The 223,607-nt window shown below is 70.1% G+C and carries 232 protein-coding genes, 4 tRNA genes, 1 rRNA gene and 2 pseudogenes (1 of these 239 running past the window's edge); 67 read left to right on the top strand and 172 right to left on the bottom strand.

Annotation, left to right across the window (positions count from 1 at the left end; all coding sequences use genetic code 11):
* On the top strand, positions 1–540 hold the 3' portion of the coding sequence (locus tag ACIHFE_RS12400; protein WP_400105801.1) for an SDR family NAD(P)-dependent oxidoreductase. Its footprint begins 234 nt before the window's first position; 540 of the gene's 774 nt are visible here — the last part of the coding sequence; its start codon lies off the left edge, out of view; it ends in the stop codon at positions 538–540.
* Between the two features lie 71 nt (positions 541–611).
* Here ACIHFE_RS12400 and groL read toward each other — a convergent pair whose 3' ends face one another.
* The 3 genes from groL to ACIHFE_RS12385 form a co-directional block, all read right to left on the bottom strand.
* Complete coding sequence (gene groL / locus ACIHFE_RS12395; protein WP_400105800.1) at positions 612–2,234, bottom strand: chaperonin GroEL; 1,623 nt, start codon at positions 2,232–2,234, stop codon at positions 612–614.
* A gap of 114 nt (positions 2,235–2,348) precedes the next feature.
* A complete protein-coding gene (groES, locus tag ACIHFE_RS12390; RefSeq protein ID WP_400105799.1) occupies positions 2,349–2,657 on the bottom strand; it encodes a co-chaperone GroES in 309 nt (102 codons plus the stop codon).
* A gap of 230 nt (positions 2,658–2,887) precedes the next feature.
* Positions 2,888–3,754: a polysaccharide deacetylase family protein gene (locus ACIHFE_RS12385; RefSeq protein ID WP_400105798.1), complete on the bottom strand. Its 867-nt coding sequence runs from the start codon at positions 3,752–3,754 to the stop codon at positions 2,888–2,890.
* 108 nt (positions 3,755–3,862) lie between these two features.
* Between ACIHFE_RS12385 and ACIHFE_RS12380 the strand changes: the two genes are divergently transcribed.
* Together ACIHFE_RS12380 and ACIHFE_RS12375 are read left to right on the top strand one after the other, a co-directional pair.
* Entirely contained in the window at positions 3,863–4,573 is a 711-nt protein-coding gene (locus ACIHFE_RS12380) for an NIPSNAP family protein (RefSeq protein ID WP_400105797.1), read from the top strand.
* 59 nt (positions 4,574–4,632) lie between these two features.
* Positions 4,633–5,832: a methyltransferase domain-containing protein gene (locus ACIHFE_RS12375; RefSeq protein ID WP_400105796.1), complete on the top strand. Its 1,200-nt coding sequence runs from the start codon at positions 4,633–4,635 to the stop codon at positions 5,830–5,832.
* 11 nt (positions 5,833–5,843) lie between these two features.
* Here the strand turns inward: ACIHFE_RS12375 and ACIHFE_RS12370 are convergent, their stop codons facing one another.
* From ACIHFE_RS12370 to ACIHFE_RS12360, 3 genes are all read right to left on the bottom strand, one after another.
* Positions 5,844–6,212, bottom strand: coding sequence for a hypothetical protein (locus ACIHFE_RS12370; RefSeq protein ID WP_400105795.1), 369 nt, complete (start codon positions 6,210–6,212; stop codon positions 5,844–5,846).
* A 112-nt stretch (positions 6,213–6,324) separates the two neighbouring features.
* Positions 6,325–6,837 carry a hypothetical protein gene (locus ACIHFE_RS12365; RefSeq protein ID WP_400105794.1) on the bottom strand — a complete coding sequence of 171 codons (513 nt, stop codon included), beginning with the start codon at positions 6,835–6,837 and terminating at the stop codon, positions 6,325–6,327.
* Positions 6,838–6,990: 153 nt separating this feature from the next.
* Positions 6,991–7,833: an NAD(P)H-binding protein gene (locus ACIHFE_RS12360; protein ID WP_400105793.1), complete on the bottom strand. Its 843-nt coding sequence runs from the start codon at positions 7,831–7,833 to the stop codon at positions 6,991–6,993.
* Between the two features lie 102 nt (positions 7,834–7,935).
* Here ACIHFE_RS12360 and ACIHFE_RS12355 point away from each other — a divergent pair, with 102 nt between their 5' ends.
* Positions 7,936–8,703, top strand: coding sequence for a helix-turn-helix domain-containing protein (locus ACIHFE_RS12355; protein WP_400105792.1), 768 nt, complete (start codon positions 7,936–7,938; stop codon positions 8,701–8,703).
* Positions 8,704–8,817: 114 nt separating this feature from the next.
* Here the strand turns inward: ACIHFE_RS12355 and ACIHFE_RS12350 are convergent, their stop codons facing one another.
* The 3 genes from ACIHFE_RS12350 to ACIHFE_RS12340 form a co-directional block, all read right to left on the bottom strand.
* Entirely contained in the window at positions 8,818–9,684 is an 867-nt protein-coding gene (locus tag ACIHFE_RS12350) for a sigma-70 family RNA polymerase sigma factor (protein ID WP_400105791.1), read from the bottom strand.
* Positions 9,685–9,754: 70 nt separating this feature from the next.
* A complete protein-coding gene (gene nadE, locus ACIHFE_RS12345) occupies positions 9,755–10,585 on the bottom strand; it encodes an ammonia-dependent NAD(+) synthetase (protein WP_400105790.1) in 831 nt (276 codons plus the stop codon).
* 66 nt (positions 10,586–10,651) lie between these two features.
* On the bottom strand, positions 10,652–11,404 hold the full coding sequence (locus ACIHFE_RS12340; protein WP_400105789.1) for an alpha/beta fold hydrolase: 753 nt from the start codon (positions 11,402–11,404) through the stop codon (positions 10,652–10,654).
* 122 nt (positions 11,405–11,526) lie between these two features.
* Between ACIHFE_RS12340 and ACIHFE_RS12335 the strand changes: the two genes are divergently transcribed.
* Entirely contained in the window at positions 11,527–12,162 is a 636-nt protein-coding gene (locus ACIHFE_RS12335) for a hypothetical protein (protein ID WP_400105788.1), read from the top strand.
* A gap of 156 nt (positions 12,163–12,318) precedes the next feature.
* A pseudogene (locus tag ACIHFE_RS12330) lies at positions 12,319–12,462 on the top strand (ArsR family transcriptional regulator); the annotation flags it as partial.
* A gap of 36 nt (positions 12,463–12,498) precedes the next feature.
* Here ACIHFE_RS12330 and ACIHFE_RS12325 read toward each other — a convergent pair.
* Together ACIHFE_RS12325 and ACIHFE_RS12320 are read right to left on the bottom strand one after the other, a co-directional pair.
* The gene (locus tag ACIHFE_RS12325) at positions 12,499–13,344 is read right to left on the bottom strand and encodes a hypothetical protein (RefSeq protein WP_400105787.1); all 846 of its coding nucleotides are present in this window, start codon (positions 13,342–13,344) and stop codon (positions 12,499–12,501) included.
* A 222-nt stretch (positions 13,345–13,566) separates the two neighbouring features.
* Complete coding sequence (locus ACIHFE_RS12320) at positions 13,567–14,889, bottom strand: multiprotein-bridging factor 1 family protein (RefSeq protein ID WP_400105786.1); 1,323 nt, start codon at positions 14,887–14,889, stop codon at positions 13,567–13,569.
* A gap of 149 nt (positions 14,890–15,038) precedes the next feature.
* On the opposite strand from ACIHFE_RS12320, the gene ACIHFE_RS12315 reads away from it, so the two are divergent.
* Complete coding sequence (locus ACIHFE_RS12315; protein ID WP_400105785.1) at positions 15,039–16,433, top strand: hypothetical protein; 1,395 nt, start codon at positions 15,039–15,041, stop codon at positions 16,431–16,433.
* Positions 16,423–17,010 carry a class IV adenylate cyclase gene (cyaB, locus tag ACIHFE_RS12310; RefSeq protein WP_400105784.1) on the top strand — a complete coding sequence of 196 codons (588 nt, stop codon included), beginning with the start codon at positions 16,423–16,425 and terminating at the stop codon, positions 17,008–17,010. The genes ACIHFE_RS12315 and cyaB overlap by 11 nt, the downstream gene beginning before the upstream one ends.
* A gap of 58 nt (positions 17,011–17,068) precedes the next feature.
* Here the strand turns inward: cyaB and ACIHFE_RS12305 are convergent, their stop codons facing one another.
* The 4 genes from ACIHFE_RS12305 to ACIHFE_RS12290 are packed head-to-tail and all read right to left on the bottom strand — an operon-like array spanning position 17,069 to position 19,381.
* The gene (locus tag ACIHFE_RS12305; RefSeq protein ID WP_400105783.1) at positions 17,069–17,566 is read right to left on the bottom strand and encodes a cupin domain-containing protein; all 498 of its coding nucleotides are present in this window, start codon (positions 17,564–17,566) and stop codon (positions 17,069–17,071) included.
* 41 nt (positions 17,567–17,607) lie between these two features.
* On the bottom strand, positions 17,608–17,856 hold the full coding sequence (locus tag ACIHFE_RS12300) for a hypothetical protein (protein WP_400105782.1): 249 nt from the start codon (positions 17,854–17,856) through the stop codon (positions 17,608–17,610).
* A 48-nt stretch (positions 17,857–17,904) separates the two neighbouring features.
* Positions 17,905–18,321, bottom strand: a complete 417-nt coding sequence (locus tag ACIHFE_RS12295; protein WP_400105781.1) for a hypothetical protein — start codon at positions 18,319–18,321, stop codon at positions 17,905–17,907.
* A 19-nt stretch (positions 18,322–18,340) separates the two neighbouring features.
* Complete coding sequence (locus ACIHFE_RS12290) at positions 18,341–19,381, bottom strand: helix-turn-helix domain-containing protein (protein WP_400105780.1); 1,041 nt, start codon at positions 19,379–19,381, stop codon at positions 18,341–18,343.
* A gap of 327 nt (positions 19,382–19,708) precedes the next feature.
* On the opposite strand from ACIHFE_RS12290, the gene ACIHFE_RS12285 reads away from it, so the two are divergent.
* Positions 19,709–20,209, top strand: coding sequence for an NUDIX hydrolase (locus ACIHFE_RS12285; protein ID WP_400105779.1), 501 nt, complete (start codon positions 19,709–19,711; stop codon positions 20,207–20,209).
* A 416-nt stretch (positions 20,210–20,625) separates the two neighbouring features.
* Here ACIHFE_RS12285 and ACIHFE_RS12280 read toward each other — a convergent pair whose 3' ends face one another.
* The gene (locus tag ACIHFE_RS12280; RefSeq protein WP_400105778.1) at positions 20,626–21,432 is read right to left on the bottom strand and encodes a helix-turn-helix domain-containing protein; all 807 of its coding nucleotides are present in this window, start codon (positions 21,430–21,432) and stop codon (positions 20,626–20,628) included.
* Positions 21,433–21,525: 93 nt separating this feature from the next.
* Between ACIHFE_RS12280 and ACIHFE_RS12275 the strand changes: the two genes are divergently transcribed.
* Complete coding sequence (locus ACIHFE_RS12275) at positions 21,526–21,765, top strand: hypothetical protein (RefSeq protein ID WP_400105777.1); 240 nt, start codon at positions 21,526–21,528, stop codon at positions 21,763–21,765.
* Here ACIHFE_RS12275 and ACIHFE_RS12270 read toward each other — a convergent pair.
* A complete protein-coding gene (locus tag ACIHFE_RS12270; RefSeq protein ID WP_400105776.1) occupies positions 21,741–21,944 on the bottom strand; it encodes a hypothetical protein in 204 nt (67 codons plus the stop codon). The genes ACIHFE_RS12275 and ACIHFE_RS12270 overlap by 25 nt on opposite strands.
* A 129-nt stretch (positions 21,945–22,073) precedes the next feature.
* On the opposite strand from ACIHFE_RS12270, the gene ACIHFE_RS12265 reads away from it, so the two are divergent.
* The 6 genes from ACIHFE_RS12265 to ACIHFE_RS12240 are packed head-to-tail and all read left to right on the top strand — an operon-like array spanning position 22,074 to position 26,083.
* Positions 22,074–22,472 (top strand): WXG100 family type VII secretion target, encoded by a 399-nt coding sequence (locus ACIHFE_RS12265; protein ID WP_400105775.1) that lies wholly within the window; start codon positions 22,074–22,076, stop codon positions 22,470–22,472.
* 22 nt (positions 22,473–22,494) lie between these two features.
* The gene (locus ACIHFE_RS12260; RefSeq protein WP_400105774.1) at positions 22,495–22,800 is read left to right on the top strand and encodes a WXG100 family type VII secretion target; all 306 of its coding nucleotides are present in this window, start codon (positions 22,495–22,497) and stop codon (positions 22,798–22,800) included.
* Positions 22,797–24,521 carry an RNase A-like domain-containing protein gene (locus ACIHFE_RS12255; protein ID WP_400105773.1) on the top strand — a complete coding sequence of 575 codons (1,725 nt, stop codon included), beginning with the start codon at positions 22,797–22,799 and terminating at the stop codon, positions 24,519–24,521. The genes ACIHFE_RS12260 and ACIHFE_RS12255 overlap by 4 nt, the downstream gene beginning before the upstream one ends.
* A 1-nt stretch (position 24,522) precedes the next feature.
* Entirely contained in the window at positions 24,523–25,104 is a 582-nt protein-coding gene (locus ACIHFE_RS12250) for a hypothetical protein (RefSeq protein WP_400105772.1), read from the top strand.
* Positions 25,105–25,118: 14 nt separating this feature from the next.
* Positions 25,119–25,418 carry an RNase A-like domain-containing protein gene (locus tag ACIHFE_RS12245; RefSeq protein ID WP_400105771.1) on the top strand — a complete coding sequence of 100 codons (300 nt, stop codon included), beginning with the start codon at positions 25,119–25,121 and terminating at the stop codon, positions 25,416–25,418.
* Between the two features lie 11 nt (positions 25,419–25,429).
* A complete protein-coding gene (locus tag ACIHFE_RS12240) occupies positions 25,430–26,083 on the top strand; it encodes a contact-dependent growth inhibition system immunity protein (RefSeq protein WP_400105770.1) in 654 nt (217 codons plus the stop codon).
* 59 nt (positions 26,084–26,142) lie between these two features.
* Here ACIHFE_RS12240 and ACIHFE_RS12235 read toward each other — a convergent pair whose 3' ends face one another.
* On the bottom strand, positions 26,143–26,619 hold the full coding sequence (locus ACIHFE_RS12235; RefSeq protein WP_400105769.1) for a hypothetical protein: 477 nt from the start codon (positions 26,617–26,619) through the stop codon (positions 26,143–26,145).
* A 165-nt stretch (positions 26,620–26,784) separates the two neighbouring features.
* On the opposite strand from ACIHFE_RS12235, the gene ACIHFE_RS12230 reads away from it, so the two are divergent.
* Complete coding sequence (locus ACIHFE_RS12230) at positions 26,785–27,282, top strand: hypothetical protein (RefSeq protein ID WP_400105768.1); 498 nt, start codon at positions 26,785–26,787, stop codon at positions 27,280–27,282.
* Between the two features lie 561 nt (positions 27,283–27,843).
* Positions 27,844–28,776, top strand: a complete 933-nt coding sequence (locus ACIHFE_RS12225; protein WP_400105767.1) for a DUF2332 domain-containing protein — start codon at positions 27,844–27,846, stop codon at positions 28,774–28,776.
* Between the two features lie 43 nt (positions 28,777–28,819).
* On the opposite strand, the gene ACIHFE_RS12220 is transcribed toward ACIHFE_RS12225, so the two are convergent.
* From ACIHFE_RS12220 to tsaB, 6 genes are read right to left on the bottom strand one after another with little or no spacing between them, the layout of a single operon-like run.
* A complete protein-coding gene (locus tag ACIHFE_RS12220; RefSeq protein ID WP_400105766.1) occupies positions 28,820–29,845 on the bottom strand; it encodes an aldo/keto reductase in 1,026 nt (341 codons plus the stop codon).
* An 8-nt stretch (positions 29,846–29,853) separates the two neighbouring features.
* Entirely contained in the window at positions 29,854–30,318 is a 465-nt protein-coding gene (locus tag ACIHFE_RS12215) for a MerR family transcriptional regulator (RefSeq protein ID WP_400105765.1), read from the bottom strand.
* Positions 30,319–30,360: 42 nt separating this feature from the next.
* Complete coding sequence (locus ACIHFE_RS12210) at positions 30,361–30,927, bottom strand: hypothetical protein (protein WP_400105764.1); 567 nt, start codon at positions 30,925–30,927, stop codon at positions 30,361–30,363.
* Complete coding sequence (tsaD, locus tag ACIHFE_RS12205; protein ID WP_400105763.1) at positions 30,924–32,042, bottom strand: tRNA (adenosine(37)-N6)-threonylcarbamoyltransferase complex transferase subunit TsaD; 1,119 nt, start codon at positions 32,040–32,042, stop codon at positions 30,924–30,926. The genes ACIHFE_RS12210 and tsaD overlap by 4 nt, the downstream gene beginning before the upstream one ends.
* Entirely contained in the window at positions 32,026–32,511 is a 486-nt protein-coding gene (gene rimI, locus ACIHFE_RS12200) for a ribosomal protein S18-alanine N-acetyltransferase (RefSeq protein ID WP_400106065.1), read from the bottom strand. The genes tsaD and rimI overlap by 17 nt, the downstream gene beginning before the upstream one ends.
* Positions 32,512–32,552: 41 nt before the next feature.
* Entirely contained in the window at positions 32,553–33,221 is a 669-nt protein-coding gene (gene tsaB / locus ACIHFE_RS12195) for a tRNA (adenosine(37)-N6)-threonylcarbamoyltransferase complex dimerization subunit type 1 TsaB (RefSeq protein ID WP_400106064.1), read from the bottom strand.
* Between the two features lie 174 nt (positions 33,222–33,395).
* On the opposite strand from tsaB, the gene ACIHFE_RS12190 reads away from it, so the two are divergent.
* On the top strand, positions 33,396–33,977 hold the full coding sequence (locus ACIHFE_RS12190; RefSeq protein WP_400105762.1) for a hypothetical protein: 582 nt from the start codon (positions 33,396–33,398) through the stop codon (positions 33,975–33,977).
* Between the two features lie 43 nt (positions 33,978–34,020).
* On the opposite strand, the gene ACIHFE_RS12185 is transcribed toward ACIHFE_RS12190, so the two are convergent.
* The 4 genes from ACIHFE_RS12185 to alr all read right to left on the bottom strand — a co-directional run bounded on the left by ACIHFE_RS12185 (position 34,021) and on the right by alr (position 37,389).
* Positions 34,021–34,212, bottom strand: coding sequence for a hypothetical protein (locus tag ACIHFE_RS12185; protein WP_400105761.1), 192 nt, complete (start codon positions 34,210–34,212; stop codon positions 34,021–34,023).
* A 176-nt stretch (positions 34,213–34,388) separates the two neighbouring features.
* Entirely contained in the window at positions 34,389–34,913 is a 525-nt protein-coding gene (gene tsaE, locus ACIHFE_RS12180) for a tRNA (adenosine(37)-N6)-threonylcarbamoyltransferase complex ATPase subunit type 1 TsaE (protein ID WP_400105760.1), read from the bottom strand.
* Between the two features lie 105 nt (positions 34,914–35,018).
* On the bottom strand, positions 35,019–36,206 hold the full coding sequence (locus ACIHFE_RS12175; RefSeq protein ID WP_400105759.1) for an alpha/beta fold hydrolase: 1,188 nt from the start codon (positions 36,204–36,206) through the stop codon (positions 35,019–35,021).
* On the bottom strand, positions 36,193–37,389 hold the full coding sequence (gene alr / locus ACIHFE_RS12170) for an alanine racemase (RefSeq protein ID WP_400105758.1): 1,197 nt from the start codon (positions 37,387–37,389) through the stop codon (positions 36,193–36,195). Before alr ends, ACIHFE_RS12175 begins: the two co-directional genes overlap by 14 nt.
* A 67-nt stretch (positions 37,390–37,456) precedes the next feature.
* Between alr and ACIHFE_RS12165 the strand changes: the two genes are divergently transcribed.
* On the top strand, positions 37,457–38,890 hold the full coding sequence (locus tag ACIHFE_RS12165) for an NAD(P)H-hydrate dehydratase (RefSeq protein ID WP_400105757.1): 1,434 nt from the start codon (positions 37,457–37,459) through the stop codon (positions 38,888–38,890).
* A gap of 65 nt (positions 38,891–38,955) precedes the next feature.
* Here ACIHFE_RS12165 and ACIHFE_RS12160 read toward each other — a convergent pair whose 3' ends face one another.
* From ACIHFE_RS12160 to ACIHFE_RS12130, 7 genes are all read right to left on the bottom strand, one after another.
* A complete protein-coding gene (locus tag ACIHFE_RS12160) occupies positions 38,956–42,240 on the bottom strand; it encodes an NACHT domain-containing protein (RefSeq protein WP_400105756.1) in 3,285 nt (1,094 codons plus the stop codon).
* A gap of 24 nt (positions 42,241–42,264) precedes the next feature.
* Positions 42,265–42,660 carry a RidA family protein gene (locus ACIHFE_RS12155; protein WP_400105755.1) on the bottom strand — a complete coding sequence of 132 codons (396 nt, stop codon included), beginning with the start codon at positions 42,658–42,660 and terminating at the stop codon, positions 42,265–42,267.
* Between the two features lie 236 nt (positions 42,661–42,896).
* On the bottom strand, positions 42,897–44,483 hold the full coding sequence (locus ACIHFE_RS12150) for an LCP family protein (protein ID WP_400105754.1): 1,587 nt from the start codon (positions 44,481–44,483) through the stop codon (positions 42,897–42,899).
* Complete coding sequence (locus ACIHFE_RS12145) at positions 44,476–45,042, bottom strand: DUF6542 domain-containing protein (RefSeq protein ID WP_400105753.1); 567 nt, start codon at positions 45,040–45,042, stop codon at positions 44,476–44,478. The genes ACIHFE_RS12150 and ACIHFE_RS12145 overlap by 8 nt, the downstream gene beginning before the upstream one ends.
* A gap of 64 nt (positions 45,043–45,106) precedes the next feature.
* Positions 45,107–45,475: a holo-ACP synthase gene (locus ACIHFE_RS12140; protein ID WP_400105752.1), complete on the bottom strand. Its 369-nt coding sequence runs from the start codon at positions 45,473–45,475 to the stop codon at positions 45,107–45,109.
* Entirely contained in the window at positions 45,472–47,319 is a 1,848-nt protein-coding gene (gene glmS / locus ACIHFE_RS12135) for a glutamine--fructose-6-phosphate transaminase (isomerizing) (protein WP_400105751.1), read from the bottom strand. Before glmS ends, ACIHFE_RS12140 begins: the two co-directional genes overlap by 4 nt.
* Before the next feature lie 24 nt (positions 47,320–47,343).
* The gene (locus ACIHFE_RS12130) at positions 47,344–47,568 is read right to left on the bottom strand and encodes a hypothetical protein (protein WP_400106063.1); all 225 of its coding nucleotides are present in this window, start codon (positions 47,566–47,568) and stop codon (positions 47,344–47,346) included.
* Between the two features lie 280 nt (positions 47,569–47,848).
* Between ACIHFE_RS12130 and coaA the strand changes: the two genes are divergently transcribed.
* Positions 47,849–48,832, top strand: a complete 984-nt coding sequence (coaA, locus tag ACIHFE_RS12125) for a type I pantothenate kinase (RefSeq protein ID WP_400105750.1) — start codon at positions 47,849–47,851, stop codon at positions 48,830–48,832.
* Positions 48,833–48,983: 151 nt separating this feature from the next.
* On the opposite strand, the gene glmM is transcribed toward coaA, so the two are convergent.
* The 4 genes from glmM to ACIHFE_RS12105 form a co-directional block, all read right to left on the bottom strand.
* Positions 48,984–50,342, bottom strand: a complete 1,359-nt coding sequence (gene glmM, locus ACIHFE_RS12120) for a phosphoglucosamine mutase (RefSeq protein WP_400105749.1) — start codon at positions 50,340–50,342, stop codon at positions 48,984–48,986.
* A gap of 178 nt (positions 50,343–50,520) precedes the next feature.
* Positions 50,521–51,024, bottom strand: coding sequence for a 30S ribosomal protein S9 (gene rpsI / locus ACIHFE_RS12115; protein ID WP_400105748.1), 504 nt, complete (start codon positions 51,022–51,024; stop codon positions 50,521–50,523).
* Between the two features lie 41 nt (positions 51,025–51,065).
* The gene (gene rplM, locus ACIHFE_RS12110) at positions 51,066–51,512 is read right to left on the bottom strand and encodes a 50S ribosomal protein L13 (protein ID WP_400105747.1); all 447 of its coding nucleotides are present in this window, start codon (positions 51,510–51,512) and stop codon (positions 51,066–51,068) included.
* A gap of 319 nt (positions 51,513–51,831) precedes the next feature.
* Entirely contained in the window at positions 51,832–53,460 is a 1,629-nt protein-coding gene (locus tag ACIHFE_RS12105) for an ATP-binding cassette domain-containing protein (protein WP_400105746.1), read from the bottom strand.
* A gap of 54 nt (positions 53,461–53,514) precedes the next feature.
* On the opposite strand from ACIHFE_RS12105, the gene ACIHFE_RS12100 reads away from it, so the two are divergent.
* Positions 53,515–54,399: a hypothetical protein gene (locus ACIHFE_RS12100; RefSeq protein WP_400105745.1), complete on the top strand. Its 885-nt coding sequence runs from the start codon at positions 53,515–53,517 to the stop codon at positions 54,397–54,399.
* 84 nt (positions 54,400–54,483) lie between these two features.
* On the opposite strand, the gene ACIHFE_RS12095 is transcribed toward ACIHFE_RS12100, so the two are convergent.
* Positions 54,484–55,353, bottom strand: a complete 870-nt coding sequence (locus tag ACIHFE_RS12095; protein ID WP_400105744.1) for a hypothetical protein — start codon at positions 55,351–55,353, stop codon at positions 54,484–54,486.
* Positions 55,354–55,769: 416 nt separating this feature from the next.
* Between ACIHFE_RS12095 and ACIHFE_RS12090 the strand changes: the two genes are divergently transcribed.
* A complete protein-coding gene (locus ACIHFE_RS12090) occupies positions 55,770–57,857 on the top strand; it encodes a glycosyltransferase family 4 protein (protein WP_400105743.1) in 2,088 nt (695 codons plus the stop codon).
* Positions 57,858–58,045: 188 nt separating this feature from the next.
* Here the strand turns inward: ACIHFE_RS12090 and truA are convergent, their stop codons facing one another.
* From truA to rpsJ, 31 genes are all read right to left on the bottom strand, one after another.
* On the bottom strand, positions 58,046–58,900 hold the full coding sequence (gene truA / locus ACIHFE_RS12085; RefSeq protein ID WP_400105742.1) for a tRNA pseudouridine(38-40) synthase TruA: 855 nt from the start codon (positions 58,898–58,900) through the stop codon (positions 58,046–58,048).
* A gap of 75 nt (positions 58,901–58,975) precedes the next feature.
* Positions 58,976–59,440, bottom strand: coding sequence for a 50S ribosomal protein L17 (rplQ, locus tag ACIHFE_RS12080; protein WP_400105741.1), 465 nt, complete (start codon positions 59,438–59,440; stop codon positions 58,976–58,978).
* Positions 59,441–59,624: 184 nt separating this feature from the next.
* Positions 59,625–60,647, bottom strand: a complete 1,023-nt coding sequence (locus ACIHFE_RS12075) for a DNA-directed RNA polymerase subunit alpha (protein ID WP_004946635.1) — start codon at positions 60,645–60,647, stop codon at positions 59,625–59,627.
* A gap of 114 nt (positions 60,648–60,761) precedes the next feature.
* Complete coding sequence (gene rpsK, locus ACIHFE_RS12070) at positions 60,762–61,166, bottom strand: 30S ribosomal protein S11 (RefSeq protein WP_003948617.1); 405 nt, start codon at positions 61,164–61,166, stop codon at positions 60,762–60,764.
* A 65-nt stretch (positions 61,167–61,231) separates the two neighbouring features.
* On the bottom strand, positions 61,232–61,612 hold the full coding sequence (gene rpsM / locus ACIHFE_RS12065; RefSeq protein WP_400105740.1) for a 30S ribosomal protein S13: 381 nt from the start codon (positions 61,610–61,612) through the stop codon (positions 61,232–61,234).
* 178 nt (positions 61,613–61,790) lie between these two features.
* A complete protein-coding gene (rpmJ, locus tag ACIHFE_RS12060; RefSeq protein WP_003956441.1) occupies positions 61,791–61,904 on the bottom strand; it encodes a 50S ribosomal protein L36 in 114 nt (37 codons plus the stop codon).
* Positions 61,905–61,964: 60 nt separating this feature from the next.
* A complete protein-coding gene (gene infA, locus ACIHFE_RS12055; protein WP_003956442.1) occupies positions 61,965–62,186 on the bottom strand; it encodes a translation initiation factor IF-1 in 222 nt (73 codons plus the stop codon).
* Between the two features lie 165 nt (positions 62,187–62,351).
* The gene (map, locus tag ACIHFE_RS12050) at positions 62,352–63,188 is read right to left on the bottom strand and encodes a type I methionyl aminopeptidase (RefSeq protein WP_400105739.1); all 837 of its coding nucleotides are present in this window, start codon (positions 63,186–63,188) and stop codon (positions 62,352–62,354) included.
* 110 nt (positions 63,189–63,298) lie between these two features.
* Complete coding sequence (locus ACIHFE_RS12045) at positions 63,299–63,949, bottom strand: adenylate kinase (RefSeq protein ID WP_400105738.1); 651 nt, start codon at positions 63,947–63,949, stop codon at positions 63,299–63,301.
* Positions 63,949–65,262 (bottom strand): preprotein translocase subunit SecY, encoded by a 1,314-nt coding sequence (gene secY, locus ACIHFE_RS12040; RefSeq protein WP_400105737.1) that lies wholly within the window; start codon positions 65,260–65,262, stop codon positions 63,949–63,951. Before secY ends, ACIHFE_RS12045 begins: the two co-directional genes overlap by 1 nt.
* A 225-nt stretch (positions 65,263–65,487) precedes the next feature.
* Positions 65,488–65,943 (bottom strand): 50S ribosomal protein L15, encoded by a 456-nt coding sequence (gene rplO / locus ACIHFE_RS12035; protein WP_400105736.1) that lies wholly within the window; start codon positions 65,941–65,943, stop codon positions 65,488–65,490.
* Position 65,944: 1 nt separating this feature from the next.
* On the bottom strand, positions 65,945–66,127 hold the full coding sequence (gene rpmD / locus ACIHFE_RS12030) for a 50S ribosomal protein L30 (protein WP_086567281.1): 183 nt from the start codon (positions 66,125–66,127) through the stop codon (positions 65,945–65,947).
* Positions 66,127–66,729: a 30S ribosomal protein S5 gene (rpsE, locus tag ACIHFE_RS12025; RefSeq protein ID WP_400105735.1), complete on the bottom strand. Its 603-nt coding sequence runs from the start codon at positions 66,727–66,729 to the stop codon at positions 66,127–66,129. Before rpsE ends, rpmD begins: the two co-directional genes overlap by 1 nt.
* A gap of 46 nt (positions 66,730–66,775) precedes the next feature.
* Positions 66,776–67,159 carry a 50S ribosomal protein L18 gene (rplR, locus tag ACIHFE_RS12020; RefSeq protein ID WP_400105734.1) on the bottom strand — a complete coding sequence of 128 codons (384 nt, stop codon included), beginning with the start codon at positions 67,157–67,159 and terminating at the stop codon, positions 66,776–66,778.
* Between the two features lie 3 nt (positions 67,160–67,162).
* On the bottom strand, positions 67,163–67,702 hold the full coding sequence (gene rplF / locus ACIHFE_RS12015) for a 50S ribosomal protein L6 (RefSeq protein ID WP_400105733.1): 540 nt from the start codon (positions 67,700–67,702) through the stop codon (positions 67,163–67,165).
* 21 nt (positions 67,703–67,723) lie between these two features.
* Positions 67,724–68,122 carry a 30S ribosomal protein S8 gene (gene rpsH, locus ACIHFE_RS12010; protein WP_109281733.1) on the bottom strand — a complete coding sequence of 133 codons (399 nt, stop codon included), beginning with the start codon at positions 68,120–68,122 and terminating at the stop codon, positions 67,724–67,726.
* Between the two features lie 207 nt (positions 68,123–68,329).
* The gene (locus ACIHFE_RS12005) at positions 68,330–68,515 is read right to left on the bottom strand and encodes a type Z 30S ribosomal protein S14 (RefSeq protein ID WP_004946670.1); all 186 of its coding nucleotides are present in this window, start codon (positions 68,513–68,515) and stop codon (positions 68,330–68,332) included.
* 2 nt (positions 68,516–68,517) lie between these two features.
* Complete coding sequence (rplE, locus tag ACIHFE_RS12000) at positions 68,518–69,072, bottom strand: 50S ribosomal protein L5 (RefSeq protein ID WP_400106062.1); 555 nt, start codon at positions 69,070–69,072, stop codon at positions 68,518–68,520.
* The gene (rplX, locus tag ACIHFE_RS11995; protein ID WP_400105732.1) at positions 69,069–69,392 is read right to left on the bottom strand and encodes a 50S ribosomal protein L24; all 324 of its coding nucleotides are present in this window, start codon (positions 69,390–69,392) and stop codon (positions 69,069–69,071) included. Before rplX ends, rplE begins: the two co-directional genes overlap by 4 nt.
* Before the next feature lie 2 nt (positions 69,393–69,394).
* The gene (gene rplN, locus ACIHFE_RS11990) at positions 69,395–69,763 is read right to left on the bottom strand and encodes a 50S ribosomal protein L14 (protein WP_087927567.1); all 369 of its coding nucleotides are present in this window, start codon (positions 69,761–69,763) and stop codon (positions 69,395–69,397) included.
* A 106-nt stretch (positions 69,764–69,869) separates the two neighbouring features.
* Positions 69,870–70,151: a 30S ribosomal protein S17 gene (gene rpsQ / locus ACIHFE_RS11985; RefSeq protein WP_400105731.1), complete on the bottom strand. Its 282-nt coding sequence runs from the start codon at positions 70,149–70,151 to the stop codon at positions 69,870–69,872.
* The gene (rpmC, locus tag ACIHFE_RS11980; protein ID WP_004950453.1) at positions 70,151–70,375 is read right to left on the bottom strand and encodes a 50S ribosomal protein L29; all 225 of its coding nucleotides are present in this window, start codon (positions 70,373–70,375) and stop codon (positions 70,151–70,153) included. Before rpmC ends, rpsQ begins: the two co-directional genes overlap by 1 nt.
* Positions 70,375–70,794 carry a 50S ribosomal protein L16 gene (rplP, locus tag ACIHFE_RS11975; RefSeq protein ID WP_004950450.1) on the bottom strand — a complete coding sequence of 140 codons (420 nt, stop codon included), beginning with the start codon at positions 70,792–70,794 and terminating at the stop codon, positions 70,375–70,377. Before rplP ends, rpmC begins: the two co-directional genes overlap by 1 nt.
* A 5-nt stretch (positions 70,795–70,799) precedes the next feature.
* Positions 70,800–71,618, bottom strand: a complete 819-nt coding sequence (gene rpsC, locus ACIHFE_RS11970) for a 30S ribosomal protein S3 (RefSeq protein ID WP_400105730.1) — start codon at positions 71,616–71,618, stop codon at positions 70,800–70,802.
* Positions 71,618–71,965, bottom strand: a complete 348-nt coding sequence (gene rplV / locus ACIHFE_RS11965) for a 50S ribosomal protein L22 (protein ID WP_030685471.1) — start codon at positions 71,963–71,965, stop codon at positions 71,618–71,620. Before rplV ends, rpsC begins: the two co-directional genes overlap by 1 nt.
* Positions 71,966–72,006: 41 nt before the next feature.
* On the bottom strand, positions 72,007–72,288 hold the full coding sequence (rpsS, locus tag ACIHFE_RS11960; RefSeq protein ID WP_400105729.1) for a 30S ribosomal protein S19: 282 nt from the start codon (positions 72,286–72,288) through the stop codon (positions 72,007–72,009).
* 12 nt (positions 72,289–72,300) lie between these two features.
* Complete coding sequence (gene rplB / locus ACIHFE_RS11955) at positions 72,301–73,137, bottom strand: 50S ribosomal protein L2 (protein ID WP_400105728.1); 837 nt, start codon at positions 73,135–73,137, stop codon at positions 72,301–72,303.
* Between the two features lie 41 nt (positions 73,138–73,178).
* On the bottom strand, positions 73,179–73,502 hold the full coding sequence (gene rplW, locus ACIHFE_RS11950; protein WP_400105727.1) for a 50S ribosomal protein L23: 324 nt from the start codon (positions 73,500–73,502) through the stop codon (positions 73,179–73,181).
* Positions 73,502–74,152, bottom strand: a complete 651-nt coding sequence (gene rplD / locus ACIHFE_RS11945) for a 50S ribosomal protein L4 (protein ID WP_400105726.1) — start codon at positions 74,150–74,152, stop codon at positions 73,502–73,504. The genes rplW and rplD overlap by 1 nt, the downstream gene beginning before the upstream one ends.
* An 8-nt stretch (positions 74,153–74,160) precedes the next feature.
* Positions 74,161–74,805, bottom strand: coding sequence for a 50S ribosomal protein L3 (gene rplC, locus ACIHFE_RS11940; RefSeq protein WP_400105725.1), 645 nt, complete (start codon positions 74,803–74,805; stop codon positions 74,161–74,163).
* Positions 74,806–74,818: 13 nt separating this feature from the next.
* Positions 74,819–75,127 (bottom strand): 30S ribosomal protein S10, encoded by a 309-nt coding sequence (gene rpsJ / locus ACIHFE_RS11935; RefSeq protein ID WP_003948644.1) that lies wholly within the window; start codon positions 75,125–75,127, stop codon positions 74,819–74,821.
* A 564-nt stretch (positions 75,128–75,691) separates the two neighbouring features.
* Between rpsJ and ACIHFE_RS11930 the strand changes: the two genes are divergently transcribed.
* Positions 75,692–77,824 carry a PIG-L family deacetylase gene (locus tag ACIHFE_RS11930; RefSeq protein ID WP_400105724.1) on the top strand — a complete coding sequence of 711 codons (2,133 nt, stop codon included), beginning with the start codon at positions 75,692–75,694 and terminating at the stop codon, positions 77,822–77,824.
* 152 nt (positions 77,825–77,976) lie between these two features.
* On the opposite strand, the gene tuf is transcribed toward ACIHFE_RS11930, so the two are convergent.
* The 4 genes from tuf to rpsL all read right to left on the bottom strand — a co-directional run bounded on the left by tuf (position 77,977) and on the right by rpsL (position 82,344).
* Positions 77,977–79,170, bottom strand: coding sequence for an elongation factor Tu (tuf, locus tag ACIHFE_RS11925; protein ID WP_400105723.1), 1,194 nt, complete (start codon positions 79,168–79,170; stop codon positions 77,977–77,979).
* Between the two features lie 166 nt (positions 79,171–79,336).
* A complete protein-coding gene (gene fusA / locus ACIHFE_RS11920; RefSeq protein WP_400105722.1) occupies positions 79,337–81,460 on the bottom strand; it encodes an elongation factor G in 2,124 nt (707 codons plus the stop codon).
* 39 nt (positions 81,461–81,499) lie between these two features.
* Positions 81,500–81,970, bottom strand: coding sequence for a 30S ribosomal protein S7 (gene rpsG / locus ACIHFE_RS11915; RefSeq protein WP_004950419.1), 471 nt, complete (start codon positions 81,968–81,970; stop codon positions 81,500–81,502).
* A gap of 2 nt (positions 81,971–81,972) precedes the next feature.
* The gene (gene rpsL / locus ACIHFE_RS11910; protein WP_003948652.1) at positions 81,973–82,344 is read right to left on the bottom strand and encodes a 30S ribosomal protein S12; all 372 of its coding nucleotides are present in this window, start codon (positions 82,342–82,344) and stop codon (positions 81,973–81,975) included.
* A 559-nt stretch (positions 82,345–82,903) separates the two neighbouring features.
* On the opposite strand from rpsL, the gene ACIHFE_RS11905 reads away from it, so the two are divergent.
* Positions 82,904–83,614 (top strand): hypothetical protein, encoded by a 711-nt coding sequence (locus ACIHFE_RS11905; protein ID WP_400105721.1) that lies wholly within the window; start codon positions 82,904–82,906, stop codon positions 83,612–83,614.
* A 141-nt stretch (positions 83,615–83,755) separates the two neighbouring features.
* On the opposite strand, the gene ACIHFE_RS11900 is transcribed toward ACIHFE_RS11905, so the two are convergent.
* Both ACIHFE_RS11900 and ACIHFE_RS11895 read right to left on the bottom strand, forming a co-directional pair.
* Positions 83,756–83,980, bottom strand: coding sequence for a DUF397 domain-containing protein (locus ACIHFE_RS11900; RefSeq protein ID WP_400105720.1), 225 nt, complete (start codon positions 83,978–83,980; stop codon positions 83,756–83,758).
* A complete protein-coding gene (locus ACIHFE_RS11895; protein ID WP_400105719.1) occupies positions 83,964–84,803 on the bottom strand; it encodes a Scr1 family TA system antitoxin-like transcriptional regulator in 840 nt (279 codons plus the stop codon). Before ACIHFE_RS11895 ends, ACIHFE_RS11900 begins: the two co-directional genes overlap by 17 nt.
* 109 nt (positions 84,804–84,912) lie before the next feature.
* On the opposite strand from ACIHFE_RS11895, the gene ACIHFE_RS11890 reads away from it, so the two are divergent.
* Genes ACIHFE_RS11890 through ACIHFE_RS11880 form a run of 3 tightly spaced genes read left to right on the top strand, consistent with a single transcriptional unit; the run spans position 84,913 to position 86,778 of the window.
* Positions 84,913–85,092: a hypothetical protein gene (locus tag ACIHFE_RS11890; RefSeq protein ID WP_400105718.1), complete on the top strand. Its 180-nt coding sequence runs from the start codon at positions 84,913–84,915 to the stop codon at positions 85,090–85,092.
* The gene (locus ACIHFE_RS11885; RefSeq protein ID WP_400105717.1) at positions 85,089–85,580 is read left to right on the top strand and encodes a hypothetical protein; all 492 of its coding nucleotides are present in this window, start codon (positions 85,089–85,091) and stop codon (positions 85,578–85,580) included. Before ACIHFE_RS11890 ends, ACIHFE_RS11885 begins: the two co-directional genes overlap by 4 nt.
* Before the next feature lie 34 nt (positions 85,581–85,614).
* Entirely contained in the window at positions 85,615–86,778 is a 1,164-nt protein-coding gene (locus tag ACIHFE_RS11880) for an FAD-dependent monooxygenase (RefSeq protein ID WP_400105716.1), read from the top strand.
* Positions 86,779–86,836: 58 nt separating this feature from the next.
* Here the strand turns inward: ACIHFE_RS11880 and ACIHFE_RS11875 are convergent, their stop codons facing one another.
* The 10 genes from ACIHFE_RS11875 to ACIHFE_RS11830 all read right to left on the bottom strand — a co-directional run bounded on the left by ACIHFE_RS11875 (position 86,837) and on the right by ACIHFE_RS11830 (position 100,214).
* On the bottom strand, positions 86,837–90,736 hold the full coding sequence (locus tag ACIHFE_RS11875; RefSeq protein WP_400105715.1) for a DNA-directed RNA polymerase subunit beta': 3,900 nt from the start codon (positions 90,734–90,736) through the stop codon (positions 86,837–86,839).
* Between the two features lie 127 nt (positions 90,737–90,863).
* On the bottom strand, positions 90,864–94,346 hold the full coding sequence (gene rpoB / locus ACIHFE_RS11870; protein ID WP_400105714.1) for a DNA-directed RNA polymerase subunit beta: 3,483 nt from the start codon (positions 94,344–94,346) through the stop codon (positions 90,864–90,866).
* A gap of 676 nt (positions 94,347–95,022) precedes the next feature.
* Positions 95,023–95,409, bottom strand: a complete 387-nt coding sequence (gene rplL, locus ACIHFE_RS11865) for a 50S ribosomal protein L7/L12 (protein ID WP_400105713.1) — start codon at positions 95,407–95,409, stop codon at positions 95,023–95,025.
* 112 nt (positions 95,410–95,521) lie between these two features.
* On the bottom strand, positions 95,522–96,052 hold the full coding sequence (gene rplJ / locus ACIHFE_RS11860) for a 50S ribosomal protein L10 (protein ID WP_400105712.1): 531 nt from the start codon (positions 96,050–96,052) through the stop codon (positions 95,522–95,524).
* A gap of 265 nt (positions 96,053–96,317) precedes the next feature.
* On the bottom strand, positions 96,318–97,235 hold the full coding sequence (locus ACIHFE_RS11855) for a hypothetical protein (RefSeq protein WP_400105711.1): 918 nt from the start codon (positions 97,233–97,235) through the stop codon (positions 96,318–96,320).
* 146 nt (positions 97,236–97,381) lie between these two features.
* Positions 97,382–98,098: a 50S ribosomal protein L1 gene (gene rplA, locus ACIHFE_RS11850; protein WP_400105710.1), complete on the bottom strand. Its 717-nt coding sequence runs from the start codon at positions 98,096–98,098 to the stop codon at positions 97,382–97,384.
* 79 nt (positions 98,099–98,177) lie between these two features.
* Positions 98,178–98,612, bottom strand: coding sequence for a 50S ribosomal protein L11 (gene rplK, locus ACIHFE_RS11845; RefSeq protein WP_400105709.1), 435 nt, complete (start codon positions 98,610–98,612; stop codon positions 98,178–98,180).
* A gap of 140 nt (positions 98,613–98,752) precedes the next feature.
* The gene (gene nusG / locus ACIHFE_RS11840; RefSeq protein WP_400105708.1) at positions 98,753–99,643 is read right to left on the bottom strand and encodes a transcription termination/antitermination protein NusG; all 891 of its coding nucleotides are present in this window, start codon (positions 99,641–99,643) and stop codon (positions 98,753–98,755) included.
* 101 nt (positions 99,644–99,744) lie between these two features.
* Positions 99,745–100,035, bottom strand: coding sequence for a preprotein translocase subunit SecE (gene secE, locus ACIHFE_RS11835; protein ID WP_400105707.1), 291 nt, complete (start codon positions 100,033–100,035; stop codon positions 99,745–99,747).
* A gap of 106 nt (positions 100,036–100,141) precedes the next feature.
* A tRNA-Trp gene (locus tag ACIHFE_RS11830) sits at positions 100,142–100,214 on the bottom strand.
* Between the two features lie 81 nt (positions 100,215–100,295).
* On the opposite strand from ACIHFE_RS11830, the gene ACIHFE_RS11825 reads away from it, so the two are divergent.
* Both ACIHFE_RS11825 and ACIHFE_RS11820 read left to right on the top strand, forming a co-directional pair.
* Entirely contained in the window at positions 100,296–101,648 is a 1,353-nt protein-coding gene (locus ACIHFE_RS11825; protein ID WP_400105706.1) for a pyridoxal phosphate-dependent aminotransferase, read from the top strand.
* A gap of 102 nt (positions 101,649–101,750) precedes the next feature.
* Positions 101,751–102,773 carry an adenosine deaminase gene (locus ACIHFE_RS11820; RefSeq protein WP_400105705.1) on the top strand — a complete coding sequence of 341 codons (1,023 nt, stop codon included), beginning with the start codon at positions 101,751–101,753 and terminating at the stop codon, positions 102,771–102,773.
* On the opposite strand, the gene ACIHFE_RS11815 is transcribed toward ACIHFE_RS11820, so the two are convergent.
* From ACIHFE_RS11815 to ACIHFE_RS11780, 8 genes are all read right to left on the bottom strand, one after another.
* Positions 102,763–103,818: a UDP-N-acetylmuramate dehydrogenase gene (locus tag ACIHFE_RS11815; protein ID WP_400105704.1), complete on the bottom strand. Its 1,056-nt coding sequence runs from the start codon at positions 103,816–103,818 to the stop codon at positions 102,763–102,765. The two genes, ACIHFE_RS11820 and ACIHFE_RS11815, sit on opposite strands and share 11 nt — an antisense overlap.
* Positions 103,819–103,947: 129 nt before the next feature.
* Entirely contained in the window at positions 103,948–105,360 is a 1,413-nt protein-coding gene (locus ACIHFE_RS11810) for a DHA2 family efflux MFS transporter permease subunit (protein ID WP_400105703.1), read from the bottom strand.
* 79 nt (positions 105,361–105,439) lie between these two features.
* The gene (locus tag ACIHFE_RS11805; RefSeq protein WP_400105702.1) at positions 105,440–105,985 is read right to left on the bottom strand and encodes a TetR/AcrR family transcriptional regulator; all 546 of its coding nucleotides are present in this window, start codon (positions 105,983–105,985) and stop codon (positions 105,440–105,442) included.
* A gap of 74 nt (positions 105,986–106,059) precedes the next feature.
* Positions 106,060–106,494, bottom strand: coding sequence for a MaoC family dehydratase (locus ACIHFE_RS11800; protein ID WP_400105701.1), 435 nt, complete (start codon positions 106,492–106,494; stop codon positions 106,060–106,062).
* Positions 106,494–106,946 (bottom strand): MaoC family dehydratase N-terminal domain-containing protein, encoded by a 453-nt coding sequence (locus ACIHFE_RS11795; RefSeq protein ID WP_400105700.1) that lies wholly within the window; start codon positions 106,944–106,946, stop codon positions 106,494–106,496. The genes ACIHFE_RS11800 and ACIHFE_RS11795 overlap by 1 nt, the downstream gene beginning before the upstream one ends.
* A gap of 80 nt (positions 106,947–107,026) precedes the next feature.
* The gene (rpmG, locus tag ACIHFE_RS11790) at positions 107,027–107,191 is read right to left on the bottom strand and encodes a 50S ribosomal protein L33 (RefSeq protein ID WP_004571794.1); all 165 of its coding nucleotides are present in this window, start codon (positions 107,189–107,191) and stop codon (positions 107,027–107,029) included.
* 86 nt (positions 107,192–107,277) lie between these two features.
* Positions 107,278–107,350 (bottom strand) — tRNA-Met (locus ACIHFE_RS11785).
* Between the two features lie 51 nt (positions 107,351–107,401).
* Positions 107,402–107,474: transfer RNA gene (locus tag ACIHFE_RS11780), tRNA-Thr, on the bottom strand.
* 236 nt (positions 107,475–107,710) lie between these two features.
* Here ACIHFE_RS11780 and ACIHFE_RS11775 point away from each other — a divergent pair.
* Both ACIHFE_RS11775 and ACIHFE_RS11770 read left to right on the top strand, forming a co-directional pair.
* Complete coding sequence (locus tag ACIHFE_RS11775; RefSeq protein WP_400105699.1) at positions 107,711–108,985, top strand: amidohydrolase family protein; 1,275 nt, start codon at positions 107,711–107,713, stop codon at positions 108,983–108,985.
* 27 nt (positions 108,986–109,012) lie between these two features.
* The gene (locus ACIHFE_RS11770; protein ID WP_400105698.1) at positions 109,013–109,672 is read left to right on the top strand and encodes an NAD(P)H-binding protein; all 660 of its coding nucleotides are present in this window, start codon (positions 109,013–109,015) and stop codon (positions 109,670–109,672) included.
* Between the two features lie 63 nt (positions 109,673–109,735).
* Here the strand turns inward: ACIHFE_RS11770 and ACIHFE_RS11765 are convergent.
* Positions 109,736–109,817 (bottom strand) — tRNA-Tyr (locus tag ACIHFE_RS11765).
* A gap of 217 nt (positions 109,818–110,034) precedes the next feature.
* Here ACIHFE_RS11765 and ACIHFE_RS11760 point away from each other — a divergent pair.
* Positions 110,035–110,523, top strand: a complete 489-nt coding sequence (locus ACIHFE_RS11760) for a YajQ family cyclic di-GMP-binding protein (RefSeq protein ID WP_400105697.1) — start codon at positions 110,035–110,037, stop codon at positions 110,521–110,523.
* 195 nt (positions 110,524–110,718) lie between these two features.
* Here ACIHFE_RS11760 and ACIHFE_RS11755 read toward each other — a convergent pair whose 3' ends face one another.
* Positions 110,719–111,192, bottom strand: coding sequence for a DUF3574 domain-containing protein (locus ACIHFE_RS11755; RefSeq protein ID WP_400106061.1), 474 nt, complete (start codon positions 111,190–111,192; stop codon positions 110,719–110,721).
* A gap of 180 nt (positions 111,193–111,372) precedes the next feature.
* Here ACIHFE_RS11755 and ACIHFE_RS11750 point away from each other — a divergent pair, with 180 nt between their 5' ends.
* The 4 genes from ACIHFE_RS11750 (at position 111,373) to ACIHFE_RS11735 (ending at position 114,047) form a co-directional block, all read left to right on the top strand.
* Positions 111,373–112,131, top strand: coding sequence for an SDR family oxidoreductase (locus ACIHFE_RS11750; protein WP_400105696.1), 759 nt, complete (start codon positions 111,373–111,375; stop codon positions 112,129–112,131).
* A 95-nt stretch (positions 112,132–112,226) separates the two neighbouring features.
* Entirely contained in the window at positions 112,227–113,435 is a 1,209-nt protein-coding gene (locus tag ACIHFE_RS11745) for an MFS transporter (protein WP_400105695.1), read from the top strand.
* A 152-nt stretch (positions 113,436–113,587) separates the two neighbouring features.
* Entirely contained in the window at positions 113,588–113,797 is a 210-nt protein-coding gene (locus tag ACIHFE_RS11740) for a cold-shock protein (protein ID WP_400105694.1), read from the top strand.
* A gap of 31 nt (positions 113,798–113,828) precedes the next feature.
* Positions 113,829–114,047 carry a hypothetical protein gene (locus tag ACIHFE_RS11735; RefSeq protein ID WP_400105693.1) on the top strand — a complete coding sequence of 73 codons (219 nt, stop codon included), beginning with the start codon at positions 113,829–113,831 and terminating at the stop codon, positions 114,045–114,047.
* A 67-nt stretch (positions 114,048–114,114) separates the two neighbouring features.
* Here ACIHFE_RS11735 and ACIHFE_RS11730 read toward each other — a convergent pair whose 3' ends face one another.
* Positions 114,115–114,489, bottom strand: coding sequence for a YccF domain-containing protein (locus ACIHFE_RS11730; protein ID WP_400105692.1), 375 nt, complete (start codon positions 114,487–114,489; stop codon positions 114,115–114,117).
* Between ACIHFE_RS11730 and ACIHFE_RS11725 the strand changes: the two genes are divergently transcribed.
* Positions 114,488–115,063: a GNAT family N-acetyltransferase gene (locus ACIHFE_RS11725; protein ID WP_400105691.1), complete on the top strand. Its 576-nt coding sequence runs from the start codon at positions 114,488–114,490 to the stop codon at positions 115,061–115,063. The two genes, ACIHFE_RS11730 and ACIHFE_RS11725, sit on opposite strands and share 2 nt — an antisense overlap.
* Before the next feature lie 96 nt (positions 115,064–115,159).
* Positions 115,160–115,408, top strand: a complete 249-nt coding sequence (locus ACIHFE_RS11720; protein ID WP_400105690.1) for a hypothetical protein — start codon at positions 115,160–115,162, stop codon at positions 115,406–115,408.
* A gap of 28 nt (positions 115,409–115,436) precedes the next feature.
* Here ACIHFE_RS11720 and htpX read toward each other — a convergent pair whose 3' ends face one another.
* The 11 genes from htpX to ACIHFE_RS11665 all read right to left on the bottom strand — a co-directional run bounded on the left by htpX (position 115,437) and on the right by ACIHFE_RS11665 (position 126,154).
* Positions 115,437–116,297, bottom strand: coding sequence for a zinc metalloprotease HtpX (gene htpX, locus ACIHFE_RS11715; RefSeq protein WP_400105689.1), 861 nt, complete (start codon positions 116,295–116,297; stop codon positions 115,437–115,439).
* A gap of 140 nt (positions 116,298–116,437) precedes the next feature.
* Positions 116,438–117,979 (bottom strand): NADH-quinone oxidoreductase subunit N, encoded by a 1,542-nt coding sequence (locus ACIHFE_RS11710; protein WP_400105688.1) that lies wholly within the window; start codon positions 117,977–117,979, stop codon positions 116,438–116,440.
* Entirely contained in the window at positions 117,979–119,607 is a 1,629-nt protein-coding gene (locus tag ACIHFE_RS11705) for a NuoM family protein (RefSeq protein ID WP_400105687.1), read from the bottom strand. Before ACIHFE_RS11705 ends, ACIHFE_RS11710 begins: the two co-directional genes overlap by 1 nt.
* Before the next feature lie 2 nt (positions 119,608–119,609).
* Positions 119,610–121,601 carry an NADH-quinone oxidoreductase subunit L gene (locus tag ACIHFE_RS11700; RefSeq protein WP_400105686.1) on the bottom strand — a complete coding sequence of 664 codons (1,992 nt, stop codon included), beginning with the start codon at positions 121,599–121,601 and terminating at the stop codon, positions 119,610–119,612.
* Entirely contained in the window at positions 121,598–121,945 is a 348-nt protein-coding gene (gene nuoK / locus ACIHFE_RS11695) for an NADH-quinone oxidoreductase subunit NuoK (RefSeq protein WP_400105685.1), read from the bottom strand. The genes ACIHFE_RS11700 and nuoK (ACIHFE_RS11695) overlap by 4 nt, the downstream gene beginning before the upstream one ends.
* Positions 121,945–122,499 (bottom strand): NADH-quinone oxidoreductase subunit J, encoded by a 555-nt coding sequence (locus ACIHFE_RS11690; protein WP_400106060.1) that lies wholly within the window; start codon positions 122,497–122,499, stop codon positions 121,945–121,947. The genes nuoK (ACIHFE_RS11695) and ACIHFE_RS11690 overlap by 1 nt, the downstream gene beginning before the upstream one ends.
* 8 nt (positions 122,500–122,507) lie before the next feature.
* Positions 122,508–123,068, bottom strand: a complete 561-nt coding sequence (locus ACIHFE_RS11685) for a NuoI/complex I 23 kDa subunit family protein (protein ID WP_400105684.1) — start codon at positions 123,066–123,068, stop codon at positions 122,508–122,510.
* Positions 123,068–124,030, bottom strand: coding sequence for an NADH-quinone oxidoreductase subunit H (locus ACIHFE_RS11680; RefSeq protein WP_400105683.1), 963 nt, complete (start codon positions 124,028–124,030; stop codon positions 123,068–123,070). The genes ACIHFE_RS11685 and ACIHFE_RS11680 overlap by 1 nt, the downstream gene beginning before the upstream one ends.
* On the bottom strand, positions 124,027–125,166 hold the full coding sequence (locus ACIHFE_RS11675; protein ID WP_400105682.1) for an NADH-quinone oxidoreductase subunit C: 1,140 nt from the start codon (positions 125,164–125,166) through the stop codon (positions 124,027–124,029). Before ACIHFE_RS11675 ends, ACIHFE_RS11680 begins: the two co-directional genes overlap by 4 nt.
* Complete coding sequence (locus tag ACIHFE_RS11670) at positions 125,163–125,744, bottom strand: NADH-quinone oxidoreductase subunit B (RefSeq protein WP_400105681.1); 582 nt, start codon at positions 125,742–125,744, stop codon at positions 125,163–125,165. The genes ACIHFE_RS11675 and ACIHFE_RS11670 overlap by 4 nt, the downstream gene beginning before the upstream one ends.
* Positions 125,714–126,154 carry an NADH-quinone oxidoreductase subunit A gene (locus ACIHFE_RS11665; protein WP_400105680.1) on the bottom strand — a complete coding sequence of 147 codons (441 nt, stop codon included), beginning with the start codon at positions 126,152–126,154 and terminating at the stop codon, positions 125,714–125,716. Before ACIHFE_RS11665 ends, ACIHFE_RS11670 begins: the two co-directional genes overlap by 31 nt.
* Before the next feature lie 154 nt (positions 126,155–126,308).
* On the opposite strand from ACIHFE_RS11665, the gene ACIHFE_RS11660 reads away from it, so the two are divergent.
* The 7 genes from ACIHFE_RS11660 (at position 126,309) to rarD (ending at position 136,226) form a co-directional block, all read left to right on the top strand.
* Positions 126,309–127,505: a sensor histidine kinase gene (locus ACIHFE_RS11660; protein ID WP_400105679.1), complete on the top strand. Its 1,197-nt coding sequence runs from the start codon at positions 126,309–126,311 to the stop codon at positions 127,503–127,505.
* A 106-nt stretch (positions 127,506–127,611) separates the two neighbouring features.
* Positions 127,612–128,943 carry a sensor histidine kinase gene (locus ACIHFE_RS11655; RefSeq protein WP_400105678.1) on the top strand — a complete coding sequence of 444 codons (1,332 nt, stop codon included), beginning with the start codon at positions 127,612–127,614 and terminating at the stop codon, positions 128,941–128,943.
* Between the two features lie 70 nt (positions 128,944–129,013).
* A complete protein-coding gene (locus tag ACIHFE_RS11650; RefSeq protein ID WP_400106059.1) occupies positions 129,014–129,685 on the top strand; it encodes a response regulator in 672 nt (223 codons plus the stop codon).
* A gap of 275 nt (positions 129,686–129,960) precedes the next feature.
* On the top strand, positions 129,961–131,979 hold the full coding sequence (locus ACIHFE_RS11645) for a 2-oxoacid:acceptor oxidoreductase subunit alpha (RefSeq protein ID WP_400105677.1): 2,019 nt from the start codon (positions 129,961–129,963) through the stop codon (positions 131,977–131,979).
* Entirely contained in the window at positions 131,972–133,039 is a 1,068-nt protein-coding gene (locus ACIHFE_RS11640; protein WP_400105676.1) for a 2-oxoacid:ferredoxin oxidoreductase subunit beta, read from the top strand. Before ACIHFE_RS11645 ends, ACIHFE_RS11640 begins: the two co-directional genes overlap by 8 nt.
* Positions 133,040–133,133: 94 nt before the next feature.
* On the top strand, positions 133,134–135,140 hold the full coding sequence (locus ACIHFE_RS11635) for an APC family permease (protein WP_400105675.1): 2,007 nt from the start codon (positions 133,134–133,136) through the stop codon (positions 135,138–135,140).
* A 90-nt stretch (positions 135,141–135,230) separates the two neighbouring features.
* Positions 135,231–136,226 (top strand): EamA family transporter RarD, encoded by a 996-nt coding sequence (rarD, locus tag ACIHFE_RS11630; RefSeq protein ID WP_400106058.1) that lies wholly within the window; start codon positions 135,231–135,233, stop codon positions 136,224–136,226.
* A gap of 75 nt (positions 136,227–136,301) precedes the next feature.
* On the opposite strand, the gene ACIHFE_RS11625 is transcribed toward rarD, so the two are convergent.
* The 6 genes from ACIHFE_RS11625 to ACIHFE_RS11600 all read right to left on the bottom strand — a co-directional run bounded on the left by ACIHFE_RS11625 (position 136,302) and on the right by ACIHFE_RS11600 (position 143,176).
* Positions 136,302–137,195 (bottom strand): ABC transporter permease, encoded by an 894-nt coding sequence (locus tag ACIHFE_RS11625; protein WP_400105674.1) that lies wholly within the window; start codon positions 137,193–137,195, stop codon positions 136,302–136,304.
* Entirely contained in the window at positions 137,182–138,129 is a 948-nt protein-coding gene (locus ACIHFE_RS11620) for an ATP-binding cassette domain-containing protein (protein WP_400105673.1), read from the bottom strand. Before ACIHFE_RS11620 ends, ACIHFE_RS11625 begins: the two co-directional genes overlap by 14 nt.
* Positions 138,116–139,285 carry an outer membrane lipoprotein carrier protein LolA gene (locus ACIHFE_RS11615; protein ID WP_400105672.1) on the bottom strand — a complete coding sequence of 390 codons (1,170 nt, stop codon included), beginning with the start codon at positions 139,283–139,285 and terminating at the stop codon, positions 138,116–138,118. Before ACIHFE_RS11615 ends, ACIHFE_RS11620 begins: the two co-directional genes overlap by 14 nt.
* 241 nt (positions 139,286–139,526) lie before the next feature.
* Positions 139,527–140,537, bottom strand: a complete 1,011-nt coding sequence (locus tag ACIHFE_RS11610) for a polyprenyl synthetase family protein (RefSeq protein ID WP_400105671.1) — start codon at positions 140,535–140,537, stop codon at positions 139,527–139,529.
* 220 nt (positions 140,538–140,757) lie between these two features.
* Positions 140,758–141,960, bottom strand: a complete 1,203-nt coding sequence (locus ACIHFE_RS11605) for an NAD(P)-binding domain-containing protein (protein ID WP_400105670.1) — start codon at positions 141,958–141,960, stop codon at positions 140,758–140,760.
* An 82-nt stretch (positions 141,961–142,042) separates the two neighbouring features.
* Positions 142,043–143,176 carry an ATP-grasp domain-containing protein gene (locus ACIHFE_RS11600; protein WP_400105669.1) on the bottom strand — a complete coding sequence of 378 codons (1,134 nt, stop codon included), beginning with the start codon at positions 143,174–143,176 and terminating at the stop codon, positions 142,043–142,045.
* A gap of 367 nt (positions 143,177–143,543) precedes the next feature.
* On the opposite strand from ACIHFE_RS11600, the gene fahA reads away from it, so the two are divergent.
* Positions 143,544–144,710: a fumarylacetoacetase gene (gene fahA, locus ACIHFE_RS11595; protein ID WP_400105668.1), complete on the top strand. Its 1,167-nt coding sequence runs from the start codon at positions 143,544–143,546 to the stop codon at positions 144,708–144,710.
* A 57-nt stretch (positions 144,711–144,767) separates the two neighbouring features.
* Here fahA and nuoN read toward each other — a convergent pair whose 3' ends face one another.
* The 14 genes from nuoN to ACIHFE_RS11525 are packed head-to-tail and all read right to left on the bottom strand — an operon-like array spanning position 144,768 to position 160,809.
* A complete protein-coding gene (gene nuoN, locus ACIHFE_RS11590; RefSeq protein ID WP_400105667.1) occupies positions 144,768–146,420 on the bottom strand; it encodes an NADH-quinone oxidoreductase subunit NuoN in 1,653 nt (550 codons plus the stop codon).
* A complete protein-coding gene (locus ACIHFE_RS11585) occupies positions 146,417–148,030 on the bottom strand; it encodes an NADH-quinone oxidoreductase subunit M (protein WP_400105666.1) in 1,614 nt (537 codons plus the stop codon). Before ACIHFE_RS11585 ends, nuoN begins: the two co-directional genes overlap by 4 nt.
* Before the next feature lie 3 nt (positions 148,031–148,033).
* On the bottom strand, positions 148,034–149,929 hold the full coding sequence (nuoL, locus tag ACIHFE_RS11580) for an NADH-quinone oxidoreductase subunit L (protein ID WP_400105665.1): 1,896 nt from the start codon (positions 149,927–149,929) through the stop codon (positions 148,034–148,036).
* Positions 149,930–149,941: 12 nt separating this feature from the next.
* Positions 149,942–150,241 carry an NADH-quinone oxidoreductase subunit NuoK gene (nuoK, locus tag ACIHFE_RS11575; RefSeq protein ID WP_400105664.1) on the bottom strand — a complete coding sequence of 100 codons (300 nt, stop codon included), beginning with the start codon at positions 150,239–150,241 and terminating at the stop codon, positions 149,942–149,944.
* Entirely contained in the window at positions 150,238–151,062 is an 825-nt protein-coding gene (locus ACIHFE_RS11570) for an NADH-quinone oxidoreductase subunit J (RefSeq protein ID WP_400105663.1), read from the bottom strand. Before ACIHFE_RS11570 ends, nuoK (ACIHFE_RS11575) begins: the two co-directional genes overlap by 4 nt.
* Complete coding sequence (nuoI, locus tag ACIHFE_RS11565) at positions 151,059–151,670, bottom strand: NADH-quinone oxidoreductase subunit NuoI (RefSeq protein ID WP_400105662.1); 612 nt, start codon at positions 151,668–151,670, stop codon at positions 151,059–151,061. Before nuoI ends, ACIHFE_RS11570 begins: the two co-directional genes overlap by 4 nt.
* Positions 151,660–153,009 (bottom strand): NADH-quinone oxidoreductase subunit NuoH, encoded by a 1,350-nt coding sequence (gene nuoH, locus ACIHFE_RS11560; protein ID WP_400105661.1) that lies wholly within the window; start codon positions 153,007–153,009, stop codon positions 151,660–151,662. Before nuoH ends, nuoI begins: the two co-directional genes overlap by 11 nt.
* A complete protein-coding gene (locus ACIHFE_RS11555; RefSeq protein WP_400105660.1) occupies positions 153,006–155,486 on the bottom strand; it encodes an NADH-quinone oxidoreductase subunit G in 2,481 nt (826 codons plus the stop codon). Before ACIHFE_RS11555 ends, nuoH begins: the two co-directional genes overlap by 4 nt.
* Complete coding sequence (gene nuoF, locus ACIHFE_RS11550; RefSeq protein WP_400105659.1) at positions 155,483–156,871, bottom strand: NADH-quinone oxidoreductase subunit NuoF; 1,389 nt, start codon at positions 156,869–156,871, stop codon at positions 155,483–155,485. Before nuoF ends, ACIHFE_RS11555 begins: the two co-directional genes overlap by 4 nt.
* The gene (gene nuoE / locus ACIHFE_RS11545; RefSeq protein ID WP_400106057.1) at positions 156,868–157,677 is read right to left on the bottom strand and encodes an NADH-quinone oxidoreductase subunit NuoE; all 810 of its coding nucleotides are present in this window, start codon (positions 157,675–157,677) and stop codon (positions 156,868–156,870) included. Before nuoE ends, nuoF begins: the two co-directional genes overlap by 4 nt.
* Before the next feature lie 17 nt (positions 157,678–157,694).
* Positions 157,695–159,068: an NADH-quinone oxidoreductase subunit D gene (locus ACIHFE_RS11540; protein WP_400105658.1), complete on the bottom strand. Its 1,374-nt coding sequence runs from the start codon at positions 159,066–159,068 to the stop codon at positions 157,695–157,697.
* The gene (locus tag ACIHFE_RS11535; RefSeq protein ID WP_400105657.1) at positions 159,068–159,883 is read right to left on the bottom strand and encodes an NADH-quinone oxidoreductase subunit C; all 816 of its coding nucleotides are present in this window, start codon (positions 159,881–159,883) and stop codon (positions 159,068–159,070) included. The genes ACIHFE_RS11540 and ACIHFE_RS11535 overlap by 1 nt, the downstream gene beginning before the upstream one ends.
* Positions 159,880–160,434, bottom strand: a complete 555-nt coding sequence (locus ACIHFE_RS11530) for a NuoB/complex I 20 kDa subunit family protein (protein ID WP_400105656.1) — start codon at positions 160,432–160,434, stop codon at positions 159,880–159,882. Before ACIHFE_RS11530 ends, ACIHFE_RS11535 begins: the two co-directional genes overlap by 4 nt.
* A 15-nt stretch (positions 160,435–160,449) precedes the next feature.
* Positions 160,450–160,809 (bottom strand): NADH-quinone oxidoreductase subunit A, encoded by a 360-nt coding sequence (locus tag ACIHFE_RS11525; RefSeq protein ID WP_400105655.1) that lies wholly within the window; start codon positions 160,807–160,809, stop codon positions 160,450–160,452.
* Between the two features lie 731 nt (positions 160,810–161,540).
* On the opposite strand from ACIHFE_RS11525, the gene ACIHFE_RS11520 reads away from it, so the two are divergent.
* A complete protein-coding gene (locus ACIHFE_RS11520) occupies positions 161,541–162,359 on the top strand; it encodes a C40 family peptidase (RefSeq protein ID WP_400105654.1) in 819 nt (272 codons plus the stop codon).
* Between the two features lie 72 nt (positions 162,360–162,431).
* Here ACIHFE_RS11520 and ACIHFE_RS11515 read toward each other — a convergent pair whose 3' ends face one another.
* Complete coding sequence (locus ACIHFE_RS11515; RefSeq protein ID WP_400105653.1) at positions 162,432–163,232, bottom strand: GNAT family N-acetyltransferase; 801 nt, start codon at positions 163,230–163,232, stop codon at positions 162,432–162,434.
* 72 nt (positions 163,233–163,304) lie between these two features.
* On the opposite strand from ACIHFE_RS11515, the gene ACIHFE_RS11510 reads away from it, so the two are divergent.
* A complete protein-coding gene (locus tag ACIHFE_RS11510) occupies positions 163,305–164,243 on the top strand; it encodes a class I SAM-dependent methyltransferase (protein ID WP_400105652.1) in 939 nt (312 codons plus the stop codon).
* Here the strand turns inward: ACIHFE_RS11510 and ACIHFE_RS11505 are convergent.
* The 7 genes and pseudogenes from ACIHFE_RS11505 to mqnC all read right to left on the bottom strand — a co-directional run.
* Positions 164,222–164,677: pseudogene (locus ACIHFE_RS11505) on the bottom strand (NUDIX hydrolase); the annotation flags it as partial. The gene ACIHFE_RS11510 and the pseudogene ACIHFE_RS11505 overlap by 22 nt on opposite strands.
* Before the next feature lie 58 nt (positions 164,678–164,735).
* The gene (locus ACIHFE_RS11500) at positions 164,736–166,019 is read right to left on the bottom strand and encodes a geranylgeranyl reductase family protein (RefSeq protein WP_400105651.1); all 1,284 of its coding nucleotides are present in this window, start codon (positions 166,017–166,019) and stop codon (positions 164,736–164,738) included.
* Between the two features lie 76 nt (positions 166,020–166,095).
* On the bottom strand, positions 166,096–168,516 hold the full coding sequence (locus ACIHFE_RS11495) for a hypothetical protein (RefSeq protein WP_400105650.1): 2,421 nt from the start codon (positions 168,514–168,516) through the stop codon (positions 166,096–166,098).
* A 99-nt stretch (positions 168,517–168,615) separates the two neighbouring features.
* Positions 168,616–169,311 (bottom strand): demethylmenaquinone methyltransferase, encoded by a 696-nt coding sequence (locus ACIHFE_RS11490; RefSeq protein WP_400105649.1) that lies wholly within the window; start codon positions 169,309–169,311, stop codon positions 168,616–168,618.
* Between the two features lie 321 nt (positions 169,312–169,632).
* Complete coding sequence (locus tag ACIHFE_RS11485) at positions 169,633–170,259, bottom strand: Uma2 family endonuclease (protein ID WP_400105648.1); 627 nt, start codon at positions 170,257–170,259, stop codon at positions 169,633–169,635.
* Positions 170,260–170,360: 101 nt separating this feature from the next.
* A complete protein-coding gene (locus tag ACIHFE_RS11480; protein ID WP_400105647.1) occupies positions 170,361–171,002 on the bottom strand; it encodes an imidazolonepropionase-like domain-containing protein in 642 nt (213 codons plus the stop codon).
* Positions 170,996–172,213: a cyclic dehypoxanthinyl futalosine synthase gene (gene mqnC / locus ACIHFE_RS11475; RefSeq protein WP_400105646.1), complete on the bottom strand. Its 1,218-nt coding sequence runs from the start codon at positions 172,211–172,213 to the stop codon at positions 170,996–170,998. The genes ACIHFE_RS11480 and mqnC overlap by 7 nt, the downstream gene beginning before the upstream one ends.
* Positions 172,214–172,481: 268 nt before the next feature.
* Here mqnC and ACIHFE_RS11470 point away from each other — a divergent pair, with 268 nt between their 5' ends.
* A complete protein-coding gene (locus ACIHFE_RS11470) occupies positions 172,482–173,597 on the top strand; it encodes an alpha/beta hydrolase (protein WP_400105645.1) in 1,116 nt (371 codons plus the stop codon).
* A gap of 152 nt (positions 173,598–173,749) precedes the next feature.
* The gene (locus ACIHFE_RS11465; RefSeq protein ID WP_400105644.1) at positions 173,750–174,859 is read left to right on the top strand and encodes an alpha/beta hydrolase; all 1,110 of its coding nucleotides are present in this window, start codon (positions 173,750–173,752) and stop codon (positions 174,857–174,859) included.
* A 72-nt stretch (positions 174,860–174,931) separates the two neighbouring features.
* Here the strand turns inward: ACIHFE_RS11465 and ACIHFE_RS11460 are convergent, their stop codons facing one another.
* The gene (locus ACIHFE_RS11460; protein ID WP_400105643.1) at positions 174,932–175,789 is read right to left on the bottom strand and encodes a menaquinone biosynthetic enzyme MqnA/MqnD family protein; all 858 of its coding nucleotides are present in this window, start codon (positions 175,787–175,789) and stop codon (positions 174,932–174,934) included.
* 282 nt (positions 175,790–176,071) lie between these two features.
* Here ACIHFE_RS11460 and ACIHFE_RS11455 point away from each other — a divergent pair, with 282 nt between their 5' ends.
* Complete coding sequence (locus tag ACIHFE_RS11455; RefSeq protein WP_030067036.1) at positions 176,072–176,275, top strand: cold-shock protein; 204 nt, start codon at positions 176,072–176,074, stop codon at positions 176,273–176,275.
* A gap of 276 nt (positions 176,276–176,551) precedes the next feature.
* Here the strand turns inward: ACIHFE_RS11455 and ACIHFE_RS11450 are convergent, their stop codons facing one another.
* Positions 176,552–178,330 (bottom strand): AMP-dependent synthetase/ligase, encoded by a 1,779-nt coding sequence (locus ACIHFE_RS11450; protein WP_400105642.1) that lies wholly within the window; start codon positions 178,328–178,330, stop codon positions 176,552–176,554.
* A gap of 87 nt (positions 178,331–178,417) precedes the next feature.
* On the opposite strand from ACIHFE_RS11450, the gene ACIHFE_RS11445 reads away from it, so the two are divergent.
* Entirely contained in the window at positions 178,418–179,437 is a 1,020-nt protein-coding gene (locus ACIHFE_RS11445; protein ID WP_400105641.1) for an AraC family transcriptional regulator, read from the top strand.
* Positions 179,438–179,497: 60 nt separating this feature from the next.
* Here ACIHFE_RS11445 and ACIHFE_RS11440 read toward each other — a convergent pair whose 3' ends face one another.
* The 7 genes from ACIHFE_RS11440 to ACIHFE_RS11410 all read right to left on the bottom strand — a co-directional run bounded on the left by ACIHFE_RS11440 (position 179,498) and on the right by ACIHFE_RS11410 (position 184,545).
* Entirely contained in the window at positions 179,498–180,127 is a 630-nt protein-coding gene (locus ACIHFE_RS11440; RefSeq protein ID WP_400105640.1) for a TetR/AcrR family transcriptional regulator, read from the bottom strand.
* 131 nt (positions 180,128–180,258) lie between these two features.
* Positions 180,259–181,581 carry a dicarboxylate/amino acid:cation symporter gene (locus tag ACIHFE_RS11435; protein WP_400105639.1) on the bottom strand — a complete coding sequence of 441 codons (1,323 nt, stop codon included), beginning with the start codon at positions 181,579–181,581 and terminating at the stop codon, positions 180,259–180,261.
* Positions 181,582–181,668: 87 nt separating this feature from the next.
* Positions 181,669–181,752 (bottom strand): putative leader peptide, encoded by an 84-nt coding sequence (locus tag ACIHFE_RS11430; protein WP_400106056.1) that lies wholly within the window; start codon positions 181,750–181,752, stop codon positions 181,669–181,671.
* A gap of 157 nt (positions 181,753–181,909) precedes the next feature.
* Positions 181,910–182,200, bottom strand: coding sequence for a DUF4229 domain-containing protein (locus ACIHFE_RS11425; protein WP_400105638.1), 291 nt, complete (start codon positions 182,198–182,200; stop codon positions 181,910–181,912).
* A gap of 66 nt (positions 182,201–182,266) precedes the next feature.
* Positions 182,267–182,788 carry a GNAT family N-acetyltransferase gene (locus ACIHFE_RS11420; RefSeq protein ID WP_400105637.1) on the bottom strand — a complete coding sequence of 174 codons (522 nt, stop codon included), beginning with the start codon at positions 182,786–182,788 and terminating at the stop codon, positions 182,267–182,269.
* Positions 182,789–182,872: 84 nt separating this feature from the next.
* Positions 182,873–184,036: an aminofutalosine synthase MqnE gene (gene mqnE / locus ACIHFE_RS11415; protein ID WP_400105636.1), complete on the bottom strand. Its 1,164-nt coding sequence runs from the start codon at positions 184,034–184,036 to the stop codon at positions 182,873–182,875.
* Positions 184,037–184,089: 53 nt separating this feature from the next.
* A complete protein-coding gene (locus ACIHFE_RS11410) occupies positions 184,090–184,545 on the bottom strand; it encodes an Lrp/AsnC family transcriptional regulator (RefSeq protein ID WP_126914801.1) in 456 nt (151 codons plus the stop codon).
* A gap of 131 nt (positions 184,546–184,676) precedes the next feature.
* On the opposite strand from ACIHFE_RS11410, the gene ACIHFE_RS11405 reads away from it, so the two are divergent.
* Positions 184,677–184,811, top strand: a complete 135-nt coding sequence (locus ACIHFE_RS11405) for a hypothetical protein (protein ID WP_400106083.1) — start codon at positions 184,677–184,679, stop codon at positions 184,809–184,811.
* Here the strand turns inward: ACIHFE_RS11405 and ACIHFE_RS11400 are convergent.
* From ACIHFE_RS11400 to ACIHFE_RS11390, 3 genes are all read right to left on the bottom strand, one after another.
* The gene (locus ACIHFE_RS11400) at positions 184,808–185,494 is read right to left on the bottom strand and encodes a UbiX family flavin prenyltransferase (protein WP_400105635.1); all 687 of its coding nucleotides are present in this window, start codon (positions 185,492–185,494) and stop codon (positions 184,808–184,810) included. The genes ACIHFE_RS11405 and ACIHFE_RS11400 overlap by 4 nt on opposite strands.
* Positions 185,495–185,588: 94 nt before the next feature.
* Positions 185,589–186,506 (bottom strand): menaquinone biosynthesis prenyltransferase MqnP, encoded by a 918-nt coding sequence (gene mqnP / locus ACIHFE_RS11395; RefSeq protein ID WP_400105634.1) that lies wholly within the window; start codon positions 186,504–186,506, stop codon positions 185,589–185,591.
* A complete protein-coding gene (locus tag ACIHFE_RS11390; protein ID WP_400105633.1) occupies positions 186,503–187,954 on the bottom strand; it encodes a menaquinone biosynthesis decarboxylase in 1,452 nt (483 codons plus the stop codon). The genes mqnP and ACIHFE_RS11390 overlap by 4 nt, the downstream gene beginning before the upstream one ends.
* An 87-nt stretch (positions 187,955–188,041) precedes the next feature.
* Here ACIHFE_RS11390 and ACIHFE_RS11385 point away from each other — a divergent pair, with 87 nt between their 5' ends.
* Both ACIHFE_RS11385 and ACIHFE_RS11380 read left to right on the top strand, forming a co-directional pair.
* A complete protein-coding gene (locus tag ACIHFE_RS11385; protein WP_400105632.1) occupies positions 188,042–188,329 on the top strand; it encodes a PLD nuclease N-terminal domain-containing protein in 288 nt (95 codons plus the stop codon).
* A 207-nt stretch (positions 188,330–188,536) separates the two neighbouring features.
* Positions 188,537–189,961, top strand: a complete 1,425-nt coding sequence (locus ACIHFE_RS11380) for an alkaline phosphatase family protein (protein WP_400105631.1) — start codon at positions 188,537–188,539, stop codon at positions 189,959–189,961.
* A 26-nt stretch (positions 189,962–189,987) separates the two neighbouring features.
* On the opposite strand, the gene ACIHFE_RS11375 is transcribed toward ACIHFE_RS11380, so the two are convergent.
* The 8 genes from ACIHFE_RS11375 to hemL all read right to left on the bottom strand — a co-directional run bounded on the left by ACIHFE_RS11375 (position 189,988) and on the right by hemL (position 198,295).
* Positions 189,988–190,512, bottom strand: coding sequence for an SRPBCC domain-containing protein (locus ACIHFE_RS11375; protein WP_400105630.1), 525 nt, complete (start codon positions 190,510–190,512; stop codon positions 189,988–189,990).
* A 120-nt stretch (positions 190,513–190,632) separates the two neighbouring features.
* On the bottom strand, positions 190,633–191,787 hold the full coding sequence (gene ccsB, locus ACIHFE_RS11370; RefSeq protein WP_400105629.1) for a c-type cytochrome biogenesis protein CcsB: 1,155 nt from the start codon (positions 191,785–191,787) through the stop codon (positions 190,633–190,635).
* Complete coding sequence (locus tag ACIHFE_RS11365; RefSeq protein WP_400105628.1) at positions 191,784–193,529, bottom strand: cytochrome c biogenesis protein ResB; 1,746 nt, start codon at positions 193,527–193,529, stop codon at positions 191,784–191,786. The genes ccsB and ACIHFE_RS11365 overlap by 4 nt, the downstream gene beginning before the upstream one ends.
* Positions 193,530–193,532: 3 nt before the next feature.
* The gene (locus ACIHFE_RS11360; protein WP_400105627.1) at positions 193,533–194,303 is read right to left on the bottom strand and encodes a cytochrome c biogenesis CcdA family protein; all 771 of its coding nucleotides are present in this window, start codon (positions 194,301–194,303) and stop codon (positions 193,533–193,535) included.
* On the bottom strand, positions 194,300–194,911 hold the full coding sequence (locus ACIHFE_RS11355; protein WP_400105626.1) for a TlpA family protein disulfide reductase: 612 nt from the start codon (positions 194,909–194,911) through the stop codon (positions 194,300–194,302). The genes ACIHFE_RS11360 and ACIHFE_RS11355 overlap by 4 nt, the downstream gene beginning before the upstream one ends.
* A 56-nt stretch (positions 194,912–194,967) precedes the next feature.
* The gene (locus ACIHFE_RS11350) at positions 194,968–196,173 is read right to left on the bottom strand and encodes a hypothetical protein (protein WP_400105625.1); all 1,206 of its coding nucleotides are present in this window, start codon (positions 196,171–196,173) and stop codon (positions 194,968–194,970) included.
* A gap of 128 nt (positions 196,174–196,301) precedes the next feature.
* Complete coding sequence (locus ACIHFE_RS11345) at positions 196,302–196,949, bottom strand: histidine phosphatase family protein (protein ID WP_400106055.1); 648 nt, start codon at positions 196,947–196,949, stop codon at positions 196,302–196,304.
* Between the two features lie 29 nt (positions 196,950–196,978).
* Positions 196,979–198,295 carry a glutamate-1-semialdehyde 2,1-aminomutase gene (gene hemL / locus ACIHFE_RS11340; RefSeq protein WP_400105624.1) on the bottom strand — a complete coding sequence of 439 codons (1,317 nt, stop codon included), beginning with the start codon at positions 198,293–198,295 and terminating at the stop codon, positions 196,979–196,981.
* 246 nt (positions 198,296–198,541) lie between these two features.
* Between hemL and ACIHFE_RS11335 the strand changes: the two genes are divergently transcribed.
* The 4 genes from ACIHFE_RS11335 to ACIHFE_RS11320 all read left to right on the top strand — a co-directional run bounded on the left by ACIHFE_RS11335 (position 198,542) and on the right by ACIHFE_RS11320 (position 200,756).
* Positions 198,542–199,120 carry a hypothetical protein gene (locus ACIHFE_RS11335; protein ID WP_400105623.1) on the top strand — a complete coding sequence of 193 codons (579 nt, stop codon included), beginning with the start codon at positions 198,542–198,544 and terminating at the stop codon, positions 199,118–199,120.
* A gap of 19 nt (positions 199,121–199,139) precedes the next feature.
* Entirely contained in the window at positions 199,140–199,475 is a 336-nt protein-coding gene (locus tag ACIHFE_RS11330; protein ID WP_400105622.1) for a YnfA family protein, read from the top strand.
* Between the two features lie 74 nt (positions 199,476–199,549).
* Positions 199,550–200,293, top strand: coding sequence for an SDR family NAD(P)-dependent oxidoreductase (locus tag ACIHFE_RS11325; protein WP_400105621.1), 744 nt, complete (start codon positions 199,550–199,552; stop codon positions 200,291–200,293).
* Between the two features lie 76 nt (positions 200,294–200,369).
* Positions 200,370–200,756, top strand: a complete 387-nt coding sequence (locus tag ACIHFE_RS11320) for a VOC family protein (protein ID WP_400105620.1) — start codon at positions 200,370–200,372, stop codon at positions 200,754–200,756.
* 7 nt (positions 200,757–200,763) lie between these two features.
* On the opposite strand, the gene ACIHFE_RS11315 is transcribed toward ACIHFE_RS11320, so the two are convergent.
* The gene (locus ACIHFE_RS11315) at positions 200,764–201,957 is read right to left on the bottom strand and encodes an RtcB family protein (RefSeq protein ID WP_400105619.1); all 1,194 of its coding nucleotides are present in this window, start codon (positions 201,955–201,957) and stop codon (positions 200,764–200,766) included.
* 206 nt (positions 201,958–202,163) lie between these two features.
* Here ACIHFE_RS11315 and ACIHFE_RS11310 point away from each other — a divergent pair, with 206 nt between their 5' ends.
* Positions 202,164–203,006, top strand: a complete 843-nt coding sequence (locus tag ACIHFE_RS11310) for a hypothetical protein (RefSeq protein ID WP_400105618.1) — start codon at positions 202,164–202,166, stop codon at positions 203,004–203,006.
* A gap of 87 nt (positions 203,007–203,093) precedes the next feature.
* The gene (locus ACIHFE_RS11305; RefSeq protein WP_400105617.1) at positions 203,094–203,795 is read left to right on the top strand and encodes a hypothetical protein; all 702 of its coding nucleotides are present in this window, start codon (positions 203,094–203,096) and stop codon (positions 203,793–203,795) included.
* A 71-nt stretch (positions 203,796–203,866) separates the two neighbouring features.
* On the opposite strand, the gene lysS is transcribed toward ACIHFE_RS11305, so the two are convergent.
* The gene (gene lysS, locus ACIHFE_RS11300; protein ID WP_400105616.1) at positions 203,867–205,630 is read right to left on the bottom strand and encodes a lysine--tRNA ligase; all 1,764 of its coding nucleotides are present in this window, start codon (positions 205,628–205,630) and stop codon (positions 203,867–203,869) included.
* Between the two features lie 137 nt (positions 205,631–205,767).
* Here lysS and argS point away from each other — a divergent pair, with 137 nt between their 5' ends.
* Positions 205,768–207,534 carry an arginine--tRNA ligase gene (gene argS / locus ACIHFE_RS11295; protein ID WP_400105615.1) on the top strand — a complete coding sequence of 589 codons (1,767 nt, stop codon included), beginning with the start codon at positions 205,768–205,770 and terminating at the stop codon, positions 207,532–207,534.
* A 5-nt stretch (positions 207,535–207,539) separates the two neighbouring features.
* Here argS and ACIHFE_RS11290 read toward each other — a convergent pair whose 3' ends face one another.
* The 6 genes from ACIHFE_RS11290 to ACIHFE_RS11265 form a co-directional block, all read right to left on the bottom strand.
* Entirely contained in the window at positions 207,540–207,983 is a 444-nt protein-coding gene (locus tag ACIHFE_RS11290; protein ID WP_400105614.1) for an ATP-binding protein, read from the bottom strand.
* Positions 207,984–208,194: 211 nt separating this feature from the next.
* Complete coding sequence (gene hemB / locus ACIHFE_RS11285) at positions 208,195–209,181, bottom strand: porphobilinogen synthase (protein ID WP_400105613.1); 987 nt, start codon at positions 209,179–209,181, stop codon at positions 208,195–208,197.
* A complete protein-coding gene (locus ACIHFE_RS11280) occupies positions 209,178–210,827 on the bottom strand; it encodes a uroporphyrinogen-III synthase (protein WP_400105612.1) in 1,650 nt (549 codons plus the stop codon). The genes hemB and ACIHFE_RS11280 overlap by 4 nt, the downstream gene beginning before the upstream one ends.
* A complete protein-coding gene (gene hemC, locus ACIHFE_RS11275; RefSeq protein ID WP_400105611.1) occupies positions 210,824–211,789 on the bottom strand; it encodes a hydroxymethylbilane synthase in 966 nt (321 codons plus the stop codon). Before hemC ends, ACIHFE_RS11280 begins: the two co-directional genes overlap by 4 nt.
* Positions 211,786–213,174, bottom strand: coding sequence for a glutamyl-tRNA reductase (locus ACIHFE_RS11270; protein WP_400105610.1), 1,389 nt, complete (start codon positions 213,172–213,174; stop codon positions 211,786–211,788). Before ACIHFE_RS11270 ends, hemC begins: the two co-directional genes overlap by 4 nt.
* Positions 213,175–213,274: 100 nt before the next feature.
* Positions 213,275–214,036, bottom strand: coding sequence for a redox-sensing transcriptional repressor Rex (locus ACIHFE_RS11265; protein WP_400105609.1), 762 nt, complete (start codon positions 214,034–214,036; stop codon positions 213,275–213,277).
* A gap of 371 nt (positions 214,037–214,407) precedes the next feature.
* Between ACIHFE_RS11265 and ACIHFE_RS11260 the strand changes: the two genes are divergently transcribed.
* The 4 genes from ACIHFE_RS11260 to ACIHFE_RS11245 all read left to right on the top strand — a co-directional run bounded on the left by ACIHFE_RS11260 (position 214,408) and on the right by ACIHFE_RS11245 (position 218,353).
* Positions 214,408–214,683 carry a glutaredoxin family protein gene (locus ACIHFE_RS11260; protein WP_400105608.1) on the top strand — a complete coding sequence of 92 codons (276 nt, stop codon included), beginning with the start codon at positions 214,408–214,410 and terminating at the stop codon, positions 214,681–214,683.
* A 99-nt stretch (positions 214,684–214,782) separates the two neighbouring features.
* Positions 214,783–215,706 (top strand): HAD family hydrolase, encoded by a 924-nt coding sequence (locus tag ACIHFE_RS11255; RefSeq protein ID WP_400105607.1) that lies wholly within the window; start codon positions 214,783–214,785, stop codon positions 215,704–215,706.
* A gap of 409 nt (positions 215,707–216,115) precedes the next feature.
* Positions 216,116–216,928: an ECF subfamily RNA polymerase sigma factor, BldN family gene (locus ACIHFE_RS11250; RefSeq protein ID WP_400105606.1), complete on the top strand. Its 813-nt coding sequence runs from the start codon at positions 216,116–216,118 to the stop codon at positions 216,926–216,928.
* A 216-nt stretch (positions 216,929–217,144) separates the two neighbouring features.
* The gene (locus tag ACIHFE_RS11245; RefSeq protein ID WP_400105605.1) at positions 217,145–218,353 is read left to right on the top strand and encodes a DUF5667 domain-containing protein; all 1,209 of its coding nucleotides are present in this window, start codon (positions 217,145–217,147) and stop codon (positions 218,351–218,353) included.
* A gap of 48 nt (positions 218,354–218,401) precedes the next feature.
* Here the strand turns inward: ACIHFE_RS11245 and ACIHFE_RS11240 are convergent, their stop codons facing one another.
* The 7 genes from ACIHFE_RS11240 to rrf form a co-directional block, all read right to left on the bottom strand.
* Positions 218,402–219,433 carry a lysophospholipid acyltransferase family protein gene (locus ACIHFE_RS11240; protein WP_400105604.1) on the bottom strand — a complete coding sequence of 344 codons (1,032 nt, stop codon included), beginning with the start codon at positions 219,431–219,433 and terminating at the stop codon, positions 218,402–218,404.
* Between the two features lie 14 nt (positions 219,434–219,447).
* Positions 219,448–220,506, bottom strand: a complete 1,059-nt coding sequence (locus ACIHFE_RS11235) for an NAD-dependent epimerase/dehydratase family protein (protein WP_400105603.1) — start codon at positions 220,504–220,506, stop codon at positions 219,448–219,450.
* 212 nt (positions 220,507–220,718) lie between these two features.
* On the bottom strand, positions 220,719–220,817 hold the full coding sequence (locus ACIHFE_RS11230; RefSeq protein WP_003948845.1) for a 30S ribosomal protein bS22: 99 nt from the start codon (positions 220,815–220,817) through the stop codon (positions 220,719–220,721).
* 110 nt (positions 220,818–220,927) lie between these two features.
* Positions 220,928–221,137, bottom strand: coding sequence for a helix-turn-helix domain-containing protein (locus tag ACIHFE_RS11225; RefSeq protein ID WP_154080489.1), 210 nt, complete (start codon positions 221,135–221,137; stop codon positions 220,928–220,930).
* 129 nt (positions 221,138–221,266) lie between these two features.
* Complete coding sequence (locus ACIHFE_RS11220; RefSeq protein WP_400105602.1) at positions 221,267–222,073, bottom strand: phosphatase; 807 nt, start codon at positions 222,071–222,073, stop codon at positions 221,267–221,269.
* A 185-nt stretch (positions 222,074–222,258) separates the two neighbouring features.
* Positions 222,259–223,431, bottom strand: a complete 1,173-nt coding sequence (locus ACIHFE_RS11215) for an acetoin utilization protein AcuC (protein WP_400105601.1) — start codon at positions 223,429–223,431, stop codon at positions 222,259–222,261.
* 88 nt (positions 223,432–223,519) lie between these two features.
* Positions 223,520–223,607 (bottom strand): 5S ribosomal RNA (gene rrf, locus ACIHFE_RS11210); the annotation flags it as partial.

The raw sequence follows: 223,607 nt of genomic DNA, 5'->3' as shown, positions 1-223,607 counted from the left end.
CCGGTGGACCTGCTGGTCAACAATGCCGGCTTCGGCAACAAGGGCCGCTTTCTGGAGGTCCCGGTGGCCGATGAGCTGACCATGCTCCGGGTGCACTGCGAGGCGGTGCTGCGGCTGACCATGGCGGCGGCCCGCGGGATGCGGGAGCGGCGGCGCGGCGGAGTGGTCAATGTGGCCTCGGTCGCGGCCTTTGTGCCGCGCGGGACGTACGGGGCCAGCAAGGCGTGGGTGGTGCAGTTCACCCAGGGTGCCGCGCGGGATCTGGCGGGCAGCGGGGTGCGGCTGATGGCGCTGTGCCCGGGCTTTGTCCGCACCGAGTTCCACCAGCGGGCCGGGATGGGGACGGACAACATCCCCGGCTGGATGTGGCTGGACGCGGACCGGCTGGTGGACGCGGCGCTGCGGGACCTGGCCCGCGGCAAGTCGCTGTCCGTCCCGGACCCGCGCTACAAGGCGCTGACCGGGCTGTCCAAGCTGGTGCCGCGCGGGGCGCTGGGCCGGGTGTCCTCGACCACCGGCCGCAAGTACGGCCCCAACTGAGGCCGTTGGCGCGTACGGCCGAGGCCCGGCCCCCAACGGGGGCCGGGCCTCGGTGCGTTGACGAACGCGCGTCAGTGGGAGTGACCGTGGCCGTGGCCGGCCTCGGCGGGCTCCTCTTCCTTCTTCTCGACGACCAGGGTCTCGGTCGTGAGCAGCAGGGAGGCGATGGAGGCGGCGTTCTCCAGGGCGGAGCGGGTGACCTTGACCGGGTCGATGACGCCGGCCTTCACCAGGTCGCCGTACTCGCCGGTGGCGGCGTTGAAGCCCTGGCCCTTCTCCAGCTCGGCGACCTTGGAGGTGATGACATAGCCCTCCAGGCCGGCGTTCTCGGCGATCCAGCGCAGCGGCTCGACCACGGCGCGGCGGACCACGGCGACACCGGTGGCCTCGTCGCCGTCCTTGCCCAGGTTGTCGGCCAGCACCTTGGCGGCGTGCACCAGGGCGGAGCCACCACCGGAGACGATGCCCTCCTCGACCGCGGCGCGGGTCGCGGAGATGGCGTCCTCCAGACGGTGCTTGCGCTCCTTGAGCTCGACCTCGGTGGCCGCGCCGACGCGGATGACGCAGACGCCGCCGGCCAGCTTGGCCAGGCGCTCCTGCAGCTTCTCGCGGTCCCAGTCGGAGTCGGTGGTCTCGATCTCGGCCTTGATCTGGGCGACCCGGCCGGTGACGTCCGCGGAGTTGCCGCCGCCGTCGACGATGGTGGTGTCGTCCTTGGTGACGGTCACGCGACGGGCGGTGCCCAGCACGTCCAGGCCGGCCTGGTCGAGCTTGAGGCCGACCTCCTCGGCGATCACGGTGGCACCGGTGAGGGTGGCCATGTCGCCCAGCATCGCCTTGCGGCGGTCACCGAAGCCCGGGGCCTTGACGGCCACCGCGTTGAAGGTGCCGCGGATCTTGTTGACCACCAGGGTGGAGAGCGCCTCGCCCTCGACATCCTCGGCGATGATCAGCAGCGGCTTGGAGCCACCGGCCTGGATGATCTTCTCCAGCAGCGGCAGCAGCTCGGTGATGGAGGAGATCTTGCCCTGGTGGATCAGGATGTACGGGTCGTCGAGGACGGCCTCCATACGCTCCTGGTCGGTGACCATGTACGGCGAGAGGTAGCCCTTGTCGAAGGCCATGCCCTCGGTGAAGTCCAGCTCCAGACCGAAGGTGTTGGACTCCTCGACGGTGATGACACCGTCCTTGCCGACCTTGTCCATCGCCTCGGCGATCAGCTCGCCGACCTGCTGGTCCTGCGCGGAGAGCGCGGCCACGGCGGCGATGTCGGACTTGTCCTCGATGGGACGGGCGGTGGCCAGCAGGTCCTCGGAGACAGCCTTGACCGCGGCGTCGATGCCCTTCTTCAGGGAGGCCGGGGAAGCGCCGGCGGCGACGTTGCGCAGACCCTCACGGACCAGCGCCTGGGCCAGCACCGTGGCGGTGGTGGTGCCGTCACCCGCGATGTCGTTGGTCTTGGTCGCCACCTCCTTGACGAGCTGGGCGCCCAGGTTCTCGTACGAGTCCTCCAGCTCGACCTCGCGCGCGATGGTGACGCCGTCGTTGGTGATGGTGGGGGCGCCGAACTTCTTGTCGATGACGACATTGCGGCCCTTGGGGCCGATCGTCACCTTCACGGTGTCGGCAAGCTTGTTGACGCCGCGCTCAAGGGCGCGACGGGCGTCCTCGTCGAACTTCAGGATCTTGGCCATGGGGTGGGTGTCCTTCGCCGTGTCTAATGAAACTGCGCCCCGGGCGCCCGGCGGTTTGTTACGCGGGTACCCGGGGCGCAGCGCAGCTTCGAAGTATCGAAAGCCTGGGGTGAATTACTTCTCGATGATCGCGAGCACGTCGCGAGCCGAGAGGACGAGGTACTCCTCGCCGCTGTACTTCACCTCGGTGCCGCCGTACTTGCTGTAGAGCACGACGTCGCCGACCTTGACGTCGAGCGGGAGGCGCTCGCCGTTCTCGAAGCGGCCCGGGCCGACAGCCAGGACAACGCCCTCCTGGGGCTTCTCCTTGGCGGTGTCCGGAATGACCAGGCCGGAGGCCGTGGTCTGCTCGGCGTCCAGCGGCTGGACCACAATGCGGTCCTCGAGCGGCTTGATGGCAACCTTGGAGCTGGTGGTCGTCACGATCCGACCTCCCCCTTCGGAGATCTCACGGGGTTAACTGTCTGAGGGTGGCGACCAGGTGGATCCGTCGTCGCGGGTGCCGGACCTGCCCGTCGCTGTGTTTGGCACTCACCGGTGGAGAGTGCCAACGGGAGCGAGACTATGACGCGCTTAGCACTCGGTCAAGCGGAGTGCCAATTCCTAGCGCGCCGCCGACACACTCCCCCGCATCGCCCGGGCCCAGTCATCGCTCAGACGTAGTCCTCCAGCCGCGCGACCGTGTACCCCTGCCGCTGGATGCTGCGCAGCATGTTGCTCACCATGGTGGTCATCGAGGCGCCCTTGAGCTGCTGGGGGCCGCGGAAGTGGGCCAGCACGATGTCCCCCGGGTGCAGACCACTGCCCTCCGCGTAGCGCATGTCGTTGATCTGCATGGTCACTTCCCACAGCACCATGGCCTTGATCCCGCAGCCGCCTGCCGCCGTCAGGGTGGCCTGGTTGTAGTTGCCGTACGGCGGGCGGAACAGCACCGGCCGCTTGCCCAGCCGCTTGGCCAGCCGGTCCTGCTGCCCGCATATCTCGTGCTGCTGCGCCTCGGGGCTCAGCGTGCGCAGGTTGGGGTGGCTGATGGTGTGGTTGTCGATGCCATTGCCGAGCGCGCGCAGTTGTTCGAAATAGCCATAGCCGCGCCCGACCCTGGCTATCTCATCGGTGAGGAACATGGTGTAGGGCAGCTTGAGGTCCTTGGTCATCTGGATGAACCGCGGATCCTTCTCCGCCCCGTCGTCGAAGGTCAGGAAGACGATCTTGTCCTTGGTCGGCACCCGCCGGATGATCTGCGGCGTGGCCCCCGTCACATGGTCGGTCACCCGGGTGGCGGGCGGCTTGGGCGGCGCGGCCAGCGGCTTGTCCAGCCCCCAGCGCCGGTAGGAGTCGTCGGGCGGCGCGGACGTGGCGGGGGCGGCGGCACGGGCGGGGGCGGAGCTCTTCGCCGCCTTGGGTGAGCCGGACGAGTCCGAGGAGCCCGAGCAGCCCGCCAGCAGCCCCGCGAACAGCAGCGCGGCGGCACCGGCCGCGCCCGCCCGGGCCCGGCGGCGGGATATGTGAGAAGCAGACACGATCACAGCACTGATTCTTGTCCAATCGTTCGAAAAGCGCTCGGTACGGGGCGCTGTCAGTGGTGCCGCCTAGTCTGATCCCACCTGCTTCGGCTCCTGGAGGCCACCATGTCCCAACCGTCCTGGAACGTCGTCGAGTTGCGCCGCTACACCCTGCGCCCCGGCCGCCGGGACGAGCTGATCGACCTCTTCGAACGGCACCTGGTGACTCCCCAGGAGGAGGCCGGAATGCGCCTGCTCGGCCGGTTCCGTGACCTGGACGACCCGGACCGCTTCATCTGGCTGCGCGCCTTCACCGGCATGGCGGACCGGGCCGAGTCGCTGGCCGCCTTCTACGAGCGCCATCCCGCCTGGCAGACGCACCGGGAGGCGGCCAACGCCACCATGGCGGACTCCGACGACGTCCTGCTGCTGCGCCCGGTCACTCCGGTGGCGGACCGGCCGCCGGCCGCCCCGCCCGGCTCGCTGGTCACGGCGCTGATCCACCCGCTGGGCTCGCCCGAGGCGCTGGAGGAGTTCACCGGGTTCTACGCCCGGGAGGTCCACCCGGTGCTGGCCGAGGCGGACGCGGCCCCGCTGCTCTGTCTGCGCACCGAGTACGCCGAGAACACCTACCCCCGGCTGCCGGTGCGCACCGGTGAGCATGTCTTTGTCACCCTCACCGCCTTCGCCGGCGCCGACGCCCACCGCGCCCATCTGGACCGGCTGGGCGCCCTGCCGCACTGGCGGGAGCGGGTCATACCCGGGCTGACCGGGCGGCTGGCCGGCCGGCTGGAGGGGCTGCGGCTGGCGCCCACCGCCGGGCCGGGGCCGCGCTGAGTCCGGGCCCCGGGCGGCTCCGGGTCACCCCGCGCCGCCCGCTCGGCGAGAATGAGCCCGTGTCCGCACCCAACGACGCCCCCGACGACGCCCGCACCGCCTTCACCGCCCTGCTCACCGAGGAGGGCCGCGCCCTCCTGGACGAACTGCGCGACCATGACCCCGCCCAGGAGCTGGCCACCGCCACCCGGCTGCGCCGCACCCACGCCCCGGAGCTGGTGTCCGCCGCGCTGGGGCAGGCCCGGCTGCGGCAGCGCGCGGTGGCCAAGTTCGGCGCCGAAGACGCCTACCGGATGTTCTTCACGCCCAATGGCGTGGAGCAGGCCACCCGCGCCTCGGTCGCCGCCCACCGCGCCCGGCGCTTCGCCGGGCTGGGCGTGCGCCGCCTGGCCGACCTGTGCTGCGGTATCGGCGGCGACGCCATCGCGCTGGCCCGGGCCGGGGTCTCGGTGCTGGCGGTCGACCGCTCTCCGCTGACCTGCGAGGTGGTCAGGGCCAACGCGGACGCGCTGGGCCTGGCCGACCGGATCGAGGTGCGCTGCGCCGATGTCACCGAGGTCGACACCACCGGCTATGACGCGGTCTTCGTGGACCCCGCCCGGCGCGGCGGCCGCGGCCGGATCTTCGACCCGGAGGCTTACTCACCGCCGCTGTCCTGGGCCGTCACCGCGGCCCGTACCGCCCCGCACGCCGCGCTGAAGATCGCCCCCGGGGTGCCCCATGAGGCCATCCCCGAGGATGCGGAGGCGGAGTGGATCTCCGATGGGGGCGACGTCAAGGAGGCCGTCCTGTGGTTCGGCACCGAGCCGGGCGCCCGCCGGGCCACCCTGCTCCCCGGCGGCGCCTCGCTGACCGGCCGGGGCCTGCCGGATCCGGCGGTCCGCCCGGTGGGGCGCTACCTCTATGAGCCGGATGGCGCGGTGATCCGCGCCCATCTGGTCGCCGAGGCGGCCGACGAGCTGGACGGCGGCCTGATCGACGAGACCATCGCCTACATCACCGCCGATGAGCCGCGCGCGACCCCGTACACCGCCGCCTATGAGATCACCGACGTCCTCCCCTTCAACCTCAAGCGCCTCAAGGCGATCCTGCGTCAGCGCGAGGTCGGGGTGGCCGTCATCAAGAAGCGCGGCTCGGCGGTGGAGCCGGAGGAACTGCGCAAGAAGCTGCGGCTCGCCGGGCCCAACTCCTGTGTGATCGTGCTCACTCGGGTGGCGGGAGCGCCGGCCATGCTGCTGGGGCACCCCGTCAAGGACTGAGGGCCCGGGGCTCAGCCCAGCTCCGTGAGCTCCTCCGCATAGAGGGTGGCCAGCGGCTGCGGGCCCACATACTGCTGGCAGTTGCACTGTCCGGGCTCGAAGCGGACCGGCTTGCGGTCGGCGTCCCAGGCGACCGGCTTCTCAACCGCCTCATGACACTTGCCCTGTTTGTCATGGATCGCCAGGTGGTGTCCGCAACCGCACACCGGGGCCGGCGGCTTGCCCGCCGCCTCCAGTTCCGCACGCTCCTTGCGCTGGGCCTCCATCAGCTCCAGCTTGCGCTTGTGCCGCACCTTCAGCGCGGACCTGGCGTTGTCCCGGAGCGACGCCGCGACGGCCCCGATCGGACCGATGACGAACCACAGCCACCACCACTGCACGCCGGCTCCCCCTCTCCTGTGCATCCCGTCGTGGGCAACAGGATAAGGGCCGCCGACCGGCCGCCGAAGGCCCCGGCGACCGGTGAAAAGGCGGGCGGTGCGACGGCCCGCGTCAGGCCGTGCGGCGCGCGTGGTAGTGCACCGTGACCGCCCCGAGCAGCGGCCCCCACAGCAGCATCGGCGAGTAGAGCACGACGATCAGCCCGTACCCCCAGTCGCTGACGTCCATGTCTCCGTGCAGGGAGGTCCAGACGAAGAGCACCCCGTAGACCGTCACCGCCAGCGCCCCCAGCGCGGCGGGCACCACCGCGGCCGCCACCGGCACCCGCCGGCCGCGCAGCAACGGCAGCCAGCGCGGCCAGACTTCGCCCCACGGCTGCACCAGGCCCAGGCTGAGGAGGGCCAGCACCTCGGCGAACAGGCTCAGCCCCACCAGCTGAACCGACCCCCACCCCGGCGCGTCCATCTGCACCAGTTCCGAGTGGCCCAGCCCCACCGGGATCCCCACCGCGATGGCCACTCGCCAGAGTCCGGACGGCAGTGTGGTCAGCGCCGCCAGGTGCGCCGCCCGGCTCGCCCAGCGGGGCACGCCGGGCACGGTACGGAAGGACGATCTGACGGACATGGGAACCCCCTGGCAGCACCCGCCCGATTCCCCTTGAACCAGGCGGTACTTCAGCCTCTCCCGGCCACCCCCGCACCCGCCATCGGCCGATCGGCAGAGCCGGCGCCGCACCGCCCGCCGATCGGCAGAGCCGGGCCGCCGGAAGAAGGCCGGCTACCCCGTGAACGCGTCCCGGTGGTCCCGCACCCACTGCGCGAATCCGGTCGCCGGCCGTCCCAGCACCCGCGCCACATCCTCGGTGAGCACCGCGTTCCGGCCCTCCCGCACCTCCCTGATCCCTTCCATGATCTGCTCCGCGAATCCGGCGTCCGAGTGGAAGCCCAGCATCTGCTCCCGGATCGTCTCCAGCGGCATCTCGGCCGTGGTCACCGTGCGGCCCAACTCCTCGCTCAGCACGGCCGCCTGGTCGGCCGCGCTCAGCAGCTCGGGACCGGTGAGGGTGTACGCCCGCCCCTGGTGCTCGTCCGAGGTGAGCGCCCGGACGGCCACCGCGGCGATGTCCCGCGGGTCGACAACGCCCATCCGGCCGGCCCCATAACGGTCGGGCACCGGCTCACCGGCCCGGATCGCCGCCGCCCACGCCAGCGCGTTGGAGGCGAACGCGGACGGCCGCAGGAAGGTCCAGCCCAACCCGCTTTCCCGCGCGGCCTGTTCACCCGCCTCATGCCAGAACGGCGGCTCCGCCCCCTTCATCCCGATCGAGGAGAGCTTGACCACCCGGCGCACCCCGGCCGCCGTGGCCGCGCCGATCAGCGCCCGGTCATGGCCCGGGATCGCCGGGCCCGCGCCGGACAGCGCGAACACCGCCGTGGCCCCGCGCACCGCCCGTTCCAGCGAGGCGCCGTCCTCGAAGTCGCCCGCCACCACCTCCACCCCATCCGGGAAGGAGGCGCCGGACGGATTGCGGGTCATGGCCCGCACCGGCTCGCCGGCCGCGGCCAGTTGACGTACCACTTCACTGCCGATGGTGCCCGTGGCACCGGTAATCAGGATCATGCGCCCACCGTGCCCGGCGGCCCCCGGCGGCCACTAGGAAGTTCCGGCACACTTGCGCCCCGGCCCGGGACGGCGGGCGCGGTGCCGGGTTAGCGTGCCGGGGTGAGTACGAGCGTCGAAGTACCGGTCCCGGCCCCGCTGCTGCCCTGGATCGCCGGGGCCGAGATCCTCTCCCACCGGGCCGCGGACCGGAACCCGATCGTCCATCTGCCGGACGGCTCGGCCGCCTTGACCTACTGCGCCGGCCGCCTGGTGGTCACCGGCCCGCGCACCAGGGCTGGTTATGTCCCCACCAAGGAGGTGCCGCACGCGGTACGCCTCCGCCTCCGCCCCGGCCGGGCCCTGCCCGTCCTGGGCATACCGCTGAGCGCGCTCACCGACCAGGCCGTCCCGCTGGACGAGTTGTGGGGTGCGCGAGCCGCCGGCCTGGCCGAGGAGCTGCCCCGCCTGGGCCCCGGACCGGCGCTGCGCCGGCTGCACCAGACCCTGCTGGCCCATGTCGCCGAGCAGCGGCCCGGCGAACTGGACCGCGCCGACCTGGTGTACGCGGCCACCCGCCGCCTGGGCGCGCCCCAGCCCCGCGCCCTGCCCGAGATCGCCCGCGAACTGGGCGTCAGCGAACGGCACTTGCGCACCCTGTTCACCCGGGGCACCGGCCTCACCCCCCGGCTCTACGGTCGGATCGCCCGGGTCCGGCGCGCGCTGTCCGGAGTCACCGGTGCGCGCGGGGCCCGGGTGGCCAGCGAGGCCGGCTACTACGACCAGTCCCATATGGGCGCGGAATTCCGGGCGTTGATGGGCGTCTCCCCCAGCGCCTACCGCGCCGGGCGGCTGCCCGAGGCGCGGCCCTGCGCGGCGTTGGCGGCCTGAGCGCTCCGCCGGCAGTGCGGTACTGCGGCTGCGGGTAGTCCGTAGCTGATCACGCCCACGCGGCGGAGCCGCATGAGCGCAGCCGCCCCGCGCCCCTTACGGGGCGCCCCGGGACTAGAGGAACTCCACCTGGTACCCCTCCAGCGTCCCCGGATCGGCGACCAGCTCGATGCCGGTGATCCGCTCGCCCTCGATGGTGAACCGCAGCGCGCCGCGCCGCTGCCCGTCCGGTGCCCAGACCGCCTGCACCAGGCCGTCCACCAGCGCGGGACGCGCCCCCAGGGGGCGTCCCAGGACGGCGTGCAGCACCGAGGACCGGCCCCGCAGCTCCACCTCGCCGTTCAGCAGGGGGACGGCCCGGTCGGCGCGCAGCACCACATCCGGGTCGAGCACCTCCAGCAGCGCGTCGAAGTCACCGCCCCGGGCGGCGGTGAGGAAGGCGTCGACGACCGTACGGCGCCGGACCGGGTCGGTCTCGGGGGCACTGGCTCCCCGTACCCGGCGCCGGGCCCGGCTGGCCAGCTGCCGGGACGCGGCCGGGGTGCGGTCCAGGACGACGGCGATCTCCTCGAAGGGCACTCCGAACAAATCGTGCAGCACAAAGGCCAGCCGCTCGGCCGGGGCCAGGGTGTCCAGCACCACCATCAGGGCCAGTCCGACCGAGTCGGCCAGCAGCGCCTCCTGCTCCGGGCCGGCCGCGGCCTCCGCCTCTCCTTCCGCCCCCGGCCCGTACTCCTCCAGCGGCTCCTCCCGCCGGGAGCCGCGCGAGCGCAGGATGTCCAGGCACACCCGGCTCACCACGGTGGTCAGCCAGCCGCCCAGGTTGGCCACCTCGCCGGTGTCCGAGCGCTGCAGGCGCAGCCACGCCTCCTGCACGGCGTCGTCCGCCTCGGCCGCCGAGCCCAGCATCCGGTAGGCCACCGCCCGAAGGTGGCTCCGGTGGGACTCAAAGCGGTCCGCCAGGAATTCCTCGTCGTTCACCGGTAAACCCTCCCCATCGCATTCCGTCAGTGCTCTGACGGAATGATCCACTGCGATGTGACAGGGAGCCTCAGGGGGCGATGGGCAGCCGGCGCTTGTGCTCGGTGCGGTGGTAGCGGCTGACGATCGTCTCAAAGGCCCGCTCGCCGACCGGCTTGCCCTCCAGGAAGTCGTCGATGTCGTCATAGGTGACCCCGAGCGCGTCCTCGTCGGCCTTGCCCGGGTCCAGGGTCTCCAGGTCGGCCGTCGGGGTCTTCCACACCAGCTCGGCGGGCGCGCCCAGGGCCTCCGCGACGGCGCGCACCCGGCGCTTGGTCAGGCCGGTCAGCGGGACCAGGTCGGCGGCGCCGTCGCCGAACTTGGTGAAGAAGCCGGAGACCGCCTCGGCGGCGTGGTCGGTGCCGACGACCAGGCCGTTGTACGCGCCGGCCACCGCATACTGGGCGATCATGCGCTGCCGGGCCTTGATGTTGCCATGGACGAAGTCCTGGTGGTGGGCGTCGCGGAAGCGCACACCGGCGGCCAGCGAAGCCTGGAGCGCGGCGTCGCTCGCGGGCTTGATGTCCACGGTCAGCAGGTCGTCGGCCCGGATGAAGGAGAGGGCCAGCTGGGCGTCGTGCTCGTCGGCCTGGACCCCGTAGGGCAGCCGCATCGCATAGAACCGCGCCTCATGCCCGGCGGCCCGGGCCCGCTCCACCGCCAGCTGGCACAGCCGGCCGGTAGTGGTGGAGTCGACGCCGCCGCTGATGCCCAGCACCAGGGAGGACAGACCGGTGGCGGTCAGCCGCTCGGCGAGGAAGGCCACCCGGCGCTCGATCTCCTGCTCGGCGTCGAAGATCTCGGCGACCTCCAGTGCCCGGGCGATCTCCTGCTGCAGGGCCATGGACGCCGGCTCGCTCACGTCTGCTCTCCTTGGTGCGCTGGGGTGTGTGCTGGGGTGTGCTCTGGGGTGTGTATCGCGCCCACCTTACCCAGGAGGCATCCGGTGGCTCAGGGCCGCCAGCAGCGCCGCCAGCTCCCGGGGCCGGGAGATCATCGGCCAGTGGCCGGTGGGCAGATGCCACACCTCCATCCCGGCCAGCGGCGCGAACAGCGGATGCCCGCTGTCCGCCCACTCCCGCACCTGCTCCGGGGTGGAGGTGCAGCAGATCAGCGAACGCGGCACCGGCGGCAGCCCGTCCGGCAGCTCCAGGCTGCCGGTGGCCGCCGCGTACGGCTCCGGGGTGGCCAACTCCCGCAGCCGCGCCAGGTGTTCGTCCGTCAGACCGGCCAGCTCGGCAGCACCGTCCGTCCGCTCGAAGGACGGCGGCGGCAGCAGCCGGCCCTCGCCCCGCTCGGCCACCTGCCGGGCCCATTCCTCCCGCACCCGGGGCGAATTGGCGCCGAGCACCGACACCCCGGACGGCAGTGGCGCGCTGTCCAGGTAGACCAGCCGCCCGATCCGCCCGGGCAGCCGCTCGGCGACCCCGGTGACCGGCACGGTCGCCCCGCTGTGCGCGACCAGCAGCACCTCCCGCAGGTCGTTGTCCTCGATGACCCGCGCCAGGTCGGCGATATGCGTCCGCACGCCCACCTCGGGCGTGGCCTCCCCGGCCCGCTCGCCCACCCCGGTCAGCGTCACCGGGTACACCTCGTGCCCCGACGCCCGGAGCTCGCGCGCCACGTCCGCCCAGACCCAGGCCCCCAGCCAGAACCCCGGAACCAGTACCACCGCCGCCATTCCCGCACCTTTCTCGCGCTCGACTCCCGCACGGTAGGCGCCATCGCGGACACCAGGTGTCCGCCTTCCTCTACCCTGCACCCCTGCACCGAGCGTCCCCGCCCGTCACCGAGGAAGTGCCAGTGGTCCACCACGCCGCCGTCCCCAGTCCGTTCTGCGAGATATGCGGCGGCTATCCCGCCACGCGCGCCACCGTGCGGGGTCACCAGGGCCTGCTCATCCTGATGCGCTTCCGGCGCCGGACCGGCGTCTTCTGCCGGACCTGTGGCACCGCGATCCACCGGCAGCTGACCACCCAGACGCTCTGGCAGGGCTGGTGGGGCCCGGCCTCCGCCTTCATCACCCCGGTCACCGTGCTGTGCAACGTCCTCGGCCCCCGCGCCCGTTTCCGCCGCCTGGCGCCGCCCACCGGCAACTGGCGGCCGCCGCTGGACCCCGGCAAGCGGGTCCTGCTACGCCCGGCGGCCCTGGCGTTCGTCGTGCCCGGTGCGCTGATGGCGCTGGTGCTGCCCACCCTGCTGATCTTCGGCCTGCTGACCGGCGACGGCCTGGACACCAAGCCGACCAGACTCACGGTCGGTGACTGCGCGCGCAACAACGCCAGGTGGCCCAACCAGAATCTGGAGGCGGTCGACTGCGACTCCCCCTTCGCCCACTACCGGGTCACCAAGAACGACGGCATCTGCAAGGGCTATCTCGCGCGCCTGGACTACAGCGCGGACGGCACCACCAGCCTCTGCCTCAACAAGCTTCGCTGACCTCAACGAGCTTCGCCGAGCGCGGCAGCCCGCACCGGCGCCGGCGACGCGGCCACCGGCAGCTCCCGCCGCCCACGGACCGGCGACAGGAAGACCGGCAGAAAGGCCAGCGCCAGCAGACAGCCCCCCCGTCCACAGCGCCACCCGCACCCCCGCCAACTCGCCGATCGACCCGGCCCCGGCGGCGTCTCCCAGCACCTCACCGCACTCCGCGCGGCGGGCCTGGTGAGCGCGCACCGCGCCGGGCGGCTGGTGCTCTATGCGCGCACCAGCCTGGGCGAGGCCCTGGTGGCCGCCTGACGATCAGCCGCGCTCCGGCACCCGCCCCGGCACGCGCTACCGCGCCCGTTCCCGCTCCCGGTTGATCGCCCGCAGCCGTTCCACCTGCTCATGCACCCCGGACCGGAGCGACTCGGGCACCGTCTCACCCCGGCAGTCCCGGCACACCCCGCCCGGCAGCGCCTCGGCCCGCCCCGGCGCCCGGCAGACCGTGCACTCCAGCAGCCGCAACGGCCGCCGCCCGGCGACGGGGGCGGCGGCCGGGGCGGGCACCGGCGGCATCTTATTGACCAGCCGGTGCCGCACCAGAGCCCCCGCACTGTGCACGGGCTGCGGCAGCCCATCCGTCAACACCCGTACCGCCACGCCGACTTGCACACCACGCTCCAGCCAGGCGGCCGCCAAGGGCTCCAGCTCCGCGCACTCCACGGCGGAGAGCGTCAGCCGGGGTTCGGCCCGGCTCAGCGAGGCCAGCAGCTCATACGCCGCGCTACGGTCCGGCGCCGCCGGTGGTGGCGGCTGCTCCTCGCCCCGGATCACCGCCTCCCACCAGGCGTCGTCCCGGGCGGTACGGGAGAAGTGGGTACGAGTCACCCAGTGCCAGGTGCCATCCTCGCTGCGCACCCGCTCGGTGGTCCGGCGCAGATGCCCCGCCTCGGACAGCCGCCGCAGCGCGGTACGGCAGGCGGCCTGCCCATAGCCCGGCAGCTGGGCGGCCAGCGACTTGGCGTCCATCGCGGCCCCGTCCGGCAGCCGGTCGACAAACGTGGCGACCGACGCCTCGCGCACCCCCAGATGCCTGAAGTCACTCCCGTTGCGAGGAGCTTGCCCCGGCGCGCTGCGCTTCCCATAGCCGGGCTTGGCCATGGGGTACGGGGCGGCGGTAGAGTGCGCGTCAGCCATGGAGATCGGCCTCATTTCGATCTTGGTGGTCAGACCCCGGGCCTGGTGTTCCAGCACCACCCGGGGTCGTTTGCTTGCTCCGCACGCTAAGCGGGCCTTTCTGGCCACCGCAACCGAATCCGCCGAAGTTAACTCGCGCGAGTCGCGGGTCAGTTGGGCAGGGTGGGCGGGTGGGTTGAACCCACCACCCATTCCTTGAAAAGAGGGCTCGGCGCCCGGAGCTCAGCGCCCTCCACCCGGTCGCGTCAGCTGAAGCAGTTCCGGGACACCCTCCGCAGAAGGGTGGGCGGAGAACGCCGGAACAAGGTCATGGACCAATGCCACACAGCGAGGTGCGCCAATGCGATGGGCCACGGTCAAGGCTTGGGACGCCGCTGCGGCCGCCTGCTCGACATCCCCGGAGCGCAGAAAGGCATCGGCCTCATAGGCGAGGAAGACGGACCGCGTCTTCATACGGGCATGCGGCAGCAACCGCGTTCCCTCCTGCACAAGTTGATGCCCCTTGCGCGGGTAGCCGAGATCGATCTGGCAGCGCCCGCTGTCGACTGCCAGGTCGGAATCCGACATCCAAGTGCACCATGATGGTGAGGGTTCGTGCGAGGCGCTCGCCAACTCCTTCTCGGCGGCAGCGAGAGCGCGATTGCACACACGTTCCTCGCCCAGCGCGGCATGCGCCCTGGCCTTGCGGAGCTGGAGTACCGATCGCGCGGCGGGGTGGGTGGCACCGGTGATCGCATGCTCCAGAATCTGCACGGCCGTAGCCGGGTCATGGAGCCAAGTTGCCTGGTAGGCCAGGTCGGAGAGAATCCCGGCGCCCAGGTCACGATCAGCGGACCGGTGGGCGCTGTGCAGCGCGCCATGCCAGAAGCGCGCGGCAGAGGCATGCTGCCCATGGTCGAAGTGGTACCAGCCGACCGTCTGCGAGAGGCCGGCAGCCAGCGTGTGCAAGCGCCGTCCCATTGCGGGGGTGTAGCGCCCGGTGGAGATCAGGTCGGTCACCGCGGTGAGGTGGGCGTCGAGCAACGGGGCGACGTGCTGCCGCTGTTCCGTGGCCAGCTTGGTCAGGGTGGCGCTGTGCTCCTCAAGCATCCGAACGAGCTCCGCGTCCACCCGGTGGCCATGTGGTGTGCCGATCACGGACGATGGCGCAACCGTCGCCCATTCAAGGGCGATGCCGGTGAGGGAAGCCCCGGTGTACGCGAGAAAGGATCGGCGGTCCACGGACAATTTCAGGGCCTCTCGCAGTGCGGCGACAGAGCTGGTGGGGCTGAAGGAGATCGGGTCGTCACGGCCGGGAAGCCAGTGCGGCCAGTCGAGCACGCTCAGTAGGCCGGGGTCGACACCGAAGGCTTCGGCGAGGAGCAGCTGAGATTCCTGATTCGGCACCTTGCGCCAACGTTCCCACTTACTGATGAGGGACTTGTCCGCACCGGAGCGAAGTCCGTGCCCACGGGCCGACCGACCCATCCGAACGGCAAGATCGGTCTGCGACCAGCCGCGTAGCGAGCGGGCGTACACCAGGGGATGCCGGATCGACTCGTCCACCCCTCCATTCCACCACCGGCGACATCACACCGCTGCGCCATACGCGGACAGGACCACCCCCGTACCACCGCCAACGCATGGGCGCTGCGGGCTATTTGGGCTCTACTCCTTGATGCATAGCCCAGCACGGTTCGGCGAAGGAGACATCGATGGGCGAAACCGCGTTCGCCAGTGAGCACAAGTCTGATGCCGCCTACCTTGATGTGGCGGCCAACGCACACGGTGAAGAAAAGGCGCTTCTGGTCCACCGCGCTTTGCGGCGCGTGCAGACGCCCCATCCGCAGGTGGTGGAGATCGGCCCCGGCGGGGGCGCGGCGGTCCTCTCCCTGGCCGACCGGCTGGCGGCGGATCCCAGGCGGCGAGGCCAGGTCAACCTCACGGTGATCGAAGCGCCGGGAGTGGCGTCGGCGTCGCTGGTCAAGGCGATGAACCAGTTCAATCAGGTCGGAACCTGTGACTTGGTCAGCGGGTTCGCCCAAGATCTCGACACCATCCTTGAGGAACCCGTGGACGTGATCAGCGCGTCCGCGCTCCTGCACGAGGTGTACTCCTACGGCGGCGGTTACGGCGGTGTTCATTCGATGGCCAGGACATTGCCCGGCGTTCTGCGTCCGGGTGGCTTCTTCGCCTACCGGGACGTCTATGCCGTCAACGCACCGTCTCTGCACCAGCGTTCGGTCCACCTCTACGATGCGAAACCGTGGCTGCAGTTCCTTCGCATGTTCGTCCCGCAATACCTGCGCGAGGGAACACACCCCTACCACGGCGCGCACGACGAAATGCTGTTCCGGCAGCATTCCCGGATCGTGCCGGTTGAACGCCTCGATGACGGAGCACCCGCGTTTGTCTCCGCACCTGTGGGACTGTTCCGCGAGGTGCAGCGGCACTACATCACATTCCGGGACCATGTCTGGCGATCCGGGGCCCTTGGGTTCAGGCCGATTCTCGACGACCGGCTGCCCCCGGACTGGCTTGATGCCCGGGCTGGTCACAAGCGGGTGCACTACATCCTCACCGGACGGGACGGGCTGCCGGCCGCGCAAGGGGCGCTGCTTCCCATGCTGAGCGAGAGCTGTACGGACCACTACACCGTGGACGGCGACCTCTTCGATGAAGTCACCGACACCGCGCTGTCGGTCTTCCTCGACCAAGCCGAGCAGGGTGAAGCGGAGTGCGGCGGCATCTGGGACCGGTGGGTCGTTCGCGAAGGGCGCGAGACTTACGCCTACCTGACGGTCGGCGAGTTGCTCACCACATTCGCCGTGAGTTCGGTCGCAGCTCGCAGGGCCGACCAAACGATACTGGTGCCGGTCCGGGTATCCGATGTCACCGAACGCGACCGCAGCTACTACAACCGGTACCTCAGGAGGACTCTGTCGAACCCATTGCGGGACGCGAAACAACTGGTGCTCTTCTCGAACGCACCGCTCGCGGATCACCAAGCAGTTGGGTCCGCTCTGGCCACCCTTCAACGGTGGTGCAGCAGGACTGATCTCGCTCACATCCACTCGGCGCTGAACACAGGAGGACGCCATGCACAGTGAACTCATCGAAATCGAGCGGAAGCGCCGGCTTCCCGATGACGGCGCTGTCGTGAGGTCCCGGCTGCAACGGCTCGGATATCTGGACAAGGGTACGGTGACCGAGGTCGACATCTACTACAGCAGGCCCGACGTCGACTACCTGGAAACCGTGGAGTGCTTGCGGATCCGCCGACGCGACGGGTTCGCGGAAATCACCTACAAGCCGGCGTCCGACACGGCCACGCACAGCGCGGATGATGTGATCGCCAAGGTGGAGACCAATGTCCGCCTGGCCGGTCCGAAGGAAGCGGTTTCCGCGGTACGCCTGTTGGAGGCGGTGGGAATGCGCCGCCTCGCCACGGTGACGAAGCTCCGGACCCGCTACCTCCATCCCGGCTTCGCCGGCTCCGTCATCAGTCTCGATGTCGTCGACGGAGTGGGCACCTTCGTCGAAACCGAGGTCAACTCGCCCTCTGCGGAGGAGGCAACCGCGCTGCTCGAAGGGATCGAGCGACAACTCGCCATCACCGAGTACCCGACGGTCGCCCTCCCCTACCGCGACCTCGTGCGTCATATCGGCGAACCTCAGCCGATCTGATCGGTCAAGCACTCACCGGCAGCGCCGCCGCCGAGGCGGCCTTCCGTCCTGTTCCGCGCTATTCCGCGGGGCCATCCGACGGACCCTGGTGCGAGCTGGTCCGGTAACGGCTGCGGAATTCGGCCAGCAGCTCATCGGTCACCTCGGCTCCGGCGCTCACCGCGGCGTGGACATCGCGGAAGTAGTTCTCATAGCCGGCCGGGGTGTAGAGGCACAGGGCACGCGTGGTGACCTGCCCCGCGTTACGGAACCCATGCGGGGTGCCACGGGTCGCGGCCAGCAGGTCCCCGGGGTTGGCCGTCACCTCGCCGTCTCCAGTATGGAGGGTCAACTCGCCCTCCAGAACGTAGAAGTATTCATCATGTCCCTCATGAACATGCGGCCTGGCACCGATGGTCCCGGGAGCGAGGCTGAACTCCTCGAAGGCGAACCGCCCATCCGTGTCCTCGCCGGTGAGCCGGAAGAAGTGGGCGACACCGGCGACATCGATGAGTTCACCATCCTGACGGCGACGCAGCAGCGGACGGGCGGGCTCGCGGGTCTGGTCTTCGGTCATGGCGGCATTGTCACTCATCCGCCATCATTACTCGGCCGACATCACCGGCGGTTGTCCTGGATGCGGTAACCACCCTTGACCACCTTGCTGTCCGGCGCCACGCCCATGCACTTGGTCAGCGGAGGCTCGTCCTTCGCGGTCGCCCCGGAAAGGCCGATCCGGCTCGGGCCCGCGTGCTTCCCCGCGACATAGAAGCTCACACCCATGCGGATCGGCTTTCCGTCCTTCCAGTGCAGGAAGTCCTTCCAGTACGGCCCGGCATCGGTGATCGTCCCGGTGACGGTGGCCACCGGGCCGCCGACCCGTACGCAATCCACCTTGAAATCACCCCAGTTGAACTATGCGGGCCCGGCCGGCCCGTTGTAGCGGTGCGTGATGCGGAAGGTTCCCCAGGAGCGGGCGGGGGTGGAGGGGTGCTCCCGGTCGAAGGAGCCATGGGCGTCCACGCTGACCTGGATGTCGTTTCCGGGCTGGGGCCAGTCCATCCGGCCCCAGCCCTTGATCCCGGCGGTCGTCGCCTTGGCCACGGCCGTCGTCGGCTTGTCTGCGGGTGCCGCCGACGCGGCGGGGACGCCGACGGTGGCCAGCAGCGCGGCGGCGAGCGCCAGGAGAGAGGCGGCGCGCAGGGTTGCCTTGGACACGGTGATCTCCCGTTCGGTGGTGGTGAGTTCACCGCTGATCCTGCCGACCGGGCGGAGCCGGTCCCTCCGCCCGGGGAGGGAACTCCCTCCGCCGGGCGGCGGATCAGGTGCCATCAGGCGTCATCAGCCTTCATCAGACCGGTGCGCTGAGGGCCTGGCGCAGGGCAGCGGGAGTGTCCCCGTACCAGCGCTGCACCGCCCGTCGCAGCGCACGGGCATTGCCATAACCGGTGCGGGCGGCAATGGACTCCATGCTGAGGTCGGTGGTGCGCAGCAGCTGGGTGATCTGCTCGCGGCGTACGGTCTCGACCTGTTCGCTCCAGGTGGTGCCGTGTTCATCCAGGCGGCGTTGCAGGGTGCGGGTGCTGATGGCCAGCCGCTGGGCCACCGAGGAGAGCGTGACATTGTCCTCGCCGTGCGCGGCCCGCAGGGCCACCTGGAAGGCGTCCAGCCAATTGTGCAGGGGGATGGCGGTGGCCAGGGTCTGCTCCGCGTGCCGGCGCAGCACCGCGGACAGGCCCGGCGGTGCGTAGGGCGTGGCAGCGCGCAGGTCGGAGGCGAGGAAGGTGATGGAGCTGACCGGCACCTCGAAGTCGATGGCCCGGGTGCCATACATCTCGGCCAGACTGCCATGCCGCCGCGGCGCCTTGGCGGCCAGCGCCACCCGCACCGGAACAAGCGGACGCCGGGCGGCCTCGCTGAGCCGTCGATGGTAGAGGCCGAGCGCGAAGGAGCGGATGGCGGAGGCGGCGTCATAGGTGAGGTCCGCCAGGTTCACATGGCTGATGGTGATGTGCTCACCGTCCTCCACGATCTCGATCGCCTCGGTGCCGTTGTCCGCGATGGCGGCCAGGTAGGTCGAGGAGTCCCGGACCCCGTCCAGCAGGGTGGGACCGGAGGTGAGCAGATAGTCCCAGAGGCCCAGGCTGCCGAGCTGCGACCGCCCCACCAGCAGCGGTGACACCTCCGTCCAGGGGGCTTTGACGACCATCAACTCCCAGATGTGGATGGCCGTGGCGGATGGCGTGCGGTAGAGGTCGTCATGCAGATGCTCGGGCGCGATGCCTAAGAGATGCGCGTATTTGGCGCGCGAAATCCCGAGTTCGGTCGCACCGTCGACGATCAGGCGAGCGACGGATGAGGATGTTGTCCCGTTATTGGTACTCCCGGCCACGATCGCCCAGCATAGCCAGCTCCGGTATGCCAGATCATTTGCGGATCCTGACGCCCGTTGTCCTCTCCCCGGCACCGAAGGTCCCCTCTGGCGTGCGCGGTCCCCTTGATGGCACCCCCGGGCACTCGGTTGGTGACCGCCGGCGCCATAGCGTGTGGTTACCGCGCGGCGCCGGTGGTGTTTCACCAGGTTTCAGGCCGCTCAGCCGGCGCCGCGCCAGTGGGTGCTGGGGGTGGGGTGGGGTGCGCGCAGGAGTACGGGGGTCTCCTGCGTGTGGGTTCACCGGGGAGTCGGCCGGTCGCCGAGTGTGCTGTCTAGGGTGGACGGGTGCGGCCGGTCCTTCTGCGTCATGCGGTCCGCGCGGTCATCCTCGACGAGGACGACCGCGTCCTTCTGTGCAGATTCGCGATTCCGGATCCCGTGGGGAAGATCGTGTGGGCGGCCCCTGGCGGCGGAATCGAGCCGGGTGAGACCCCGCTTGGCGCGCTGCGGCGCGAACTGCTGGAAGAAGTGGGGCTCGTTCTGGGCCTGGACGCGGATCCGCCGCATGTCTGGCATCAGGTGGTCGTCGCGCGCGGCCATGCCGTCGGCTACGACGGCGTGGTCAACGACTACTTCCTTGTGCGGACCGTTTGGTTCGAACCTCGTGGTGCCCTGTCCGACGACGCGCTCGCGGCCGAGAACATCAGCGGGCTGAGGTGGTGGCACCTCGGCCATATCGCCGGCTATCGCGGCAGCGATCTGTTCTCCCCGCGCGACCTGGCCACTCCCCTGGGCGCGTTGATCGCCCTGGGGGTGCCGGCCAGGCCGGTCCTGCTTGGCCTGTGACGTTGAGTTGGAGCCGTTGCTGCACAGTCGTGGACGTTTTCGGGTGCGGGCCGTCGGTTGCTGGTCGCGCAGTTCCCCGCGCCCCTGAGGGGCGCGGCACCGCGATTCGGGCTGCTTTCCGTCACTGGAGCAGCAGTGGCCGACCAGGACCTGTCCGATTGCCGGGCGCCCCGCCAGGGGCGCGGGGAACTGCGCGATCAGCCACAGGCGGCCCGCGCCGAAATCTGAGGCAAGGGCCTGACACCCGGCGATGGCGTTGCCCAACTACCTATGATCACAACCTAGTTAGGCCACCCGGCATTCGCGTGCGGCCCGCGTGTACGACTTGGGTACGGCTGGATACCGCCACGCAGCCGCTCTCGGTGTTCCCGTGGCTGGACTTCATGCCGACAGCCGTTCTGGCAGACACCTGCTGGTCAAAGCTCATCCACCAAGTTCCTGATGAACGCCTCAGACTCCTCAGGGCAGAGAGACAAGCGCCCAATCATTGCCTGCCGATGGGCAAAGCCGCTGACGATCTCTGGATCGACTGTCAGCACACTCGTGGAGTTGCCCTCCTCGTACGCAACGCACTCATGGTTGGGCAACTCGATGACAGCGAACGAGCCGTTGTAGCCCGCTGGGTAGGTTTTCGCCGGCCTGACCTGGACAGTCACGTTGCGCTGTGCGCCTACCTCAAGCACACGAAGCAGCTGTCTCTTTCGGGCCTCGGCCTCATCGCTGACCTGGTAGCGCAACGGCACCTCGCCAATCACGAACGCGAACGCGGTCGACTGCTTCTGCAGGAGAGCTTGCCGCCCCATGCGGATGGCAAGCCTCTCCTCAATTGTCGCGTCGTCCAGTGGCGGCCAGCACCTGCTGTACATGAGCCGGGCCGTCTCCTCGGTTTGCAACAGCCCCGGGATAAGCAGCGATTCGCATGCGCTGAAGGCGATGGCTTCTGCCTCGCAGTTCAAAAACGCCTGCCCAAAGTCCTGAGTGCGCTCCGGCTTCAGGAACCCCTGCGCGGCCAACAACAAGCCACCCGCATCGCACATGTGGTCCGCCACCTGAAGCAGATGCGTCGTAGGCCGCCGCCGCCCCAACTCCATCGACTTCACGTACTCATAGTCGTACCCGGCCTCCTTCGCGAGCTGTTCGCGCGTAACCCCCGCCCGCTCCCGCCACAGCTTGATCTGATGCCCGCAGTACCGCCAGGCGGTCGGCGGCTCCGCCTCTCCCATGGGACCCCCTCGGCGCGAGCTATCGATGTACCTCGCACCTCGTACCTCGATCGGTGCTACGGAGCGTAGCCGCACCGCAACCACACTCGCCCCGTGAACAGCAAAAAGCCACCTCTGGGCTCCTTCGTCGTAGACACCCGCACCGGCCGCATCGGCCAAGTCATGGATCACATCGACTCATTGGTCCAACTCCGGCCGCCCGGCGGCGGACTGGAGTGGGACTGTCCGCCGGATGCGGCCAGCCTCACCACCTACCGGGCCGTGCTCAAGGAGCAGGAGGCCGAGGCGCGGCTGAGGCGCCAGCTGGATCAGCCCTCGTCCTCATCGGGCTGAGCCCACTTCGGAACCGTACGGCGCCGCGCCCGCGCAACCACCCGCGCGGGCGTCGGCGGCGGGTGGCCCGACTCCTTGGGCTCGCGTGGCTGGGGATCCGGCAGCCGGCCGCCGAGCAATGGTGGATTGGGGCTCTCCTCGTACATGGGGGCGTGCACTTCCTGTGTGTTCTCCCTCATGTAGCGATACTGCCCCGGACCGGGCACAGTCACGTCGCAACAACTGTCACTCCAGCCCCATGGCACGATAAGAACGCGTATGGGCTCGGCCCATCCACTGGTCAATCAACGGGGGAGAGTGAATGGGGCATGGGCGATGACCGGCTCAGGGCCAGCCATAAGGAACTGACCGATCTGGCGAACGACCTCGGCTCGATGGGGCGTTACCTCAGACAGAAGGCCACCCATCTCAACGAGCTGGTGGACTCCGTGGACAGCGGCTGGCAGAGTGCGGCGGCCAGCTCGTACAAACAGCTCCAGACCGATGTCAACAAGGACATCGACCGCATCCGGGAAATGCTCTACATCATCGAGCAGGGTGTGGAAATGAGCCGCGACGGCTTCACGGGCCAGGACCTCGAGGTCATGCGGAGCTTCCGCAGGCTCCAGTCGTCCAGGGACGGCGAACGCGAACTCCTCGCCCGGGCGAACGCGGAGGCGGACTCGGCTCAAACAGCCGCTCCCGCCAGCAAGTTGGACACGTACTAATCGGGGGAATCGGGGGAACACCATGGCGGACGACGGCGCCATATCCGTGAAGTTCAGCAAACTCCACGAGATATCCACAGAGCTGGAGGAACTGCTCAAGGACCTCAACCAGAAGCTGGAAGACCTCTACGGCCGCACCGAGAAGGTCGTCCTCGGCTGGGAGGGCGAGGCCCGCGACACCTTTGTCGAGGTGCTCGACACCTGGGACAAGTCCATGCAGGACATGGAGGGCGCCCAGCGCTGGCTGCACAGCATGGTCGTCAACGGCCACGGCAATTACGCCGCCGCGCACCGCGCGGTGATGAACGGCTGGAGTGGTGGCCGATGACCACCCCGGCCCCGCCGGCGAACGGCAATATCGACGTCAAACCCGAGGCCCTGTACGGCATCTCCACCCAGATAGCCATGGAACAGGGCATGCTCGACAAGGCGGCCACCCAGTTCCTCAAGGATCTGAACGGCCATGCCAATGTGGGCGGCGCGGGCAGTGCTGTCGAGGCGGTGAACAAGGCCTACCGCGATGTCGGCGAAAAGGTCATGCAGGTCTGGGGCAAGGCGGTTGAGGGCGTGGGCGGCGCGGCCGTCGGCTTCACCATCACGGCCAATCAGTACGCCACCGCGGACGCGGCCTCCAACCCCAACCACCAGGGGCCCGCCCCCCACCGGCCGTTGCCGATTGTCATCTGGAGCGCGCCGACCTACGGGAATGTCCCCAACCTCAAATGGAACGGTGTCGTCGACGACGGTGCCAACGGCCTTGTCGACGACATCCTCAATGGTGTCGACAAGGTCCTGGAAGCGATCCTGCGGCCGATCGTGCATCATGCGCTGCGCTGGGGCAAAGCAGCCGACATACTGCCGCTTCCCGACTACCAGGCGATACAGAAGATCTCGGATGCCTGGCAGGGCCCCATGGGGGCGCTCGGCCAGACCGATGGCACGCTCACCGGTCAGCTGTCCACCATCACCAACCAGGGCAATGCCGAATGGTACGGCGCCATGCGCCAGTTCTGCAGCGCGGTCTGGGGCACCGCCTACTGGGGGAAGTCACGCCAGGGCTATGAGTGGGGCCATGACACCACCGGGGCCACCAGCAACCATCCGGCGCTTGGCGTGATGATCGACACCTGCGACACGATGATCACCGTGCTGCACGACTTCGCCGAGGCCGCATATGAGATGCGCAAGGAAGTCCACAGGATCTACGTCAAGGCCGTCCGTGAGGCCATTGGGAAGATCAAGCTGGATGACAACATCTTCAACGACCTGAAGACCCTGGCCAAGGGCGCGCTCAAGACAGCCAAGCAGCTCGGGATGGGAATCACGCTCAAGCTGGACGAGGGCGCCATCAACGCGGCGGTCTCCGCCTATGAGGGCAAGCTCCACGCACTGGTGCCCAAACTGGAGGCGCGCAAGGCCCCCTTGGACGAGGCGATCCGGAGCATGCCGAAATTCGAGGCCGAGGAGGCTCGCGCCGAGGCGTTCGGCGCTCGTGCGCTCGTCCAGTTCAAGCATGAGCGCAAGTTCACGAACCCGGGGGACACGGCCAAGGGGATCTACAAGATCGACTTGGCGAGCGAGGAAGACCTCGACGGTTCGCACTCGATCGACAGGCACGTGGGCAAGTCCGATGAGCAGCTGGCGCAGCGGCTACGCGACCAGGGCGATCCCCCGACCCAGGCCTGGCCCTACGGAAAGCCGAAGATCGGCGCCGCCTCCTCCTTCGACGACATGGATTCGGCGCAGCGGCTCACCCAGTACAACATCGACAAGAACTCGAGCGCGATCAAAGCCTGGCTGGACGGTCCTCCGCCGCCGCAGGCCGGGGACAAGGAGCCCTTCGCCTGCGATGCGCCCAACAATGAATACAGTGGCCGCACCGTCACCAAGCAGCCGAACGCGGTGAACAACTCCGGCTACAAGACGGACGGGGTAAACGCACAGGCGATTCCCACCAAGGGAGTCAAGACGGTCCTCAAGTACGACCCCAATCTGGATCCGCCGTTTGTCGTCCTCACTTCCATGCCCGAGCTGAACGGAAAGGAGTAGCGTGCCCGCCTCTCCCGCCCCCGGTCACGACCAGTGGCACGCTGCCGTGTCCCGCCTCTTCGATGAGATCTCCCCGTTCGTCCGCACCGGACCGAGGAATCACCAGGACTGGCGCATGGACGCCCTGGCCGTCTTCGCCCGTGATGTCGACGACCCGCGCGGCTGGCTCAGCCTCGATATGCAGCACGCCCGCGACGAGTACCCCGACGCCGGCGGCCCGTTCCCCTTCCGGCCGCTCACCGTCGACTACCTCTCGGAGCGCCTGTATGAAGTGGAGCCGGAACCGGCCGTACAGCTTCTGGTGATCATGCTGGACGACTGGTTCTCGGTGCGCGGAGTGTGGAACTTCGAAGAGCGCAAGGAACAACTGCTGGCCGATGCCCGTACGCTCATCTCCCGCTACGGTGCCGGCGCCAGGTTCTACACCTCTTCCCCGGCCGCCCGCACCACCAGCCGCCCCGACCTCTTCGACCCGCAGACCAAGAGTTTCGGCGGTTCCTTCACCGGGCTCATGGGGGACTTGGGCCTCATTGCCGTGTCCGACGACGAAGTCGGCGTGTTCTGGGCCTTCAATTTCAACTGAGAGAAGACCGTCCCGTGCTGACCCGATCCGCCACCTACCCCGACCGGGAAACCGCCCAGTGGTGCACCCAGCAAGTGGTCACCCGCAATGAGCAGGTCATCCACCGCTGGCTCGCCCAGGGCACCCGGCAGCGGCTGGCCATCGAGGCCGCCTGGCCCTCCCGGGAGGAGCCGGTGGGCCGCGTCCTGCTGCAGAGCATGATGCTGGCCGGCCGCGAACCCCTGGACGTCCGTGCCGCCCGGGTGATCCTCAAGCGGGACCCTGCCCGCCCGCACGGCTTCGCCGTCGCCGCCACCTTCCCCATCTACCTCTGAAGGCCGCCCGCATGTCCCTGAAGCCGCTGGAACACGACCGGAAGTACGGCGAGTTGGACCAGGTCATCCGGGCCTACCTCGGGCAGGCCGCCGATGACACGGACGACACCCGCAGCGCCGCCCTGGACGCCTACCTGCGCCACACCTGGCACACCCGCCCCTGGGCCCTGGCCACCGCCGAGGCGCAGCTGCGCGAGTACGCCGAGAACCCGCCGGGCCGGCTCCGCCTCCGGCTGGGCGAGTTCTACCCCGTACCCGATGTGGGGCTTGCGGACGAGGAGATCCAGGACTGGCTGCGGCGCCTCGCCGGCCACCTCCGGCAGAGCCTGGAGAACGGCGAGGTACCGCCCCCCGCCATCCCGGGGACCCACTGGGAATGGCACGCCCGCTTCCCCGAACTCGGCCAGTTCCTGGGCGGCTGGTTCTCCCAGGACATGCCCGATGAATTCGAGGACCACGACGCGGCGGTGGCCGATTACGCCGAGACCACCGATCCGGGACTGCTCGCCCGGCTCATCGGAGAACTACACGAACTGCTGGCCCTGCCCCTCGAAGAGAGCGACTACGCCCTCGCCCTCGCCGAGTTGGGCATGGAGGTGGACCCGCCGGCACCGTTTACGCCCGGCGCCTGGCTGAGCCTGGTGGCGGAGCGGCTGGGCGGCTGAGCCCTGGGTTCCGTCCCCGCACGGGGCCGGAACCCGGGGCCGGTCAGGACCGCACGGTCCTAGCGGCACTGGGTGTTGGTGGACCAGATCGCCTGGCCCGCCTGATAGATCACCAGGTTGCCGTCGCCCTGGACCTGCAGATAGGCGCCCGGATGTCCCGAAGTGCCGGACGACCAGAGGGCCGAGCCTCCGCCGTCGTACACCACGAAGTTGCCATCGCCCTGCATCACGGCTCTATTGCCGTTGGGCCAGCTGTTCGAGGCCATCCACACGGGGTTGCTCCGGCAGTAGAGCACCAGGTTCCCGTCGTTCTGCATGGTCAGCGTGGAGTTGTTGGCGTACATGCTGTTGCCCCGGTCGAGCTCCGATCCGCCGGGCAGGACTATGTCCAGGGCTCGTTGGGGCTTGGCGGCGGTGTGGCTGGTCGTCTGGTGCGACGGCGCGGCGGAGGCGGCGGTGGTGCCGGCCGCCCCGATGGTGCCTGCCAGCGCGAGGGCGGCGAGGCCGAGGGCCGCCTGCCTTTTTGTCGATCGCATAACGATGTCTCCGTCTCGAAGGTGCGAAGTGCCAGTCACTGCGGCTGGCCGGACCACCATCCGGGGGTCCGATCGCCAAGCGATAAACGGGTGCTGAATGGGCGGTCCCCTGTATGGCTGAGGTAGGTTGACGTGCCTTGTTCCCATACGGAGGAGAAAACAGACGTGCGTAAGGCAGCACAGATCACGGGGGCGGCGGTCATCGCCGCTGTGCTGATGACGGGTTGCAGCAAGAGCAGCGACGGCGGCGACAAGAAGGCCGATGGCTCGGCCTCGGCCAGCGCTCAGCCCAGCCAGCAGCAGGACCAGCAGCCGAGCAGCCAGGCCCCGGCCCAGGACAAGACCACCGACTTCAACATCGCGGATCTCAAGGGCGCTTGGGCCAAGGGGAAGCTGCTGGACAACAGCCTGGTGATCGTGTCCATTTCGGGCAACTTCGCCATGGTGTCGGCCGGTACCGACGCCTGCTCCGGCAAGCTGGCGGAGACCCGGCCCATCACCATGGACCTCAAGTGCCAGTCCGGCAAGACCGACTACGCCAAGGGCACCATCAAGCGCTACGACGGCAAGTCGATCACCGTGGCCTGGGCCTCCGGCAAGGAGGACGTCCTGGAGAAGAAGGTGTCGGACGGGAAGCCGGTCAACGGTCTGCCGGTGCACTGAGCGGATCGGGGCTGACCCACCGGGCCGTGTCATCCGTGTGAGTGGCGGGTGGCATGGCCCGCCTCCGGGCCGGGCAGCCGTTGAACGTCCTTGCCCAAGCGGTATGACGACGGGGGATGTTCATGCGACGCCTTGTCCAGGGGGCCATGGCCGCGCTTGCCGTGGCCACGGTGCTTTCTCTGACGAATCCCGGCCCGGCCTTGGCCGCGTCCGGCCAACTTGTGTTGAACGGGCGGGTTTTCACCGATCCAGCGGGTTGCTACCGGAATCTCAACGCGCCGCTGACCGTCCAGAACCGCACTCGCACCGTGGCTTATGTCTTCGCCACTCCGGACTGTACGGGGCCGGCCCGGACCGTTGCGGCCGGTCGGTCCGTCAGCGCCGGTAGCGGGCGCAGCGTCCGCATCTAGGCCCGCCATTCCTGTTGGGCCCGTTCCCCGCGCAACAGCCGCCGGTGGCCCAGGATCTGTGCCGGCCATGGGCGCCGACGGCCAGAGCCCCGGGGCCAGGGCCAGTGTGGCCAGGGAGTAGAGCAGCGTCACAACGGGGAACGATAGCCGTGTGACGTATGTGAAGAGTGATACGGGTGAGCGGTATCGAAGGTTTGCCGCGATGGAGGTTCGGGGTCATTCGCCCTCTTATGAGGAGCTGGCGAGTGGAGTCGCCGAGGACCCGGAACTGCTCGCCCTGATCGAGGAGTTGCCCTGGGGCAAGCGGCAGCCCAATCTGCTGCTGGCGGCGGTGCGGTTCAGTGGCGGGCCGGTGCTGAGGGGGTACCCCGCGTTCCGGGAGTGGACGCTGGGGCACTGGGAGCGGGTCCGGCGGGTGATGCTGGAGCGGCTCACCCAGACCAATGAGCCCGCCCGCTGTGCCACCCGGCTGCCGCAGCCATTGGCGCTGATCGAGGTGGGGGCCTCGGCCGGGCTCTGCCTGTACCCGGACCGGTACCGGTACCGCTATGACGACCGTGCGCCGCTGGGCCCGGACGGAGCCGTGGAGTTGAGCTGCCGGACGACGGGTCCGGTGCCGTTCCCCGAGCGGCTGCCCAGGGTCGTGCACCGGGCCGGGGTCGACCTCAACCCGCTGGACGTACGGTCGGCCGACGATATGCGGTGGCTGGAGACGCTGGTCTGGCCGGAGCAGCGGGCGCGTCTGGAGCGGCTGCGCGCCGCGGTGCCGGTGGCGCGGGCCGAGCCGCCGCGGCTGGTGACCGGCGATCTCAACGCACGGGTAAGGGAGTTGGTGGCCGCGGCACCGGCCGGGGCCACCACGGTGGTGTTCCACAGCGCGGTGCTGGCCTGCCTGCCCCCGGAGGGGCGGGAGGAGTTCGCGGCGACCATGCGGGAGCTGCCCGTGCACTGGGTGTCCAACGAGGCCACGGGGGCGCCCGGCGCGCCCGGCGAGGAGCTGCGCTTCACCCTCTGCCTGGACGAACGGCCGGTGGCGCGCACGGGCCCGCATGGGCAGACGCTGGACTGGCTGGACGGGGCCTGACCCGGCCGCCCCACCGCCCCTATGGGGCGCCCCGCCGGCTCCGCTACCCTTCCCGGCTCGCCGAAGTGAGGGACATATTCGAGTGGCGGTCGCCCGCCACCTGGGAGGCGATCGACTCCAGGAGGGCCAACTCCTCGGCGGACAGCGTGATCCAGGTGGCCGCGGTGTTCTCCAGAAGGCGGCCGCGCTTGCGGGTCCCGGGGATCGGCACCACCGTCAGGCCGTGCGCCTGGGCCCGCTGCTGCACCCAGGCCAGGGCGATCTGCGCGGTGCTGGCGCCATGGGCGTCGGCGATCCGGCGCAGCGGCTCCAGGAGGGCCGCGTTCGCCATGGCGTTGTCGCCGGTGAAGCGCGGCAGCGACTGCCGGAAGTCGTCGCTGGAGAGTTCCTTGCCCGCGTCGGTGAAGGAACCGGTCAGAAAGCCCCGGCCGAGCGGCGAGTACGGCACAAAGGCGATCCCCAGCTCGGCGGCCGCGCCCACCACGCTGCGCTCGACGTCCCGGCTGAAGACCGACCACTCCGACTGCACGGCGGTGACCGGGTGCACGGCGTGCGCCTCGCGCAGTTCGGCGCCGGTGACCTCGCTCAGGCCGAGGTGCTTGACCTTGCCTTCCCGTACCAGCTCGGCCATGGCGCCGACGGACTCGGCGAGCGGGACGGCGGTGTCCCGGCGGTGCATGTAGTAGAGGTCGATGACCTCGACGTTCAGGCGGCGCAGGCTTGCCTCGACGGCCGCCTTGAGATAGCCGGGATCGTTGCTGATGCCCAGGTAACGCTGCTCGTCGGCACTGAACCGGAAGCCGAACTTGGTGGCCAGGGTGATCTCGTCGCGGTGTGCGGCGACAAACGGCGCCAGGAACTCCTCGTTGGCCCCGAAGCCGTACATATCGGCGGTGTCGATCAGGGTGACGCCCGCCTCGACGGTGGCCTCCAGGGTGTCCCGGGCCGCCGCGGTGTCCGTCTGACCGTAGGCGGCGCTGATGCCCATGGCGCCGAAGCCCTGGACGCCCACCAGGGGCCCGCCGGTGCCGAGTTCGACCTTGCGTATCCGCTCGATGCTGTTGCTCATGATGGCGCTCAGACCCCTTCCGACGCCCGGCGGGCGGTCGCGAGAAACTCGATTTTGGCGTTGATGACGGTGAGGGCGTCCCGCAGCTCCGCGATGCGGGTGAGGACCTCGCTGCGGGTCTGCTCCAGGATCTCCCGCCGTTCGTCATAGCTGACCTCGCCCTGGCGGACCAGCTCCGCGAAGCGGACCATGTCGGCGACGGGCATCCCGGTCAGCCGGAGCTTGCCCACGAAGCCGAGCCAGTCCAGGTCCCGGTTGCTGAACAGGCGCTGGCCGTTGTGCGTCCGCTCCACCTGCGGCATCAGGCCGATCTGCTCGTACCAGCGCAGGGTGTGCGCCCTGATCCCGGTGAACTCCGCGACCTCGCCGATGGTGTAGCGGTCCTGGCCGTCGGGGCGCGGATGCACCGGCCACACGGACACACAGGCGTCCAGGGGCGGGGACTTCACGGGCGTGCTGTCGATCACCGTCATGCCGGACACGCTAGGGGCTTCAAGTGCACTTGAAGCAAGGCCCTAGAGTTCGCGACGCACCCGGCGCCGGTGGTCCAGTGCCTTGGCGGCGCTGTGGACGGCGGCGAGCAGGAAGGCCGCGGCACCGGCCAGGTCGGTGGCCGGGCCGGTGGCGAACGCCAGCGCCAGCGCGCCGAAGCCGATGGCACCGGCCGCCCAGGCCAGCGCGCGGCCGGGCTGGGACCACTGCCGCACCGAGGCCGGGTCACGGTCCAACTCCTGCCAGAGGGCGAGCAGTTGGCGCAACTGGCGGTCGCGGCGGTGAGTGAGGGCGACGCTGCCGGTGGCACCGGTCAGGAAGAGGGCGCCGAGGAGGAGCCAGGGGACGTACTGCCGCCAGTCCTGGTGGTCCAGGCAGAGCAGCGCCCCCTTGGCGCACAGATAGCAGGCCAGGCTGAGCCACAGGGCCAGGAAGCCGACCGTCAGCAACTCGCGGAGGGACAGCGCCACATGAGTGCCCTCACGGAGGGCACGGGTGCGGTCGGCCAGCAGGCTCTGACGGTCGGGCCAGGCGCGGATCTCCTCGGGCGGCGGGGGCGGCGGCAGGGGCAGCCGCCTCAGGAGCGTCACGAGTACAGGTTGTCCTTGCTCAGCTCATGGAAGTGGTCGTGGCTGTGGGAGTGGTCATGGTCGTGGCCGGGGACGTGGGTGTCGGTGACCGGGAGGGAGGAGTCCGCGGACAGGTCCCAGGAGGAGGCGGCGCGGCCACGGGCCACCATCTCGGCGCCCAGAGCCGCGACCATGGCGCCGTTGTCGGTGCACAGCTTGGGACGCGGCACACGCAGCGTTATGCCCGCGTCCTCGCAGCGGCGCTCGGCCATGGCGCGCAGCCGGGTGTTGGCGGCAACGCCGCCGCCGATCATCAGGTGGTCCACGCCGTGGTCCTTGCAGGCGCGGACGGCCTTGCGGGTGAGGACGTCCACCACGGCCTCCTGGAAGGAGGCGGCCACATCGGCGACCGGAATGTTCTCGCCGGCCGCGCGCCTGGCCTCGATCCAGCGGGCGACCGCCGTCTTCAGGCCGGAGAAGGAGAAGTCGTAGACGGGGTCACGGGGGCCGGTCAGGCCGCGCGGGAAGCGGATGGCGTCCGGGTCGCCCTCGCGGGCATAGCGGTCGATCACCGGGCCGCCGGGGAAGCCCAGATTGAGCACCCGGGCGATCTTGTCGAATGCCTCGCCGGCCGCATCGTCGATGGTGGAGCCCAACGGCCGTACATCCGCGGTGATATCGGGCGCCAGCAGCAGGGAGGAGTGGCCGCCGGAGACCAGCAGGGCCATGGTCGGCTCCGGCAGGGCGCCATGCTCCAGCTGGTCCACGCAGATGTGCGAGGCCAGGTGGTTGACGCCATAGAGCGGCTTGCCCAGGGCGTAGGCGTACGCCTTGGCGGCGGAGACGCCGACCAGCAGGGCGCCGGCCAGGCCGGGGCCGGCGGTGACCGCGATGCCGTCCAGGTCGGAGGCGGCGACGCCGGCCTCCTTCAGGGCCCGCTGGATGGTGGGGACCATGGCCTCCAGGTGGGCGCGGGAGGCGACCTCTGGGACCACTCCGCCGAAGCGGGCGTGCTCGTCGACGCTGGAGGCCACCGCGTCGGCGAGCAGGGTGTGGCCGCGGACGATGCCGACGCCGGTCTCGTCGCAGGAGGTCTCGATGCCGAGGACGAGCGGTTCGTCAGCCTTGCGAGTCATGGGGCATTCCTTGCTGGTTGTCCGGGTGGACGAGGGTCAGGCGCATCACCAGCGCATCGACATTGCCGGGCTGGTAGTAGCCGCGGCGGATGCCGACGGGCTCGAAACCGAAGCGCTCGTAGAGGCGTTGGGCTCGGGTGTTGTCGACCCGCACCTCCAGGAGCACCTCGCGGCACTCGAAGTCGGTGGCGGCGGTGAGGAGTTCGCTCAGCAGCCGGGAGCCCAGGCCGGTGCTCCAGTGCTCAAAGGCCACGGCGATGGTCTGGACATCGCCGGTGCCGTCCACGGCGGCCAGGCCGGCATAGCCCACCACCCGGTCGGTGTCATCCACGGCCACCAGATAGCGGCGGGTGGCGCCGGCACCCCGGGCATGGGCGAGTTCGGACCAGAACAGACCCTTGGACCAGGCGTCCTCCGGGAACAGGGCGCGTTCCAGCTCCAGTACCGGCGCGATGTCCCACCAGCGCATCTCGCGGATGCGCACCTTCTCGGCGGTCGCGTCCACGGTGCTCACTTGGGGGTGACCACCTTGTAGTTGGCGGGCACCTGGGCGTCCGGGCGGCGCAGATACAGCGGCTGACCGGGCAGGAACTCACCGCCGGCGCGCAGCTTTTCCACGGCCAGCGCGGCCAGCGCGGAGGCCGACTGGTGCTGGGGCAGGTCGGCGCGGACGTCCGAGAAGGCGTCGGCGTAGAGCACCGCGCCCGCGCCCACCACGGTCAGCCCGGCCAGCGGCTCGGTGAGGTCGCCGGGGCGGTCCACGGCGGGCTCGGTGACGCGGGTACGGGCGTCGGCGTACCTGGCCCAGTACACCTCCTTGCGGCGGGCGTCGGTGGCCACCACGAACTCCCCGGTGAGGCCCGCCTGGCCGGCGGCGTAGGCGATGCCGTCCAGACTGCACAGGCTGTGCACGGGGACGGACAGGGCGGCGCCGAAGGTGGCGGCGGTCACGATGCCGACCCGCAGGCCGGTGTAGGGGCCCGGGCCAACGCCGACCACCACACCGGTCAGCTCCGTCAGCTCACGGCCGGCCTCGGCGAGCACCCGGTCCACGGCCGGCAGCAGCAGCTCGCCGTGCCGGCGTGCGTCCACCTGGTGTGACTCGGCGAGCACGGACTCCCCGTCGTGCAGGGCGACGGTGACGGCAGGGGTTGCGGTATCAAGAGCGAGCAGCAGCACAGTGACAAGCCTACGGCGCGGCATGGGGCGGACGGTGCGCGCGCCCACTGCTCCCGGGGGCCCTCCGGGGGCGCGGTGGGAGCACGTTCCGGGTGCTACGGTCAGCCGGGTGGCCGTACGCCGCACAGCCGTACTGGCCGTACTGGCCCTACACAGGACGAAAGGGTGCGCAGGGTGGCACGCAACAGCTCGGGTGTGGTTGTGGCCGGGCTCACCGCCGGTGCGCTGGCGGCGGTCGGATTCCTCGCCTACCAGGCGTCGGCGGCCAACGACAAGCGGCCGGTGCGCCCGGTACACGCCGCGGCCTCGCCCACCGCCCAGCCCTCGGGCAAGGCCAAGGACGACAAGGGCAAGCCCATGGATCCGGACAAGGCGGCACCGCCGGCCGGGTCGGGCACCGGGAAGCGGGTCGTCTACGCCCTGGGCCAGAAGCGGGTGTGGCTGGTGGGGGCGGACGAGAAGGCGACGCGGTCCTTCACCGTGGCACCCAGCTCGGTCAGCCCGGCGCCCGGCGCCTACACGGTGACCTCGCGCGATGCCACCGGCACCGGGTCGGACGGGGTGCCCATCGAGCATGTGGTGCGGTTCGGGCGGGACGCCACCGGGGTGGTCTTCGGCTTCAGCGCCGCGGTGGACGGCTCCTCGCCGGACCCCAAGTCGCCCAAGAAGACCGGCGCCATCCGGGAGACGCCGGCGGACGGGCGCGCGATGTGGGAGTTCGCCACCCGCAACACCAAGATCATGGTGGTGGGCTAGCGGCGGGCGTCCGCCGGTCGCGCCGGTCGCCCTTGCGGGTGGTTCAGGCGGCCCGGTGCGCCCGGTTTTCCTCCGGCTCCCCCTCGGCCCCTTCGGCCGGCTTCGGCGGCACCTGCGCCGGCGGCTTGGAGACCGCGTCGGCCGCGGCGCAGGACGCGAGGAGGTCGCGCATCGAGGGGGTCCGCTCCTCGGAGCGGTCCGGCACGGCGGCGGCAGCAGGCTCGGGTGCCGACATGAGTGCCTCCTGGGGCAGCTGGGCAAGGTTAGGTAGACCTAACCGTGTCTCTGCCTTCCATGTGACCACGGCCGGGCGGGCCCGCGCAACATCGTGCCGACAGCTTGTCGGCACGATGTCGGCACCTTGGCGGTTCGCCGGCGGCTCGTTGGCGGTTACCGCGTTTCAGAGTGGTTTCAGAGTGTGAGACCGGCCAGATCCGCGGCCGCCCAGCGGTCGCCGTAGCCGGCGACGGAGACGGTGCGGACGTCCTCCGCGTCGTCCTCAGGCGCGGCATCGCCCACGGCCCGGGAGATGAACACCCGCAACCGGTCCTCGGAGAGCTCCTCGACCTTGCCGTCGCCCCACTCCACCACGATCACCGAATCGGGCAGCGAGACATCCAGGTCCAGGTCCTCCATCTCGTCCAGCCCGCCGGACAGCCGGTAGGCGTCCACATGGACCAGGGCCGGGCCGCCGGACAGCGAGGGGTGCACCCGGGCGATCACAAAGGTCGGCGAGGTCACCGCACCCCGCACCCCCAGCCCCTCACCCAGGCCGCGGGTGAGCGTGGTCTTGCCCGCGCCCAGCTCCCCGGAGAGGAGCACCAGGTCACCGGGGCGCAGCAGAGCGGCCAGGCGGCGGCCCAGCTCCCGCATCTCCTCGGCGGTCTTGACGGTCAGCTCGGTGGAGGTACCGGAGGTTTCAAGCGGGGCGTTCATACCGCCCGATGGTACGGGCCGGGCGGCCTTTTGAGGGGCGCGGGGAACCGCGCGAACAACCACCGACGGCCCGCGCCCGACAAACCCACCCCGACCGCGAAGCGGTCAGCGAGCCCCCTGCGCACCCGCGGTGCGGTCGCGGGACGTACCCCACGCGCCGGCCGAGGCCAACAGCGCCACCAGCCGGTCCTCGATCAGACCGGGGGCCTCCAACTGCAGCAGATGCCCCGCCCCCGGAACCCGCACCAGCTCCGCATCCGGCAGCGCGGCCGCGATCACCTCGCTGTGCCCACTGGGGATGACCAGATCCTTGTCCCCCGCCGCGATCAGCACCGGCATCCCGGCGAAGGCCCCCAGCGCCTCGGTCTTGTCATGGCCGGACAGCGCCGGGTAGAACTCGGCGACCACATCGACCGGGGTGGCCTCCAGCAGCCGCTCGCCGAAGCGGGCCACCGCGGGGTCGACATCCCGGGAGCCGAAGGAGTAGCGGCGGTAGATCCCGGCCAGCAGATCGGCGCCGGCCCGCCGGCCCTTCTCCACCAGCTCGGTCTGGGCCGACATCAGCTTGAACGCGCCGGGCAGCACCCGCCGCACCACGCTCATCCCCACCGCCGGCAGACCGAAGGTCAGCTCGCCCAGCCGGCCGGAGGACGTGGCCAGAAAGGCCGCCCCGACCACCCGCCGGGCGACCAGCTCCGGGTACTGGGCGGCCAGCGCCATCTGCGTCATGCCACCCATGGAGTGCCCCACCAGCACCAGTGGCCCCTCCGGTGCGGCGGCGTCGATGACCGCCTTGAGGTCACGGCCCAGCAGGTCGATGGAGATCTCGGCACCCGCGCCGCGCGCGGAGCGGCCATGGCTGCGCTGGTCCCAGAAGACGGTGCGCACCGCACCCCGCAGGGCGGCCCGCTGGAAGTGCCAGGCGTCCTGGTTGAGGCAGTAACCATGGCTGAAGACCACGGTGACCGGCGGCGCCGTGCGGCGCCCGAAGATCCGCAGCCTGCGCTCCGGACCGGCCTGGTCCAGCTCGTCGACCTCGTAGTGCAGCTCGGTGCCGTCCTCGGCCCGGGCCTTGCCCGGGGTACCGCGCAGCGTCCCGTAGGGGCCGGCCGCGTCCAGCGCCAGCCGCGCCTTGCGGCGCATCCCACGGCCGACGGTCAGCCGTTCCACCGCGACGCCCGCCGCCGCGCCCACGGCGACCACGCCCACCGCGGCACCGGCCAGCCCGGCCCCCCGCAGCCGGCCGCCCGCCCCGCCGCTCGTCACCCTGCCCGCACTGTCACCCTCGCTCATGGATGGCCCCCGTATCGGCGTCCTGGTGCTCGTCGTCCTGGTGCTCGTCCTCACCAACGTAGACGCGGGGCACCCGCGCGGAGATGCGTGTGACCACTTCGTAAGCGATGGTTCCGGTCGCCCTCGCCCAGTCCTCGGCGGTGGGCTCGCCCCGGTCGCCCGGGCCGAAGAGCACCGCCTCCTCGCCCGCCTCGGCGCTGTCGCCGCCCAGGTCCACCACAAACTGGTCCATGGCCACCCGGCCGGCCACCGTGCGCCACTTGCCGCCGACCAGCACCGGGCCGGTGCCGGAGCCGGCGCGCGGGATTCCGTCGGCGTAGCCGACCGGGACCAGGGCGAGGGTGGTCTCCCCCGGGGTGACATAGCGGTGCCCGTAGGAGACGCCATGCCCGCCCGGCACCCGCTTGACCGAGGCCAGGGTGGCGGTCAGCGTCATCACCGGCCGCAGGCCCAGGTCGGCGGGGCTGCCCAGCACCGGGTCCGGCGAGATTCCGTACATGGCGATACCGGTACGTACCAGGTCGAAATGGGCCTCGGGGAGCGTGAGGGTGGCCGGGGAGTTGGCGATATGCCGGACCTCCGGCCGGATGCCCTGCCGCTCCGCGTACGCCACCGCGTCCCGGAAAACGGCCAGCTGGGCCTGGATGGAGGGGTGCCCCGGCTCGTCCGCGCAGGCGAAGTGCGACCAGATGCCGGTGACCCGGACCGTGCCCGCGTCCTCGGCGGCCCGTGCGGCGGCTATCAGCTGCTCCCAGTCGTCCGGGGTGCAGCCGTTGCGGCCCAGGCCGGTGTCTATCTTCAGCTGTATCCGCGCGGTGCGGCCGGCCGCCCGGGCCGCCGCGCAGACCTCCTCCAGCGCCCACAGCCCGCTGACCGAGCAGTCGATGTCCGCCTCGACGGCCTCCCGCCAGGGCCCGCCCGGCGTCCAGAGCCAGCACATCAGCGGCCCGGTGTCCCCCGCGGCACGCAGCGCCAGCGCCTCCTGCGGGGTGGCCGTACCCACCCAGGCGGCACCGGCCTGCCGGGCCGCCCGGGCACAGCGGATCGCGCCATGGCCATACCCGTCGGCCTTGACCACGGCCATCAGCTGCGACTGTGGGGCACGCGCCCGCAGCGCACGTACGTTGGCGCGCAGAGCGGCCAGGTCGATCAGGGCACGGACTCGCATCGCTGTCTCACTCATCGCAGCCAGTGTCTCAGGCCACGGGTGTGAGAGGTGCGGGCCGGGGGACGGTGGGGAGACTGATCGTATGAGAACCGGCTACAGCGTGGAGACCGTACGGGCCGCCGAGCGCCAGCTCATGGCCGAGCTTCCCGAGGGCGCGCTGATGCAGCGCGCGGCGGCGGGCCTGGCCGCGGCCTCGGCCGATCTGCTCGGACGGGTGTACGGGGCGCGGGTGGCGCTGCTGGTGGGCAGCGGGGACAACGGCGGGGACGCGCTCTATGCCGGCGCCCGGCTGGCCCGGCGCGGCGCCGGAGTGACCGCCGTACTGCTCTCCCCCGACCGCGCCCACCAGGGCGGGCTACGCGCGCTGCGCGCCGCCGGCGGCCGCGTGACCGACGCCTCGGGGGGCGTACCGGCCGTCGCCCGCGCCGACCTGGTCCTGGACGGCATCGTCGGCATCGGCGGCAAGGGCGGTCTGCGGCCGGCGGCCCTGCCGCTGGTGGAGGCGGCCGCCGGCGCCCTGGTCCTGGCCGTCGACCTGCCCAGCGGGGTGGACGCCGACACCGGCGAGGTCCCCGGCCCGGCGGTGCGCGCCGACGCCACGGTCACCTTTGGCACCTATAAGCCGGGCCTGCTCATCGACCCGGCCCGTGAGCACGCCGGTGCGCTCCGTCTGATCGGCATTGGCCTCCGCCTGCCCGGCGAGCCCGACATCGAAGCGCTCCAGCACGCCGATGTGTCCCGCCTGCTCCCGCGCCCCTCGCCTGAAAGCGACAAATACCGCCGCGGGGTGGTCGGTGTGGTCGCCGGTTCCGCGCGCTATCCCGGAGCGGCGGTGCTGGCCGTGGCCGGCGCCCTGCGCGGCGGCGCGGGCGCCGTGCGTTACGTCGGCCCGGCCGCCGATGCCGTGATCGCCCGCTTCCCGGAAACCCTGGTCACCACCGGTCCCCCCGGCAAGGCGGGCCGGGTCCAGTCCTGGGTGGTCGGCCCCGGCCTGGGCGACGGCGCCGATGCCCGCCAGGCCCTGGACGACGTCCTGGCCTCGGATGTTCCGGTCCTGGTGGACGCGGACGGCCTGCGCCTGGTCTCCCGCGAGGCGGTCCGCGCCCGCGCCGCGGAAACCGTCCTCACCCCGCACGCCGGCGAGGCCGCCGCGCTGCTCGGCCTGGCGCGGGAGGAGGTGGAGGCGTCCCGCCTGTCCGCGGTCCGGACCCTCGCCGAACGCTACGGCGCCACGGCCCTGCTGAAGGGCTCGACCACCTTGATCGCTTCGGGCCATCGCCACCCGGTGCGGGTCAATCCGACGGGCACCCCCTGGCTGGCCACGGCCGGCAGCGGCGATGTGCTGTCGGGACTGACGGGGTCACTGCTGGCGGCCGGCCTGCCGGGCTGGGACGCGGCCGCGGTGGGCGCGTATCTGCATGGGCTGGCGGCCCGGGAGCTGGGGGCGGGGCCGATCACTTCGGTGGGGGTGGCGGAGGCGCTGGAGCGGGTTTGGCGGGATGTCTCCACGGGGTGAATCGGGGAAAGGCCGACGACTGGGCAGGCCCGCCCCCAAGGCCCAGCCGGTCGGTCCGTGCCGGATCAGGGACCCATGGTGATCGTCGCCGGTTTGACGGTCACCTCGCATTCGGGCCGTAGTGCTTTCGCGTTGAGCACCGGCCCGGAGTGGTGGATCCATACGGTGGTGAGCGCCTCAAGGGTGCTCAATGCGGCCAAGTCCAGTGGTTCCGCATGGGATTTGAGGGTGCTGATGAACAGGTACTGCACGGCAGGGAAGACCTTGGGCAGATGGACCAGCCCATCAAGGCCGACCGGTCGGGTCAACCACAGCTTGGTCACCCCCGGCACGGGCCGCGCCCGGGCCCAAGACGTCGGCGTCTCGTCCCGGATCGCCAGGTTCCGGAGGCGGGGCAGGGTGTGCAGGGCGAGTTCCCGGGTCTGGAAGTCCGTTCTGTCGTAGGTCAGCGTCTCCAGGTCCGGCAGGTCGCGCGTGCGGGCGCGCAGCAGATCTGCCGCCCGGCCGTCGAGGCCCAGCCACTGGAGGCCGGCCGGCAGTACCAGCCGCCCGGGTGCCGACCAGTGGCCGGCCGACCAGACCAGACGGAGGCTCCTGAGCTCCGCCATGTCGGACACCGCCGCCAGGTCGCGCGGACAGTGCTCCAGAGAGAGGTGGAGCAGGCGCAGACGGTCCATGGGCACCTTCCCCAACCCGCGGACCTGGTCCGCCAGCCGCACACGGACGCCGCGCAGCGGCGGGAATCCCCGGAGGATGCCGAGATCCACGCTCCCGACGCAGGCGAAGCACAAGTCCTGAAGAGCGGGGGTAAACAGTTCGTCCAGGGCATCGGCGCTCGGCGGCGCGAAGCACTCCACCAGAGGCCGCCCGCCGAGCCGGGCGAGCGCGGCCATGTGCTCCCGTGACTTTACGGCGAACCGCAGCCCGGAGTCCGCTGCCTCGTAGGCAAGCTTGGCTATCACCTCGTCCGCATAGCGCTGTGTGTCGAACTTGTCCCAGGACCAGGAGAGTTGGCTGCGGACAGCAAGATAGTCATGCGTGGCGTACCGCGCCAGCGAGGGAATCGCCTGGTCGCCGCCCACCGTCGTGGCCGCCACCACCACCGCGTGCGCCACCTCGTCCGGCAGCCCTTCCGGACCCGGCAGCAGATCCAGCACCACCCGGCCCGCGGCGGCGAGTTCCTTCGCCGCGTCCACGTCGCGGGGCGGGACCAACTCACCGGCCGCCCGCTCGACTTGCGCCCGTATCTCCGGGTCCACCTCCGTCGCATGCTCCAGGCAGGCGGCGGCCACCAGGTGCAACCGGTGGCGCCGCCTCGGCTCCCGCTCCGCGTGGGCCAGCAGCAGCCGGAACAGCTCCCCCCGCGCCCGCGGCACCGCATGCCCCACCGCCATCCGCAGCACGTCCTCCCACTGGTCGTCGTGGGCGTGCTCGACCAGGACATCGAAGTCCCAGTCGTCCACGGCGGCCTTGGCGCCCAGGTAGTCCTGGAAGGTGCGATGGATGAAGTCAAGCGTCTCACTGGTGGGGCGACGCAGCAGGCCACTGCGCAGGACCAGGTGGCGCAGCAGACGCTCGGCATCGATGCCGGCCACGGACGGCATCGCGGGAAGGGCACGGTCCACGATCTCAACCGCCTTGTGCCACTCGATCTCCGAACGGCCGTTGCGGATCAGCCAGTAGGCGATCTTCTGAAGAAGGGCCAGCTGGTGGGCGTGGTCGAGCTCCGGGAACAGGGGGATGTCGCGTTCGCGGTCGCGGCGGACCAGGAGGAGCTCCAGGGCGGCACGGTAGAGCTCCATCCGGCCACGGGGCAGATAGCCCCGGCGGGCCCGGTTCAGGGCGCAGATCATGGCGCACATCAGGGGGTTGGTGGCCAGCCGCCCCAGGTCGGGTTTGGTGACGACGGCCGCTTGCAGCGCCTCGCGAAAGGCGCGCAGCCGGTCGAGTTCGTCCGGGAGGGCGCGGCGCTCCGCCGTGGCATGCCAGCGGTCGATGAACGCGGCCACATCGGCCCGGCTCATCGGCAGCAGCTCCAGCTCGGTGAAGCCGTGGTCCGCGAGCCAGCCTTCGCGGACGGCGGAGGGGCGGGTGGTCACCACATAGCGGGCGGCCGGGTAGGCGGCCAGCAGGTCCTTGAGCCAGGCGAGGGTGCGGCGGCGGTCGGCCTCGGGGACCTCGTCCACGCCGTCGATCAGGAGGAGCAGGCTGCCCTCGGCGAGGCAGCGGGTCACCCAGCCCCGGGCGGCGGGGTGACCCGCCAACGGACGGGCGGCGGCGGCCAGGAAGTCCTCGGGCCGGGGCAGGTCGCTGCCCTCGCGGACCAGGGCGCGTAAGGAGAGGGTCAGCGGGATACAGCCCGCCAACTGATAGAGGCCGGACGGCAGTTCGCCCCGGGCGGTAAGGGTGGCCAGCCACTGCAGGAGCGTCGTCTTGCCGGAGCCGGCCGCGCCGCGCAGCAGCACCCGCCGGTGTCCGGCCAGCGCCGCCTCGGCGCGCTGCGGAGCGGCGACGGCCGGGGCGCCGAAGTCGTCAGCACGCTGCCCGCCGGTCAGTTCCAGGCTCAGATAGGCCGTGTCCAGTGGCCAGGACTCGCCCTCGCCATCGGAGAGGGTCAGGCCGACGATGGTGAGCTCGGCGGCCTTGCGGACCAGGTAATCACGGAGTTCGCGTTCGAACTTCGCCGTCTCGGCGTCGGATTGGGCCGTCAGCAGGCGCGTGTCGGCCGCATGGCCCCCCGCCGCACAGGCGCGCCGAAACGAGATGTGGGACAACGGCGCCGCGATCGGCGTCACCGACAGCCTGCCGTGCCGCCAGCCGCCGGGATCGGCGCAGACCACGCCGACCAGGCAGCCCTTGACGAACACGGCGGCGCCGGACATGCCCGCCCAGGGCGAACCGGCCGCCGCCTCGGGTGCGCCATGGCCGCTGTCCAGGACATAGCGCCCACGTAACAGCTCGCTGCCGGTCTTCAGCACCCCCGCGAACTGTTCGGTGTCCAATTCCCCGTCGGCAGAGCGCTGTACGCCCGGGTAACCGACGGCTTGGGCATCCGGCCAGAGGCTGATGCCGGTGATACGGCCCCAGGGCACCGACTCCAGGGCGGTTGCGACATCGGGCGGCACCAGGTCGCGGTTCGCCATCAGCAGGGCCACATCGCACTGCTCGTCATCGCGCGTCCACGCCACCCGGCAGGCAACCGGCCCCACCCCGCCGGGAACCACCGCCCGTACCGTCTCCGCCCCCGCCACCACATGCCCGGCCGTCAACACCAGCCGTGGCGCCAGCAGATACCCGCTGCCCTGTTGACGCCCCAGCACCGCCGCGATGCGTTCCCGTACCGGATGCACATTCCCCCCTCGCTCCGTAGCCGCCTACGGTACGAGCGCCAACGCCTCCACTTCCAGCAGCAGTTCGGGGCGGAACAGCGCCGCGACCTGCACCGCGCTGCTGGCGGGCGGGTATGCGGTGTCGATGTACGCGTCGCGGGCGGCGCGGATGGCGGGCAGGTGGGCCACGTCCGTGACGAAGTAGGTCAGTTTCACCACATTGCCGAAGTCCGCCCCCGCGGCCGCCAGGCAGCGGCGCAGGTTCTCGAAGACCTGGCGGGCCTGGGCGGCCGGGTCGCCCTCGCCGACCAGCGCACCCTGCTCGTCCAGCGCCACCTGCCCGGAAACGGCCACCAGCCGGCCGGTGCCATGGACGACCTGGCTGTAGCCGTTGCCGGGGGCGACACCCTCGGGGGTGTGGATGTGTGTCAGTCGCTTCATGCCCACATCCTTGCGCGAACGATCAGTCCGGCGCCGTCATGGATTTCACAGGCCGCCGCCCCACGGCTTAGCCACCGAGATCACCACCAGCGCCGGGTAGAGCGCCGGCGCCACCGAGGGGATGGCGACCAGGTTGTTGGGCTGCTCATGGCAGCGTTGGGCTGCTCATGGCAGCACGTCAGGCGGTGGCCCGGCGGGCGGTCACCGGCCCGGGGCGGTGACCGCCACCAGGCGGCTCAGTCCACGCAGGGAATGCCGCCTTCCTTCACCGTGTCCCCCGCGAACTGGCTGTCGTCCACCTTCGCGGACGGGCTGCCGGACGGCGACGTCGACGGCGAACTCGACGGGGACGGGCTGGAGTTCTTGGGGCCGGCGTAGTTCTCGCCGAGGGTGACCTGGACGTGTCCGGCCGGGATGTCGGCGTTGGGGGCCGGGGCCACGGTGACACCCAGGCGGGCGGCGATCTGCTTGGCGGCGTCCTGTGCGCCCTTGCCGTAGACGACCGTGGTCTGCGGCTGGGGCGTGGCATTGGACGTGGTGCCCCCGGTATAGCCCAGCGCGGTAAGGGACTTGAGCTCCTCGGAGGCGACCGGCACGGCCTTGCCGGTGCCATTGAGGACGTCCACGGTGCCCGGGGCCGCCTTGGCCGGGGCCTTCGGCTTGCCCCCCGGCTTGCTGTCGCTCGCGGTCGGGCCGGCGGAGGTGTCACCGCCGAACACCTGCTTGACCAGGGCGCGCACCTTGTCCACATTGACCAGCTGGACGTCCTCGTTGTTGCGGGTGGCGGATCCCTCGGTCGGCAGGGTGCGGAACTCCACCTTTCCGCCGGTGAGGTTGGTGGCCTGCTGGGAGAAGTCGATCACGTTCAGGCTGCTGTCGATGACCAGGTCCTTCTTCACCACCCCGAACAGCTTCTGCAGCTTGCCCACGCTGTCGAAGACGCCGTTGTTCTTCAGCTTGTGGGTGACCGAGGCGATGAACGCCTGCTGGCGGTGGGTGCGGGAGAGGTCCTCCTGGGGCAGGCCGTGCCGCTGCCGGACGAAGGCCAGGGCCTGGCGGGCATTGAGGGTCTGCCGTCCGGCGGGCAGGTCGATGCCGGAGTTCTTCTCCTTCACCGCGTGCTTCAGGCAGACGTCGACCCCGTCGAGCGCGTCGGCGATGTCGTAGAAGCCCTTGAGGTTGACCTCGGCGAAGTGGTCGATGGGCACATCGAGGAAGTTCTGGACGGTTGCCAGGGTGGCCTCCCGGCCCGCCTCCCGGCTGTCCGCCTCCAGCTTGGCGCCCTTCTCGCCCTTGGCGGCAAGCCTCTCCCGGCGCCCGGCGTAGGCGTTGCCGTACGCCTCCTTGATCTTGTAGGGGTGGGCCTGGGGCGAGCCATCGCCGTTGTAGGTCTGGACGTAGTCGTCGCGCGGAATGGAGAACGCCTGCACCTGGCCGCCGTCGGCGGGTATGTGCAGCAGGATCAGGGTGTTGGTGTTGTAGAACCCGTTGTCGCTCGACCCGGCGTGCAGCTCGCTCTTGATAAAGCTGTCGGGCAGGTCGTTGCCGTTCATGTCCTTGCGCGAGTCAAGGCCGATCAGCAGCAGGTTGACCGAGTCGTCCAGGTGCTTGGGCGCGTGCTTGCGGACCGCGTCCAGGGCGTCGGAGGTGTTCAGGCCGCCGTTGATCCAGTGATACGTGGCCCAGGCGGCGGTGCTGGTGGCCAGCACCGCGAAGGACACCACGCCCGCCGCCGCCCGGCCCGCCACCACCGCGCGCGGGGTACGGCGGGAGGCCGCCCGGCTGTGCTTCTTCGCTCGTTCCTTGCCCACCGCGCTACGCACCCTTCCTCGCACTCTTCCCCGGACCGCCCCGCTTCCCCGGCGCGCCTCGCCGGGCCCGGAACCACCGCACGGCCAGCACCGCGAGGATGGCGGCCTCGGCCGAGGCCATCGCCGGGAAGGCGTCGATCGCCCAGTGCACCGCGCCGGTGGTCAGGCCCCTGCCATGGGAGCCCGTCCGGCCCGCCGCCTGATCGGCGACCACGGTGACCAATGCCACCAGGGGCGGCGGGGCGTACGCCACCCACCAGGCGCCCGCCCGGGAGCAGCCGGCGGCGGCCAGCGCGCCGCCCAGCGCGGCGGTGAGGGCGAACAGCGTGCCCAGGGCGGAGCCGGTCAGCTCGTCCAGGACGGCACCGGCCACCGGGAGCAGCAAGGCGACCAGCACCGCCCGGCGCCGTCCGCGGGACTTGGTACGCTCCGGCCGGCGGGCCCGGCGCCCGCCCGGCGCCGGGGCCGAGGACCGGCCGCGCGAGCCGGGTATTCGGCGCGCGGCCCGCGTCTGGGGTGGAGATATCGCCGGGTCCGGCGAGGGGCCTGCCGTGGGCGTTCCGGGTTGCATGGTTGCGCAATCTAGCAAGTGTGCGTCAAGGCCGTGAGCCCCCTACCCCCCAGTCGCCCCTTGACTACCCCTCGGCCACCACCACCGCGGAGGCCACACCCGCGTCATGGCTGAGCGACACATGCCAGGAACGCACCCCCAGCGCCTCGGCCCGGGCCGCCACCGTGCCGGAGACCGCCAGGCCCGGCTGGCCATTGGCGCCGGTCAGCACCTCGGCGTCGGTCCACAGCAGACCCGGCGGCGCGCCCAGCGCCTTGGCCAGGGCCTCCTTGGCGGCGAACCGGGCGGCCAGCGAGGCGACGCCCCGCCGCTCACCGCTGGGCAGATACAACTCCCGTTCCAGGAAGAGCCGTTGGGCCATGCCCGGAGTGCGCTGCAGGGCCGCGTCAAAGCGCTCGATCTCGGCCACGTCGATACCGACCCCGATGATCATTCGACGGTCACCGACTTCGCCAGGTTGCGCGGCTGGTCCACCTCATTGCCCCGGGCGGTGGCCAGCTCGCAGGCGAAGACCTGGAGCGGGACGGTGGCCACCAGCGGCTGGAGCAGCACCGGGGTGGCCGGGATCTCGATCAGGTGGTCGGCATAGGGACGTACCGCCTGGTCGCCCCGCTCGGCGATCACAATGGTGCGGGCGCCCCGGGCCCGGATCTCCTGGATATTGGAGACGATCTTGTCGTGCAGCACCGAGCGGCCGCGCGGCGAGGGGACCACCACGACCACCGGCAGGTCCTTCTCGATCAGCGCGATGGGCCCGTGCTTGAGCTCGCCCGCCGCGAAGCCCTCGGCGTGCATATAGGCGAGCTCCTTGAGCTTGAGCGCGCCCTCCAGGGCCACCGGGTAGCCGACGTGCCGGCCCAGGAAGAGGACGGTGTTCTTGCCGGCCAGCGAGCGGGCCAGTTCGCGCACCGGCTCCATGGTCTCCAGCACCTCGTCCACCTGGGTGGCGATCTCGGACAGCTCGCGGATCACGCTGCCCACCTCGTCGCCCCACTTGGTGCCGCGCACCTGGCCCAGATAGAGGGCCACCAGATAGCAGGCCACCAGCTGGGTCAGGAACGCCTTGGTGGAGGCCACCGCCACCTCGGGACCGGCATGGGTGTAGAGCACCGCGTCGGACTCGCGGGGGATGGTGGAGCCATTGGTGTTGCAGATGGCCAGCACCTTGGCGCCCTGTTCGCGGGCGTGCCGCAGCGCCATCAGGGTGTCCATGGTCTCGCCGGACTGGGAGATGGCGATCACCAGGGTGCGCTGGTCCAGGATCGGGTCCCGGTAGCGGAACTCGCTGGCCAGCTCGGTCTCACAGGGGATCCGGGTCCAGTGCTCGATGGCGTACTTGGCGATCAGCCCGGCGTGGAAGGCGGTGCCACAGGCCACGATCACCACCTTGTCCACCTCGCGCAGCACCGAGGCCGGGATGCGCACCTCGTCCAGGGTGAGCGAGCCGGCCGCGTCGATCCGGCCCAGCAGGGTGTCCGCCACCGCCTTGGGCTGCTCGGCGATCTCCTTGAGCATGAAGTAGTCATAGCCGCCCTTCTCGGCGGCCGAGGCGTCCCAGTCCACGTGGTAGGCCCGCACCTCGGCGGGCGCGCCCTCGAAGTCGGTGACCGTCACGCCCTCCCGGCGCAGCTCCACCACCTGGTCCTGGCCCAGCTCGACGGCCTCGCGGGTGTGGGCGATAAAGGCGGCCACATCCGAGGCGAGGAAGGACTCCCCCGCGCCGATGCCGACCACCAGCGGGGAGTTGCGGCGGGCGCCCACCACCACGTCCGGCTCGTCGGCATGCACCGCGACCAGGGTGAAGGCGCCCTCCAGCCGGCGGCATACCTGCCGCATGGCCTCGGCCAGGTCGCCGCACGAGGAGAAGGCCTCGGCCAGCAGGTGGGCGACCACCTCGGTGTCCGTCTCGGAGGCCAGGCCATGGCCGCGCTCGGCCAGCTCGGCGCGGAGCGCGGCGAAGTTCTCGATGATGCCGTTGTGCACCACGGCGACCCGGCCCGCGTTGTCCAGGTGCGGGTGGGCGTTGGCGTCGGTGGGGCCGCCATGGGTGGCCCAGCGGGTGTGGCCGATCCCGGTGGAACCGGACGGCAGCGGCCGGCCGGCCAGCTCTTTCTCCAGATTGGCCAGCTTCCCGGCCTTCTTGGCGGCGGCCAGCCCGCCGTCGGCGAGCACCGCCACCCCGGCCGAGTCATAGCCGCGGTACTCCAGGCGTCGCAGCCCCGCCAACACGACGTCGAGGGCGGACTGCCCTCCCACATAACCCACGATTCCGCACATGGAGTGCAGCGTAAAGCCCAGGGATCAGCGGCCGCGCTCGATTCGGTCGATGGCCTCCTGGACCAGCTCCAGGTACTCCACCTCCTCACAGCGCGGCTTGCTGCCCAGGTGGTACTGGTCCAGGCAGTCGCCCAGGTCCTGGCCCAGGTCCTCGTCCGGCAGCTCGTCGGACAGCTCGCTGCGGACCCGGTCGGCGAACAGCTCGCCGTCCGGGGCGCCGGCCGCTACCGGGCCACGGGGGCGGCACAGCGGACGGGCGGCGCTGCGGGCACGCCTGAGCAGGAGGCGGAGTACGAACACGGGGTCCCTCGCAGAGTGCGGGCCGGGCCGGGGGTCGGACCGTATTCCTGACTCGCGGGTAGGTACAGGGCGAGCGGGGAACTTCACCCCTGCGCGCGTCCCCGGTCACGCTCCGGGCAAACCACCTGGAACGCCATGGATCACTGTGAATCGCTGTGGATCACCGTGGAACACCCGAACCCCACACCCCGCAGTGACCACGCCGAGTCACCCGCGCACAATGGGGCCCGTGCCCACCACCCCAGATCCCACGCAGCAGCGCCGCCGCGCGGGCGACTCCTCCCCCTTCGTGGACCTCACGCGCACCGAATGGAGCGCCCTGCGCGAGAACACCCCGCTGCCGCTGACCGCCGAGGAGGTGGAGCGGCTGCGCGGGCTCGGCGACGTCATCGACCTGGACGAGGTACGGGATGTCTACCTGCCGCTGTCCCGGCTGCTGAACCTCTATGTAGGGGCCACCGGGCAGCTGCGCGGCGCGCTCAACACCTTCCTCGGCGAGAAGGGGGCGCAGCGGGGCACGCCCTTTGTCATAGGCGTGGCCGGCAGCGTGGCGGTCGGCAAGTCCACCACGGCCCGTCTGCTGCAGGCGCTGCTGGCCCGCTGGCCGGAGCACCCCCGGGTGGAGCTGGTGACCACCGACGGCTTCCTGCTGTCCAACGCGGAGCTCCACCGGCGCGGCCTGATGTCCCGGAAGGGCTTCCCGGAGTCCTATGACCGGCGGGCACTGACCCGGTTTGTGGCGGATGTGAAGGCGGGCAAGGCGGAGGTGTCCGCGCCGGTCTACTCCCACCTGATCTATGACATCGTGCCGGGCGAGCGGCTGACCGTGCACCGCCCGGACATCCTGATCATCGAGGGGCTGAACGTACTCCAGCCGGCGCTGCCGGGGGAGGACGGGCGGACCCGGGTGGGGCTGGCCGACTTCTTCGACTTCAGCATCTATGTGGACGCCCGCACCGATGACATCGAGCGGTGGTACTACGACCGCTTCAAGAAGCTGCGGGAGACGGCCTTCCAGGACCCCGACTCCTACTTCCGGCGCTACACCCAGGTGTCGGAGGAGGAGGCGCTGGATTTCGCGCGCCGCAACTGGCGCACCATCAACCAGCCCAACCTGCTGGAGAACGTTGCCCCTACGCGGGGCCGGTCCAACCTCATCCTGCGGAAGGGGCCGGACCACACGGTGCAACGGCTTTCGCTGCGCAAGCTGTAGTCGGGCGTTTCGGCGCCGGGTGCGCCTGTCAGGGGCGCGGGACAACTGCGTCATGCGGCTCCGCCGCGCGGGCGCGACCAGCCGCAGACGGCCCGCACCCGGCAACGAAACCCCGGCCGCGCCGCACCGACGCGACCGGGGCTCAACCCACTTAGCCCAGAGCCGACTTGACCGTGTCGGCCAGCCGCTGCGCGACCGAACGCGCCTGCTCGATGTCGGCCGCCTCCACCATCACCCGGACCAGCGGCTCGGTGCCCGAGGAACGGAGCAACACCCGCCCGGTGGAGCCGAGTTCACGCTCCGCGTCGTTGACGGCCTCGGCCAGCTCGGTGGACGTGCCGACGCGGGACTTGTCCACGTCCCGGACATTGATCAGCACCTGCGGCAACCGCTCCATGACACCGGCCAGTTCACGCAGGGACCGCCCCGTCGCGGCGACGCGGGCCGCCAGCAGCAGGCCCGTCAGCGTGCCGTCACCCGTGGTCGCGTGGTCCAGGACGATCACATGGCCGGACTGCTCGCCGCCCAGGGCGAAGCCGTTGGCCTTCATCTCCTCCAGGACATAGCGGTCGCCGACCGCCGTCTGGACCAGCTCCACACCCTCGCGCTCCATGGCCAGCTTGAAGCCCAGGTTGGACATCACGGTGGCGACCACGGTGTTCTTGCGCAGGGTGTCCGCCTCGCGCATGGCCAGGGCCAGGACGGCCAGGATCTGGTCGCCGTCCACCTCGGCGCCGGTGGCGTCCACCGCCAGGCAGCGGTCGGCGTCCCCGTCGTGCGCCACACCCAGGTCGGCGCCGTGCTCCACCACGGCCCGGCGCAGCTTCTCCAGGTGCGTGGAGCCGCACTCATGGTTGATGTTGAGGCCGTCCGGCTCGGTGCCGATGGTGATCACCTCGGCTCCGGCCCGGGAGAACGCCTCCGGCGAGACCCGGGAGGCGGCGCCATGGGCGCCGTCGATGACCACCTTGACGCCGTCCAGGCGGTTGGGCAGGACACCGATCAGGTGGGCGACATAGTTGTCGAAGCCCTGGTCGTAGTCGCGGACCCGGCCGACCCCGGCGCCGGTGGGCCGGTCCCAGGGCGCGCCGGTGGCGTGCGCCCGGTAGGTCTGCTCGATACGGTCCTCCAGCTCGTCGGCGAGCTTGTGACCGCCCCGGGCGAAGAACTTGATGCCGTTGTCGGGCATCGGGTTGTGGCTGGCGGAGAGCATCACGCCCAGGTCCGCGCCGAGCGCACCGGTGAGGTAGGCGACGGCCGGGGTGGGCAGCACGCCGACCCGCAGCACATCCACGCCCGCGCTGGCCAGCCCGGCCACCACGGCGGCTTCCAGGAACTCTCCGGACGCACGCGGATCACGGCCGACCACGGCCACCGGCCGATGGCCCTCGAACGTCCCCGCCTCGGCGAGCACATGTGCGGCCGCGACCGACAGGCCGAGCGCCAGCTCGGCCGTCAGATCGGCGTTGGCGACGCCGCGCACACCGTCCGTACCGAAGAGTCGTCCCACTGATGTCCTCCGAAAAACGCTGGAGTTCGGGGCCCGGCAGAGCCCCCGTACTAAAGGTGTCGGGTCCTGGTCCGGGGCGTTGCCTGAAGGTATACGCCCCGGGCCGCCGATAGCCGAACGCCCCGGCGGCACGGATCGTGCCGCCGGGGCGTTCGAGCAGGAGCAGCGAACCGCTGATTTAGCGCTTGCTGTACTGCGGAGCCTTGCGGGCCTTCTTCAGACCGGCCTTCTTGCGCTCGACCGCACGGGCGTCACGCGTCAGGAAGCCGGCCTTCTTCAGCGGGCCACGGTTGTTCTCGACGTCGGCCTCGTTGAGGGCACGGGCCACGCCCAGGCGCAGGGCGCCGGCCTGGCCGGAGACGCCACCACCCGAGATGCGGGCGACAACGTCGTAGCGGTTGTCGAGCTCGAGCACCTTGAAGGGCTCGTTGACTTCCTGCTGGTGCACCTTGTTCGGGAAGTAGTCCTCGAGGGTGCGACCGTTGATCTTCCACTGGCCGGTGCCCGGAACGATCCGGACGCGGGCAATGGCGTTCTTGCGACGGCCCAGGCCGGCGGCCGGCTGCGGGTCGCCGAAGCGGGAGGCGAGGGACTCGGAGGTGTACTCCGACTCAACAACCTCGGTCTCGGTGGTGTACTCCTCGACGTCCTCGATGGGCGTCTCGGCGGTGGTCTCAGCCACGATTCTCCTCAAGCTTTCTGGTTATGCGGGGTGGCTGGGACTCAGCCCTGCTTGACCTGGGTGATCTCGAACGGCACGGGCTGCTGGGCGGCGTGCGGGTGCTGGTCGCCCGAGTAGACCTTCAGCTTCGAGAGCATCTGACGGCCGAGGGAGTTCTTCGGCAGCATGCCCTTGACGGCCTTCTCGACGGCCTTCTCGGGGTTGTTGGCGAGCAGGTCGTCGTAGCGGACGGACCGCAGACCACCCGGGAAGCCGGAGTGGCGGTAGGCCATCTTCTGCTCGCGCTTGTTGCCGGACAGGTGCACCTTGTCGGCGTTGATGATGACGACGAAGTCACCCATGTCCATGTGCGGCGCGTAAACCGGCTTGTGCTTGCCGCGCAGCAGGGAGGCGGCCGTAGAGGCCAGACGGCCCAGGACGACGTCCTGCGCGTCGATGATGTGCCACTGGCGCGTGACATCGCCGGGCTTGGGGCTGTACGTACGCACGGTCGTAGCCTTCGCTTCTTCAGTGAGTGTGGGTCCTGACACGGTCCGACGCGATCCTTCACACAGGACTGGCCGCACGGCGGGGACGCAACCCGCGTGCCGACCGCCGGTGATGAACCTGACGGACAAGCGTAAGGGCCCCTCGCGTGAGAACGACCAAGCCAATACGCATAACGAACTCGAAGAGTACCGGCCGGGCACCGGCGGGGTCAAAACCTGGCCGGGCACCCTACCGCTCGCGTACCACTTCCGGCTCGTCCCACACGGGCTCGGGAACCTCTCGTACGGGTCCATTTTCCCAGGCCCCGGCCGGGCGCGCTCAGCGCTTCCGGACGACCCTCGCCTCGTCCCAGACCGGCTCCGGCACCTCGCGGACCCTGCCGTCCGCGCCGAACACCAGGAACCGGTCGAAGGAACGGGCGAACCAGCGGTCATGGGTGACCGCCAGCACCGTGCCCTGATACGCCTCCAGCCCCTCCTGGAGCGCCTCCGCGCTCTCCAGGTCGAGGTTGTCGGTGGGCTCGTCCAGCAGCAGGGCGGTGCTGCCGGCCAGCTCCAGCAGCAGGATCTGGAACCGGGCCTGCTGACCGCCGGAGAGCCGGTCGAAGGGCTGGTCGCCCTGTTTCTCCAGCTCATAGCGGCGCAGCGCGGACATGGCCCCGCCGCGGTCCTTGGCGTGCTCGGTCCACAGGATGTCGGTCAGAGTGCGGCCGAGCAGCTCCGGGTGGGCATGGGTCTGGGCGAAGTGGCCCGGGACCACCCGGGCGCCCAGCTTCCACTGGCCGGTGTGCGCCACGGGATTCCGGGGGTCCCCGGCCAGCAGGCGCAGGAAGTGCGACTTGCCGGAGCCACTGGAGCCCAGCACGGCCACCCGCTCGCCGTAGAAGACCTCCAGGTCGAAGGGTTTCATCAGGCCGGTCAGCTCCAGGCCGGCGCAGGTGACGGCCCGTACCCCGGTGCGGCCGCCGCGCAGCCGCATGGTGATCTCCTGCTCGCGCGGCGGCTCGGGCGGCGGGCCCGCCTCCTCGAACTTGCGCAGCCGGGTCTGGGCGGCGGCGTACCGGGAGGCCAGCTCATGGCTGACGGAGGCCGCCTGGCGCAGGCTGACGACCAGCTTCTTCAGCTGGGCGTGCTGCTCGTCCCAGCGGCGGCGCAGCTCCTCGAAGCGGGCGAAGCGCTCCTTGCGGGCCTGGTGATAGGTGGCGAAGCCGCCGCCGTGCACCCAGACGTCACTGCCCGCGGGGCCCGGCTCCACGCTGATGATCTTCTGCGCGGCGCGGGCCAGCAGCTCCCGGTCATGGCTGACGAACAGCACCGTCTTACGGGTCTCGCGCAGCCGCTCCTCCAGCCAGCGCTTGCCCGGGACGTCCAGGTAGTTGTCCGGCTCGTCCAGCAGCAGCACCTCGTCCGGGCCGCGCAGCAGCGCCTCCAGCACCAGGCGCTTCTGCTCGCCGCCGGACAGGGTGCGTACCTGCCGCCACTGCGCCTTGTCATAGGGGACGCCCAGCGCGGCCATGGCGCACATGTCCCAGATGGTCTCGGCCTCATAGCCGCCTGCCTCGCCCCAGTCGGCCAGCGCCTGGGCATAGGCCATCTGCGCGGCCTCGTCATCCACCGTCATGATCGCTTCCTCGGCGGTGTCCACTGCGGCCGCCGCCTGGCGGATACGCGGACGGGCCACCGAGACCAGCAGGTCGCGGACGGTGCGGTCATCCCGTACCGAGCCCACGAACTGGGGCATCACCCCCAGGCCGCCGGTGGTGGTGACGGTGCCGCCATGCGGCTGGAGCTCCCCGGCGATCAGACGCAGCAGGGTGGTCTTGCCGGCGCCGTTGGCGCCCACCAGGGCCACGGAGGCGCCCTCGCCGACCCGGAAGGAGACATCTCCCAGCAGCGGCCGCCCGTCGGGCAGGTAGTACTCCAGGTGTGCCGCTTCCAGATGTCCCATACGGGCATTCTCTCGGCTGCCGCGACCGGGACCAAGCCGATTACGATGCGGCCCATGAGCTTTGGGCAGGGGGGGCCGCAGGAGGCCCATGGGCAGTTCGGGCCGCCGCCGCAGCCGCCGCACACTCCACAGACTCCGCCCGCGCAGTTCCCGCAGCCGTCACAGCCGCCGCAGACGCCGGACTGGGCGGCGCTCGCGGAGGACTCCGCGGCGCGCGACCGGCGGCGCAAGTGGCTGCTGCTGGGCGGTGGGGCGCTGGCCGCCGCGGCGGTGGCGGCGATCGTGGCGGTCGCGGTGGTGAAGTCCGGCAAGGGCGGCGGCAGCGCCTCGGCGAGCAGCCACCCCTCGGCCACCGCCTCCGTCTCCCCCGAGCCCACCTTCGCGCCGGTGGCGCCGCCCTCCCCGCCGGACCCCCGGTCCCTGATATCCAGCGCGGACAAGGACACGGCCCCGCTGTCCGCCGCCACCTTCTTCCCGGACGCCAAAACCAGCGTGGAGGGCCGGACCTACCAGCGGGTGGCCACCGACGAGACCGCCGACTGCGCCTCGGTCACCCAGGGCGGACTGGGCTCGGTGCTCGCCGGCAACGGCTGCCGCAAGATGCTGCGGGCCACCTATGTGAAGGACGGGGTGGCGGTCACCGTGGGCGTGGCCGTCTTCGACTCCAAGGCGGCGGCGGACAAGGCGAAGGACCAGGCCGGCGGGAATGTCCTCTCCCTCCCCGGCCCGTCCTTCTGCCGCGGCCCCGCCTGCCGGCTGACCAGCAACGCCGAGGGCCGCTATGCCTACTTCACGGTGGCCGGGTACACCGACGGCAAGCCGGTCCCCGCGGACGACACCACCGCACTGACCTCGGGGCGCGACATCAGCACCTACGCCTTCGCCCGCATCATGGCGCGGGCGCGCACGGCCGCGGCGGTAGCCCCAAGGGGCGCATAGCGCCCTTCAGGGGCGCGGGGCGACTGCGTCATGCGGCTCCGCCGCGTGGGCGCGACCAGCCCCGACGGCCCGCAGCCGCACCGCTCACCGACTCCGGTAGTCGTCATCCTCATCGTCATCCGCCGACGGATCCGGCGACGACGGATCCAAGGACTCACCCGGCACCGGCGCAGCCGTACTCACCGGCACCGCGTCGGCGCGCCGGACCCTGGCCACCTGAGCCGCGACCAAGGAATCCGGCATCCGCACCGCATCCGGATCACTCAGCTCCCCCAGAGTCGTGGCGAAGAACATCGCCAGGCTCGACCCATGCCGCACCACCGTGACCAGGCTGGGCGCCTGCTCCACCGCGTTGTCCAGCCGGTAGGCCACCGCCTCGTCGCCCAGGCGCGGCGCCGGCACTGCCTCCACCCGGTGGAACTCCTGCGTCTCACCCTCGCCGGTGCGCATCCGGAAACCCCCGGCGCAGGCGGCCGCCGAGTCCCGCAGCTGCTTGAAGGTGTCGGCGGCCTGGGCCGCGTCCCGGTATGCCGAGACCCGGATGGTGCCCAGCAGCCCCTCGAAGTCCTCGTCCTCGTCGGACTTGGCGAAGGTGTCGGTCAGCGAGGCCACCGGGCGTGGCTCGGGCGTGGAGCCCAGCGCGGTCACCAGCGGGCGGCAGGCCGCGGTGTCCGTACTGGGCCTGCCCCGCCCCGCCGCACCCGGCTCCGCCTTCTCCACCACAAAGCCGGGCACCTCGTTCTCGCCCAGCTCCACCTGGGCCAGCCAGCGCGCCGCGGCGGGCTCCCCGGCCGGGCCGGCCGTACCCCGCTTCTCCTCGGACTGCCCCTTGACCGCACCCGCGGCCGGGCTCCCGGCCCGGTGCTCGCCGCCCTGCGGCCGGGCACAGCCGGCCGTCAGCACCGTCACCACCAGCGCGGAGGCCACCAGGGCCATGTTCAGCTTCGGCTTCACGCTCCCGAGCCTCGCAGGGCTCGCCGAACCAGCTCTTGACGCCACACCGTCCGCTCCCACTACCGCCACCACAGACCCCCCGAACCGCCGGAACCGCCCAGCGCCCTTCGCCCTGGCGTCCGCCCCGCCCAGCGAGCATGCCGCAAAGTCATGGGCGAGTAAAAAATCCCAGCTCAAGCTCATGCGCCAGCGCGCGCCCCAGCCCGTGCGCCCCGTGTGTTTGCCCCGTGTCGCAGGCCACAATGTAGGCTTTCGGAGCAACCAAAACCCCTGTCGGCGGCCTCAACCGTCACGACAGGTCGGCCGGACCGGAACCACCGCCCGGGCGCCCCGATCCACCGGGGACGGACCCCGACACCCACCCAGGCCAGGGGGAGGACGGACGCGACGCCTCGGCTGCGCCGCGCACACACGCGATGAAGATCTCTTTCCTGCTGCAGAACGCTTACGGCATCGGCGGAACCATCCGCTCCACCTTCAATGTCGCCGGCGCCCTCGCCGCCCGGCACCAGGTGGAGATCGTCTCCATCCTCCGTACCGGCAAGGTCCCCCGGCTGCCCCTGCACCCGGCCGTCAAACTGGTCAATCTGATCGACAACCGTCCCGAGGACGGCGCGGACCGCGACAACCCGCTGCTGGAGCAGGAGAGCGCCTACATCCCGCCCAAGGAGGCCAAGGGCGCCCACTTCAGCGCCCTGACCGACCAGCGGGTCGCCGAGCACCTGGCACAGACCGACGCCGACGTGGTGGTCGCCACCCGCCCCGGCCTGGTGATGTACCTGGCCGGCTTCGGCCAGGACCGCTATCTGCGCATCGGCCAGGAACACCGGATCTACGGCACCCACGAACCGCACATCCGCGCCGCCCAGGACCGCGCCATCCCGAACCTGGACGCCCACACCACCGTCTCCGAGGCCGACGCCCGCACCCACCGCGAGCAGTTCCCGGACGCCAAGACGAAGATCGTCTGCATCCCCAACGGCTGCCCGCCCTCCGAGGTCGAACCCGCCGACCCGACCACCAAGCTGGTAGTCGCGGCCGGCCGCCTCATCCCCGTCAAGCGCTATGACCTGCTGGTCTCCGCCTGGGCCCAGGTGCACGCCGCCCACCCCGACTGGAAGCTGCGCATCTACGGCCGCGGCCCCGAGGGCCCCAAGCTGCGCGAGCGGATCGACCGGCTGGGCCTCACCGAGACCATCACCATGATGGGCGCTCACTCCCCCATCGAGACCGAGTGGGCCAAGGGCTCCATCGCCGCCGTGACCTCCCGCGAGGAGTCCTTCGGCATGACCATCGTGGAGGCCATGAACTGCGGCGTCCCGGTGGTCGCCACCGACTGCCCGCACGGCCCCGGCGAGATCATCTCCGACGGCCAGGACGGCCTGCTGGTCCCGGTCGGCGATGTGGACGGCATCGCCAAGGGCCTGCTGCGCCTGATCGAGGACGACGAACAGCGCCGCACCATGGGCGCCGCCGCCCTGGTCTCCGCCCAGCGCTACTCCCCCGAGCGGATCGCCGACGCCTACGAGGAGCTCATCGGCAGCCTCGGCGTGGACACCACCCATGGCCCCGAGGCCGCCGCCGCCCAGCAGGTGCCGATCAGCAAGATGCTGCGTCGCACCGTCGGCAATCTGGTCCGCCCGCTGCGCCGCACGGTGGCCAAGCCCGCCAAGCAGCCGGTCACCACGGCGCTGAAGGAGATCGTCCGCAAGCCGCTGCGCGCCACGGCCTCCTGCCGGATCGACGACCGGGGCAACATCGTCGTCTCCGTCCAGCCCAAGGGGCTCAGCGGGGACGACCTGAGCCTCACCGTCACCCGCCGCAAGGAGGGCACCTCGCACGCCGTCCCGCTGCGCGCGCCCGCCGCGCCCGGCGAGCCCTACACCGCGGTACTGGACCGCTCCGAGCTGCGGCTGGGCGAGGGCCGCTGGGACTTCCATGTGGTGCGCGGCGACGACAAGGCGCGCCGCCGGGTGATCTCCCATCTCGCCGAGGGCAAAGGCCTGTTGGACCTCCAGCCGCTGGCGGGCGCGCCCTTCACCTGGTGGGTGCCCTACCCGACGGTCGACGGCTACCTGGCCCTGCGCGCCTGGCACCGCCCCGCGCACGCCGAGGCTTTGACGATCCGTCAGGACAAGACCGGCTTCACGGTCGAAGGGGTGCTGCACGGCGCCGAGTTCGGCGAGGAGACCAAGCCCTTCGTCCTCGGCACCCCGCGCGCCGAGGGAGCCGCCGATATCTCGGCGGAGGTCGAACCGCTGGACGCCACTCGGTTCCGCTTCACCCTGCCCTACAAGCAGCTGAGGACCGCGCGGAGTTCATCCGACGAGGAGACGGTCTGGGACCTGGCGGTACGGACCGCGGGCGATGCGGAGCCGGTGCGGCTGGGGCGGATCGTCGGTGACATCGTCGACCGCAACAAGACGGACCTGTACCCGACGGTGGAGGGCGTCCGCCCGTACCTGACCGTCAACAGCGACCTGGCAGTCAGCCTCCGCGACTGACCCCAATGCGCCCGAAGGGCGCCCTCAGGGGGCGCGGGGCGACTGCGTCATGCGGCTCCGCCGCGTGGGCGCGACCAGCCCAGGACGGCCCGCACCCGGAATCGCAACGCGGCCCCAAGCGCCGCCAAACGTACGCTGGTTGGTCGGGTGCGGGCCGCCGACGGCTGATCGCGCCCCCAGGGGTGCCCCTAGCAGCAACCCCTGCCCGGCAACGTCCGCTTGTTGCGGGCCGCCAGATTCCGCGCGGCCAGCTCGGAATCGGCCGGGTACCCGACCTCCTCCAGGGTCAGCCCATGCGGCCGCACCACATGCACCGCCGAGTCCCGGACCCCCGCCGCCAGCACCTGCCCGGGCCACTCCACCGGCCGGTGCCCGTCGCCCACGAACAGCAGCGCGCCCACCAGCGACCGCACCATGTTGTGGCAGAAGGCGTCCGCCCGCACGGTGGCCGTGATGACGCCGTCCGTGTCCCGCTGCCAGCTCAGCGTCTGCAGCGTACGGATGGTGGTGGCGCCCTCGCGCCGCTTGCAGTACGCCGCGAAGTCATGCTCGCCCAGCAGCGCCTGCGAGGCCGCGTTCATCTTCGCCACGTCCAACGGCCAGTCGTGCCACAGCACATGACCGCGCAGCAGCGGATCCACCCCGCCCGGGTGGTCCACCACCCGGTACGCGTACCGCCGCCAGATCGCCGAGAAGCGGGCGTTGAACCCGGCCGGGGCCTCCGCCGCCCGCCACACCCGCACATCGTGCGGCAGCCGTCCGGCCAGCCGGCGGAGCAGCTTGTCCTGATGCTCGGCCCACACCTCGGCCGGCAGGTCCACATGCGCCACCTGACCACGGGCATGCACCCCCGCGTCGGTACGGCCGGCCACCGTCAGCTCATACGTCTGACGCGAACGCGTCACAGTACGGATCGCGTCCTCCAGCTCGCCCTGGACCGTGCGCTGCCCCTCGCGCTGCTTGGCCCAGCCGGAGAAGTCCTTGCCGTCGTACGACAGATCCAGGCGCACCCGCACAAAACCGGGCTCGACCTCGTCACTCACCAGAGTTCCTTCCAGAAATGCGGGACGGGCCCGCCCCCGGAATGGGGGCGGGCCCGTCCTGACACACGGGGTGCGTCAGGCGTCCTTCGACTCCTCGGCCGGAGCCTCGGCAGCGGCCTCGGACTCCTTGACCGCACGCTTGGTGGCGGCCTCGGCCTCGGCAACGGTCGCCTTCTTGGCGATCTCGCCCTCGACCAGCTCGATCACGGCCATGGGAGCGTTGTCGCCACGGCGGTTACCGATCTTGGTGATACGGGTGTAGCCACCCGGACGCTCGGCGAAGCGCGGAGCGATCTCGGTGAAGAGGGTGTGCACGATGCCCTTGTCGGTGATCGTCTGCAGCACCTGGCGACGGTTGTGGATGTCGCCCTTCTTCGCCTTGGTGATCAGGCGCTCCGCGACCGGGCGCAGCCGACGCGCCTTGGCCTCGGTGGTGGTGATGCGGCCGTGCTCGAAGAGCGACTTGGCGAGGTTCGCCAGCAGCAGCTTCTCGTGCGCGGCGCTGCCGCCGAGGCGGGCTCCCTTTGCGGGACGCGGCATGGTGTTTCTCCTCTATCTCTGCCCCGGCCGTATCAGGTACCGGAGTCAGTTTCCGTCAGGCGGTTGCCTGGCGGATTTTTTGAGCAAGCCCCGAAGGAGCGAGCCCCAGGGGCGCGGGGCGGTATTCGATGTGCGGCTCCGCCGCGTGGGCGCGATCAGCCACAGTCCACCCGCACCCGGAAAATCAGTACTGCTCGGTCTCGACGAACCCGGCGTCCGCGTCGTCGTCGGCGCCAAAGGCGTCGGCGGCGGCGGTCGGGTCGAATCCGGGCGGGCTGTCCTTGAGCGCCAGGCCCATGCCGGCCAGCTTCGCCTTGACCTCGTCGATCGACTTCGCACCGAAGTTGCGGATGTCGAGCAGATCGGCCTCGGAGCGGGCGACGAGCTCACCCACGGAGTGGATGCCCTCACGCTTGAGGCAGTTGTAGGACCGAACGGTGAGCTCCAGCTCCTCGATCGGCAGCGCCAGGTCGGCGGCCAGGGCGGCGTCCGTCGGGGACGGGCCCATGTCGATGCCCTCGGCGTCGATGTTGAGCTCGCGGGCCAGACCGAACAGCTCGACCAGGGTCTTACCGGCGGACGCCATGGCGTCGCGCGGGCGCATGGCCTGCTTGGTCTCGACGTCGACGATCAGCTTGTCGAAGTCGGTGCGCTGCTCGACACGGGTGGCCTCGACCTTGTAGGTCACCTTGAGGACCGGCGAGTAGATGGAGTCGACCGGAATACGGCCGATCTCCTGGCCCACCTGCTTGTTCTGGACGGCGGAGACATAGCCGCGACCGCGCTCGACGGTCAGCTCCATCTCCAGCTTGCCCTTGGCGTTCAGGGTCGCCAGCACCAGGTCGGGGTTGTGCACCTCGACACCGGCCGGCGGGGCGATGTCAGCGGCGGTGACCAGACCCGGGCCCTGCTTGCGCAGGTACATCACGACCGGCTCGTCGTGCTCCGAGGAGACGACCAGCTGCTTGATGTTCAGGATGAGGTCGGTGACGTCCTCCTTGACGCCCGGCACGGTGGTGAACTCGTGCAGGACACCGTCGATGCGGATGGACGTGACCGCCGCACCCGGGATCGAGGAGAGGAGCGTACGGCGCAGGGAGTTGCCGAGGGTGTAACCGAAGCCCGGCTCCAGCGGCTCGATCACAAACCGGGACCGGAACTCGTCCACGACCTCTTCGGTCAGGGACGGACGCTGAGCAATCAGCATGGTGTGGATCCTTCAGTCATGGGCGCCCGCTATTTGACGCCCTCTTGAGCAAGGGTACGGGCGGCACGTCCCCTGAGGGGGGTCGTACCGCCCGCAAACCTCAAAACCTGAGCGTCAGACGCGACGACGCTTGGGCGGACGGCAGCCGTTGTGCGGGGTGGGGGTGACGTCCTGGATCGAGCCGACCTCGAGGCCGGTGGCCTGGAGGGAGCGGATCGCGGTCTCACGGCCGGAGCCGGGACCCTTGACGAAGACGTCAACCTTGCGCATGCCGTGCTCCTGCGCGCGGCGGGCGGCCGACTCGGCGGCCATCTGCGCGGCGAAGGGGGTGGACTTGCGCGAGCCCTTGAAGCCGACGTGGCCGGCGGAGGCCCAGGAGATCACGTTGCCGGTCGGGTCCGTGATGGACACGATCGTGTTGTTGAACGTGCTCTTGATGTGCGCGTGGCCGTGAGCGACGTTCTTCTTTTCCTTGCGGCGCACCTTCTTGGCAGCGCCCTGACGACCCTTGGGGGGCATCTCTTAACTCCTACGGGAGGTGGTCGGTCCTACAGCGAAGACCGCTGACGAGCGTCCGCTGTGGACTACTTCTTGCCCGGCTTCTTCTTACCGGCGATGGCGCGACGCGGGCCCTTGCGGGTGCGGGCGTTGGTGCTGGTGCGCTGACCGTGGACGGGCAGGCCGCGGCGGTGGCGGAGGCCCTGGTAGCAGCCGATCTCAACCTTGCGGCGGATGTCGGCCTGGATCTCGCGACGGAGGTCACCCTCGGTCTTGATGTTGCCGTCCACGTACTCGCGGATCTTGACCAGGTCCTCTTCGGTCAGGTCGCGAACGCGGGTGTTCGGGTCGACACCGGTCTCGGCCAGCGTCTGCTGGGACAGCGTCCGGCCAATGCCGAAGACGTAGGTGAGGGCGACCTCAACGCGCTTTTCGCGCGGGAGGTCAACGCCTGCGAGGCGTGCCATTGAGTGGCTCCTGTGGGTTCGGAGGTCTTCCGCAGCACCGTTCCCGTAGTGGATTACGAGCCGGGTCCCCGGCCTCCGCCGGGGGTGTCGTCCACCGCGTTACCGCGGCGGTCGGGTGTCTGCGTATGTACGTATTGCTATGCGTCGCGCGAAGAAACTGCGGAGTGCAGGTTCTGCGTCAGCCCTGGCGCTGCTTGTGGCGCAGGTTGTCGCAGATGACCATGACCCGGCCGTGGCGGCGGATCACCTTGCACTTGTCGCAGATCTTCTTGACGCTCGGCTTGACCTTCATGGGATGTGAGGTTCTCCGGGTCAGTGCCTTCACCCCGCCGGAACGGGGGTCGAGCAAGATCTACTTGTAGCGGTAGACGATCCGTCCGCGCGTCAGGTCGTAAGGAGAGAGCTCCACCACGACCCGGTCGTCAGGAAGGATACGGATGTAGTGCATCCGCATCTTGCCGCTGATGTGCGCGAGGACCTTGTGACCGTTCTGGAGCTCCACCTTGAACATCGCGTTCGGCAGAGACTCGATCACGGTGCCCTCGATCTCGATGGCACCTTGCTTCTTGGCCACGCTTCGCCTTTCGAATCGGCTACCTTGATCGACTCTGGTGTTCGCACCCCGCGCGCGAACGCGGACATGCGGATACACGAGAGCCGACGCATCAGTCTACGTCAGGGCAACCGGAAAGACTAATCCAGGGTCCATCCAGGATCCTCTGCCCATCGGCGGAGATCGTTAAGCGAGGGGGTCCGGAGCCGCCGTGACACCGAGTTCGGCGAGCTTCGCCTTGCCGCCGTCCACCGCGGTCAGCACCAGCGGCCCGTCCTCGGTCAGCGCCACCGAGTGCTCCCAGTGCGAGGACCAGGTCAGATCGTCGGTGAGGACCGTCCAGTCGTCCTCCAGGACGTGCGTCCTCGCCGTCCCCAGCGAGACCATCGGCTCGATGGCGATACAGAAGCCCGGCACCAGCTTGGGACCCTTGCCCCGCTTGCGGGAGACATAGTTCAGCAGGTGCGGGTCCATGTGCATCTCGGAGCCGATGCCATGCCCGCCGTAGTCCTCGATGATCCCGTACTTGCCGGTGGCCGGACGCGGCTGGCGCCGGATGTAGCCCTCGATGGCCTTGGAGATGTCGACCAGCCGGTTGCCGTTACGCACCGCGGCGATCCCGGCCCACATGGACTCCTCGGTCACCCGGGAGAGCTCTATCAGCTCCGGGGCGTGCCCCTCGCCCACAAAGGCCGTGAAGGCGGCGTCACCATGCCAGCCGTCCACGATGGCACCCGCGTCGATGGAGATGATGTCGCCGTCCTTGAGGACCGTCTCCGCGCTGGGGATGCCATGCACCACCACCTCGTTCACCGAGGTGCAGATGGTGGCGGGGAAACCGCCGTAACCCAGGAAGTTCGACTTGGCACCGTGCTCGGCCAGCACCTTGCGGGCCACCTGGTCCAGGTCCTTGGTGGTCGCCCCCGGAACGGCCGCCTCCAGGGTGGCCGCGTGGATGGCCGCCACCACCAGCCCCGCCTCGCGCATCTTCGCGATCTGCTCGCGGGTCTTGATCTCCACCATGGCGGGTGACGCCTTTCTGAACCGACGGGGGTGAGTCCTTCTCCCAGCACCATAAGGCCGCGATGCCCAGTGGGGCATCGCGGCCTTGTCGGAGCCTGCTCCCTCAGTCCCTAGCGGGACTGCAGGGCCTCCATCGCGCGCTGGGTGACCTCGGCGACCTTCCCGAGCGCCGAGATCGTCACCACCAGGCCCTGGGCCTTGTAGTAGTCGATGATCGGCTCGGTCTCGGTGTGGTAGACCTCCAGCCGCTTGCGCACCGTGTCCTCACGGTCGTCGTCACGCTGGTACAGCTCGCCGCCACAGGCGTCACAGACACCCTCGGTCTGCGGCTGGTTGTAGGCCACATGGAAGACATGGCTGCTGTCGTTGCGGCAGATCCGGCGGCCGGCGATCCGCTTGACCACCTCGTCCTCGGGGACCTCCAGGTCCAGCACCGCGTCCAGCCGCAGGCCGTCCTGCTTGAGGCTGGCGTCCAGCGCCTCGGCCTGGGCCAGGTTGCGCGGGAAGCCGTCCAGCAGGAAGCCCTGCTCGGCGTCGGGCTGGTGCATCCGGTCCTTGGCCATCCCGATGGTGACCTCGTCCGGCACCAGACGGCCGGCCCGCATGTACTCCTGCGCCTGGACGCCCAGCGGCGTGCCCTGGCTGATGTTGGCCCGGAACAGGTCACCCGTGGAGATATGCGGGATCGAGAGGTTCTTGGCGAGGTACGCGGCCTGCGTACCCTTGCCGGCGCCGGGCGGGCCGACGAGGACGATTCGCATCAGCGGAGGAACCCTTCGTAGTTGCGCTGCTGAAGCTGGCTCTCGATCTGCTTCACAGTCTCCAGACCGACACCCACGATGATCAGGATGCTGGTTCCCCCGAACGGGAAGTTCTGGTTTGCGTTCAGTGTGACCAGGGCCACCGTGGGCACCAGGGCGATCAGGCCCAGGTAAAGAGAGCCGGGCCACGTGATGCGGTTCAGCACGTAGGTCAGGTACTCCGCAGTGGGTCGGCCGGCCCGGATGCCCGGGATGAACCCACCATACTTCTTCATGTTGTCGGCAACTTCTTCGGGGTTGAAGGAGATGGCGACATAGAAGAACGCGAAGAACACGATCAGCAGGAAGTACGTGACCATGTAGATCGGGTGGTCACCCTTGACCAGGTTGGACTTGACCCAGGTCGCCCATCCCGCGCGCGAATTGGTGAACTGCACCAGCAGCGCCGGAATGTAGAGCAGCGAAGAGGCGAAGATGACCGGGATCACACCGGCCTGGTTCACCTTGAGCGGGATATAGGTGGAAGTACCGCCGTAGGAACGGCGGCCGATCATGCGCTTGGCGTACTGCACCGGAATCCGGCGCTGGGCCTGCTCGACAAAGACCACCAGCGCGACCATGGCCAGGCCGCACAGGATCACCAGCGAGAACTCCAGCCAGCCGCCCATCAGCTTGCCCTGCAGCTTGATGGCCCACAGGGCGGAGGGGAAACCGGCCGCGATCGAGGTGAACATCAGGATCGACATGCCATTGCCGATGCCGCGGTCGGTGATCAGCTCACCGAGCCACATGATCAGACAGGTGCCCGCGGTCATGGTGATCACCATGGTCACCGTGGTGAAGATCGACTGGTTGGGCACGATCTGGTTGGCCACCGAGCAGTTGCCGAACAGCGCACCGCTGCGGGCCACGGCCACCAGGCCGGTGCCCTGGAGAATGGCGAGGGCGACGGTCAGATAGCGCGTGTACTGCGTGACCTTGGCCTGGCCGGACTGGCCCTCCTTCTTGAGGGCTTCCAGGCGCGGGATGACCACGGTGAGCAGCTGCAGGATGATGCTCGCCGTGATGTACGGCATGACCCCCAGCGCGAAGATCGTGATCTGCAGCAGTGCGCCACCACTGAACATGTTCACGAGCCCGAACAGACCAGAGCCCCCCTTGGCCTGGTCATAGCAGGTCTGTACGTTCCGGTAGTTGATTCCCGGGACGGGCAGATGCGCACCGAGCCGGTAGAGCACCAGAATGCCCAGCGTGAACAGCAGCTTCTTGCGCAGGTCGGGCGTCTTGAACGCCCGGGCGAACGCGGTGAGCACGGTGCCTCCTGCGCCTCCCACGCACCCGCGTGAGAGGTAACGGTCTTGAGGATCGACGAATACGTATCAGTCAAAAGCCACGGGCGATAGGGCACGCGGCCCGGAGGGCAGGACCCCCCTGGGACAGCAACAGTCCACGCCACCTTACCGGCGACCAGGCCCGGCTTGGAACGACCAACCGGGGATGCCCCTGATGGGACATCCCCGGTTGTCAGATCAACGAGTTCAGATGAGCTCGGTGACGGAGCCGCCGGCGGCGGCAATCTTCTCCTTGGCGGAGCCGGAGACGGAGTCAACCGTCACCTGCAGCGCCACGGAGATCTCGCCCTGGCCCAGGACCTTGACGAGCTCGTTCTTGCGAACAGCACCCTTGGCGACCAGGTCGGCCACCGTGACCTCGCCACCCTGCGGGTAGAGCGCGGCCAGCTTGTCCAGGTTCACGACCTGGAACTGCTTGTGGGCGGGGTTCTTGAAGCCCTTGAGCTTCGGGAGACGCATGTGGAGGGGCATCTGCCCACCCTCGAAGCGCTCCGGAACCTGGTAGCGGGCCTTGGTGCCCTTGGTGCCACGACCGGCCGTCTTACCCTTCGACGCCTCACCACGACCGACGCGGGTCTTGGCGGTCTTGGCGCCCGGGGCGGGACGGAGGTTGTGGACCTTCAGCGGGTTGGTCTCCGCCATGTCAGTCGACCTCCTCAACCGTGACGAGGTGGCGGACGGTGTGCACCATGCCGCGGATCTCGGGACGGTCCTCCTTGACAACCACATCGTTCATGCGCTTGAGACCAAGCGAACGAAGGGTGTCGCGGTGGTTCTGCTTGCTGCCGATGTAGGACTTAACCTGCGTGACCTTGAGGCGAGCCATTACACACCCGCCCCTGCACGCGCCCGCAGCAGTGCGGCGGGGGCGACGTCCTCCAGCGGCAGACCACGACGGGCGGCGATCTCCTCGGGACGCTGCAGTCCCTTGAGGGCCTCCACCGTGGCGTGCACGATGTTGATCGGGTTCGACGAACCGAGCGACTTCGACAGGATGTCGTGGATGCCGGCGCACTCGAGCACCGCTCGCACCGGGCCACCGGCGATAACACCGGTACCGGGGGAAGCGGGCTTGAGCATGACGACGCCGGCCGCCTTCTCGCCCTGAATCGGGTGCGGGACAGTGCCCTGGATACGGGGGACCTTGAAGAAGTTCTTCTTGGCCTCTTCCACGCCCTTGGCGATGGCAGCCGGAACTTCCTTGGCCTTGCCGTAACCGACACCGACCGTGCCGTCACCGTCGCCCACCACGACCAGCGCGGTGAAGCTGAAGCGGCGACCACCCTTGACAACCTTGGCGACGCGGTTGATCGCGACTACGCGCTCAACATACGCGGTCTTCTCGGCGGCAGCGCCACCGTCGCGACCCTTCCGGTCCCGCCGCTCGCCGCCACCGGCACCGCTTCCGCGGCGCTGGGGTCCAGCCATTGGAATTACCTCTCTCTGTTACGTCCGCTAGCTCCGGAACCGGGGCTTAGAACTTCAGCCCGGCTTCGCGGGCGGCGTCCGCCAGAGCGGCAATGCGCCCGGCGTACTGGTTGCCACCGCGGTCGAACACGACGGCCTCGACACCGGCGGCCTTGGCACGCTCGGCGACCAGGGCGCCAACCTTCTTGGCCTGGGCGCTCTTGTCGCCCTCGCCACCACGGATCGACGCGTCCAGGTGCGACGCCGACGCCAGGGTGTGACCCTTGAGGTCGTCGATCACCTGGGCGGTGATGCCGCGGTTGGACCGCGTCACGACGAGACGGGGGCGCTCGGCCGTACCCGACACGTTCTTGCGGATGCGGATGTGGCGGCGCTGCTTGGCGGCGCGCTTGTACGCGTCGCCCTTGGCGATCTTCACACCGTATGCCATGGCTTACTTACCCGCCTTTCCGACCTTGCGGCGGATGACTTCGCCCTCGTACTTGACGCCCTTGGCCTTGTACGGGTCGGGCTTCCGCAGCTTGCGGATGTTCGCGGCGACCTCGCCGACCTTCTGCTTGTCGATGCCCTCGACAGTCAGCTTGGTCGGGGACTCCACCTTGAAGGTGATGCCCTCGGGGGCCTCGACCAGGATCGGGTGGCTGTAGCCCAGGGCGAACTCCAGGTTGGAGCCCTTCGCCTGGACACGGTAACCAACACCGCTGATCTCGAGCTTCTTGCTGTAGCCCTGGGTCACGCCGGTGATCATGTTCGCCACCAGCGTGCGGGACAGGCCGTGCAGGGCCTTGTTCTGACGCTCGTCGTTCGGGCGGATGACGTTCAGAACGCCGTCCTCACCCTTCGCGATCTCGATGGGCGCCGAGAGGTTCAGGGAGAGGGCGCCCTTGGGGCCCTTCACCTGCACCGAGCGGCCATCGATGGTGACGTCCACACCAGCGGGAACCTGGATGGGCAGCTTGCCAATGCGCGACATTAGCTCTTCCTCCGTTCCCGATTACCAGACGTAGGCGAGGACTTCCCCACCCACGCCCTTCTTGCTGGCCTGCTTGTCGGTGAGGAGACCGTGGGAGGTGGAGATGATCGCCACGCCCAGGCCGCCGAGCACCTTCGGCAGGTTGGTGGACTTCGCGTAGACCCGCAGGCCCGGCTTCGAGATGCGCTTGATGCCGGCGATCGAGCGCTCACGGTTCGGGCCGAACTTCAGCTCGAGAACGAGGTTCTTGCCAACCTCGGCGTCCTCGACCTTCCAGCCGGTGATGTAACCCTCCTGCTGGAGGATCTCCGCGATGTGCGACTTGATCTTGCTGTGCGGCATCGACACGGAGTCGTGGTATGCCGAGTTCGCGTTTCGCAGACGGGTCAGCATGTCTGCGATCGGGTCGGTCATGGTCATGTTTGGCCTTCGGCCTCTCTCGCCGTGGTTTCCTATCTGCGCCATCCCTCTCCCCGAACTGGGTCGGAGCGGGTGCGGCGCGGGGACCTACGGCGTAGTAAGACGGTATGGCGGCGGGAGCCAACCCCCCAACTCTAAGGGAGCCTGGGGGAAAGCCCCCGCCATCCAAGTTGCTTACCGAGAGCCCTGGTCAACCCAACTGGGCTGTTACCAGGAGCTCTTGGTCACGCCCGGCAGCTCGCCACGGTGAGCCATCTCACGAAGGCACACGCGGCAGAGGCCGAACTTGCGGTAAACCGAGTGCGGACGGCCGCAGCGGTTGCAGCGGGTGTACGCGCGAACCGAGAACTTCGGCTTGCGAGCGGCCTTAGCGATCAGCGACTTCTTCGCCACGGTCAGTTCTCCTTGAAGGGGAAGCCGAGGTGACGAAGCAGGGCGCGGCCCTCGTCGTCGTTCTTCGCCGTGGTCACCACGGTGATGTCCATGCCCCGGACCCGGTCGATCTTGTCCTGGTCGATCTCGTGGAACATGACCTGCTCCGTGAGACCGAAGGTGTAGTTGCCCCGACCGTCGAACTGCTTGGGGGACAGACCGCGGAAGTCACGGATGCGCGGCAGCGCCAGCGACAGGGTGCGGTCCAGGAACTCCCACATGCGGTCGCCACGGAGGGTGACGTGGGCACCGATCGGCTGGCCCTCACGCAGCTTGAACTGCGCGATGGACTTACGGGCCTTGGTGACGGCGGGCTTCTGACCGGTGATCGTGGTGAGGTCGCGGATGGCGCCCTCGATCAGCTTGGAGTCGCGGGCGGCGTCGCCCACACCCATGTTGACCACAATCTTGGTCAGGCCGGGCACCTGCATGACGTTCTCGTAGGAGAACTCCTCACGCAGCTTGCCGGCGATCTCCTCGCGGTACTTCGTCTTGAGACGCGGAGTGGTAGCCATCAGATGTCCTCACCCGTCCGCTTGGCAACGCGGATCTTGTTGCCGTTCTCGTCGAAGCGGTAACCGACGCGAGTGACGACCTTCTTGCCGTCCTTCTCCACGATCAGCTGAACGTTGCTGACGTGGATGGGGGCCTCGGTGGTCACGATGCCGCCGGTCTTGGAACCGCGGGCGGTCTGGCCGGCCTTGGTGTGCTTCTTAACCCGGTTGACACCCTCGACCAGAACACGGTCCTCAGCGGGGATGGCCTGAATGACCTTGCCCTGCTTGCCCTTGTCCTTGCCGGTGATGACCTGAACCAGGTCGCCCTTCTTGATCTTCATGCTTACAGCACCTCCGGCGCGAGCGAGACGATCTTCATGAACTTCTTCTCGCGCAGCTCTCGGCCCACGGGGCCGAAGATGCGGGTGCCGCGGGGGTCGCCGTCGTTCTTCAGAATGACGGCAGCGTTCTCGTCGAAGCGGATGTACGAGCCGTCCGGACGGCGGCGCTCCTTGACGGTGCGAACGATGACCGCCTTGACGACGTCACCCTTCTTCACGTTGCCACCGGGGATCGCGTCCTTGACGGTGGCGACGATGACGTCACCGATGCCCGCGTAGCGGCGACCCGAGCCACCGAGAACACGGATGCAAAGGATCTCCTTGGCACCAGTGTTGTCGGCGACGCGAAGTCGCGACTCCTGCTGGATCACGTCTATCTCCTGATCGTCTGCCGGTTCCCGGCGGGTGGGGCCTCATTGCTGAGGCCCCACCCGCCGAGCCTGGCGGAACTGACCCAAGGGCTATTGCCCTAGGGAATTACTTGGCCTTCTCGAGGATCTCGACGACGCGCCAGCGCTTGGACGCGGACAGCGGCCGGGTCTCCATCAGGAGGACACGGTCGCCGACACCCGCGGCGTTCTGCTCGTCGTGCGCCTTGAGCTTGTTGGTACGGCGGATGACCTTGCCGTACAGCGCGTGCTTGACGCGGTCCTCGACGGCGACGACGACGGTCTTGTCCATCTTGTCGCTGACGACCAGACCCTCACGGGTCTTGCGGAAACCGCGCTCGGTCTTCTCAGTCACATTCTTCTCGCTCATCAGGCGCTCTCCACCGTCTCGATGCCGAGCTCGCGCTCACGCATCAGGGTGTAGATCCGGGCGATGTCCTTGCGGACGGCCTTCAGCCGGCCGTGGTTCTCAAGCTGTCCGGTCGCCGCCTGGAAGCGGAGGTTGAACAGCTCTTCCTTGGCCTCGCGCAGCTTGGCAACGAGGTCCTCGTTGTTCAGCTCACGCAGCTCGGTCGCCTTGGTACCGGCAGCCATCACGACTCACCTGCCTCGCGCCGAACAATGCGGCACTTCATCGGAAGCTTGTGGGCGGCTCGGGTGAGCGCCTCACGCGCAACCTTCTCGTTCGGGAAGGACAGCTCGAACATCACCCGACCGGGCTTGACGTTCGCGACCCACCACTCCGGGGAACCCTTACCGGAACCCATGCGGGTCTCGGCGGGCTTCTTCGTGAGCGGACGGTCCGGGTAGATGTTGATCCACACCTTGCCGCCACGCTTGATGTGACGGGTCATGGCGATACGAGCGGACTCGATCTGCCGGTTCGTCACATAGGCCGGGGTCAGGGCCTGGATACCGTACTCGCCGAAGGCGAGCTCGGTGCCACCCTTGGCCATGCCGTTCCGCTTGGGGTGGTGCTGCTTGCGGTGCTTGACCCTGCGAGGGATCAGCATGTCGGTCAGGCCTCCGTTCCGGTGGTCTCAGCCGGAGCAGTGGTGGCCTCGGCCTTGGGGGCCTCGGCAGCCTGCTGCGGCTTGCGGCCGCGGCCACCGCGCTCGCCACCACGGCCACCACGGGCCGGGCGCTCACCGGCGCCACGCGACGGGCGGTTGCCCGCACGGGCGGCGGCGTTCTCGGCGCGGACCTCGGCGATGTTCTTGACGTCGCCCTTGTAGATCCAGACCTTCACACCGATACGGCCGAAGGTGGTCTTGGCCTCGAAGAAGCCGTAGTCGACGTTCGCGCGGAGCGTGTGCAGGGGCACACGGCCCTCGCGGTAGAACTCCGAGCGGGACATCTCGGCGCCGCCGAGACGGCCACCGCACTGGATCTTGATGCCCTTGGCGCCGGCCTTCATGGTCGACTGCATGCTCTTACGCATGGCGCGACGGAAGGAGACGCGGGAGGACAGCTGCTCGGCGACGGCCTGGGCCACCAGCTGAGCGTCCACCTCGGGGTTCTTGACCTCGAGGATGTTCAGCTGAACCTGCTTGCCGGTCAGCTTCTCCAGCTCGCCACGGATGCGGTCGGCCTCGGCGCCACGGCGGCCGATGACGATGCCCGGGCGGGCGGTGTGGATGTCAACGCGGACGCGGTCGCGGGTGCGCTCGATCTCCACCTTGGAGATGCCGGCCCGCTCCATGCCCTTCGTCATCATGCGACGAATGGCAACGTCTTCCTTGACGTAGTCCTTGTACAGCTTGTCGGCGTACCAGCGGGACTTGAAGTCCGTGGTGATGCCGAGCCGGAACCCGTGCGGGTTAACCTTCTGGCCCATTACCGGGTTCCTTCCTTGCTGCTGACGACCACGGTGATGTGGCTGGTCCGCTTGCGGATCCGGTAGGCACGGCCCTGGGCGCGCGGACGGAACCGCTTCAGGGTCGGGCCCTCGTCGACGTACGCCTCGCTGATGTACAGCGAGGAGGCGTCCGTGTGGTCGTAGTTGTGCGCGGCGTTGGCGATGGCGCTGTCCAGCACCTTGCCGACCGGCACGCTCGCGGCCTGCGGGGCGAAACGCAGGACCGCCTGAGCCTCCGTGGCATCCATGCCACGGATGAGGTCCACCACGCGGCGGGCCTTCATGGGCGTGACGCGGATGTACCGCGCCTGGGCCCTGGCTTCCATGGTTGTCCCTTCGGTGTCAGTCATAGTCGTTCGCACCCCGCTTAGCGGCGCTTCGACTTGCGGTCGTCCTTGACGTGGCCGCGGAAGGTGCGGGTCGGCGAGAACTCGCCGAGCTTGTGGCCGACCATCGACTCGGAGACAAACACCGGGACGTGGGTCTTGCCGTTGTGCACCGCGAGCGTGTGGCCGAGCATGGCCGGCACGATCATGGAGCGACGGGACCAGGTCTTGATGACGTTCTTGGTACCGGCTTCGTTCTGAGCATCCACCTTCTTGATGAGGTGGCTGTCGACGAAGGGTCCCTTCTTGAGACTACGCGGCATCTAAACCCGCTCCTAGCGCTTCTTGTTCGTCTTGCGGCGGCGGACGATGTACTTGTTGCTCGCCTTCTTGGGAGAACGAGTACGACCCTCCTTCTGGCCCCAGGGCGAGACCGGGTGGCGACCACCGGAGGTCTTGCCCTCACCACCACCGTGCGGGTGGTCAACCGGGTTCATGGCGACACCGCGGACGGTCGGGCGAACGCCCTTCCAGCGCATACGGCCGGCCTTGCCCCAGTTGATGTTCGACTGCTCGGCGTTGCCGACCTCACCGACGGTGGCGCGGCAGCGGACGTCGACCAGGCGGATCTCACCGGACGGCATACGCAGGTGGGCCATCTGGCCCTCCTTCGCCAGCAGCTGCACGGAGGCACCCGCGGAACGGGCGAACTTCGCACCGCCGCCGGGCCGCAGCTCGATGGCGTGGATGGTCGTACCCACCGGGATGTTGCGCAGCGCCAGGTTGTTGCCCGGCTTGATGTCGGCCGTGGGGCCGTTCTCGATCCGGTCGCCCTGCTTCAGGCCACGCGGAGCGATGATGTAGCGCTTCTCGCCGTCCACGTAGTGGAGCAGCGCGATGCGCGCGGTGCGGTTGGGGTCGTACTCGATGTGAGCGACCTTGGCCGGCACGCCGTCCTTGTCGTGACGACGGAAGTCGATCACGCGGTAGGCGCGCTTGTGGCCACCACCCTGGTGGCGAACGGTCACACGACCGGCGTTGTTACGGCCGCCCTTGCTGTGCAGCGGGCGGACCAGCGACTTCTCCGGCGTGGACCGCGTGATCTCGACAAAGTCGGCGACGCTGGAGCCACGACGGCCCGGGGTCGTCGGCTTGTACTTGCGGATACCCATTTCTCAGTCCTCGTCCGATTCCGGACGACTCGGACTCCTTGTTAGGAGACCGGGCCGCCGAAGATGTCGATACGGTCGCCCTCGGCGAGGGTCACGATGGCGCGCTTGGTGTTGGCGCGCTTGCCGAAACCGGTCTTGGTGCGCTTGCGCTTACCCTGACGGTTGATCGTGTTGACCCCGGTGACCTTGACCGAGAAGACCGCCTCGACGGCCTGCTTGATCTGGGTCTTGTTGGCGCGCGGGTCGACGATGAACGTGTACTTGTTCTCGTCCAGCAGCGCGTAGCTCTTCTCCGAGACGACCGGCTTGACCAGCAGGTCACGCGGGTCCGAGAAGGTCTTGCTGGTGACGATGGCCTCAGTCATCAGGCCTCGCTCCCTTCGGTCTCAATGGCCTTGGGGCCGGACACGAAGGACTCGAAGGCGGCCTTGGTGAAGACCACGTCGTCGGAGACGAGCACGTCGTACGTGTTCAGCTGGCCCGGCTCCAGGATGTGCACCTGGGGCAGGTTGCGGGCGGACAGCCACGCGGCCTCGTCGGAACGCTCGGCGACCAGGAGCAGGTTCTTGCGCTCCGAGACCTTGCCGAACAGGACCTTGGCGGCCTTGGTGGAGACCTCGCCCTCGACCACGCCGGTCACGACGTGGATGCGGGAGTGACGCGCCCGGTCGGAGAGGGCACCACGCAGGGCGGCGGCCTTCATCTTCTTGGGGGTGCGCTGCGAGTAGTCACGCGGCACGGGACCGTGCACGACGCCACCACCGGCGAACTGCGGCGCGCGGGTCGAACCCTGACGGGCGCGACCGGTGCCCTTCTGGCGGTACGGCTTCTTGCCACCGCCACGGACCTCGCCGCGGGTCTTGGTCTTGTGCGTGCCCTGACGGGCAGCGGCCAGCTGCGCGACGACGACCTGGTGGATCAGCGGAACGCTGACCTTGGCGTCGAAGATCTCCGCGGGGAGCTCGACGGTCCCGGCCGTGTCGCCTGCCGGCGAAAGGATGTCAATGGTGCTCATCGGTTACCTCAGGCCCCCTTGGCCGCGGTACGGACCAGGACGAGGCCGCCGTTCGGACCAGGAACCGCGCCCTTGATCAGGAGCAGGCCCTTCTCCGCGTCAACGGCGTGGACGGTCAGGTTCTGGGTGGTGACCCGCTCATTGCCCATGCGGCCCGCCATGCGGAGGCCCTTGAACACACGGCCCGGGGTGGCACAGCCACCGATGGAACCGGGGGAGCGGTGCTTGCGCTGGGTGCCGTGTCCGGCGCCGAGGCCACGGAAGTTGTGGCGCTTCATGACACCGGCGAAGCCCTTGCCCTTGCTCTTGCCGGTGACGTCAACCTTGACGCCGGCCTCGAACACGTCCGCGGTGATCTCCTGGCCGAGGGTGTACTCGGACGCGTCGGAGGTGCGGAGCTCCACCAGGTGGCGGCGGGGGGTCACGTCGGCCTTGGCGAAGTGGCCCTTGAGGGGCTTGTTCACCTTGCGCGGGTCGATCTCGCCGAAGGCGATCTGGACCGACTCATAGCCGTCGGCGTCGTTGGTGCGGACCTGCGTGACAACGCAGGGGCCGGCCTTGACAACGGTGACCGGGACGACACGGTTGTTCTCGTCCCAGACCTGCGTCATGCCGAGCTTCTCGCCCAGGACGCCCTTGATCTGCTTAGCCATCTCGCGCGTCACCTCAGAGCTTGATCTCGATGTCGACGCCGGCCGGCAGGTCGAGACGCATCAGCGAGTCAACCGTCTTCGGCGTGGGGTCGAGGATGTCGATGAGGCGCTTGTGCGTGCGCATCTCGAAGTGCTCGCGCGAGTCCTTGTACTTGTGCGGCGACTTGATGACGCAGTACACGTTCTTCTCAGTGGGCAGCGGCACCGGGCCCGCGACCGACGCACCAGTGCGGGTCACCGTCTCGACGATCTTCTTCGCCGAGGAGTCGATGACCTCGTGGTCGTAGGCCTTGAGCCGGATGCGGATCTTCTGTCCCGCCATGGCTACTTCGTAGTCCTGTCTCTCGTAACGCTCTGGAACTCGGTGCGCTGCGCGTCGAGCGCGCCGTCCATCCCCGCTCACTCCGACCCACGCGGTCGGGCGTGTCGCGCCCCTTCCAGCAGATCTCCCCAAAGGAAGATCCCTGCTCAAGGGGTTCGTGGGGGAAGGACACCCACCGAGCGCCTGGCCGGTACCCCGCTGACACTTCCCGGAAGATTCCCGTACTTCCGCCCCTGATCAGAGGCGACGAGTACTGCGGGACTCGCTTCCAGTCCTCCCGGCGGGAGGCGCACAGCATCGGCACTCAACCGAGCAACCTGAACAGTGTGCCATACGCGGCCGAAGGGGCGCCAATCGGAGCCGAAGAACCTACACCGACTCGATCCGATGTCAAACCGACGGCCCGGCATAACGGACACTGGTGTCGTTTCCGGTTGCCCTTTCCGCCACCAGTCCCCCGGAGGCTTTGTCGCATCTTGGGCAACCAGTGCGCTTCCAGGCCCGTCCCTTCACACGCTGGGGGGACGCATGGTTGCGCGCTGCACAACGGACGGAGTCAGGCAGTTGGACATCACACGGCACCGGGCTGCTCTCGCGGCAAACCCGCGCCCGGTCTCCCGACGCACGGTCCTCGCGGGCATCGCCGCCACCTCCCTGGTGGCCACGGTGGCCGGCTGCAGCGGCGACAAGAAGCAGGCCGTGGCCTCCCCGGTACGCGCCCTGGATCCCCGCAGCACCGCCTCCTACGCCAAGGCCGGCAGCCCACTGCTGCTCCAGGTGATGGCGCACCCCGACGACGACCTGTTCTTTATGAACCCCGACGCCTCGCACATCGTGCGGGCCGGGGTGCCGGTGGTCTCGGTCTATGTGACGGCCGGCGAGGCGGTCGGGCAGAACTGGATCAAGGGCATGCCCAAGCACAAGCCCGACAAGGCCGCCTACTCCTCGGCCCGCCACCAGGGCCTGCGCCAGGCGTACGCCGAGATGATCGGCAAGGACAAGTTCACCCCCTGGAGCAAGTCCGTGCTGGACCTGCCCGGCGGGATGAAGGCCGAGACCAATGAGCTGGTCAACGGCGCCCAGCGAGTCCGGCTGATCTTCCTCAACCTGGCCATGCTCTCCGCGCACAAGACCCGGATGCCCGACCTCTGGGACAAGCCCGGCGCCGAGATGCAGAGCCTGGTCGCCACCGGCTCCCCCTGCACCACGGTCAGCCACTACAAGCACAGCACCCTGGTGGACGTCCTCGCCGGGATCATGGACCGCTACAAGCCGACCGTGGTGCACACCATGGACCCGGACCCCGACTTCCAGGTGCATGACGCCACCCACCCCAAGGACAACGACTACGGGGCCTGCTCCGACCACCGCGACCACACCCCCACGGCGCTGTTCACCTGGAAGGCGCTCTCCCAGTGGGTGCATGACGCCACCGAGCACGACGGGCACCCGCCGCGCTTTGTCACCACCGCCTTCCGCGGCTACTACAACCAGCGCTGGCCGCACAATCTGCCGCTGGACATCGTGGAGGACAAGCACAAGCTGGTCGAGGCCTACGGCGGCGACCCGCACTGGAGCTGCGGCAACGAGGCCGGCTGCGGCGACTACGGGCAGGGCGGCAACCGCCCGATGAAGAACCGCAAGGGCTGGATCCGCTCCACCCACTACCGCTACCCGGGCGCCACCCCGGCCGCCGACACCGACAAGGCCGGCCGGCTGGAAGCCTTCGGCGTGCTCGGCCTGCACGCCGTGCGCTGGCAGGAGACCGCGCCCGGCAGCGGCCGCTTCGGCGAGCCGCAGAACCTGGGCGGTGGCCCCTTCGCCCCCGCCCTGGCCGCGGTCCGCGACTCGGCCGGCCGCCGGCTGGTCTTCGCGCTGCGCTTCTCCGCCCTCAAGGGCGAGGGACGGGCCGACACCCGGGAGATCGTCTACCTGGAGGAGCGCTCGGCCGGCAGCGGCACCTTCGGCGCCTGGAAGAGCCTGGGCAACCCCGAGCACAAGCATGACCGGGGCCGCCGGGTGGGCATCCCGGCCGTGGTGGCCACCCCGGACGGCAAGGTCCACCTCTTCGTCCGCAACGCCGGCAAGGGCGTCTCCAGCCGGGTCCGCTCGGCCGACGGCAAGTGGGGCAAGTGGCAGAGCCTGCACGGCCAGGAGCTCCAGGAGGGCCTGACCGCCGTCCTGGACAAGGACAACCTGGTCCATGTCTTCGGCATCGGCCGGGACACCGTGCACCACTGGACCCAGGAGGCCGCCGACAAGCCGGTGAAGCTCGCCAAGCTCAAGGACCTCCCCCAGCCCGGTGGCGACCCCATCGGCGCCGGCCTGGGCCCCGACGGCGCACTCTGTGTGGTCTACCGCCGCCCGGCCGCCAAGGAGCCCGTCGGCTACCGCCTCAAGGGCGGGGACGCCACCGAGCAGCTGGACGACGCCGCGCTGCACCAGCTCACCGGCTATGGCACGGTGCTGGCCCGCCAGCTGCCCGCCCGGGGCGGCAAGGACCAGCTGCTGCTGCTCAGCCGCACCATGGACGGCCATGCCCAGGTGCTGGACGCCGCCGACTCCGGCGCCAAGCCCACCCAGGCCACCGGACAGCCCATCCCGGTGGGCACCGCGGCCCTCACCGCCGACGCGGACCACCGCGCCTGTGTGGTGGCCTTCGGCCCGGACGCGGCCCCTTGGGTCTGGCGCCCGTAGCCGCACCCACGAAAGCGGGCCCGCGCATCCCTGGATGCGCGGGCCCGCTTCGTATGTCCCCTGCTCGGGCCACCCGGCAACGACGAAAGGGCGGGCCCGGGGTGTGAACCCCAGGCCCGCCCTTAACGCAGGCGCGGTGCCTAGATCAGCAATTACTTGTTGATCTTGGTGACCTGGCCGGCGCCGACGGTGCGGCCGCCCTCACGGATGGTGAAGCGCAGGCCCTCCTCCATGGCGACGGGCTGGATCAGGGAGACGGACATCTCGGCGTTGTCGCCGGGCATGACCATCTCCGTGCCCTCCTTGAGGGTCACAACACCGGTCACGTCAGTCGTACGGAAGTAGAACTGCGGACGGTAGTTGTTGAAGAACGGGGTGTGACGGCCACCCTCGTCCTTGGAGAGGATGTAGGCCGTGGCCTCGAACTCGGTGTGCGGGGTAACCGAACCCGGCTTGATGATGCACTGGCCGCGCTCGACGTCCTCGCGCTTGATGCCACGGAGGAGCAGACCGACGTTCTCACCGGCCTGGCCCTCGTCGAGCAGCTTGCGGAACATCTCGATACCGGTGACGGTGGTCGAGGTCTTCTCGGTCTTGATGCCGATGATGTCGACAGTCTCGTTGACCTTGAGGACACCGCGCTCGATACGACCGGTGACGACGGTGCCACGACCGGTGATCGTGAAGACGTCCTCGATCGGCATCAGGAACGGCTTGTCGACGTCACGCTCGGGCTGCGGGATGTTCTCGTCGACGGCCTTCATCAGGTCCATGACGGACTGGCCCCACTCGGCGTCGCCCTCGAGCGCCTTCAGCGCCGAGACCTTGACGACCGGAGCGTCGTCGCCCGGGAACTCGTACTCGTTGAGCAGCTCACGGACCTCGAGCTCGACGAGCTCCAGGATCTCCTCGTCGTCCACCATGTCGGCCTTGTTCAGGGCGACAACGATGTACGGAACGCCGGACTGGCGGGCCAGGAGCACGTGCTCCTTGGTCTGCGGCATCGGACCGTCGGTCGCGGCGACCACGAGGATCGCGCCGTCCATCTGGGCGGCACCGGTGATCATGTTCTTGATGTAGTCCGCGTGACCCGGGCAGTCAACGTGGGCGTAGTGACGCGAGTCGGTCTGGTACTCGACGTGCGCGATGGAGATGGTGATACCGCGCTGCCGCTCCTCAGGCGCCTTGTCGATCTGGTCGAACGGCGTGAAGGGGTTCAGGTCCGGGTACGCGTCGTGCAGCACCTTGGTGATCGCCGCGGTAAGGGTCGTCTTACCGTGGTCGACGTGACCGATGGTGCCGATGTTGACGTGCGGCTTAGTCCGCTCGAACTTCGCCTTCGCCACTGGGGTCCTCCTGGGAGTGGTTCTGTACGCCTTACTTCATCGGCGCCAGGTGATCTTCTGGGGTGCCGTCCGCCGGGGCACCCGCCGCAAGTGAATTGTGGCGGTATGCCCCGACAGCCGGTGTCAAGCCTAAAGCGTCGTTCCCGTCAATCAAGACGGGAGTCGATTACTCGCCCTTGGCCTTCGCGATGATCTCCTCGGCGACGTTCCGCGGAACCTCGGCGTAGGAGTCGAACTGCATCGAGTAGCTTGCGCGACCCGAGGTCTTGCTGCGGAGGTCGCCGACGTAGCCGAACATCTCCGACAGCGGTACCAGGCCCTTGACGAGCTTGGCGCCGTGGCGGTCTTCCATGGCCTGGATCTGACCGCGGCGGGAGTTGATGTCGCCGATCACGTCGCCCATGTAGTCCTCGGGGGTGGTGACCTCAACGGACATCATCGGCTCGAGCAGAGCCGGCGACGCCTTGCGGGCACCCTCCTTGAACGCCATGGAACCGGCGATCTTGAACGCGAGCTCGGAGGAGTCGACATCGTGGTAGGCACCGTCGAGCAGTACCACCTTGACGCCGGTCAGCGGGTAGCCCGCCAGCACACCGAACTCCATGGCCTCCTGGCAACCCGCGTCCACGGACGGGATGTACTCCCGCGGGATACGGCCACCGGTGACCTTGTTCTCGAACTCGTAGCCGTCGCCCTCGAGGGGCTCGATCGCGATCTGCACCTTGGCGAACTGACCGGAACCACCGGTCTGCTTCTTGTGGGTGTAGTCCACGCGCTCGACGGCCTTACGGATCGTCTCGCGGTACGCGACCTGCGGCTTGCCGACGTTGGCCTCGACCTTGAACTCACGCTTCATACGGTCGACCAGCACGTCGAGGTGCAGCTCGCCCATACCCGCGATGATGGTCTGGCCCGTCTCCTCGTCCGTGTGGACCTGGAAGGAGGGGTCCTCCTCCGCGAGACGCTGGATGGCGATACCCAGCTTCTCCTGGTCACCCTTGGACTTGGGCTCGATGGCGACCTGGATGACCGGCGCCGGGAAGTCCATCGACTCGAGGATCACCGGCTTCGCGGCGTCGCAGAGGGTCTCACCGGTGGTGGTCTGCTTCAGACCCATGACGGCGACGATGTCACCGGCACCCACCGAGTCGATCTCCTCACGCTTGTTCGCGTGCATCCGGTAGATCTTGCCGATGCGCTCCTTCTTGCCCTTCACGGAGTTCTGCACCTGAGTGCCGGCCTCCATGCGGCCCGAGTAGACCCGGACGAAGGTGAGCTTGCCGAGGTGCGGGTCGCTCATGATCTTGAACGCAAGGCCGGCGAACGGCTCGTCGTCGGACGGCTTGCGCTTGACGACCTCGTCGGGGTTGTTGACGGCGTGACCCTCAACAGCCTCGATGTCCAGCGGCGACGGCAGGTATCGGACGACTGCGTCGAGCAGGGGCTGAACGCCCTTGTTCTTGAACGCGGTGCCACAGAACACCGGGGTGACGGTGACGGAGTCGCCGCCGCCCTTCGACGCCAGAGTGATACGGCGGATGGCCGCGATCAGCTGCTCCTCGGTGGGCTCCTGGCCCTCGAGGAAGAGCTCCATCATCTCTTCGTCGTTCTCGGCAACGCCCTCGAGGAGCTTGCCGCGCCATTCCTCGGCAGCCTCGATGTGGGTGTCCGGGATGTCGACGACGTCGTACATCTCGCCCTTGGCGGCCTCGGCGGACCAGACCAGAGCCTTCATCTGGACGAGGTCGACCACGCCCTTGAAGTCGGCCTCGGCACCGATCGGCAGCTGCATGACCAGCGGAACCGCGCCCAGGCGGTCGACGATCATGTCGACACAGCGGTGGAACTCGGCGCCGGTGCGGTCCAGCTTGTTGACGAAGCAGATACGCGGCACGCCGTAGCGGTCCGCCTGACGCCAAACGGTCTCGGACTGCGGCTCAACACCGGCAACGCCGTCGAACACCGTCACGGCACCGTCGAGCACGCGCAGCGAGCGCTCCACCTCGACGGTGAAGTCGACGTGGCCCGGGGTGTCGATGATGTTGATGGTGTGGTCGACGTCGTTCAGCGGCCAGTGGCAGGTCGTCGCGGCAGACGTGATGGTGATGCCGCGCTCCTGCTCCTGCTCCATCCAGTCCATCGTGGCAGCGCCGTCGTGGACCTCACCGATCTTGTACGAAACACCGGTGTAGAACAGGATCCGCTCGGTGGTGGTCGTCTTGCCCGCGTCGATGTGGGCCATGATCCCGATGTTGCGGACCTTGGCCAGGTCAAGCGAAGTGGTGGCCATATGGCTCAGTCTTCTCTCGGTTCTCGATGGGGGTAGCGACTACCAGCGGTAGTGCGCGAAGGCCTTGTTGGACTCGGCCATCTTGTGCGTGTCCTCACGCTTCTTGACCGAGGCGCCGAGACCGTTCGAGGCGTCCAGCAGCTCGTTCATGAGGCGCTCGGTCATGGTCTTCTCACGACGGGCGCGGGAGTAACCGACCAGCCAGCGCAGCGCCAGGGTGGAGGCGCGGCCCGGACGGACCTCGACCGGCACCTGGTAGGTGGCGCCACCGACACGGCGGGACTTGACCTCAAGGGCGGGCTTGACGTTCTCAAGCGCGCGCTTCAGCGTGATGACCGGGTCGTTACCGGTCTTCTCGCGCAGGCCCTCCATGGCGCCGTACACGATGCGCTCGGCGGTGGAGCGCTTGCCGTGCAGCAGGATCTTGTTGATCAGCGAGGTGACAAGAGGAGAACCGTAGACCGGGTCGATGATGACCGGGCGCTTCGGGGCGGGGCCCTTACGAGGCATTCTTACTTCTCCTTCTTGGCGCCGTAGCGGCTGCGAGCCTGCTTGCGGTTCTTGACGCCCTGGGTGTCGAGCGAGCCACGGATGATCTTGTAGCGAACGCCCGGCAGGTCCTTCACACGACCGCCACGCACGAGCACGATGGAGTGCTCCTGCAGGTTGTGGCCCTCACCCGGAATGTAAGCGGTGACCTCGATGCCGGAGGTCAGACGCACACGCGCGACCTTACGGAGCGCCGAGTTCGGCTTCTTCGGGGTGGTCGTGAACACGCGGGTGCAGACGCCGCGGCGCTGGGGCGAACCCTCGAGTGCGGGCGTCTTGTTCTTCTCGACCTTGTCCTGCCGGCCCTTCCGGACCAGCTGCTGGATCGTAGGCACCGTTTCTCCGGTTTCTGTGTGCCGATCACGATAAAACTAACCTGGGGAGCGACACCGACCCACGCGGTCGGGTGTGTCGAAGGCTGCAGACCTCCGCCGAACGGCGATTGGGTGCAGATTTCGGCGTCTCCGAGTGGTCGTAGAACCCCTCGGATCCGGGTCTCCCGCACGGTCTGAAGGCACGCACAAGAGCCCGGGGACACCCCAGGCACAAGGTCAGAGCGTACCTACCGCATGGGCTGCGGTCAAAACAAATGCACACGCGGAGGACGCCCTGATGTGGGGTGTATGTCCTAGATCAGGGTCGCATGACGGGGGCGTTGTGGCACCCGGGGCGGGGACCGGCGCCCCATTGAACGGAGTCACCCGCACGGGGCGGCCATCCGGCCGACCGGCGCAGGCCCGCGCCGGGCTCGTCCCCGCGCACCACCGCACTCATGCCGCGTACGCCGGGGCACGCGGCGAACGCGCCTGACCCGGTCCCGCCGCGCCCGGCAAACTCGGCCATAGCGCATGCTGATGGCCTGCGGGGTGAACGCCGAGAGAGCGGAGTGACGCCATGTGGGGGTGGCGGCGTACCAAGGGCCAGTGGTCTGCCGAGGCCGGAGAAATCCTGCGCGACACGATCGAACGGGCCATGGAGAACCACCGGCTGCTGGACCGCGCGTATCAGCGGCTGGCGGACGCTCTGGAGCAGGTACGGAGCCTGCTGGGCCATGGGGACGGCCTGCCGGCCGACACGGTGCGGGCGCGGCTGGCGACGGTCCAGCCGACCCTGGACAACTGGCCCGGGGCCCGGGCCTCGTTCGACAGGACGGTGGCCGCCTGGCGCGACCCGGAAGGGGTCGCCCCGGAAGCGGTCCGGGAGGCGATAGAGACCTTCGCCATTCGCGGCGAGGGCGCGGCCGCGCTGAGGGAATCGGTCGACGGCGCGGCGGAGAACCTCCTAGGCCTCCGCGACAAGCTCCTGGAGATACGGGCCAGGCTGGCCCCCCTGCGCGAACGGGCCCACGCGGCCCTGACCGCCGCCCGGGCCGAGCTCAGCGGCTCGCCCGAACTCGACGCCGCCGAGGAGCAGTTGCACGCCCTGGACACCGGCCAGGTCGCGGTCGAGCCCAACCGCAGACTGACCGATGCCTACCGGGACGTGGAGCTCCGCCTCACGGCGCTGCGGGGCGCCCCCATAGGGGCGCGGGGAACTGCGCGACCAGCCACGGACGGCCCGCACCCGACACACAACGGCGATGACACGGGGCCAACCACAGGTTGACCAACCACCACATTGCAGGACGCCCCATAGGGGCGCGACCGCAATGCGCACCGCCGGCTCGCAGAGTTGCGGCGCGCCCCATAGGGGCGCGGGGAACTGCGCGACCAGCCACGGACGGCCCGCACCCGACACTCAACCGTTCTACAGCTCCAGCGAGGATGCACTCACCGCGCGCACGAACACCGCCCACGGTTCCGGGGGAAACGCGAGGGCGGGGCGAAGCGGGCTTTTCGAGTCCCGGACGGGGACAACACCGGATATGTTGTCGGCCACTTCGAGGCACGAGTTGCCGCCGCCACCAGCTCCGGACCCGCTGTACGTGCTCTTGCGCCACACCGCCGCGCCCAGGTCAACCGCCGCTCGCATCCGCGTACTCCTTTGCTACTGACTCGATCAGGGACAGGGATGCTTCCGGTGACAGCGCAGCAGACCTCACGAGGTCGTAAGAGAACTCGCACCGCTCGACCGTCGCCGGATCATCCAGCAATTCACCGGTATGAGAACCCTCCGTGTAGGCAACGGTGGGCTCTTCGTCGAAGGTCGTCAGACTGAGCACCCCGTCCAGGGCCGGAGATCCGGCAGCAAACGCCAGCACCTGCACGCCAACCCTGCGCGAGCGCACCAAAGAGGCGATGTGCAGCAACTGGCCGCGCATCACGGCGGCTCCTCCGACCTGCCGTCGGATGACGGCTTCATCAAGGACCGCCCAAAACACGGGCTTTGTTGGGTGGTCGAGAATCTGCGCACGCTCCAGGCGGGCGTCCACCCAGGTCTGGATTTCGTCTCCCGGGGCGAACGGGAACCCACCAAGGAACACGGCCCTCGCATAGTCGGCCGTTTGCAACAACCCCGGCACGAGCGTCGGAGCGAACTCGCGGATCGTCGCAGCACGCCCTTCGAGTTCGGCCGCCGCAGCGAAGAAGTGGTCGTACACGGAGCGGCAGATCAATTCCTCGTAGACCCGCTCAAAGTACTCACCCGTCTCCAGCTCCACATCAATCCGCTTAGCGAGTTCCAACTGCGGGCGTCGGATACCTGCCTCGATCTGCCCGATATACGAACCGGAACAGAACACCCGCTCCCCCAGCGCCTGCTGGGTAAACCCCGCCCTCTCGCGGCGCCGCTTCAGCTCTGAGCCGAAGAACCCCCACCTGATCCGAGCGCCATCGGACCGCCCAACGTTGGCCACGGCTTAACTCCCCTTCCATCAAGGGCCGTTGCAGCCCCGCACCCCCTCCCGAGCGTAGCCCGGAACCCCCACCCTGGGTGCCCACGCGAACCCGAAAGGTCACGCACCCATGCCCTACCCCACCGGCACCTACGTCGTAGACACCCGCACCGCCACCCTCGCCCAAGTGATGGAGTGGGAACCCCACACCGTCCACATCCGCCCGCCCCGCGGCGGCCTCGAATGGGAGGCGCCCCCGCACGCCCTGCGCCCGGCAACCCCCGAGGAGCGCGAGGAGGCACGGCCATGACCTGGACCTCGCCCTACAGCGGCCGGACCTTCACCACCCGCCCCGAGGGCGGGTTCGCTGAACCACCCGCCACAGAGCACGCCACCACCGCGTTCCACACTCACCACCACCCCCTCGCCCAGGGCGATGCGTCCTCAACTCCCCTCACCGAGCGGGAGTTCTGCCGTCCCGCCGTCGAACTGGCCCTCAGCCTGCGACTGCGCGACTGCCGCCAACAACTCGCCGCCAAACGCTACGGCGTACGCCCGCTCTGGCTGACCGACCCCGCCGGCGACTCCTGGGCCTGCGTCCTCTTCCGTGACGACGGCCTGCCCACCCTCACCTGGCAGGGCGGCCCCCGCCGCCTCTGGGACGAGGCCGAGGCCGCCTACCGCTGGTGGACCCGGCAGGGCGAACCCCCCTGCCACCGCTTCGGACTGACCGTCACTCCCCACGGCCGCCACATCTGGTTCCACAAGCCCGGCAACGTCCTCCTCACCACCCCCTGACGCCGCTGCCGTCCGGCCGCTAACCTCCTCCCCCATGTCGCGATTCCTGATCGCCGGTGGCGGCATCGGCGGACTCGCCGTTGCCCTGGGCCTCGCCCGGCAAGGCCACCGGGCCCATGTGCTGGAGGCCACCGACCAGTTCGCCGAGCTGGGGGCCGGCATCCAGCTGGCGGCCAACGCCTTTCACGCGCTCGACCGGCTGGGTGTGGGAGACGCGGTACGGGCCGAGGCCGTCCATGTCGACGGGCTACGGCTGATGGACGGGCTGTCCGGCGCCACCCTGGCCGCGCTGCCGCTGGGCGAGCGGTACCGGCAGCGGCTCGGCAACACCTATGCGGTGGTGCACCGGGGCGACCTCTACGCCCCGCTGCTGCGGGCCTGCCGGGCGGAGCCATCGGTCACCCTGCGGGCCGGCGCCACCGTGACCAGGTACCGGGCCACCGCCGAGGGCGTGCGCGTCCGCCTGGCCTCCGGCGAGGAGGTGGCGGGGGACGCGCTGATCGGGGCGGACGGCATCCGGTCGGTGGTCCGGCAGGGGCTGCTGGGGGACGGCCCGGCCCGGGTGGTGGGCCACACCACCCACCGGGCGATAGTGCCGGCCGAGGCCGTACCGGCGGCGCTGCGGTGGCCGGAGGTCCGGCTGTGGGCCGGGCCGGGCTGGCACTTCATCCACTACCCGGTCAGCGGCGGACGGGAGCTCAACCTGGTGGCCACCCAGGACGACGGCGCCACCGCCGCACTGTCCGGGGAGCCCACCCCGCGCGAGGAGGTGCTGGCCCGCTTCCGGGAGCTGCATCCCACGCCCCGCGCCCTGCTGGAGCTGGGGCGGGAGTGGCGCACCTGGACGCTGGGCGACCGCGAGCCGGTGGACCGCTGGGCGGACGGCCGGGTGGTGCTCATCGGGGACGCCGCCCACCCGATACAGCCCTACGCGGCCCAGGGCGCCTGCCAGGCGCTGGAGGACGCGGTGGAGCTGGCCGCGCTGCTGGGGCCGGGCACCGACCCCGCCATGGCCTTCGCCCGGTTCACCGAAGTACGCCGCGAGCGGGTGCGGCGGGTGCAGCAGGCGGCCCGCTGGATGGTGGAGGAGCTGTACCACCCGGCGGGCGAGGCGGCCGCGGCCCGGCAGGCGCTGCTGTCCCGGCTGGGCACCGAGGAGCTGTACGACGCGCTGGCCTGGCTGCACGCGTACCCGTAAAACGCCGCAGGGCGGCCACCCCGTGAAGGGTGACCGCCCTGCTGAGCGCTGAGGCGACTTACTGGTTGTACGGACCGTAGTCGTAGTCCTCCAGCGGAACCGCCTGACCCGAACCCGTCCCGAAGGGCGAGTAGTCGATGTCGTCGTAGCCGACGGCCGAGTACATCGCGGCCTTGGCCTCCTCGGTGGGCTCCACCCGGATGTTGCGGTAGCGGGACAGACCCGTACCGGCCGGGATGAGCTTACCGATGATGACGTTCTCCTTGAGGCCGATGAGGCTGTCGGACTTGGCGTTGATCGCCGCATCCGTCAGGACTCGGGTCGTCTCCTGGAAGGAGGCGGCCGACAGCCAGGACTCCGTCGCCAGCGAGGCCTTGGTGATACCCATCAGCTGCGGACGGCCGGAGGCCGGGTGGCCACCCTCCGTCACAACCCGACGGTTCTCGGACTCGAAGCGCGAACGCTCCACCAGCTCGCCCGGCAGCAGCTCCGCGTCGCCGGACTCGATGATCGTCACCCGGCGCAGCATCTGCCGGATGATGATCTCGATGTGCTTGTCGTGGATCGACACACCCTGCGAGTTGTAGACCTTCTGGACCTCGCCGACCAGGTGGACCTGGACGGCACGCTGGCCCAGAATGCGCAGCACGTCGTGCGGGTTGGTGGCACCCACGGTGAGCTTCTGGCCCACCTCGACGTGGTCGCCCTCGCCGACCAGCAGACGGGCACGCTTGGAGATCGCGAAGGCGGTCTCGTCGGAGCCGTCGTCCGGGGTGACGACGATCTTCTTGGTCTTCTCGGTCTCCTCGATCCGCACGCGGCCGGCGGCCTCGGAGATCGGGGCGACACCCTTCGGGGTACGGGCCTCGAAGAGCTCGACGACACGGGGCAGACCCTGGGTGATGTCGTCACCGGCCACACCACCGGTGTGGAAGGTACGCATCGTCAGCTGGGTACCGGGCTCACCGATGGACTGGGCGGCGATGATGCCGACCGCCTCACCGATGTCCACCAGCTTGCCGGTCGCCAGCGAGCGGCCGTAGCAGAAGGCACAGGTGCCGACCGCGGACTCACAGGTGAGGACCGAGCGGGTCTTGACCGTCTCCACGCCGTGCGCGACCAGCTGGTCGATGAGCACGTCGCCGAGGTCGACATTGGCCGGCGCGATGACCTTGCCGTCGACGACCACGTCCTCCGCCAGCATGCGGGCGTAGACGCTGGTCTCGACATCCTCGGCCTTGCGCAGGACGCCGTTCTCGTCCTTGGCCGCGATCGCCAGCTTGAGGCCGCGGTCGGTGCCACAGTCCTCTTCGCGGATGATCACGTCCTGGGAGACGTCCACCAGACGACGGGTCAGGTAACCCGAGTCGGCGGTACGGAGGGCGGTGTCCGCGAGACCCTTACGGGCACCGTGGGTGGAGATGAAGTACTCCAGCACGGACAGACCCTCACGGAACGACGCCTTAATGGGTCGCGGGATGGTCTCGTTCTTCGCGTTCGACACCAGACCACGCATACCGGCGATCTGCCGCATCTGCATCATGTTTCCTCGGGCACCCGAGTCAACCATCATGAAGATGGGGTTCGTCTTGGGGAAGTTCGCGTTCATCGCCTCGGCAACCTCGTTGGTCGCCTTGGTCCAGATCGCGATCAGTTCCTGCGTGCGCTCGTCCTTGGTGATCAGACCGCGCTCGTACTGCTTCTGGACCTTCTCGTCCTGGGCCTCGTAGCCCTTGACGATCTCCCGCTTCGCCTCGGGAACGACGATGTCGGAGACGGCCACGGTGACACCGGAACGGGTCGCCCAGTAGAAGCCGGACGCCTTCAGGTTGTCGAGCGTCGCCGCCACGATGACCTTGGGGTAGCGCTCGGCCAGGTCGTTGACGATCTCGGAGAGCTGCTTCTTGCCCACCGAGTAGTCGACGAACGGGTAGTCCTCGGGCAGCAGCTCATTGAAGAGCGCACGACCCAGGGTGGTGCGCAGGCGGAAGCTGTCGCCCTGCTGCCACTCCGGCTCGCCCTCCTCGGCGACCGGGGGAACCCAGCCGCGCGGGGGAACGGTGCCGATCGGGAAGCGGATGTCGATCTTCGCCTGGAGCGAGAGCTCCCGGGCGTCGAACGCCATGATCGCCTCGGCGACCGAACCGAAGGCCCGGCCCTCACCGCGGACCTCGCGCTCCTCCTCATCGGTGGTGAGGAAGAACAGGCCCAGCACCATGTCCTGGGTCGGCATGGTGACCGGACGGCCGTCGGCCGGCTTGAGGATGTTGTTCGAGGACAGCATCAGGATGCGGGCCTCGGCCTGCGCCTCCGCGGAGAGCGGCAGGTGGACGGCCATCTGGTCACCGTCGAAGTCCGCGTTGAACGCGGTGCAGACGAGCGGGTGGATCTGGATGGCCTTGCCCTCGACCAGCTGCGGCTCGAAGGCCTGGATGCCGAGGCGGTGCAGCGTGGGCGCACGGTTCAGCAGCACCGGGTGCTCGGCGATGACCTCTTCGAGGACGTCGTACACCACGGTGCGGCCGCGCTCGACCATGCGCTTGGCCGACTTGATGTTCTGCGCGTGGTTCAGGTCCACCAGGCGCTTCATCACGAAGGGCTTGAACAGCTCCAGCGCCATGGCCTTGGGCAGACCACACTGGTGCAGCTTGAGCTGCGGGCCGACGACGATGACGGAACGCGCCGAGTAGTCGACTCGCTTGCCGAGCAGGTTCTGACGGAAGCGACCCTGCTTGCCCTTGAGCATGTCGGACAGCGACTTCAGCGGACGGTTGCCGGGGCCCGTCACCGGGCGGCCACGACGGCCGTTGTCGAAGAGCGCGTCCACGGCCTCCTGAAGCATGCGCTTCTCGTTGTTCACGATGATCTCGGGGGCACCGAGGTCAAGGAGACGCTTGAGGCGGTTGTTGCGGTTGATGACGCGGCGGTACAGGTCGTTCAGGTCGGAGGTCGCGAAGCGGCCACCGTCCAGCTGCACCATCGGACGCAGGTCCGGCGGGATCACCGGGATGCAGTCCAGCACCATGCCGCTGGGGCTGTTGCGGGTCTGCAGGAAGGCGGAGACGACCTTGAGGCGCTTGAGCGCACGGGTCTTCTTCTGGCCCTTGCCGGTCCGGATGATCTCGCGGAGGCGCTCGGCCTCCTCGTCCAGGTCGAAGGACTCCAGGCGCTTCTGCAGCGCCGCGGCGCCCATCGCACCCGAGAAGTAGGTGCCGAAGCGGTCGCGCAGCTCGCGGTAGAGCAGCTCGTCGCCCTCGAGGTCCTGGACCTTGAGGTTCTTGAAGCGGCTCCAGACCTCGTCCAGGCGGTCGATCTCGCGCTGCGCACGGTCGCGCAGCTGCTTCATCTCACGCTCGGCACCCTCGCGCACCTTGCGGCGCACATCGGCCTTGGCGCCCTCGGCCTCCAGCTCGGCCAGGTCGGTCTCGAGCTTCTTGGCGCGGGCCTCCAGGTCGGCGTCCCGGCGCTGCTCGATCTGCTGGCGCTCGACGGAGACATGGGCCTCCAGCGAGGGCAGGTCACGCGTGCGGCGCTCCTCGTCGACGTACGTGATCATGTACGCCGCGAAGTAGATGACCTTCTCCAGGTCCTTCGGGGCCAGGTCCAGCAGGTAGCCCAGGCGGGACGGAACGCCCTTGAAGTACCAGATGTGGGTGACGGGGGCGGCGAGCTCGATGTGGCCCATCCGCTCACGGCGCACCTTGGCGCGGGTGACCTCGACGCCACAGCGCTCACAGATGATGCCCTTGAAGCGGACACGCTTGTACTTGCCGCAGTAGCACTCCCAGTCCCGGGTGGGGCCGAAGATCTTCTCGCAGAAGAGCCCGTCCTTTTCCGGCTTCAGGGTGCGGTAGTTGATGGTCTCCGGCTTCTTGACCTCGCCGTGGGACCAGGTTCGGATGTCGTCCGCGGTCGCCAGGCCGATCCGCAGCTCGTCGAAGAAGTTGACGTCGAGCACTTTGTCGTCAATCCCTCTTTCAGGGTTCGTGCCCTCCCGCCCGTGAGCGGGATATGGGCTCTACATCAGTGGTCTGGGGGTCCGAGGACGGTGGGGGGCTTCCGGGGGAAGCCCCCCACCAGACCCGTCAGACCTCTTCGACGCTGCTCGGCTCGCGCCGGGACAGGTCGATACCGAGCTCCTCCGCAGCGCGGAAGACGTCCTCGTCGGTGTCGCGCATCTCGATGGACATGCCGTCCGAGGACAGCACCTCCACGTTGAGGCACAGAGACTGCATCTCCTTGATGAGCACCTTGAAGGACTCGGGGATGCCGGGCTCGGGGATGTTCTCGCCCTTGACGATCGCCTCGTAGACCTTCACTCGGCCGGTGACGTCGTCGGACTTGATGGTCAGCAGCTCCTGGAGGGCGTACGCGGCGCCATAAGCCTCCAGCGCCCACACCTCCATCTCACCGAAGCGCTGGCCACCGAACTGAGCCTTACCACCCAGCGGCTGCTGGGTGATCATGGAGTACGGGCCGGTCGACCGGGCGTGCAGCTTGTCGTCGACCAGGTGGTGCAGCTTGAGGATGTACATGTACCCGACCGAGATCGGGTCCGGGAACGGCTCGCCGGAGCGGCCGTCGAACATCCGGGCCTTACCGGACGGAAGCACCATGCGCTCGCCGTCACGGTTGGGGATGGTGGACTCGAACAGACCGGCGATCTCGTCCTCACGGGCACCGTCGAAGACCGGGGTCGCGACGTTGGTGCCCGGTGCGACGTCGTCGGCGCCGATGCGCTGCAGACGCTTCATCCACTCTTCGTCGCCCTCGACCTTCCAGCCACGGCTGGCCAGCCAGCCGAGGTGGATCTCAAGGACCTGTCCCGGGTTCATTCGGGACGGGACACCGAGCGGGTTGAGGATGATGTCGACCGGGGTGCCGTCCTCCAGGAAGGGCATGTCCTCGACCGGAAGGATCTTGGAGATAACACCCTTGTTGCCGTGGCGGCCGGCGAGCTTGTCACCATCGGTGATCTTGCGCTTCTGGGCCACGTAGACGCGGACCAGCTGGTTGACGCCCGGCGGGAGCTCGTCGCCCTCTTCGCGGTCGAAGACGCGGACGCCGATGACCTTGCCGATCTCACCGTGCGGGACCTTCAGCGAGGTGTCACGGACCTCACGGGCCTTCTCACCGAAGATCGCGCGGAGCAGGCGCTCCTCCGGGGTCAGCTCGGTCTCACCCTTCGGGGTGACCTTGCCGACCAGGATGTCGCCGGCCACGACCTCGGCACCGATGCGGATGATGCCGCGCTCGTCGAGGTCGGCCAGGACCTCCTCGGAGACGTTCGGGATGTCCCGGGTGATCTCCTCGGGGCCCAGCTTGGTGTCCCGGGCGTCGACCTCGTGCTCCTCGATGTGGATCGAGGAGAGGACGTCGTCCTGCACGAGGCGCTGCGACAGGATGATCGCGTCCTCGTAGTTGTGGCCCTCCCACGGCATGAACGCCACGAGCAGGTTCTTGCCGAGGGCCATCTCGCCCTCGTCCGTGGACGGACCGTCGGCCAGCACCTGGCCGGACACCACGCGGGCGCCCTCGTCCACGACCACCTTCTGGTTGAAGGAGGTGCCCTGGTTGGAGCGGGAGAACTTGGCGACCCGGTAGGTGTTGTAGGTGCCGTCGTCGTTGGCCACCGTCACGTAGTCGGCGGAGACCTCCTGGACGACACCGTCCTTCTCGGCCTTGATGACGTCGCCGGCGTCGACCGCGCAGCGGTACTCCATGCCGGTGCCGACCAGCGGCGCCTCCGCCTTGATCAGCGGAACGGCCTGGCGCATCATGTTCGATCCCATGAGCGCGCGGTTGGCGTCGTCGTGCTCGAGGAACGGAATCATGGCGGTCGCGACCGACACCATCTGGCGCGGCGAGACGTCCATGTAGTCGACCTCGTCCGGGGCGACGTAGTCGATCTCGCCGCCACGGCGGCGGACCAGGACGCGGCTCTCGGCGTACCGCAGGTCGTCGGTCAGCGGCGCGTTGGCCTGCGCGATGACGAAGCGGTCTTCCTCATCGGCGGTCAGGTAGTTGACCTCGTCGGTGACCTGGCCGTCGATGACCTTGCGGTACGGGGTCTCGACAAAGCCGAAGGCGTTGACCCGGCCGTAGGAGGCGAGCGAGCCGATCAGACCGATGTTCGGGCCTTCCGGCGTCTCAATCGGGCACATACGGCCGTAGTGCGACGGGTGGACGTCTCGGACCTCGAAGCCGGCCCGCTCACGGGAGAGACCACCCGGACCCAGCGCCGACAGACGGCGCTTGTGGGTCAGACCCGAGAGGGGGTTGGTCTGGTCCATGAACTGGGACAGCTGGCTGGTGCCGAAGAACTCCTTGATGGAGGCGACGACCGGCCGGATGTTGATCAGGGTCTGCGGCGTGATCGCCTCGACGTCCTGGGTGGTCATCCGCTCGCGGACAACGCGCTCCATACGAGCCAGACCGGTGCGGACCTGGTTCTGGATGAGCTCGCCGACGTTGCGCAGACGACGGTTGCCGAAGTGGTCGATGTCGTCGGTCTCGACGACGATCTGCGAGCCGTTCTCACCGACGGTCTCGACCTCACCGGCGTGCAGCTTCACCAGGTACTTGATGGTCGCGATCACGTCGTCGACGGTCAGCACACCGGCGTCGAGCGGAGCGTCCGCACCCAGCTTCTTGTTGACCTTGTAGCGGCCGACCTTGGCCAGGTCGTAGCGCTTGGGGTTGAAGTAGAGGTTCTCCAGCAGCGTCTGCGCGGCCTCACGGGTCGGCGGCTCGCCCGGGCGCAGCTTGCGGTAGATGTCCAGCAGCGCGTCGTCCTGGCCCTGGGTGTGGTCCTTCTCCAGGGTGGCGCGCATGGACTCGTACTCGCCGAACTCCTCGAGGATCTGCTCGGTGGTCCAGCCGAGCGCCTTGAGCAGGACGGTGACGGACTGCTTGCGCTTGCGGTCGATGCGGACACCGACCATGTCGCGCTTGTCGACCTCCATCTCCAGCCAGGCACCCCGGGACGGGATGATCTTGGCGGTGAAGATGTCCTTGTCGGACGTCTTGTCGATGGAGGAGTCGAAGTAGACACCGGGGGAACGGACCAGCTGCGAGACCACGACACGCTCGGTGCCGTTGATGCAGAAGGTGCCCTTGGGCGTCATGAGCGGGAAGTCGCCCATGAAGACCGTCTGGGACTTGATCTCACCGGTCTCGTTGTTGGTGAACTCGGCCGTGACGAAGAGCGGGGCCGCGTACGTGAAGTCGCGCTCCTTGCACTCGTCGATGGAGTTCTTCGGGGGCTCGAAACGGTGATCGCGGAAAGTCAGCGACATCGACCCGGAGAAGTCCTCGATCGGAGAGATCTCCTCGAAGATCTCTTCCAGACCGGACTTCGTGGGGACGTCCTCACCACGGTCCAGCGCAGCCTCGACGCGAGCCTTCCAGGCCGCGTTGCCGAGCAGCCAGTCGAAGCTCTCGGTCTGCAGCGCAAGGAGGTTCGGAACCTCGAGGGGCTCCTTGATCTTCGCAAAAGAGATGCGCAGCGGGGCAGTGCTGGCGCCGTTGTTCGTATTGGCGGTCGAGGCGTTGCGCGAGGCGGCCAAGAGGGGGTCCTTCCGAGGGCTCGGACTCACTACGCGCGTACCGGCCCCACCTCGTGCATACGGCTGGAAATTCCCAGGTCAGCGGGTTTCCATCAGCATTGCTCGGCGGTGGGCATGCCCCTGGTGACGGGCAGGGAGCAGCTAACAGGCAGCGCAAAGGGTCAGTGTAGCCACTTGGCCCACTGATGTCCAGAGCGGATGTCCCGAGACCGGTGCGATACCAATCTCTCCCTCCGGGATCCTGTTGTCCTCGCCGTCCAACGCGCCCGTGCCGTGTGGTGTCCGCCGGGCCTCCGCCCGGCGCAAGCCTCACGCCGACAAGCGCAAGACGATACTTCCCTCCTCGCCGTCGATCCATGCCTCGGACAGTGGATCGAGCGACTCTGCGGGAGTCACCGCGTCCTGAGAATTGCGCGGCGCGTGCCGTTCGTCAAGGCCCTCAGGTCCCCGGACGACCTTGGGCCGCCTCGCCGGGGTGCCGTCCGACCTGCCGCTGGAGCGGCTGTGACGCCCGCTGCGGGCCCCCGCGACAGGACAACGATGATCACCATACTCGCCCCCGCCGACAGTCCCGCGCAGCCGTCCCGGGAACGCCCAAGGGCGACCACCCGCATGGGTGATCGCCCTTGGCTTGGTTTCCCCTTGCGGGGAAGGAGTCTGACGACTCGCAGAGGTGTTACTTGACCTCGACGGAGGCGCCGGCGCCCTTGAGGGCCTCGGCGGCCTTCTCGGCGGCGTCCTTGGCGACCTTCTCGAGGACCGGCTTCGGGGTGCCGTCGACGAGGTCCTTGGCCTCCTTCAGGCCCAGGGAGGTCAGCTCGCGCACGACCTTGATGACCTGGATCTTCTTGTCGCCGGCGCCGGTGAGGATGACGTCGAACTCGTCCTTCTCCTCGACCTCGGCGGCAGCGGCGCCACCGGCGGCACCGGCAACGACGACCGGCGCGGCAGCGGCGGCGGTGACGTCGAACTTCTCCTCGAAGGCGGAGACGAACGCCGCCAGCTCGATGAGGGTCATCTCCTCGAACTGCGCGAGCAGCTCGTCCTGGGTGAGCTTCGCCATGATGGCGGTCCTTCCACTAAGTCGGCTGGTGCCGGGATGTACATGTCGGCGGGCTGTACTGGCCCGCTGCGATCACCGCCGCATATGGGCAGCGATCAATGTGCGAGCCGAATTACTCGGCACCGCCCTGCTCGGCGAGCTTGGCGCGCAGCGCGTCCGCGGTGCGGACGAGCTTCGTCGGCAGCGCCTGGAAGAGCGAGGCAGCCTGGGACTGCTTGCCCTTCATGGCACCGGCCAGCTTGCTGAGCAGAACCTCGCGGGACTCGAGGTCCGCAAGCTTCTTGATCTCGTCGGCGGACAGCGCCTTGCCGTCAAGGACACCGCCCTTGATGACGAGAGCGGGGTTCTCCTTGGCGAAGTCACGAAGACCCTTCGCCGCCTCGACCGGGTCACCGGTCACGAAGGCGACAGCCGTCGAGCCACTCAGGTGCTCGTCCAGCGCGACGATCCCAGCCTCATTGGCCGCGATCTTGGTCAGCGTGTTCTTCACCACACGGTACTGAGCGTTGTCACCGAGCGAACGGCGCAGCTGCTTGAGCTGCGCAACGGTAAGACCGGTGTACGCGGTCACGACTGCGGCGTTGGAGCTGCGGAACTCGTCCGCGATCTCCGCCACAGCCGAGACCTTCTCGGTCTTCGCCATGAGCCTCGGCCTCCTTCCGGGTGATGAGGACCGCGCAGAAGGGGCTGGGCAAAGCAAACGCCCCGGCGCAGGCGCACGGGGCGTAACTCGACCAGGCAACAGCCCGGGAGTCCATCCTCGATTCACCTGCGCGGGCCGTCCGCAGCTAGCGGATCCTTCGGCTTCCGAGTGCACTGACGCACACGGAAACAACCAGCGGTCTTTGGCTTCCCGCATACGGTACGCGAGCGGCCCGCGGTCAGGCAAATCGGGTCGGTGGTGGCGGTCAGCCCATACCGGGCAGGGTGGCGGCGTCCACCGTGTCATCGGCCGCCGGGGCCTCGGCGGAGACCTTGGTGCCGTAGTCCGAGTAGTAGACCGTGGACTCGGTGGTGCCGGAGCCGCCGTTGGCCTTCTCCACCTTCTTCACCAGCAGGTTGTCATCGGACACCCAGAGGTCGACCTGCTCGGTGGTGGCGCCGGCCTGCTCCATCTGGCGCTTGAGCTGGTCCAGCTGGTCCTTGCTGAGCGAGGACTGCTTTTCGGCCATCTTGGAGACGTCCACGGTGCCGGAGTAGTGGGTGGCCTTGACGTTGCGTACCGTCTCGGTGCCGACCTGCCGGACATCCCCGGAGTTGATGATCAGCTCCATGGAGCGGGTGGGGTTGTTGTTCTGCATCTGGTCCTTGAGGTACGCACCCGAGGGGCCCAGCTTCTTGGCCATCCAGTCGTAGTCGTACTTGATCCAGTGCTTGCCGCCCAGCTGGGCCGCCGTCTGCGGGGAGGCCTCGCCGAGGTTGACGTAGTAGGCGTCGCGCAGATAGCGGGCGTGCATCCCGCCGGGACCGTTCGCCAGCGCGGCCATGGCGCCCTGGCCACCGCTGATGGTGACATCGCCCTGCACCCCGGCGGCCCAGTCCAGGGCGCCCTTCATATTCATGGTGCCGGTGGCGGCCATGGTGGTGGTGCCCTCGACATTGGCCGAATGGGCACCGTTGGTGGCGGTGACCGCCTTGCGCAGGGCGCTGATCGCCTGGGTGACCGGCGACTGGCCCTGGTTGTCCGAGGAGGCGCTGCTGGACGCCTTGCCGCTGTCTTTCTTGTCGCTCTTGTCGCTCTTGCCCCCGCCACAGGCGGCCACCGAGGTCAGGGCGAACGCCGCCGCGGCGAGCGCACAGACGCTCCGAAGGCTCTTCCCCGTCATTTCCAGCCCCCTAGAAAGTTCATAGCCCGAAAATCTCTTCGGGCCCGGGCTAGGAACGTAGCGCATCCGGGGGCACCGCAACGAGAGCGGGCCCCGCACCGGAAAGGTGCGGGGCCCGCTCACAGGCACTGCTTACGAGGCGTCGGTCAGACGGTCTCGTCCTCAACCAGCAGGTTGCGGGTGCGGTTGGGGTCCACCAGGATGCCGGGGCCCATGGTGGTGGTGAAGGTCGCCTTCTTGACGTAGCGGCCCTTGGCGGCGGACGGCTTCAGACGGAGGATCTCCTCCAGCGCGGCGCCGTAGTTCTCCACCAGCTTGGTCTCGTCGAAGGAGACCTTGCCGATGATGAAGTGCAGGTTCGAGTGCTTGTCGACGCGGAACTCGATCTTGCCGCCCTTGATCTCCGTAACGGCCTTGGCCACGTCCGGAGTCACGGTGCCGGTCTTCGGGTTCGGCATCAGACCACGGGGACCGAGCACGCGGCCCAGGCGGCCGACCTTGCCCATCAGGTCCGGGGTGGCGACGACGGAGTCGAAGTCCAGACGGCCCTTGGCGACCTCGTCGATCAGCTCGTCGGCACCGACGATGTCGGCGCCGGCGGCACGCGCGGCCTCGGCACGGTCACCGGTCGCGAAGACCAGGACCCGGGCGGTCTTACCGGTGCCGTGCGGAAGGTTCACGGTGCCGCGGACCATCTGGTCGGCCTTGCGCGGGTCGACGCCCAGACGCAGGGCAACCTCGACGGTGCCGTCGAACTTGGTGCTGGAGGTCTCCTTCGCCAGACGGACGGCCTCGAGCGGGGCGTACAGACGCTCCCGGTCGATCTTCGCGTCCGCGTTGCGAAGAGTCTTGCTGCGCTTCACTGAAACTCCTCAGTGTCTATGGAGTCGTGGTACGGGCCAGCGCTGGCCCTTCCACGGGGGTGCCTGAGTCGGCTGGGGATCAGCCCTCGACCGTGACGCCCATGGAACGGGCGGTGCCGGCGATGATCTTCGCGGCGGCGTCCAGGTCGTTGGCGTTGAGGTCGGGCATCTTGGTGGTGGCGATCTCGCGGACCTGCGCCTCGGTGATCTTGGCGACCTTGGTCTTGTGCGGCTCGCCGGAGCCCTTCTCCACACCCGCGGCCTGGAGGATCAGCTTGGCGGCCGGCGGAGTCTTGGTGACAAAGGTGAAGGAACGGTCCTCGTAGACCGTGATCTCCACCGGCACGACCATGCCACGCTGCGACTCGGTCGCGGCGTTGTAGGCCTTGCAGAACTCCATGATGTTGACGCCGTGCTGACCCAGCGCGGGGCCGACCGGCGGAGCCGGGTTAGCGGCACCGGCCTTGATCTGGAGCTTGATAAGCCCCGTGACCTTCTTCTTCTTGGGAGGCATTGCTCTCTCCGGGTCCTAGTGAGAGTTTTCTGCCTGCGACACACTGCTCACAGGCATACCGCACCACGATAACGGGTACCGCGGCCGGACCAAAAACCGAGAGGCCAGACCCGGTGGGTCTGGCCTCTCGGACATCAGTGTCAGTTCTTCTGGATCTGGTCGAAGCTCAGCTCGACCGGGGTCTCGCGACCGAAGATCTCCACCAGGCCCTTGACCTTCTTGGAGTCGGCGTTGATCTCGTTGATCGTCGCCTGCAGGGTCGCGAACGGACCGTCGGTGACGGTGACCGAGTCGCCCACCTCGAAGTCCAGCACCTGGACCTCGACCTTGCGGCTGGGCGCCGGGCGGCCCTCGGCCTCGGCGGCCTCCTTGGCGGCCTTGGCCTCGGCCTCGGGGGCCAGCATCTTGACGATCTCGTCCAGGGTCAGCGGGTACGGGTCGTAGGCGTTGCCCACGAAGCCGGTGACACCCGGGGTGTTGCGGACCACGCCCCAGGACTCGTTCGTCAGGTCCATGCGCACCAGGACATAGCCGGGCAGCTTGTTCTGGCGGACGGTGCGGCGGTCGCCGTTCTTGATCTGGACGACCTCTTCCTGCGGCACCTCGGCCTGGAAGATGTAGTCCTCGACGTTCAGCGAGACGGCGCGCTGCTCCAGGTTGGTCTTCACGCGGTTCTCGTAACCGGCGTAGGTGTGGATGACGTACCACTCACCGGGCAGGCCGCGCAGCTCCTCGCGGAGCTGGGCCACCGGGTCGACGGGCTCCTCGGCCACCGCGACGTCGGTCTCCTCGGCGTCCTCGGCCGCAGCGGCTTCGGCGTCCTCGGCGTCTTCCTCGACGTGCAGCGCGGCCTCCTCGGCCGGCTGACCGGCGGCGGCCTCCTCGGCGTCCAGCTCGTCGGCGCCGTCGGCGTTCTCGACGATCTGGGTCTCGGTGTCTTCGCCGATCTCCTCCGAGGGAGCCGGAGCGTCCACGCCGGCCTCCGCTGCCTCGACGGGCTCGGCGGCGTCGTTCAGGTTCGGGTCAGACACGTGGCTGCTTCTTCCTGGCTTCAATGTGGGTGGAACGTGCGAAGAGACGGCTCTCTCCGGGGAGTCCCCGAACAGAGGCCGTCTTGCGCGCGGATTCAGCGTCAGCCGAAGACGTACTTGACGGCCTCGTTGAACCCATAGTCAATCACGGTCACCAGACCGATGACGATGACAACAAAGACGATCACCACAGTGGTGTACGTCGAAAGCTGGCTGCGAGTGGGCCAGACGACCTTGCGGAGCTCCGCCACAACCTGGCGGTAGAACAGCGCGAGACGGCCCAGCGGGCCCTTCTTGCCGCGCTTGCCGCCACGGCGGCCCTTTTTGACGGCCACCTCGTCCTCGGGACGACCGCTCTCAGGCGTCGCGGTGGAGCCAAGGGCTTCCGTCACTACGTCCTCACCTGAATCCGGGTCGTGGCCGTGCCGCGCCCGGTTGAGCCGCACGGCGGTGCATCAGTACGTACGCGCGCACGCACCCTGGTGACGATGCGTGTAGCAGGGCCGAAGGGACTTGAACCCCCAACCGCTGGTTTTGGAGACCAGTGCTCTACCAATTGAGCTACGACCCTTTGTGGTTCCCCCAACGTACCGCATCCGCCCGGACGCACGGAGTGCTTGGGGCGGAGCCGCCTGGAAGGGGCCAACGACGCATGAGTGTACGTGGTTCGCGGGCCGTCGTCGAACAGCTTGTGCCGGAGCCTTCTCCGGCACGATCTCGGATGCCCTCCCGCTCCCCTGTCTGGGACCATTTGCGTATGACCGATGCCACTCCTCCGTTCCCCGCCGTCCAGCCCCCCACCGACCGCCGGGTCTCCGCCCGCATCGGGTCGATCTCCGAGTCCGCGACCCTCGCCGTGGACGCCAAGGCCAAGGCCCTCAAGGCCGCCGGACGCCCGGTCATCGGCTTCGGCGCCGGTGAGCCGGACTTCCCCACCCCCGGCTACATCGTGGAGGCCGCCGTCGAGGCCTGCCGCGACCCCAAGTACCACCGCTACACCCCGGCCGGCGGCCTGCCCGAGCTGAAGGCCGCCATCGCCGCCAAGACGCTGCGTGACTCCGGCTACCAGGTGGACGCCTCCCAGGTGCTGGTCACCAACGGCGGCAAGCAGGCCATCTACGAGGCCTTCGCCGCCATCCTGGACCCGGGTGACGAGGTCATCGTCCCGGCCCCCTACTGGACCACCTACCCCGAGTCGATCCGGCTGGCCGGCGGCATCCCGGTCGAGGTCACCGCCGACGAGACCACCGGCTACCGGGTCTCGGTCGAGCAGCTGGAGGCCGCCCGCACCGCGCACACCAAGGTGCTGCTGTTCGTCTCGCCGTCCAACCCCACCGGCGCCGTCTACAGCCGTGAGCAGATCGAGGAGATCGGCCGCTGGGCCGCCGAGCACGGGCTGTGGGTGCTCACCGACGAGATCTACGAGCACCTGGTCTACGGGGACGCCGAGTTCCACTCGCTGCCGGTGCTGGTGCCCGAGCTGCGGAACAAGTGCATCGTGGTCAACGGGGTGGCCAAGACCTACGCCATGACCGGCTGGCGGGTGGGCTGGATCATCGGCCCCCAGGATGTGGTGAAGGCGGCGACCAACCTGCAGTCGCACGCCACCTCCAATGTGAGCAATGTCGCCCAGGCCGCCGCGCTGGCCGCCGTCTCCGGCGACCTGAAGGCGGTGGAGGAGATGAAGACCGCCTTCGACCGCCGCCGCCGCACCATCGTGCGCATGCTGAACGAGATCGACGGCGTGATCTGCCCGGAGCCCGAGGGCGCCTTCTACGCCTACCCCTCGGTCAAGGGCCTGCTCGGCAAGGACTTCCGGGGCAAGCGCCCGGCCACCTCGGTGGAGCTGGCCGCGCTGATCCTGGAGGAGGCCGAGGTCGCGGTCGTCCCCGGTGAGGCCTTCGGCACCCCGGGCTATCTGCGGCTGTCCTACGCGCTGGGCGACGAGGACCTGGTGGAGGGCGTCTCCCGGATCCAGAAGCTGCTGGCCGAGGCGCAGGACTGACCCCGGGTCCGATCCCGCCGGGGGCCCGCAACTGAATTCGGGCGGGCCCCCGATCAGGGAAAGTCACTTCCGCTTGTCATCCCGGTGCGGCAGGATCGGCCGATGGAGAGCGTTCGCGACGTCAGAACCCTGCCGAAGGCGCATCTGCACCTGCACTTCACCGGATCCATGCGCCCGTCGACCCTGCTGGAGCTGGCCGACAAGTACGGCGTGCACCTGCCCGAGGCGCTCAGCGGCGGGGAGCCGCCCCAGCTCCGGGCCACCGACGAACGCGGCTGGTTCCGCTTCCAGCGGCTCTATGACATCGCCCGCTCCTGCCTGCGCTCCGCCGAGGACATCCAGCGGCTGGTCCACGAGGCCGCCGAGGAGGACGCCCGGGACGGCTCGGGCTGGCTGGAGATCCAGGTCGACCCCACCTCCTACGCGCCCCGGCTGGGCGGTCTGATCCCCACCATGGAGGTCATCCTGGACGCGGTGGACCGCGCCGCCCGGGACACCGGTGTGGGCATAAGGGTCCTGGTGGCCGCCAACCGGATGAAGCACCCGCTGGACGCCCGCACCCTGGCCCGGCTGGCGGTGCGCTACCGCGACCGCGGGGTGGTCGGCTTCGGGCTCTCCAACGACGAGCGGCGGGGGCTGGCCCGGGACTTCGACCGGGCCTTCCAGATCGCCCGGGAGGGCGGGCTGCTGGCCGCGCCGCACGGCGGCGAGCTGTCCGGCCCGAGCAGCGTCCGCGACTGCCTGGACGACCTGCACGCCGGGCGGGTGGGGCACGGGGTACGGGCCGCCGAGGACCCGCGTCTCCTGCGCAAGCTCGCCGAACGGCAGGTCGCCTGCGAGGTCTGCCCGTCCTCCAATGTGGCGCTCGGCGTCTATGAGAAGCCCGGCGATGTCCCGCTGCGCACCCTCTACGAGGCCGGGGTGCCGATAGCGCTGGGCGCCGACGACCCGCTGCTGTTCGGCTCCCGGCTGGCGGCCCAGTACGAGCTGGCCCGCGAGCACCACGCCTTCACCGACGCCGAGCTGGCGGAGCTGGCCCGGCAGTCGGTGCGCGCCTCGCGGGCGCCGGAGGAGGTACGGGCCCGGCTGCTGGCCGGGGTGGACCGCTGGCTGGCTACAGGCTGACGCCGACCGTCACCGGCTCATTGACCAGGGTCACCCCGAAGGCGTCCCGGACGCCGTCCCTGACCTCGCGGGCCAGCGCCAGCAGCTCCTCGGTGGTGGCCCCGCCCCGGTTGGTCAGGGCCAGGGTGTGCTTGCCGGAGATCCGGGCCCGCCCGGTGCCATAGCCCTTGGTGAAGCCGGCCTTGTCGATCAGCCAGGCGGCCGAGGTCTTCACCAGGCCGTCGCCGGCCGGGTAGGCGGGCGGTACGACGTCCGGGCCCAGCCGCTCGGCGGCCCGGGCCAGGAAGGCGGCGTGCTCCGCCTCGGTCAGCACCGGGTTGGTGAAGAACGACCCGGCCGACCAGGAGTCATGGTCCTCCGGGTCCAGCACCATGCCCTTGCCGGAGCGCAGCTTGAGCACCGTCTCGCGGACGGTGGCCAGCGGGGCGCGCCCGCCCGCCTCGATACCCATGGCACGAGCCACCTCCGGGTACCGGACCGGTCCGGACAGCCCGCCCGCGTCCTCCAGGCGGAACCGGACGCGCAGCACCACATGGCGGGAGGGGTCCTGCTTGAACCGGCTGTGCCGGTAGGAGAAGCCGCACTCGGCGCCGGGGATGGTCACCGTCTCGCCGGTGTGCCGGTCATAGGCGACCACCTCGCTGATCGTCGCCGACACATCCTGTCCGTAGGCGCCCACATTCTGGATGGGGGTGGCCCCGGCCGAGCCGGGGATCCCGGCCAGGCACTCGATCCCGGCCAGCCCGGCCTCCACGGTGCGGGCCACGGCGTCCGACCAGTTCTCGCCGGCGGCCAGCTCCAGCTCGGTGCCGTCCAGCCGGAAGCCGGTGGTGGCGATGCGCAGCGCGGTCCCGGCGAAGCCCTGGTCCGAGATCACCAGGTTGCTGCCGCCCCCGATGATCAGCAGCGGGGTTCCGGCGGCGTCCGCCTCCCGCACCGCCTCGGTCACCTCGTCATCGGTGGTGGCCGTCACCAGCCGGGCGGCCGGGCCGCCGAGCCGGAAGGTGGTCAGGGGGGCGAGGGGGGCATCGTGGAGTACCTGCACGGGGCACAAGGGTACGGGCACCTACTGGTCAACCAGGAGGTGGTCAGCCAGGGACGGCGCGGGGTGCCCCGTAAGGGGCGCGGGGAACTGCGCGACCAGCCACAGTCAGCCCGCACCCGAACGCGCTCCCTAGACCGCCGCCGGCGCCCGCTCCCCCGCCACCTCGGGCGTGCTCGAACCCGCCCGGCGCGCGGCCGCAACCCGCCGAGGGATGACCGCCGCGGCCAGGGCCGCACCACCCACCGCCGCCGCGCCCAGCCACAACGGCAACGTCACCGCGTGAGCAAAGTCCGCATAGCCGCCGCGCGAGGAGAACACCGACCCCAGGATGGCGATGCCGAACGCGCCGCCGACCTCGCGCATGGCGCTGTTGGCGCCCGAGGCGATGCCCTGTTCGGCGGCCGGCACGCTGGACATCACCAGCTGGGAGGCGGGCGCGAAGTACATGGCCATGCCGATGCCGCTGGCGATCAGCGCGGGCAGCTGGGCCGCGTAGGAGACGCCCGGCGAGAGCACCAGGGCGTACAGCGCCAGCCCGGTGGCCTGCAGCACCAGCCCGGTGATGGCCACCACCCGGCCGCCCACCCGGTCGGACAGATAGCCGGCCAGCGGCGCCACGATCATCGGCATCCCGGTCCACGGCAGCATCCGCAGCCCCGCCTCGGTGGGCGAGTAGCCGCCCACCTGCTGCATAAACTGGCTGAGCAGGAAGATCGAGCCGAACATGCCCAGGAACATCAGCAGCCCGGCCGCGTTGATCCCGCTGAAGGCCCGGCCGCGGAACATCCGCATGGGAAGCATCGGCCGCTTGTTGCGGATCCCATGGTGCACAAACCCGCCGAGCAGCGCGGCGCCCACCAGCAGTCCGGTGAGCACCCGGGCGCTGGTCCAGCCGTAGGTGCTGACGTTCACCACGCCGAAGACGATGCCGAAGAGGCCGCCGCTGACCAGGATGGTGCCGGCGGGGTCCAGCCGGGCCTCGGGCCGGTACGACTCGTCCAGCCGGAACCGGGCCAGCGGCAGCAGGAGCAGGCCGACCGGCACATTCAGCCAGAAGATCCAGTGCCAGGAGATGTGCTCGGTGAGGCTGCCGCCGATCAGCGGGCCGCCGGCCACCGCCAGTCCGTCCACCGCGCCCTTGATCCCAAAGGCCATGCCGCGCCGCTCGGGCGGGGTGGCGACGGTCAGCAGGGTCATGCTGAGCGGTGTCATCACCGCCGCCCCGACGCCCTGTACGGCGCGTGCCGCGATCAGCGCGTCCAGCCCGGTGGACAGGGCGGCGGCGGCCGAGGCCGCGGTGAAGAGGGCTATGCCGGCCAGGAACAGCCGCCGGCGGCCGAACCGGTCGCCCAGCGCGGCCCCGGTCATCAGCAGCACCGCGAAGGTGAGCGTATAGGCGCTGACCGTCCACTCCAGGTCCGCCAGCGAGCCGCCCAGGTCCTTGCGGATGGACGGCAGTGCGGTGGTGACCACCAGGTTGTCCAGGGCGGCCATAAAGCCGGCCAGCCCGGTGATCAGCAGCGCCCAGACCGAGCGTCGCATGTTCCCTCCCCTATGTATTAAGCAGTCACTAACTTTGCGGGCCCGGAAAAAGGCCCGCCACGACGGACGGGCCAAGCCCTCAGAAACAGGTGGGCAGCCCCACCCAGACCCGGTGCTCGGCCGGGAAGCCCAGCGCTATCTGCGCGTTGATCAGCATCCCGTGCGCCATAAACCTGGCCGAGGCGGCGGGATCTCCGCCCAGCGCCAGGTGCACCTGGTCGTACAGGCGCTCCCAGCCGGCCCGGATCGGCTTGCCGAACTCCAGGTCCCCGCCGGCCTCGGCGGCGGCCACCGCCACCGACATCTGGATCAGCATCAGCAGGGTGTTCCGGTCGCGGGCGACCAGCTGCTCGTACGCCTGCCCCATCGCCTGCTTGCGGTCCTCCGGCGCGGCGCCCCGGGCGGCCTCCTCAAAGGCGTGCAGCACCTCCTGCTGGCACCGCTCCACGGCCGCCAGGAAGATCGCCTGCTTGCCCGGGAAGAGGCGGAAGAGGTACGGCTGGGAGACCCCCACCCGGCGGGCGATGGCCTCGGTGGAGGTGCCGTGGTACCCGCCATGGGCGAACTCCTCGACCGCGGCACGGATCACGCTCTCGCGCCGCTCTTCGGCACTCATCCTTGGCATGGAAGTAAGTTATTACTCACTCACCAACGTCGTCAAGAAGAAGGGCGCCCGATAGCGGACGCCCCTCGGCCCGGTCAGGCCAGCCGGACCACGGCCCGGGACATCCCCAGCACCTTCTGGCCCTCGCTGGTCGCCACCAGGTCGACCCGCACGGTCCGCGCCTGGTCGTCCAGCTTGGCCGCCACCTTGGCGCTGACCTCGATCACCGCGCCCTTGTCGTCATTGGGCACCACCACCGGCTTGGTGAAGCGCACCCCGTACTCCACCACCGCGGCCGGGTCGCCCGCCCAGTCGGTCACCACCCGGATCGCCTCGGCCATGGTGAACATGCCGTGCGCGATCACATCCGGCAGGCCGACCTCCTTGGCGAACTTCTCGTTCCAGTGGATCGGATTGAAGTCGCCGGAGGCCCCCGCGTACTGCACCAGAGTGGCGCGGGTCACCGGGAAGGAGCCCGCCGGCAGCTCGGTGCCGACCTCGACCTCGTCATAGGAAACCTGGGCAGCCATCACGCCTCCTCGGCGGCGCGCGCCACCAGCTTCATATGCGTGGTCACTACGTGCTCGCCGTTCTGGTCGTGCACCTCGCCACGGATCGTCAGCACATCATTGCCCGCCAGGGACTTGATCACCTCAATGGTGGAGGTGGCCGACAGCCGGTCACCGGCCCGCACCGGGCGGGTGTAGGCGAACTGCTGGTCACCATGGACCACCCGGCTGAAGTCCAGGCCCAGCTGCGGGTCCTGCACCACCTGCCCGGCGGCCCGGTAGGTGATGGCGAACACAAAAGTCGGCGGAGCGATCACATCGGCATGCCCGAGTGCCCGGGCGGCCGCCGGATCGGTGTACGCCGGATTCATGTCACCGATGGCCTCGGCGAATTCACGGATCTTCTCCCGGCCGACCTCATAGGGCTCGGTGGCCGGGTAGGTCCGTCCTACGAAGGACTGGTCGAGCGCCATCGGCTCGCTACCTCCTGGTCGGGATACGCCACGAGGCCGCCCCCAGGAATTGGGGACGGCCTCATGAACGAGACTTGCTGCTATCGCGTTTCGCGGTGCGCGGTGTGCGCGTTGCAACGCGGGCAGTGCTTCTTCATCTCAAGTCGGTCCGGGTCGTTACGCCGGTTCTTCTTGGTGATGTAGTTCCGCTCCTTGCACTCCACGCAGGCCAGCGTGATCTTCGGGCGGACGTCGGTGGCAGCCACGTGAGTGCTCCTTGACGGATGGACGGATTTCAACGCATAAAAGAGTAGCCGATCGGAGGACCGACCCCACAATCGGCTACTGTGTGTAGCGGCGACCGGACTTGAACCGGTGACACAGCGATTATGAGCCGCTTGCTCTACCGACTGAGCTACGCCGCTGTGATGCAGGAGTAATTCCCCGCCCGAAGGCGGGGAACACTCTCACACCAGAGCCCCAAAACGGAATCGAACCGTTGACCTTCTCCTTACCATGGAGACGCTCTGCCGACTGAGCTATTGGGGCGAGCGAGGAAGACATTACACGGTCTGCGGCCGAAGGTGAAATCCGTATGGCCGCACCCCCGCCCCACCCCCGCCGCACCCTCATCGCGCCCCGTTCCGCCGCCCCGCGCACCACACCGGTACGACTATTGCGCGCTGGTCACCGGCTTGCTCGAACCCGCTCCCCGCTCGCCCTAGGCTCGGACCACGCTGCGTGAATGCCTGCCCCGGCCCGTAGGGCGAGTCCTAGGGAGCGCGATGCCCGACAATCAGCCGCAGCCCGCCAGAAACCCCGACGGCGACGCCATGTCCGCGTCCGGCGGCGGGCCCGGCGAGAACCCCCTGGTGCTGTGCGGCGCCCACCTCGCCGACGGCCGCACCGTGGACGTCCGGCTCAGCGGCGGACGCATCGAGGCGGTCGGCACGGCCGGCAGCCTCGCCCCCGGAGTCCGCTGCGACCTGACCGGCTATCTGCTGCTGCCCGCCCCCGCCGAACCGCACGCCCACTGCGACACCGCGCTCACCGCGGACGGCGGCGGCCCCGTCCCGTACGGCACCGAGGAGGTGCTGCGCCGCACCACCGAGGCCGCGCTGCTCCAACTCGGCCATGGCGCCACCGCGTTGCGCTCCCATGTCCGCATCGGCGATGTGGCGGGGCTGCGCGCGCTGGAGGCGGTGCTGCAGGCCCGCCGGGCGCTGCGCGATCTCACCGACCTCTCCGCGGTGGCGGTGCCCCGGCTGCTCACCGGCCTGGCCGGCGCCGACGGCCTGGCCATGCTGCGGGACGCGGTGAAGATGGGCGCCACCGCCATCGGCGGCTGCCCCGACCTGGACCCCGACCCGGCCGGCTACGCGGAGGCGGTGCTCGGCCTGGCCGCCGAACACGGCTGCGCCGTGGACCTGCACACCGACGGCGACGACCCGGCCCGGCTCGGCCGGCTGGCCGCCATGGCCGGCGGACTGCGCCCCGGCGTGGCCATCGGCCCCTGCGCCGGCCTGGCCCGGCTGCCCTACGAACTGGCGGTACGGGCCGCGGAACAGCTGGCGGCCGCCGGGGTCACCGTGATCTGCCTGCCGCAGGGCGACTGCGGCACGGTGGGCCAGGGCCGCTACCGCGTCTCCTGCGCCCCGGTGCGGCTGCTGCGCTCGGCCGGGGTGCGGGTCGCGGCCGGCAGCGGGGCGGTGCGCGACGCGGCCAATCCGGTGGGCCGCGGCGACCCCCTGGAGGCCGCCTTCCTGCTGGCCTCCCACGGCGAGTTGAGTCCCGATCAGGCGTACCAGGCGGTCAGCGCCCGGGCCCGGGCGGCCATGGGCCTGGCCGAGGTCCGGGTGGAGGCCGGGTTCCCCGCCGAACTGCTGGCGGTGCGCGGCGGGGACGTGGCCGGAGCGCTCTCGCTGGGCTACAGCCGGCTGGTGGTGCACCGCGGCCGGGTGGTGGCCCGGACCAGCGCGGTGCGCGAGTACCGCCACCTCTCCGGCTCGGTGGCCCTGGACCTGCCCCGGCAGTCCCCCCGCAACTCCGACCCGGCCTGACCGCCCACCGGGCGTTACGGTCGGATCATGCGCATTGTCATCGCTGGAGGACACGGTCAGATCGCGCAACGGCTGGAGCGGCTGCTCGCCGGGCGCGGGGACGAGGTGGCGGGCGTCATCCGCCGCCCGGAACAGGCGGGAGACCTGCTGGCACTGGGCGCCGAGCCGGTCATCTGCGACCTGGAGTCGGCATCCGTGGCGGATGTGGCGCGGCATTTGGAGGGCGCCGACGCCGCGGTCTTCGCGGCCGGCGCCGGCCCGGGCAGCGGCATCGAGCGCAAGGAGACCGTGGACCACGCCGCGGCCACCCTGTTCGCCGACGCCGCCGAGACGGCCGGGGTGCGCCGCTTCCTGGTGATCTCCTCAATGGGCGCCGGCGCCGAGCCCCCGCCGGGCACCGACCCGGTCTTCGCCGCCTATCTGCGGGCCAAGGGCGCCGCGGACGACGATGTACGGGCCCGCGCCGGCCTGGACTGGACGATCCTGCGCCCCGGCAGCCTCACCGACGACCCCGGCACCGGCCGGGTGACGCTGACCGGGTCCACCGGCCGCGGCTCGGTCCCCCGGGACGATGTGGCGGCGGCACTGGCGGCCCTGCTGAACGAGCCGGGCACGGCCGGCCGCACCCTGGAGCTGATCTCCGGCGGCACACCGGTGGCGGACGCGGTACGGGCCGCGGCGGGCTGAGCCCCTCCGGCCGCCCAGGCAACGAAAAAGGCCCCTGATCTCTCGATCAGGGGCCTCATTCCGTGGCGGCGCCAGGATTCGAACCTGGGTAGGCTAAGCCGACGGATTTACAGTCCGCTCCCATTGGCCACTCGGGCACACCGCCATGGGTGATGCCGCCTCGGATGCTCTTTCGAGCTGCTCCGTGGCAACGACGTAAACGATACCCGATGACCAGGGGTGCTTCGCCACTCGGTTCGCAGCCCCTCGAACTGGGCCCCGGGTGACTAGGCTGGCGGGGCGGCCCTCCCCCGGCGCTCCCGCCGGAGGTTCCCCCCATGCCGCCACCCCTGATGGATCTACGCACGAGGAGCCAACTCAATATGGCCGACTCCAGTTTCGACATCGTCTCGAAGGTCGAGCGGCAGGAGGTGGACAACGCTCTCAACCAGGCCGCCAAGGAGATCTCGCAGCGCTACGACTTCAAGGGCACCGACGCCTCGATCTCCTGGTCCGGCGACAAGATCGAGATGCGGGCCAGCGGCGAGGAGCGGGTCAAGGCGATCCTCGACGTCTTCCAGTCCAAGCTGATCAAGCGCGGTATCTCGCTGAAGGCTCTGGAGACGGGCGAGCCGCAGGTCTCCGGCAAGGAGTACAAGATCTTCGCCTCCCTCCAGGAGGGCATCTCCCAGGAGAACGCCAAGAAGGTCGCCAAGATCATCCGCGATGAGGGCCCCAAGGGCATCAAGGCGCAGGTGCAGGGCGACGAGCTGCGGGTGTCCTCCAAGAGCCGGGACGACCTCCAGGCCGTCATCACCCTGCTCAAGGGCAAGGACCTGGACTTCGCCCTCCAGTTCGTCAACTACCGGTGATCAACTGATCTGGCCTGCACCAACGTTGTCAGGCTGAGCGGGCAGGGCACAACGGGGGCACATCGCCGAGGACGGCCTCGGCGGCGGCCCCCGTTCTGCCCTCCTCGTCCGGCCGCACCGCCAACGGATCGTGCAACTGGTGCGGCAGGCCGAGCCGGAGGCGGAGGGCGGCCGGCCGCCCTCCGCCTCCGTTGCTCAGAAGTCGACCGACTCCACCTCGTCCGCCCGCAGCACCGACTCCTGGTTGAAGGCGCGCTTGTAGGCGGTGCGGATCGCCTCGATGTCGCGGTCCCTGGTCCTGGCCTCCGACTTGGGGTAGAGCACGGTCAGTTCATAGGAGCGTTCGCGCACAATGGCGCCGTTCTTGCCCCGCCACTGGCCGCGGGCGTCCTCCACGGTCAGCCCGTCCGGGAAGCGCGGGGTGACTCTCTTGGACACAAAGTCCATGAACTGCCGGTCGGTGACGGCCGGCTTGCCGTCCGGACGCCCGGTGCCGAAGTACAGGTGGGTGCCGAGGTAGGGCTTGCCCCGGGTGGCGGCGGCCCGGGTGGACGGAGCGGTGTCGCCGCCGGTGTCCAGCGCGGCATAGGCGGTGGGTGCCCCCACGGCGAGTACGGCGACCGCAGTCACGGCTGCGGCGCGCAGCCGGGGCTTGCTGCTGAGCACGATGAACGATTCCCTTCGTCGTCGGTGCGGGGGCCCAACTCTCCTGGTCCGTAAGGCCGTCCGGGGCCGGATCGCCCCACGTTGGCCGAAAGGGGTGACTCGTACGACGAGCGGCAATGTCACGCCGCGCGTATCCGTCCTCGTCCTGGGGGCGACAGCACCCACGGCGGAAGGGCACGTGAGATGGAACCGATTCTGGTGACCGGCGGCAGCGGCACCCTGGGCCGGCGGCTGGTGGACCGGCTGGTGGCGGACGGGCGCACGGTACGCGTCCTCAGCCGCCGGCCCCGCCCCGCGCAGACCGCCACCGTCATTGAATGGATCACCGGCGACCTGCTGACCGGCGCGGGCCTGGACACCGCCCTGGCGGACGGGGCCGTGGTCGTCCACTGCGCCACCAACCCCGTCCGGCCCCGTCAGGACATCGAGGCCACCGGCCGGCTGATCGAGGCCGCCCGGCAGGCCGCCACCCCGCACCTGCTCCATGTCTCCATCGTGGGCATCGACCTGGTCCCGTTGCCCTATTACCGGGCCAAACTCCGGGTGGAGCGGCTGATCGAGGAATCCGGACTGCCCTGGACCATCCAACGGGCCACCCAGTTCCATGAGTTGGTCCTCGCCGCGGCGCACAAGCTCACCCGGGGCCCGGTGGGCATCGCCCCGGCGGTCATCACCCAGCCGGTCGCCGCGGATGAAGTCGCCGAGCGGCTGGCCGCGTTGACGCAGCAGGGCCCGGCCGGCCGGGTCCCGGACCTCGGCGGACCGGCGTCCGGCACCCTGGCCGAGTTCATTCGCGCCACCCTGGACGCGGAGGGACGCCGCCGCCCGCTGCTGCCGCTGCGGATCCCCGGCCGGACCGGACGCGCCCTGCACCAGGGCCACTTGACCACCCGGGAACCCAACACCGGCCGCCTCACCTTCCGGGAGTTCCTCACCCCATAAGGGACGCGGGGACATCCCGGCCCATGGCGGATATCCGGGGGAAGTTGGCAATTTATCGGAAGCACGACCGGGGGCCGGGCCGACAGGATCACGGCATGGGAAGGAAGACCAAGACCAACCGACCGATAGCCCTGCTGGCTTGGGGGCACGGTTGCGTGGACGTCTATCAGGGAGCGGTGGCCGCACTGCTCCCCTTCTTCGTCGCCGAGCGGCACTACGGCTATGCCGCCGCCTCCGGCATCGTGCTGGCCGCGTCCCTGCTCTCCTCGGTGATCCAGCCGCTGTTCGGAGCGCTCACCGACCGGACGGCACTGCCCTGGCTGCTGCCGGTGAGCACCCTCGCCGGCGGGCTGGGCGTCGCCCTGAGCGGGGTGTGCGGCGACTATGCCCTCACCCTGGCGGCCGTCGCCGTGACCGGGATCGGCGTGGCGGCCTACCACCCCGAATCCGCGCGGGTGGCCCGCCTCGCCGGCCGGGGCAGCCACACCGCGTTGAGCTGGTTCTCGCTCGGCGGCAGCCTGGGCTTCGCCGCCGCCCCGCTCCTGGTCACCGGGGTGATCGCCCCCGGCGGTCTGCATGCCTCACCGCTGCTGGCCATACCCGCCCTGGCCGGTACGGGGCTGTGTGCCGCGGCACTGCGCGCCCTCCCCGGCGACCAAGACCACACGGCCCGGAGCCCCCGGAGCAAGGCCGCCGACCGGGACGACTGGCGATCCTTCACCCTCCTGAGCGGGGCGATCGTGTGCCGCTCGATCGTCTTTGTGGGCCTGAGCGCCTTTGTCCCGCTCTACGCCCGCCAGCGCACCGGCGGCGGAAACCTCGCCGGCACGGCCGCGCTGTTCCTGCTCTACCTGGGCGGCGCGGTGGGCACGCTGGCCGGCGGGAAGCTCGCCGACCGCTTCCGCAGGGTCACGGTCGTCCGCTGGTCGTACGCCCTGACCGGGCCGGCCGTCGCCGGCGTCGTCCTGGTCCCCGGCCCGCCGCTCTACCTGTTCATCGCCCTGACCTCGGCCGGGCTGTATGTGCCCTTCTCCCTGCAGGTCACCCTGGGCCAGGACTACCTGCCCCACCGGGTGGGCACCGCGGGCGGCGTCACCCTGGGGCTGGCCATCGGCATCGGCGGCATCGCCACACCCCTGATCGGCACCCTCGCCGACGCCACCTCGCTGCGCCTCGCCCTCACCCCGCTGATCGCGCTGCCCCTCCTCGGCCGGCTGCTGCTGCACCCGCTGCGCGAGCCCGGCATCCCGGCCGCGGCCGCCCGCCCGGAGCCGGCCATCCGGCCCATGCCGGGTGGGCCGTAACCCGCGGTCGGTCGACCGCGGATCCCGCGCTGCGAGTTCCGGTGACGCGCGGCGAGGGGGCGGCGGCGATACCGTGGGACCGGCAGTCGCTGTCTGGCGGTACATCCCTGATCAATCAGTGGGACACCGCCCTCACCCCCTCAGGAGGGGCCGTGGCTACAGGAAAGGTCAAGTGGTTCAACGCCGAGAAGGGCTTCGGCTTCATTGAGCAGGACGATGGCGGCCCCGACGTCTTCGTCCACTTCTCGGCGATCGAGGCCGGCCCGGGCTCGTACCGCTCCCTGGAGGAGAACCAGCCGGTGGAGTACGACGTCACCCAGGGCCAGAAGGGGCTGCAGGCCGAGAACGTCAGGCCGCTCTGAGCATCCCGTACCGAGGAGCTGGGAGGACGCGATGACCCACCGGCATACCTTGAGCGTGCTCGACTGGCACGACGACGGATCCTCCACCTCGTCTGTCTGGGTGGTCAGCGCCGATGAACGCGAATGCGTCAGGGATTTCCTGGGCCGCGGCCCGGACATGGAGGGCGTCGTCACCCCGGAACAGGCGGACGAGGCAAGGACCATCACCCGGTCCTGGCTGACCTGCGCCAACGAGGACTCCCCGGCCTGAAAGGGCGAGGGTCTGCCGGCGTTGAAGCCCGTCGTGCGACCGACAAGATCGCTCGGGCGCGCGGAGCTCAGTCAACCGGCACAATCTCGCGCCCCAAGGGCATCAGGGAGACGGGAATCAGCTTGAAGTTGGCGATCCCCAGCGGGATCCCGATGATCGTGCAGCACAGCGCGATCCCGGTGACGATATGCCCCAGCGCCAGCCACCAGCCCGCGAGGACGACCCAGATGACATTGCCGATCAGCGAACCGGCACCGGCGTCCGGCCGCTCCACAGTGGTGCGGCCGAAGGGCCACAGGGCGTAGGAAGCGATCCTCAGGGACGCCACGCCAAAGGGGATGGTCACGATGAGGACAAAGCAGATCAAAGCCGCGATGACGTAGCCGATGGCCATCCAGAGCCCGCAGAGGACCAGCCAGACGACATTCAGGATGAACCTCATGAACACCAGCCTTCCACGCGGTGGGTCCTCCGGCCAGGGAGACGCCGGGGAGCGACAGAGTGGTTGCTCTGCGGAGCCCATACGCACCCGGCGGCTGGACCTGCTGGCGCTGGACGTGGCGCATGCCGAGGAAATGGCGCGGGTGCTGGAGGACCCGGCGTTGCACACCTTCATCGGCGGGGAGCCGCTGAGCGCCGGGGAGTTGCGGGCCCGGTACGCGCGTCTGGTGGCCGGGTCGCCCGACCCGGCCGTCACCTGGTGCAACTGGGTGCTCCTGGTGCGGGAGGAGGGCCGGCTGGCCGGCACGGTGCAGGCGACGGTCGAGGGGGAGGTCGCGGAGGTCGCCTGGGTGGTAGGGACCGGCCGGCAGGGGCGCGGCATCGCCACCGAGGCGGCGCGGGCGCTGGTCGGCCGGCTGGGGCGGTGGGGGGTGCGCAGGGTGCTCGCCCATGTCCATCCGGATCACGCGGCCTCGGCCGCCGTCGCCGCGGCCGCCGGGCTCTCCCCCACCGGCCACCGGCAGGACGGCGAGGTCAGGTGGGCCCTTGAGCTGCCCCCGGGCGCACCCGCCTGAAATACACCCGGACGGGTTAACGCGGCGCGCCATGGGCGGTCGGGACGGTCATGGTGGGGCATGCCGCGACAGTGCGGCCCTGGCCGAGGAGGACTCATGCGCATACGCACCCTGACCGCCCTCGCCCTCGCCACCGGGACGCTGGCCACCGCCGGTCTGTTCGGTGCCCCCGGCGCCCAGGCGATGCCCTGGGACACCACCGTCCAGGACTGTATGGACGGCGGTGGCTACCCCGATGTGTCCGATGACGCCGACCTGGACTCGCCCGACCTGCCGTGGGTGTGTGTGGGCGGCACATATGACGGCCGGCCCGTCAGCGATCTGGGCGGCTCCGGCCGGGCCTGAAACCGGGTGACGGGGCCGGTCGGGGGCCCTACCGGCCCCCGGCCATCCGCTCCAGCCGCGTGATCCGCTCCGCCATCGGCGGGTGGGTGGAGAAGAGCTTGGACAGGCCCTCGCCGGGCCGGAACGGGTTGGCGATCATCATATGGCTGGCGGTCTCCAGCCGGGGCTCGGGCGGGAGGGGCAGCTGGCGGGTGCCGATCTCCAGCTTGCGGAGGGCGGAGGCCAGGGCCAGCGGGTCGCCGGTGAGGCGGGCGCCGGAGGCGTCGGCCTCGTACTCCCGGGAGCGGCTGACCGCGAGCTGGATGAGCGAGGCCGCGATGGGGCCCAGCAGCATGATCAGGATCATGCCGGCCAGGCCGGGGCCCTCGTCGTCGTCGGACCGGCCGACGGGGATCAGCCAGGCGAAGTTGACCAGGAACATCACCACGGAGGCGAGGGCTCCGGCGACCGAGGAGATCAGGATGTCGCGGTTGTAGACATGGCTGAGCTCATGGCCGATGACGCCGCGCAGCTCGCGCTCGGCGAGCAGGCGCAGGATGCCCTCGGTGCAGCACACCGCCGCGTTGCGCGGATTGCGGCCGGTGGCGAAGGCATTGGGCGCCTCGGTGGGTGAGATATAGAGCCGGGGCATGGGCTGGCGGGCGGCCGTGGAGAGCTCGCGGACCATGCGATAGAGCTGAGGGGCCTCGAATTCGCTGACCGGACGGGCGCGCATGGCCCGCAGGGCGAGCTTGTCGCTGTTCCAGTAGGCGTAGGCATTGGTGCCGAGCGCCACCAGGACGGCGACGATCAGGCCGGTACGACCGAAGACGCTGCCGATGACGATGATGAGCGCGGACAGCCCCCCGAGGAGCACGGCAGTCCTGAGCCCGTTGTGCCGGCGGTGCACGGTACGCCCTCCAAGTGGTGCGGCAGGGGAACCCTTGAACCAGTGGAACCTTTCGAACTGGTCAACGCCAGGCAGGGGCCGCTAGTTCCCTTGTGCACCGGGGCCTCGGCGGGCCGTCCGGGTGATGCGCCGCCCCGGCACTACAGCAGCGCCCCCGAGGCGAACCGCAGCACCAGCTGCGGGGCGCCGGAGAGCACCACGCCGACGGCGGCGGCCAGGGCGATGGCGGTGGCCAGCGGGACGGGGACCCGCGCGGCGGCCGGCTCCGGCTCCGGCACAGACGCCGGCTCCGGCACAGACGCCGGCTCCGGCGCCGGGCGGAAGAGGACGGCCGTCCACCGGAGGTAGTAGTAGAGGGCGATGACCACGTTGACGGCCATCACCGCGGCCAGCCAGCCCAGCCCCGCGTCCACCGCCGCCGAGAACACCGTGACCTTGGCGAACAGGCCGATGATGCCCGGCGGCAGCCCGGCCAGGCAGAGCAGGAAGAAGGCCAGCGCCAGCGCGGCCGCCGGCCGGCGGGCGTACAGGCCCTGGTAGTCCTCGATCCGGTTCTCCGGGCTGGTCCGGGCGACCAGCGCGGCCACCGCGAAGGCGCCCAGGTTGACCGCCGCGTACATCAGCGCATAGGCCACCGTGGAGCCGACGGCGTGCGCCGGGTCGTCCGCGTATCCGGCGGCCGCCAGCGGCACCAGCAGATAGCCCGCCTGCCCGACCGAGGACCAGGCCAGCAGGCGTACCGCGCCCTGTGGCCGGTCCGGCCGCTGGCGCAGCGCGGCCGCGTTGCCCACGGTCATGGTGAGCGCGGCCAGTACGGCCAGGGCCGGGCCCCAGACGTCGGCGTAGCCGGGGAACGCCTCCACGGTGACCAGGATCAGGCCGGTGAAGCCGACCGCCTTGCCGACCACCGAGAGGTAGCCGGCGATGGGCAGCGGGGCGCCCACATAGGCGTCCGGCACCCAGAAGTGGAAGGGGGCCGCGGCCGTCTTGAAGGCGAAGCCGACCAGGGTGAGCGCCACACCCGTCCTGGCCAGCACGGCCAGTTGGGGATCCACATGGTCCAGGCCGCGGGCCACATCGGCCAGGTGGAGGGTGCCGGTGGCCGCGTAGACAAAGCTGACGCCGAGCAGGGTGACGGCGGTGGCGGTGACCGAGGAGAGGAAGAACTTCAACGCCGCCTCGGCGGACCGCCGTTCCCCGCGCCGCAGGCCGACCAGGGCGAAGGCGGGCAGCGAGGCCACCTCCAGGGCCACCACCAGGGTGGCCAGATCGCGGGAGGCGGGCAGCAGGGCGGCACCAGCGGCCGAGGACAGCAGCAGGAACCAGTACTCGCCTGCGGGCAGGCGCAGTTCACGGACCTGGTGGACGGAGAGCAGGCCGGTCAGCAGCGCGCCGCCCAGCACCAGGAACTGGATGACCACGGTGAAGCGGTCGGCGGTGTAACTGCAGGCGTGCGTACCGGAGTTGAGACAGAAGGTCTCCCGGTCGCCGTCCAGCAGCGGCAGCAGCGAGAGCCCGGCGAGCACCAGCCCGGCCAGGGCCATGATGTCCAGCGTCCGCTTGCGCTCCTCGGGCAGGAAGAGGTCGGCGACCAGGACGGCCAGCGCGGCGAGGGCGGTGAGGACGGGCGGGGCGACGGCCGTCCAGTCGACGGACTGGATGGCGCCCGAGGCGAGCTGCATCAGTTGCCCCCTCCCAGGAGCTGCTTGACGGCCGGGTCGGAGAGGCCGAGCAGGGCGGCGGGCCAGAGTCCGGCGAGGACGGTGAGGACGACGAGCGGGGACCAGGCGGCGAACTCATACCGCCGGACATCGGGCAGCGCGGGCAGCGGATGCGGCACCTGCTGCTCGCCGTTGCCGCCCATGCACACCCGGCGGACCACGATCAGCAGATAGCCGGCGGTGAGCAGGGTGCCCAGCCCGGCCAGGGTCATAAAGACCAGATAGGCGGGGCGGCTGAGCCCGTCGGCGGGGTGGAAGGAGGCGAACATGGCGAGCATCTCGCCCCAGAATCCGGCCAGTCCGGGCAGCCCCAGGGAGGCGATGGCGGCGAAGGCCAGCAGTCCGCCCAGCCGGGGCGCCCGCCCGTAGAGGGCGGCGCCATGATGCCCGGCCAGGCTGTCCAGGTCGCTGCTGCCATAGCGGTCCTTGACCGCGCCGACCAGGAAGAACAGCAGGCCGGTGATCAGGCCGTGGGCGATGTTGGCGAACAGCGCGGCGTTCACCCCGGTGGGGGTGAGGGTGGCGATGCCCAGCAGGACAAAGCCCATATGCCCGACGGAGGAGTAGGCGATCAGCCGCTTGAGGTCGCCGCCCGCCCCGGGTGAAAGGGGCAGCGCGGAGCGCTTCGTTGAGGGGTGGCGGTCGGGCGACGGGAGGGCGAGCGCCAGGCAGTACAGCGAGCCATAGACGATGCCCACGGCGGCGAAGGCGGCCAGGTAGGGGGCGAAGGTGTGCGCGCCATCGGGGGTGATGGGCAGCACGATCCGGACGAACCCATAGGTGCCCATCTTCAGCAGCACCCCGGCCAGCAGCACCGAGCCGGTGGTGGGGGCGGCGGTGTGGGCGTCCGGCAGCCAGCTGTGCAGCGGCCACATCGGGGCCTTGACGGCCAGTCCGATGCCGATGGCCAGTGCGGCGGTCAGCTGCGTGGAGTGGCTCAGACCGGACCCGTTGTCAGTGGCCAGTGCCACCATGTCGAAGGTGCCGCCCTTGACGCCGATGAGAAGGAGGCCGAGCAGCATGATCACGGAGCCGAGCACCGTGTAGAGGATGAACCGCCAGGCGGCGTGCTCCCGGTTCTGCCCGCCCCAGCGGGCGATCAGGAAGTACATCGGGATGAGCACCATCTCGAACGCCAGGAAGAACAGCACCAGGTCGAGGACGGCGAAGCTGGCGAGGGTGCCGCCTTCGAGCAGGAGCAGCAGCGCGACATACGCCTTGGGTGACGGGCCCTCGGGCGCACGGAAGTAGGAGTGCAGCGCGCAGAGGAAGGTGAGCAGCGCGGTCAGTACCAGCAGGGGGAGGGAGACGCCGTCCACGCCGAGGTGGAGGCGGATGCCCAGGGCGGGGATCCAGCCGACATCGGTGGTGGCCTGCATCCGGGCCGGGTGATGCCGGTCGAAGCCGGCCGCCAGCGCGAGGGACAGCACCAGCACGGCGCCTGTGACGGTGACGCCGTGCCGGAGCACGGCCTGTTCGGGGCCGCGCCCCTTGAGCCCGGGCGGGGCCGGGAGCAGGGCGGCGACGGCCCCGAGGAGGGGAAGGGCCAGGATCGCAGCGAGGAGGATCTGCAGAACGGTATGACTCACGGTCAGGCTCCGGAGGCTACGAGAACGGCGGCCACGGCCAGGACGACGGAGCCCGCGAACAGCACGCCGAGGTAGGTCTGCACATTGCCGGTCTGGGCCCGGCGGACGGCCGCGCCCAGCCACCCGGGGGCGGTGCCGGCGCCGCGCACATAGGTCTCCACGACCTCGCGGTCCAGGAAGCGGACCAGCCGGGCGGCGGCGCGCACCGGACGGACGAACAGCGCCGTGTAGCCGGCGTCCAGGTGGAAGCCGGTGGCGGCGTGCCGGTGCAGCGGGCCCAGCAGCAGCCGGCCGGGGTCGGCCGGGTCCTGGGCGCCGGCGATGCTGCCATAGGCGGCCAGGTGGGTGGCGATGGCCTCCTCCTCGGAGACGGCCGGGGCGGCGTCCGGGTCGGCGGCCACCGCGCCCAGCGGGACGCGGGCGGCCAGCGCCTGGGTGCGCCGCCAGGCCGCGTACATCACCAGTCCGCCGGCCAGCGCGCAGCCGGTGGACAGCAGGGAGGTGGTGAGGGTGGGTGCCAGCGAACGTCCGTCGAACCAGTGCGGCAGCTTCCAGGCGGCCAGGCCCAGGGCGGTGGTGGGGATCAGCAGCACCCACAGCACCCCGGTCATGGCGGCGCTCTCCCGGCCATGCTCGGCGGCGTCCGGGTCCTTGCCGCAGAAGCACATCAGCCACAGCCGGGCGCAGTAGGCCGCGGTGAGCAGGGCGGTGGCCAGGCCGGCCAGCAGCACGGTCCAGCCGGCCGCGCCCGGGATGCCGGGGGCCTCGCCATGGGCGGCGTGCTCGGCGGCGCCCAGCACGGCCTCCTTGGAGAAGAAGCCGCTGAACGGCGGGATGGCGGCCAGCGCCAGCAGGGCCACGGTCATGGTCCAGTAGGCGTCCGGCACCCGCCGGGCCAGTCCGCGCATCCGGGCCATGGCGGCCAGCGAGTTGGTGCCGGCGGCGTGGATGACCACGCCCGCGCCCAGGAACAGCAGGGCCTTGAAGGCGCCATGGGTGAGCAGGTGGAACACCGCCGCGCCCCGGTCGCCCACGGCCAGCGCGCCGGTCATATAGCCGAGCTGGCCGACCGTGGAGTAGGCCAGCACGCGTTTGATGTCGTCCTGGGCCAGCGCGGCCAGCGCCGAGCCCAGCATGGTGACGGCGGCCATCACCGCGAGCACCAGCAGGGCGGCGGTGGAGGCGGCGAAGACCGGCAGCAGCCGGGCGGTGAAGTAGACGCCGGCCGCCACCATGGTGGCGGCGTGGATCAGCGCGGACACCGGGGTGGGGCCGGCCATGGCGTCCGGCAGCCAGGTGTGCAGCGGGAACTGGGCCGACTTGCCGGCCACTCCGGCGAGCAGCAGCAGCGCGGTCAGCGTGGGGTGGCTCAGCGATCCGGTGGCCACGGCGTGCAGCACCCCGGTGATCCGGAAGGTGCCGGCGTCCGCCGCCAGCGCGAAGATCCCGAACAGGAAGGGGACATCGCCCAGCTTGGTGACCAGGAAGGCCTTGAGCGAGGCGCTGCGGGCGGCCTCGGTCTCCCAGTAGTGCCCGACCAGGAAGTACGAGCAGACGCCCATCACCTCCCAGCCGACCAGCAGCACCATCAGGTCGCCGGAGTAGACCACCACCAGCATGGCGGCGGTGAACAGGGAGACCAGGGCGGCATAGGACGGGTAGCGGGGGTCGTCGCGCAGATAGGCGGTGGAGTACAGCTGCACACAGCTCGCCACCACGGTGACCAGCACCGCCACCAGCACGGCGAAGCCGTCCAGGTGCAGGGCCAGGTCGATGGGGACGGAGCCGGTGGGGGTGAGCCGGGTGGCGGCGTCGACGGCCTGGCCGCCGCCCTGCCGGCAGGCGACCAGCACGGCCAGCACGGCGGCGGCCAGGGTCGGCAGCAGGGCCAGCGGCCGGACGAAGCCGGGCGCCCGGCGGCCGGTGAGGATCCCGGCGACAGCGCCCAGGAAGGGGAGCAGCGGTACCAGCACGGCCGCGGTAGTGGTGGTCACGCGGCGGCCTCCGCCTTCTCCTCGAGCTCCGCGGGGGCGTCCTCGTGCAGGTCACGCAGCCGGTCGATGTCCGCGGTGCCGCGGCTGCGATGGACCAGCAGCACAATGGCCAGGCCGATGCCGATCTCGGCGGCGGCGATGGCGATGGTGAACAGGGTGAGCGCCTGGCCGGCGTGCAGCTTGTCGCGCAGCCAGACGTCGAAGGCGACCAGGTTGAGGTTGACGGCATTGAGCATCAGCTCCACCGACATCAGCACCAGCACGGCATTGCGCCGGGCCAGCACCCCGTACAGCCCGGTGCAGAACAGCAGGGCGGCCAGCACCGCCGGGTAGACCAGGTGCATCAGCGCTCCCCCTCCTTCTTCCGCCGCAGCCGGGACAGCACAATGGCGCCCACCAGCGCGGCCAGCAGCAGTACGGACAGCGCCTCGAAGGGCAGCACCCAGTACCGGAAGAGGCTCTCACCGGAGACCTTGGTGGTGCCCTGGACGGCGCCGGAGAGGTCGATCCAGGTGGTGCGGAAGGCGTCCGCCACCACCCAGACCAGGGTGGCCGCGGCCACGCCGGCCACCGCCAGCGCGGGCAGCCGGTTGCCGGAGTCCGCGTCCGGGGAGCGGCCGATGGGCGCCTTGGTGAGCATCAGCCCGAACAGCAGCAGCACCACCACCGAGCCGACATAGATCAGCACCTGGACCCAGGCGATGAACTCGGCGGTCAGCAGCAGGTACTCCACGGCCAGGCCGCCGAGCGCCACCACCAGCCACAGGGCGGCGTGCACCAGCTGCCGGGTGCTGACGGTCAGCACCGCGGCGGCCAGGGTGACCAGGCCGACCAGCAGGAAGGCGATCTCCACCCCGGTCGGGGAGAGAAAACCGTGTGCCTGCGCGGCCAGCGTCATGGTGCCGTTCATTCCTGGCCCTCCCGCTTCTCCGCCTGCCGCGCCTGCTCGGCCTGCTGCGCCTTCTCGGCCGCCTTGCGGGCCGCGACGAGTTCCTTGGGCTCCTCGGCGGCCGCGTCCAGCGCGGGCGGCTCCGGCACCGTCCACATCCACTCGCGCAGCCGGTCGCGTTCATGGGTCAGTTCGCGGATGTCGGTCTCCGCGTACTCGAACTCCGGTGACCAGAACAGCGCGTCAAAGGGACATACCTCGACACAGATCCCGCAGTACATGCACAGCGCGAAGTCGATGGCGAACCGGTCCAGCACATTGCGGCTGCGCTCGCGGCCGCCGGGGACGGCCGGCGGCACGGTCTCCTTGTGCGAGTCGATATAGATGCACCAGTCCGGGCACTCACGGGCGCACAGCATGCACACCGTGCAGTTCTCCTCGAACAGGCCGATCACCCCGCGGGTGCGGGGGGCCAGTTCGGGCTGGACGTCCGGGTACTGCGCGGTGTGCGCGCGCCGCGTCATCGTCCGCAGCGTGACCGCCAGCCCCTTGGCAAGGCCGCTTCCCGGAATGCCCATCACTGCATCACCACCTTGACGACGCCCGTCAGCGCGATCTGCGCCAGCGCGAGCGGAATGAGCACGGTCCAGGCCAGCTTCTGCAACTGGTCCTCGCGCAGCCGCGGATAGGTCACCCGCAGCCAGATCACGACGAAGGCGAGCACCATCGTCTTGAGCAGGGTCCACACCCAGCCGTCGGCGAACGGGCCGTGCCAGCCGCCGAGGAAGAGCACCGTGGTCAGGGCGCAGAGCACCACGATCCCGGCGTACTCCGCCAGCAGGAACATGGCGAAGCGCAGGCCGGTGTACTCGGTGTACGCACCGAAGATGATCTCCGAGTCGGCCACCGGCATATCGAACGGCGGCCGTTGCAGCTCGGCCAGGCCGGCGGTGAAGAACACCAGCCCGCCGACGATCTGCCAGGGCACCCACCACCAGTGGAAGGCACCCAGGATGCCGGGCAGCGAGACGGTGCCGGCGGCCATCGCCACCGACGCCGCCGCCAGCAGCATCGGCAGCTCGTAGGCCATCAGCTGGGCGGCCGTACGCAAACCGCCCAGCAGCGAGAACTTGTTGGCCGACGCCCAGCCGGCCATCAGCGAGCCGAGTACGCCCACGCCCATCACGGCGAGCACGAAGAAGACGCCCGCGTCGATGACCCGGCCCACCTGGCCGCCCGGCCCGACCGGAATGGCGATCAGCACCAGCAGATAGGGCAACAGCGCGACGGCGGGCGCCAGTTGGAAGACGCGGCGGTCGGCGTCCGCCGGGACCACATCCTCCTTCTGCGCGAACTTCACGCCGTCCGCGACCAGTTGCGCCCAGCCGTGGAAGCCGCCGGCGTACATGGGGCCGAGCCGCCCCTGCATATGGGCCATCACCTTGTGCTCGGTCTGCCCGACCACCAGCGGCAGCACCAGGAACCCGACGAGCACGGCCACCAGGCGCAGCACCACGTCCAGGGTGTCGCCGCTGCTCATTCGGCCTCGCCTCCGGCGGGGGTGTCGTCGTCGTGTTCCGTCCCGCCCTCGGCGGGCGGGGCCTCCTGCTTCGGCGGTTCCTCGTCAAAGGCGGGACGCGCATGATGCGGGGCGCGCGGAGCGCGATCGGGGGCGGGTCCGTCTTCGGCGCCCTCGCCACGGGTCGCCTCGCCCTCGGCGGACGGCGCCTCTGGCGGGACCTCCTCGAAGGCGGGACGCGCGTGGTGCCAGGGCGCGTCCGTCGAACGGGGCGGCTTCGCCGGTTTCGCGGCGTCCTCCGGCGCCTTGCCCTCGGCCGGGCCGGTGTCCGGCCTGCCCTCGGCCCGCTGGCTCGCCGAGCCCTGGGACGCGCTGCGGGCCCGGCGCGGAGCCGGTGCGCCGCCGCCCTGCGGGGCACCGCCCTCGCCCTGCTGGCTCGCCGAGCCCTCGGACGCGCTACGAGCCCGGCGCGGGGCCGGGGCCTCGTCGCCCTGGCTCGCCGAACCCTCGCTCGCGCTGCGCGCCCGGCGCGGCGGTGCGCCCTCGCCCGTGGTGCGGGTGCGGCGGGCCGGGCGCTCGGGGGCGGCGGGCAACTGGCCCTTGAGCGGGCCCCACTCATTGGGGTCGGGGACCCCCGGCGGCAGCATCTGCCGCCGCTTGGGCCCGCCGTGCTCCGCTTCCCCCGGCTCCTTGGCGCCGGGCCATGCCTTGACCACCCGTGCCGCCAGGACGAAGTCCTTGCGCAGCGGGTGGCCCTCGAAGTTCTCCGGGAGCAGCAGCGGCACCAGATGGGGGTGGCCGGTGAAGTCCACGCCGAACATCTCGTGTGTCTCGCGCTCGTGCCAGGCGGCACCGGCGTAGACGCCGATGGCGCTGGGCAGCACCGGAGCGTCATGCGGCACGGTGGTGCGGACCAGCAGGGTCCGTACCTCGCCCCGGCCGACCGCCGCCAGATGGGCGCAGACCCGGAAGCCCGTGCCGGGCTCGTCAACGGCGCTCAGCCAGTCGAAGAAGGTGCAGCCGAGCACATCCCTGGCGGTGCGCAGCGCTTCCAGCCAGGTGTCGGCGGGGACGTCCACGGTCAGCAGCCCATACGCCTCCTCGGCGGTGGCCTCCGGCCCGAACAGCTCGGTGACCTCGGCAGGCAGCCGGTTCATGCGTCACCCCCGGGCGGCGCCACCAGCCCGCTGCGCAGCTGCGCCACCGACGCGCCGGAACCGGCGGAGCCGTACCGCTCCTCCAGCGACTCCGCCGCGATCTTCTCCTGGAGCTTGAGGATGCCCTGGAGCAGCGCCTCGGGCCGGGGCGGGCAGCCGGGGACATAGACGTCGACCGGGATGATCTGGTCCACGCCCTTGGTGACCGAGTAGGAGTCCCAGTAGGGGCCGCCGCAGTTGGAGCAGGCGCCGAAGGAGATGACGTACTTGGGCTCGGGCATCTGCTCGTAGAGCCGCTTGACCGCGGGCGCCATCTTGTCCGTCACCGTGCCGGAGACGATCATCAGGTCCGCCTGCCGGGGGCCCGGCGCGAAGGGGATCACGCCCAGGCGGATGAAGTCGTGCCGCGCCATGGACGCGGCGATGAACTCGATCGCACAGCAGGCGAGTCCGAAGTTGAAGACCCAGAGGCTGTAGCGGCGGCCCCAGTTGAGAACCACCTTCATCGGCTCGGGGGCGAGCCGGGCCAGCGGTCCCAGCTTGCTTGTCACGTCCACTCCAGGACGCCCTTCTTCCATGCGTACAACAGGCCCACGGCCAGGAAGCCGAGGAAGACAAACATCTCGACGAGGGTGGCGCCGCCGAAGCCGGGCGCCGCGAAAACCGTCGCCCAGGGGAACAGGAAGACCGAGTCCACGGCGAACACCACATAGAGGAAGGCGTAGACGTAGTAGCGCACCTGGGTGTGGGCCCAGCCCTCGCCGACCGGGTCCACCCCGCACTCATAGGTCAGCAGCTTCTCCGGCGTCGGCACCACCGGCCGCAGCAGCCGGCCGGCTCCGAAGGCGACGCAGACGAACAGCACACCGATCACGGCGAGCAGGCCCACGACGCCATAGCCGTCGAAATACGCGGAGCTGTCCGCGATGCCCGCGGTTGCCTCCGGCACGTGTGGCCCCTCGCTCCCTGTGCGGCTTTTCGTCCGCATTGATCGACATTCGACGAAACGTACGCACGGGAGTCTATGGCCTGTGGGCCGGGGAGCGGGCAGCGCTGTTCGGCCGGAGGTGGGGTTATCCCCACCCAGGGGCCGCCCACCGCCCCCATGGTGGGCGGCCTTGGGGAGCAGGCACGCTTGGCGCATGAGCACAGCCCGCACCGCACACACGGCCCGTCCGGCCCCCGCCCTGGACGATGACCGGCCGCCGCCCGCCCGGCCCGCCTATGACGCCCGTACCTGGCGCGAGGTCGCGCATCTGCTGGTCAATCTGCTGGAGGGTCTGGCCGGTTTTGTCTACACCGTGCTGTGGCTGTTTCCGGGAGTGGCGCTGTCGGTGACGGTGATCGGGCTGCCACTGCTGGCGGCCGGCCTGGCCGGGGCGCGGGTGCTGGGCCGGCTGGCCCGGGCCCGGGCGCGGGCGCTGCTGGGGGTGCGGATCGAGGAGCCGGGTCCGATGCCGACCCGGGGCGGGCGGCTGGTCCGGCTGCGGCTGCGGCTGACCGATCCGGTGGCCTGGCGGACCACGCTCTATGCCTTCCTCCGGCTGCCCTGGGGGGTGCTGTGCTTTGCCGTCACCCTGGTGACGCTGCTGATGGCCTGGCCGGTGCTGGCCTATGTGACCCGGGCGCTGACCTCGGTGGACCGGGCGATGGTGCGGTCCCTGCTGTCCCCGTCCAGCGAGCTGGAGCGACGGGTGGCGGAGCTGGAGCAGGGCCGGGGCGTGGTGGTGGACACCGCCGCCGCCGATCTGCGCCGCATCGAGCGCGATCTGCATGACGGGGCCCAGGCCCGCCTGGTCGCCCTGGCCATGGGCCTGGGTCTGGCCAAGGAGAAGGTCCTGGAGGACCCGGACGCGGCGGCGAAGATGGTGGACGAGGCCCATGGCGAGGTGAAGCTCGCCCTCCAGGAGCTGCGCGACCTGGCCCGCGGCATCCACCCGGCCGTGCTCACCGACCGCGGCCTGGACGCCGCCCTGTCCTCGGTGGCCGGCCGCTGCACCGTCCCGGTCTCCGTCCGGGTTGATCTGAAGGAGCGTCCGGCACCGGCCATCGAGGGCATCGCCTACTTCACCGTCTCCGAGCTGCTGCAGAACATCAGCAAGCACAGCCGGGCCCGTTCGGCCGAGGTCGAGCTGTGGCGGGCCAAGGACCGGCTGCTGATCCAGGTCCGGGACGACGGGCAGGGCGGTGCCGGTACGGACCGGGGCAGCGGACTGGCCGGGCTGGCCGAGCGGCTGGGCTCGGTGGACGGCCTGTTCGCCGTGGACTCCCCGGCCGGCGGCCCGACCGTGATCACCGCCGAACTGCCCTGGCGCGGCCGTACCGCCGAGAAGGACTAGCCAGGGTGGGGAAAACCCCACCCCCGGAACACCCACTCCCCGCATGGTCCGGCCGGCCCTGCCTTGCCAGGCTTGGTGTCAGGTCGACAGGACGACGAAGGACGAGATGAGCCAGATGGCCATGAGTTACGAAGCCGAACGGCCGGGACCCCGGCTGCCCTTGGTGCTGCGGGCACCGCTGGCGGGCCGCACCTGGCGGGAGTTCCTCTACCTCCAGCTCAACTTCCCCGTGGCACTGGCCGCTTTCGTCTACAGCGTGACAATGATCGCGGTCGGCGGCGGCCTGCTGATCACCTTTGTGGGACTGCCGATCCTGGCCGCCACGCTCTACGGGGCCCGGCTGTTCGGCGCCTTTGAGCGCGGGCGGGCGCGGCTGCTGCTGGGCCTTGAGGTGGAGGCGCCGCGTCCGGTGCGGACGGACAACCGGCGCGGCGGGGTGACGGGCTGGACGCTCGGCCTGTTCAAGAGCGACACCACCTGGCGGAATCTGCTCTATATGCTGATCCACTTTCCGTGGGCGGTGTGCACCTTCGCCATCTCGCTGCCCCTGTGGCTGATGGGCTGGGCGGCGCTGCTCTACCCGGCGTACCAGTGGATGTACCCGACCTGGTGGGGCAAGCCGGGCTGGGACCTGTTCAGCACCCCGACCCGGTCCTACTACCTGGACAGCCCCCTGGACATCGCCGTCACCTGCGGCGTGGGGCTGGGCGTGGTGCTGGCCACCCCCTGGATCATGCACGGCATGACCCAGGTGGACCGGCTGCTGGTGAAGACGCTGCTGGGCCCGTCCCGGCTGGCGGCCCGGGTGCAGGAGCTGGAGCAGGACCGGGGCGTGGTGGTGGACACCGCCGCCGCCGATCTGCGCCGCATCGAGCGCGATCTGCATGACGGGGCCCAGGCCCGCCTGGTCGCCCTGGCCATGGATCTGGGCCTGGCCAAGGAGAAGCTGACCGAGGACCCGGACGCGGCGGCCAAGATGGTGGACGAGGCCCATGGCGAGGTGAAGCTCGCCCTCCAGGAGCTGCGCGACCTGGCCCGTGGCATCCACCCCGCCGTGCTCACCGACCGCGGCCTGGACGCCGCCCTGTCCTCGGTGGCCGGCCGCTGCACCGTCCCGGTCACCGTCGATGTGGACCTGGCCGAGCGGCCCGCGCCGGCCATCGAGGGCATCGCCTACTTCACCGCCTCCGAACTGCTGCAGAACATCAGCAAGCACAGCCGGGCCCGTTCGGCCCGGGTGGAGGTCTGGCGTTCCGGCAGCCGGCTGATGCTCCAGGTGTGGGACGACGGCCGGGGCGGCGCCAGTACGGACCAGGGCAGCGGACTGGCCGGGCTGGCCGAGCGGCTGGGCTCGGTGGACGGCCTGCTGGTGGTGGACTCCCCGGAGGGCGGCCCCACCACGGTGACCGCGGAACTGCCCTGGCGCGAGCGGGGATGACGCCGGCGCCCCCACGGCCTGCGATGCTTGGCCCCAGGATTGCCAACGATTCAGGGGGCCGTGGGCCGTGGTGGAAGACAGGGTACGGGTGGTCATCGCCGAGGACTCGGTGCTGCTCAGGGAGGGGCTGACCCGGTTGCTGACCGACCGCGGCCTGGAGGTGGTGGCCGGGGTGGGGGACGCCGAGGCGCTGCTGAAGACGGTGCGCGAGCTGGCGGACGAGAACGCGCTGCCGGATGTGGTGGTGGCCGATGTGCGGATGCCGCCGACCCACACCGACGAAGGGGTGCGGGCCTCGGTGCGGCTGCGCAAGGACCACCCGGAGCTCGGGGTCCTGGTCTTCTCCCAGTATGTGGAGGAGCAGTACGCCACCGAGCTGCTGGCCGGCAGCAGCCGGGGCGTGGGCTATCTGCTCAAGGACCGGGTGGCCGAGGTACGGGAGTTTGTGGACGCGGTGGTCCGGGTCGCCCGGGGCGGCACCGCCCTGGACCCGGAGGTGGTGGCCCAGCTGCTGGGCCGCAGCCGCAAGCAGGATGTGCTGGCCGGGCTGACCCCGCGGGAGCGCGAGGTCCTGGGCCTGATGGCGGAGGGACGGACCAACTCCGCCATCGCCCGGCAGCTGGTGGTGAGCGACGGGGCGGTGGAGAAGCACGTCAGCAATATCTTCCTGAAGCTGGGACTGTCGCCAAGTGACGGGGATCACCGTCGGGTTCTGGCGGTCCTGACATACCTGCGTTCATGATCATTTGACGTAGCGTCAAAGGAATGTCAGGCCCCCAGGTGGGGGGTCCACCCATCGCGGCAGGACTGCGACCAAAGTCGGAGCGGGGGCCGGCCCAGGATCCCGCCGGAGGCGCCCGGCAAACCACCGCGAAACCGGATGAACCACCGGGCCGTCCCAGGGCGGCTCTAGCAGTCCTCCCCGGGCGCCCCAAGCCTTCCCCCGTACGATGGCCATGGGAACGCCGCCTGAGCACCACCGCGTGCGCGGCGCCGCCACGAGGGAGGTCCGAAGCAGTGACCAGCCAGGTCAGCAGCCCGGCCGAACAGGCCGATTCAGCCGAACAGCCAGGCTTCTCCCCGCCCAGCGCGGGCGAGGAGCCGTCGCGCCTCGCGGGACAGCGCGGCCCCACGGCGAACGGCAGCACGAAGGAGGTGCGCCGGCTGGACCGGGTGATCATCCGGTTCGCGGGTGACTCCGGTGACGGCATGCAGCTCACCGGTGACCGCTTCACCTCGGAGACCGCCTCGTTCGGTAACGACCTGTCGACCCTGCCGAACTTCCCGGCCGAGATCCGGGCCCCCGCCGGCACCCTGCCGGGCGTCTCGTCGTTCCAGCTGCACTTCGCGGACCACGACATCCTCACCCCCGGTGACGCGCCCAATGTCCTGGTCGCCATGAACCCGGCCGCGCTCAAGGCCAACCTGGCCGATGTCCCGCGCGGCGCCGAGATCATCGTCAACACCGACGAGTTCACCAAGCGGCCGATGGCCAAGGTGGGTTACCAGACCAACCCGCTGGAGGACGGCTCGCTGGACGCCTACAACGTCCACCCGGTGCCGCTGACCACGCTGACCATCGAGGCGCTCAAGGAGTTCGGGCTCTCCCGCAAGGAGGCCGAGCGCAGCAAGAACATGTTCGCGCTGGGCCTGTTGTCGTGGATGTACCACCGGCCCACCGAGAACACCGAGGCGTTCCTGCGCAAGAAGTTCGCCAGGAAGCCGGAGATCGCCGAGGCCAATGTGGCGGCGTTCCGGGCCGGCTGGAACTTCGGCGAGACCACCGAGGACTTCGCGGTCTCCTATGAGGTCGCCCCGGCCAACTCCGCCTTCCCGGCCGGCACCTACCGCAACATCTCCGGCAACCTCGCCCTGTCCTACGGCCTGATCGCCGCCGCCCGCCAGGCGGACCTGCCGCTCTACCTGGGCTCGTACCCGATCACCCCGGCCTCCGACATCCTGCATGAGCTGTCGCGGCACAAGAACTTCGGGGTTCGCACCTTCCAGGCCGAGGACGAGATCGCCGGCATCGGCGCCGCGCTGGGCGCGGCCTTCGGCGGCGCGCTCGCCGTCACCACCACCTCCGGGCCCGGTGTGGCCCTGAAGTCGGAGACCATCGGCCTGGCCGTCTCGCTCGAACTGCCGCTGCTGGTGGTGGACATCCAGCGCGGCGGCCCGTCCACCGGCCTGCCCACCAAGACCGAACAGGCCGACCTGCTGCAGGCCATGTACGGGCGCAACGGCGAGGCCCCGGTGCCCATCGTCGCGCCGAAGACCCCGGCCGACTGCTTTGACGCCGCCCTGGACGCGGCCCGGATCGCGCTCACCTACCGCACCCCGGTCTTCCTGCTCTCCGACGGCTACCTGGCCAATGGCTCCGAGCCCTGGCGCATCCCGGAGACGGACGAACTGCCCGACCTGCGGGTGCAGTTCGCCACCGGCCCCAACCACACCCTGGCCGATGGCACCGAGGTCTTCTGGCCCTACAAGCGCGACCCCGAGACCCTGGCCCGCCCCTGGGCGGTGCCCGGCACCCCCGGCCTGGAACACCGCATCGGCGGCATCGAGAAGCAGGACGGCACCGGAAACATCTCCTACGACCCGGCCAACCACGACTTCATGGTCCGCACCCGGCAGGCCAAGGTCGACGGCATCGCGGTCCCGGAGCTGGCGGTCGACGACCCCGGCGGCCAGGCGGACACCCTGGTGCTGGGCTGGGGCTCCACCTACGGGCCCATCACCGCCGCGGTCCGCCGGGTCCGCCGCGAGGGCGGCCATATCGCCCAGGCCCACCTGCGCCACCTCAACCCCTTCCCGGCCAACCTCGGCCAGGTGCTGGGCCGTTACCGCCGGGTGGTGGTCCCCGAGATGAACCTCGGCCAGCTCGCCACCCTGCTCCGCGCCCTCCCCCGTAGCCTGAACGGCACGGGCGGTACCCCCACCCTGACCGACATCCGCTCCCACACCCAGGTCAGCGGCATGCCGTTCAAGGCCGAGCAGCTCGCCACCGTGCTCAAGGAGGCCATCGATGACTGAGGCACTGAGCCTTGTGCCCAAGGCCGAAGCCCAGCAGTCCATGAAGGACTTCAAGTCCGACCAGGAAGTCCGCTGGTGCCCCGGCTGCGGCGACTACGCCATCCTCGCCGCCGTGCAGGGCTTTATGCCCGAACTCGGCCTGGCGAAGGAGAACATCGTCTTTGTCTCCGGCATCGGCTGCTCCTCCCGCTTCCCGTACTACATGAACACCTACGGGATGCACTCCATCCACGGCCGCGCCCCGGCCATCGCCACCGGACTGGCCACCTCCCGGCGGGACTTGAGCGTCTGGGTGGTCACCGGTGACGGCGACGCCCTGTCCATCGGCGGCAACCACCTCATCCACGCCCTGCGCCGCAACGTCAACTTGAAGATCCTGCTGTTCAACAACCGGATCTACGGCCTGACCAAGGGCCAGTACAGCCCGACCTCCGAGGTCGGCAAGATCACCAAGTCGACGCCCATGGGCTCCCTGGACGCGCCCTTCAACCCGGTGTCCCTGGCCATCGGCGCCGAGGCGAGCTTTGTCGCCCGTACCGTCGACTCCGACCGCAAGCACCTCACCGAGGTGCTGCGCCAGGCCGCCGAGCACCCGGGCACCGCACTGGTGGAGATCTACCAGAACTGCAATATCTTCAACGACGGCGCCTTCGAGGCCCTCAAGGCTGGATTGAATTCAAAAGCAGGGCAGCAGGCCCAGGAGGCGGTGATCCGCCTGGAGCACGGGCAGCCCATCCGCTTCGGTGTGGACGGCACCAAGGGCGTGGTGCGCAACCAGGCCACCGGTGATCTGGAGGTCGTGGAGGTCACCGCGGAGAACGAGGGGCGGGTACTCATCCATGACGCGCACACCGCCTCCCCCACCACCGCCTTCGCGCTCTCCCGCCTCGCCGATCCGGACACCCTGCACCAGACGCCCATCGGCGTCTTCCGCGACGTCCGGCGGCCGGTCTACGACACCCTGATGACCGACCAACTGGAGACCGCGGTGGAGCAGCAGGGCAAGGGAGACCTGGCCGCCCTGCTCGCCGGCAACGACACCTGGACCGTCGCCGGCTGAGGCCACCGACGGCGAACCGACGGCCGGGCACCGATCGGGTGCCCGGCCGACGCGTCTCACCGGCCACCGCAGGGGTATCAGCTCTGCTATGGGCATGGCCGAAACCGCACCACCCGTCCGCGACCGGCTCCGCTACCGCATCAAGTGCCATCTGCTGGGCCCACCGCTCGTCACCGAGCAACTCGCCCACGAGAAGCTCTCCAACTCCATGGCACTGGGCGTCCTCGCCTCCGACTGCATCTCCTCCACCGCCTATGGCACCGAGGAGATGCTGCGCATCCTGGTCCCGGTCACCGGGCTCGCCGCCTTCACCCTGCTGATGCCGGTCACCGGCGCCATCCTGCTGGTGCTGCTGCTGCTCACGCTCTCCTACCGGGACGTGGTCTCCGTCTACACCCGGGCCGGCGGCTCCTATGTGGTGGCCCGGGAGAACTTCGGCCCGCGCATCGCCCAGATCGCCGCGGTGGCGCTGCTGGTCGACTACATCGTCACCGTCGCGGTGCAGACCGCCGCCGGCACCGACGCCCTGATCTCCCTGGCCCACCTGGTGGGCCACGGCTACCACGGCATCGACAACCTCAAGTTGCCCATCACCGTGGGGGTGGTGGTGCTGCTGATGTACGGAAACCTGCGAGGCATCCGGGAGGCGGGCCGCGCCTTCGCCGCCCCCGCCTATCTCTTCATTCTCGCCGTCGCCCTGCTGCTGGCCATCGGCCTGGTACGGGCCCTCACCGGCGGCCTGCCGCACGCCGATGTGCACGCCCAGGGCGCCATCCCGCTGGGCACCTCCGGCAACGGCTGGCTCTATGGCACCTCGCTGTTCATGGTGCTGCGTGCCTTCGCCAACGGCGGCTCCTCGCTCACCGGCCTGGAGGCCATCTCCAACGGCGTCTCCGCCTTCCGCAGCCCCCAGGGCCGCAACGCCCGCCGCACCCTCACCACCATGAGCGCCATCCTGGGCGTGATGGTGCTGGGCGTCTCCGTCCTGGCCCACTACACCCACGCCATCCCCTACACCGACGGCAACCCCACCGTGATCGCCCAGGAAGCCCACCTGATCTTCGGCGACAGCTGGCTGGGCACCGCCGGCCTGGTCTATGTCCAGCTCGCCACCGCGCTGATCCTCTACACCGGCGCCAACACCCCCTTCACCGGCTTCCCCTTCCTGGCCAGCTTTGTCGCCGAGGACCGCTTCCTGCCCCGCCAGCTCACCCGGCGCGGCCACCGCCTGGCCTTCTCCAACGGCATCATCTGCCTCACCGTGGTCTCGCTGGCCCTGCTCTTTGTCACCGGCAGCAGCGTGGACAAACTGGTGGCGCTCTACGCCATCGGCGTCTTCACCGGATTCACCATGGCCGCCGCCGGTATGACCGCCCACCACTGGCGCCGCGAGGAACCGCACCGCCGGCTGAAGATCGGCGTCAACCTGGCCGCCGCCATCACCTCCGCCCTGGTGGTGGTGATCTTCGCCATCACCAAGTTCACCGAGGGCGCCTGGCTGGTGGTGGTGGTCTTCCCGCTCGGCGTCTGGGCCCTGATCCGCATCAACCACACCTACCGGCTGGAGGCCGAGGCCCTGGAACACGTCCCGGCCCTGGCCGCCGACCGGCCACGCTGGCAGCGCCACCGGGTATACGTCCTGGTGGACACCCTGGACCTGGCCGCCGTCAAGGCGCTGCGCTACGCCCAGGAACTGCGGCCGGACGAGGTGCGGGTGCTGCACTTCGTCATCGACGAGGCCCGGGCCCGGCACCTGGTGTCCCGCTGGAGCCAGGTCTCCGGCATCAATGTCCCGCTGGAGCTGGTGGACTGCCCCGACCGCCGGCTGCGCCATGCGGTGGTCGGACTGGCCGCCCGCACCACCGCCGACGGCACCACCGCGCTCACCCTGCTGATCCCGCGCCGTATCTACTCCACCCCGCTGGGCCGGCTGCTGCACCGGGACACCGGCGAGCAGATGGCCAAGACCCTGGAGCAGCTGCCCAATGTGGCGGTGACCATCCTGCCCTTCGATGTCACCACGGCCGTACGGCGGCTACGCGCCCGGGAACACGCCGCCCGGGAAGCGGCCGGGCGGGAGGCCGCCGGCCCCCGGACATGACCGTTTCCGGGCACGCACATGACATGCCCCTCCCCCGGGCGTTACCGTCACCGGGTCGCACCGCCGTACCACCCCAGGGAGGGAACCGTGATCCAACCGGATACCCCACGCAGCGAGGCCCGCACCGGTTTCCTCTATGGCACCGCCGCCTATGCCATCTGGGGCCTGTTCCCCCTCTACTGGCCGCTGCTGCGGCCCACCGGTCCGGTGGAGATCCTGGCCCACCGCATGGTGTGGTCCCTGGTCACGGTGGCCGTCGCGCTGACCGTCACCCGCCGCTGGGCCTGGATACGCCCGCTGCTGCGCCAGCCCCGCCGGCTGGCGCTGGTCGCCACCGGGGCCACGCTGATCTCCGCCAACTGGGGCCTCTACATCTGGGCCGTCAACTCCGGCCATGTGGTGGAGACTTCGCTGGGCTACTTCATCAACCCGCTGGTGGTGATCGCCCTGGGCGTGCTGGTGATGCGCGAACGGCTTCGGCCGGTGCAGTGGGCGGCCGTGGGCATCGGGACGGCCTCGGTGGTGGTCCTGGCGATCGGCTATGGCAAGCCGCCGTGGATCGCCCTGGGGCTGGCCGCCTCCTTCGGCACCTACAGCCTGGTGAAGAAGAAGGTGGCGCTGGGCGGCCTGGAGTCGATGGCCGCCGAGACCGCCGTGCAGTTCCTGCCCGCCCTGGGCTATCTGGTCTTCCTCGGCGCCCAGGGCAGGAGCGGCTTCCTCAGCGCCGGGGCCGGCCATGCCGCGCTGCTGGCCGTCTCCGGCCTGATCACCGCCGTCCCGCTGATCGCCTTTGGCGCGGCCGCCGTCCGGCTGCCGCTGTCGGTGATGGGCATGCTCCAGTACCTGGCGCCGGTCTTCCAGTTCGCGCTGGGGCTGCTGGTCTTCCATGAGGCCATGCCCGCCGAGCGCTGGGCCGGCTTCGCCCTGGTCTGGCTGGCACTGGCCCTGCTCACCTGGGACGGACTGCGGGCCGGCCGGGCCGCCCGGGCCGAACTGGACGCGGCCCGCACCAAGGCCGCCACGGCCGGCCCGGCCGACTCGACCGACGGGCAGAAGCGGAACGCGGAGTCCGAAATCCGCTCCTGACAGACCCCGGGGCGGCTCCCAACATCAGCCTCACCAAGCGAAGTTGGGAGCCCCCCAGGTCACGCCCACAACCGGCTAGGACAGCACATCCTTCACCGTGAACCTGGCCCAGGCCGCCGAGCCGAACACCGCCGCGTACAGCCCCTGCAGCCCCAGGTTCCGCCAGATCTGGTCCGGATAGACGGGATCGCGCAGCAGATCCGCGAAGCTCAGCCAGTAGTGCGGGAACAAATAGGGCTGGATCGCGTGCAGTTGGGGGAACTGGTCCAGAATCTGCACGGTGATCACCACACCCACGGTGGTGGCCATGGCGGCGACCCCGCTGCCGGTGAGCGTGGAGACAAACAGCCCCAGGGCGGCGATGCCCACCAGGGACAGCGCCACCAGCCCGGCGATCAGCAGCCCGCGCAGCAGTCCCTCGCCGAAGGACACCGTGGTGCCGCTGATCAGCGTCACCTCGCCCAGCGGAAACAGCAACATGCCCACCAGCAGCGCGGAAACGGCCACCACCAGGGTGGCGGCCAGGCAGAAGACCATGGTCGCGGTGAACTTGGCGAGCAGCAGCCGGCTCCGGCCGGCCGGCGCCACCAGCAGATAGCGCAGGGTGCCGCTGTTCGCCTCGCCGGCCACCGAGTCCCCGGCCACCACACCCACCGCCATCGGCAGGAAGAACGGCAGGGTGGCGGCCAGCGCCGCGAAGACCAGGAACAGACCGTTGTTGGTGACCTGGCTGAGGAAGGCCGGCCCCTGGCCGTCGCCCCCTCGGGCCGTCTGGCCACCGTCGTGCGTCTGGATCCTGACCGCCACCCCGATCAGCACCGGGACGGCCGCCAGCACCCCCAGCAGTACCAGGGTGCGCCACCGGCGGAACACCGTGGCCACCTCGCTGCCGAACAGCGACAGCCGCCAACGACGGCCGCTCCGCTCCTCCGGCACGGCCCCAGCCCGCGACGCCTCAGCCCGCGACATCGAAACCCTCTCCGGTCAGCGCCACAAAGGCGTCCTCCAGCGAGACCCGCTCGGCACCGAAGGCCCGGACCCTGACCCCGGCCCGCACCAGTGCCGCGTTCAGCTCCGCCAGGTCCTCCTCGGCCGGCGGTTCGCCGGTGACCTGCTCGCCCCGCACCGTCAGATCGTTCACCCCGTGCTCCTTGAGCACCCGCACCGCCTCCGTGGGGTCCGGGGTGGTCACGGCCAGCCGGCCCCGTACCGAGGAGGCCAGCTCCCGCACCGTGCCCTGGGTCAGCAGCCGCCCCTGGGCCATCACCGCCACATGGCTGCACACCTGCTCGATCTCGTCCAGCAGATGCGAGGAGAGGAAGACCGTGGTGCCCTCCTCCGCCAACTCCCTTACCAGAGACCGGATTTCCCGCATGCCCTGCGGGTCCAGGCCATTGGTGGGCTCGTCCAGCACCAGCAGCTCACGCGGCCGCAGCAGCGCGGCCGCCAGGCCGAGCCGCTGCTTCATGCCCAGCGAATAGGCGCGCGCCTTCTTGCCCGCGGCCGCGGTCAGACCCACCCGCTCCAGCGCGGCGCCGATCCGCGCGGCACGGGTGCGCGGATCGGCGGTGGGGTCGGCGGCGTCAAAGCGCACCAGGTTGTCGCGCCCGCTGAGGAAGCCATAGAGCGCGGGCCCCTCGATCAGCGCGCCCACCCTGGGCAGCACCCGCCCGCCCGAGCGGGGCATGGGCTCGCCCAGCACCCGGGCCACCCCGGAGGTGGGCTCGATCAGACCCATCAGCATCCTGATGGTGGTGGTCTTGCCGGAACCATTGGGCCCCAGGAAGCCGAAGACACTCCCCCGTGGCACCACCAGATCGAGCCCGTCGACGGCGAGCTGACCACCGCGGTAGCGCTTGGTCAGCCCCTCCGTCTCAATGGCCGTGGAACTACCGGCCGGCATTGCCGTCCGCGGCCTTGACCAGCGTGTCCTTGTCGACCGCACCGGCGTAGACCCGGCCGTCGTCGGTCAGCAGCACATTGACCAGCCGGGTGCTGATGACCCGTCCGGAGCCAAAGGAGCCATTGACCTTGCTGCCGAAGCTGTCCAGCAGCTGGTTCGCCCGGGACGCGTCCTTGCCGCCCTTGCCGGCCTGCGGACGGATGCCCTTGTCGGCGCCCTTGAGCTCCATCACCGAGGTCCAGCCCTTGCCGATCACCCGGGAATCGCCGTGCTGCCCCTTGGCGTCCCTCTGGTGCTGCTTCGCCTTGCCCTCGTTCTTGCCCTCGTTCTTGCCCTCGGTCACCTTGGCGCCCTTGGGCGGGGTGAAGTCGAAGGAGGAGGCGCTGGGCTTGTTGAAGGAGATCTTGGTGAAGACGGCGTCCAGGGCCGCCTTGCCGCCGCCCTTGGGGGAGACGGTGAAGCGCAGCGGAGTGCCGTTCTTGGCGTCCACCGCGATACGCACCGCGCCGATGGTGGTGGCGTCCTGCTTGGGCTTGATGGTCAGCCGGTAGGCGTCCCGCCCGGCCACCTTGGCGGTGCCGTCCACCGACACCGAGGTGGTGTCGTCCACCGCGGCCAGCGCCTTCTTGGCCAGCTCCTGCGGGGAGGCGGCGGCCGGGGCGTTCCCGGCGTCCTGGTGACGGGCCTGGGTGGAGTGGTACGCGGTGTTGGTGCCGCTGTCGTAGGCCCAGACCTGATCACCGTTGTGGATCAGGCTGTACTCGGCGGCCCGCTCCACGATGGAGACCCGCTGCTTGTCCGGGCCGTCGGCGGCCAGGCGCAGCGTGTGGGTGCCGGAGACCAACTCGGTGAGCTTGGCCTGGGGGTCGGCGGAGCCGCCGCCGTGCGCGCCCTTGCCGCCCGTCCCGAAGGACATCCCGGCGGGCAGCGAGGGCAGTCCCAGGTCGGAGGTGACCCGCACCGATCCGGACATCCGCTGCACATCGGAGCCGGCCACCTTGGCTATCAGGTCCTGAGCGCTGATCTTCGGCAGGTCCGGGTCACCGGACTTGGCGATGGCCGAGCCGATGCCGATGGTCGCCGCGGCGACACCGGCGATCGCGACCGGCACCGCATAGCGAACCGCCCGGCGGCTCGGTTGGATCCGTGCTGACATCTGCTTACCTCCGTCGTCGGCGGCGGTCGTCGAGTGCTTCACACGTCCTGCACCAAGGCTCATTGTGGCCCCGACCGCTCGGTGCCGGCGCGGGAGTTCCGGAGGTTCTCCCCCCGGGAAGTCACCACCCATTCCACCAATGCGCCCGGCCGCCGTCATCAGCCGACGGGATCAACTCGGTGTACCTCTCGGGTAGGACACCCCGTCCACCCCGGTCCGCCGCAAGGCTGCCGACGGGCCGTCAGCCGGCCCGGTGCACCACCGCGTCGCAGAGCGCCACCAGCGCGTCCTTGGCGGTGCAGGAGGGCAGCGGGGCCAGGGTGGTCCGCGCCTCCTCGGCATAGCGCACGGTGTCCCGGCGGGCCTGCTCCAGGGCCGGGTGGACGCGCAGTTTGCGCAGCACCTCGGCGAGCAGGGCGTCATCGGTGAGGTCGCCGTCCAGCATCCGGCACAGCTCCACGTCCTCCGGGGAGCCGGTGGCGGCGGCCCGGGCGCGCAGGTGCAGCACAGGCAGAGTGGCGATGCCCTCACGCAGGTCGGTGCCCGGGGTCTTGCCGGACTCATGGGAGTCGCTGGTGATGTCCAGGACGTCGTCGGCCAGCTGGAAGGCGATGCCCAGCCGCTCCCCGTAGTGGGTGAGGATCTCCACCACCTGCTCGTCGGCGCCGGACATCAGGGCCCCGTAGCGGCCGGAGACCGCCACCAGCGAGCCGGTCTTGCCGGCCAGCACATCCAGGTAGTGGTCGATGGGGTCGCGGCCGTCCCGGGGACCGGCGGTCTCCAGGATCTGACCGGTGACCAGGCGCTCAAAGGCCTCGGACTGGATGCGGACCGCCTCCGGGCCGAGGTCGGCCAGGATCCGCGAGGCGCGGGAGAACAGGAAGTCGCCGGTCAGCACCGCCAGCGAGTTGCCCCAGCGGGCGTTGGCGCTGTCCACGCCACGGCGCACCTCGGCCTCGTCCATCACATCGTCGTGGTAGAGCGTGGCCAGATGGGTCAGCTCCACCACCACCGCCGAGGGCACCACGCCCGGGGCGTAGGGGTCACCGAACTGGGCGGCCAGCATCACCAGCAGCGGACGGAAGCGCTTGCCGCCGGCCTTGACCAAGTGCTGGGCGGCCTCGGTGATGAACGGCACATCGCTCTTGCAGGCGGCCAGCAGGCCCTCCTCGACAGCGGCCAGACCAGCCTGGACATCGGCCTCAAGAGCCTGGTCCCGCACGCTCAGCCCAAAGGGCTCGACGACGGTCACGAGGGGTACTCCTGTCTGCCTACGGACACGGGGATTGTCGATGTGTCGCTGTCTTCACCAAAAGTCAGCGTATCCGGTCGGCTGTCGATCACCGCCGGGTCCCCTGTCCGTACGGCCGTCCCGCCGTGCGGCGGCCGCGCCTTCGGCGCGGTTTCCGCCCACCCGTCCGCCCGTTGCCCGGCGTGGTCACCGCCGGACAACGGCCCCGGGGCACACCCCACTAAATCCGCGCGACCTCCCGCGCCACCCGCGGGCTCGCGTACTCCGTGCCGCACACAAACCGCATCACCGGCCCATAACTGGCCGCCGCCGGCAGCCCGGTGAAGAACAGCCCCGGTACCGAGGACCGGTATCCGGAGCCCAGCCGGGGCCCGCCGGCGCTCACCGCCAGCCGCGTCCGGAGACCGCCGCCCAGGAACTCCAAAGCGGCCAAATCCACCCGGTATCCGGTGGCCGCGATCACATGGTCGGCGACCAGCTCGCTCTCCCAGCCCCGCTCGTCCGCCAGGGCCAGCACCGGCCGGCCGTCCTCCACCCGGGCCCGCGCCACCCGCTTGCCCTCGGTGACCCGCACCCGCCCGATGAACCGCTCTCGCAGCCACCAGGCGCCCAGCGGCCCCAGCACCCGCCGCACCAGGTACTCCCGGGCCTGCGCGGGCAGATGGCGGAACCCGTCCGCGTGGTACGAGAAGGCGTACAGCGACCAGGCCCGCCCGAAAGGGGTGTCCGGCTTCAGCGGCGACTGCCCGTCCGGGGCCGCCCCGAAGCGCACCGCGCCCCGCCGCCGGGCCACCACCCGTACCGAGGCGGCCCCGGCCTCGGCCAGCAGCACCGCGCTCTCCAGGGCCGACTGCCCGGCGCCGACCACCACCACTTCCTTGCCGGCGAAGCCGGACAGGTCCCGGTGGTGCGAACTGTGCGAGATGGGGCCGGTGGCGGACGGGCCGTCCGGCACCGCCGCGGCCAGCTCGGCCGGCATCCGGGCGAAGCCGGTCAGCCCGGTGGCCACCACCACCGCCCGGGCGGCGAACTGGTCACCGGAGTCCAGCTTCAGCTCGAACCCGCCGCCGCGCTCCCGGCGCTCCACCGACACCACCCGTACCTGCTCCAGGTCCGGCACCAGGCGCCGCTGGAACCACTCCCCGTAGCGGGCGAAGGTCTCCACCGGGATGGCGTCCCAGTCGGACTCGAAGCGCCGCTCCCCCACCTCCTGGCAGAAGTCGAACAGGGTGTGTCCCGGCTGCGGGGCGTCGATGCTGGAGGCGGCCGGTGTGGATTTCAGCAGCATCCCGGCCGGCATGTGCTCCCGCCAGGCCACCATGGGATCACCGAAGACACGCACCGGAATGGCACGCGCCCGCAGGTGAGCGGCGGTGGACAGGCCGTAGGGGCCGGCCCCGATGACTGCTACCGGAAGTGTCACGTGTCTCCTCCAGGGCGTTGTTCGGCCGTGCGATACCGGAGCGGCCGGAATGCGGATCCGGAGGCGGCGCTTTTCGGCCTTGTCAGCCACGCGCCGCGGACGCCACGGCGGTTCGCCGCGAGCGCCACAACTGCCACAGGTGTCTCGCGCCCGGCCCGGCCAGCCGGGCGAGCATGGTCAGAAAGGGTTTGAGGTCGTCCCGGGCCAGCCAGGCCAGCTCGGTGCCGCTGGCCCGCCGGGGAGCGTGCGGGGTGGTGTAGCCGCTGCGCCGGTAGGCGGCCAGCGCCGGCAGGTCGATGTTCTCCACCACAAAGCGGCGGCCGGCCAGTTGCTCACCCTCGGGCACCCGGCGCCCGGTGAGATCCAGGTGCTGGGCACGGACCACATCGATGCCCGCCTCGTTCTCGAACAGCCGGAACTGGGCGCCCATCCGGGGGTTGAAGTCCAGCAGCTTGTAGCGGCCGTCCCGGCGGTCGAACCGCCAGTCCAGGTCGATGATCCCGGAGAAGCCGAGCTGCTTGATGAACTGGGCGGCCAGCGCGGCCAGTTCGGGGTTGTCCACCACATAGGCGTGCGCCGTCATGCCCGCGTGCGGCGGCCAGGAGCGCACCTTGACGCCGGTGAACAGGGCCAGCGGGGTGCTGTCCCGGTCGAAGTAGGCATGCACGATCCAGTCCTCGGCATGCTCGCGCGGCAGGTACTCCTGGAGGATCACCCCGGGGGCCGGCCCCCACTCCCGGGCCAGGGCCAGCAGTTCACGGGCGCCGCCGATCCGGGTGGTGCCATGCACCGCGGGACGCCGCCGCCGCTCGAACGCCTCCCGGTTCTTGGCCACCACCGGAAAGGCCGCCGTCCGCGCGTACTCCTCGATCTCCGCATAGGAGGCGGGGCAGAGGGTGGCCGGCGCGGGCACCCCATGCTCCGCACACAGCTCGTACAGGCCCTGCTTGCTCGCCAGCCGCCGTGGCAACTCCCGTTCCACCGGCGGGAAGAGAAAGGCGGGCGCCAGCTCGGCGGCATGCTCGGCGATCAGCACCGCCGCCTCCTCGTCGGTGGGCAGCAGCACGGCCGGACGGCCGATCCGCTCCCCGATCCGCAGCAGCCCGGCCACCAGCTCGGCGGCATCCTCGGTGCCGGTGGTCGGCCAGACGAACGCTTCGGTGAGATAGCGGGAGAGCGCGGCCGGAGTCCAGCGGTCCTCGGTGATCGCGTACATCGGGACCCCGAGTCTGCCAAGACTGCGTATGGCGCCGACACCGCCGTGGTGCAGAGGATAATCGCCGAACTTCACGATGAGCCCGGGAACGGATCGGTCCGCCTCGGGCGCGCTCCTGCTCGCCACCAGCACCCCCCATGGCCACCCAGCCTCAGCGGCCCCCCACTGTGTGTGACCCGACTTAGGACGCTACTTCGGAATCATCGCTTCCAGCAAGGAGTTACCGGACATTGCCCTACCTTTTCCCACCCTCGGGGCAGCGCCCGAACATCTCTTGCCCGACTGGCGCCAGCACGTAATCTGTGGCCCGAGTGGCCTCCGGCCACCGCCGCCAGGAGCATCCAGGAGAAGGCGAGGCAGCGACCCCATGCCCGAGCACATCCCCAGTGAGCTGCCCGAAGGCGACCCCTTCGGCGCGGACACCCTTCCGTATGGCGTCTTCACCACCCCCGACGCCCCGGACCACCCCCGTATCGGCGTCCGTTACGGCGCACATGTGCTGGACGCGGCGGCGGCCGCGGCGGCGCATGGCTCCGCCTACGCCGACCTGCTGGACCAGCCGGTGCTCAACCCGCTGCTGGCCGCGGGCCGTCCCGTCTGGCAGGCGGTGCGCGCCGAGGTCCGCGGCTGGCTGGACGGGCCGCACTTCCACCCGCTGTCCGAGGTGACCCTGCACCTGCCCTTCGAGGTCGCCGACTATGTGGACTTCTACGCCAGCGAGCACCACGCCACCAATGTGGGCCGTATCTTCCGCCCCAACGCGGAGGCGCTGACCCCCAACTGGAAGCATCTGCCCATCGGTTACCACGGCCGGGCCGGCACGGTGGTGGTGTCCGGTACCGAGGTGCCGCGCCCGCACGGCCAGCGCAAGGCGCCCGCCGACGAGGCCCCCTCCTTCGGCCCGTCCCTGAGACTGGACATCGAGGCCGAGGTGGGCTTTGTGGTGGGCACCCCCGCGCCCGCCAACACCGCTGTCCCGCTGGGCGACTTCCGCGATCATGTCTTCGGTGTCTGCCTGGTCAACGACTGGTCGGCACGGGACATCCAGCAGTGGGAATACGTTCCGCTGGGCCCGTTCCTGGGCAAGTCCTTCGCGACCTCGGTGTCCGCCTGGATCACCCCGCTGGACGCCTTTGACACGGCCCGTACGGCGCCGCCGGAGCGGACCCACCCGCTGCTGCCGTACCTCGACGACTCCGCCGCCGAGCCGGGCGGCATCGACATCCGCCTGGAGGTGGCCATCAACGGCAAGGTGATCTCCCGCCCGCCGTTCGCCGCCATGTACTGGACGGCGGCCCAGCAGCTGGCCCATATGACCGTCAACGGCGCCTCGTTGCGCACCGGCGACTTCTACGCCTCCGGCACGGTGAGCGGCCCCGAGGAGGACCAGGTGGGCTGCCTCCTGGAACTCACCAAGGGCAAGGGCCCGTACCTGGCCGATGGCGACGAGGTCGTCATCACGGCCTGGGCCCCGGGGCCGAACGGCTCCCGCATCGGCCTGGGCGAGGTCAGCGGACGGGTCACCGCCGGGTGAACGAGCGGGCGGGTGGGCGGAATACGCCCCGAAGGGGCGTGCCCACCCACCCGCCGTTCACCGGACGAACACCCCGGCCTGGCCGGCCAGATTGAGGAAGTACTGCGGGGCGACACCCAGCACCAGGGTGACAACAACCCCCACCCCAATGGCCGTCGAGGTCAGAAAACTCGGCACCGCCACCGAAGGCCCGCCCTCCTTGGGCTCATTGAAGAACATCAGCACAATCACCCGGATATAGAAGAACGCGGCGATCGCCGAGGACACCACACCCACGATCACCAGCGGCACCGCACCCCCCTGCGCCGCCGCCTTGAACACCGCGAACTTCCCGGCGAAGCCACTGGTCAGCGGGATGCCGGCGAAGGCCAGCAGAAACACCGCGAACACCGCCGCCACCAGCGGCGAACGGCGGCCCAGCCCGGCCCACTTGGACAGCTGGGTGGCCTCGCCGCCCGCGTCCCGCACCAGCGTCACCACCGCGAACGCCCCCAGCGTCACAAAGGAGTACGCGGCCAGGTAGAACAGCACCGAGGAGACGCCGTCCGGACGGGTGGCCACCACCCCGGACAGGATGAACCCGGCATGGGCCACCGACGAATAGGCCAGCAGCCGCTTGACGTCCGTCTGGGTCACCGCCACCACCGCGCCGAAGAGCATGGTCAGAATGGCCACGCCCCACATCACCGGCCGCCAGTCCCACCGCATCCCCGGCAGCACCACATACAGCAGCCGCAATAGCGCACCAAAGGCGGCCACCTTGGTGGCGGCGGCCATAAAGCCGGTGACCGGGGTGGGCGCGCCCTGGTAGACGTCCGGCGTCCACATATGGAACGGCACCGCGCCCACCTTGAACAGCAGACCCATCAGCACCATGGCGCCGCCGATCAGCAGCAGCGCGTCATTGCCCATGGTCTGGGCCAGCACCGGATCCACCGTGCGTACCGTCCCGTTGACCACATCGGCGATGCCCGAGTAGGTGACCGTGCCGGCGTAGCCATAGAGCAGGGCGATGCCGAACAGCAGGAAGGCCGAGGCGAAGGCACCCAGCAGGAAGTACTTCACCGCCGCCTCCTGGGACAGCAGCCGCTGCCGCCGCGCCAGGGCGCACAGGACGTACAGCGGCAGCGAGAAGACCTCCAGTGCCACAAACAGCGTCAGCAGGTCGTCGGCGGCGGGAAAGACCAGCATCCCGGCCACCGCGAACAGCATCAGCGGGAAGACCTCGGTGGTGGTCCAGCCCGCCTTCACCGCCGCCCGCTCCGCCTCGCCGCCCGGCACCGCGGCCGGCTGGGCGGCGAAGGAGTCCACCGGGCGGCCGTGCGCGGCCGGGTCCAGCCGCCGCTCACCGAAGGTGAACGCGGCGACCAGCGCCACCAGCAGCACCGTGCCCTGGAGGAACAGCGCCGGACCGTCCACCGCCACCGCGCCCATGGCCGCCGGGTGCGCCTTGTCCGTGCCGTATCCGCCGGCGGCCAGAGCCACCACCGCCGCGAAGGCCGCCGCCAGCCCGACCGTGGTCACCATCAGCTGCACCGGGTGCCGCAGCCGGCGCGGCAGGAAGGCCTCCACCAGGATGGCCAGCACCGCGGCGCCCAGCACAATCAGCGTCGGTGACAGCTGGCCGTACTCGATATGGGGGGACGGGATCTTCTTCGGGGCATCGGCCGCCGTTGTCCACAGGCTGTGGACAGTTGCCGCGCTGGTCACTTGGCGCCCTCCGCATCGGTCAGCGGGACATCGGGTCGGGGATCGGTCTGCCGCACCTGGGACATGGTGTGCTCCACCGCCGGGTTGACGATCCGGGTCAGCGGCTTGGGATAGACGCCCAGGAAGAGCAGCAGGGCGATCAGCGGTGCCACCACGGCCAGTTCGCGTGCCCGCAGGTCCGGCAGGGCGCGCACCGGTTCCTTCACCGGCCCGGTCATGGTGCGCTGGTAGAGCACCAGCACATAGAGCGCGGCCAGCACAATGCCCAGGGTGGCGATGCCGCCGGCCACCGGGTAGCGGCTGAATGTGCCGACCAGCACCAGGAATTCGGAGACAAAGGGCGCCAGTCCGGGCAGCGAGAGGGTGGCCAGACCGGCCACCAGGAAGGTGCCCGCCAGCACCGGCGCCACCTTCTGCACCCCGCCGTAGTCGGCGATCAGCCGGGAGCCGCGCCGGGAGATCAGGAACCCGGCGATCAGCATCAACGCGGCCGTGGAAATACCGTGGTTGACCATATAGAGGGTGGCGCCGCCCTGGCCCTGGGTGGTCATGGCGAAGATGCCCAGGATGATGAAGCCGAAGTGGGAGATGGAGGCATAGGCGATCAGCCGTTTGATGTCCCGCTGGGCGACCGCCAGCAGCGCGCCGTAGAGGATGCTCACCAGGGACAGCACCACGATCACCGGGGTGGCCCACTTGGACGCCGCCGGGAACAGCTGGAGGCAGAACCGCAGCATGGCGAAGGTGCCCACCTTGTCCACCACCGCGGTGATCAGCACCGCCACCGGAGCGGTGGACTCGCCCATGGCGCCCGGCAGCCAGGTGTGCAGCGGCCACAGCGGCGCCTTGACCGCGAAGGCGAAGAAGAAGCCCAGGAACAGGGCCCGTTCGGTGGTGGTGGCCAGCTGCAGCCGGCCCGCCGCCCGGGCCTGGAGGATCTCGGTCAGCGAGAAGGTGCCATTGCCCAGCTGGTGCGCGGTCACCGCGTACAGCCCGATCACCGCGGCCAGCATGATCAGACCGCCGGCCAGGTTGTAGAGCAGGAACTTCACCGCCGCCCGGGAGCGCTGGGCGGCCGCCTCCGCGTCGGTCTCCTGCCCGGCCCGGTCGCCGAAGCCGCCGATGAGGAAGTACATCGGGATCAGCATGGCCTCGAAGAACAAATAGAACAGGAAGACATCGGTGGCCTCGAAGGCGATCACCACCATCGCCTCGACCAGCAGGATCAGCGCGAAGAAGCCCTGGGTGGGCCGCCAGTGCCGGTTGGGCTCGGCGCCCTCCAGCACATCGGCGTCATGCCAGCCGGCCAGCATCACCAAGGGCACCAGCACGGTGGTCAGGCCGATCAGCGCCACCGCGATGCCATCCACGCCCAGGTCGTAGCGGACCCCGAAGTCCGCGATCCAGGAGTGGGATTCGGTCAGCTGGAAGGCCCGGCCGGAGCCGGGGTCGAAGCGGACCAGCTGGGCCGCCGCCAGGCCCAGGGTCACCAGGGAGAAGGCCAGCGCCAGCCATTTGGCGGCGGCGCGCCGGGCGGCGGGCACCGCGGCGGTGGCGACCGCGCCCACCGCCGGGATGGCCGCCGTGGCCGTAAGCAACGGGAAGGACATCGGTTACACCGCCCTCATCAGCAGGGTCGCGGCGATGAGCACGGCCGCACCGCCGAACATCGAGACCGCATACGACCGTGCGAAGCCGTTCTGCAGCCGTCGCAGCCGGTCGGAGAGGCCGCCCACCGAGATGGCGGTGCCCTGGACCACCCCGTCCACCAGCTTGTGGTCGATCTCGGCCAGGCCGCGGGTCAGTTGTCCGCCGCCGCGCACCAGCACCACATGGTTGAAGTCGTCCTGGCCCAGGTCGCGCCGGGCCAGCCGGGTGAGCACCGAGCCATGCGGCGGGGTGACGGGCACCGGGGCCCGCCCGTACTGGGCCCAGGCCAGCGCCACGCCCACCACCAGCACCGCCATGGTGGCCCCGGTCACCGCCGCGGCGCTGACCGGGGAGTTGCCCTCGCTGTGCCCGGTCACCGGCTCCAGCCACCTCAGGAAGGTGTCATTGACGCTGAACAGGCCGCCGGCGAACACGGATCCGATGGCCAGCACCACCATGGGGATGGTCATCACCTTCGGGGACTCATGCGGGTGCGGCACCTCATCGGCAGGCGCGGAGCGCCACCGCTCCTCGCCGAAGAAGGTCAGCAGCATCACCCGGGTCATGTAGTACGCGGTGATGGCCGCGCCCAGCAGCGCGGTGCCGCCCAGGATCCAGCCCTCGGTGCCGCCCTTGGCGAAGGCCGCCTCGATGATCTTGTCCTTGGAGAAGAAGCCGGAGAGCCCCGGGAAGCCGATGATGGCCAGATAGCCCAGCCCGAAGGTGACAAAGGTGATGGGCATGTACTTCCGCAGACCGCCGTAACGCCGCATGTCCACCTCGTCGTTCATGCCGTGCATCACCGATCCGGCACCGAGGAAGAGACCGGCCTTGAAGAAGCCATGGGTCACCAGGTGCATGATGGCGAAGACATAGCCGATGGGCCCCAGCCCGGCGGCCAGCACCATGTAGCCGATCTGGGACATGGTCGAACCGGCCAGCGCCTTCTTGATGTCGTCCTTGGCGCAACCGACGATGGCACCGAAGAGCAGGGTGACCGCGCCCACCGTGACCACCGCCAGCTGGGCGTTGGGCGCCCCGTCGAAGAGGGGCCCGGACCGGGTGATCAGATAGACCCCGGCGGTCACCATGGTGGCGGCGTGAATCAGGGCGGAGACCGGCGTCGGGCCCTCCATGGCATCCCCGAGCCAGCTCTGCAGCGGCACCTGGGCCGACTTGCCGCAGGCCGCCAGCAGCAGCATCAGGGCGATGGCGGTCAGCCGGCCCTCGCTCGCCCGGTCCGCGCCGGCCAGCACCGGCTGGAAGGCGAAGGTGCCGAAGGTGGTGAACAGCAGCATGATGGCGATCGACAGCCCCATGTCACCGACCCGGTTGACCAGGAACGCCTTCTTGGCCGCGGTGGCCGCGCTGGGCTTGTGCTGCCAGAAGCCGATCAGCAGATACGAGGCCAGGCCCACGCCCTCCCAACCCGCGTACAGCAGCAGGTAGTTGTCGGCGGTGACCAGCAGCAGCATGGCGGCCAGGAAGAGATTGAGATAGCCGAAGAACCGCCGCTTGCGCTCGTCGTGCGCCATATAGCCGACCGAGTAGAGGTGGATCAGCGACCCCACCCCGGTGATCAGCAGGACGAAGGTCATCGACAACTGGTCCAGCTGGAAGCCGGCATCGGCGCGGAAGCCGCCGACCGGCACCCACCGGAACACCGTCACCCGCAGCGTGCGGTCGTCCGCGGACCGGCCCAGCAGGTACGCGAAGAGCACCACCCCGATGACAAAGGACGCCGCCGCCACCAGGGTGCCCAGCCAGGGCCCGCTCCGGTCCAGCCGGCGGCCGCCGCACAGCAGCGCCGCCGCGCCCAGCAGCGGTACCAGGACCAGCAGTCCAATGAGGTTCTCCACGTCAGCGTCCCCTTACAGCTTCAGCAGACTGGCGTCGTCGACCGAGGCCGAGCGGCGGGCGCGGAAGACCGACACGATGATCGCCAGGCCGATCACGACCTCGGCGGCGGCCACCACCATGGTGAAGAACGCGAAGATCTGGCCGTCCAGATTGCCGTGCATCCGGGAGAAGGTGACAAACGCCAGGTTGCAGGCGTTCAGCATCAGCTCCACACACATGAACAGGACGATCGCGTTCCGCCGGATCAGCACCCCGACGCCACCGATGGTGAACAACAGGGCGGACAGATAGAGGTAGTTGACGGGATTCACCGGCCGGCTCCCTTCCGCCGCTCGCCATTGCCGCGCGCCAGATACTTACGGGACCGCTGCTCCAGCGCCGCCAGGTCCTCCAGCGCCTGGCCGGACACATCTCGGACCTGGCCCCGGGCCCGCAGGGTGGCGCTCACACTGAGCTCGGACGGGGTGCCGTCGGGCAACAGGGCGGGAACATCCACCGCGTTGTGCCGGGCATAGGTGCCCGGAGCGGGCAGCGGGGTGATCTGCTCACCCTTGCGCACCCGTTCCTCGGACAGCCGGCGCTGGGTGGCGGCCGGCTCGGTGCGCTCCCGGTGGGTGAGCACCATGGCGCCCACCGCCGCGGTGATCAGCAGCGCGCCGGTGATCTCGAAGGCGAAGACATAGCGGGTGAAGATCAGGGAGGCCAGCCCCTCCACATTCCCACCGGAGTTGGCCTGCCCCAGCCCGTTGAAGTGATGCAGCGAGGCATTGCCGATCCCGGCGCCCAGCAGCACCGCGAAGCCCAGCCCGCACAGCGCGGCCAGCCAGCGCTGGCCCCGGATGGTCTCCCGCAGCGAGTCGGCGGCGGTGACACCCACCAGCATCACCACAAACAGGAAGAGCATCATGATGGCGCCGGTGTAGACCACGATCTGCACCACGCCCAGGAAATAGGCGCCGTTGGCCAGGTAGAACACCGCCAGCACAATCATGGTCCCGGCCAGCGAGAGGGCGCTGTGCACGGCCCGCCGCATCAGCACCGTGGCCAGTGCGCCAAGGGTGGCCACCACCGCCAGGATCCAGAACTGGACCGCCTCACCGGTGGAGGTGAGCGAGGAAGCGGCGGCCGTCATGCCTCCACCCCTTCCCCGGCGGGCCGTTCGCCCTTGCTCACGGCCACCTGGCGCACCGTGCCGGGCGCCGCCTCGGTCACCAGGCCCCGGTAGTAGTCCTGTTCGGTCATTCCAGGGTAGATGGCATGCGGGGAGTCGACCATGCGCTCCTCCAGACCGGCCAGCAGCTCCTCCTTGGTGTAGATCAGCGACGCCCGGCTGCGGTCGGCCAGTTCATACTCATTGGTCATGGTCAGCGCGCGGGTCGGGCAGGCCTCCACACACAGGCCGCACAGAATGCAGCGCAGATAGTTGATCTGGTAGACCCGGCCGTACCGCTCGCCCGGCGAGTAGCGCTCCTCGTCGGTGTTGTCCGCGCCCTCCACATAGATGGCGTCCGCCGGGCAGGCCCAGGCGCACAACTCGCAGCCGATGCACTTCTCCAGGCCGTCCGGATGCCGGTTGAGCTGGTGACGGCCGTGGAAGCGGGGCGCGGTGGGCTTCTTGTACTCCGGATACTGCTCGGTGAGGCGCTTCTTGAAGATGTCCCTGAACGTCACACCGAACCCGGCCACCGGATTCAGGCGGGATGTCTCATGTGAGGACTCGCGCGAAGACTCAGCTGGCACCGTCACCCTCCTTTCCGTCACGCACAGTATCGACGCCGCCACTGACAATGAGCTGGCCCTGCCCGCGCGGCCGTCGGCGCGGCACCGGCGGCAGGCTCTGGCCGGGCAGCGGCGGCACCGGGAAGCCACCCGCCAGGGGATCGAATCCGCCCTCCGGACCGGGCTCGGCGCGCTCACGCTCCACACGGCCCCGGAAGGCGTCGGCGACCAGCGAGAGCAGCAGGATCGCCAGCACCGCGCCCCCGATCCAGAGCAGGATCTGCTGGAAGTCGTAGTTCTCGTTGCGCAGCGCCCGCACCGTGGCCACCAGCATCAGCCAGACCATCGACACCGGGATGAGGACCTTCCACCCCAGCTTCATGAACTGGTCGTAGCGCAGCCGGGGCAGCGTGGCCCGCAGCCAGATGAAGAAGAACAGCAGCAGCGCCAGCTTGATCACAAACCAGCCCAGCGGCCACCAGCCGTGGTTGGCGCCGGCCCAGAACGCCGAGACCGGGTACGGGGCGCGCCAGCCGCCCAGGAACAGCGTCACCGCCACCGCGGAGACGGTGACCATGTTGACGTACTCGGCCAGCATGAACATCGCGAACTTGATGGAGGAGTACTCGGTGTTGAAGCCGCCCACCAGGTCGCCCTCGGACTCCGGCAGGTCGAACGGCGCCCGGTTGGTCTCGCCGACCATCGACACGATGTAGATGATGAAGGAGACCGGCAGCAGCAGGATGTACCAACGGTCCTGCTGCGCCTGGACGATGGCCGAGGTGGACATCGACCCGGAGTAGAGGAACACCGCGGCGAAGGAGATGCCCATGGCGATCTCATAGGAGATCATCTGGGCGCAGGAGCGCAGCCCGCCCAGCAGCGGATAGGTCGAGCCGGAGGACCAGCCGCCCAGCACGATCCCGTAGATGCCCACCGAGGCGGTGGCCAGGATGTAGAGCACCCCGATCGGCAGATCGGTGAGCTGCATGGTGGTGCGGTGGCCGAAGATGGAGATCTCATTGCCGGCCGGCCCGAAGGGGATCACCGCGATGGCCATAAAGGCGGGGATGGCGGCCACCACCGGGGCCAGCACATAGATCACCTTGTCGGCCCGCTTGACGACCAGATCCTCCTTGAGCATCAGCTTCACCCCGTCGGCCAGCGACTGGAGCAAGCCCCAGGGGCCGTGCCGGTTGGGGCCGATGCGCAGCTGCATCCAGCCGATGAGCTTGCGCTCGAAGACGATGGACACCAGGACGGTCACCATCACAAAGGCGAAGCAGAAGACCGCCTTGAGGACCACCAGCCACCAGGGATCGCTGCCGAACATCGACAGGTCTTCCATCGACAGGGTCATGAACGCACCTCCGGCGCTTCCGTGTCGGGGCCGATGCGGACCACCTCTCCGGGGCGCGCCCCGGTGTCCGAGAGCACCCCGCGGCCCGTGGAGTCCAGCGGCAGCCAGACCACCCGGTCCGGCATCGGGGTGACCGCCAGCGGCAGCCGGACCGTGCCGGCCGGGCCGTGCACCGCCAGCAACTCCCCCTCGGCCACACCCGCTTCGGCGGCGGTGGCCGCCGACAGCCGGGCCACCGCCGGGTACCGGGTGGCGGCCAGCGCCTCGTCACCGTCCTGGAGCCGGCCCTGGTCCAGCAGCATCCGGTGCCCGGCCAGCACCGCCTCGCCGGTGGCGGGCGCGGGCACCGGGCGCGCGGCGGGCTCCGCCGGGGCCATGGCATACGGGCCGGGCCAGCGGTCCAGCCGCGCCAACTCCTGCCGTACGGCGGTCACATCGGGCAGCCCCAGCGCCATATCCATGGCGTCGGCCAGCCGGTCCAGCACCCGGCAGTCGGACATGATCAGCCGGCGGCGCATCTGGTCGGGCCGCAACGCCGGCTCGAACGGCCGTGCCCGGCCTTCCCAGTTGACAAAGGTGCCCGCCTTCTCGGCCACCGCGGCCACCGGGAAGACCACATCGGCCCGCTCGGTGACCTCGCTGGGCCGCTGTTCCAGGCTGACCAGGAAGCCCACCGCGTCCAGCGCCTCCCGGGCGCGCGCCGGGTCCGGCAGGTCGGCCACCTCCACCCCGCCCACCAGCAGGGCACCCAGCTCGCCGGCGGCGGCCGCCTCGATGATCTGCCCGGTGTCCCGGCCGGGGCCGCGCGGCAGTTCGGCCATCCCCCAGACCAGGGCGGTCTCCTCCCGGGCGCGTGGATCGGTGGCCGGCCGGCCGCCGGGCAGCAGGCCCGGCAGCGCACCCGCCTCCACCGCGCCCCGCTCCCCGGCCCGGCGCGGGATCCACACCAGCGCCGCCCCGGTGGCCTGGGCCAGGGCCAGCGCGGCGGTCAGCGCCCCGGGCGCGGCGGCCAGCCGCTCCCCGGCCACGATCACCGCGCCCTCGGCGCGCAGCGCGTCGGCCGCCGCCTGCCCCTCGGCGTCCAGGCCGGACCCGGCGGCCAGCGCCCGCAGCCACTCCGCCTCGGTGCCGGGGGCCGCGGGCAGCAGCACCCCGCCCGCCTTCGCCAGCCCCCGGGTGGCGAACGGGGCCAGGGCGAAGGTGCGTTGGCCCCGCTTGCGCCATGCCTTGCGCAGCCTCAGGAAGACCCCGGGCGCCTCCTCCTCGGCCTCGATCCCGGCCAGCAGCACCGCCGGCGCCTGCTCCAGACCGGTGTAGGTCACCCCGGAGTCGTCCAAGTCCAAGCCCCGGCCCGCCACTTGGGCGGCCAGGAAGTCGGCTTCCTCGCCACTGTGCACCCGGGCCCGGAAGTCGATGTCATGGGTGTCCAGCGCCAGCCGGGCGAACTTGGCGTAGGCGTAGGAGTCCTCCAGCGTCAGCCGGCCGCCGGTGAGCACCCCGCTGCGGCCGCGCGCCGCGGCCAGCCCGCGCGCCGCCGCCTGCAGCGCGTCCGGCCAGCTGGCCGGCTCCAGCACACCCTCCGCATTGCGCACCAGCGGCTCCTGGAGCCGCTCCGGCCGCTGCTGGTAACGGAACGCGAAGCGGCCCTTGTCGCACAGCCACTCCTCGTTGACCTCCGGGTCCTCGGCGGCCAGCCGCCGCATCACCTTGCCGCGCCGGTGGTCGGTACGGGTGGCGCAGCCGCCCGCGCAGTGCTCGCACACCGTGGGCGAGGAGACCAGGTCGAAGGGCCGGGCCCGGAACCGGTACGCCGCCGAGGTGAGCGCCCCCACCGGACAGATCTGGATGGTGTTGCCGGAGAAGTACGAGCGGAAGGGATCGCCCTCGCCGATGCCCACCTGCTCCAGCGCACCGCGCTCCAGCAGCTCGATCATCGGGTCCCCGGCGATCTCCTGGGAGAAGCGGGTGCAGCGCGCACACAGCACACACCGCTCCCGGTCCAGCAGCACCTGCGGGGAGATGGGCACCGGCTTCTGGTACGTGCGTTTACGGCCTTCGAAGCGGGAGTCGGCCTGCCCGACGCTCATCGCCTGGTTCTGCAGCGGGCACTCACCGCCCTTGTCGCACACCGGGCAGTCCAGCGGGTGGTTGATCAGCAGCAGTTCCATCACCCCGCGCTGCGCCTTCTCGGCCACCGGCGAGGTCAGCTGGGAGCGGACCACCATGCCGTCGGTGCAGGTGATGGTGCAGGAGGCCATCGGCTTGCGCTGGCCCTCGATCTCCACGATGCACTGCCGGCAGGCACCCACCGGGTCCAGCAGCGGATGGTCGCAGAACCGGGGGATCTCGATGCCCACCATTTCCGCCGCCCGGATCACCAAGGTGCCCTTGGGAACGGCGACTTCGATCCCGTCGATGGTGACGGACACCAGGTCCTGCGCCGCCGGCGCGCCCTGCGGCTGCGTGGTGACGGTCATGCACGCACCTCCGGATGCGGGTTGTTCCGGTCGGCCCACACCGTGGACTTCGCCGGGTCGAAGGGGCAGCCCCGGCCCCTGATGTGCTCCTCGTACTCGGCGCGGAAGTACTTCAGCGAGGAGAAGATGGGGCTGGCGGCGCCGTCGCCCAGGGCGCAGAACGACTTGCCGTTGATGTTGTCCGCGATGTCATTGATCTTGTCCAGGTCGGCCATCCGGCCCTTGCCCGCCTCGATGTCGCGCAGCAACTGGACCAGCCAGTAGGTGCCTTCGCGGCAGGGGGTGCACTTGCCGCAGGACTCATGGGCGTAGAACTCGGTCCACCGGGTCACCGCCCGCACCACACAGGTGGTCTCGTCGAAGCACTGCAGCGCCTTGGTGCCCAGCATCGAACCGGCGGCGCCCACGCCCTCGTAGTCCAGCGGCACATCCAGGTGCTCATCGGTGAGGATCGGGGTCGAAGAGCCGCCCGGCGTCCAGAACTTGAGCCGGTGGCCCGGGCGCATCCCGCCGCTCATGCCCAGCAGCTGGCGCAGGGTGATGCCCAGCGGCGCCTCGTACTGGCCGGGCCCGGCCACATGCCCGCTGAGCGAATAGAGAGTGAAACCGGGGGACTTCTCGCTCCCCATCGAACGGAACCATTCCTTGCCCCGGTTGAGGATCGCGGGAACCGAGGCGATGGACTCGACGTTGTTCACCACAGTGGGGCAGGCGTAGAGCCCCGCCACCGCCGGGAAGGGGGGTCGGAGCCGGGGCTGGCCACGGCGGCCTTCGAGCGAGTCCAGGAGCGCGGTCTCCTCGCCGCAGATATAGGCGCCCGCACCGGCGTGCACGGTGACATCGAGATTGAGCCCGCTGCCCAGGATGTCGCGGCCGAGGTACCCGGCCGTGTATGCCTCCTGGACGGCCAGATGCAGCCGGCGCAGCACCGGAACGGTCTCGCCGCGCAGATAGATGAAGGCGCGGTCGGAGCGGATCGCGTAGCAGGCGATCACCATGCCCTCGATCAGGGCGTGCGGATTGGCGAACAGCAGGGGGATGTCCTTGCAGGTGCCCGGTTCGGACTCGTCCGCGTTGACCACCAGATAGTGCGGCTTACCGTCGCCCTGCGGGATGAACTGCCATTTCATCCCGGTGGGGAAGCCCGCGCCGCCCCGGCCGCGCAGACCGGAGTCCTTCACATAGGCGATCACGTCATCAGGGGTCATGGCCAGGGCCTTACGGAGCCCGGCATAGCCCTCGTGGCGCAGATAGGTCTCCAGCGTCCATGACCGGGGCTCGTCCCAGAACGCGCTGAGCACGGGCGCGAGCAGCTTCTCCGGACTGGTCTCTCCCCCGGCCTCCGGCTGGGAGGTGCCCCCACTGGTTTCCGGTGCCATCGTCATCCCTCCCCCTCCTCGGTGACCGGTCCGCTGGGGTGATCGGCGTCCGAGGCGGATGTCTGCTGCGGCGCGTCATGCGAACTGGGGTGCTCGGGCGGGTGCTCGTCCTGCGGGGGCTCGGTGCGCGGCGGGCCGACCTTCACCGGCCCGCCCTCGCCCTTGGCCAGCCGCAGCCCGGCCAGCGAGGCCGGTCCGGCGCCGCCGCTCGCCTCCACCGCGCCCGGCCGCTCATCGGGGAAGCCGGCCAGGATGCGGGAGGTCTCCCGGTAGGTGCACAGCGGCGCGCCCCGGGTGGGCTGCACGGTGCGTCCGGCCCGCAGCTCGTCCACCAGCCGGGTGGCGCTCTCCACCGTCTGGTTGTCGAAGAACTCCCAGTTGACCATCACCACCGGGGCGTAGTCGCAGGCGGCGTTGCATTCGATGTGCTCCAGGGTGACCTTGCCGTCGGCGGTGGTCTCCCCATGGCCCACCCCCAGGTGGGCACGGAGCGCCTCGAGGATGGCGTCCCCGCCCAGCACCGCGCACAGGGTGTTGGTGCACACCCCGACCTGGTAGTCACCGCCGGTCCGGCGCCGGTACATGGTGTAGAAGGTGGACACCGCGGTCACCTCGGCGGTGGTGAGGCCGAGTTGCTCGGCGCAGAACCGGATGCCGGTGCGGGTGACATACCCCTCCTCGGCCTGCACCAGGTGCAGCAGCGGCAGCAGCGCGCTGCGGCTGTCCGGATAGCGCCCGATCACCTCCCGGGCATCGGCGGCCAGCCGGGCCCTGACCTCGGCCGGGTAGTCCGGCGCGGGCAACTGCGGCATTCCCAGGCTGACTTCGGTCACCGGTCCACGCCTCCCATCACGGGGTCGATAGAAGCCACCGCGACAATGACGTCGGCCACCTGGCCGCCCTCGCACATCGCCGCCATGGACTGGAGGTTGCTGAACGAGGGGTCGCGGAAGTGCACGCGGTACGGCCGGGTGCCGCCGTCGCTGACCACATGGACGCCCAGCTCGCCCCGGGGTGACTCAATGGCCGTGTACGCCTGGCCGGGCGGCACCCGGAAGCCCTCGGTGACCAGCTTGAAGTGGTGGATCAGGGCCTCCATCGAGGTGCCCATGATCTTCTTGATGTGGTCCAGCGAGTTGCCCAGCCCATCGGGCCCCAGGGCCAGTTGGGCGGGCCAGGCGATCTTCTTGTCCTCGACCATCACCGGTCCCGGCCGCAGCCGGTCCAGGCACTGCTCCACAATGCGCAGCGACTGGTGCATCTCCTCCAGCCGGATCAGGAAGCGGCCATAGGCGTCGCAGGTGTCACCGGTCGGCACCTCGAACTCGTAGTTCTCATAGCCGCAGTACGGCTGGGCCCTGCGCAGGTCGTGCGGCAGCCCGGCGGCGCGCAGTATCGGGCCGGTGATGCCCAGCGCCATACAGCCGGTGAGGTCGAGATAACCCACGTTCTGCAGCCGGGCCTTGAAGGCCGGGTTGCCGGTGGCGAGCTTGTCGTACTCGGGCAGGTTGCGGCGCATCTTCTTGATGAACTCGCGCACCTGGTCCACCGCGCCGGGCGGCAGGTCCTGGGCCAGCCCGCCGGGGCGGACATAGGCGTTGTTCATCCGCAGCCCGGTGATCAGCTCAAAGATGTCCAGCACCATCTCCCGGTCGCGGAAGCCGAAGATGGCGATGGTGGAGGCGCCCAGTTCCATCCCGCCGGTGGCGATGTACACCAGATGGGAGGAGATTCGGTTCAGCTCCATCAGCAGCACCCGGATCACGGTGGCCCGGTCGGGGATCTGCTCCTCGATGCCCAGCAGCCGCTCGACGCCCAGACAGTAGGCCGTCTCGTTGTGCAGGCCCATCAGATAGTCCATGCGCGTGACAAAGGTGGTGCCCTGTGTCCAGTTGCGGAACTCCAGGTTCTTCTCGATCCCGGTGTGCAGATAGCCGATGCCGGCCCGGGCCTCGGTGACCGTCTCTCCGTCGATCTCCAGGATCAGCCGCAGCACGCCATGGGTGGAGGGGTGCTGGGGGCCCATATTGACCACGATGCGCTCGTCGTCGGCCTGCCGGGCGGCCTCGGTGACCTCGTCCCAGTCGCCGCCGGTGACCGTATAGACGGGGCCTTCCGTCGTTTCGCGGGGGCTTGCGTCAGGAGTTGACCGCGTCCCGGAGGGACTCGATGAGGGGTGGTGGTCGGATGACGGGTGGGACATCAGCTGTACGACCTCCGCTGGTCCGGAGCCGGGATCTGGGCGCCCTTGTACTCCACGGGGATGCCGCCCAGGGGATAGTCCTTGCGCTGGGGGAAGCCCTGCCAGTCGTCCGGCATCATGATCCGCGTCAGTGCCGGATGGCCGTCGAAGACCAGCCCGAAGAAGTCATAGGTCTCGCGCTCATGCCAGTCGTTGGCCGGATAGATCTCCACGGTGGACGGCACATGGGGATCGCTGTCCGGGGCGCTGACCTCCAGCCGGATCAGCCGGTTGTGGGTGATCGAGCGCAGGTGGTAGACCGCGTGCAGCTCACGGCCCTTGTCCCCGGGGTAGTGGACACCGCTGACGCCCGTGCACAGCTCGAAGCGGAGCGCCGGGTCGTCGCGCAGCGTCCTGGCCACCCTCGGCAGGTGTTCCCGGGCGATATGGAAGGTGAGTTCGCCCCGGTCGACCACCGTCTTCTCGATGGCGTTCTCCGGAACCAGGCCCTGTTCCTCCAGGGCCCCCTCCAGTTCGTCCGCCACCTCGTCGAAGTCTCCATATGCGGCTCCGCCGCGTGGGCCCCCGTACGGACGGGCGCTGGCACCCGGCAGCCGCACCGGCCGCGTCAGGCGCCCGTAACCCGAGGTGTCGCCACCGTTGTTGGCGCCGAACATCCCCCGCCGCACCCCGATGACCTCGCCGTGGTCGGTGCGCTGGCCGGGGAGGTTCTGGGACTGGAGGTCCCGGTCCGGATTGACGGCCCCGTTGGGGCCGGGCACCGGTTCGGGGAGCGGACGCGGCTCCTGCCCGGGCTTCTTCTCGGGCTCGCTCATCGCAGCAGCCCCTTCTGTTCGATGAGGGGCAGGGCCCGGAGCGCCGCCTCCTCGGCCTGGCGCTCCGCCTCCCGGCGATGGACGCCGAGCTTCTCGCCCTGGATCTTCTTGTGCAGCTTGAGGATGGAATCCATCAGCATCTCGGGGCGGGGCGGACAGCCGGGGAGATAGATGTCCACCGGCACGATGTGGTCCACGCCCTGCACAATGGCGTAGTTGTTGAACATGCCTCCGCTGGAGGCGCAGACGCCCATGGAGATGACCCACTTGGGGTTGGGCATCTGGTCGTAGACCTGCCGCAGCACCGGTGCCATCTTCTGGCTGACCCGGCCGGCCACGATCATCAGGTCCGCCTGGCGCGGGGAGCCCCGGAAGACCTCCATCCCGAACCGGGCCAGGTCGTAGCGCCCGGCGCCGGTGGTCATCATCTCGATGGCGCAGCAGGCCAGCCCGAAGGTGGCCGGGAAGACCGATGCCTTGCGCACCCAGCCGGCCGCCTGCTCCACGGTGGTCAGCAGAAAGCCGCTGGGCAGCTTCTCCTCAAGTCCCATGTGCCGATTCGCCCCCTAGTCCCATTCCAGGCCGCCGCGCCGCCATACATAGGCGTAGGCGACGAAGACGGTGAGCACGAAGAGCAGCATCTCGACGAGCCCGAAGAGCCCGAGGGCGTCGAAGGAGACGGCCCAGGGGTAGAGAAAGACGATCTCGATGTCGAAGACGATGAAGAGCATCGCCGTCAGGTAGTACTTGATCGGGAAGCGGCCCCGCCCCGGGGCCTGCGGGGTCGGTTCGACACCGCACTCATAGGCCTCGAGCTTGGCGCGGTTGTACCTCTTCGGCCCGATGAGCGATGCCATCACCACAGAGAAGATCGCGAAGCCCGCTCCCAGGGCTCCCAGTACGAGGATGGGCGCATAGGCGTTCACCGCTCCTCGCTCCTTCCAGTCGACGCTGACTGCTGCTGGCTGACCGGACCGGGCAGGCGCACCGCTTGGGGAACTCCGGCGAACGCGACGCGAAATCACCGTGAAGATCCGCCCTATGTGAGGCAGTTCACAAGCCCGGGTCGATGGGCATCCTATGCCCGGCGGTCTGTGATCTGCGACACGGCGTACAGCTCCACGCTTGTGATCTCCACCACCTGACGAACGATCATCAAGTCGGATGAGTGGTGATCTCCGTACGGGAGGCGTCCATGTGATCACTTGCGGTGATCTTTCACTCCATCGCCGCTGCTGAAACGGGTTGACCCATTATCAAATCGAGCCGCGCTCCGGCAACTTGGCGAGACGGTCCGTCAACTGATATAGGAGCAGCACCCGCTGGAGCGAGGGCCGTCATCCGGCGCGTCCGATCGTCCGCTCGCGCACAAGTTCACGAGCGGGCCGGAGCGTGAACTCCACCACGCGCGGGCCCGTCATCGGTCGGGTTCCGACAACGCGCCTCGACGGCCGAGACCAGAACGTGATATGCCGCGCCGCCGATCCCGTCCGACGCCCAAATGCCATGCATAACCGCATGATCACGATCCCTCGGCAGAGGGTTTGGAAGGCCGTTTCCGGGGCCCGGGGGGCCAAATCGGACCCCTGCGAAGCGAATTGTGACCTACGCCACTCATATTGAACTCAACCAGCGCCGCCTGGTAAGCCCTTATCCCATGTCCCCCAACGCGCACATAATCAGCCACCGGAAGCCCCGGCGCCCGGCGACCCAGTCCTGGGTCGTTCGCACGGGTGTTGCCGGTGGCGTCCTCAGCACGCTGGCCGTCACCGCGGCCGCCCAGGCCGACGCGGCCGAGAGGCCGACCGAGGCCACGATGGAGATGCCGGCCTTCAACGCCGAGCTGGCCGCCTCCATCAACCAGAGCGCGGACGCCACGCAGCAGACCGCTGTGGACTACCAGGTGCGCGCGCAGGTGGACCACGCCGCCGACACCGCCAAGGCCGCGGCCAAGAAGGCCAAGCAGGAGGCCGACCGCAAGGCCGAGGCCGAGCGCAAGGCGGCCGCCGCCCAGGAGAAGCGGGACGCGGAGGCGCGCGCCTCCCGGGACGCCGGGCGGGCCTCGCTGTCCGCCAAGTCCGCGTCGGACTCCTCCGCCGTTCCCTCGTCCTCGCACGCCTCCGGCAGCGTGGCCACCCTGATCTCCTTCCTCGAGGCCCAGGTTGGCAAGGCGTATGTGATGGGCTCCACCGGCCCGTCCTCCTACGACTGCTCCGGTCTGGTCCAGGCCGCCTACTCGCAGATCGGCATCGACCTGCCGCGCGTCTCCCAGGACCAGTCGGCGACCGGCACCCAGGTGTCCCTGGACAACCTGCAGGCCGGCGACATCCTCTACTGGGGCTCCTCCGGCAGCGCTTACCACGTGGCCGTCTACATCGGCGGTGGCAAGTTCATCGGCGCCCAGAACCCGAGCACGGGCATCGTCGAGCGCGACCTGAGCTACTCCCCGCCGACCGGCGCCGTTCGCGTTATGTGACGCGCGTTGATTCTGTGACTGTTGAGCCGTCGCCCCTCCGCTCGGGGCGGCGGCTTTTCGGTGTGTCCGGCACTAAGGCGCCAAGGGCCGGCGGGGCGCCGGGTCGTAGACGTAGGGCGTGGTGACGCTCAGTGCGGTGAAGCCCAGCCGGGTGAGGATGGGGCGGCTGTCATCGGAGGCGTCCACCTGGAGATAGCGGTAGCCACGGGCGGCGGCGATCCGGGCGCGGTGGGCGACCAGGGCACGGTAGATGCCGCGGCCGCGCCAGGCCGGGGCGGTTCCGCCGCCCCACAGCCCGGCGAACTCCGTGCCGGGGCAGAGCTCCATGCGGGCCGCGCACACCGGCTGGTCACCGGCCAGGGCGACCACAATGGTGATCTCGTCCGGCCGCTGGGCGAGTTGCTCGCGCAGTTGGTGCGCCAGGCGGGATGCCTCGGTGCCAAAGGCCAGTTCATGGGCGGTGGCCACCAGATGGACCTCGGCGGGGTCGGTGACCGTGTGCAGACGGATGCCCTCGGGGAGGGCCGGCTCGGTGGCGACCGTGCCCGCCTCGGCGACCATCAGGGTCTCCGCCGGCTCCGGGACAAAGCCGGCGGCCCGGAGGCGGTCGCCCAGGTCGGCCGGGGTGTCATGGGAGTAGAGCTTCCACTCGAACTCCCGGCCGAGCGAGGCGAAATGACGGACCTGGGCGGCGATGGCCGCGTCCGCGGTGTCCTCGGTGAGGCGGGACCAGAGCACCCCGTTCCAGCCGTGCGGCGGGGCGGTCTGCCGCACCACCTCGCCCACCCGTTCCACCTGCCCACCGGGCCCGTCGGGCCTTGCGTGCTCGCGGAGTTGGACGTCCAGGGCGCGCAAAACGTTTGCCGGATCCATGGGGTCACTCCAGCATTGCGGTTGCACGGGTGCAACGGATATTCCTGTGTGCAGAGGTGAGGGAGGGGCCGGATGACACTGGAGCTGGTCAGGGAAAGGCTGTTGGCCGGGGAGCAGGCGGCCGGCCTGGCGGCGGCGGCCGCCTCGGCGGAGGAGCGGTTCTATCTCGCCATGGCCGCGTACCGGGCGGACGACCTGGACACGGCGGCCGGACTCGCCGCCCTGGCGGCCGATGCCGAGCCGGGGCGGGTGGTGTACATGGAGACCGCCCGCTGGCTGGCCTCCGGCCGGCAGGCCGATGTCTACGGCGAGTCGGCGGCGTTCACCGCCTTTGTCCGCGGCGGCGGCAATGTGGGGCTCTACCGGGCCACCCAGGAGGCGCTGCGCGCCGAGTACACGGCCCGGCGGCCGGGGCGGCTGCTGGACATCGGCAGCGGCGAGGGGCATGCGCTGCTGCCCGCGCTCACCGATGAGGTGGGCTTTGTGGAGGTGGTCGAACCCTCCGCCGAACGCCTGGAGTTGGTGACCGGAGAGCTCGGCCGGCGCGGAGTGGCGCACCGGGGACACGCCCTCACCGGCCAGCGGTTTATGGCCGAGCGGCCGGACGGGTCCTGGGACCTGGTGCAGGAGACCTTCGCCCTGCTGACCCTGGGGCGGGCGGAGCGGCTGGAGCTGCTGCGGTGGCTGCGGCCGCGTACCGGGCGGCTGTTGCTGGTGGAGTTCGACGCACCGGTGATCGGGGACGGGCTGGAGCCGCAGTGGTTCCGCTATCTGGTGTCCCGGTACGAGCGGGGCCTGCGGGAGTACCGGGAGAGCCGGGAACTGGTGGCCCAGGGCTTCCTGGTGCCCGTACTGCTGGGCAAGCTGGGCAGCACCGGGCACCAGGAACACGATGAGCAGCCGGTGGCCGCCTGGGTGGCGGACCTGGCGGAGGCCGGCTTCACCCCCGAGGAACCGCGCCGGCTGTGCGACTACTGGTGGGCGCCGGTCTACGCGGTGGCGGGCAGCTGACCGGGGCGCGGCCGCAGCAGTTCGGGGAGGTGGGGCGGCCAGAGCGCCTCCCGGGCGCTGGCCAGCTCCCGTGGCGTCCACCAGCGCCAGCCGAGGATGCCGTCCTCGGCGTGCGCGGCGGCGGTCCGGCCGGCGGCCGGCTCCCGGCGGGGGCCATGGGCCAGATAGAGGTGCTCATGCTGGCGCACCGGTATGCCCGCGCGGGTGAAGTCATGCTCCCAGGTGCCCAGCAGCAGCCCCGGCTCCAGATCCGTCCAGCCGGTCTCCTCCACGAGCTCGCGCAGCGCGCCCTGGCGAGGGGTCTCACCGGGTTCCAGGCCGCCGCCGGGCATGGCCCAGTGCACGCCCACCTCTTCGTTGTCATAGCGGAAGAGGAAGACCGCACCATCGGGGTCGAGAACGGCTACTCGGGCCGCGCGTCGGGGAGTTCGCATGCCGGAAGGGTAAGGAGCGCCCTGTCAGCGCGGCGTCAGTGACCGCTGTCCGGGGACATCAGGAACGCGGCGCCACCTTGCTCAGCCCATTGATGATCCGGTCCATCGCGTCGCCCCCGGTGGGGTCGGTGAGGTTGGCGAGCATCTTGAGGGTGAACTTCATCAACAGCGGGTGGGTGAGGCCGCGTTCCGTGGCCAGCTTCATGACCTTGGGGTTGCCGATCAGCTTCACAAAGGCGCGGCCCAGCGTGTAGTAGCCGCCATAGGTGTCCTTGAGCACCTTGGGGTAGCGCTGGAGCGCCAGCTCCCGCTGGGCGTACGAGGCGCGGGCGTGCGCCTGGACGATCACATCCGCGGCGATCTGGCCGGACTCCATGGCGTAGGCGATGCCCTCGCCGTTGAACGGGTTGACCAGGCCGCCCGCGTCGCCGACCAGCAACAGGCCCCGGGTGTAGTGGGGCTGGCGGTTGAAGGCCATGGGGAGGGCGGCGCCCCGGATGGGGCCGGTCATGTTCTCCGGGGTGTAGCCCCAGTCCTCGGGCATGGAGGCGCACCAGGCCTTGAGGATCTCCCGCCAGTCCAACTCCTTGAAGGAGCTGGAGGTGTTGAGGACGCCCAGACCGACATTGCTGGTCCCGTCGCCCATGCCGAAGATCCAGCCGTAGCCCGGCAGCAGCCGGTCCTGCGGGCCGCGCCGGTCCCACAGCTCCAGCCAGGACTCCAGGTAGTCGTCGTCATGGCGGGGCGAGGTGAAGTAGGTGCGGACCGCCACGCCCATCGGGCGGTCCTCGCGGCGGTGCAGGCCCATGGCCAGGGAGAGCCGGGAGGAGTTGCCGTCGGCGGCCACCACCAGCGGGGCGTGGAAGGTGACGGGCGTCTTGTCGTCGCCGAGCCTGGCGTGCACACCGGTGATCCGGCCGGTGCGGTCGTCGATCACGGGCGCGCCGACGGTGCAGCGCTCATACAGCCGGGCGCCCGCCTTCACCGCCTGCCGGGCCAGCTGCTCATCGAAGTCGTCGCGCTTGCGGACCAGGCCGTAATCGGGGAACGAGGCCAGCTCGGGCCAGTCCAGTTCGAGCCGGACGCCGCCGCCGATGATGCGCAGACCCTTGTTGCGCAGCCAGCCGGCCTCCTCGGAGATGTCGATGCCCATCGACACCAGCTGCTTGGTGGCGCGGGGGGTGAGCCCGTCGCCGCAGACCTTCTCCCGGGGGAACGCCGTCTTCTCCAGCAGCAGCACATCCAGGCCCGACTTGGCCAGGTAGTACGCCGTGGTGGAGCCGGCGGGACCGGCACCCACCACGATCACATCGGCGGTGTGTTCGGCAGGGGATGCAGTCACGTCGGCTCTCCGTTCGGCTGGTGACCAGGTCTGTCGACCGAGTCTATGAGCCGGGCGGACGGTGACGGGCACGCGGTCAGTACGGACCGACCCACCAGAAGGCCAGCGCGGTGCGGAAGGTGGCGCCGAAGTCGCTGCCGAGGTTGTCGCGGCCCTGGAAGAGGACGGCGTACTCGGTCCCGGAGTCGTCCACATACGCCTGGTCCATGGCCCGCATCAGCTGCCCGGAGCCCGGCTCCCGCCAGGTCCACTCCCAGCGTGCGCCCGGGCGCCCCTGGAAGGTGTTGGGCGTCATGCTGACTCGCTGATAGCCCGGCTGCCGGCCGACCACCTTCTCCATCTCCAGGAAGTGGTCATAGGCCGGCTGCGAGGTGTGTTCGAGGATGCCGACCCGCAGGTGCTCGGGCCCGGTGGGCCCCGCGTAGTCGATCTGCCCGCTGCCCTTGTTCTCCCGGTGCCAGCCCTTGGGAACGGCCAGCGAGAACCCTTCCGGGGAGGTCATCCGCTCATAGCCGGCGGGCGGTTCGCCGGTGGGCGGAGTGGGCTTGTCCGGGGCCGCCGTCGGGGTGCCGGTGGGCCCGGCACTCCCGGACGCGTCCGGGGACGGGGACACGGACGGAGACGGAGACGGGGACGAGGACGGGGACGGGGGCGGCGAGCCCGGTGAGGCCGCCACGGTCCGCGGGCTCGCCTCCCGCTTGGCGCCCCCGTGCTGCTGCACCAGCAGCACTCCGGCCGCCCCCGCACCCCCGACCAGAAACGCGGCCAGCCCGATCGCGGCCCACTTGAGGTAGGGGGCGCGAGGGGCGGGCGCACCCGGATCGCCGATCGCGGTGTCGGGTACGGGAGTTGACGCCCCGGGCGGGGGCGGGACGGCAGCCGCCGGCGGCGCACCGGCGGGCGGGGCGCTCCCGGCGGGGGGAGTGGCCGGCGCGGGGGCAGTGGTTGGCGCGGGAGGAGCGGTTGGCGCGGGCGGGGCATCCACCCGCGGCACGCCGGGGGTGGGCGCGCCGGACGGATCGACGGGCGCGGGCGCAACGGCGGGCGGGGCGGGCACCGTCGGGGCCACGGCGGGCGGGGCGGGCGCCGTCGGGGCCACGGCGGGCGGGGCGGGCGCCGTCGGAGTGGCAGGCGTGGCGCCCGGCGGCGCGGGGTGCCAGGCCGGCGGCGGGGCGTAGGGGGGAGCCGGCGGGACGGAGCCCGGGCGGCGGGTGCTCTGGATGAGGAGGGCCAGCAGGACCGCGCCCCCCGTCCACAGCGCACCGAACAGCAGCACCTGGCCACCGTCCGGGCCGAAGTGGGAGTTGGCCAGGAGCAGTCCAAGGGCCGGCGAGGGGAGGAAGGACGCTTCCCCGGTCAGGTCGACGGAGACGCCGGAGACCAGGGCGAGCAGCCAGAGGGCGGCCAAGAAGAAGGCACCGGAGAGGAGTTGCTCACGGTAGCCCGCGGCGGAGCGGCGGACCAGCAGCCAGGTCAGCGAGAGGGCGCACAGCACTCCTGCCGCCACCACGCCCAACTGGGCCCAGACGCCCCACTGTTCACCGATCTGGTTGAGGCCCACCGAGGCACTGTGCCCCCAGCCGCCGGAACCGGCGCCATAGGAGTAACCCGGGGAATAGCCGGCGGAGGAGCCGCTGGTGGCCTGGGCGTCCGCGCCGAAGGAGATCCCCAGGGACAGCACCGCCAGGTTGCCCAGGACGGCCAGCGAGCCCAGTACGCCCCAGCCGCCGCCCACCTCGTCCTGGTGGGCGGCGATGACCACAAAGTCGATCAGGGCCCAGAGCCCCACGGAGAGCGCCAGGGCGCGCAGCGCGGTCCCGCAGGCCCGTACCGTCATCCGCGCGCCGGGCCCCAGCCGGGCGGCCAGCGCGTCACGGCACAGTACGGCCGCGCTCGGCCCGGCGGTCAGCGCCAGAACGAAGAGGGCGGCCAGCGAGGGTGTGGTGGAAAGGGAGACCCGGTCGGACGACGGCTGGCCGTAGAGGCCCAGCACCAGCACCGCCGCCGCGCACAACAGCCCCGTCCGCAGCGCGTACTCCAGCCCGCCGCCCACCGGGCGGAGCCGGCGCAGCCGCCGGGCGCCCAGCACCGTGGCGGCGATCCACAGCACGGTGATGGTGAGCAGCCAGACCGACACCGATCCGGTGCCCCGGACCAGTCCGCCACGGCTGCCGGCGCCGATGTCCAGACTGCCGCCCAGCCCCTGCAGCAACAGGGCGATGACCAGCTGGAAGCGCTCCGGCCAGGAAGGCGCCTCCCGGTCGCCCCCGGTGGATATGGACAGCCCCAGCGCCACGATCAGCAGCAGGCCCAGCGGCCAGAGCGCGACCCGGGCCGAACCCGCCCAGTCGCCGGTGAACACCCGGCGCAGCCACAGCGCCCCGGGCGAGAGCGGTGGCCCCGGCGGTGGCGGCGGAGCCCAGGGCGCCGCCGGTAAGGGTGCGGGCAGCTGCATGCCACAGGCCGCGCAGCGGCGGGCGTCAAGGGCTGCGGCCAAGCCACAGGCAGGGCAGGACAACTGCATGAGCGCTCCGGAGTTATGGCAGGTCAGGGGCGGTGCGATGCCGCGTGATCCTACCGGCCGGAACGCCGCCGCCTAGGCGGTTTTGACGGCCCGGTGCAGGGCCACGATCCCGCCGGTGAGATTGCGCCAGGCCACCCGGGACCAGCCCGCCCGCCGCAGCCGTGCGGCCAGCTCCGGCTGGTCCGGCCAGGAGCGGATGGACTCCGCGAGATAGACATACGCGTCCGGGTTGCTGCTCACCGCACGGGCGACCGGCGGCAGGGCGCGCATCAGGTACTCGGTGTAGACGGTGCGGAACGGCGCCCAGGTGGGGCGGCTGAACTCACAGATCACCACCCGCCCGCCGGGCTTGGTCACCCGCAGCAGCTCAGTCAGCGCGGCATCGGTGTCCTGGACGTTGCGCAGCCCGAAGGAGATGGTGACCGCGTCGAACACACCATCCGCGAAGGGCAGCCGGGTGGCATCACCGGCGGTCAGCGGCAGCCAGGGGTTGCGCTTCTTGCCCTCCCGCAGCATCCCGGTGGAGAAGTCACAGGGGACGACATAGGCGCCATCGGCGGCGAAGGGCAGCGAGGAGGTGCCCGTACCGGCCGCGAGGTCCAGCACCTTCTCCCCCGGGCGGGCGGCCACGGCCTTGGCCACGGCCTTGCGCCACAGCCGGGACTGGCCGAGCGAGAGCACATCGTTGGTGAGGTCGTACTTCGCGGCCACGTCATCGAACATGGCGGCGACTTCGTGCGGCTGCTTGTCCAGGGAGGCTCGGGTCACGCCCCCCATTGTTCACCCCTCGCTCTGGACGGGAACGACCGCCCCGAAAGGGAGGCCGCCTCGCGGTGCGGACTGCGCTGCTCCTTGGGCCCCCGCGCCCCCAGGACCGCCGGTCCCCCCGCCCGGTGACCCCCACGGCGACCAGGCTTGCTACCGGCGGTGCGCGTCATCGTGGCCCGCCGCCGCACAGCGGTTGTCCGGGCCCTCCAGCTCGCACCGCGAGGCGACCGGAGCGGCCGTCCCCGCGGAGATCATCCTGGCGGGTGGAAGCGGTGGGGAGGGTTCCTCTTAGCGGGGTTCTGATGGGTGGGGGCACTGCCCTTACGAATCGCTGACGCGAGTGCGTCGCAGCTCGATGAGGGTGGCCAGGTCAATGACGATGGGGAAGGGGCGATTGGTCTCCAACTTGCCGACGTGCACCGGACGGTCGAAGGACGAGATGTACTGACCGGTCTCACTGTGCAGCCAGTATTCGTGCACCTCGGGATTACCGTCCTCGCCGCGCTCGACCCGCCAGTAGTTCTTGATGCCCGCCGCCGCGTACAAGGCAGGCTTGCGGACACGATCATCCTGACGCGAACCAGGAGACACCACCTCGACCACGAGGACCGCGTTCTCCGCGGGGATATGCCTCGCCTCGAAGATGTCGATCCCGCGCTGGTCGAAGACCACGACGTCAGGAACGGGGGGGTTGTACTTGTCGATCAGTACGCATTGCTCGGAAAGAACGGCGTAGGGGCCCTCAAGGCATTCGTCCAGTCGTTGCTCGATACGGGCCCGCACCAGGTTGTGCCATGGCACCGTCCTCCCCCTGACCGCGATCACTCCGTCCACAAGTTCCCAGTCGAACGGCAGCTCCAGGTCTTCCACCTGGTCAACCGTCCAGCCCTCGACAGGCGGGAACATCCAGTTCTCAGGAGTGGCCTTCTCCAGCCGCTCTGCGGTCATCACTGCTCCCATGAACGCCAGTCTGGGCGCGGGTGCGGATCGCGATCCCGTATACGACGGTAGCGTCACCCGAACCAGTGGCGGGCCGACACCGCGCTGACTCAGGCCCGCCGGTGCACCAGGCGCCCACCCAGCACCGTGGCCACACACGTCCCGGCCCCGGCCGCCAGCAGCCCCGCCTCATCGGGGGCGTCGAACACGGCGAGGTCGGCCCGGGCGCCGACCGCGAGCGGCGCCGCCAGTACGTCCGCCAAGGCCGCCGCACCCCGCAGCGGATCCAGGTCCGCCTCACCCGGCGGCGGGGCGGAAACGGGCAGCACGGTCAGCCCGGAGCGGGCCACGGCGGTCCGTACCACCGGGTCCCGGAACGGCCCGGCCACCGCCACCGTGCCATGGCCGAGCATCCGCTGCAGGCCGCGCCGGGCGCTGCCCGCCCAGCGGGTCTCGGACATCTCCAGGGCGGCCAGGCGGTCGCCGGTGAGCGGGCGGTCGCCGACCGTCCCGTACTCGCGGGGGTCGGGGTGGTACGTCCGCTCCAGCAGCGCGGCCCCGTGCCACTGCCGCAGCCCGGGCAGCAGCAGGCCGGGCCAGCGGCGCACCCGGGCCGTGGGATGGGCGGCGGATACCTCGGGCAGCGGGCCCAGGGCGGTGACGCGCCCGCCGTCCACGGCCACCGCGCCGCCGGGGACCGACGCCGAGCCGTCCCCGGCCAGCAGCAGGTCCGCCGCGTGAACGGTCAGCATCGGTCGGAGGCGACCAGCTTCAGCTCGGGGTGCGCGGTGCCGCCCTCGATGGCGGTGGAGGACAGGTGGGAGACCACCCGGTCGTCGACCGGGTCATTGGCCGGGTCGTCGTGCACCAGCAGGTGCTCATAGGTGGTGGCCCGCTGCGCGGGGACGCGGCCCGCCTTGCGGATGAGGTCGATGAGCTCCATGCGGTTGGAGCGGTGCTTGGCGCCGGCCGAGGAGACCACGTTCTCCTCCAGCATCACCGAGCCCAGGTCGTCCGCCCCGTAATGCAGCGAGAGCTGCCCGGCTTCCTTGCCCACCGTCAGCCAGGAGCCCTGGATATGGGCCACGTTGTCCAGGAACAGCCGGGCGACGGCGATCAGGCGCAGGTACTCGAAGATGGTGGCCTGCGTCCGGCCCTTCAGCGCGTTGTTCTGCGGCTGGTAGGTGTAGGGGATAAACGCCCGGAAGCCGCCGGTGCGGTCCTGGACCTCGCGGATCATCCGCAGGTGCTCAATGCGCTCGGCGTTGGTCTCGCCGGTGCCCATCAGCATGGTGGAGGTGGACTCCACACCCAGGTTGTGGGCGAGCTCCATGATCTCCAGCCAGCGCTCACCCGACTCCTTGAGCGGGGCGATGGCCTTGCGCGGCCGCTCCGGCAGCAGCTCGGCGCCGGCGCCCGCGAAGGAGTCCAGGCCGGCGGCGTGAATACGGCGGATGGCCTCCTCGGCGCTCACCCCGGAGATGCGCGCCATGTGGTCCACCTCGGAGGCGCCCAGGGAGTGGATGACCAACTGCGGGAATTCCCGCTTGATCGCCGAGAAGTGCTCCTCGTAGTACTCCACGCCGTAGTCGGGGTGGTGACCGCCCTGGAACATGATCTGGGTGCCGCCCAGTTCCACGGTCTCGGCGCAGCGGCGCAGGATGTCGTCCAGGCCGCGGGTCCACACCTTGTCGCTCTTGGGCGGCGCGTAGAAGGCACAGAACTTGCAGGCCGTCACGCAGGCGTTGGTGTAGTTGATGTTGCGCTCGATGATGTACGTGGCGATGTGCTCGGTGCCCGCGTACCGACGGCGGCGGACGGTGTCGGCGGCCGCGCCCAGGGCGTGCAGCGGGGCGGACCGGTAGAGCTCCAGCGCCTCCTCCGGCGTGATCCGGCCGCCCGCCGCGGCGCGGTCGAGGACGGCTGCGACGTCAATAGACGAGAGGTCGGCGTTCGCGGTCACCGGGCGTCCCTTCGGAGGGGTCGGAGGGGTGTGATCAAGACCGATGTCAAGACCGAGCCAGCCTACGCCAGGGGCCCGGACGGCCGTGGGGCGGCCGGGCAAGGGGCCTTGGACCCCGGCATTCCGTTCGAATGACCTGGGCATTGGGCTTTTTGTTCGACCTATGACTCAATTCACGGAACCCACCGGTGTGATTTGACCATCCCCTAGGGCGGAATCGACACCGTCATGTCCCTTCGGGACAGCATCAACGTCACGGAGCGACACGATGACGCACAGTCCAAACGGGGCCTACCGGTCCCGTGGCCACCGCCGGGCCTCCAGCGCCAAGCGGTGGGCCATCGTCGCGGTCTGCATAGCCGTGGTCGGCGGCATAGCCTGGCCGGTGCTCAGCTATTTCAACTATTTCGACCTGTTCTCGGACAAGGGCGAATCCATCAGCTTCGGGCAGGAAGGCGGTCAGGCCGGGGGTGACACCGGGCAGCAGAAGTCCGACCCCAAGTCCCCGGTGCTGATGCCGACCGGCCCCAAGGCCGACTTCAAGATCGCCAACACGGTCCCGGAGGACGGTACCAAGATCGCGGTCACCACCCTGGAAGGCAAGAAGTCCGGCTTCACCGGCAAGGTGTGGGTCTGGGTCCCCAAGGAGTACAAGGACCCCAAGTACGCCAACAGCGGCTTCCCGGTGATGATCGCGCTGCCCGGCGGCGCCGGCTACCCGATCAACTACTGGATGGGCACCGACCTCAAGCTTGAGGCGAGCATCTCCAAGTGGCACGACGAGGGCAAGAGCCTGCCGTTCATCCTGGCCATGCCGGTGCTCAACCCGCACCCGGACAACGGCATCTACAACGACGCCAGTGACATCCCGGGCCAGCCGAAGATGGGCACCTGGCTCACCGAGGACGTCCCCGACCTCATCAAGGCCAACTTCCGCACCATCAGGTCCCGGGACGGCTGGGCCATGATGGGCTCCTCCACCGGTGGCTTCGCCAGCCTGAAGTCGGCCCTCCAGAAGCCGGAGAAGTTCAAGGCGATCATCGCCTCCGGCCCGGACATCGCCCCCGACTCCCCGCTGTGGAACGGGCATGAGACGGAGAAGGCGGCCAACAACCCCAACCTGCTGGCCCCCAAGCTGATCAAGAAGGGCGGCCCGGATGTCTATCTGGCCTTCCAGGTCGGCACCAAGGGCTCGGACGCCCAGGCCAAGCCCAAGATCGAGCAGTTCCTCAACAAGTTTGGCAACAAGGGCCCGATTCACACCAAGTACAGCGTGATCCAGGGCGGCGAGCACAACGCCAAGACCTATGTGCCGGGCATGTACGACGGCGGCCTGATCCAGTGGATCAGCGAGCACATGCAGGGGCCGACGCCCGCCTCCTGACGTTCATACGGTTTCGCACGCCGGAGCCCCGGCCCTCAACAGGGTCGGGGCTCCGGCGTGTTGTGGCATCGTGGCCCCACGCGGCATGGTTCCGAACGGGCAACCCGGGGACAGAATCTGCCCATTCGGCGAAGTCGTCCTGGAGCGACGCGATGACGCACTCTTCACAGGGGGCCTACCGGTCCCATGGCCACCAGCGGGCCGCCCGGGCCAAGCGGTGGATCCTCGCGGTGGTCTGCATAGCCGTGCTCGGCGGCCTCGCCTGGCCGCTGCTCGACCGCTTCGAGGTCTTCTCGGACCAGGGCGATCCGATCAGCTTCGACCAGGAGAACAAGCCGGGTGGTCAAGCCGGCGGCAACAGCGGTCGGTCGGGCGATGCCCAGGTCTCCCTGCCGACCGGGCCCAAGGCCGACTTCAAGATTTCCGGGACGGTCCCCGAGGACGGCACCAAGATCGCGGTGACCACCCTGGCGGGCCGGAAGTCCGGCTTCACCGGCAAGGTCTGGGTGTGGGCCCCCAAGGAGTACACCGACGATCCGAAATACGCCGGCAGCGGCTTCCCGGTGATGATCGCGCTGCCCGGCGGGCCCGGCTATCCCAGCAACTACTGGATGGGCACCAACCTCAAGCTTGAGGCGAGCATTTCGCGGTGGTTCCACGAGGGCAGGAGCCTGCCCTTCATCCTGGCGATGCCGGTGCTCAACCCGCATCCGGACATCGGCGGTCTGTACTGGGACGGCAGCGACATCCCCGGCCAGCCCAGGATGGGCACCTGGCTCACCGAGGATGTCCCGGATCTCATCCGGGCCAACTTCCGCACCATCAAGTCCCGGGACGGCTGGTGCTTCATGGGCTCTTCCACCGGAGGCTTCGCCGGCCTGAAGTCCGTGCTGCAGAAGCCGGACACCTTCAAGGCCGTGATCGCCTCCGGCCCGGACATCGTGCCCGACTCCCGGCTGTGGAACGGGCATGAGACGGAGCAGGCGGCCAACAACCCCAAGGTGCTGGCGCAACGGCTGATCGCCGCCAGGGGCCCGGATGTCTATCTGGCCTTCCAGGTAGGGACGGTGGGCAGCGACGCCCAGGCCAAGGGGCCCATCGAGGACTTTGTGGCCAGGTACACCAGGGGTCCGGTGAAGACCAGGCTGAGCGTGATCCAGGGCGGCCGGCATGACGCGGCCAGCTATGTGCCGAACATGGCCACCGGCGGCCTGATCCAGTGGATCAGCGAGCATATGCGGGGGCCGGTGCCGGGCTCCTGAGTGCCCGGGCCGTGTTCGGCGCCTCGTTCGTGGCTCCGGTCCTGATGGGCCCGGGCCACCGCGCCCCGGGGGTCAGCTCCCCAGCAACCGCACCGGCACATCCGCCGGATAACCCGAGGACGACCCCGTGCGGCGGGCGAATTCCGCGACGCCCGCCAACTGCCGCTCCCCGAACCGGAAATCGAGCGTGGTGAAGTAGCGCTCCAGCAGCCCGGCGTCGAACGCCTCCCAGCGCGCCGCCTGTTCGGCGACCTTGCCTACCTCCCTGAGGGACAGGTCCCGGGAGGCCAGGAAGGCCTGGTGCACCTTGGACACCAGCAGCGGCTCCCGGTCCAGGTAGTCCCGGCGCGCGGCCCACACCGCGAACACAAACGGCAGGCCCGTCCAGTCCTTCCACATCTGCCCCAGGTCATGCACCGCCAGCCCCAGCCGGGGCGCCTGGTGCAGCGAGGCGCGCAGCGCGGCGTCGCCGATCAGCACGGCGGCGTCCGCCTCCTGCATCATCGCGCCGAGATCCGGCGGGCAGGTGTAGTAGTCCGGCCGCACGCCGTACTTCTCGGCGAGCAACAGCTGGGCCAGGCGCACCGAGGTGCGTGAGGTGGATCCCAGGGCGACGCGCGCCCCGTCCAGCTTCTCCAGGGGCAGCTGGGAGACGATCACGCAGGACATCACCGGGCCGTCACAGCCCACCGCGATGTCGGGCAGGGCCACCAGCTGTTCGCTGTGGCGCAGGAATTCCACGAGGGTGACCGGGGCGATGTCCAGTTCGCCGCGGACCAGCCGCTCGCTGAGCTTTTCCGGGGTGTCCTTGGTCAGGTCCAGGTCGAGCAGGCTGCCGGTGCGGGCCAGACCCCAGTAGAGGGGCAGACAGTTGAGGAACTGGATGTGACCGACGCGCGGGCGGGAGCGGTGCCAGGCTGAATTGTCCACAGCGGGAGGCTAGCCCCGGATCCCGGCCGGTCCGCGCCGGGGGGCCGCCGCATCGAGCCCGACCGGCGATCTTTTCCGGACCTCCGGAGCGGAAAACCCCCCGTGGGCGTGATCTTCGACTCTTCCGTCGCGAGAACCTACCGTGCTAGGCTCGCCGCAAGTTGCAGTTTGGTTTCCCTTGCAGTACAGAGCCTGCGGAGCATGTAACCCGCAGGCTTTTGTAGTTTTCAGACTTCGTCGAAGGTTCTGGAGCAGGGCAACCCTTTGGCCCAAGGAGGGCTTATGGCTACCGGAACCGTGAAGTGGTTCAACGCTGAAAAGGGCTTTGGCTTCATCGCCCAGGACGGCGGGGGCCCCGACGTCTTCGTTCACTACTCCGCGATCAACGCTGCTGGCTTCCGCTCCCTCGAGGAGAACCAGCAGGTCACCTTCGACGTCACGCAGGGCCCCAAGGGCCCGCAGGCGGAGAACGTCACCCCGGCCTGATCGCGGCCGATTCGCAGTAACCAAGGAGCCCTGTTCCCCGCTTCGGCGGTGGACAGGGCTCCTGCCTTTACTGGGACTTCACCGTGCCGTTGTCTTCCGGTCCCCCGGCCGTACCTCCACCGGAAGCCAACCGGAAGATCTCATTCGCACAGCACATCGGCTTTCCGGGAACGCGTTCGCCGAATCCGCCGCATCCGGTAGCGGCCGGAAAAGGGCCTTAATGAAAACCTGACACACGGCGATCAACACAGCATCGATCTTGGCCAAAATCGGCCGCTATTCGTACAGTGCCTCGATCTCCGCCGCGTACCGCTCCGCGATGGCCGCCCGGCGCGGCTTGAGGGTGGGCGTCAGGGCACCGCTCTCCACCGTGAAGTCCTCCGGCAGGATCGCAAAGGCCCGGATCCTCACCGGCCCGGCGAACTGCTCATTGGCCGCGTCCACCGCCTCCTGGCACAGCTGGCGCACCGCGGGGTGCCGGGCCGGGCCCCCGGCGCCGAACTCCACCCCCATCCGCCGGGCCCAGCCCGCGAGCTCCCCGGCGTCCAGGGTGAGCAGGGCCACCGGGTAGGGGCGGCGATCGCCGACCACCACCGCACGGGAGATCCAGCGGGACTGCTGGAGGGCGAACTCCACCAGGGAGGGCGCGATGTTCTTGCCGCTGGAGGTGATCACCAGGTCCTTCTTGCGGCCGGTGACGGTCAGATAGCCGTCCTCGTCCAGCCGCCCCAGGTCACCGGTGTGCAGCCAGCCCGCCTCGTCCAGCACCTCGGCGGTGGCGGCGGGATTGCCGTGATAGCCCCGGAAGATCCCGGGCCCCCGGGCCAGCACCTCGCCGTCCCCGGCGATGCGCACCTCATGCCCGGGGATGGGCCGCCCGACCGTACCGGAGCGCGCCGCTCCGGGATAGTTGGCGGTGATCACCCCGGCCGCCTCGGTCATTCCATAGCCCTCCAGCAGCGGGATGCCGCAGGCACGCATCAGGTCCATGGTCTGCGGGGCGATCGGCGCCCCACCGGTGCGGGCCGATCGCAGCCGGCCGCCGAACAGCTCCCGGACCGGGGCGAACAGCCGGCGCTCGGCCTCCTCCCAGCCGGCCCGCAGCTCCGGCGGCAGCTCCTCGCCGCGCTCCCGGGCCGCCTGTGCCGCCAGGCCCAGCTCCACCGCCCGGGCCAGCCGGGCCGGTCCCTCCGGGCCCTCGGCCTCGGCCAGCGCACGGATCCTGGCGTGCACCTTCTCGTAGAGGCGGGGCACCGAGGGCAGCTGGGTGGGGCGGATCTCGGACAGCTCGTCCACCACCCGGTCGACACGGCCGCCGAAGTAGCACACGGTCCCGCCCCGGATCAGGGTGGTGCACTGGATGATCTGGGCGAGGATATGCGCCAGCGGGAGGTAGAGGTAGGTGGTGTCCCCCGGGCCGCCGTCCGCCAGCTGGGCGGTGGCCTCATGGTTGGCCAGCAGATTGCCATGGGTGAGACAGCAGCCCTTGGGCGGGCCGGTGGTGCCGGAGGTGTAGAAGATGCCGCAGAGGTCGTCTTCGGTCCGGGAGGCCGCCCGGGCCAGGAGCTCGCCGGCCGGGGCCGGACCGGGCAACTCGCCGAGGACGAGGGGGTGTTCGCCGGCACCCTGGCCGTCGATCAGCACCACCGAGCGCAGCCGGGGCAGCTTCGCCCGTACCGAGGCCACCCGCTCCGCCTGGGCCGCGTTCTCCACGATCACCACCGAGGCGCCCGAGTCCCCCAGCACCCAGGCCAGTTCCGCCTCGGCGGCCGAGGGGTAGACGGGCACCAGCACCGCCCCGGCGGCCAGCACCGCGAACTGGGCACAGGTCCACTCGGGCCGGGTCTCGCTCAGCACGCCCACCCGGTCACCGGGCCGGACACCCAGGCCCAGCAGGCCGCACCCCATGGCGCGGACCGTCTCCGCCAGCCCGTCGTAGGAGAGCTCCCGCCGGCCGCCCGGGTGGCGGGCGCCGGCGCTCAGGGCGGGCAGCGGGCCATGGCGGGCCGCCGCCCATTCGGTGAACACCGCCAGTGTGCCGGGGCGTTGGGACATGGCACCCCACGCTAGACAGTGCGGGCGGCGCCGGGGATGACCGGAAGCGTCAGCACCACTGACCGCGCCGCTCGGCACAATGCCCTCATGCCCACCACCATCAGCGTGCACCGCGTCCGCGCCGCGCTGGGCGGCGTACGACGGCTCGGCATCGATCCGGTGCCCCCGCTGCAGACGGCGCGCATCCCACCGCTGCTGCTCGGCGACGACCTGGCACGGGTGACCGCGGAGCAGTTCGCCTCGCTGGTACGGGAGTTGGGGCGGGTTACCGGGGACGAGTTCCTGGGCCTGGGCACCTCGCCCAGCCGGCCCGGCACCTTCGCCATGATGTGCCACGCCTGTGTGGGCTGCCCGGACCTGGGCGCCGCGCTGGACCGGGCGGCACGCTTCTACGGGCTCTTCCCCGGCGGACCCCGGCTGGCCCTCGAACAACGCGATGGCCAGGCCGAGTTCACGGTGCGCGGCGATCTGCGCGGCCACCCCGAGGGATGGTTCCTGGCCGAGTGCCTGCTGCTGGTCTGGCACCGGCTGGCCGGCTGGCTGATCGGCCGCCGGATCGCCCTGCACCAGGCCGAGTTCGGCCATTCCGCGCCGCCGGACGCCACCGAGTGCGCGGCGATGTTCGGCTGCCCGGTGCGCTTCGGCGCCGCCCGGACCGGCGCCCGGTTCGACCCGCACTGGCTGGCCGCACCGGTGCTGCGGGACGAGACCTCGCTGGACGGGCTGCTGCGCCGGGCACCGGCCGACCTGCTCAGCCGCCGGGCGTACCGGATGACCGTCACCGAGCAGGTGCGCCGGGCCTTCACCGGGGCGCTGCGGGCGGGCCGTCCGGCCCGGCTGCCGGAGCTGACGGAGCTGGCGGCCCGGCTGGCGGTGAGCCCGGCGACGCTGCGCCGCCGGCTGAGCGCGGAGGGCACCTCCTACCGGCGGCTGCGCGAGCAGGTGCTGCGGGACGCCGCGCTGGCCGGGCTGGCCGGCGGGCGGGAGCCGATCGCCGAACTGGCGGCCCGGCTGGGGTTCTCCGAGGGCACCGCCTTCCACCGGGCGTTCCGCCGCTGGACCGGGAGCACCCCGGGGGCCTACCGAGGCGGGTTCACCGGAGAGTGACCGCGGCCGAGGGAGCGGGGCGGGCGCCCCGGCCCCGCCCCCCGCTCCGCCCGGCTCCGCTCAGCTCCCGGCCGGCGGCGGCCAGCGCCGCCCGCCGGTGAGGTTCTCCAGCCCCACCCAGGCCACATTCATCAGGGTGGCCGCCGTCTCCCGGGCCGAAGGCACCGCGCCGGTACGGTTGTTGGCCCAGCCGGCCAGCGACTCGGCCGCGCCCACCAGGGCGTGCGCCAGCCCGGAGACCTCGCGGTCGCTCAGCGGCTGGGCATGGCCGTCCCCCTGGGTGCTCTCCGCGATCAGCCGGGTGACCACATCGACGATCTCCTGCCGCAGCTCGGCCACCACCAGTGCGAAGGGCTCGCCATGGGTGCGCGCCTGGCAGCTGAGCACCGCCCAGCCGGCCGGGTGTTCCGCGGTGTGCGCGAAGAAGGCCCGCAGCCCGCACCAGAGCCGCCGGTCGGCGCTGTCACCCGGCTCCACGGCCGCCCGGATCTCCTGGATCAGCGACTCCGCCTCGCGCCGGATGCAGGCGCTGAACAGCTCCTCCTTGGAGTTGAGGTAGAGATAGACCAACGGCTTGGACGCCCCGGCCAGTTCGGCGATCTCGTCCATGGAGGCCGCGCGGTAGCCGCGCCGGGCGAAGACCTCCACCGCGGCGTCCAGCATCTGCCGCTCGCGGACCGCGCGGGGCATCCGCTTGACCCTGGGTTTGCGTTGTGCAGGAGTTGCAGTAGTCACGACAAATCCCTCCGCCCCCGTAACTTTACCGGCAGGTAATATCACGGAGGGGAGGGACGTCAAGGGTGGCCGTCAGGCCCTGACGATCACGCTACGGCGGCCTCGGCCGCCGGCTGCCGCGCATCCTCCTCGCGCTCCAGGCCGGAGGCGGTGACGGCGTCATAGGCGGCCCGGTCCAGGATCTTCTCGCGGGCGGCGACGATGATCGGGATCGCCGACTGGCCTGCCACGTTGGTGGCAGTGCGAATCATGTCCACGATCGGGTCTATGGCCAGCAGCAGACCCACGCCCGCCATCGGCAGGCCCAGCGTGGACAGGGTCAGGGTCAGCATCACGGTGGCCCCGGTCAGTCCGGCGGTGGCCGCCGAGCCGATCACCGAGACAAAGGCGATCAGCAGGTAGTCCCGCACCTCCAGGTGCACCCCGAAGACCTGGGCCACGAAGATGGCGGCGATGGCCGGGTAGATCGAGGCGCAGCCGTCCATCTTGGTGGTGGCACCGAAGGGCACCGCGAAGGAGGTGTACTCCTTGGGCACGCCCAGACGCTCGGTCACCTTCTGGGTCAGCGGCATGGTGCCCACCGAGGAGCGGGAGACAAAGGCCAGCTGAATGGCGGGCCAGGCGCCCTTGAAGAACTGCAGCGGGCTGACCTTGGCCGCGGTGGCCAGCAGCAGCGGGTAGACGCCGAAGAGCACGATGGCGCAGCCGACGTAGATGTCCGCGGTGAAGGTGGCGTACTTGCCCATCAGGTCCCAGCCGTACTTGTAGACGGCCTTGCCGACCAAGCCCAGGCTGCCCAGCGGGGCGAGCCGGATGACCCACCACAGGACCTTCTGCAGCAGCTCCAGCACCGTCTCGCTGAGGGTGAGCAGCGGCCGGGCCTTCTCACCGAGCTGGAGCACGGCGACACCGGCCACCGCGGCCATAAAGACGATCTGCAGCACATTCAGCTGGGTGAACGGGGTGATCACATCGGTGGGGACGATCCCGGTGATGAAGTCCAGCCAGGAACCGTGCTTCTTGGGCTCGGCGCCGTCCGCGGCGGTCAGGCCGGTGCCCGAGCCCGGGTGCGTCAGCAGGCCGATGGCCAGGCCGATGCTCACCGCGATCAGCGAGGTGATCATGAACCAGAGCAGGGTGCGGGTGGCCAGCCGGGCGGCGTTGGAAACATTCCTCAGGTTGGTGATGGACACCAGGATGGCGAAGAACACCAGCGGGGCGACGACCACCATCAGCAGCTGGACGAAGATCCCGCCGATTTTGTCGAGGGTGGTCTGCAGCCAGCCGATGTCGCCGCTGCGGGCGGCCCAGCCGAGCAGGGCGCCCAGCACCAGGCCGAGCAGGATCTGGGCCCAGAAGGGGACCTTGGGTATGCGCGGGCGCGCCGGGGACACGGAAGTGGTGGACAACGGATGCTCCGGGGGACAGACGGAAACGCGGGCGTGGGAGCGCCGGGAGATCCGTTTCGAGAGGGATCTCCGGCCGCGGGACGGAGGTCAGCGGCGGCGACAGGCCGCGGACGCACAGCGGCAGAGATCGACGTGCAGGCGCGCCACAAGCCCGGGGATCCCGGGGCCCATGGGGAATCGGTGCGCTGCTGTCTTCATGCGCACCACGGTAACACCGGCCCTTTGGGTCACCCAAAGGGATTCTTTGGGATCAGGGCCGGAAAAACGCCCGGACCCCGTCGTTGAGCGGCGGGAGCCGGGCGTGCTGTGACCAGGGTTACCCGCGCCCTCAGGCGACCGAGTCCTCCTGGGCCGCGTTGGCCGCCAGCGACTCCTTGGCGCGGTCCACCCGCGCGGCGACCTGGGCCGCCATGGCCTCGCGCTGCTTGCGCAGCAGCACCCAGCTGAGCGGGGCGGAGAGGATCAGGGCCAGCAGGACCATCCAGAAGATGTTGGAGCTGCCGACGCCCAGCGGGATCAGACGTGCGTAGCACAGCACCCAGACGACGGCGAAGCAGGCGATGAGGAGGCCGAATCGCCAGGCGGTGTAGCGGAGCGATGCGAAGTTCTGGCTACTCACGGACGGGACCTTCTTCTCAACGGCAACCGAAAGGGTCCCTCCCAGTCAAGCACGGAACGTTGTGGATCAGTCCAGGGGCCGCCACATAAGGATGTCATCCCGGTCGTCACCGGGGGCCAGCCGCAGACCGTCCGGCACCCGGCCGACCTCCTTGAAGCCGGTGCGGGCGTAGAAGTGCTCGATGCCGGTACCGCCGCGCACCTCCAGCCGCAGCGCCTCCAGGCCCAGTTCGCGGGCGAATGCGAGGGTCTCCGCCATCAGCTCCCGGCCATGACCGCCGCCCTGCAGCGCGGGGTCGATCATCACCAGGACCACGGTGGCCCAGTGCAGCATCTTGAAGTCGTCATTGAGCGCCAGGAAGGTGGTGCCGACCAGCCGGCCGTCCGCCCCGTACGCCGCCAGCATCCGCCGGCGGCCGGTGTGCACCGCCGCCATCACCCGCGCGGCGGCCGCGCGTATCTCGCCGGGATCCACGGGCGGGACATAGCCCACCGCGCCGCCCGCCTCGGAGACCTCGTACCAGAGCCGGGAGAAGTCCCCGGTGAGCGCGTCGGAGACCTGGGGATCACGGAGATATGTAAGTGCCATATTGGCGATGCAATCATTACGCGCCGGAGATCCACAAGAGAAAACCCCGGCACCGGGCCGGGGTTTGTCAGGTGAGGGCGCGGCTCAGATCCGCATCGGCTGCGGCGACTCGCGCAGCGCGGCGTCCGGGCCGGGGTACTCGCGGATGATCTCGTAGCGGGTGTTGCGCTCCACCGGGCGGAAGCCCGCCTCGCGGATCAGCTCCAGCAGGTCGTCCCGGGTGAGCTTGTTGGGCGTGCCGTAGTTGTCCGCGTCGTGCGTGATCTTGTACTCGACGACCGAGCCGTCCATGTCGTCCGCGCCGTGCTGCAGGGCGAGCTGGGCGGTCTGCACACCGTGCATCACCCAGAACACCTTGACGTGCGGGACGTTGTCGAACAGCAGCCGGGAGACGGCGAAGGTCTTCAGCGCCTCGGCACCGGTGGCCATGGTGGTGCGGGCCTGCAGCCGGTTGCGGACCTTGCCGTCCTTCATGTCCACGAAGTCGTGCTGGTAGCGCAGCGGGATGAAGACCTGGAAGCCGCCGGTCTCGTCCTGCAGCTCACGCAGCCGCAGGACGTGGTCCACCCGGTGGCGCGGCTCCTCGATGTGGCCGTAGAGCATGGTGCACGGGGTCTTCAGCCCCTTCTCGTGCGCCAGGCGGTGGATGCGCGACCAGTCCTCCCAGTGGGTGTCGTGGTCGACGATGTGCTGCCGGACCTCCCAGTCGAAGATCTCCGCGCCACCGCCGGTGAGCGACTCCAGACCGGCGTCGATCAGCTCGTCCAGGATCTCCGAGGCGGGCAGGCCGGAGATCTTCTCGAAGTGGTGGATCTCGGTGGCGGTGAAGGCCTTCAGCGAGACCTCCGGCAGCGCCTCCTTGAGCGCCTTCAGGGAGCGCGGGTAGTAGCGCCAAGGAAGCGTCGGGTGCAGGCCGTTGACGATGTGCAGCTCGGTGAGGTGCTCGTTCTCCATGGCCTTGGCCAGGCGGACGGCCTCCTCGATGCGCATGGTGTACGCGTCCTTCTCGCCCGGCTTGCGCTGGAACGAGCAGTAGGCGCACGAGGCGGTGCACACATTGGTCATATTGAGGTGCCGGTTGACGTTGAAGTGGACGACGTCACCGTTCTTGCGCGTCCGCACCTCGTGCGCCAGCCCGCCCAGCCAGGCCAGGTCGTCGCACTCGTAGAGGGCGATGCCGTCCTCGCGGGTCAGCCGCTCTCCGGCGTGCACCTTCTGCTCCAGCTCGCGCTTGAGTCCGGCGTCCATCTGGCCCCTCTTCCTTGTGCGTGACAGACCTGGTCGAGACTACTCCCCCGCCCTCAGACGTCCTCGGGCAGCTCACCCACCCGGTTCTCCCACTTGGTGGAGAGCACGATGGTGGTGCGGGTGCGGCTGACGCCCTTGGTGCCGGACAGCCGCCGGATGGTGCGCTCCAGGCCGTCCACATCGCCGACCCGGACCTTGAGCATGTAGGAGTCGTCGCCGGCGATGAACCAGCAGTCCTCGATCTCCTCCAGGTCGCGCAGCCGGCGCGCCACATCCTCGTGGTCGGCGGCGTCGGAGAGCTGAATGCCGATCAGGGCGGTGACGCCCAGGCCCAGCGAGGCGGCGTTGACGGTCGCCCGGTAGCCGGTGATGACGCCCGCCGCCTCCAGGCGGTTGATCCGGTCCGTGACGCTCGGCCCGGAGAGGCCGACCAGCCGGCCCAGTTCCGCGTACGAGGCCCGGCCGTTCTCCCGGAGGGCCTGGATGAGCTGCCTGTCCACCGCGTCCATGCCTGGAACCTTTCAATTAATCAGCGAACTCGCCGTCTTGCGTGTAGAATCTAAGGCATACAGGGCCTCAGGCCCTGCGAATCTTTTAGCGAACCCTTAAGACACCGACGATCCTTCAGGAGTGAAGCCCCGTGTACTCGATCGAGATGGCCTACGCCCGCATGCGTGAGCTGCAGGATCTGGCCAACCGCTCGCGTGCCCACCAGCCCGCCGGCGCCCGCGCGAAGGCCAAGTCCTTCCGCCTCCCGCGCGCCAAGAAGGGCTAACCCTTCCCCGGAGAGCGCGCACCGCCGAGCTCTCCCTTCCATCTGCGGTAGAGCTGGTGCGGCACACCCGCCGCGTCCAGCACCCGCCCGGCGACGAAGTCCACCAGATCCTGGATGTGCGTCGCCCCCGCGTAGAACGCCGGAGAGGCGGGCAGCACGATCGCACCCGCCTCGTCCAGTGCCACCAGCTGCTTGAGCGTCTGACCGTTCAGCGGCGTCTCCCGCACCGCCACCACCAACGGCCGCCGCTCCTTGAGCGTTACGCTCGCGACCCGTTGCAGCAGGTCCTTGGAGAGCCCCAGCGCCACCCCCGCCACACAGGCCGTGCTGGCCGGGACGATCAGCATCCCCTTGGCCGGGTACGAGCCGGAGGACGGACCGGCCGCCAGATCGCCGGCCGGCCAGTGGCGGACATCCGACAGATCCCCCTCGAAGGGGTGCGGCTTGCCGTCCGCGCCGGTCTCCAGCCAGGCACGCAGATCCTCGCGCCAGTGCGCGTCACGGAACGGCAGCCCCGTCTCGTCCAGCAGCGTCAGCCGTGACGCCCGGCTGACCACCAGGTCCACGGACTCGCCCGCGGCCAGCAGGCCGCGCAGCACGGCGGCGGCGTACGGCGTCCCGGACGCGCCGGAGACACCGACCACCCAGGGGCGGCGTTGCGTTGGGTTCTGGTACGGCTCCACGGAGCGAGCCTAACCGCAGGGGTGTGGAGCGCAGCGCGGTGCGGCACTCCCATGGGCGCGGGGCCGGGCGGCCGGCGAGGGCCGCCCGGGCGAGCTACCAGCCGAGCCCGCGGTTGACGAGGTCCAGCAGGGCGAAGAGGAAGAGCGCGATCCCGATCACGCCATTGACCGTGAAGAACGCCCGGTTCAGCCGGGACAGGTCATTCGGCCGCACAATCGAGTGCTCGTACACAAACGCCACCGCGACCACCACCAGGCCCGCCCAGAAGGACATCCCCGCATGCGTGGCCAGGGCGTACCAGACCAGCAGGGCGGTGGTGATGGCATGGCAGACCCGGGAGCCGTACAGCGCGGCCGGGATGCCGAAGCGGGCCGGCGTGGACAGCACGCCATGCGCCCGGTCCGCCGCCACGTCCTGGCAGGCGAAGATCAGGTCGAAGCCGCCGATCCAGACGCCGACGGCCAGGCCCAGGATCACCGCGTCCCAGGACCAGCTGCCGGTGACCGCCAGCCAGGCGCCCACCGGGCCGATCGCCTGGGCCAGGCCCAGGATGGCGTGCGGGAAGTTGGTGAAGCGCTTGCCGTACGGATAGACCACCATCGGGATCACCGCGAGCGGCGCCAGCGCCAGGCACAGCGGATTCAGCAGCGCCGCCGCGCCCAGGAAGAACACCACCGCCACCAGCGCACCGGTCCAGGCGGAGCGCACCGTCACCGCGCCGGTGACCAGTTCGCGGCCGGCCGTGCGCGGGTTACGGGCGTCGATCTCGCGGTCGATGATGCGGTTGCAGGCCATGGCGAAGGTGCGCAGGCCCACCATGGCGACGGTGACCAGGAGGAGCTTCCACCAGTCGATGCGCTCGTCCTTCTGGTACATCGCCGTCAGCGCGGCGATATAGGCGAAGGGCAGTGCGAAGACCGAGTGCTCGATCATCACCAGGCGCAGGAACGCGCGGACCCGGCCGCTGGAGGGGGCCGGTCCGGGGGTGAGGACGCCTTCGGCAGAGGTCACAGTCCGTACTCCGTCCAACGCTTGGTCACCAGTTCGGCGACCGCCGGGTCCGACTCGACCATCCGGGGCCAGCCGCCGTCTCTGGTGTAGCCCTCCTCGGGCCACTTGGCCGTGGCGTCGATGCCCGCCTTGCCGCCCCAGAACTGCTGGTAGGAGGCGTGGTCCAGATGGTCCACCGGGCCCTCGACCACGGTCAGGTCACGCGCGTAGTCCACATTGCCCAGCGCGCGCCAGGAGACCTCGTGCAGATTCCGGACGTCGCAGTCGGCGTCCACGATCACGATCAGCTTGGTCAGCGACATCATGTGCGCGCCCCAGATGGCGTGCATCACCTTCTGGGCGTGCTTGGGGTACTTCTTGTCGATCGAGACGATCGCACAGTTGTGGAAGCCGCCGGACTCCGGCAGGTGGTAGTCCACGATGTCGGGCACCACGACCTTCAGCAGCGGCAGGAAGAAGTGCTCGGTGGCCCGCCCCAGCGGACCGTCCTCGGTGGGCGGCCGGCCGACCACGATCGACTGGAGCAGCGGGCGCCGCCGCATGGTGACGCAGTCGATGGTGAGCGCCGGGAAGTCCTCCTGCGGCGTGTAGAAGCCGGTGTGGTCGCCGAACGGCCCCTCCGGCAGCATCTGCCCGGGCTCCAGCCAGCCCTCCAGCACCACCTCGGCGTTGGCCGGGACCTGGAGCGGGACGGTCTTGCAGTCCACCATGTCCACCCGCTTGCCCTGGATGAAGCCGGCGAAGAGGTACTCGTCGATGTCGCCGGGCAGCGGTGCGGTGGAGGCGTAGGTGACGGCGGGCGGGCAGCCGAAGGCGATGGCCACCGGCAGCCGCTCCCCGCGCTTCGCCGCCACCTGGTAGTGGTTGCGGCTGTCCTTGTGGATCTGCCAGTGCATCCCGATGGTGCGCTTGTCGTGACGCTGGAGCCGGTAGAGGCCCAGGTTGCGGACGCCGGTCTCGGGGTGCTTGGTGTGGGTGAGCCCCAGGTTGAAGAAGGAGCCGCCGTCCTCGGGCCAGGTGAACAGCGCGGGCAGCCGGTCCAGGTCCACCTGGTCGCCGGTGAGCACCACTTCCTGGACGGGCGCGTCCTTGATCCTGCGCGGCGGGACATGCGCCATGGCGCCCAGCTTGCCGAAGGCCTCCCGGAAGCCGACGAAGCCCTGCGGCAGCTCCGGCTTCAGCAGCCCGCCGATCTTCTCGCCGATCTCCTGGTAGGACTGCAGGCCCAGCGCCTTGAGCAGCCGGCGGTCGGTGCCGAAGACGTTCATGGCCAGCGGCATCGCCGAGCCCTTGACGTTCTCGAAGAGCAGCGCGGGGCCGCCCGCCTTGTTCACTCTGTCGACGATCTCCCCGACTTCCAGATGGGGATCGACTTCGGCCTTGATGCGCTTGAGGTCACCATCGCGCTCCAGCGCCCGCAGGAACGAGCGGAGATCGTCATAAGCCATGCGCTCCAGTATCGAGCACGCACTACGCTTGCCTTGTCACGGGGGCCGCCACGCGGCCCGTACCGCTTCGCTCCGGGGGCTCGTCGCATGCTCAGGTATCTGCCCTTCCTGCTGATCCTGGCCCTGTGGATCTATGCCTTCGTGGACTGTCTCAACACTCCGGAGCAGGAGGTCCGCGGCCTGCCCAAGGTGGCCTGGGTGCTGATCATCCTGCTCTTCGGCGAGGTGCTGCTGGGCCCGGTGGCCTGGCTGATCGCCGGCCGGCCGCGCACCGCCACCGCCCGTCCCGGGCAGGGCACCTGGGTGGCCCCGGACGACAATCCGGAATTCCTCCGCTCCCTGGGGCGTGACCGGGACGAAGGGGCGCAGGGCTAGTCCCATACGCCTCCCCTTGGCCCAACAACCGCTCCCCCTATCGGGTAATCGTATTTAGCAGCGGCACCGGGAATTCACGCCAACTCCTTTGTCTTCACGGTCATTTGGCGCTTATTTCACTCGCATCCCCCTCCCTTGGACATCCCCGCGCCGGGAGAGTCGTCATGGTCACACTGTGGCCTGACGCGACATCAGGGAGGGATGACCATGCCCGAGATGACCAGACGCAGACTCCTCGGCTCCGCCGTGGGGGCAGCGGTCAGCGGTGCCGCCTTCGCCCTGCTCCCGCCGAGCGTCCAGCAGGCGGTGGCGGCCGGCCCGGCCCGGCCCGGCTCACTGCGGGACATCAAACACGTGGTCCTGCTGATGCAGGAGAACCGCTCCTTCGACCACTACTTCGGCACCCTCAAGGGCGTACACGGCTTCGCCGACCCGCACGCCCTCAAGCTCTCCACCGGGCGCAGCGTCTTCCACCAGCCGGACAGCCAGAACCCCAAGGGCTATCTGCTCCCCTTCCACCTGGACACCCGTAAGTCCAGCGCCCAGGCCATCCCCTCCACCAGCCACGCCTGGGCCGTCCAGCACGAGGCGTGGAACAACGGGCGGATGGACCGCTGGCTGCCCGCGCACCGCAAGGCGGACGGCAAGAACGGCCCGTATGTGATGGGCTACCACACCCGGGAGGACATCCCCTTCCAGTTCGCGCTCGCCGAGACCTTCACCGTCTGCGACAACTACTACTGCTCGGTCTTCGGTCCCACCTGGCCCAACCGGCTGTACTGGATGACCGGCACCATCGACCCGGGCGGCAGACACGGCGGGCCGGTCACCGACAACACCGCACCCACCCCCTACCGCTGGACCACCTATGCCGAGCGGCTGCAGAAGGCGGGCATCAGCTGGCGGGTGTACCAGGAGGAGGACAACTACGGCTGCAACCTCCTGGAGGAGTTCCAGCAGTTCAAGGACGCCGAGAAGGGCGATCCGCTGTACGAGCGCGGCATGCGCCGGCAGCCGGCCGGCACCTTCGAGGAGGACGCCCGCAACGACCGGCTGCCCGCCGTCTCCTGGATCATCCCCACCGGACCGCAGTCGGAGCACCCGGACTACCTCCCGGCCGCCGGCGCGGACTTCGTCGCCAGGAAGATCGAGGCGATCGCCGACAACCCGGCGGTGTGGGCCAAGACCGTCTTCATCCTCAACTACGACGAGAACGACGGGCTGTTCGACCATGTCCCGCCGCCGGTGCCGCCCAAGGGCACCAAGGACGAGTTCATCAAGGGACTGCCCATCGGCGCCGGGTTCCGGGTGCCCTGTCTGATCGTCTCGCCCTGGACGGTGGGCGGCTGGGCGGCCGGCGAGGCCTTCGACCACACCTCGGCGCTGCGCTTCCTGGAACGCTGGACGGGGGTCCAGGAGCCCAACATCAGCGCCTGGCGCCGGCGCACCTTCGGCGACTTCACCTCGGCCTTCGGCTTCCAGGACCGGGCCGCTGCGCCCCGGCTGGGCGTGGACACCGGCAAGGAGCTGGAAGAGGCCCAGTGGGAAGTGGCCCACCTGCCCAAACCGGTGCTCCCGGGGGCCAGTCAGCAGATGCCCCGCCAGGAGCCGGGCACCCGGCCCCGGCGCTGACGGCCGCCCAGGGCCGCCAGCGGCCGTTAGGGGTTCTCGCCGCGCTCGTACTCACCCCGTAGCTGCTGCCAGCGCTCCACATTCCAGGAGGGCCAGTCGGCGGGGTGGCCGGCGAGCGCCTGGAGCAGGTACTCGAAGTGGTGGTGCCAGCCGGCCAGGCAGTCCAGGCGCTGGTCGTCCGCCCCGGTGAGCTCGTTGGTGAAGTGCAGCAGGGTGCCGCCGACGCTCACCGGGGCGGGCTCCAGCTCGAACCGGACCCGGCCGTGCACCTCCACCGTGTACTCGGCCAGCCGCTGCGGCTGCCAGGCGGTCACCCGGCCGGCGGCGATGGTGGCCTTGCCCTCGGGATCGGTGTTCAGCCAGCGCAGGGTGATCGCCCCGCCCTCGCGCTGCTCGAAGGGGTCGGCGGCGGCCAGCCAGGTGGGCAGGCCCTCGGGCGTGGCGATGGCGGCCCAGACCTTGGACTGCGGGTAGGGCAGGGACACCTCGTAACGCAGGGTGTGGCTTTCACCGCGGGTCTCGGAGGACCCGTACGGGGAGGGGATCTCCATACCCCAGCGGTACCACGACGGCCCGCGTTCCGCCTCTCGGGGAACACGGGCCGCACCAGGCTCGGAGGTCTCGGGGATCTCTGGGATCCCGTAAGGGCGGGCCTCAGACGCCGGAGTACCTCAGACGCCGGAGTAGGAGTGCTTGCCGCCGAACAGGAAGTTGACCCCGTAGTAGTTGAAGACATAGCAGGCGAAGGCGAACAGGCCCAGGTAGGCGGCCTTGCGGCCCTTCCAGCCCGCGGTGGCCCGGGCATGCAGATAGCAGGCGTAGGCGACCCAGGTGATGAAGGACCAGACCTCCTTGGGGTCCCAGCCCCAGTAGCGGCCCCAGGCCGCCTCGGCCCAGATGGCGCCCGCGATGATGGTGAAGGTCCACAGCGGGAAGACGGTGGCGTTGATCCGGTAGCCGAACTTGTCCAGGGTGCCGGCCGAGGGCAGCCGGGTGAGGGCGTTGTCCATGGCCATCTGCGCCTTGACGCCCAGCCGCAGCCAGCGCTGGTCGGCGGGGGTCTCCCGCAGCTTGCGCTCCAGCACCCCGGGACCGGCCTCGCCCTTCTCCAGGCGCTCCTCCAGGCGGTCACGGAAGAGGTAGAAGAGCGTGGCGACCGCGCCCACCCAGAGCGAGGCGCCGGAGAGGATCGCACAGGAGACGTGGATCCACAGCCAGTAGGAGTGCAGCGCGGGCACCAGCTGGTCGCTGGCGGTGTAGAGCACCGAGACAGCCAGGCCCAGGTCCAGCAGCACCGTGGTGACCAGCGGCAGGCCCAGCCAGCGGATGTTCTTCCGGGCGGCCAGCAGGCCCAGGTAGACGCCCACCGCGCACATGCCGAAGGTGCAGGAGAACTCGTACATGTTCCCCCACGGCGCCCGCTGCACCGACAGCGCGCGGGTGAGCACCCCGCCGACGTGCAGGGCGAAGGCCAGCACGGTCAGCGAGATGGCGATCCGACCGTAGAGGTCGCCCTGCTCACTGGTGCCGGCCGCGCCCGGCCCGTCCGGCACATCGTCCCGGCCGCCCGGGGCGGTACGGGTGATGACCTTGGGACGCTCCAGCACCGCGGTGCCACCGCCGGAGGCGCTCTTGACGGTGACGGTCACGGCCCGGGCCGGCTCGGCGGTGATCGCGGCGGCGGTACGGCCCACGGCGCTGCGGCTGCCGAACACCCACTCCACCATGTGCGCGACAAAGGCCAGGGTGTAGACGGCCATGGCCGAATAGATCAGCACATTGCTGATGTGGGCCAGGTTCTCGTTGGTTGCGGCCGCGAGGTTCACGCGCGGGCTCCTTCGGAGGATTCGGACGGTTCGGTGGTATCGGCGCCTTCGTCTGGGGTGGGCGGGGCGTCAGTCTGCAGGGCGGCCGCCAGGTCGGCGAGCTCCTCGGGCACCTTGGCCGACTCGCTGCGGCCCAGCCCGGCCAGCTCCACGACCGTACTCCCGTCCGCGCCGCGCTCCGCGCGCACCCACACCCGGCGGCGCTGGATGAACAGCGAACCGGCGACCCCCAGGATGGCGGCGACCGCGCCGGCCAGCGCGGGCTCGTCGCCCGGCTTCTGGGAGATCTGGAAGGTGGCCCAGTGCTTGATGCCGTCGAAGTGCAGGCTGCCGCCGTTGGGCAGCTGCATGGTGTCGCCGACCTTGAGCAGCTGGGAGAACTTGTTCTTGCCGTCCGGGGTCATGAACTGCTTCATCCCCGAGACGTCCAGCTTGTAGACGCTCTGCGGCACGCCCGTGTCGATGCCCAGGTTGCCGTGGAAGGCGGTCAGCACCATGCCCGGGCTGACCAGGTCAGGGAACTGCGACATCATCGTGCCGGTCCGCTTGTCCAGGGTCGGGACGAACAGACCGGTGAAGCCGATCTGGTCCTTGTTGCCGTCCTTGTCCCGGAAGTCGGGCACCTTGAGGACCACATTCTCGGTGATGTTGCTGTCCAGCGGCAGCGAGGCCACCGCCCCCTGGTAGGAGACGTTGCCCTTGCCGTCCTTGACGGTGACCACCGGGGCATAGCCATGGCCCTGGAGATAGATCTTGGAGCCGTCGATCACCAGCGGGTCGTTGACCTTGATGAGCGCCTTGTGCGGGGCGCCGTCGGCCCCGTTCTGGTAGGTGACATGCGCGGCATAGGTGCGCGGGGTGCCGCGCTGCGGCCCGGTGACCTCATAGGTGGCGTCGAAGCCGTCCAGCTGGAAGCTGAAGCGCGGCAGGTCGGCCGGGGTGAACAGGGAACCGGACTTGAAGTCGTCGTACTGGGTGAGGGTGTTGGCGAAGCCGTCGCCCTCGACGATCAGCTTGCCGCCCTCGGACTTCCACAGCTGGCCGGAGGCGAAGGCCACCAGCAGCACGATCAGCGAGACATGGAAGAGCAGGTTGCCGGCCTCGCGGAGGTAGCCCTTCTCACCGGCCACCGAGCCCTCGGCCGGCTCGGTGCGGAAGCGCTTGCCCTTGAGCAGCCGGCCCGCCGCCGCCAGCACCTGCTCCGGATCGGCGTCGGTGCGCCAGGTGGCATAGGCGGGCATCCGGTCCAGCCGGCGCGGGGCGCGCGGCGGACGGCCGCGCAGCTGGCCGACGAACTGCCAGGTGCGCGGGACGATACAGCCGATCAGCGAGATGAACAGCAGGATGTAGACCGCGGAGAACCACACCGAGCTGTAGACATGGAACAGCTGGAGCTTCTCGTAGACCGGCGTAAGGCTCTTGTGGGCCTTCTGCCAGTCGTCGACCTTGACCGAGTCGACGCTGGTCTGCGGGATCAGCGAACCCGGGATGGTGGCCAGCGACAGCAGCAGCAGCAGGATCAGGGCGACCCGCATCGAGGTCAGCTGCCGCCAGACCCAGCGCACCCAGCCCAGCGCCTCCCGGCCGGCCCAGCCCAGCGCACCGAGCACGCCCGGCCGGCGCACCCCGCCGAAGGAGCCCGCGCCCGCCGGCCCGGTCTCCTCGACCGGGGCCGTGGACAGCCGGCCTGCCTCGGCGGCGTCCTTGGGCGCGGTGTCCGCACTGCTATCGGTGTTGGCCATTGCTCAGATCCCAGGGGTGTATTGGTTGGTCCATGTCTGCAGGTCCTGGACCATGCTGTCCCACAACCCTGTGACCAGGAGTACGCCGACCACGACGAGCATCCCGCCGCCGATCCGCATGACCCAGGCGTAGTGCCGCTTGATCCAGCCGAAGGCGCCCAGCGCCCGGCGGAAGGCCAGCGCGGCGAGTATGAAGGGCAGGCCCAGGCCCAGACAGTAGGCGCCGGTGAGCAGGGCGCCGCGGCCGGCGCTGCCCTGCTGGAGGGCGAGGGTGTTGGCGGCGGCCAGGGTCGGCCCGATGCAGGGCGTCCAGCCCAGCCCGAAGACCACGCCCAGCAGCGGCGCGCCCGCCAGGCCCACCGCCGGCCGCGTATGGAAACGGAACTCGCGCTGCCCGAATCGGTTCAGCAGGCCCATGAAAACCAGGCCGAGCACGATGGTCAGCGCGCCCAGCACGACGGAGATGGTCTCCCGCTGCCGTTGCAAGGTGTTGCCGAAGTAGCCGAAGAGGGCGCCGCCGGAGACGAACACCGCGCTGAACCCCAGCACAAACAGCGAGGACCCGGCCAGCATCCGGCCCCGCCGGGCCTCGGCCATGTCCGCCCCGCTGACGCCGGTGACATAGGAGAGATAGCCCGGCACCAGGGGCAGCACACAGGGCGAGAAGAAGGAGACCAGCCCGCCCAGCACCGCCACCGGAAGCGCCAGCAGCAGCGCCCCGGACAGGACGGTCTGGTTGTATCCCGCGGCGGCCAGCGTGTGCATGGCGGTCACTTCTCCGCGACCAGCGGGTCGAGGGCCTTGCGCAGGTCGTCCTCGGCCAGCGGCTTGAGCGCCCGTCCGGCGATCCTGCCATTGCGGTCGATGAAGATCGTGGACGGGATGGCCTGCGGATTGAGGCTGCCCTCGGGGAAGCGCAGGATCAGCTTGCCGGCCGAGTCATAGAGGCTCGGGTACGGGACCTCGAACTCCTTCTCGAAGGCCCGGGCCGGAGCCGGGTTGGGGTCCCGGGTGTTGATGCCGACGAACTGAACGCCCTTGTCCTTGTAGTCATTGGCGACCTTGACCAGGCTCCTGGCCTCTCCCCGGCAGGGCGAGCACCAGGAGCCCCAGACGTTGACCACCAGGATCTTGCCCTTGTACTCCTTGGCGACATCCAGGTCCTTGTCGTCGACGGTCTTGCCGGACAGGTCAGGAGCGTCCTTGCGGGCGTCCTTGTCCTTGACCACGTCGATGCCGCCGCCGCCCTGGACGAACTGGGTCTGACCGCCACCGCCCGAACTGCCGCCGGAGCCGCAGGCGCTGAGCAGCAGCGCGGCGAGAACGGTGCCGAGGGCCGGCACGACGGTACGACGGCGGGATACACGGCTGGCGGCTGTCATGTGAAAAGTTTCGCATGGCGTGTTATGGGATCTTCCGCGCCCCCCTCACCCCTGGCTCACCCCTTGGCGACCTCCGTCGCGGGCGCCCACCGCTCTCCCACCCGCAGGCTCTGCAGATGCGCGATGACCTGCGGATCCTGGGCATCCAGCCAGTCGGCCAGCTGCCGGAAGGAGACCAGCCGCACATCCTTGTGCCGCTCATCGGCGATCCGTTTGAGCGCCTCCTCCACGGCATCCATATAGATGCCGCCGTTCCACTCCTCGAAGTGGTTGCCGATGAAGAACGGCGCCCGGTTGGTCTCGTACGCGCGCCGGAACCCGGCCAGATAGGCGTCCACGGCCTGCTGCCGCCACAGCGGATAGCGGGCCGGCGGGGCGTTGGTGCTGTTGCGGGACTGGTTGGCCAGCAGGTTGTAGTCCATGGACAGCACCTCGAAGGAGTGCCCGGGAAACGGCATCAGCTGCAGCGGCAGGTCCCAGATCCCCCCCTTCCGGCCGGGCCACACCTGGAGCCCGCCGGCCGCGCTGGCGTCATACCGCCAGCCCAGCCGGGCGGCCGCCGGCAGCAGGCCGGCCTGGCCCAGCAGACAGGGCGTACGGCCGCCCACCAGCTCCTTGCGGTAGTCGAAGGGCAGCGGCTCCAGATCGGTGAAACCGGTGTTGGTGCGCCAGGAGGTGACAAAGGTGATCGCCTGCTCGATCTCGGAGCGCCAGTGCTCGGGCGTCCACCGGGCCACCGAACCGGCGCCGGAACAGAAGTGACCGTTGAAGTGGGTGCCGATCTCATGGCCCTCCAGCCAGGCCAGCCGCACATTGTCCAGGGTCGCCCGGATGTGCTCGTCGGCGAGATAGCCGATGGCCGAGGCGCCCGGGCGGTTGTTGGGCGGCCGGTAGTGCAGCTTCCTGGCCTCGGGCAGGCAGTACAGCCCGGTCAGGAAGAAGGTCATCCGCGCCCCGTGGTCCCGGGCCAGCTTGCGGAAGCGCGGGAAGAGGCCATTGCCGGTCTCCCCGGCCCCGTCCCAGGAGAACACCACGAACTGCGGTGGTTTCTGACCCGGCGCCAGCCGCTCCGGCTCCGGCGGCTGGTTGGGCTGCGGGCCGCCGTTGGCGGTGGAGCCGTCGCCGATGGGACGGGCCCGGGCCGCCTCGGTGGCCCGGGTGACCATGGCCTCGGTGGCCGACGGGGACGCCGAGCACCCGGCGGCGCCCAGCGCGGCGGCCGCGCCCGAGCCCAGCAGGACCCGCCGGCTGATCTCGCCCATGGCGCCGCCTCCGCCCTCACACCTCGCTTCCGTCCATATAAGACGAGGTTCGGCGCGAGGGCGCGCCGGCGTAGGTCGGGCGGCGTACCCCAAGGGACCCCCAGGGACCCCAAGGACCCCCAGGGGCCTTACGCCCCGAAGGCCTTCTGTCCGCCCTTGACCGGCTTGGCGCCGGCCAGCAGATGCCTGGGCACCAGATCCCGGGCGGGCTCGCTGTACCCCACCGAAACAATCTTGTCGCCGCGGTAGGTGAAGGTGGTCAGGCTGGCCAGGGTGCACTGCCGCTTGCGCGGGTCGTGCCACAGCCGGCGGCGCTCGGCGAAGCTGCGCACCACCCAGATCGGCAGCTGATGGCTGACGCACACCGCCTCATGGCCGCGCGCCGCGTCCCGGGCCGCGCCCAGCGCGCCCATCATCCGCACCACCTGCTCGATATAGGGCTCGCCCCAGGACGGCTTAAACGGGTTGGTGAGGTACTTCCAGTTGGCCGGCTTGCGCAGCGCTCCGTCGCCCACCCCGAAGGTCTTGCCCTCGAAGACGTTCTCCGCCTCGATCAGCCGCTCATCGGTGGCCAGGTCCAGGCCGTGCGCCTTGGCGATCGGGGTGGCCGTCTCCTGGGCACGCTCCAGCGGGGAGGCCACCACATGGGTGATGTCCCGGTCCGCCAGGTGTTCGGCCACCCGGTCGGCCATCTGCCGCCCCAGCTCGGAGAGGTGGTAGCCGGGCTTGCGGCCGTAGAGGACGCCATCCGGGTTGTGCACCTCGCCGTGCCGCATCAGATGGACCACAGTGATGTCGCTGTTGCTCACTTCTTCCCCTCCGTCGCCTCGGCCGCCGCCCGGGCCGCCGCCGGCAGTGCCGCCGCGATCTTCTCGATCGCCGTATTGTCGTGCGCCGTGGAGACGAACCACGACTCAAAGGCCGACGGCGGCAGATAGACGCCCTGCGCCAGCATCGAGTGGAAGAACGCGGTGAAGCGGAACGACTGCTGGCCACGGGCCAGTTCATAGTCGGTGACGTCCCGGTCGGTGAAGAACACCGAGAACATGCTGCCCGCGGTCTGCAGGCGGTGCGCCACGCCCTCCTTGGCCAGCGCCTGGGTCACCAGCGCCTGGATCTCCGCGGAGACCGAGTCCACCTTGGCGTACGCGGCGTCGTCCAGCAGCCGCAGCTGGGCCAGGCCCGCCGCGGTGGCGACCGGGTTCCCGGACAGGGTGCCCGCCTGGTAGACCGGGCCGGCCGGGGCCAGGTGCGCCATCACATCGGCGCGGCCGCCGAAGGCCGCGGCCGGGAAGCCGCCGCCCATCACCTTGCCGAAGGTCATCAGGTCCGGCTTGACGCCGTCGATGCCGTACCAGCCCGTCCTGCTCACCCGGAAGCCCGTCATGACCTCGTCGGAGATGAACAGCGCGCCGTTCTTCTCACAGGCCGACTTCAGCCCGGCGTTGAAGCCCGGCAGCGGCGGCACCACGCCCATGTTGCCGGGGGACGCCTCGGTGATCACACAGGCGATCTCGCCCGGGAAGCGGTGGAACGCCTCGTGCACCGCCTCCAGGTCGTTGTACGGCAGCACGATGGTGTCCCCGGCCTGGGCGCCGGTGACTCCCGGGGTGTCCGGCAGCCCGAAGGTGGCCACCCCGGACCCGGCCGCGGCCAGCAGCGCGTCCACATGGCCGTGGTAGCAGCCGGCGAACTTGATCACCTTGGCCCGGCCGGTGAAACCACGGGCCAGCCGGATCGCCGACATGGTCGCCTCGGTGCCGGAGGACACCAGCCGCACCTGCTCCACCGGCTCGATCCGGGCCACGATCTCCTCGGCCAGCGCCACCTCGCCCTCACCGGGCGTACCGAAGGAGGTGCCGCGCGCCACGGCCTGCTGCACCGCCTCGATCACCTCGGGGTGGGCATGGCCGAGAATCATCGGCCCCCAGGAGCACACAAGATCCACATACTCGCGGCCGTCCGCGTCGGTGAGGTACGGACCACGACCGGAGACCATGAACCGGGGCGTACCGCCCACGGCCTGGAAGGCACGGACCGGCGAATTCACGCCACCGGGCGTCACGACCGCCGCGCGCTCGAAGAGCGTCTGGGACACTGGGGCTTCATACGAATAAGGCACTTTGATCCTGACCTGCGAAAACGGGGACTGGGAAGGCGTCGGAGGAGCTGCTTTCGGCAGGGCGTCAGCCCTTGCGCGTCTGGGACACTGGGGCGGGATACGGGCGACTCACGCCAACCATGGTCTCAGAGGCCGGAGGACACCGGCCTCCGGGCGTTTCGGACGCCGCAGACGGGGGAGCTCTGAGACGATGATCGGGTTGCGCGGCGGGGGCTGTGCTGCGTAGAAAAGCGATCGGGTGGAGATATGCAGCATCGCGGCGGCGGGCTGGGCGAGGGCACCGACGATCTGGGGCCCGAGGACGCCCGACGAGCACGCAGGGGCCGGCACCGGCGTGCGGAACGGCCCGGAACACACGGGGAACACAGCACAAGCGGGAGTGGCCGAATGGGGGTGACCTACAAGTACTTCGGGGCGCCCAACGGGGCCACCGCGGCGCGGGTGCCCATCTCCATGCGCCCCGAGGAACTGGGCGGCGATGAGCTGGGCATGGGGGGCATGTTCACCAGGATCAAGCCGGAGACGGTCGCCGCCATGGTGCTCACCGGCATCCAGGGCATACCCCTGCACAAGGTGCCCCCGCTGGAACTGGTGGTGCTCCACCCCGACTACGCAGTCGTCAAGCTCCCCATGACGGTGGTCGACCCGCTGCGCGGCATCGGCGAGGAGTCGGTGGGCGCGGCGGCCTTCATCTGGTCCACCGTCCCCGACCGGGGCGGACCGCGGGACGCCTTCACGGTCTACCGGCTGCTGCATGAGTGGCAGGACTTCTCGCACCGGCTGCATGAGGCCGGCCATCAGCCCTACTGCCTGGTCTGGCCCTGACGTCCCGTATTTTCGCCCTATGCTCGCCTTTCGCTCCATCGCCCTTTTCCTGCTGGCCGCACTGCTGGAGATCGGCGGCGCCTGGCTGGTCTGGCAGGGCACCCGGGAGCACCGGGGCTGGGCCTGGATCGGCGCCGGTGTGATCGCCCTGGGCGCCTACGGCTTTGTCGCCACCCTGCAGCCCGACGCCCATTTCGGCCGGATCCTGGCCGCCTACGGCGGGGTCTTCGTGGCCGGCTCGCTGGCCTGGGGGATGGTCGCCGACGGCTACCGGCCGGACCGGTACGACGTGGCGGGGGCCCTGGTCTGCCTGATCGGTGTGGCGGTGATCATGTACGCGCCACGGGGCCGCTGAACCCGGCATATCCTGCGCTTCAGTCGTCCGCTTCGGTCGTCCCCTTACGCCACTTACGCCTCAGGAGGCCGCAGATGAGCACCCGTACCGCCGTAGTCACCGGCGCCAGCAGCGGAATCGGCGCCGCCACCGCACGCCAACTGGCCGCCGCCGGCTACCGCGTGGTCCTCACCGCCCGCCGCAAGGACCTCATCGAGGCCCTGGCCGCCGAACTGCCCGAGGCCACCGCCCACGCCCTGGATGTCACCGACCGGGCCGCGGTGGACGCCTTCGCCGCCACTCTGGACAGCTGCCACCTCCTGGTCAACAACGCCGGCGGCGCCCTGGGCACCGACCCGGTGGCCACCGCCGACCCCGCGGACTGGCGCACCATGTACGAGGTCAATGTGCTCGGCACCCTCCATATGACCCAGGCCCTGCTGCCCGCCCTCAAGCAGAGCGGCGACGGCACCGTCGTCCTGCTCTCCTCCACCGCCGGCCTGGCCACCTACGAGGGCGGCGGCGGCTATGTCGCCGCCAAGCACGGCACCCATGTGATGGCCGAGACCCTCCGCCTGGAACTCTGCGGCCAGCCGGTACGGGTCATCGAGATCGCCCCCGGCATGGTGAAGACCGAGGGCTTCGCCCTCACCCGCTTCCGCGGCGACCAGGAGAAGGCCGACGCCGTCTACACGGGCGTGGCCGAACCGCTCACCGCCGAGGACGTGGCCGAGACCATCACCTGGGCGGTCACCCGCCCCAGCCATGTCAATGTCGACCTGCTGGTGCTGCGCCCCCGCGCCCAGGCGTCCAACTACAAGGTCCACCGCGAGCTGTAGGTCGCAAGACCTATCGCCAACCGGCCCGCTCCGGACTAAGTTCCTTGATCAGAATCCGCTGATCCAGGAGCACTCCATGCGCGTCATCGCCTTTGACCACCTTGTCCTCAATGTCGCCGACGTCGAACGCTCCCTCGCCTTCTACACCGGCCCGCTCGGCCTGGAGCCGGTCCGGGTGGACGAGTGGCGCAAGGGCGAGGTGCCCTTCCCGTCCGTGCGGGTCACCCCCGGCACCATCATCGACCTGGTGGCGGGGGCGCGCGGCGAGTCCAATGTGGACCACATCTGCCTGACGGTGGAGCCGCTGGACTGGCAGACCGTGATCGACTCCGGCACCTTCGAGGTCCTCGACGGCCCGGTCCCCCGCTTCGGCGCCCGCGGCACCGCCCAGTCGGTCTATGTCCGCGACCCCGACGGCAACACGGTGGAGCTGCGCTGGTACCCGCAGGACCGGGAGGCGTGAGGGGTGCTCAGCCCTTCACACAGATGACCTGCTTCAGCTTGGCCACCACCTCGACGAGGTCCCGCTGCTGGTCCATGACCTGCTCGATCGGCTTGTAGGCGGCCGGGATCTCGTCCACCACCCCGGAGTCCTTGCGGCACTCCACACCCCGGGTCTGCTCCGCCAGGTCCTGCGCGGAGAACCGCTTCTTTGCCTGGTTCCGGCTCATCCGGCGGCCCGCGCCATGCGAGGCGGAGTTGAAGGAGTCGGGGTTGCCCAGGCCGCGGACGATATACGAGCCGGTGCCCATCGAGCCCGGGATGATCCCGTACTCGCCGCTGCCCGCCCGGATCGCTCCCTTACGGGTCACCAGCAGGTCCACGCCCTCATAGGTCTCCTCGGCCACATAGTTGTGGTGACAGGAGATGACCGGCTCAAAGGCCACCTTGGCCTTCTTGAACTCCTTGCGGACCACATCCTTGAACAGGGCCATCATGATCTCGCGGTTGTGCCGCGCATACTCCTGGGCCCAGAACAGATCGTGCCGGTAGGCGGCCATCTCCGGAGTCTCCGCCAGGAAGACCGCGAGGTCACGGTCGACCAGCCCCTGGTTGTGGGACAGCTTGCGGGCCTGCCCGATGTGGTACTCCGCCAGCTCCTTGCCGATGTTGCGGGACCCGGAGTGCAGCATCAGCCACACCGAGCCCGTCTCATCGAGGCAGAACTCCACAAAATGGTTCCCGCCACCCAGCGTCCCCATCTGCTTCAGCGCCCGGCTCTGACGGAACTTGACCGCATCCGCCACCCCCTGGAATCGCATCCAGAAGTCGTCCCAGCCCGCCGTCGGCAGCCCATGCAGCCGCACCGGGTCCACCGGGTCGTCATGCATGGCGAAGCCCACCGGAATCGCCGCCTCGATGTTCGAGCGCAGCCGGGACAGGTCGCCCGGCAGATCATTGGCGGTCAGCGAGGTCTTCACCGCGGACATGCCGCAGCCGATGTCCACCCCGACCGCCGCCGGGCACACCGCGCCCCGCATGGCGATCACCGAGCCCACCGTGGCCCCCTTGCCGAAGTGCACATCCGGCATCACGGCCAGGCCCTGGACCCACGGCAGGGTGGTGACATTCCGCAGCTGCCGCATGGCGACGTCCTCCACCATCGCCGGATCCGTCCACATCCGGATCGGCACCCGGGCACCGGGCAGCTCGGTGTACGACATAACTTCCTCATTCCCCCGAACGCATTGACGAATGCGCCGAAACCCCAGACAAAAGCAGATAACGCAAATTCCGGACCAGTCACCTGATACGCGACGGCGAACCAGCGGTCCCGGCGGCGTTGCGGTACACATTGTGTCCAGCGGCCGCCCACCGGCGGCAACCGTATTTCGGCCGCGACCGGGCGAGCGAAGGGAAGGCACGGACCGTGCAGCGAAGGGCGTATGCACCGACGGCCGCACTGGCCGCGGCCCTGCTCACCACGGCCCTGGCCGGCTGCGGCGGTGGCCATGGTGCGGGTGGTGGCGCCGACGACCCCAAGCCCGGCACCGGTGATTCGGCCGCCCCGGCCGCCGAACCCGGCAAGTACCACAACCTCCCCGAGCCCTGCGGCTACATCAGCCGGGACGCCCTGCGCAAACTGCTGCCCGCCGATGACAGCATCAGCGAACAGGACGCCGAGCGGCTCTACCACGGCCAGGCCACCGTCACCTATGACACCGACCGCCGGGTCGGCTGCCGCTGGAAGCAGGAGACCCCGGACGCCACCCGGCACCTGGCCGTCGACTTCGAGCGGGTGGTCTCGTACCAGAGCGGCGTCAGCGACGACGACCGGGCGCAGCAGCTCTACCAGAAGCTGGCCGACGACGCCCATATCCCGGCCGCGTCCTCCTCCCCCGCCGCCCCCAGCCCGTCCGCCACCACGGCCGCCGGCAAGAGCGACGACGGCAAGAACGCCCCCAAGCCCGCCGGCAGCGCCGGGCGCACCGTGGCGCCGTCCACCGCTCCCCCGCCGGCCAACGGCCCGGACCTGGCCCCGCGCACCCTGGACGACCTGGGCGACGACGCCTTTATCGACGACAAGCCGAGCTCCGACAGCAGCGGGGTGCACCGCGACATCAAGGTGGTCTTCCGCTCCGCCAACGTCCTGGTCACCATCGCCTACGACGAGTGGCCGGCCGACAGACGCCGTCTGCCCGCCGACCAGGACATGCAGCGCAAGGCCCATGCCCTGGCCCGGGAGATCGACGCGGGACACTTCGGCAACTAGGACGGATCAGCCCAAGCCCCACCGCGGGGCCGCGTACCGTGCGCGTAGGCAGAGACCCACCACCCGCACCGAATGAGCGAAGGACCCATGCACCGACGAACAGCCCCGCGACTCGCCCGACTCCTCGCCTGCGCCGCAGTACCGGTGATGCTCGTCGCCGGCTGCTCCTCGGGCGGCGGCGGTGAGAAGAAGAGCTCGGCCACCCCCTCGGCGAGCAGCGCCCAGCCCTCCGCCAGCGCCACCGCCACGGTCGCCGCGGTGAAGTACCCCAAGACCCCCGACGCCTGTAAGACGCTCTCCGGGAAGACCATCGACAACCTGGTCCCCAAGGCGAAGAAGAAGGAGGGCGAGGCCCTCCCCGACAGCTGCTTCTGGAACGGCCTCAATGACGAGGACCCCAATGACCTCCAGTACCGGGCGCTGAATGTCTCGCTGAAGAACGTGGGCTCCGACCCCACTCTCGGCTCCGGTGACCAGCGCGCCCAGGTGTACGCGGCGGAGGCGGTCAAGAAGGCGACCACCGAGGACGGCGCCAAGGACGCCAAGGTGGAGAAGGTGAACGGCCTGGGCGACTGGGCGTCCTCGGTCAGCACGGTCACCAAGAAGGACGGTGACGAGTTCCAGAACGAGACCGTGGTGGTGCGCACCGCCAATGTGGTGGTCATCGTGAAGTACAGCGGCACCGGCTACCAGGGCGCCAAGGCGCCGGACGCGGGCGATCTGATGAAGAGCGCCAAGGACGCGGCCAAGGAGGCGGTGGCCTCGGTGGCGGCCGCCAACAAGAAGTAGGCCGCCGACAAGAAGTAGGACGGCATGACGAAGGGGGCCACCGCCGGGCGGTGGCCCCCTTTGTCACACGGTTACGCGCTCAGCAGCTTGCGCACCCGGTCCGCGCCCACCGCCAGCAGCAGCGTGGGCAGCCGGGGACCGGTGTCCCGCCCGACCAGCAGCTGGTAGAGCAGCGCGAAGAACGCGCGCTGGGCCACCTTGAGCTCGGGGGTGGGCTTGGCCTCCGGGTCCAGGCCGGCCTGGATCTTGGGCACGCCGTAGACCAGGGTGGTCAGGCCGTCCAGCGACCAGTGCTCGTCCAGCCCGTCCAGCAGCAGCCGCAGCGACTCCCGGCCCTGCTCGTCCAGCGCGGCCAGGGTCTCGGTGTCCGGCTCCTCGCGGACGATGGTGCGCTGGTCGGCCGGGACCTGGGTGTTGATCCAGTGCTCGGCGCGGTCCAGCCGGGGCCGGGTCTCGTCCAGCGAGGTCACCGGGTTGGCCGGGTCCAGCTCGCCGAGGATGCGCAGGGTCTGCTCATCATGGCCGGCGGTGATGTCGGCCACCGAGGCCAGCGTGCGGTACGGCAGCGGGCGCGGGGTGCGCGGCAGCTCACCGGCGGCGGTCCGGGCGGCACGGGCGTACGCGGCGGCGTCGGCCGGCAGCACCGAGCCGTCGGCCACCTTGGCCTCCAGCTTGTCCCACTCGTCGTAGAGCCGCTGGATCTCCTGGTCGAAGGCGATCTTGAAGGACTGGTTGGGCTTGCGGCGGGCGTACAGCCAGCGCAGCAGCGGCGCCTCCATGATCTTCAGCGCGTCGCCCGGGGTGGGCACGCCGCCCTTGGAGGAGGACATCTTGGCCATGCCGCTGATGCCGACAAAGGCGTACATCGGGCCGATGGGCTGCTCGCCGCCGAAGACCTTGCGGACGATCTGGCCGCCGACCACAAAGGAGGAGCCGGGCGAGGAGTGGTCCACACCGGAGGGCTCGAAGATCACGCCCTCGAAGGCCCAGCGCATCGGCCAGTCGACCTTCCAGACCAGCTTGCCGCGGTTGAACTCGCTCAGCAGGACGGTCTCCGAGTGCCCGCACACACAGGTGTAGGCCAGCTCGGTGCTCTCGTCGTCATAGGCGGTGACCGTGGTCAGGTCGCGCTCGCAGACGCCGCAGTAGGGCTTGTACGGGAAGTAGCCCGCGCCGCCCGCGCTGCCGTCGTCCTCGGCGGCCGCGCCGGAGCCCTCCGCCGCCTCCAGCTCCGCCTCGTCCACCGGCTTCTGCTGCTTGGCCTTGGGCTTGCCGGTGGCCTTGTCCTTGGTGCGGTACTGGTCGAGGATCGCGTCGATCTCGCCGCGGTGCTTCATCGCGTGCAGGACCTGCTCGCGGTAGACGCCCGAGGTGTACTGCTCGGTCTGGCTGATCGGGTCGTACTCGATGCCCAGCTCGGCCAGGGCCTCGACCATGGCGGCCTTGAAGTGCTCGGCCCAGTTGGCGTACGCGGAGCCACGCGGCGCCGGCACCGAGGTCAGCGGCTTGCCGATGTGCTCGGCCCAGGACTCGTCGATGCCCTCGACGCCCGCCGGAACCTTGCGGTAGCGGTCGTAGTCGTCCCAGGACAGCACATGACGGACCTCATGGCCCCGGCGCCGGATCTCGTCGGCGACCAGGTGCGGGGTCATGACCTCGCGCAGGTTGCCCAGGTGGATCGGGCCGGACGGGGACAGACCCGAGGCGACGACGATCGGTTTGCCCGGGGCGCGGCGCTCACCTTCGGCGATGACCTCGTCGGCGAAACGGGAGACCCAGTCGGCCTCGGTGCTCTGAGCCTGAGCCACGGCACTTCCTTCCTTACGGTCTGGCATGACCATTCTCCCAGACGGCGCCGCCGCCCCGGGGGTTGCCCGGGGGCCCGGCCCAAACGCAGCTGAGCCCGTGGTACCCCGCATGGGATACTCGGTGCCATCGAATGAACGCCGCCTACCGGAATGGCACCCACCCCATGGCTTCGGTTGACTCCCTCGCTTCCTCGCTCCACCAGCGCATCGCGGACGCCCTCTCGGCAGCCCTGCCGGAGGCGGGCACCGCCGACCCGCTGCTGCGACGAAGCGACCGGGCCGACTTCCAGGCCAACGGCATGCTGGCGCTGGCCAAGAAGCTCAAGGGGAACCCGCGGGAGCTGGCCGCCAAGGTCGTCGAGGGCCTGCCCAAGGGCGAGTTGATCTCCGATGTCGAGGTCTCCGGTCCGGGCTTCCTCAACATCACGGTCTCCGACCGGGCGATCACCGAGACGCTGGCCGCGCGCGCCGCGGACCAGCGGCTGGGCGTGCCGGTCAAGGAGAAGCCGGGCACCACGGTGATCGACTGGGCGCAGCCCAATGTCGCCAAGGAGATGCATGTCGGCCATCTGCGGTCGGCGGTGATCGGCGACGCGGTGGTCAAGATCCTTGAGTTCACCGGCGAGAAGGTGATCAGCCGCCACCACATCGGCGACTGGGGAACCCAGTTCGGGATGCTGATCCAGTATCTGCTCGAGCACCCGCACGAGTTGGACCACAAGAACGAGCAGGCGGTCTCCGGCGAGGAGGCCATGTCCAACCTCAACCGCCTCTACAAGGCGTCGCGCGCCCTGTTCGACTCCGACGAGGAGTTCAAGGAGCGGGCCCGCCGCCGGGTGGTGGACCTCCAGGCCGGCGACGAGCAGACCCTCGCCCTGTGGCGGCGGTTCGTCGATGAGTCGAAGATCTACTTCTACTCGGTCTTCGACAAGCTGGACATGGACATCCGCGATGAGAACGTGGTCGGCGAGTCCGGCTACAACCACATGCTGACGGAGACCTGCCGGCTGCTGGAGGAGTCCGGCGTGGCGGTCCGCTCCGAGGGCGCGCTCTGTGTCTTCTTCGAGGACGTCAAGGGCCCGGACGGCAAGCCGGTGCCGCTGATCGTCCAGAAGTCGGACGGCGGTTTCGGCTACGCGGCCACCGACCTGTCCGCGATCCGCGACCGGGTGCAGAACCTGGGCGCGGACACCCTGCTGTATGTGGTGGACGCCCGCCAGGCGCTGCACTTCAAGATGGTCTTCGAGACCGCCCGCCGGGCCGGCTGGCTGAACGACGAGGTGCACGCGGTGCAGCTGGCCTTCGGCACCGTGCTGGGCAAGGACGGCAAGCCGTTCAAGACCCGCGAGGGCGAGACGGTCCGGCTGGTGGACCTGCTGGACGAGGCCATCGAGCGGGCCACCGCGGTGGTCGGGGAGAAGGCCGGGAAGGTGGGCCTGAGCGAGCAGGAGATCACCGAGAACGGCCGCTATGTGGGCATCGGCGCGGTGAAGTACGCGGACCTGTCCACCTCGGCGATCCGCGACTACAAGTTCGACCTGGACCAGATGGTCTCGCTCAACGGCGACACCTCGGTCTACCTCCAGTACGCCTACGCCCGGATCCGCTCCATCATCCGCAAGGCGGAGGGCAGTTCGCCCGCCGCACACCCCGAGCTGCCGCTGGCGCCCGCCGAGCGTGCGCTGGGCCTGCACCTGGACCAGTTCGGCGAGACCCTGGCGGAGGTCGCGGCGGGCTATGAGCCGCACAAGCTGGCCGCCTATCTCTACCAGCTGTCCTCGCACTTCACCGCGTTCTACGACCAGTGCCCGGTGATCAAGGCCGACACCCCGGAGCAGGTGGCCAACCGGCTGTTCCTGTGCGAGCTGACCGCCCGCACCCTGCGGCAGGGCATGGAACTGCTGGGCATCCGCACCCCCGAGCGCCTCTAGGACGCTCAGGGCACCCGCTGCTGCGGGCGGGCACCCAGCTCGAACCAGATCAACTTGCCGACCAGCCCCTGGGGTTGGTCGCGCAGGGTGAACCCGCCCCAGCTGTCCGCGCACCACTGGACGAGGCCGAGCCCCCGGCCCTGCTCGGCCTCGTCATCCGGCCGGGGCGCCGCGTCCAGCGAGGGCATCCTGGGATTGGTGTCCCAGACCGCCACCCGCACCCGGTCTCCGTCCCGCTTGACCCGCACCGAGGCCGGGCCGTCCGAGTAGCGGTAGGCGTTGGTGACCAGCTCCGAGGTCAGCAGCTCGGCGGTATCGGCGAGTTCGAGGAAGCCATGTTCCTCGAAGATGGTGCGCAGGGTACGCCGGGCGATGCACGGCGCCATCGGGTCCGACGGCACCTGGAGCGTGTACTCCCAGTCGTCGGCGAGTTCGGGGTCATGACTCATGCACGCCTCCGTAGCGTAAGCATCCTGACACGCACGGTAGTCATGTTCGGTTTGGCGGCGCCAGACCCACCCCGATTCGCCGAGACTCGACCTGTGTGGGTGACCACAGACAAAACCCCGCGCCCCTCAAGGGGCGCGGGGCGGCTGCGTCATGCGGCTCCGCCGCGGGGGCGCGATCAGCCACAACCGACCCGCAGACAAACAGAGTTGCTCAGCCCAGACGGCGCGCAGCCTCAGTAGCCCAGTACGTCAGGATCATGTTCGCACCGGCCCGCTTGATCCCGGTCAGGGTCTCAAAGATCGCAGCATCGCGGTCGATCCACCCCTTTTCGGCCGCGCCTTCGATCATCGCGTACTCACCCGAGATCTGATACGCGGCCACCGGCACATCCACCGCGTCCGCGACCCTGGACAGAACGTCCAGGTAGGGCAGGGCCGGCTTGACCATCACCATGTCCGCGCCCTCGGCCAGATCCAGCGCCAGTTCCCGCATGGACTCACGGGAGTTGGCCGAATCCTGCTGGTAGGTCTTGCGGTCACCCTTGAGCGAGGAGGCCACCGCCTCGCGGAACGGACCGTAGAACGCCGAGGAATACTTGACGGTGTAGGCCAGGATGGCCACATCCTGGTGCCCGGCTTCGTCCAACGCCCGCCGGGTGACGCCCACTTGACCGTCCATCATGCCGCTGGGGCCCACCACATGGACACCCGCGTCGGCCTGGACGCGCGCCATCTCGGCGTACCGTTCGAGGGTCGCGTCATTGTCCACCCGGCCGTGCTCGTCCAGCACCCCGCAGTGGCCGTGGTCGGTGTACTCGTCCAGACAGAGGTCGGACATGATGACCAGTTCGTCGCCGACCTCGGCCTTCACATCCCGGATGGCCACCTGGAGGATGCCCTCCGGGTCGGTGCCCTGGCTGCCGGTGGCGTCCTTGAACTCCGGCACCCCGAACAGCATGATCCCGCCGACGCCCGCCTCGACCGCCTCCACCGCCGCCTTGCGCAGGGTGTCCCGGGTGTGCTGGACCACACCCGGCATCGTGGCGATCGGCGCCGGCTCGGCCAGCCCCTCCCGTACAAAGGCGGGCAGGATCAGCTCGGCCGGGTGCAGCCGGGTCTCGGCCACCATGCGGCGCATGGCGGGCGTGGTGCGCAGCCGCCGGGGGCGGGCGGCGGGAAACGATCCGTACGTGCTCAACTCCGTGCCCTTCTACGCGATCCGGGCCGCCGCTCGCTGGGACGGGTGACCGGGTCGCCGGCCGCCAGCGCGGCATCGCGCCGGGCCGCCCCGAACTCCGCCAGCGCCTCGGCCAGCTTCTGCACCGAGGGCTCGGGCGACAGCACGTCCACCCGCAGGCCGTGCTCCTCCGCCGTTTTGGCGGTGGCCGGGCCGATGCAGGCGATAACGGTGACATTGTGCGGCTTGCCGGCGATGCCGACCAGGTTCCGCACGGTGGAGGAGGAGGTGAACAGCACGGCGTCGAAGCCGCCGCCCTTGATCGCCTCCCGGGTCTCGGCCGGCGGCGGCGAGGCGCGCACCGTCCGGTAGGCGGTGACGTCGTCCACCTCCCAGCCCAGCTCGATCAGACCGGCCACCAGGGTCTCGGTGGCGATGTCCGCGCGCGGCAGGAAGACCCGGTCGATCGGGTCGAAGACCGGGTCGTAGGGCGGCCAGTCCTCCAGCAGGCCGGCGGCCGACTGCTCGCCGCTGGGCACCAGGTCCGGCTTGACGCCGAACTCGATCAGCGACTTGGCGGTCTGCTCGCCCACCGCCGCCACCTTGATGCCGGCGAAGGCCCGGGCGTCCAGCCCGTACTCCTCGAACTTCTCGCGCACCGCCTTGACCGCGTTGACCGAGGTGAAGGCGATCCACTCATAGCGCCCGGTGACCAGACCCTTGACCGCCCGCTCCATCTGCTGCGGGGTACGCGGCGGCTCCACCGCGATGGTGGGCACCTCGCTGGGCACGGCACCGTACGAACGGAGCTGGTCGGAGAGCGAGGCGGCCTGCTCCTTGGTGCGCGGCACCAGGACGTTCCAGCCGAACAGCGGCTTGGACTCGAACCAGGACAGCCTCTCGCGCCGGTCGGCGGCACAGCGCTCGCCGACCACGGCTATCACCGGCTGGGCGCCGTCCGGCGAGGGCAGCACCTTGGCGGCCTTGAGCACCTGGGCGACCGTGCCCAGGGTGGCGGTCCAGGTGCGCTGCCGGGTGGTGGTGCCGGCCACCGTGACGCTCAGCGGGGTGTCCGGCTTGCGCCCGGCGGCCACCAGCTCGCCGGCCGTGGCCACCACCGAGTCCAGCGTGGTGGACACCACGGCGGTCACCTCGCTGGCGCCGACCTCGGACCAGGCGGTGGCGGTGGCGGTACGGGCGTCGAGGAACCGGACGTCGCCGCCCCGCCCGTCGCGCAGCGGCACACCCGCATAGGCGGGCACACCCACCACGGTGGCCACACCCGGCACCACCTCAAAGGTGATGCCGCCATCGGCACAGGCCAGCATCTCGTCGGCGGCGTTGCCGTCCAGTCCCGGGTCACCCAGGACCGCACGGACGACCCGCTTGCCGCCGCGCGCGGCCGTCATGACAAGATTGGCGGTGTCCCTGAGTACGGGGACGTCGACGGCAGTTGACGCCTCGTCCGCGGCCGTCTGCACCGGCATGTCCACGTGGGCGCGCGCATGCACGCGCACCACGTCCAGCACCTGCGGATCGGCGATCAGGACGTCCGCGGCCGCGAGTGCCTCCACGGCGCGTAGCGTCAGCAGTCCCGGGTCTCCGGGGCCGGCACCGAGGAAGGTGACGTGACCCGTTACGGGGTGGTTCGGGGCGGTGGGGTTCAAAGTGCTCGCTCCCCCATAAGACCGGCCGCACCCTTGCCCAGCATCTCGGTCGCGAGCTCGCGACCGAGCGCCAGCGCGTCGTCCTGGGACGCGGGCACGGGACCGGTGGTGGACAGCTGCACCAGCGTCGAGCCGTCGGTGGTGCCGACGACGCCGCGCAGGCGCATTTCGGTGACAGTCTGTTCGTCGACCAAAAGGTCGGCCAACGCACCCACGGGTGCGGAGCAGCCGGCCTCCAGGGCGGCGAGCAGAGAGCGCTCGGCCGTGACGGCGGCCCGGGTGTGCGGGTCGTCGAGCTCGGCGAGTGCGGCGGCGAGCGGTGCGTTGGTCGTGGCGCACTCGATCGCCAGGGCCCCCTGGCCGGGGGCGGGCAAAACCGTGTCGGGCTCCAGGTGCTGGGTCGCCTCGCCGATCCGGCCGATCCGGGTCAGCCCGGCGGCGGCCAGCACCACGGCGTCCAGCTCGCCCTTGGCGACAAAGCCCAAGCGGGTGTCGATATTGCCCCGGATCGGGACCATCTCGATCGCCTTGCCCAGGTCACGAGCCCAGGCATTGAGCTGCGCCATCCGGCGCGGCGAACCGGTGCCCACCCGGGCCCCGTCCGGCAGGTCCTCGAAGCGCAGGCCGTCGCGGGCCACCAGCACATCGCGCGGGTCCTCGCGGACCGGCACGGCGGCCAGGTTCAGCTCCTCGGGCTGCGCGGTGGGCAGGTCCTTGAGCGAGTGCACCGCGAAGTCGATCTCCCCGGCGATCAGCGCGTCGCGCAGCGCGGTGACAAACACCCCGGTGCCGCCGATCTGCGCCAGTGCCGCGCGCGAGACATCGCCGAAGGTGGTGATCTCCACCAGTTCGACCGGGCGTCCGGTGATCCGGCGCACCGCCTCGGCGACCTGGCCGGACTGGGCCATGGCCAGTTGGCTGCGCCGGGTGCCCAGGCGCAGGGGGGTATTGGTGCCGTTCATGCCGACTCCCGTGCTGTGTTGCGCAGTTGTGCGTTGCGGGTATCGGCCCGGCTGACGGCGGCCACCGTCTGCGGGTCGAGATCGAACAGTTCCCGGAGGGCGTCGGCGTATCCGGCGCCGCCGGGGGTGGCGGCCAGCTCCTTCACCCGCACCGTGGGCGCGTGCAGCAGCTTGTCGACGACCCGGCGCACGGTCTGCGCGATCTCCGCACGCTGCTTGTCGTCCAGGCCGGGCAGCCGCCCGTCCAGCCGGGCGATCTCGCCGGCCACCACATCGGCGGCCATGGCGCGCAGGGCCACCACGGTGGGCGTGATGTGCGCGGCCCGCTGGGCGGCGCCGAAGGCGGCCACCTCGTCGGAGACGATGGAGCGCACCTGGTCCACATCGGCCGCCATGGGGGCGTCCGCGGACGCCTCCGCCAGCGTCTCGATGTCCACCAGACGGGCGCCGGTCAGCCGGTGCACGGCGGCGTCGATGTCGCGGGGCATGGCCAGGTCCAGCAGGGCCACCGGGCCGCGCCCGGTGAGCGCCTCCCCGATGGCGTCCGCGGTCAGCACCAGGCCGGTGGCGCCGGTGCAGGAGACCACGATGTCGGCGAGCGCCAACTCGCCCGGAACCGCGGCCATTTCCACGGCCGAGGCGGTAACTCCGGTTGCCCCGGAGCCCGGTTCGGCCAGGCTCGTGCCATGGTGCTCTTCGAGCGTGTGCACCAGCCGCTCGGCCCGCGCCAACGTCCGGTTGGCGACGGCCACATGGTCCACCCCGGCGCGCGCCAGGGTGGCGGCGGCCAGCGAGGACATCGAGCCGGCCCCGATGACCAGGGCCCGCTTGCCCTTGGCCCAGGCGTCCACCGGCTGCCCGGCGGCCAGTTGCTCCAGGCCGAAGGTCACCAGCGACTGCCCGGCCTTGTCGATACCGGTCTCGCTGTGCGCCCGCTTGCCCACCCGCAGCGCCTGCTGGAACAGGTCGTTCAGCAGTCGCCCGGCGGTGTGCAGCTCCTGGCCCAGAGCCAGCGCGTCCTTGATCTGGCCGAGGATCTGGCCCTCGCCCACCACCATCGAGTCCAGCCCGCAGGCCACCGAGAACAGATGGTGGACGGCCCGGTCCTCGTAGTGCACATAGAGGTACGGAGTGAGCTCGTCCAGCGGCACCCCGCTGTGCCTGGCCAGCAGCGTGGACAGCTCGGCCACACCGGCGTGGAACTTGTCCACGTCGGCGTAGAGCTCGATGCGGTTGCAGGTGGCCAGCACCGCCGCCTCACCGGCGGGCTCGGCGGCCAGGGTGTCGTGCACCAGCGCGGCCTGCGCGTCCCGGGTGAGGGCGGCCCGCTCCAGCACGCTCACCGGGGAGCTGCGGTGGCTGAGACCGACGACCAGAAGACTCATGCTTTTCCCTCGCTTCGCTCGGGCAAGCCTTCGTCTTGGACGCGCCTCTCGATGATTCTCCCCCGGCCTCCGGCCGGGGGTACCCCCACGCTGCGCTCGCTCATGCCGGCATCACCTCGGGGATGTCCCCGTCGGGTCCCTTCCCGCCCTCGGGCGCACGGGCCTCGCCGCGCGGCTGCCCGGCGGCCGGCGCGGTCTCCTCGCCGGCCTTGCGCTGCTCATGGAAGGCCAGGATCTGCAGCTCGATCGACAGATCGACCTTGCGCACATCCACCCCCTCCGGAACGGACAGCACGGTGGGCGCGAAGTTGAGGATGGAGGTGACCCCGGCGGCCACCAGCCGGTCGCAGACCTGCTGCGCGGCACCGGCCGGGGTGGCGATCACGCCGATGGAGACCCCGTTGTCGGTGATGATCGACTCGAGTTCGTCGGTGTGCCGCACCGGCAGCCCGGCCACCGGCTTGCCCGCCATGGCCGGATCGGCGTCGATCAGCGCGGCGACCCGGAAGCCACGGGAGGCGAAGCCGCCGTAATTGGCCAGCGCCGCACCGAGGTTGCCGATGCCGACGATCACGACCGGCCAGTCCTGGGTGAGGCCGAGTTCGCGGGAGATCTGGTAGACGAGGTACTCGACGTCATAGCCGACACCACGGGTGCCGTAGGAGCCGAGGTAGCTGAAGTCCTTGCGCAGCTTGGCGGAGTTGACGCCCGCCGCGGCCGCCAGCTCCTCCGAGGAGACGGTGGGCACCGAGCGCTCGGAGAGCGCGGTCAGTGCGCGCAGATACAGCGGTAGCCGGGCGACGGTGGCCTCGGGAATCCCTCGGCTTCGGGTCGCCGGTCGGTGAGTTCGGCCAGTTGCCACGGTGCTCCTGCGGGTAGCGCGGGGCTTAAGGCGGCGCCTTGTCCCAGGACCGCCCCGTCGAACGCAGGCTATGCCTTTGTGAACGCGTGCACAAAGATGGTGTCCGCTTTGTCCGGGCAAAGTGATGGGTCTCACGCGAAGTTTCGGCCGGATCCGGGAACCGCTGATCACGCCGACTCGACCGCCACTGGCGCCACACCCGCACCAGGGGTCGGCGGACCGGGACACGGGCGCTCACTCCTCATGCTCAATCCCCCGGACACCAACAAATCGACACATGATGGTAGTCGACTCAGGCACCCAAACGCTCCGCTGATCGTCGGTGCACCGCGCCGTACGGCCCGCCGCACCCGGCGACGCACAATGGCCCCATGAGCCCCCTGCTGCGCCGCCCCCGCAAGAACCCCGAAGACCGCCTGGTCACCCTCGTCGGCAAGCCGGACTGCCATCTGTGCGAGGCCGCCGAGCAGACCATCGCCGAGGTCTGCGCCGAACTCGGCGCCCGCTGGGAGAAGAAGGACATCACCCAGGACGAGGAGCTGCACCGCAAGTACTGGGAGCAGATCCCGGTCATCCTGATCGACGGCGAACAGCATGACTTCTGGCGGGTGAACCCGGTCCGCCTGCGCAAGGCCCTGGGCGGCTGACCTACCGGTCAGCACAGTAACGCTACCGACGCGTAAAGTTCACGTCATCGAGTCGCTCGCGCTGCGAGCACCCCGAACAAACTGACTATGCTCCGGAACATGGCCGCACTCGCATGGCTCACCAACCGCCGCCGTTTCGCCACCGCACGCAGCGTGCGGGCCGGCGAGGCGGCCGCTGAGGCAGCCCGCAAGTCCGCGCAGGAACAGGAGCCGGCCCCCGAACCGGCGGAACCCCAGTTCCCGGTCGTCGGTGACCCCAGGGCCGCCGCCTTCTTCGACCTCGACAACACGATCATGCAGGGCGCCGCCATCTTCCACTTCGGCCGCGGCCTGTACAAACGGCGCTTCTTCGGCAAGCGCGACCTGGCCCGCTTCGCCTGGCAGCAGGCCTGGTTCCGGCTGGCCGGCATCGAGGACCCCGAGCACATCCAGGACGCCCGCGACAGCGTGCTGTCCATCGTCAAGGGCCACCGGGTCTCCGAGCTGATGACCATCGGCGAGGAGATCTACGACGAGTACATGGCCGAGCGCATCTGGCCCGGCACCCGCGCCCTGGCCCAGGCCCACCTGGACGCCGGACAGAAGGTCTGGCTGGTCACCGCCGCCCCCGTGGAGACCGCCACCATCATCGCCCGCCGTCTGGGCCTGACCGGCGCCCTGGGCACCGTCGCCGAATCGGTGGGCGGCGTCTACACCGGCAAGCTGGTCGGCGAGATGCTGCACGGCCCGGCCAAGGCCGAAGCGGTCCGCGCGCTGGCCGCCGCCGAGGGACTGGACCTGGACCGCTGCGCCGCCTACAGCGACTCCGCCAACGACATCCCGATGCTCTCCCTGGTCGGGCACCCGCACGCGGTCAACCCCGACGCCCGGCTGCGCCGCCACGCCCGGGAACACGACTGGCGGCTGCGCGACTACCGCACCGGCCGCAAGGCGGCCCGCATCGGCATCCCCGCCGCCGTCGGACTGGGCGCCCTGGGCGGTGCCGCCGCCGTCGCCCTCGCGGTGCACCGCCGCCGCCGCTGACCCTCGGCACCGCACGGCCGGCCACACCCCGTCACCGGATCGGGCGACCACCCGGGTCACGCCCCGCCACCCTTCCGGATACGTACCGTAACCACCTGTCCCCGGCAGGCAATCCGGTTGTCATACCCCACCCTGGCGCCGCCAGTCCTGCCCTGCCCGGATTGCCACAACACGCTGCCCAATCGACCACACCCTGAACAAAGTTGGTCAACTCCCATACGCAGTTCGATATTTGATCAACCCCCAAGTAGCGACAGAACGAACGGAAACGATGATTTGAGCAACTCGGCGTAGCGCTGCCTGTACGAAGGGTTATTCTCCTCAGACGCAAACCGGTCCCTCGCCTGTCCCTACGAGGAGTGAACGGTCCGGTACTGCACGTGATGGAAGCTCTGCCTCTGGGAGTCCCGTGTACCCACACGTCGGGGTTGACGCCTCGGGCCTGGCTACGCTGCGCGCAGCGGTCCTCGACCGTCTGCGCGGCTTCGTCCCCACCGCGTACGCCGTCCCCGCCTTCGCCACGCTCGCCCCCTCCGTAGCAGCCGGCCCCGCCTTCGGGCAGCGGAGCCCCTGCTACGCCCTCGCCGAGGGCAGTGCCGCGGTCGGCAGACGCGCCCGCCGCGGCACCGGGTCGGGGGCCACCACCACCGCCCGCCGCCCGAGCGCCGACAGCGACAGCGCCCGGATGCTCGACCTGGTCGAACGAGCCCAGGCCGGCGAGGCCGAGGCATTCGGCCGACTCTATGACCAGTACGCCGACACCGTTTACCGCTACATCTACTACCGGGTGGGGGGCCGGGCCACCGCCGAGGACCTCACCAGCGAGACGTTCCTGCGGGCCCTGCGCCGCATCGGCACCTTCACCTGGCAGGGCCGCGACTTCGGCGCCTGGCTGGTGACCATCGCCCGCAACCTGGTGGCCGACCACTTCAAGTCATCCCGGTTCCGGCTGGAAGTGACCACCGGCGAGATGCTCGACGCCAACGAGGTCGAGCGCTCCCCCGAGGAGTCCGTCCTCGAATCCCTTTCCAACGCCGCCCTGTTGGAGGCGGTGCGCAAGCTCAACCCGCAGCAGCAGGAGTGCGTCACCCTGCGCTTCCTCCAGGGCCTGTCGGTCGCCGAGACCGCCCGCGTCATGGGGAAGAACGAGGGCGCCATCAAGACCCTCCAGTACCGCGCGGTCCGCACCCTGGCCAGACTCCTCCCGGACGACGCCCGCTGATCCGCGTCCCCCGCGCATGTCCTTGAGCCACCCGTGGGCGCGCACCTCGTCCGCGTCGCGTAACCCGACTGCCACGCCGCTCGTTGTCCGGGATGCAGACTTCCCGCACTCGCGTCATGCCCGCATTCACTCACTCGATCGAGTGGCTGCGCTCAAGGCGCGCAACCTCCAGGTGTTCAGGGGAGTCGATCGTCATGACGAGAGGAGGTGCCGCCCGTGATCGCGAATGTATCGGCGCACCGGCGGGCGAACGCCTTCGCCCAGGCCTTGGAGGAACTCCAGGGCGCGGCGGCCGCACGGACCGGCCCGGCGGCGGACACGGCGACGGACATTCCGGCCCCGCCGGGCGGCGAGCAGGGCAAGCTGCTGGCTCTGGCAGGCGGGCTGGCCGAACTGCCCGCGCCGGAGCTGGATCCCGAGGTGAAGACCGTGCAGCGCGCACGGTTGATCGCCGCCATGGAAGCCCAGTTCGCCGGCGGCACCGCCGCCGTTCCCGAGCAGCGTGGGAGCAGGTCCGGCGGCCGGGGCACCCACCGGGCGGGCGGGCTGGGCCGGCTGAAGCCGCGTTCCCGCTGGTCCAAGGGGCTGGCGGCGGGTGGTCTCACGGTGGGCGTGGCGGCCGGGGCGTTCGGCGGTGTGGCGGCCGCCAGTTCCAACGCCCTGCCGGGCGACACCCTCTACGGCCTCAAGCGCGGCATGGAGGATCTCAAGCTGGGCCTCGCCGACAGCGACTCCGAGCGCGGCGAGATCCTGCTGGACCAGGCGTCCACCCGGCTCTTCGAGGCCCGTCGGCTGATGGAGCGCGGCCGGTCCGGCCAGCTGGACCATGAGTCCCTCAGCGAGATCCGCAGAACCCTCTCCGGCATGCGCCACGACGTCTCCGAGGGCCACCGCCTGCTGCACTCCGCCTTCCAGCGCGATGGCTCACTGGCCCCGATGCGGCTGCTGTCCTCGTTCACCGCCTCCCACCAGGAGGGCTGGAGCCAGCTGCGCGACAAGCTGCCGCTCCCCCTCAACGACGTCCGGGACCAGGTGAGTTCGGCCTTCCAGGCCATAGACGATGATGTCGAGCCGCTGCAGTCGCTGCTGCACGGCCATGCCAGGCAGGACGCCCACACCAAGCCCGACTCCCCGGCCCGGCACGGCGCTCCGGGCAGCCCCGGGCACAGCGCCCCGGCGCCCCGGACGTCCCAGTCCACCGACGGCCGGCACACCGGCGGCCAGTCCGCCCAGCCGTCCGGCGGCAGCCACGAGGAGCACGACGGGCTGCTCGGCCCCGGCGGGCTGCTGCACCCGGCGCCCAATGACAGCTCCGGCTCCTCGCACGGCAAGGACGAGAAGTCCAAGCAGCCGGACATCACCATCCCGCCGATCCTGCCCAATGTCCTTCCGGGCCTGGGCCTGCAAGGCGAGGACGCCAAGTAGGCCGGACAGGCCACCCACGGCGGTCGGTGTTCTTCGACTCGGAACGGGTCAGAAGAACACCGACCGCCGTTGCACAAGCAGCTTGTACAGGGTGTGCTGAATCGTTTCCCGCACCTGGTCGGTGAGGTTGAACATCAGCATCGGATCGTCCGCGGCCTCCGCCGGATAACCGTCGGTGGGGATCGGCTCACCGAACTGGATGGTCCACTTCGTCGGCAGCGGCACCAGCCCCAGCGGCCCCAGCCAGGGCCAGGTGGGCGTCAGCGGGAAGTACGGGAAGCCGAACAGCCGGGCCACCGTCCTGGAGTTGCCGACCATTGGATAGATCTCCTCGGCCCCGACGATGGAGCAGGGCACGATCGGCGCCCCCGCGCGCAGCGCCGTAGAGACAAAGCCGCCCCGGCCGAAGCGCTGCAGCTTGTACCGCTCGGAGAACGGCTTCCCGATCCCCTTGAACCCCTCGGGCATCACCCCGACCACCTCACCGCGCTCCAGCAGCTGCTGGGCGTCCTCGGCACAGGCCAGGGTGTGCCCGAGCTTGCGGGAGAGCTCATTGATGCCGGGGAGCATAAAGACCAGGTCCGCGGCGAGCATCCGCAGATGCCGGCCGGCCGGGTGGTGGTCGTGCACGGCCACCTGCATCATCAGCCCGTCCACCGGCAGCGTCCCGGAGTGGTTGGCGACCACCAGGGCCGCCCCCTTCTCCGGTATGTTCTCGATGCCGCGCACCTCGACCCGGAAGTACTTCTCGTAGAACGGCCGGAGCGCGGACATGATCACCTGATCGGTGAGCTCCTTGTCGAAGCCGAAGTCGTCGACCTCGTAGTCACCGGTGATCCGGCGGCGCAGGAAGTTCAGGCCGTGCGCCACCTTCCGTTCCCAGCCGTTCTCCTGCTCCGGCGGCCCGGCCACCGGGCTGCCGGGCTCCTCGGCCGGCCGGCCGCCGTCCGGCTCCGTACGGGGCACGGGGACGGGCGTCAGGGGCGCCGCCCGCTTGGTGCGGCCGGGGCCCGGGGAGCGCCTGGGGCGCCGCTTGGTCCGCGGTTCCTCGCCGAACGGGATGACCTTGGCATCCGCCATGGTGCGTGCGCTCCTCACTGGTGGCCGCGGCCGGCAGGCAGTGCCACGGCGATTCGGTCGGCGATCCGGTCGACGGTACGGGCGAGGGTCTCGGGCGGCAGCAGTCCGGTGCCCCGGCTGCGGGCGAAGTCGGCGAAGGCTCCGGGAGTGGTGTACCGGGGGTGGAAGCCCAGCGTCTCCCGCATCTGCGCGGTCTCCACGACGCGGCCATGGGTGAGCAGCCGGATCTGCTCGGGGGAGAAGTCCAGCACCCTGGCCGAGCGCAGCGCGGAGCCGAACCAGGTCACGGTCGGCAGGAAGAACGGCAGGGTGGGGCGCCCCAGCCGCCTGGCGGCCTGGGAGAGCAGCAGCACCCCATCGCCCGCGATGTTGAAGGTGCCGCTGTTGAGGGTGCCCCTGGCGGGCTCGCCGGCGGCGATCCGCAGCACCTCGATGGCGTCGTCCTCGTGGACGAACTGCAGCCTGGGGTCGAAGCCCAGCACCGAGGGCAGGACGGGCAGCGAGAAGTACTGGGCGAGCGGGGAGTCCGCACATGGCCCGAGGATGTTGGCGAACCGCAGCACACACACCGCCACATCCGGCCGGCGGCGGGCGAAGCCTCGCACATAGCCCTCGATCTCCACCACGTCCTTGGCGAAGCCGCCGCTGGGCAGCGACTTGGGCGGGGTGGTCTCGGTGAAGATCGCGGGGTCCCGGGGGGCCGAACCGTACACCGTGGTACTGGACTTGACGACCAGCCGCTTGACGGAGGGGGTCTTCTGGCAGGCACCCAGCAACTGCATGCTGCCGATGACATTGGTCTCCTTGACCATGGTCCGGCCGCCGCGCTTGCCCAACGGGGTGCCATTGACGTCCATATGGACCACGGTGTCCACGGAGTGCTCCGCCAGGAGGCGGGCGATGGTGGGGTGGCGGATGTCCGCCCGTACGAATTCGGCCCCGCCGAGGTGGTGCTCGGGTGGCACTGCGTCCACCCCGATGACCCGGTCCACCCCGGGTTCGCGTTGGACGCGACGGACGAAGCGGCCGCCCAACTGGCGCGCTACTCCCGTGACGAGCACGACCTTGCCCAAGATCAGCGCCTCCCCTTCCCTGCGGGCACTCCCCGGCCACCGCGAGGGCCCTGTGGCGGCCACCGTAGCGGCTCGTTGTTGCGCTGTGATGACCGCCCGCTGCACGGAGCGACATTTCAAGCCGTGGCGAGGACCTCACGCACCGCAACGCACCGCAGCCCTCCCACCGCCGAAGCGGTGGGAGGGCTGCGGGTGGAACACAGCTGCGCTGCTTACTTCTTGTTGCGGCGCTGAACGCGAGTGCGCTTGAGCAGCTTGCGGTGCTTCTTCTTGGCCATCCGCTTGCGCCGCTTCTTGATAACAGAGCCCACGACTACCCTCGCTTACATCGATTCACTCGGTGCGGGGCGTCCGAGCCCACACGACCTACATCGGGCCAGCCTACCCGGCACCGGGCGAACAGCGTAATCCGAGGTCGTCGTCAGGCGGTTTCCACCCCCACAAATGACTCACGGAGGTACTCGTGCACCGCCTGCTCTGGGACCCGGAAGGACCTGCCCACCCGGATCGCCGGCAGATGACCACTGTGCACCAACCGGTACACGGTCATCTTGGACACGCGCATCACCGCGGCGACTTCCGCCACGGTCAGGAACACGACCTCATTGAGAGGCCTTTCGCCAGCAGCCATGACACACCTGAACCTTCCGCACATGGACGCGCACCGGCTTCCCCTCCGGTGACTCCTCGTCGCCGCGCGCTCACTCCCCAGATTAGGGGCGGGTGATGCGAGTGGGGAAGAGGAGCAGCCATCGGCCGCCTACCGTGACAGACACGCTCGATTGAGTACATAGCGAGTAAGCGGCAGGTAGTAATCAGACCGCACAGTGTCATCAAGCGGAACGACCACGGACACCCGCCCCTCGGCCTGTCCGACGAAGAGCGCCGGGTCGTCCGAGTCCGCCAGCCCCATGGCCTCAAAGCCCAGCTGACCAGCCCCGCAGACCCATCCGTGGTCCCCGATGACCAGGGCCGGAAGAGGCCCGTCACCATCTGCCGCCGCTGCCAGTGCAGTACGAACCGGGAGGGGTGAATGCGTGTGTGCGCCGGGCTCATTCGAGGATGCGCGCGCGCCGCCTTCGCGCACCATCGCGACTCCTCTGACGTAGTCAAGGTTGTACGTGCGTACCCCAAACCGGGTCGTTATGTCGACAGTTCGACCCTGCGCAGGGCTGAGAACACGGCATCCCGCCGACGACAGGCCGGCGGCCAATGCGGCGTAGAAGCCCAGGAGGCGGTGGGGGTGACCGGTTCCCAGCAGCACCGGAGCGCCGGTCGCGGCCACTGCGCCCAGACGGTCGGCGAAGGCACCGAGTGCCACCACCGTTCGGTCCGGATCGATCACATCATGCCCGGAAGTGTGTGCGGGATCGGCTGAAACTCCACACTTACCGGCCATCAGACGCAACAACTCCTCGATGCGCCAGTCGGTTTCCGGCTCGAGTCCCATCAGCACCCTGGGATCACGGGCCACCAGCCGCCGGTAGCGGTCGAGGCTCCGCTCCCGGGTGGTGGCCACCGCACCGGCCAGCCGGGCGGCGAGCAGGTGCGCACGCAAGGCTTCCACGAACGGCTAACGCGTGATCAACGCCCTTGGGTGCGGCCGTCACTGGCGCGTCGACAGCCGCCGACGGCGCCCAGCCGCCCACCGGAAGGCTCAAGCTTCCTGGTGCGGGTAACGGGTGATGCACGGGTGGGACAGACCGCCGAGGCGGGAAACGGTGCCCCAGCCGGCAACGAACCCCAAGTCCCCTATGGCAACAACCCATGCGCCGGGAACACCGCCCGGCGCGTGGCCAGGATCGCCTGATCCAGCCGGTCAGCCGGGTCATAACCGTGGTCGGCAAAGGACCGCCACTCCGGCCGTACCCCATCCGTCATCCGCCCAGGCGCCAACTGGCGGGTCAGGGCAAACACTTGACGCCGCCACTCCTCCGGCACCGCCGCCTCCGGCGAGATGGGCCGCCCGGCGGCGATCGCGGCCAGATGCGCCCAACACCGAGGCACCACCTCAACCACCGCATAGCCCCCGCCCCCCAAGGCCACCCACCGACCCTCCGCATGACGGTGGGCCAGCACATGGCACTCCTCGGCCACCAGGCGCTGCGCGTCCAGCGACACCGCCAGATGCGCCAGCGGATCCTCGAAGTGGGTGTCGGCACCGTGCTGGGTCACCAGCACCTGCGGCCGGAAGGCCGCCAGGAGTTCGGGCACCACGGCGTGGAAGGCCCGCAGCCAGCCCGCGTCCCCGGTACCCGCCGGCAGCGCCACATTCACCGCACCACCCTCCGCAGCCCGCCCCCCGGTCTCCTCCGGCCATCCGGTCTGCGGGAAGAGCGTGCGAGGGTGCTCGTGCAGCGAGATGGTCAGCACCCGGGGATCGTCCCAGAACGCCGTCTGAACGCCGTCTCCGTGGTGCACATCCACATCCACATACGCCACCCGCTCCGCACCGAGCTCCAGCAGCCTGGCGACGGCCAGCGCGGCATCGTTGTAGACGCAGAAACCGGCGGCCCCGCCCGGCATGGCGTGATGCAGGCCGCCCGTGAAATTGACGGCGTGTGCTACCTCGCCATGCCATACCGACTCGGCGGCCGCCACCGACTGCCCCGCGATCAACGCCGCCGCGTCATGCATACCCTCGAACGCCGGGTCGTCCAATGTGCCCAGCCCATAACCGGCGTCCGCCGCGGCGGGATCGGCGGAGGCGGCGCGCACCGCGGCGATGTAATCCTCGCGATGCACCAGCCGCAGCGTGGACTCACCGGCCGGCTTGGCGGCCACCACCCGCATCTCCCGGTCGAGACCGAATGCCTCGATCAGGCGCATGGTCAGCGCCAGCCGCACCGGATCCATTGGATGCCCCGGCCCGAAGTCATAGCCCGTTACCGCTTCGTCCCACATCAGCTGTGCACGACCGCCCATGGGCGTCACCGTATCGGTCCCGGAGAATGCAAAAAAGCCTCAGGGGCGATCCGTAATCTCTTACAGATCGCCCCTGAGGCTAATAATTGTTCGGCGGCGTCCTACTCTCCCACACGGTCCCCCATGCAGTACCATCGGCGCTGAAAGGCTTAGCTTCCGGGTTCGGAATGTAACCG

This window comes from Streptomyces sp. NPDC052396, assembly GCF_044593195.1.
Taxonomy (GTDB): Bacteria; Actinomycetota; Actinomycetes; order Streptomycetales; family Streptomycetaceae; genus Streptomyces.
The sequence above is the reverse complement of the archived record's forward strand: the minus strand, read 5'-3'. Positions and strand labels throughout refer to the sequence as shown.

Coding starts and splice junctions, on each gene's coding strand:
- ACIHFE_RS11620 (WP_400105673.1), bottom strand. CDS start 138,129: ATGCCGGCCGGTAGTTCCACGGCCATTGAGACGGAGGGGCTGACCAAG.
- map (WP_400105739.1), bottom strand. CDS start 63,188: ATGGTGGAGATCAAGACCCGCGAGCAGATCGCGAAGATGCGCGAGGCG.
- ACIHFE_RS12155 (WP_400105755.1), bottom strand. CDS start 42,660: ATGAAGCGACTGACACACATCCACACCCCCGAGGGTGTCGCCCCCGGC.
- rpsS (WP_400105729.1), bottom strand. CDS start 72,288: ATGCCGCGTAGTCTCAAGAAGGGACCCTTCGTCGACAGCCACCTCATC.
- ACIHFE_RS11555 (WP_400105660.1), bottom strand. CDS start 155,486: ATGACCGTCACCACGCAGCCGCAGGGCGCGCCGGCGGCGCAGGACCTG.
- ACIHFE_RS11385 (WP_400105632.1), top strand. CDS start 188,042: ATGCTCAGGTATCTGCCCTTCCTGCTGATCCTGGCCCTGTGGATCTAT.
- rplC (WP_400105725.1), bottom strand. CDS start 74,805: ATGGCTAAGCAGATCAAGGGCGTCCTGGGCGAGAAGCTCGGCATGACG.
- rplD (WP_400105726.1), bottom strand. CDS start 74,152: ATGAGCACCATTGACATCCTTTCGCCGGCAGGCGACACGGCCGGGACC.
- ACIHFE_RS11240 (WP_400105604.1), bottom strand. CDS start 219,433: ATGGCGGATGCCAAGGTCATCCCGTTCGGCGAGGAACCGCGGACCAAG.
- ACIHFE_RS11670 (WP_400105681.1), bottom strand. CDS start 125,744: ATGGAAGAAGGGCGTCCTGGAGTGGACGTGACAAGCAAGCTGGGACCG.
- ACIHFE_RS11640 (WP_400105676.1), top strand. CDS start 131,972: ATGACTGAGGCACTGAGCCTTGTGCCCAAGGCCGAAGCCCAGCAGTCC.
- ACIHFE_RS11750 (WP_400105696.1), top strand. CDS start 111,373: ATGGAACCGATTCTGGTGACCGGCGGCAGCGGCACCCTGGGCCGGCGG.
- rplV (WP_030685471.1), bottom strand. CDS start 71,965: ATGGAAGCCAGGGCCCAGGCGCGGTACATCCGCGTCACGCCCATGAAG.
- ACIHFE_RS11455 (WP_030067036.1), top strand. CDS start 176,072: ATGGCTACCGGAACCGTGAAGTGGTTCAACGCTGAAAAGGGCTTTGGC.
- ACIHFE_RS12265 (WP_400105775.1), top strand. CDS start 22,074: ATGGGCGATGACCGGCTCAGGGCCAGCCATAAGGAACTGACCGATCTG.
- rpmC (WP_004950453.1), bottom strand. CDS start 70,375: ATGGCTGCCGGTACCAAGGCGACCGAGCTGCGTGAGCTGAACAACGAG.
- ACIHFE_RS11770 (WP_400105698.1), top strand. CDS start 109,013: ATGCGCATTGTCATCGCTGGAGGACACGGTCAGATCGCGCAACGGCTG.
- ACIHFE_RS11470 (WP_400105645.1), top strand. CDS start 172,482: ATGACGCACAGTCCAAACGGGGCCTACCGGTCCCGTGGCCACCGCCGG.
- ACIHFE_RS12270 (WP_400105776.1), bottom strand. CDS start 21,944: ATGAGGGAGAACACACAGGAAGTGCACGCCCCCATGTACGAGGAGAGC.
- ACIHFE_RS11820 (WP_400105705.1), top strand. CDS start 101,751: ATGGAGAGCGTTCGCGACGTCAGAACCCTGCCGAAGGCGCATCTGCAC.
- ACIHFE_RS11255 (WP_400105607.1), top strand. CDS start 214,783: ATGGCCGCACTCGCATGGCTCACCAACCGCCGCCGTTTCGCCACCGCA.
- ACIHFE_RS11320 (WP_400105620.1), top strand. CDS start 200,370: ATGCGCGTCATCGCCTTTGACCACCTTGTCCTCAATGTCGCCGACGTC.
- ACIHFE_RS11390 (WP_400105633.1), bottom strand. CDS start 187,954: ATGGCTTATGACGATCTCCGCTCGTTCCTGCGGGCGCTGGAGCGCGAT.
- ACIHFE_RS11665 (WP_400105680.1), bottom strand. CDS start 126,154: ATGCGGACGAAAAGCCGCACAGGGAGCGAGGGGCCACACGTGCCGGAG.
- ACIHFE_RS11480 (WP_400105647.1), bottom strand. CDS start 171,002: ATGCTGACCGTTCACGCGGCGGACCTGCTGCTGGCCGGGGACGGCTCG.
- ACIHFE_RS12185 (WP_400105761.1), bottom strand. CDS start 34,212: ATGTCGGCACCCGAGCCTGCTGCCGCCGCCGTGCCGGACCGCTCCGAG.
- ACIHFE_RS11675 (WP_400105682.1), bottom strand. CDS start 125,166: ATGAACCGGCTGCCTGCCGAGGTCACCGAGCTGTTCGGGCCGGAGGCC.
- ACIHFE_RS11795 (WP_400105700.1), bottom strand. CDS start 106,946: ATGGCGCTCGACCAGTCCTTCGTAGGACGGACCTACCCGGCCACCGAG.
- tsaE (WP_400105760.1), bottom strand. CDS start 34,913: ATGAACGCCCCGCTTGAAACCTCCGGTACCTCCACCGAGCTGACCGTC.
- nuoE (WP_400106057.1), bottom strand. CDS start 157,677: ATGCCGCAGTTGCCCGCGCCGGACTACCCGGCCGAGGTCAGGGCCCGG.
- ACIHFE_RS11530 (WP_400105656.1), bottom strand. CDS start 160,434: ATGGGACTTGAGGAGAAGCTGCCCAGCGGCTTTCTGCTGACCACCGTG.
- ACIHFE_RS11345 (WP_400106055.1), bottom strand. CDS start 196,949: ATGCGGCACGGCGAGGTGCACAACCCGGATGGCGTCCTCTACGGCCGC.
- ACIHFE_RS11880 (WP_400105716.1), top strand. CDS start 85,615: ATGTCGCGATTCCTGATCGCCGGTGGCGGCATCGGCGGACTCGCCGTT.
- ACIHFE_RS12260 (WP_400105774.1), top strand. CDS start 22,495: ATGGCGGACGACGGCGCCATATCCGTGAAGTTCAGCAAACTCCACGAG.
- ACIHFE_RS11660 (WP_400105679.1), top strand. CDS start 126,309: ATGAGCACAGCCCGCACCGCACACACGGCCCGTCCGGCCCCCGCCCTG.
- fahA (WP_400105668.1), top strand. CDS start 143,544: ATGCCCGAGCACATCCCCAGTGAGCTGCCCGAAGGCGACCCCTTCGGC.
- ACIHFE_RS11635 (WP_400105675.1), top strand. CDS start 133,134: ATGGCCGAAACCGCACCACCCGTCCGCGACCGGCTCCGCTACCGCATC.
- ACIHFE_RS12175 (WP_400105759.1), bottom strand. CDS start 36,206: ATGAGCGAGGGTGACAGTGCGGGCAGGGTGACGAGCGGCGGGGCGGGC.
- ACIHFE_RS11805 (WP_400105702.1), bottom strand. CDS start 105,985: ATGCCAAGGATGAGTGCCGAAGAGCGGCGCGAGAGCGTGATCCGTGCC.
- ACIHFE_RS12215 (WP_400105765.1), bottom strand. CDS start 30,318: ATGACGGTGATCGACAGCACGCCCGTGAAGTCCCCGCCCCTGGACGCC.
- ACIHFE_RS11225 (WP_154080489.1), bottom strand. CDS start 221,137: ATGGCTGCTGGCGAAAGGCCTCTCAATGAGGTCGTGTTCCTGACCGTG.
- ACIHFE_RS11625 (WP_400105674.1), bottom strand. CDS start 137,195: ATGTCGCGGGCTGAGGCGTCGCGGGCTGGGGCCGTGCCGGAGGAGCGG.
- ACIHFE_RS11810 (WP_400105703.1), bottom strand. CDS start 105,360: ATGCGACGCTCGGTCTGGGCGCTGCTGATCACCGGGCTGGCCGGCTTT.
- ACIHFE_RS12380 (WP_400105797.1), top strand. CDS start 3,863: ATGTCCCAACCGTCCTGGAACGTCGTCGAGTTGCGCCGCTACACCCTG.
- ACIHFE_RS11325 (WP_400105621.1), top strand. CDS start 199,550: ATGAGCACCCGTACCGCCGTAGTCACCGGCGCCAGCAGCGGAATCGGC.
- ACIHFE_RS11760 (WP_400105697.1), top strand. CDS start 110,035: ATGGCCGACTCCAGTTTCGACATCGTCTCGAAGGTCGAGCGGCAGGAG.
- ACIHFE_RS12280 (WP_400105778.1), bottom strand. CDS start 21,432: ATGGGAGAGGCGGAGCCGCCGACCGCCTGGCGGTACTGCGGGCATCAG.
- ACIHFE_RS11540 (WP_400105658.1), bottom strand. CDS start 159,068: ATGTCCCACCCGTCATCCGACCACCACCCCTCATCGAGTCCCTCCGGG.
- nuoK (WP_400105685.1), bottom strand. CDS start 121,945: ATGCACCTGGTCTACCCGGCGGTGCTGGCCGCCCTGCTGTTCTGCACC.
- alr (WP_400105758.1), bottom strand. CDS start 37,389: ATGAGTGAGACAGCGATGCGAGTCCGTGCCCTGATCGACCTGGCCGCT.
- rpsK (WP_003948617.1), bottom strand. CDS start 61,166: ATGCCCCCCAAGGGTCGTCAGGGCGCTGCCAAGAAGGTGCGCCGCAAG.
- ACIHFE_RS11855 (WP_400105711.1), bottom strand. CDS start 97,235: ATGACGGGGAAGAGCCTTCGGAGCGTCTGTGCGCTCGCCGCGGCGGCG.
- ACIHFE_RS12045 (WP_400105738.1), bottom strand. CDS start 63,949: ATGCGAATCGTCCTCGTCGGCCCGCCCGGCGCCGGCAAGGGTACGCAG.
- ACIHFE_RS11775 (WP_400105699.1), top strand. CDS start 107,711: ATGCCCGACAATCAGCCGCAGCCCGCCAGAAACCCCGACGGCGACGCC.
- rpsH (WP_109281733.1), bottom strand. CDS start 68,122: ATGACCATGACCGACCCGATCGCAGACATGCTGACCCGTCTGCGAAAC.
- ACIHFE_RS11900 (WP_400105720.1), bottom strand. CDS start 83,980: ATGCGAGCGGCGGTTGACCTGGGCGCGGCGGTGTGGCGCAAGAGCACG.
- ACIHFE_RS11215 (WP_400105601.1), bottom strand. CDS start 223,431: ATGGGCGGTCGTGCACAGCTGATGTGGGACGAAGCGGTAACGGGCTAT.
- cyaB (WP_400105784.1), top strand. CDS start 16,423: ATGCACAGTGAACTCATCGAAATCGAGCGGAAGCGCCGGCTTCCCGAT.
- ACIHFE_RS11735 (WP_400105693.1), top strand. CDS start 113,829: ATGACCCACCGGCATACCTTGAGCGTGCTCGACTGGCACGACGACGGA.
- rpsC (WP_400105730.1), bottom strand. CDS start 71,618: ATGGGCCAGAAGGTTAACCCGCACGGGTTCCGGCTCGGCATCACCACG.
- ACIHFE_RS12360 (WP_400105793.1), bottom strand. CDS start 7,833: ATGATCCTGATTACCGGTGCCACGGGCACCATCGGCAGTGAAGTGGTA.
- ACIHFE_RS11515 (WP_400105653.1), bottom strand. CDS start 163,232: ATGGATCCGGCAAACGTTTTGCGCGCCCTGGACGTCCAACTCCGCGAG.
- ACIHFE_RS11585 (WP_400105666.1), bottom strand. CDS start 148,030: ATGTCCTTCCCGTTGCTTACGGCCACGGCGGCCATCCCGGCGGTGGGC.
- ACIHFE_RS11440 (WP_400105640.1), bottom strand. CDS start 180,127: ATGCCCCGCGCGGTCCGCGAGCGGCAGATGCTGGACGCCGCGGTGGAG.
- ACIHFE_RS12325 (WP_400105787.1), bottom strand. CDS start 13,344: ATGGCTGACGCGCACTCTACCGCCGCCCCGTACCCCATGGCCAAGCCC.
- nuoH (WP_400105661.1), bottom strand. CDS start 153,009: ATGACCCTGTCGATGGAAGACCTGTCGATGTTCGGCAGCGATCCCTGG.
- ACIHFE_RS11380 (WP_400105631.1), top strand. CDS start 188,537: ATGCCCGAGATGACCAGACGCAGACTCCTCGGCTCCGCCGTGGGGGCA.
- ACIHFE_RS11520 (WP_400105654.1), top strand. CDS start 161,541: ATGTCCCCCAACGCGCACATAATCAGCCACCGGAAGCCCCGGCGCCCG.
- argS (WP_400105615.1), top strand. CDS start 205,768: ATGGCTTCGGTTGACTCCCTCGCTTCCTCGCTCCACCAGCGCATCGCG.
- rpsJ (WP_003948644.1), bottom strand. CDS start 75,127: ATGGCGGGACAGAAGATCCGCATCCGGCTCAAGGCCTACGACCACGAG.
- ACIHFE_RS11290 (WP_400105614.1), bottom strand. CDS start 207,983: ATGAGTCATGACCCCGAACTCGCCGACGACTGGGAGTACACGCTCCAG.
- ACIHFE_RS12255 (WP_400105773.1), top strand. CDS start 22,797: ATGACCACCCCGGCCCCGCCGGCGAACGGCAATATCGACGTCAAACCC.
- rplX (WP_400105732.1), bottom strand. CDS start 69,392: ATGAAGATCAAGAAGGGCGACCTGGTTCAGGTCATCACCGGCAAGGAC.
- ACIHFE_RS11315 (WP_400105619.1), bottom strand. CDS start 201,957: ATGTCGTACACCGAGCTGCCCGGTGCCCGGGTGCCGATCCGGATGTGG.
- ACIHFE_RS12075 (WP_004946635.1), bottom strand. CDS start 60,647: ATGCTGATTGCTCAGCGTCCGTCCCTGACCGAAGAGGTCGTGGACGAG.
- ACIHFE_RS12305 (WP_400105783.1), bottom strand. CDS start 17,566: ATGACCGAAGACCAGACCCGCGAGCCCGCCCGTCCGCTGCTGCGTCGC.
- rplL (WP_400105713.1), bottom strand. CDS start 95,409: ATGGCGAAGCTCACCCAGGACGAGCTGCTCGCGCAGTTCGAGGAGATG.
- ACIHFE_RS11465 (WP_400105644.1), top strand. CDS start 173,750: ATGACGCACTCTTCACAGGGGGCCTACCGGTCCCATGGCCACCAGCGG.
- ACIHFE_RS11510 (WP_400105652.1), top strand. CDS start 163,305: ATGACACTGGAGCTGGTCAGGGAAAGGCTGTTGGCCGGGGAGCAGGCG.
- rplK (WP_400105709.1), bottom strand. CDS start 98,612: ATGCCTCCCAAGAAGAAGAAGGTCACGGGGCTTATCAAGCTCCAGATC.
- ACIHFE_RS12235 (WP_400105769.1), bottom strand. CDS start 26,619: ATGCGATCGACAAAAAGGCAGGCGGCCCTCGGCCTCGCCGCCCTCGCG.
- rimI (WP_400106065.1), bottom strand. CDS start 32,511: ATGCGCTGGTGGGACATCGCGCCGGTACTGGAGCTGGAACGCGCCCTG.
- ACIHFE_RS11350 (WP_400105625.1), bottom strand. CDS start 196,173: ATGGGCGAGATCAGCCGGCGGGTCCTGCTGGGCTCGGGCGCGGCCGCC.
- ACIHFE_RS11330 (WP_400105622.1), top strand. CDS start 199,140: ATGCTCGCCTTTCGCTCCATCGCCCTTTTCCTGCTGGCCGCACTGCTG.
- ACIHFE_RS11890 (WP_400105718.1), top strand. CDS start 84,913: ATGCCCTACCCCACCGGCACCTACGTCGTAGACACCCGCACCGCCACC.
- ACIHFE_RS11270 (WP_400105610.1), bottom strand. CDS start 213,174: ATGAGTCTTCTGGTCGTCGGTCTCAGCCACCGCAGCTCCCCGGTGAGC.
- ACIHFE_RS11825 (WP_400105706.1), top strand. CDS start 100,296: ATGAGTGTACGTGGTTCGCGGGCCGTCGTCGAACAGCTTGTGCCGGAG.
- fusA (WP_400105722.1), bottom strand. CDS start 81,460: ATGGCCACCACTTCGCTTGACCTGGCCAAGGTCCGCAACATCGGGATC.
- ACIHFE_RS12315 (WP_400105785.1), top strand. CDS start 15,039: ATGGGCGAAACCGCGTTCGCCAGTGAGCACAAGTCTGATGCCGCCTAC.
- ACIHFE_RS11375 (WP_400105630.1), bottom strand. CDS start 190,512: ATGGAGATCCCCTCCCCGTACGGGTCCTCCGAGACCCGCGGTGAAAGC.
- ACIHFE_RS12100 (WP_400105745.1), top strand. CDS start 53,515: ATGAGCTTTGGGCAGGGGGGGCCGCAGGAGGCCCATGGGCAGTTCGGG.
- rplP (WP_004950450.1), bottom strand. CDS start 70,794: ATGCTGATCCCTCGCAGGGTCAAGCACCGCAAGCAGCACCACCCCAAG.
- ACIHFE_RS11615 (WP_400105672.1), bottom strand. CDS start 139,285: ATGTCAGCACGGATCCAACCGAGCCGCCGGGCGGTTCGCTATGCGGTG.
- ACIHFE_RS11365 (WP_400105628.1), bottom strand. CDS start 193,529: ATGGCCAACACCGATAGCAGTGCGGACACCGCGCCCAAGGACGCCGCC.
- ACIHFE_RS12220 (WP_400105766.1), bottom strand. CDS start 29,845: ATGAGCAACAGCATCGAGCGGATACGCAAGGTCGAACTCGGCACCGGC.
- ACIHFE_RS11725 (WP_400105691.1), top strand. CDS start 114,488: ATGAACACCAGCCTTCCACGCGGTGGGTCCTCCGGCCAGGGAGACGCC.
- rplB (WP_400105728.1), bottom strand. CDS start 73,137: ATGGGTATCCGCAAGTACAAGCCGACGACCCCGGGCCGTCGTGGCTCC.
- rpsG (WP_004950419.1), bottom strand. CDS start 81,970: ATGCCTCGTAAGGGCCCCGCCCCGAAGCGCCCGGTCATCATCGACCCG.
- rpmJ (WP_003956441.1), bottom strand. CDS start 61,904: ATGAAGGTCAAGCCGAGCGTCAAGAAGATCTGCGACAAGTGCAAGGTG.
- rplF (WP_400105733.1), bottom strand. CDS start 67,702: ATGTCGCGCATTGGCAAGCTGCCCATCCAGGTTCCCGCTGGTGTGGAC.
- nuoF (WP_400105659.1), bottom strand. CDS start 156,871: ATGACGATGGCACCGGAAACCAGTGGGGGCACCTCCCAGCCGGAGGCC.
- rplQ (WP_400105741.1), bottom strand. CDS start 59,440: ATGCCGCGTCCCGCAAAGGGAGCCCGCCTCGGCGGCAGCGCCGCGCAC.
- ACIHFE_RS11260 (WP_400105608.1), top strand. CDS start 214,408: ATGAGCCCCCTGCTGCGCCGCCCCCGCAAGAACCCCGAAGACCGCCTG.
- ACIHFE_RS11445 (WP_400105641.1), top strand. CDS start 178,418: ATGCCCACCACCATCAGCGTGCACCGCGTCCGCGCCGCGCTGGGCGGC.
- ACIHFE_RS11485 (WP_400105648.1), bottom strand. CDS start 170,259: ATGACCGCAGAGCGGCTGGAGAAGGCCACTCCTGAGAACTGGATGTTC.
- rplR (WP_400105734.1), bottom strand. CDS start 67,159: ATGGCATACGGTGTGAAGATCGCCAAGGGCGACGCGTACAAGCGCGCC.
- ACIHFE_RS12240 (WP_400105770.1), top strand. CDS start 25,430: ATGTCCCTGAAGCCGCTGGAACACGACCGGAAGTACGGCGAGTTGGAC.
- ACIHFE_RS12365 (WP_400105794.1), bottom strand. CDS start 6,837: ATGTCCGTCAGATCGTCCTTCCGTACCGTGCCCGGCGTGCCCCGCTGG.
- ACIHFE_RS11690 (WP_400106060.1), bottom strand. CDS start 122,499: ATGACGCTGGCCGCGCAGGCACACGGTTTTCTCTCCCCGACCGGGGTG.
- rplO (WP_400105736.1), bottom strand. CDS start 65,943: ATGGCGGAGACCAACCCGCTGAAGGTCCACAACCTCCGTCCCGCCCCG.
- hemC (WP_400105611.1), bottom strand. CDS start 211,789: ATGAACGGCACCAATACCCCCCTGCGCCTGGGCACCCGGCGCAGCCAA.
- ACIHFE_RS11730 (WP_400105692.1), bottom strand. CDS start 114,489: ATGAGGTTCATCCTGAATGTCGTCTGGCTGGTCCTCTGCGGGCTCTGG.
- tsaD (WP_400105763.1), bottom strand. CDS start 32,042: ATGACTCGCAAGGCTGACGAACCGCTCGTCCTCGGCATCGAGACCTCC.
- lysS (WP_400105616.1), bottom strand. CDS start 205,630: ATGCCAGACCGTAAGGAAGGAAGTGCCGTGGCTCAGGCTCAGAGCACC.
- ACIHFE_RS12340 (WP_400105789.1), bottom strand. CDS start 11,404: ATGGCGGCGGTGGTACTGGTTCCGGGGTTCTGGCTGGGGGCCTGGGTC.
- ACIHFE_RS12165 (WP_400105757.1), top strand. CDS start 37,457: ATGAGAACCGGCTACAGCGTGGAGACCGTACGGGCCGCCGAGCGCCAG.
- ACIHFE_RS11680 (WP_400105683.1), bottom strand. CDS start 124,030: ATGAGCAGCGGCGACACCCTGGACGTGGTGCTGCGCCTGGTGGCCGTG.
- ACIHFE_RS11600 (WP_400105669.1), bottom strand. CDS start 143,176: ATGTACGCGATCACCGAGGACCGCTGGACTCCGGCCGCGCTCTCCCGC.
- rpsM (WP_400105740.1), bottom strand. CDS start 61,612: ATGGCACGCCTCGCAGGCGTTGACCTCCCGCGCGAAAAGCGCGTTGAG.
- ACIHFE_RS11885 (WP_400105717.1), top strand. CDS start 85,089: ATGACCTGGACCTCGCCCTACAGCGGCCGGACCTTCACCACCCGCCCC.
- rplW (WP_400105727.1), bottom strand. CDS start 73,502: ATGACTGAGGCCATCGTCACCAGCAAGACCTTCTCGGACCCGCGTGAC.
- ACIHFE_RS12090 (WP_400105743.1), top strand. CDS start 55,770: ATGAAGATCTCTTTCCTGCTGCAGAACGCTTACGGCATCGGCGGAACC.
- ACIHFE_RS11410 (WP_126914801.1), bottom strand. CDS start 184,545: ATGGACGCGGTGGACAGGCAGCTCATCCAGGCCCTCCGGGAGAACGGC.
- ACIHFE_RS12145 (WP_400105753.1), bottom strand. CDS start 45,042: ATGCAACCCGGAACGCCCACGGCAGGCCCCTCGCCGGACCCGGCGATA.
- rpsE (WP_400105735.1), bottom strand. CDS start 66,729: ATGGCTGGACCCCAGCGCCGCGGAAGCGGTGCCGGTGGCGGCGAGCGG.
- ACIHFE_RS12140 (WP_400105752.1), bottom strand. CDS start 45,475: ATGATCATCGGGGTCGGTATCGACGTGGCCGAGATCGAGCGCTTTGAC.
- ACIHFE_RS11535 (WP_400105657.1), bottom strand. CDS start 159,883: ATGAGCGAGCCCGAGAAGAAGCCCGGGCAGGAGCCGCGTCCGCTCCCC.
- ACIHFE_RS11430 (WP_400106056.1), bottom strand. CDS start 181,752: ATGGGCCCCGGGATCCCCGGGCTTGTGGCGCGCCTGCACGTCGATCTC.
- rpsQ (WP_400105731.1), bottom strand. CDS start 70,151: ATGAGCGAGAAGAATGTGACTGAGAAGACCGAGCGCGGTTTCCGCAAG.
- ACIHFE_RS11655 (WP_400105678.1), top strand. CDS start 127,612: ATGAGCCAGATGGCCATGAGTTACGAAGCCGAACGGCCGGGACCCCGG.
- mqnE (WP_400105636.1), bottom strand. CDS start 184,036: ATGGACGCCGGACTCAAGCGCGAGCTGGAGCAGAAGGTGCACGCCGGA.
- ACIHFE_RS11420 (WP_400105637.1), bottom strand. CDS start 182,788: ATGGCACTTACATATCTCCGTGATCCCCAGGTCTCCGACGCGCTCACC.
- ACIHFE_RS11745 (WP_400105695.1), top strand. CDS start 112,227: ATGGGAAGGAAGACCAAGACCAACCGACCGATAGCCCTGCTGGCTTGG.
- glmS (WP_400105751.1), bottom strand. CDS start 47,319: ATGTGCGGAATCGTGGGTTATGTGGGAGGGCAGTCCGCCCTCGACGTC.
- ACIHFE_RS11685 (WP_400105684.1), bottom strand. CDS start 123,068: ATGGGCATTCCGGGAAGCGGCCTTGCCAAGGGGCTGGCGGTCACGCTG.
- rplJ (WP_400105712.1), bottom strand. CDS start 96,052: ATGGCGAAGACCGAGAAGGTCTCGGCTGTGGCGGAGATCGCGGACGAG.
- ACIHFE_RS12105 (WP_400105746.1), bottom strand. CDS start 53,460: ATGGGACATCTGGAAGCGGCACACCTGGAGTACTACCTGCCCGACGGG.
- ACIHFE_RS11710 (WP_400105688.1), bottom strand. CDS start 117,979: ATGCAGCTCGCCTCGGGCGCCATCCAGTCCGTCGACTGGACGGCCGTC.
- ACIHFE_RS11305 (WP_400105617.1), top strand. CDS start 203,094: ATGCACCGACGAACAGCCCCGCGACTCGCCCGACTCCTCGCCTGCGCC.
- ACIHFE_RS11335 (WP_400105623.1), top strand. CDS start 198,542: ATGCAGCATCGCGGCGGCGGGCTGGGCGAGGGCACCGACGATCTGGGG.
- rpmD (WP_086567281.1), bottom strand. CDS start 66,127: ATGGCTCGCCTCAAGGTCACGCAGGTTAAGTCCTACATCGGCAGCAAG.
- groL (WP_400105800.1), bottom strand. CDS start 2,234: ATGGCCAAGATCCTGAAGTTCGACGAGGACGCCCGTCGCGCCCTTGAG.
- ACIHFE_RS11905 (WP_400105721.1), top strand. CDS start 82,904: ATGTGGGGGTGGCGGCGTACCAAGGGCCAGTGGTCTGCCGAGGCCGGA.
- ACIHFE_RS11355 (WP_400105626.1), bottom strand. CDS start 194,911: ATGACAGCCGCCAGCCGTGTATCCCGCCGTCGTACCGTCGTGCCGGCC.
- ACIHFE_RS12295 (WP_400105781.1), bottom strand. CDS start 18,321: ATGGCACCTGATCCGCCGCCCGGCGGAGGGAGTTCCCTCCCCGGGCGG.
- ACIHFE_RS11450 (WP_400105642.1), bottom strand. CDS start 178,330: ATGTCCCAACGCCCCGGCACACTGGCGGTGTTCACCGAATGGGCGGCG.
- ACIHFE_RS11720 (WP_400105690.1), top strand. CDS start 115,160: ATGCGCATACGCACCCTGACCGCCCTCGCCCTCGCCACCGGGACGCTG.
- ACIHFE_RS11800 (WP_400105701.1), bottom strand. CDS start 106,494: ATGGCTGCCCAGGTTTCCTATGACGAGGTCGAGGTCGGCACCGAGCTG.
- ACIHFE_RS11570 (WP_400105663.1), bottom strand. CDS start 151,062: ATGACGGCCGCCGCTTCCTCGCTCACCTCCACCGGTGAGGCGGTCCAG.